The sequence below is a fragment of the Salegentibacter salegens genome (assembly GCF_900142975.1).
Lineage (GTDB): Bacteria > Bacteroidota > Bacteroidia > Flavobacteriales > Flavobacteriaceae > Salegentibacter > Salegentibacter salegens.
In genome coordinates this window covers 115,344-346,029 of record NZ_LT670848.1, presented here as the reverse complement: position 1 = coordinate 346,029, position 230,686 = coordinate 115,344, and the positions used below count along the sequence as shown (strand labels likewise).

The window sequence follows — 230,686 nt, the reverse complement described above, 5'->3', positions numbered from 1 at the left end:
AGCGGGAATTTCTTAAAAAACGCTGGAAAACCAAGTATAATTATTGATTGGCCGAAGCTTTATAAACAAGCTTTACAGATTTATTTTCCTGGTTTAAATACTCTACCACCAAATCACCATTTGGATTAAAATAGGCTACGCCCTGGCGGGTAAGAGATTTATAGATATAGCTATCTGCATCTCCAGATTTAGCTAAAACCGCAAAAGGTTCCTGGGAATTTTCCTGAAAAAATGAATATCCAGAATCAGATTTTTCGAGAAAATAAGCAATACCGTCCTTTTTAAAATTCAATTCTTTTGCTGAATCAGTATCTAGCATAGGGTTTTCTACCACTACTTCAGCAGGTTCAGCTTGTTCGGCGGGAGCTGTTGCCGAAGTTTCCACGTCTTCAGAAGCTTCAGGAGCCCTGGTTTCTGGTTTAGTTTGTGCCACTTCGGCATTTTCGGCAGCTTGTGGTTCTTTATCACTTGCAGGAGTAGCAGCCGAAACTTCGCCGGGCTTAAAACTGTAATTCAATTCTTCAACATTACTAAATGCATCTCTCAAAGCCTCGTGATGGGCAGCTTTAAATTCTTTTTCCCTACTTCTCCCCTCTTTAGATTCAAAAACAACTTTGCCCCGGCAATCTTCTAACTGAACTACCAGTTTGGTAACAAATAAGCCCGAATTATCTTTCACTTTAGCGTTAAGGCCTAAGCAATAATCCTCCTGAAGATCTGAAGGTTTTTCTTCACTCCTCATTAATGTCTCAAATCCATATTTTTCAAAGAGAAATTTAGTAAGCGCGTTTAACTGAAATTGATTCTTTTCTTTTGAAAACTCAAACTCTTCAGGAACTATCACGTATTTATATTGATTGAGATCTTGCGCGAGCATTGGAATTGTACCAATAAAAAAAGTGAGTATAAAAATTATTCTTTTCATTTAAATTTTATTAATCATTAAAAATAAGTTGCATTCCCAGTTGGAGGGAGGCACTGTGAGCTTTTGCCAAATTAGGGAAAGCCAGCAAATTATTGGCTGCCAGATATACATTAAATTTATTAAAAGTTCTTGTATACATCAAGCCAATATTAGTTAAAGAATAATCATCTAAAGAATAAGACACTTTAAAACGCTGATTATCATTGATTTTTCTATCCCAATATGTAGTGAAGGAGTACACGAATCCTTTGGGTCTTTTTACGCCACTAAGCTGCATTCCCAGCAAATTCATATACCTTACTTTTTTTACACTTAGATAATGACAGGGCAAAAATGCCGGACCAAAACCGTATTCCATTGCAAAGTTGGCCTTTATTGGCCGCCAGGTGGTGTAAGATTCGTTGGTAGTTTGGTCTCTAAGGTTTCTATCTACTTCGTCTTCAAAATCATCCCAATAAGGTAATGCTTCATCGTTTTCGTCCAAATCGGGAAATAGCGGCTCCAAACCACTGGTTTCATAAGCTCCAAAATACCTGTAATTTTCAACTTCCTTACGCTGAAAAACAGCCCCCAGATCCTGTACAGAACCCGAAAGTATAAACTGGTCGTGAAGAATATAAGAAGCCCCCAAATCCAGCCCGAAACCCACATTACCACCAAAGAAAGACCGACTTAACAATTCGGCTGTAGCTTGTTCAACCGTCATTCCTTCCTCTTCCTTTAAAGGAGCGAAGCCCGATGTATTAATTAAAACATTCATATCTACAACTTCGTGATTATAGACATTCCTCCCATCGGGAGTGGTAGAGGTAGTAAATCTCCCCGTATTGCCTGTGCTTTCGGCATTAAAAATACTGGAATATAATTTCGCTCTTGCGCCTACTGTAAGTCGGTTATCAAATTTATGGTTGATACCAAGATGATAAACAGTCATTATTTCTCCGGTAAAAGAGACATCGTCAAAGTAGAAAGGTTCATTTAAATAATCGTTATTTCCTTCGTTGGCGAGTATCGCAGGATCTTTTGGGAAATAAGAAAATACATCCATCTCCTGGTAAATACCGGTAGACAGGTAATTCTTGCTATCTATTTTCCAGCCCATAGAGAATATTTCTAATTGCTGATTTACCGAAAAATAATCTCTCGAATCCATATTGCGCATGGTTTCCTGAATTCGGATATTAATATTTGTACCATCATCGGCAAAAATATCATAAAGATCAGCTCCCGTAGAACCGGCTGAAAGATGAATTTGGGAAAAAAACGGGATTCCAATATGGCCGGTAAAATTTATTTGAGCCCCGGGATTGCTCATTAAAGTTTGTGGTAAATCGTCTACATTAAACAGCAAGGGTTTGTTTTGGGCCACAATCGTTCCAGAAATAATTAAAAACAATACTATAAGTCTCCACATCATTAAAATTCAAAGGAAAAGAGGCCTTTGGAAGCGAAATCTAATTCTCCTTCAAATTTCGCTGATCCCGGCTGCACCTCTAATTCAACAACCATTTTTATATTTCAACGTACTAAATGTATACGATCTTCTTCAAAAAATTCAAATTGCTCCGTAGTTACGGGATTACCATCAACACCCGGTTTAATAGTATAATTTACCGCAAATTGTTCCTGGTTGGCATCAGATAAAAATCTTATCTTACTTTCAATCTCCCGGGGGAATGTATTAATATGTCTAAAATAAAACTCAACTGAAGAAAGATCTTCCTGAATATAATCATCGTCCAGGAATTCTAAGCGAACCGTATCGCTTATGTGGGTTTTACTATTTCCGGTAGAAGGATCTACAAATTGAGACTGATCTATATCGTAAATAAGAAGATCTATTTGGACATCGGGACTTAAACTAATCTCCTCTTTTTGCTCCAGATCTACATCTTTCACGCAACTGCTCAACACACCACCTATAAGCATTAAGCTTATACTTTTAGCAAGAAAGTTTTTCATTAATTTCATTAGGCGTGGCATCAGGTTGCACTAACGAAATTAACAAAAGATTATTATTACAAATAGGTCTTTAGTTCATTTAACGTTTTAATATGTATTACACCGATGTTTTCTTTATTCCCGTAGTAGTCAAAGAAGATAGGTTTTATGCCACAATTTTTAGCGCCGGTACAATCGGCTTCATAATTATCCCCAATCATAATACTGTTTTCGGCTAAAGCTGAAGATTTTTGGAGTGCTGCTTCAAAGATTAATTTATTAGGTTTTTTCACCCCTGCTTCCTCAGAAGTAGTGATTGTAGTAAAATACTTACTTATGCCGGAATTAGTAAGTTTTTTATGCTGTACTTCTTCAAAACCGTTTGTGATAATATGTAACTCATAAGTTTTATGAAGATAATCCAGCACTTCTTTACTGCCATCTAAAAGAAAATTATGATCGGGCAGATATTCTATATAATCTATGGCAATATTATCTATTAAATCCTTATCGGCTTCAAATTTTAAAAGATCAAAACTATCTTTTAGACGGCCGTAGCGCAGAGCTTCTTTTGTGACTTCATCATTTCTATAGCGTTCCCAGTATTTAAAGTTTACCGGCATATAGATTTTGAGAAAATCGTTTATTTCCAGGGGAATTTTTCTGAATTTAAAAACACGTTCAAAAGCCAGGGCAGAATTCCTGTCAAAATCCCATAAAGTATGGTCTAAATCGAAGAAAATATGACTTATATTACTTAATTTCATAAATCTGTTTTAACACTGCGTAATAAGCCTGATAATTAGAATATTCAGAAAAATCCTGATTTTTAAAAATAGCTTTAAAACTTCCTCCTACTTTTTTTACTTCGCTAAGCATTTTTCCAATATCGCTGGTTAATTGTTCAAAATCTGTATGTTCAACGATATTTGAATTAAATACATACGGATGAATTTTTAAAGCCAGGGTAGATTCGGTATTAATATCGTAAAACAAAAATGGGCTGCAGGTTCCAGCTCTAAAACCAGCAGTTTCAGGATATCCCATAGAATAATCCTGCGGAATTTCCAGCTCTGACAGGAAATTATAAAATTCAGGGATATTCAAATTATATTTTACGTTTATTACACTATCTAGCGGTGTATGCACTGTATTTTCCATTCTCAGCTTTTCTTTCCGCAGGATTTTAAAATTTTCGAGCGCAAAATATCCAGGCATTAAACCCACTTTAGCATAATCTCCCACATATTTTATAATAGAGCGATAGGGATTTCGGTTGTAATTAATATTGCGATCGTAAATAGAAAAATCGCTTAACTGGAACATAAATAGTAAAGGAACTTTGTACTCTTTTATAAAAGCAATTAGATCCTCAAAAATATTTATAGGATCTTTTTTTACGCGCATAACTACCTGAATACGATCTAAAACTTTATTAAACTGGAGTTTTATAATATCTAAATGCATTCCCGCCAAACTGCGCAAAAATCCTTTATTCTGAAAATTAAAAACGTGTTCTACCGCAATTACTGCCCTGGTATGAAATTCCCGGTTGGTTAGGGAGATTTCAGGAAATCTTTCCTGCAGAATTTCTTTAAATTTATAAGCCCAAATATCTACAACAGGAGTATTTAAAAATCCTTCCTGAAACCCCACACTTTCTGAAGCGGGAAAACGTCCTAAATCATCTTTTACGTGCGGTAAATATTCCTCATACCTACTCAGTAAAAAGAAAGAAGCAGCAAAAATATCAAAAGGCAAAGCACTATTTTCTGAAACCGGGAAGAAGCAATAATTATCACCCCAGGGCTGAACTTTTATTTCTACTTCGTTTAAACCCTGCTCAAGTAAAAGATCTACTTTTTGCACAAATAATTCGTTTCCCAGGGCTTGTTTTCCGTAAGAAAGTTTCATCCCTTCGTGAGCAATAAATTCTTCAATTTTTGTAGTAAATTTTATGGAAATCCCCAGAACATTGGTGCAAATATGTTTAAAAATGTAAACTATTCGCGGGGAGATTTTCTGGGTATAAATTAGTAGCATCTAATCAATTTAAAGTACGCCTTCGTCTGCAAAGCTAAAGTATGATTTTTCGGTTACAATAAGATGATCCAGCACCTTAATATCTAAACTTTGCGCCGCTGTTTTAAGCTTTTGGGTAAGTTGTTTATCGGCTTCACTGGGCTTTAAAGTTCCTGAAGGATGGTTATGCGCCAAAATTATAGACGTGGCACCAACTTCAAGCGCTTTTCTAAGAGTGATTCGCACATCTACCAGGGTGCCGGTAATTCCTCCTTTACTGAGTTGTAACTGCTCAATAACTTTGTTGGAATTATTAAGATAAATAATCCAGAATTCTTCGTGATAAAGTTCGCCAATTATAGGCTGCATAAGCTCAAAAACCGAAGCGCTGGAAGTGATTTTCTTCTTCTCTAAGGCTTCTTCTGTTCTTCGGCGACGGCCAAGTTCCATCGCAGCCAAAATACTTACAGCTTTTGCAGGGCCTATGCCTTTAAATTCACAAAGTTTTTTAACTGAAAGTTTTCCGAGATCGCTAAGTTGATTTCCCGTGGAAGCTAGAATGCGTTTGCTTAATTGAACCGCTGATTCGTTGCGACTACCCGACCCTATTAATATTGCGATAAGCTCGGCGTCGCTAAGACTAATTTTCCCTTTTTGAAGCAGTTTTTCCCTGGGCCGATCGTCTTCTGCCCAGGATTTAATTCCAAAACCAATTTGATTTTCCTGCCCCATAGTTTTATAAAGATAAAAAATGATTTCTTATCTACACCAGGACAATTAAAAATGAGGCATTTAACTTAAAATAAAACTTTTACTTCTTCAAGGTCTAAATTTCCAAAAGTGCCGCTACTCATTAAAAGTAAAACCGAATCTTTTAAATCTTTAGATGCTACTAATTTTTTTAATGCTCCTGTTTCAGAAACCACTTCCAGGTTCGGGCTGTTAAAGGCTAGTTTTATCTCTTCCGCAGATATAGGTTGCAATTGTTTTTGCGAAATTGCCTCTGGAGAATAGAAAACCACAGCTTCATCGGCTTTACCTAAAGTATCTTTATACTGCTGAATAAATTCTGAATTAAGACTGCTAAAAGTGTGTAATTCTAAACAGGCAATAAGTTTTTTATTGGGGTATTGTTCCTTTACGGCCTGGGTGCTTGCTTTTACTTTAGATGGGCTATGCGCAAAATCTTTAAAAATAATTCCGCTCTCATTTTCATAAATCTTTTCTAACCTGCGGCTGGCACCTTCAAATTCCATCATCGCTTCATAGAAATCGTCTTCATCAATTCCCATATGCTGGCAAATCCATTTGGCGCCCGCAAGATTATTCATATTATGCTTTCCAAAAATTCCTAATGGCATATCACCTTCTGAAGTTTCTAAAATGGTCTCCCCGTCTTCTACATGATATTCGGCAGTAAAATAAGGATGCTTTCTTATTTGATTTTCGGTGTTTTCAGCCAAATTTTTTAAGGTTTCGTCTTCTTCGTTATAAACGAGGATACCGCCCTTTACTATAGATTTTATAAAAATCTGAAATTGCTCCACATAGTTTTCAAAAGTGGGAAAAACATTCATATGATCCCACGCAATCCCGCTGAGTAATGCTATATTTGGTTGATAGAGATGAAATTTAGGTCTAAGATCTATTGCTGAAGCAGGATATTCATCGCCTTCAATGAGCATAAAATCATTTTCATCGCTCAAATTAATAGTGTTCTCAATCCCGGGAACTGGGGCACCAAGCATATAGTCAATTTCTTTTCCGTGGTAATGCATTACGTGCAATATCATAGCCGTAATCGTAGTTTTTCCGTGAGATCCTCCAATTACAACTCGTGTTTTCTCTTTAGAAAGTTCAAAAAGGAACTCAGGATAAGAATAAATATTCAAGCCTAATTCTTCGGTTTTCTTCAACTCAGGATTATCTTTTTTGGCGTGCATTCCCAATACAACCGCATCCAAATCCTGGGTTATTTTTTCTGAAAACCAACCCAATTTTTCAGGAAGCAAGCCCTGTTTTTCCAAAGCCGATTTCGAAGGTTCGTAAATGGCATCGTCGCTACCGGTAATATTATTTCCTTTCTTTTGTAGGGCAAGGGCAAGACTATGCATAGCGCTACCGCCAATTGCTATAAAATGAAGTTTCATTAGATTCTATTTCGCGCCAATAATTCTGGCAATTTCAAACTCTATTAACTGGCTGCAAATATAGTTAAGACTTTAGGAAAAGCCTTTAGCCTACATCTCTAATATTTGTTGTTTGAGTTTTTCAGCTTCAGGAAAGTTAAATTTATTGGCCAGGGCTTTATTGATATGCGATAAAGCTTTATCCTGATTATTCTTTGAAGCCTGAATTTTAGCGATATGAAAATGTGCCCAGGCCGGCGATTTTAGATCTTTGTAATTATAATTTTTTATATAATTTTCCAGGAAATCTACAGCCATATCTGGTTTAAGACCTAAGGAAGCTGCTCTTTCGCCTAATTCATAATTCATGTAATTACGCTCTACCAGGTTTTTATTGTTCTTTGCCTCTTCCAGGGCTTTGTTTACTGCAATCTTTACTGCTTCCTGATCTTCTTCCGTTTTATGAATATAAGCCTGAGCCAGATAAGCATCTACCTTATTAATTGATTGAAGTTCTTTCACATATTGCTGAGCAAGGTCCTTGCTTCCACCTATAAACACAGGTAATTGAATATAAAGTTCTACTAAGGCCCGGCGGACTTCTGCATGGTTTTTGTCTAATTCGGCAGCTTTATTTAAATGCGTTTTAATATCGCCCAGCATTAAGGCGGCTTTAAATTTGGAAACATCCATGGCTTTCATTCCCATCGCACCACCAAGTTTGAAGTTATAGCCCGAAGAGTTAGGCTGGTTTTCCACCAGTTTTTCATAATAATGTATGGCTTCATCCCATTTTTTTTCAAAGCTGGCAATATCCCCAAGGTATTCTATAGCCTGTATGTTATCCTTATGTTCCTCAAAGACCTTCTTGGCCTGTTTAATTTGGTTTTCTTTAAGATATTTTTCTCCATTTTCGACTGAAGACTGTGCCCAACCCGGCGTCAAAATTGAGAAGAGAATTATATTGAATATTAAGAATTTGTTAGTCATCCTATTAATTTTTTCATAAATTTATCGCGAATATCGACCCAAAGCTTCAAGTATCGTTTAACAAAAATATATAGAACCTAAAATAAATGGTAAAATTTGTTAAAGTACTTCTTAGTTTAACTCACAATGTTAAAAATTATTTTAATATTTGTGCTGCTAAAATTATTTAAACCTAATACTAATAATTGAATTTTAACACCTAGCCTATGCAAAATTTTACTTTTGGGAGGAAGGGAACAAATTGGTTCCTTTTCGCCTTTGTATTGTTAATTGGAACTCTGCCCTCATTTGGGCAGAATGATTGTCCAGATCCGGGCAATTTAAGTTTCTCACAAACTCAAACCTTTTGTTTCACACAAACGGTTGCAGAACTTGACACAGATGGTTATCCAGTTTACCAAACTGACGATAACGAAAATGACACTCAACCAATTCCCGAAGATGAATATCTTGTGGATGGAGAAACCTATTATGTAGGTGGAGAGTCTGGTCAGTGCGAGCGTATAACTATCACGGTAGTTGTAGAAAGCGAGTTGTTACCGCAAAACACAATAACCAACGATCGATCTAGCGGATTCACTTTTTCTAATTGTACACCTACTAATTTTGATGAGGGCGATCTAAGTGATTTGTTTGTTGTAGATGATGAAAATAACTATAGAATAGCGGTATATACTACGGAAGAAGGAAGTGACGAATTCACCGGTGAACTTGTTGCTGGTAATAGTTATTATATTGCTCAGGTTCCAATCTCTACAATTGAACCAGGCAATTGTCCTTCACAAAGAGTAGCTTTTGGTTACGATCCAAATCAAATAGAAGCTCCCGATACTGAAACTTCACAAACTTTATGCGAAGGATCAACTGTGGCTGATTTAGAAGCGGAAGGCACTTATAATAACACTCAGGCCATTAGATGGTACCGTTCAAGAAATGCGACATCTCCTTTAGCAGCTGGCACTGAACTAATCTCAGGACAGGTTTACTACGTTGGACAAGTTGTGAATGATGCAGAACGCATCACTCCTCCTTGCGAAACTCCAACCGCAGATAGAGCTGAAGTCGTGGTAGAACTTACTCCTACAGATTTAACCGAAGAAACTCAAAGATTTTGTGAATCTATAGGAGAAGGAAACAATTTTAGAGGTCCTGAGGTACAGGATTTAAGTCCTGCTGGAGAATGGTTTGCTGATGAAACCTCTACAGAACCTTTAGATCCAAACACTGAATTAGTTGATGAAGAAGATTATTTTAACAGAGATGGTGATAACGAATGTAGCCAATTAAGAGTTACTGCAGATTTTTTCTCAACTCCAAATGCTGGAAGCACTACTCAAACAAGTTTTTGTGAGAATGGCGAACCAGAAAATTTAGTGGATAGAATAAACGATTCTCAATTAGGAGCTCCTGATCAAACCGGAAGTTTTAGTCCTACACTCGAAAATAACATATTTGACCCATCCGAATACGAACCTGGCAATTATAACTTCACTTATATAGTAGAATCCTTTGCATAACCCCTTACAAACATAGCATAAAAAATTTGTGTGCATGGTTGGTTTTCACTAATTTCATGCTTTACAAAAACCATCTCCTATGAGCCAGTTAAGTTTTTCCGATATAGAATTGGGACGCAGTAGAAAGCCCAGCAGGGTATCCTCCAAGTTAAACAAGATCAATAATTTGGTGGAATGGGACAAAGTCTTCAATCTGGTGCAGGCAGTGGACAACACCAATAAAGTTATCGGTGGAGCGCCGCACCGCGATCTTTCCATTAAGGTCAAAATGCTTTTTCTTCAGCACCTGTATAACCTGAGCGACCCGGAACTGGAGGATCAGGTCAACGACCGCTTGAGTTTTCAAAAATTTGCAGGGATCAACTACACTACCACGGTGCCAGATTTCACGACCATATGGCGGTTCAAAGAAGCCTTGGTACGGGAAGGCTTGATGGATGGGTTGTTTGCTTTGATCTTGGCCAGTCTTGAATCAAAAGGTTTGTTGCTGAAAAAAGGAACGAGTGTAGATGCCACCATCCTTCAGTCCACCACCAAGCCGTTGAGCAAGGAGCGGCGGGAAGAACTGGAAAAACACCCGAGTGCGCAAATAGATACCGATGCCCAATCCACGGCAAAGCGGGGGAAGAAATATTTTGGTTATAAAGGTCATATTGGAACCGATGTGGGCAGTGAGCTGATAAGGAAAAGGACATTCACTTCGGCACGTCCTCATGATTCCCAGCTAAAAGATGAACTCCTTAGCGGCGATGAGCAGATGATTTTTGGCGATAGCGCCTATGGCACTATTGCCGACAAGCGAAAGGCCAGGAAAGAGGGTGTTTATTACGGGATGCTGGACAAAGGGACACGAAAGCGGAAACTCTCCGCGACGCAAAAGAAAAACAACAAGAAGAAATCAAAGATAAGATGCAAGGTTGAACACCCTTTCGCCTATTTGAAGGAAAAGTTGAACTACAAAAGAACGGTTGCTAAAACAATGGCAAGGAACGAATTAAGGTTTGACTTCAACTGCATCCTGTACAATATTTTTCGGGCCAGTTATCTGCTCTCGAAAGCCTAAAACGTGGGAACGTGCGCAGTGTTGGAACAAAAAGGGAATAAAATAACGAAAATGATGAAAAAAATTGGCCAAAAGTCAAGGATTTAGGCAAAATAGTCCAAAAAAATTCTCGGAAAAGAGAAATAAAAGAAAAACCATTACTTATTCAAAGCTTCCTAGTAGAAGGAAATGATGACTGCCCCACCGACACTTCGTCTATATCAGTTACCGTTCAAGAAGCTCCTAATGCAGGAGAAGATTTAAACGAGACTGTTTGTAGTTCAGAATTAGAAAATCCTATTCAACTAATAGCAGAGTTTTCTTCATTAATCGAAGGAAGAGATGAAGGTGGTGTATTTGACGATAATAGCACAGGTGAAGTTGAAGAATTTACTCTTCAGCAAATTGGTTCATCTTTATTTACTCAATTCAACAATGGGGAAACAAGCTTTTCTGTCACCTATTCTGTTGTAGATAACGAGACCAATTGTGAGGATTCAGCTACAATTGATTTAAATATAGAAGAATCTCCTAATGCCGGCGATGACGGCACAGCCGAATTTACCAGAGAGGATGATCCCGTTAATCTAATCACCTATTTAGGCAATGATCCAGATTTAGATGGTACCTGGAGTCCAGGAAATGAAGATGGGGACTTTGATCCTGCTACAGGCGAATCAGGAGTTTATACCTACACGGTAACCAATGATAACGAATGCCAAGATTCAGCTACTGTTACAGTAACTATTCTTGAAGAATGTCCGGTAGTAACCGAAAGCGAACAATCATTCTGCGAATCTATAGGAGAAGGCAATAACTTTAGAAGGCCTACAGTTTCTGACCTATCACCTGCTAATGCATTTTGGTATGATTCAGCAGATAGTGAAACAGCTTTGGCAGATGATACTATTCTGGAAAATGACCAAACTTACTTTGCAGGAAATACAAATGGAACCTGTGAAGATAGAGATTCGGTAACCGTAACTTTGGATGATTCTCCAAATGCAGGAGCTACTACTTCTATAACGGTATGTAGCACTGATGATTCTTTTGACATTCTTGACGTTTTAAATCCATCAATTCTCGGTGATGCAGATCAGGGTGGAACAATTTCTCCAGCACTGGAAAGTGGAACAACAATCTTTGATCCGGCAGTTGATGCTTCAACTCAGTATATCTATACCGTTGCAAGCGTAAACGAAGAATGCCCAGACGATGAAGCAAGAATTACAATTACCGTACTTGAAGGACCAAATGCAGGAGAAAATGGAAGTATCGAATTTAACAGAGAGGATGATCCCGTTAATCTAATCACCTATTTATTAGGCAATGATCCAGATTTAGGTGGTACCTGGAGTCCAGGGAATGAAGATGGGGAGTTTGACCCTGCTACAGGCGAAGCAGGAGTTTATACTTACACCGTAACTAATGATAACGAATGCCAAGATTTAGCTACTGTTACTGTAACATTCTCGGATGAACCAATTGAAGAATGTCCTGAAGTGACTCAAAGCGAGCAATCATTCTGTGAATCTATAGGAGAGGGCAATAATTTTAGAAGACCTAGAGTTTCTGACCTATCACCTGCTAATGCAGTTTGGTATGATTCAGCAGATAGTGAAACAGCTTTAGCTGATGACACTATTCTGGAAAATGATGAAACTTACTTTGCAGGAAATACAAATGGAACCTGCGAAGAAAGAGATTCGGTAACAGTAACTTTGGATGATTCCCCAAATGCAGGAGCTACAACTTCTATAACGGTATGTAGCACTGGTGAAGAATTCGACATTCTTGATGAGCTAAATCCATCGATCCTCGGTGAAGCAGATCAGGGAGGAACAATTTCTCCAGCATTAGCTAGTGGAACTACAATCTTTGACCCATCAGCTGATACAGCAGGACAGTATATTTATACAGTCCAAAGTACAAATGAAGCCTGTCCAGATGATGAAGCAAGAATTACTATTACTATAGAGGATGCATTAGAAGCTGATGCAGGGTCCAATGTTCAGGCAGAATATTGTTCGAACGAAGGTGTAGTAGATCTATACAGTTTAGTTCCAGAAGGAACAACCACTGAAGGGATTTTTGAAGGTTATGAAAATGGAAACTTTGACACAGCAAACAACCTAAATACAACTGAAATAACTTACGTTGTAAGCTCAGAATCTGGTTGTTTTGATGGTGTATCTGAAGCTATTTATACAATTACTGTAAATGAAGCCCCGGATGCAGGTGATAACGTGAATCTGGAATACTGCATTACAGATATTGAAGAAATGACCGAAGTAGAAGTATTACAAATCTTCACCTCACTTTTAGGAGACAGGGATCAAAATGGTTCCTTCCCGGAGGGCCAAACTCCCATGGATCTATATGCAACATTCTCTGCAAATCCAATTGGAACTTTCTCTACAACCTATACTGTAACTAATGAAAACTGTATAGACTCAGCAGAACTCTCCATTACCATAAATGACACAGAAGAAGCTAATGCGGGTGGTGATGTTGATAACATCATAGTATGCTCAACTGATGCGGATATTAACTTATTTGACTATTTAAGTGAAGATGTGACACAAGAAGGTTATTTTGAAGAATTAGAAGACGGAATTTTCAGTCCTTCTACTAGTGGCGTAGGACCTTTCACCTTCACTTTTACGGTAGATCCTACTTCCGATTGTGTAACTGGAAGCGATTCTGCTATTTATTCAGTAGAAGTTCTTCAGGGACCAAATGCTGGAGAAAATGGAAATGTTGAGTTTACTAGAGAAGATGATCCTGTAAACTTGTTCGCTTATTTAAACGGTACACCTGATGAAGGTGGAACCTGGACACCTGGTAATACCGATGGTTCTTTTGATCCTGCTACTGATGCAGCCGGAACATATACTTACACCGTAACAAATGAAAATGAATGTCAGGATTCAGCAACAGTTACAGTTACATTCTCTGATGAACCAATCGAGGAATGCCCAGAAGTAACGGAAAGCGAACAAGCTTTCTGTGAATCTATAGGAGAAGGCAATGAAGCAAGACAACCTACAGTTTCTGACCTATTACCTGCTAACGCGGTTTGGTATGACTCAGCAGATAGTGAAACAGCTTTAGATGATGACACTATTCTTGAAGATGGTGAAACTTACTTTGCAGGAAATATAAATGGAACCTGTGAAGACAGAGATTCGGTAAACGTAACTTTGGACGATTCGCCAAATGCAGGAGCTACTACTTTTCTAGAAGTATGTACCAGTGATGATGCCTTTGATATTCTTGACGTTTTAAACCCATCTATCTTGGGTGAAGCAGAAGAGGGAGGAACAATCTCTCCAGCACTGGCAAGTGGAACAACTATTTTCGACCCATCTGTAGATACTGCAAGACAGTATATCTATACCGTTTCAAGCACAAACGAAGCCTGTCCAGATGATGAAGCCAGAATTACTATTACTTTCGCTCAAGGCGCTAACGCTGGTGAAGATATGGCTGTAACAGTTTGTAGTAATGACGGTCAACAAGATCTTTACGATTTAATTTCTGCAGATGCAGATATAGATGGTGAGTTCACTTTAGAGGGTGAAGTTGTAGCCGACGGAATTATGGACCCAGCCGGTTTTGAAGCTGGAACCTATGAGGTTATTTATACAGTTACTGCCGGAGAAAATGCTGAATGTGGTGGAGACGATATGTCTACAATCACTATCACTCTTGGTGAAGCTCCAGAAGCTCCAACAACTGGTGAAGCTGTTGCATTCTGTGCAATAGATGGTGAAACCGCAACTCGTCTAGAGGCTGATGGAACTAACCTAACCTGGTATTCTGATGCCGACCTCACAATGATGGTTAGCCAAGAAGACCTATTGATAAATGGTGATTACTATGTGACTCAAGCATCTGATGAAGGATGCGAATCTGAGGCAGCAGTACTTACTGTTAATATTGTAGATTCTCCTGCTCCTACTATCAGTTCAGATTACGAACTATGTGAGTTTGACAATCCAACAATTGCAGCCCTTACTGCCGAAATAAATGAAAGTGGAGAAGTAACCTGGTATGATTCAGCCGATAGTATGACTGCTTTAAGCAATAATGCTACACTAACTGATGGAACTACTTACTATGCTACTCTTATTTCAGATAATGGTTGCGAAAGTTCAGAAAGATTAGCTGTTACAGTTACTTTAGAACAGTGTGCTATTATTCCGGAAGCGATCACACCAAATGGTGATAATAAAAATGACACATTTTCTATAGGTTTCCTAGAGAATGATTATCCTAACTTTAATGTAATAATCTTTAATAGATGGGGTAATGCAGTATATAAAGGAAACGCTTCTACTCCTGAGTGGGATGGAACTTCTAACCAATCTGGTAGTCTTGGAGACGATGTATTACCAGTAGGTGTATATTTCTATGTGGTAGACTTTAACGACGGAAGCACAGAGCCACGTCAGGGTAAAGTATACTTGAACAGATAATATAAAAGGATAAACATTAGAAAGAAATGAAAAAAACAATCACAAAATATTTAATATTCGCAGTCGTTATCCTTTTCTCAGTAAAGGGTATGGCTCAGCAAGACCCGCTGTTCACTCAGTATATGTATAATATGAGTGTAATAAACCCAGCCTACGCTACCGATGATCCCGGTATGCTAAACCTGGGGGGTATTTACAGATCTCAATGGCAAAATGTTGACGGTGCTCCAAGCACCGCCAACTTCTTTGCCCACACTCCTGTAAGTGAAAGAGTAGAACTTGGTTTAACCGTAGTTCACGATGAAATTGGTGGTATTGTTAAAGAAAACAATATTACTGCCGATTTCGCTTATGTACTTCCAGCAGGGGAAAACAGTAAAATCTCTTTTGGTCTTAAAGGTGGTCTTACCACTTTTGATGCAAACCTTTCAGGATTGCAAGTAAATCAACCGGGAGATCCTGCTTTGGAAAATGTAAACGAAGTTTTCCCGGTATTTGGACTTGGTGCTTTTTGGTTTGGAGATAATTACTATTTAGGTGCTTCTGCTCCTAACCTGTTTACTTCAAAATACATTGAGAACGAACAAGAGATTGCGGCTTTAGGTGAAGAAGCAATTCACTATTACTTAACTGGTGGATACGTTTTTCAACTTAACCCAGATCTTAAATTGAAGCCTGCTTTTATGGCAAGAGGTGTTCAAGGTGCTCCGTTGGCAGTAGATGTTACTGCAAACGTTTTGTTATACGATAGGATTGAAGCCGGTGTTGGTTACAGATTTAATGAAACCATCACAGGACTTGTAAACTTCAAGATCACCCCATCACTACGTGTAGGGTATGCTTACGATCACTTTACTTCAGAATTCGCTAATTACAATTTAGGCGGAACTCACGAGGTAATGTTATTGTTTGATCTTGACCTGTTTGGCCTTACCAAAGGATATGACAAATCACCTAGATTCTTCTAAAACACGAATAATATGAAAAATTTATATAGTACCCTTTTTATTCTTTTTATAGGCCTTGCCGCTTTTGGGCAAAGTGCCGAAATAAAGAAAGCAGAAAAATTGTTTGCGCAAAGAGCTTACATTGACGCTGCAGAAGCTTATGAAAAAGTTGTAGATAAAAATCAGGAGGTTTTACAAAACCTTGGAGATGCATACTTCTACACAAATCAAATGGAGAGTGCTGCGGAAGTTTACCGCACACTTTTCCTGAGACACGAAGATATCACAGAACCTGCGTATAAATTTCGATTCGCACATTCTTTGCGCGCAACCGGGGACCAGGATGACGCCGATGAATATATGAGTGATTTTACTGGTGATGATGTAAACCACGAGGATTTTGCACGTAAATTAGATACTGTGGCACCTCATGTTTATACTACCGAGCAAATCATGAACAACAGTGCTTCAGCAGATTTTGGTATTGCTTTTTTTGGAGACCGAATTACTTTCGCTTCAACAAGAAATCAGGAGCGTCCGGTTTACCCATGGAACAAAAAACCAACTTTAGATCTTTACTCTGCTGAAATGTCTGAAGACGGAGAACTAAGTGACATCGTTTTATTTTCTGATAAAATTAATACTGATGAGCACGAAAGTTCTGCAACTTTTAGCGAAGATGGCCAGGTAATGTACTTTGACCGTAACAGCGAAAAAAGAGTGAAGAACGAAGAAGGAATTAGAGTTGGTCATATTAAAATCTTCCGTGCTGAAATGGTAGATGGTGAATGGAGCAATATTGAAGCGCTTCCTTTTACGAGTGACGAATTTTCTACTGAACACCCAAGCTTAAGTGCAGATGGTAGCAAACTTTATTTTGCCAGCGATATGCCAGGTTCTGAAGGTTCTTTTGATATTTATGTTGTAGATGTAAATGAAGACGGAACCTACGGTGAACCAGAAAATCTTGGGACCGGAGTTAATACTCCACACCGTGAGCAATTTCCTTACATTAGTGAAGAAGGAGTACTTTATTTCGCTTCAGATGGTCACCAGGGATTTGGTAACTTAGATGTATTTAGAGCTGAAGGAGATTTCGCTGAAGTTCAAAATCTTGGTAACACGGTAAACAGTGGTCACGACGATTTCGCATTCATTATTGATGAAGAAAACCAAAAAGGATATCTTGCTTCTAACAGAAGAGGATCAGATAACCTTTATGTGTTCACCAGAGAAGATTATGTTCCTCCTGTTGTTGATTACGATGATAGAGAAACAAACCTTGAGACAGGTAGACAACAATTAAGAGATGTTGGTAACATTTACTTCGACTTTGATAAAGCAACAATTAAAGACGAATCTAAACCAACTCTTGATAAAGTTGTAAATATTATGAACAAGTATCCTGAACTTCAAATTGAAATTGGCTCTCACGCTGATGCAAGAGGTTCAGACAAATACAATATGGGACTGTCTGAGAGACGTGCAGCTTCTACTTTAGAGTATCTTGTTGAAAACGGCATAGACCGTAGCAGGTTAACTTCTAAAGGTTATGGAGAAAGCATGCCACTTAATGATTGTACACAACCTACAGGTTGTTCTTCAGCCCAATATGCTAAGAACAGGCGTAGTGAATTCACCATTATGAATGATGAAGACACTATGGATTCTGAAGAAATGGAAGAAGAATAAATCTTCCATAGGTTAGCTACTAACTAACCAACCAAAATGTGAAAAGCCCCGGAAATTTCCGGGGCTTTTTTATTACAAAAGTTTCAATAAGTTGAATTTAGAAAAAGCCACTACATAAATTATTTTTTTGGAGGATAACCTTCCAAAGCCTTTTGAACCATCTTATCAAACATAACCCTGCGCTTTTCAGGAGAAGAATTAGGGTTAAACTTGCTTTCTACCACGGCCTGCCAAATCAAAGAATCTTCAGTAACATCTATAAAGTCTATTGTTACTTCAAGAATAACAGAATTATTTTCTATAGGAATTCCTCCGGAAACTCCTACTCCACCACTTCTGCCGCCTCCGCCAATTCCAACGCCAATACTGCTTCGGTTTTGATCCATAAACTCTCGGGAATAAACATTTACATAAACACCAGGTTCTTCAGAAGTTGAAAAGCCTTCATTTTCCATTCCGTTTTTTAAACTGGCAATAAGCCGGGTTTCATCTAACTGGGAAAGCCCAGATTGAAAATCAGGAAAAAGCTGATAGGTTTTATAATTATTAAAACTCACCGTATCATCGTAATCATAAACCGCCTTTGGAGTATTGCAGGAAGAAATTATCGCAAAAACAAAAAGTAATTTTATTAGCTTCATAAGATTGAATTTTTGACTTATTTACAAAAAAATGCAGCGTTGAAATACATCAACGCTGCATAAATTTAATCAAAAACCGTTCAGAAAATCTAAAGATTAACACAAATCCAAGATCTCTATACGCGTTTAAACCTTATAATTCAAGAAGTTTCCTTATTTAGCATTTCCCATAACCTGTCTTTAAGTTCGGTTAAACCCTGTTGCGCAACCGATGAAATGAACAGGTAAGGAGCTCCTAAATTTTTATCTAATTCGTGCTTCATTTCCAGTTTTAATTCGGCATCCAGCATATCACTTTTTGAGATTGCGATAAGTCTATCTTTATCCAGCATTTCAGGATTATACCTGCGAAGTTCATCTAATAGAATTTCGTATTGCTCAGAAATATTGGGCGCATCAGCAGGCACTAAAAACAATAAAGTAGAATTTCGTTCTATATGGCGTAAAAATCTATGTCCAATTCCTCTTCCTTCCGCAGCACCTTCAATAATTCCCGGAATATCGGCAACTACAAAGGTTTTAAAATCACGATATTCTACAATCCCCAAATTGGGTTTTAAAGTAGTAAACTCGTAATCGGCTATCTTAGGTTTTGCGGCTGTAATAACCGAAAGTAAAGTAGATTTTCCGGCATTTGGAAAACCAACCAGACCAACATCGGCAAGAATTTTTAACTCCAGGGTAATGTCTACCTCAGTCCCATCAATGCCGGGTTGGGAATATCTTGGCGTTTGATTCGTAGAACTCTTAAAGTGCCAGTTACCACGGCCACCCATTCCCCCTTCGGCAATGAGATATTCCTTGCCATCTTCGGTGATTTCGTGAATAATTTCCTGGGTTTCTGTATCGCGAATTACCGTGCCTAATGGCACTTCAATATACTCATCGTCACCTTCTGCACCGCTACTTCGTTGTTTACTCCCGTTACTCCCGTGTTCGGCTCTTATGTGCCTTTTAAACTTTAAATGATATAATGTCCAGAGGTTTTTGTTCCCTTTCACAATTACATGGCCACCACGACCACCATCGCCACCATCGGGCCCGCCTTTCGCAACGTATTTTTCACGGTGCAGGTGGGAAGATCCACTTCCTCCTTTTCCAGAAGCTACGTGTATCTTTACATAATCAACAAAATTCCCTTCAGTCATATTTTAAAAATTTAATCAAAAACCTCTGGAAAAGCCCAGGAGGTTTAAATAGTAAACTACCTCGGGGCAAGCTCACGAGGCATTTTATAAAAAAATATTTTGATTCGAGGCAAACCTCGGAGCATTTAAATCTCGATTATCGAGTAAACTATTTTATTATTTCGTGACAAGCCTCGGGGAAATTAAACCCTCAATGAGCGATTAAGCTTGTAGCCTATCTATTACAGCACTAAGGCGTTGGGTAATTTCTTCAATAGAACCTACTCCATCTACACCGTAATATTTGTCTTGTTTTTTATAATATTCTTTCAGGATCGCAGTCTCATCGTAATAAACCTTAATCCTATTCCGTATTACCGATTCGTCAGCATCGTCTTTTCTTCCAGAAGTTTTTCCTCTTTCCAATAATCGATTCACCAAAACCTCATCATCCACTTCTAAAGCGATCATCGCGGTAACTTCGGTATTCTTCAATTTCAACAATTCAGCTAAAGCATCAGCCTGGGCTGCAGTTCTTGGAAAACCATCAAAAATAAATCCGTTAGCGCCTTCGTTTTTATCCACTTCAGCGTTCAACATTTTTATGGTCACCTCATCAGGAACCAACTGGCCTTTATCCATAAAAGATTTAGCATGCAATCCCAATTCGGTTTTATTCTTAATATTATATCTAAAAACATCTCCTGTAGAGATATGAATAAGTTGATATTTTTCCTTTAAGATGTCTGCCTGAGTTCCTTTGCCGGCGCCAGGAGGGCCAAACAAAACCAAATTTGTCATGTTTTTTTATTTAAGTTTATAGACTTGTGTTAGGTTACGTCCAAGACCGTCATAATCCAAACCATAACCCACAATAAATTTATTAGGAATCTCAATTCCCCTATATTTAATATTGAATTCTTTTTTATAAGCTTCAGGTTTGTAAAACAAAGTCGCTACTTCGTAATTGGCAACCTCCTCTTTTAAAAGAATTTTATTGATTTCCTCTAAAGTATTGCCGGTATCTACAATATCTTCCAGCAAAATTACTTTTCTGCCTTTCAGTGACTGGTTTAATCCCAAAAGCGTCTTTACATTCCCGGTAGTTCTGGTGCCTTCGTAAGAACCAAGTTTCACAAAACTTACCTCGCAATCTCCAGAAAATCTTTTAATCACTTCACTGGCAAACATAAAGGAGCCGTTAAGCACCCCTAAAAAAATAGGATTTTCACCCATATAATCTTCGTTAAGCTTTTGGGCTACTTTGTCTATGGCCACGTTGATCTCTTCCTCTGAAATGTAGGGCTCAAATTCTAAATCGTGTAGTTTTATCAAATCTGAAAAATTTTAAAGAGCAAAGATAAGGATTCTTAATAACCCAAACTGCCAGATTTCCATAAGAATAATAGCACAACTTGACCTAAAAATTTATTTTTGCTGAAACTTTTACGGCATGATCAATTATTTTTCTTCAAACTTTAAATTAGGAATACTTGGCGGCGGGCAGTTAGGCAAAATGATGCTCTACGAAACTCGTAAATACGATATTCAAACCAATGTTTTGGAACCAAATCCTGAAGCGCCCTGCAAAATTGCTTGCGATTATTTTGAGACCGGTGATCTAATGGATTTTGATACCGTTCTTAACTTCGGAAGAAAAGTTGACGTACTCACCTTTGAAATTGAAGGAGTAAATATTGAGGCTTTAAAGCAATTGGCGCAGGAAGGTATTAAAACCTATCCCTCGGCTGAGACTTTAGAGAAAATACAGAATAAAGGAATTCAAAAGAATTTCTATAAAAAACATCAAATCCCAACCGCTGATTTTGAAGTTTTTTCATCGAAGAAAGATCTAATTTCCGCTCTGGAAAACAGCAAAATCAGTTTTCCTTTTGTTTGGAAAAGCACTACCGGTGGCTATGATGGCAAAGGGGTTTCGGTTGTAAAAAATAAAGAAGCTTTAAACGATCTTCCAGATGCCGAATGTATTGCTGAGAATCTTGTTCCGTTTAAAAATGAATTGGCGGTAATCGTTGCAAGATCGGCCTCAGGTGAAGTAAAAACCTATCCTGTGGTAGAAATGGAATTTCATCCTACGGCAAACCAGGTAGAATATGTGATCTGCCCGGCAAGAATTGAAGATTCCGTAGCAACAAAAGCCAGGGAACTCGCGGTTAAAGTTTCCGAAGCATTTGAGCATGTTGGTTTACTGGCGGTAGAAATGTTCCAGACAGAAAATGATGAAATCCTGGTAAACGAAGTTGCGCCTAGACCTCACAACAGCGGCCATTACAGTATTGAAGCAAGCTATACTAACCAGTTCGAACAACATATTCGTGCTATTTTAGATCTTCCGCTAGGAATAACCGATAGTAAAGTCGGCGGAATTATGGTAAATTTAGTGGGCGATGCAGCTCACGAAGGTGAAGTAGTTTATGAGAATATTGAAAAAATAATGAAGATGCTCGGCGTGACGCCTCATATTTACGGTAAGAAAATCACCCGCCCTTTTAGAAAAATGGGACACGTAACCATCGTAAACAAAGACCTGGCTGAAGCAAGAAAAATAGCCGAAGAGGTTAAGAATTCAATTAAAGTTATTTCCAAATAATAAACTTTTCGAAGTTTTTTGAACATAAAATTATGAGCAAAGTAGCAGTAATAATGGGAAGCACCAGTGATCTACCGGTAATGCAGGATGCGATAGATATCCTGGAAGGTTTTGATCTGGAAGTAGAAGTAGATATCGTTTCTGCTCACCGCACCCCAGAAAAATTATTTGAATACGGAAAAACCGCACACGAACGCGGAATCAAAGTAATTATAGCCGGTGCCGGAGGCGCAGCTCACCTGCCGGGAATGATTGCATCGCTCTCACCGCTTCCAGTTATTGGGGTTCCGGTGAAATCCAGCAACTCGATAGACGGTTGGGATTCTGTTTTATCTATTTTACAAATGCCCGGCGGAGTTCCAGTTGCTACAGTAGCTCTTAATGGAGCTAAAAACGCAGGAATACTTGCGGCGCAAATTATTGGCACTTCAGATAAATGCACTTTAGATAAGATTTTAGTCTATAAAGAAGGACTTAAAGAAAAAGTGATTGAAGGCGCTAAAAAGGTGAAAAAATAACAAAAGCCACGTCTTGCGACGTGGCTTTCTTTGTAGTAAACTTACCTAAATCTGTACAAATTATTTATTAACCATTCTAAATATTTAAACCAGAAAAAACTTTTAAGCTACTACAATAATTTAAGCGTCGAATATACATTATTTTTATAAAAAATACTGTTTTGTGTTAAAAAAAGTTATTAAAAACGTCAAATTTAGGTTAAGAACAGCTAGTAGCTCGATCCCCCGACGATTAATAAATACATTAGACCATTAAAATAAATAAGAGATAATGACCACTCACAATAATCCACTTTTACAGGAATTTGATCACGCTCCGTTTTCAAAAATTGAAAACGAGCATTTTAAACCCGCTATAATAAAAGCTATAGAAATGGCTCGGGAAGAAATCAATGCTATTGCATCAAATGCAGACGAAGCTACTTTCCCAAATACCATTGAAACTTTAGAATTTTCAGGAGAAAAATTAGATAGAGTAACCAGTATATTTTTCAATCTTAATTCTGCGGAAACTAATGAAGAAATTCAGCAAATCGCACAGGAAGTTTCTCCGCTTTTATCAGAATTCAGAAATGATATTATTCTGAATAAAGCACTTTTTGAAAAAGTAAAATCGGTTTACAATAAGAAAGACCAGCTTGACCTGAATACCGAGCAAAAAACGCTTTTAGATCGAAAATACAAGGCATTCTCTCGAAACGGAGCCAATTTGCCAATTGAAAAGCAAAACGAACTTAGAGATATAGATAAAAAACTTTCAAAACTAAGCCTTGATTTTGGCCAAAATGTACTTGCAGAGACCAATAAATTCGAATTACATCTTACCGATGAAAATGATTTAAAAGGCCTACCGGAAAGTTTTAAAGAAGAAGCTGCGCAAGTAGCAGCTTCCAAAGAAAAAGAAGGCTGGATCTTCACCTTAGAATACCCCAGCTATCTTCCTTTTATGAAATATGCCGAAAACAGGGAACTGCGCAAGAAAATGGCACTTGCTTTTGGTTCTAAAGGATTCCACGGCGATAAGTTAGACAACCAGGAAAATGTGTTGCAAATTGCTAAACTAAGATACCAGCGCGCTCAACTTTTAGGTTATAAAACCCATGCACATTTTGTTCTAGAAGAGCGTATGGCTGAAACTCCCGAAAAAGTAAACAACTTTTTAGAGGAAATTCTTGAAAAAGCAAAACCTGCCGCCGAACGTGAATTTGCAGAATTAAAAAATTTCGCAAAAGAACTGGACGGAATCGACCAGTTACAAAAATGGGATGCAGCTTTTTACAGCGAAAAATTAAAGCAGAAATTATTTAATCTCGATGACGAAAAACTGAAACCTTATTTCAAACTTGAGAATGTGATAGACGGTGTATTTACTGTTGCACAAAAACTTTACGGCTTGAGTTTTAAAGAAGTTTTTGACGTAGATAAATATCATGAAGATGTAAAAACCTACCAGGTACTTGATGAGAATAATAAAGAGATGGCTCTGTTTTATGCCGATTTTCATCCAAGACCTGGAAAAAGAGATGGCGCCTGGATGACGGGTTACAAATCGCAATACAAGAAGGATGGCGAGGAAGAAAGGCCACATATTTCTATTGTTTGCAACTTCACCAAACCTTCTAAAAAACAACCTTCATTATTAACTTTTAATGAAGTTACCACGCTTTTTCACGAATTTGGCCACGCGCTACACGGGATGTTGGGAGATACTGAATATCCAAGTTTATCGGGTGCAAATGTTTATTGGGATTTCGTAGAACTTCCAAGTCAGTTATTAGAAAACTGGTGTTATGAAAAAGAAGCGCTTCAGTTGTTCGCTAAACATTACGAAACCGGGGAAGTAATTCCTATGGAACTGGTTCAGAAAATAAAAGAATCGGCTAATTTCCAGGAAGGAATGGCCACAGTAAGACAATTGAGTTTTGGAATGTTGGATTTGAGCTGGCACGGATTAGATCCTTCAGCAATTAACGATGTAAAAGTAAACGAAAACAAAGCTTTTGAACACACAAAATTATTTCCTAATGTTGCCGAAAATTGTATGAGTACAGCTTTTTCTCATATCTTCCAGGGCGGTTATTCTGCAGGTTATTATTCCTATAAATGGGCAGAAGTATTAGATGCCGATACCTTTGAATATTTTCAGCAAAACGGGATCTTTAGCAGGGAAGTTGCGAATAAATTCAAGACAAATATACTTTCCCAGGGCGGTACAGATCACCCGATGACGCTTTATAAGAAATTCCGAGGAAAAGAACCCAAACCCGATGCCTTATTAAAACGTGCCGGATTAATTGAGAAATAATATTAATAAAGAGGCTATCTGAAATAATCGTCATCCTGAACTTGTTTCAGGATCTAACATGTTAGAAGCTGAAACAAGTTCAGCTTGACGAAAATCTTAGACTATTTAATCAAACATTGTTTTGCCTAAAACCTTATAAGATCTATAACTTATAATGTCAAATACTTTTGTTAATTTTGATTTGATCTTGAAGCAAGCCTATGCCAACTCATAAACTCGATCCTACAAAATGGGTGGATAAGTATTCAGACTACCTGTTTAATTACGCTATTGTTAGGGTTAACGATCGCGAGGTGGCAAACGATTTAATTTCTGAAACTTTTCTTGCAGGCCTTAATTCTAAAGATAATTTTGAAGGAAGAGCCACAGAGCGCACCTGGCTTATTTCCATTTTAAAACGAAAAATCATAGATTATTACCGAAAGATAAACTCTATAAAAGGTCAGGCTGAAGTTCGTATCAATTATTCAGATTCTGAAAATAATGGTGATTGGATGGAAGAACAGGTAGCAGATGCTTTTGATCGTACTGCCGAGGATGAAATGGAAAACACCGAGTTGGGAATGGCTATTTTAGAGTGTCTCGATCAAATAAACGAAAAACACGCCGCCATCTTTAAGATGAAAACCATTGATGAGGCTGATACTGAGGCCGTATGTAAAGAATTCAATATTAGTCCGTCTAACCTTTGGGTAATCATTCACAGGGCACGCACCGCATTGGCCGCATGCCTTGAAAAAAACTGGTTCTAAGTTATGCCGAAAAGAAAATTTTTCATTTTTGACTGTTCAAAAGCAGAAAATTGCTGCGACAAAAGCCAATATAACGAGGCTGGAACACGCGAGAAAATCTCAATGCTCATGCACTTGCTTTTATGCAGACCCTGCCGCAAGTACACTTCAAAAAACACCAAACTCACTCATTTAATAAAAAAATCTAAGCTTAAAACTTGTTCTGAAGAAGAAAAAAAGGCCTGGAAAAACAGCATTGAAAAAGAAATGGCTAAAGGAGAATCTTAGCCAGCAACCAAACTAAAAGCCAAAACACCGGAATTCCTTCCACCCAAAAAGCTGAATAATAAGTTCCCTGATCTATCCGTGCCGCTTTTATAAAATATGCCGAAACCAATAAGGTAAGGCTTAAAGCAATTAAGTTGATTATTGAAAAATAAGATTTCAGTAATTCCAGGAATATTATAATTCCCAATAATACATAACCGATTTTTCTAGTATTTACTATTCCAATTTGCTGCGGAATAGTATTTAAATCCCCAGAATCGAACTTCAAATCCCTTATCTCAAACGGAAGCGTTATAGCAATCACAAAGAAAAAACGCTGAAAAAATGTGATGCTAATCTCTTTTACAGCAGCTTGCTCCATCAACGGTAAAATTGCGGTCACTCCCGCCCAAACAACGGCGATAATAAAAATCTTAATACCACCAATATTTCTAAGATTTTGCCTATTTCTTCCTAAAGGAATCGCATAAAGTAAAGTGAAAATGCCTAAAATAGCGGAAGCTAAAAGTATTTTTAATTCCTGCTGAAATGCAAAATACAAAAAAGCCACGAAGCAAAAAAAGGAGAAAATCTGTATCAATTTTAGGTTTCGGGCAAGGCTGGCGTGATACAGTTTAGCGATGCCGGCATACTTCACAAAATTATAACCGGTAATGCTTCCGAAGAAAATAAAAAATAGCAGGTTTTTATCAATTTCAATATTGAATTCCAGGAAGCTTATTAAGCTTAATGAAACCACCGCCAAAGCCACGTGCAGACTACTATTTATATAGAAATCTAATATATTTTTAAAACGCTGCATCCTGCTAAATTAATCATTCTTCCCGCAACCAAAACTGACGTCATAAATCTTAACAAGTGTATACGCCTAATCACTAAAAAATTACGTTTAAAATATGTACTTTTGCAGCTCAAAACACAACTTTATTTTAATGAGAACAGATTCTTTTGCCCTACGCCATATTGGCCCCAGAGAAAGCAATCTCCAGGCAATGTTGGACACCATTGGTGTAGATTCGTTAGAACAGTTAATATACGAAACCATCCCCGACGATATTCGTTTAAAATCACCCTTAAATTTACCTTCTGCACTTAGCGAAAATCAGTATGCCGAGCATATTGGTAAACTAGCTGCTAAAAACAAGGTTTTTAAAACCTATATAGGTCTTGGTTACCACCAGGGAATATTACCGGCGGTGATTCAACGAAATATTTTGGAAAATCCGGGTTGGTATACGGCCTACACGCCTTACCAGGCTGAAATTGCCCAGGGAAGACTGGAAGCTTTATTAAATTTCCAAACTATGGTAAGCGATCTTACCGGAATGGAAATTGCCAATGCCTCGCTTTTAGATGAATCTACCGCAGCGGCAGAAGCTATGGGACTTTTATTCGCTGTTCGCGATCGCAAGCAGAAGAAAGACGAAGTAAATAAATTCTTTGTTTCTGAACAGGCGTTACCGCAAACCATAGATCTTATTAAAACGCGTGCCGATTTTATGGGAATCGAGCTAGTGGTTGGCAATCACGAAGAATTTGATTTTAGTGATAAATTCTTTGGAGCTTTAGTACAATATCCCGGCAAATACGGACAGGTATTTGACTATACCGATTTTGTTTCAAAATGTAAAGATGCCGAGATAAAAGTAGCTGTTGCTGCCGATATTTTGAGTTTGGTTAAACTACAGGCACCGGGAGAACTTGGTGTAGATGTGGTTGTTGGTACCACCCAACGTTTTGGAATTCCCTTAGGATATGGTGGGCCACACGCAGCTTATTTTGCTACTAAAGAAGAATATAAAAGAAATCTTCCCGGAAGAATTATTGGGGTAACCAAAGATATTGATGGAAATCATGCTTTGAGAATGGCCCTTCAAACCAGGGAACAACATATTAAACGCGATAAAGCGACTTCAAACATTTGTACTGCACAGGTTTTACTGGCTGTGATGGCAGGAATGTATGCAGTTTACCACGGACCTGATGGTTTAAAATATATCGCTGATACCGTTCATTTTTCTACAGTTACTTTAGCTGAAGAACTTGAGAAAATGGGTGTTAAGCAGCTTAATTCAGCTTATTTTGATACGCTTCAGGTTAAAGCTGAAGCCCAAAAAATTAAAGCTGAAGCCGAAAAGAATGAAATCAATTTCTATTATCCCGATGCCGAAACGGTTTGTATTTCTTTAAATGAAACTACAACCCAGGAAGACATCAATAATATTTTGAAGGTTTTCGCTACGGTTTCAGGTGAAAAATCTACTGAAATTGAAAGCTTAAAAGAGGAATCTGCAATTCCTTCAGCATTACAGAGAAAAACCGAATTTTTAACGCATAAAGTCTTTAACCTTTATCATTCAGAAACTGAACTGATGCGTTATATCAAGAAACTGGAGCGCAAAGATCTTTCTTTGAACCAGTCTATGATTTCCCTTGGAAGTTGTACCATGAAATTAAATGCAGCTTCAGAAATGCTTCCATTAAGCAATCCGCAATGGGGAAATATTCACCCATTTGTACCGGTAGAACAAGCTGAAGGCTACCAGATCGTTTTAAAAAGACTGGAAGATCAATTAACAGAGATCACTGGATTTTCTGCAACCTCGCTTCAGCCAAATTCTGGTGCGCAGGGAGAATATGCCGGCTTGATGACGATTAGAGCTTACCACGAATCTAAAGGTGAAGGCCATAGAAATATATGTTTAATTCCTTCTTCGGCTCACGGTACCAACCCAGCTTCCGCAGTAATGGCGGGAATGAAAGTGGTAGTAACCAAAGCTTCAGAAAACGGAAATATAGATGTAGACGATCTTCGCGAAAAAGCGATAAAACACAAAGATAATCTTGCTGCTTTAATGGTAACCTATCCTTCTACCCACGGGGTTTTTGAATCAGCTATTAAAGAAATCACGCAAATTATTCATAATAATGGCGGGCAGGTTTATATGGATGGTGCAAATATGAATGCCCAGGTTGGCTTAACAAATCCTGGAGTAATTGGCGCCGATGTTTGTCACTTAAACCTACATAAAACCTTTGCAATCCCTCACGGAGGCGGTGGCCCCGGAGTTGGACCAATTTGCGTTGCAGAACAATTAAAACCGTTTTTACCCGGAAACCCGGTAATAAAAACAGGTGGAGAAAATGCTATTGGCGCAATTTCTTCAGCACCCTGGGGTTCTTCTTTGGTTTGCCTTATTTCTTATGGTTATATAACCATGTTAGGTAGCAAAGGACTTCAGAAAGCTACGGAATATGCAATTCTTAATGCCAACTATGTAAAAGAGCGCTTAAACGAACATTACAAAACATTATATTCTGGAGAACGTGGTCGCGCCGCTCACGAGATGATCTTAGATTGTCGTCCATTTAAAGAGAATGGCATTGAAGTGGTGGATATCGCCAAACGATTGATAGATTACGGCTTCCACGCCCCTACTGTTTCTTTCCCTGTGGCAGGAACTATGATGATAGAACCTACCGAAAGTGAAAGCAAAGCTGAACTGGATAGATTCTGTGACGCATTAATTTCTATTAGGAAGGAAATTGAAGAGTTGGATAGCGAAGAAGATAACGTGCTTAAAAACGCACCACATACTATTACCATGCTAACTTCAGATGAATGGAAATTCTCTTATACAAGAGAAAAAGCGGCTTACCCGTTAAATTACGTATCAGAAAATAAATTCTGGCCAAGCGTAAGAAGGGTAGACGAAGCATTTGGAGACAGAAACTTAATGTGCACCTGCCCTCCTATTGAGGAATATATGGATGCATAGCTTTTAAAAGATGCCTGAAAATAGTGTCGGAATTATTTCCGAAGAAAATTTTCAGGCATCTTTCATTTTGTGACTTTCGTCACATTTCAGTTTATTTTTCCATTTTGTTTAAAGCTCACTATATTTGTAATTAGTACATTCGGAGTTTAATCTTAATTTAAAAGTCAGATGAATATTAAAATTACCGGCACAGGTAGTTATATCCCCAAAGTTATAACCGCAAATGCTGACTTTGACAATCATGAATTTTACAATCTTGATGGAACAGGTTTTCCGCAGGATAACAAGACAACAATTGCTAAGTTTAAAGCTATAACGGGAATTGAAGAACGACGCTATTTGGAGGGAAATTTAAATACTTCAGATATGGCCGTAATTGCTGCTCAGAAAGCTTTGGAAGCTGCGGGAACAGATCCTGAGACTTTAGATTATATAATTGTTGCCCACAATTATGGCGATGTTAAACACGAGAGTATACAGAGTGACACCGTACCAAGTATAGCTACTAGAGTTAAATATCATTTACGCATCAAAAATCCAAAATGTGTGGGTTATGATGTGCTTTTTGGATGTCCTGGCTGGATTGAAGGCCTCATCCAGGCACAAGCATTCATGAAAGCCGGAATGGCAAAAAAATGTTTGGTAATTGGTGCTGAAGCTTTATCTCGAGTGGTAGATAAACACGACCGTGATTCCATGATTTTTTCTGATGGTGCGGGAGCCGTAATCATAGAAGAAACCGAAGAAGAAGGAGGAATTCTAGCTCACGAAACAGGTACTTATGCCTATAATGAAGCCAATTATATTTACTTCGGGAAATCGAATAAATCTGAAGCTCCAGAAGATTTAAGGTATATAAAAATGAACGGTCGCAAGATTTACGAGTTCGCCTTAATGAACGTTCCTGCCGCAATGAAAACTTGCTTAGACAATAGCGGTAAAAGCATAAATGACCTTAAGAAAATTTTTATTCATCAGGCTAACGAAAAGATGGATGAAGCCATTATTAAACGTTTTTTCAAACTTCAGAAACAGGAAATCCCAGATAATGTAATGCCAATGACCATCAAGGAATTAGGAAATAGTAGCGTAGCTACGGTTCCTACTCTCTACGATCTGGTAGTACGTAATAAAATCGCAGATCAACAACTTGAAAAAGGTGATGTAATTATGTTCGCAAGCGTTGGTGCGGGAATGAATGTGAATGCCATAGTTTACCAATACTAGATGTACGAAAATAGTTTTCCTAACAAACGATATAAAGAAACTTTAGCGTTTTTGGAAGCTAATGTACCAGCCCCTGAAAAAATTCTTGATTTAGGCGTAAAAAATCCTTTTTCAGAAATTATGGAAAAACATAATTACAGGGTGCAAAATACTGAAGGGGAAGACCTGGACATAAACACTACAGCCGTAGAAAGTACTGCTTATAATGTGGTAACCGCATTCGAAATTTTTGAGCACCTGGTTTCTCCCTATAACGTCTTATCAAATATTAAAGCCGATAAATTAGTAGCTACTGTACCGCTTAAATTGTGGTTTTCCAGTGCTTATCGTAGCAAAACAGATATGCGCGACCGGCATTACCACGAGTTTGAAGACTGGCAATTCGATTGGCTTTTAGAAAAAGCAGGATGGAAAATTATTAGCAGAAAAAAATGGACTAATCCGGTGAACAAAGTGGGGATTAGACCTGTTTTAAGATATTTCACTCCCAGATATTACGCGGTTTATGCAGAGCGGATTTAAGCGAAATTAATCTTTGCAAAACCTTTAAATTTCGCCATTTGAAGATCTATATCATTATCCCCGCTTACAACGAAGCTAATTTTATTGGCCAAACCCTGCAATCTTTGATCGGCCAAAGCCAACCGGCTGATAAAATAGTGGTGGTAGATGATGGCTCTACAGATAATACTCCAAAAATTGTCTCAAAATTTGCTGAAAAACATCCTGAAATCTCACTGATAAAAAATGTTTCAGAAGGGAAGCATTTGCCCGGCAGCAAAGTTGTAAATGCTTTTAATATTGGCCTAAAAACATTTGACGATGATTTCGACATCATTTGTAAGTTTGATGCCGATCTAATTTTTCCGCAGAATTATTTAGAGAAAATTAGTTTTCATTTTGATCAAAATCTTAAAACCGGAATGGTTGGTGGCTTTTGTGAAATTCAGAAAAATGATGAATGGGTATTGGAAAATCTAACCGGGAAAGATCATATTCGCGGTGCGTTAAAAGCTTACCGTAAAGCCTGTTTTAAAGATATTGATGGCCTTAAACCGGCTATGGGCTGGGACACCGTAGACGAGCTACTTGCCCAATATCACGGCTGGGAAATAAAGACCGATAAAAACCTAAGGGTAAAACATCTTAAACCTACCGGGAAGAATTACAATAAAGCTTCAAAATATAAGCAGGGAGAAGCTTTTTACAGCTTGAGGTATGGCTTTGTGATTACGCTAATAGCTTCAGCTAAGCTTGCCTTTAAAAAGAAAGATTTCAGCTTTTTCCTAAACTGTATAACCGGTTTTCTATATGCTAAAAATAAAAAACGACCTTATCTTGTAAATAAAGATGAAGGCCGTTTTATAAAAAATTTACGTTGGAAAAAAATGCAGGAGAAATTATTCTGAAACCTCAGTTTCTTCAGCATCCAGCATCATATATAATGGTTTTCCGGTAGTTCCGTTAGGAAATGAGATTCCTAAAAGTGCTGAAACCGTTGGTGCGATATCTACTATTTCTGATCTTTGGTTTGTGCTACCTTTTTTCACTCCGTTTCCGTAGAAAATTAAAGGAGCATGGGTATCATACATCAATCCGCTACCGTGAGTAGAACCTGTTTTGGAATACACAATGGTTGCGGGATCTAAAACATAAACCAAATCTCCACTCCTCTTTTGATTAAATCCATTTTGAATAGCTACACCTGCACCGGTTACAAAACTACCGCTGCTAAGCTGATCCCTGGTATATACTTTATCTATTTGATCTAATTGAAGAATGTAATGTGCCAATTTAGATTGTAACTCTGAGGAGCTGATTCCGGCTTCTTCCATCACTTCATAATTAAAGAAAACCTGGCTGTTATAAACACTTTCTATAAGTTCATCTTCATCAAACTCCTTTGAAGCAAATTCTTTAAGCTCGTCTGTAAACTCATCAGACTCAAAATATCCAGCCGGGATATTTACCGATTCAAGATAAGAAGGAACATCTACTCCACCGTGATCTGCCGTTAAAAAAATTGTATAATTACCTTCTCCAACTTTCTCGTTTAATTCTTCTAAAAGTTGTGCTATATTTTTATCAAGCCTAAGATAAGTATCTTGAATCTCTTTAGAATTAACTCCAAAATTATGACCTATCTTATCGGGACTTGAAAAACTTAGCGCAAGGAAATCGGTATCAACATCCTGTCCCAATTCCTCGGCTTCAATTGCTGCCAAAGCAAACTCCAGGGTAATATCATTTCCATAAGCTGAATTTTCAATGATATCAAACCCACCATTTTCTTCACTCAATTTAGCGAGATCATACGGGAATGTAGCATCCTTTTTTCCTCTAAAACCACCTTCAAAATTGTTTTTATCGCTTCCGCTTTCCTTGTAGCTTTCTATATCATATAAAGTATTCCAGGGTTTTAAATAGGCTTCCACTTTATCTGAGGCATTAAAGTCTTTAACCCATTTTGGCAATTCTTCCATATAAAATGAACTGGTAATCCATTTCCCCTCGTCACCGCCGTGAAACCAGTAAGCTGCATTTGCAGTATGCCCGGCGGGAAGAATAGATCCACGATCTTTAATAGAAACACCAATGGTTTTTCCTCGCATTTGGGTATGTAGCCTATTCTCATCACTAACCGTAGTTGTTTTCATCCTGTGAGGAGACATTTTTCCCGCATCATCTTCAGTACCAACCGATTCTACAGAATCATCTCCTGCGCAGTAAACCGATTCGTGAATAAACTTATCGTACCAACCGTTTCCTATAATCCCATGATTCATTGGGCTCGTCCCGGTATAAACCGAGGCGTGACCTGGGCCGGTATAAGTAGGCACATAATTAAAATGGTTATTTTTAAAGTTATAGCCTTCATTAATTAATTTTTTAAATCCGTCTTCTCCAAATCGTTCCCAAAACCGGGTGAGGTAATCATAGCGCATTTGATCTACTACAATTCCCACTACCAGTTTAGGTTTTTCTTCTACTTTCTCTTGAGAAAAACCTTGAAATGCCAACAAACCGGCCAATAATAAAAATGTAAATCGCCTCATTATATTTTGTTTTATAGAAGTAGCCCAAAAATACTAAACTTATGAGGCTAAAGATTAATTCTACGTTAAATACTTTGGAGTAATTTTTTAGTATTTTAGCTTTACAAAAATTGCTTAATGAACTATCTACACTCCATTGGGGAATATTTTTTAATGCTGAAAGGAACTTTTCACCGAATGACAAAAGGTTCGGTTTTAAGGGGTTTAATCCTTAAAGAATTAGATGACCTGATTATTGGCTCCATGGGAATTGTGGCTTTTCTATCCTTTTTTATTGGAGCTGTAGTGGCTTTACAAACAGCTTTAAATCTAAATAATCCCTTAATCCCCAAAACGCTTATTGCCTACGCGGCCAGGCAGTCTATAATCCTGGAGTTTGCCCCTACTTTTATTTCTATAATTATGGCAGGTAAAGTAGGCTCGTATATAACCTCCAGTATAGGCTCTATGAATGTAACCGAACAAATTGATGCACTGGAAGTAATGGGTATCAATTCTTTGAATTACCTTATTTTCCCTAAGATTGTCGCGATGTTATTTTATCCTTTTGTAATCGCCATTGCAATGTTTTTGGGTGTTTTTGGAGCTTACGCTGCTGCTGTTATGGGAGGTTTTGTGCCACCAGATCAGTTTGTACAGGGACTTCAGGAAGATTTTATTCCCTTTCATCTTGTCTATGCGTTTATAAAAACATTTTTATTTGCCTTTATTTTGGCAACAGTTCCCGCTTATCATGGTTATTATATGAAAGGTGGTGCGTTAGAAGTTGGAGAAGCCAGTACCACATCTTTTGTATGGACCAGTGTGGTTATTATTATTACAAATTACGCAGTAACCCAATTATTACTAAGTTAATGATAGAAATAGAGAATTTACATAAGGGATTTGGTGGAGAGGAAATCTTAAAAGGTATTAATTATACCTTTGATAAAAGTAAAACAAACCTTATTATTGGGGGCTCTGGTTCTGGTAAAAGTGTACTTCTAAAATGCATGCTTGGATTATTAACTCCCGAAAAAGGGGTTATTAAATATGACGGCAAACCTTATTCTGAATTTACTGAAGATGAAAAAAAAGATCTAAGTAAGCAAATAGGAATGATTTTTCAAGGAGGTGCCCTTTTTGATTCTATGACGGTGGAAGAGAACGTTATGTTTCCTCTAAGAATGTTTACTCACAGAAAAAAGAAAAAGGAAAACCTGGAACGAGTAAAAGAAGTTTTAAAACGAGTAAATTTGGAAGGCTCTGAGAAAAAACTACCTTCAGAAATTAGTGGTGGTATGCAAAAAAGGGTTTCTATTGCCCGTGCTATTGTGAACCGGCCTAAATATCTATTTTGTGATGAACCAAACTCTGGTCTTGATCCTAAGACTGCCACGGTAATAGATAACCTTATCCAGGAAATTACCCATGAATATGATATTACTACCATAATTATTACCCACGATATGAATTCGGTTTTAGAAATTGGCGAAAAAATCGCTTTCCTTAAAGATGGTGTTTTAGCCTGGAAAGGAGATAAATCAGAAATTTTCAAGACCGATGATGAAACGGTAGTTGATTTTGTTTATTCTTCTAATTTGTTCCAAAAAGTGAGGGACGCACAACGGCAAGGTCTTTAATTAACCGATTTCACCTGAAGCGTATCCAATTTTAAACGCACTTTCAACCACTTTTCAAAGCGTTGTTTTTGTTCTGTGATCTGGCGGTTATTTAGGCCTTCTTTCCAGCCAACTGTAAATGTGGGAATGGTATCAGTTTTAGAAAAATTAGTGGTAATAAGATTAGAATATCCTAATTCATCTATTCCATCATAATTTATCTTCGCTTCCTGGCTTAAATCACTAAATGAAAATCCATCACCACGATATTTAGAAATTTCATTCTCTAAGAGAGCGATTTTTTCATCTTTATCTTCAATAAGCTCCTGGTTTTTCATATATAAATCTTCCAGAATACCGCTTCTTACCTGGGTTGAAAGCTGGTCTATATCTCCCGTGGGATCTGCTCCCTGGTGAATAATTAATTCAGTCTCCTTCAAAGCTTCAAAATCATCTAATTGCTTTTGCCAGGTAGAAATTGTAGCCTGCGGCACTCGGTTTCCAATTAAATAAACTTCAATGCTTTTCTCGTTATAATCGTAAGAAGATTTTATAGTTTCAGTGCCTTCATATCGCATCACATTAGATATAAAGTCTTTAGCTTTAGATTCAAATAATTGTTCCTGAAGTAAAAATACGAACAAAATAACACTGGGAATCATTACAATTACAGCGATAGTAGAAGCTATTTGAGCCGTTCTTCTGCGTTTTTTACTATTTACATATTTTACAAGTGGAAACCCGAGGACTTTGGTCACAACAAAAGTAGAAAGCGCAATAAATACCGCGTTAATTGAGAAAAGGTATAAAGCACCACCGGCATAAGACCAGTTCCCTATTGCCAATCCAAAACCTACGGTGCAGAGTGGTGGCATAAGTGCTGTTGCAATCGCAACACCAAGAATTACACTGGCTATAGTTCCTTTTTTAGTTTTCGCTACAATAAGCGCCAAACCACCAAATATAGCTACTAAAACATCCAAAATTGTAGGATAGGTTCTGGCAATTAGTTCAGGTGTTTCGGTTTTTACGGGAGAAACAAGAAAATAAATATAGGCCGTAAGCACACTTAAACCTACCATTAACCCAAGGTTGATGAACGACTTTCTAAGGGTAAGCACATCGTTTATGGCTACAGACATTCCCACGCCCACAATAGGACCCATTAGAGGAGAAATAAGCATCGCTCCTATAACAACTGCTGTACTACTAACATTCAGCCCTACAGATGCCACAAAAATGGAAAATATTAGAATCCAGGCATTGTGCCCTTTAAATGAAATATCCTTTTTTACCGCTTCAACCGTAGATTCCCTATCGGTATCGTGACGAATTTCCAGGAGTTCCTTTACAAGCGATTTTATATTTTGCCAAATCCCCTTAGCGCTTTCCCCCAAATCTTCCGATTTTTCTTGTGAAGCAAGAGGTTGATTATTTTCAGGTTCCTGATTATTCTCCATATATTCTAACCTAAATCATCTCCAAATTTCTCTATAGCCTTTTCACGAATTCTTTTAATCTCCTGTATTTTTTCTTTGGGGAAGATCAATAAAACCGCATCATTTTCTACCACCACAAAATCATTTAGGCCTTCTAAAACTACAGCTTTTTTATTTTGAGTTTTAATAATATTACCGGCGGCCTCAAAAGGTAGAAGGCGGCCGTTCACGATAGTATTATTATACTCATCTTGTGGCAATTCATCTTCCAGAGATTTCCAGGTTCCTAAATCGTTCCATTTAAATTTTGCAGGAATAACAAAAACGCTGTCAGATTTTTCCATAATAGCGTAATCTATAGAAACATTCTGCGCTTTATGATAATTTGTATCTAAAAAATCCTGCTCATCTTCAGTATTGTAAGCATCATTCCCTGCTTCAAAAAGCCGGAAAGTTTCTGGCTGATATTTTTTAAAGCTTTCCAGAATAAAAGTAGCACTCCAAATAAAAATACCGGCGTTCCAAACATAATTTCCTTCTTCAAGAAAGGTTTCGGCCTTTTTAAAGGTAGGTTTTTCAGTAAATTTTAAAACCGGTTTGGCTCCTTTCCCTTCTTCATCTTTATACTTTATATATCCATAACCGGTATTGGGAAAAGTAGGTTCAATTCCCAGGGTAATTAATTTATCTTCTTTAGCAACGATCTCAAAAGCTTCTTCTATATTATTCTGGAATTCAATATCACCCTGAATCCAATGATCGCTTGGCGCCACAAGAATTAAGGCATCTTTATTTTTCTTTTTAATCTTTAAAGCGCCCAGTAAAATACTTGGAGCGGTATTTCTCATTTCCGGCTCCAGTACAATTTGTTCATCCTTAACCTGGGGTAATTGTTCCTTTACAACATCTTTATATTCTTTGTGCGTGAGAATAATAATATTCTCTATAGGCATAAGTTTCGCTAAACGATGAAAAGTAGTTTGAATAAGCGTTGAACCGGCACCTAAAATATCCTGAAATTGTTTAGGATAACTGGAGGTGCTTACAGGCCAGAAACGGGAACCAATTCCCCCGGCCATTAAAATTGCGTAGTGATTTGTGTTTTTCATAAAAAAGGAATTAATTTTTTAGCAACTCCACTTCTGCATTGGGCTGAAACAAATAAATTTTACCTGTGTCTACTTCCAGACATTCGTAGCGTTTTATTCTTCTTTCCCCTTTTTTAAACGTTTTCCCATTATAGATTCTGAAAATTCCTCCAAATGGAATTTCAAAAATATAATTTTTATCGTTCTCCGGATCAAAACTTTTAAGTGCAACAGATAATTTTGCATCAGTATCGCTACTGGCTTTGGGATTTCTAAAATGTTGCGCAATTACCGGAAGCAATCCTGATGGAAAAATCTCTGGTCTTATAAATGGCAACATCAGTTCTCTGAAAGTAAATTTCCATTCGTACCCGTGCGGTTTTATTTGCCTGCCAAACTTCTCAAAAGCCAGTAAATGAGCAATTTCATGAACCAAAGTGATCAAAAACCGATATTTATTTAGATTGGCATTAACCGTAATTTGTTGGGCCCCGTTTGGCATTCTGCGATAATCTCCGTGCCTAGTTTTACGCTCGTTTACAATTTTTAAATGAACATTATTGGTTTTAATCATTTCAAAAACCGGAGGAACCGCTCGTTCAGGAATATATCTTTCAAGGATTTCTCTCATTGGCTAAGGCGTACTGTTAGATACCTGGAGCAATTTCCCATTATAAAATTTATGGCCTGTAAGGCTGAAATTTGCAATATATTCAGCCATTTCTTTAGCCGAAAGCGGAACTTCCAGTCCTGGAAATGCTTCTTCCAGCATTTCGGTTTGTACAGCGCCCAGAGCCAACACATTAAATGAAGGTCCTTTTTCTTTATATTCTTCTGCCAATAGTTCGGTTAACGTAATTACCGCAGCTTTACTGGAACTATAAGCCGAAAGTCCCGGAAATTTAACACTGCCCTGTACGCCGCCCATAGTACTAATATTTACGACGTGAGAGTCTCTTTTCATAAAGGGTAATAATTTTTGAGTTAAACCAATTACCCCAAAAACATTGGTGCTATATATTTTCTGAAATTCTTCTGCTGAAATTTCTTCAAAATCCTTATTAATAAGTGCCCCGGCATTATTGATCAAAATATCTACTTTCTCCCATTTTGCTTCTACAAATGCTGAAACTTTTTCAAGGTCTTCAGCTTTTGAAATATCACAGGAAAAAGTGGTTACATTTTCTAAATTTAATTCAGAAACCGGTTTATCATTTCGGGAAAGCGCCAATACTTTATGCCCATTTTCAGCAAAGAGCTTCACCATTTCGTAACCCATTCCGCGGCTGGTTCCTGTTATAACAATATGTTTCATCTCCTTCATAATTTAAGTCCTGGTTTCCAGTTTCACACTTTTCTCTAATTTTCTACAATTTTAAGCACTTTAGCGTCCAGCATCATGTTGGTTCAGTTTTATTTCCTTTTCAGGTGTATTGGCCATTTTCAATATTCCCGGAATCACACTTTCTATCACATTGGTCATATGCGCTACATCAAGTTTTTCGGCTTCGTCAGCTACGTGATGATAGTAATCGTAATTAGTAAAATCGAATGTTGAAATTGTTTGCGCCGGCACATTGAATTCCTCAAAAAACGGATAATTATCGCTTCGTTTAAATAGGTTATATTCTTTGGCCTGCGGTAAAAAGCCAAGTACTTTTTCCCCTGAATATTCATTGAATTTTTCAGCGAAATTCGAGTTTTCGTAACCGGTGAGATAACCTATATACTCTTTATCGTTCATTGGCACGCCAATCATTTCAAAATTAAATAAAGCGTATAAATCTAGTCTATCTTCTTTAAGTCTTTGCGCAATTCGCTTTGCTCCTACCAGTCCCATTTCTTCCGCAGAAAATAATACGAACATAATGCTTCGTTTATTATTATCCATTTCGGCAAGCATCTTAGCCAACTCTACTACTGCAACCGTACCTGCAGCATTATCGTTAGCACCATTCGCAATTGAATCTCCTTCTACGGGTTTCTGGATTCCTATATGATCGTAATGAGCTCCAAGAATAATGAACTCATCCTTAAGCCTGGGATCGTTGCCTTCCAAAACTCCAACCACGTTAAATCCTTTTACGCCATTAGTTTCGAAATTATGCCGATATGAATCAAAGTATTTTTGGATGTCATTTTTTTGAAAAATACTTTCAATTTTTTGCGCAGCCAGTTCAATTCCTTCTGTACCGGTTTGTCTTCCTTTTAGTTCATTTGAAGACAAATAATTCAGTAATTCTTCAACTTCAGCTTGCTGAACACTGGCATTTAAACTGGTTTTTGCTTCTTGTGAAGATTGAACCGCTTGTGAATTTCCGCAGGAAACAATAAGCAGGAAAGCTACAAATAATGTAAAACTTAAGGTGATTTTTCTCATACCGTTAAAGATAAAAAAATCCCGCAGCTTTGCGGGATTTTAATAATTAGTAATTTTATAAACCTGGGTTATGCTAACATAGTTACCGGGTTTTCCATATAGGTTTTAAGCGTTTTTAAGAAAGCAGCACCGGTTGCACCGTCTACTGTTCTGTGATCGCAGGCAAGAGTCAACTTCATTGTATTTCCTACTACGATTTGTCCGTTTTTCACCACTGGTTTTTCAACAATAGTTCCTACAGAGAGAATTGCGGAATTAGGTTGGTTTATAATACTTGTAAACTCAACAATACCAAACATACCCAGGTTAGAAACTGTAAAAGTACTTCCCTCCATCTCATTTGGTTGCAATTTCTTGTTTCTCGCTTTACCGGCAACGTCTTTTACATTATTCCCAATTTGGGTCATAGACATTTGATCGGCAAATTTTAAAACAGGAACAACAAGACCTTCTTCTACCGCTACAGCCACACCCATATGAATGTGTTTAGCAATTTTCATAGATTCCCCTGTCCATTGGCTATTTACCTGTGGATGCTTACGAAGAGCCATTGCACTTGCTTTAATCACCATATCGTTAAAAGAAACCTTCACATCTGGCATTTCGTTGATCTGCTTACGTGAAGCCATTGCATTACCCATATCCACCTCTATGGTTAGGTAGTAATGTGGCGCGTTAAACTTAGATTCTCCAAGTCTCTTCGCTATGGTTTTACGCATTTGAGAGTTTTTAATCTCCTCAAAGCTTTCTTCTCCTGCCGGCACATAAGGTTGTGGTGCAGCAGCAGCGTCTCCCTTACTTTCTTTAGCTTGAGCAGGTTTTTCTGAAGGTTTATAATCTTCAATATCCTTTTTAACGATACGGCCATTGCCACCGCTACCTTGAACATCTGAAAGATCTATACCTTTATCTTCTGCCATTTTCTTAGCTAACGGAGAAGCAAAAATTCTCCCACCGTCTTTAGCAGAATCTGAAGTTTTCTTTTCTGAAGATTTGTTTTCTTCTTTTTCTTCAGATTTCTCTTCTTTTTTCTCTGATTTTTCTGAAGATTTCTTTTTAGACTTTCCGTCTACTGAAACATTAGATACATCTGTTCCTTCTGGGCCAATAATCGCTAAAAGACTATCTACTTTAGCCGTTTCGCCTTCTTGAAGACCAATTTTAAGCAAAGTGCCTTCGTAGAAAGATTCGAATTCCATCGTTGCCTTATCGGTTTCGATTTCGGCTAGAATATCTCCTTCTTCAACTTTATCGCCTTCTTTTTTTAACCAGGAAGCGACAGTACCTTCTTCCATGGTGTCGCTAAGACGGGGCATAGTGATAATTTCTACGCCTTCAGGAATTCCACCATCATCGCTATCGTCATCACTTTCAGCTTCGTCTTCACCTTCATCTTCATCTTCAGAATCTGACTTATCTTCTTTTTTATCTTTCTTAGAATCTCCGTCACCCTTCAGTAAATCAGAAATATCTTCGCCTTCCTCACCAATAATAGCAAGCAAAGTATCTACAGGGGCGGTTTCCCCTTCTTCAATACCAATATGCAGTAGCGTTCCATCATAGAAAGATTCAAACTCCATCGTAGCTTTATCGGTTTCTATCTCGGCAAGGATATCTCCTTCTTCAACTTTATCACCTTTTTGCTTTAGCCACTTCGCAACAACACCTTCTTCCATGGTGTCGCTCAAACGCGGCATATTAATTACTTCTGCCATAATTTACTGAGGTTTATGTGCTAAAAACGGATAATCTTCCTGTTCGTAAACAACATCGTACATCACGTTCTTTTCAGGGAAATCTGACTCTTCAGCAAATTTCTCACATTCAGATACTTTATCCTTAACGCGTTTGTTGATCTCTTTTATTTCATCTTCAGAAGCATACTTCTTATCCTTTATTATCTTCAATACCTTAGTAATTGGATCTAATTCCTGATATTCTGCAACTTCATCTTTTGTTCTATATTTCTGAGCATCACTCATTGAGTGACCTCTATAACGGTAAGTTTTCATTTCTAAAAATGTAGGACCGTCACCTTTTCTTGCTCTTTTAATCGCTTCGTCTAAAGCTTCTGCAACTTTGGTAGGATCCATAGCATCTACAGGACCGCAAGGCATTTCGTATCCATTACCAAGTTTCCAGATATCTGTTCCCTTAGAAGTTCTGGCTACAGATGTTCCCATCGCATAACCGTTATTTTCAACACAAAATACAACCGGCAAATTCCATTTCACAGCCATATTTAAAGTTTCGTGAAGAGACCCCTGTCTTGCAGCACCATCTCCTAAAAAGGTAAGTGTTACCGCTTCGCGCTTAAAGTATTTATCTGCAAATGCAAGTCCGGCTCCAAGTGGAATTTGTCCTCCTACAATACCGTGACCTCCGTAAAAGCCGTGTTCTTTAGAGAAAATGTGCATAGAACCACCAAGACCTTGAGAAGTTCCTGTAGCTTTTCCATAAAGCTCTGCCATTACTCGTTTAGGATCTACTCCCAAACCAATTGGCTGCACGTGGTTACGATAAGCGGTAATCATTTTATCTTTTTCTAGGTCCATCACATGAAGGGCACCAGCCAGGATAGCTTCCTGCCCATTATACAAATGCAAAAAACCTCTTACTTTCTGCTGAATGTAAACTTGCGCAAGTTTATCTTCAAATTTACGCCAAAACAGCATATCCTCGTACCACTTTAAATACGTGGCTTTTGTTACTTTCTTCATTTAACTTATTAATTTTAGGCCAGACAGATGGGTTTGCCAAGCGGATAACAAAAATACTATTTTCAATAAGAATGGAAAACAGTTTTTAAGCAAAAATAACGAAAACGTTATAAGACCGAATTCTCAAAGATTAAAGGTAATAAATCTTTTATAGAATTTGCCTTCATCACTTTGCCAGTCTCGCCCATAAAATAGACAGCAATATCAGTTTCCTGTTTCACCTCATATTCTACCAACGCCTGCCTACACGCCCCGCACGGCGGAACAGGAGCTTCTACCGTATGCTTCATAGATTTGGCTGAAATTGCAATATTTTGAATTTGAGCTTCCGGAAAAGCGGCACCCGCGTAGTAAATTGCGGTACGTTCTGCACATAATCCCGATGGATAAGAAGCGTTTTCCTGGTTACTTCCGGTAACAACTTCATTATTATTTAGTGATAAAGCAGCACCAACCTTAAATTGCGAATAAGGCGCGTAGGCTTTATCCCGGGCTTCTACGGCTGTTTTCATTAAATTCTGAATGGCCTGCGGAAGTTCTTCAACAGAATCATAAACCTCAAAATTTGAGGTGACTTTTAATGGCTTCATATAAAAATTATTGGAAGGGAAAGATAGTAGAAACCTGCAAAGCAGCAAATATTAAACTAACTGAAATTTAATTTAATAAGCTGGAAATTGATCTCCGAAATTAAAAGTTAAGCCAAAACGAAGGGTTCCTTCTAATGGACTTGGCACCGGCGAGGTAGAAAATAAATAGGAAATATCTATGTTTACCTGCTCATATTTAAAGCCTGCACCAAAAGAAACAAATCTCCTTGAACCTTTGGTTAAACTCTCACTAAAATAACCGGCACGAAAAGCAAATGCATTCCTATACATATATTCGGCGCCCAATGCCCAGGTTACTTCACGAAGTTCTTCTCCAAAACCACCCGGAGCATCGCCCCAGGAAGTAAAAATCCCTTCTATCGCGCCTATATCATTATATTCGGCATCATCTTCAGCATCAATTTCACCATCATCATTAAAATCTTTTGGGGTTGGCACTAAAAGTTTATTGAATTCAACATAAGCCCCTAAACGGTTTTCAATATCAAAAATAAAGTCGAAACCAGTACCTACTTTAAAGTTTGTTGGAATAAAATTTTCCTGCCCGGCATCTTCATATTTCATTTTAGGGCCAATATTTGAAATATTCGCACCTGCTTTCCAAACTCCATTAAAGTTTGAAAAAACCATTTGATTACTCTGATAATATGCTGCAACATCTACCCCAAAGCTATTGGCTGCCCCCAAGTCTTCTTCGTCCTGCAAACCAAGATCTGAATGCAAGTAACGCCCGGCCACCGCCATAGAGATATTATCACTTAAACGTAAAGAATAGGAAACATCAAAGGTAAGTTCATTGGGATTTACCACTAAAGGAGCCTGTTCAAAACTTGCTCTTCGCTCTATACTTCCCAGGCTAAAATATCTTAAACTGGAAGCAACTGCACTTCTATCATTAATTCTATGGTAATAACTAATGTTCCCAAGAAAGATATCACTAACAATATTACTAAGGTATGGAGTGTAAGAGACTCCTATCGCGTGTTCGCTGGTAGCAAAAGCATATTTCGCAGGGTTCCATTGCTGGGAAAACGCATCGGGAGAAGTAGCTACTCCCTGGTCTCCCATTCCAGCCGCCCGGGCATCAGCAGCTACCAGTAAAAAGGGAACTGCGGTAGTTATAACTCTATCCCTTTCTTCCTGGGCGGTCATTTTAAATTGAGAACTTAAAATTAACCCGAGCAATAAGATTGTAATTTTTTTCATCATATTAATTAATGATTAACAAATATATACTAATAATCTTGTTAAGAAAAGACCTTAAGTTTAAATAATTTTTAAGGCGGATTAAAATCAAACCAGAAATTTATCTGGCCTGTTAAAAGTTATAAAAGTAAATAGAGTAGGTTTATTACAACTTTATAATAGCCAAAATATTGTATGTTTTAGATTTTAGTTACTTTTTTAAGTGCAGTAACCTTCAGTTAAATAAAAAACATTTAATTTTGCTGCTTTCCTGCTATACCGGGAGTAAGTATTAACGGTACACAGGGAATCTCAAAGAGCTTCACATACCCTAAGTACTTAGGACATCAGGGTTTTAAAGAAAACAAAGCCTTTGAGACAACATAAAATAAACTTGTACTTTTAGCGTTAATTACTATATTGCAAAGCCTAATATTTCTACCAAAAGAGATGATGAATATGAGAATCAATATTGCTTTTAGAGCCTTTTTAACCCTCGTTTTTGGCGTTGGTTTACTAAGCTGTAATAATTCCCGGGATTATGAAGACAACTCCAGGGCAACCGGATGGGACATTAATTCAGATGAAGGTGGATTTCAATACAACACAGATTACAAGGAACAGGAAACCGGCCCCGGGTTGGTTTTCGTAGAAGGAGGAACCTTTACTATGGGCCAGGTGCAAGACGATGTTATGCACGATTGGAACAATACACCTACTCAACAGCATGTTCAGTCCTTTTACATGGACGAAACCGAGGTTACCAATATGATGTATATGGAATACCTGGATTGGTTGAAAAATGTTTTTCCTCCAACACAGGAAAACTTTCGAAATATTTATAATGGTGCCGTGCCAGATACTCTTGTTTGGAGAAACAGACTTGGTTACAATGAAACCATGGTAAACAATTATTTGCGTCATCCCGCTTATGGAAACTACCCCGTAGTTGGTGTAAGTTGGATACAAGCCGTAGAGTTTAGTAAATGGAGAACCGACAGGGTAAACGAATTATTATTAGAAGAAGGTGGCTACACTAAAGAAGGAGCTCGCTATACCGATGTTGAGGCCGGAACCACTTTTAATACTGAAACTTATCTAAATGCTCCAAGCCAGGCTTACGGTGGAAATACTGAAATAAGCCAGGGAGGAGATGAGTCTCAGGATATGATAGACAATCAAAACACAGATGCTGAGGGGAATGCTCTTGGCGGACAAACCTACGTTCAACGTAAAGATGGAATTTTACTTCCTGAATATCGTTTACCAACCGAAGTTGAGTGGGAATATGCCGCTTCTGCTTTAGTAGGAATTAGAGATTACAATGTTTACAGAGGAAGAAAAAAATATCCGTGGGATGGGCAATACACCCGTTCTGGCGATGTAAAAAGACAGGGTGACCAATTAGCTAACTTTAAGCAAGGAGCTGGAGATTACGGCGGAATTGCAGGTTGGAGTGATGATGGCGCCGATATTACTGCTGAAGTAAAATCTTATGAGCCTAACGATTTTGGCCTTTATGATATGGCCGGAAACGTAGCCGAATGGGTTGCCGATGTATACCGCCCAATAGTTGATGACGAATTTAACGACTTTAACTATTACAGGGGAAATGTTTATACAAAACACGCTATTAACGAAGATGGCTCTGTAAAAGTAGTTGGTTTAGATGAAATAGAGTTTGATACATTATCAACCGGAAGACTGGTTGCCAGATCTTATCCTGGTGATATTGCACAAGTACCGGTAACCGAAGAGGATACTTATATGCGTACCAACTATACCGATAGTGATCAGCGTAATTTCAGGGACGGTGATAAAAGTTCAAGCCGTTATTACCAATCATTTCAGGAAGCTGAAGACGATTCCCAACGTATGTATAATTCGCCAACTTACAACGTAGCAAATACTACAGATACAACGGGAACAAACACACGTGGATATGACACTGCTGATAGAACTACCCTTATTAGTGACGAAGTTAGAGTTTACAAAGGAGGTTCATGGAGAGATCGCGCGTACTGGTTAGACCCGGCACAACGTAGATATTTCCCACAAGATATGGCAACTGACTATATTGGATTTAGAAATGCAATGTCTCGAGTTGGTTCAAAATCTTTAGATGATAATAAAAAAGCAAGAAATTAGAACTTCTAATCTTCTAAAAATTATGATAAAAGCCCTATTTGTTTAGGGCTTTTTTTATAGCTTTAATTTTAAAGCCCTGGACTAACCTAATTATAAGCTTAGAAAACGCGAAATATGAAAACAGCATTAATCCACCAAAGATTCCTGGTAAGTACAGGAATCTCTACCGATACCCGAAATATTGAACCCGGAAGCATTTTCTTTGCTTTAAAAGGAGCCAATTTTAACGGCAACGAATTTGCCGCACAGGCCATTGCCAAAGGAGCCATTTGTGCGATTGTAGACAACAAAGAAGCTGCGCTAAATAATAAAGAGTATATAGTTGTAAAAAATACCCTCGAGGCGCTTCAAAGCCTGGCCAAATTTCATAGAAAATTTTTAGCTATTCCAATAATTGGCATTACGGGAAGCAATGGAAAAACTACCACCAAAGAACTTATTTACAACGTACTTTCTAAAAAATATGCTGTCACCGCCACCCAGGGCAACTTAAACAATCATATTGGGGTACCGCTTAGTCTACTGGCAATGGATGAAGAAACCGAAATTGGATTAATTGAAATGGGCGCCAACCATCCCGGCGAAATTGAATTCCTTTCTAAAATTGCAATGCCTGATTATGGACTAATTACCAACTTCGGTAAAGCCCACCTAGAAGGTTTTGGAAGTTTAGATGGTGTTATACAAGCTAAAACCGAATTATACCGGCATTTAAAAGATAACAAAAAGCTAATTTTTCTAAACCTGGACGATGTAATTCAAAGACTCGAAATAAATTACAAACACAACTTTAGCTTTGGAAGTAATAGAAAAGCCCAGGTAAAGGTGGATTATCCCGAAGCCTCCGATTCAGCTGAATTAATCTTTAACGATACTAAATTCACAAGTCAGTTAAGTGGCACTTACAATGCTAAGAATATGGCCGCGGCACTTTGTGTAGGTTTATACTTTAAAGTTCCTTTTAACGAGATAAAAGAAGCCATAGAAAGTTATAAACCCTCAAATAACCGCTCGCAACTAATTGAGCGCGATTCAAATAAAATCTATTTAGATGCTTATAATGCCAATCCTACCAGTATGATGGCAGCATTACAGCACTTTAATGATTCGAAAACCAATACTACCAAAATTGTTATTTTGGGTGATATGGGAGAACTCGGTGCGGCTTCAGAAACCGAGCACCAGGTTGTGGTAAACTTTTTGGAAAACGCCGATATTTCTGAAATCTACCTGGTAGGAAAACAATTTAAGAAAACTACTACCAACAGGCCAAATATCATAAAATTTGAAAATACCGAAAACATTAAAAAACACTTACATCTGGCCGAATTAAAAAATTGCAGTATCCTAATTAAAGGTTCAAGAGCTATGGCTTTAGAAGAAATCCTGGAAGTTTTTGAACCTAAAGTTTAACCTCTTTTACATTTACAAAACCATAAGCACTAATTTCCAGAAGAATTAATAGTAAGCTATCTCCCGGGATAATTTCGGCTACTTTTAGAATATTTACATTACCTGAAAGAAATACACCAGGGGCGGCCTCCATTTCGTCGCCCAGCTTTTTATTTGCTTTTCCCAACTGTTCATTAATATGAGGCTTCAGGTCTAACTTCATTTTGTTTTTAATCTTTTTATAGATTAAAGTATTAGCCAGCGTCTCCAGCGAATTATCCATAAACCAACTTTTACTTTGGCCTTCAAGTTCGTACTCTTCTACATCTATTACCTGTTCCACCTCATCAAAGCCGAGTTTTATATGGACTAATAAGGTTACCTCTTTATTTTTAAAAAGCGTGGTGAGAGTTTTTAACTTTAGGTTTAAGGTGAGATCAAAATTTGGCTCCTGGCTTTTCCCTAGGTTCGCTCCAAGTACTTCAGCATAGTTTTTTACAGTGCCCCTGGAGTCTTCCATCCCTATTTGCTCTCCTACCAATTTTTTTTGAAGTACATCTTCTAAAACTCGATAAGTAATTTTTACAGGTAGGTTTATTTTTATATTATCTTCATCTAAAAGCTTATCCATAAGTAAATTTTCTGTTTGGTTAGCACAAGTTTACCTTAGATACAACTTAAGTTATTTCTGCTCAAATATTCTGAAAATGCAGTTAAATTTAAAGACATGAAAGATCTTTCAATTAAAAGTAGGCCATCTCTGAGTATATAAAACTTGATCAGGAAGTAAGAGAAACCGGAGCAATAAAAAACTATATTCTGTGCAAAATTCCTTCAAATTTCATTTTAATTTTTATTCAACTTAAAGGGGTTTAAATGAAATCGAAATATTTACTTCAGAAAAAATAAATATTTATATTATTCACTTTCAGAAGGTTAACTCTAAATTACGGAAATCCGTAAAAAACTAAGTAACAAAAGCTTTAAATTCGGTACACATAAGTACAAATAGATCTGTATTTGAACTTATTTTAATTTGGCAATTAAACAATGCCGGTTGCAAAAGCGTAAACTGAGTAGGGTCTGTTTTGAGCTTTATGTGGCCGGCATTTTTATTTAAGCCCTCTCATTTTTCTCTTTTTTAAAGTAATGCTTAAGAATCCAACCTCCCAAAAAAGTTGTTATGAGAGAAAAACTACCATATACAATGGCCACCAGGCTAATATCTTTATCTTTTAATAACTGATTGGCAATAAATAAAGCCAGCACACTATTTTGCAAGCCCATTTCAACCGCAATTGTGTATGCAGAGCTATGCTTCAGTTTCATATGCCTGGCAGCAAAATAACCGGCTATTATCGTGGTGAAATTTAAAATAATCAGGGGAATAAAAAGATTTAAATGTTTTAAATATTCTACATTTCGTTGATTTTCATCAAAAAAAATAACAACAATAAAGGCTAATAACATTATGGCCGGTAAAATATAACGTAACGCTTTATGAAATTTTTCACCAAACTTATGCCCAAATAACTCGTTTAATAAAATTCCCGCCATCACGGGCAAAATAACCGTCAATAAAACATCGGCCATAGTTTGCCCAAAACTCAGTTCTACTGCTGCCCCGTTATTTCCAAAAACCGCAAAACTAAACTGAATTACCAGCGGAATGCTGAATAAAATAATAAAACTATTAAAGGCCGTGAGCGAAACCGAAAGCGCCACCTTTCCTTTTAGCATTTTAGTGACAAGATTTGAAGCGGTGCCCCCGGGACAGCCCGCGAGCAACATAATCCCAATTTTATAAACAGGATCTATTGGCCAGAAAAAGATCAATAGAAAAGCAATAAGTGGCAATAAAAATATTTGAGACAACAGGCCGGTAATTATTGCTCTTGGGTGCGCAAAAACCCTTCTAAAATCTTTTATACAAAGGTCCAGACCTATCCCCAACATAATTAGGGCGATAGAGAGAGGCATAAAAACATCGGCAAATTGCTGCATATTCTTTTAAAAAGAAATCCAAGTTAGTATTTTCAGAAATAAGGTCAAATCGCTTCTTTTAATACGGAAATATAAATTTTTGAATTCTCTCTTTAGAAATTTCTGGATTTGCGCCTTCTTCCCCGGCTACCAAAGCACCTACGGCACAAGCAAAATTCAGTGTACTTTGGGGCTCTTCTTCTTTCAATAATCCTGCGACTAAACTTGCTAAAAATGAATCTCCCGCGCCTACGGTGTCTTTTACCTTTACCTTAAACCCACTATTATAGAAACGTTCTCCATCTTTTAATAAAAGTGCACCGTGAGGGCCTTTTGTAATGCAAATGTTTTTCGTATTAGTTTTCTCTGAAATAAATTGAAGATTTTGCTCTATAGAATTATAAGGGGACCCAAGTAATGCAGCAATTTCAAATAATTCGTCATCATTGAATTTTATAAAATCTGCCTGATTCATAAGATTTATTAAAACCTCTTTTTTATAATATGGGGGACGTAAATTAATATCAAAAATTCGATACTTTGCTACAGGTAAAAGTTCTAAAAGTGTTTCCCGACTTACCTTATCACGGCAAACCAGGCTTCCAAAGATAAAAGCATCTGCCTGCTGTACCGAATTTTTAATTTCTTCTGAAATTTGAATTTTATCCCAGGCTACCGGCTGCGTAATCTCATAGGTAGCCGAACCGCTTTCCGAAAGTTTTACGTTCACCACTCCTGTAGGATATTCAGCGTCCTTGGCTATATTTTCAGTTTTAATATTTTTAGATTCCAGGAAAGAAATTAGCTTTCTCCCTTTTTCATCATCACCTACTTTACTAATCATTTCTGTTGAAATTCCCAATCCCGAGAGCCTGGAAGCCACATTAAGCGGAGCCCCTCCAATTCTCTTCCCGTCTGGAAAAACATCGTATAATATCTCGCCGAAGCAAACAGCCGTAGGTTGTTTCATTTTAATTCTTTTTAATGGTATTCTTCAATATTTTAACTGAAATTATTCTCTTGCCAGTGATAATTCTTCACCAAGTTCCTCCAGGGTTTTTCCTTTCGTCTCGGGCATCATAAAAATTACAAAAAGAAGCTGAAGCACCATCATAAAAGCAAAAAATGCGAATACATAGCCCGGGCCAATGGTTGTAAAAAGCACCGGCACCAAAGAAGGTACAATCGCGGCTAAAACCCAATGGGTAGAGGAGCCAAATGCCTGTCCTGATGCTCTTAAATGATTGGGGAATATTTCAGAAATAAACACCCAAATTACTGCACCCTGGCCAATAGCATGTGCTGCGATAAATAAGAAAAGGAAAATTGGAACCCAAAGTCCGCCCCAATCTAGGAAGAAGGCTGCAGCTACCAGAGATAAGGAGACGATATAACCTATAGAACCAACAAACATCAGTTGTTTTCTTCCTACTTTATCGATTAGAAAAACACCAAGTAGAGTAAAAAGCAAATTCACCACACCTATTCCAATACTGCTTAATAGCGCCGTATTAGCCTCTAAACCCGCCGATTCAAAAATTCTTGGTGCGTAATAAAGAAAAGCGTTTATCCCCGAAAGTTGATTAAAAAATGCTACTAAAAATGCCAGGATTAACGGGAAACGATATTTTTTCAGAAATATATTTTCACCTGTAATCTGATTTTCAGACTGTTTTTGAATGTCTAGCATTCTTTGTTTAAGATCGGCTTCGGGATTAATTTCCTGAAGAATTTTGGCAGCTTCTTCATTTTTGGACTTCGAGATTAACCAACGCGGACTTTTAGGAATAAAAATTACAAAAATAATATAGATAAATGCAGGGATGGCTTCTACCCCAACCATCCAGCGCCAGGGTTGTGCACCGGTATCTCTAAGTAAATAATTTGACAAATAAGCGATTAAAATACCTAAAACTATATTGAACTGGTAAAGAGATACCAGCCTACCCCTATCTTTAGGGGGCGCAATTTCTGAAACATAAGTAGGAGCCGCGATGGTTGAAGCCCCTACACCTAATCCGCCCAGAAATCGAAAAACCGCAAACGTAATGGGGTCATTAGCGAAGGCTGAACCCAGTGCAGAAAGGAGATAAAGCATTCCTATAACCAATAAGGTGTTTTTTCTTCCGAATTTATTGGTTGGAATTCCTCCAAAAATAGCTCCAAACACGGTTCCCCATAAAGCCATTGCCATCACTATCGAGCCATGAAAAGCATCAGAAGTTCCCCATAAATCCTGAAGTTGCTTATCGGCTCCCGAAATAACTACAGTGTCAAACCCAAATAAAAATCCGGCCAGGGCAGCGCTAATAGACCATACGAAGATTTTATTCATAATTTAATTAGATGTGGAAATCTAAGCTAACAATAAAATTTAATTTCTTATTCAAAAAGAGCAATTTATAAGTCCCGTGAAGATTAAATTGCCTGATATACTAACTTTTATAAAATCTAAAAATGAATACAAAAGAATTTCTATAAAATAATGAGCGTAATTTTTACATTTATTATATTTGAATTCTAAAAAGTTATTGCATTTGAAACCAGCAGAAAATTATCACAATATTCCGGAAGACTTTAAGGTTTTTAAATCTGAAGTAAAAGTTGCCTCTCCTGGAAGAATAAATTTAATTGGTGAACATACCGATTATAACCAGGGTTTTGTAATGCCCTCGGCTATAGACAAGAAAATATATTTTAAATTCAGGAAAACCGCCAGCGATAATTTAGGCAGAATTTATAGTGAAACCTTTGATACTTATGTGGAATTTGACCTGAATCAAATTTTGAAAAGTAAAAACTCCTGGGAGAATTATTTGTTGGGGGTAATTGATGAAATTCAGAAATCGGGCAAAACACTTAAAGGTTTTGATTGTATTATTAAAAGCGAATTGCCCATTGGTGCCGGGATTAGTTCTTCAGCAGCGCTGGAATGTGGTTTTGCAGGTGGTTTAAATTCGTTATTCAATTTAAACCTGTCGCAAATGGAAATAGTAAAACTTTCCCAGCGGGCAGAAAATAATTTTGTGGGCAGTAACTGCGGAATTATGGATCAGTTTGCTTCAGTAATGAGCAAGAAAAATCATTTTATAAAGCTTGATTGTGAATCGCTGGAAGCAGAATTTATTCCGGCTGAAATTCAGAACTGTAAATTATTACTTTTAAATACCAATGTTTCCCATAACCTGGCCGATAGTGAATACAATACCCGCAGGCAGGAATGTGAAAATGCGGTAGCCATTATTCAGCAAAAATATTCAGAAGTAAAATCTTTAAGGCAGGTGACTTGGGAGATGTTGGAGGAATTCAAAGAAAAAATTGGCCCTACAAGTTTAAAACGCTGTCTTTATGTGCTGGAAGAAAATAGACGCGTACAGGAAACCGAAAAAGCTTTACGAAGCGGAGACCTGAGAGAGCTGGGCAAATTAATGTATGCTTCGCACCGGGGTTTGCAGCATCAATATGAAGTAAGCTGCACTGAACTGGATTTCATGGTAGATTTTTCGGAAGACAAAAGTTTTATTTACGGCTCCCGAATGATGGGCGGTGGTTTTGGCGGTTGCACAATTAATTTAATTGAAAGCGATAAAATTGATGAGTATATCACGGAAATAAAAAAAGCTTACCAGGATAAATTTAATATCACCCCAACGCCAATCACGGTGGTTCCAGATGAAGGAACTCAAATTACTAAAGTTTAAAAAAGGAAAAGATGAACACAGAACTGAACAAGCATCCACATAGAAGGTATAATATTTTAACTGGCGAATGGATTTTGGTTTCACCACACCGAACCAAACGGCCATGGCAGGGGAAAACCGAAAAAAATAACCAGGAAAAACGAGAAAGCTACGATTCTTCCTGCTATTTATGTCCGGGTAATTCAAGAGCCGGTGGAGAAACAAATCCCAATTATAAAGGTGTTCATTCTTTTGAAAACGACTTCCCTTCCCTCCTTCCGGAAGGACCGACTGATGATTTTAAAAACGGTCTCCTAAAAGCCGAAAGCGAAACCGGAATTTGCAAAGTAGTTTGCTTTTCTCCAGATCACTCCCTCACTCTTCCTTTAATGGATGTAGAAGATATTACAAAAGTGGTTGGCCTTTGGAAAAAAGAATTTAAAGAATTGGGCAGGAAAGATAATATAAACTACGTTCAAATCTTTGAAAATAAAGGTGCCATGATGGGCTGCAGCAATCCGCATCCCCACGGCCAAATTTGGTCGCAGAAATCTATTCCGACAGAAATTTTAAAAAAATCGAATCATTTTAAAGATTACTGGGAAGAAAATAAGAGCAGTTTATTAAGCGATTATTTAAAGCAGGAACTGGAATTAGATGAGCGTATTTTAGCGCAAAATGAACATTTTGTAGCATTGATTCCTTATTGGGCGGTTTGGCCCTACGAAACGATGATTGTTCCAAAAAAACACTATCAACATATTGGGCAGTTAAATGCTGAAGAGGAAAAAGCTTTTGCTGAAATTATTAAAAAACTCACCATAAAATACGATAACCTTTTTGAAACTTCTTTCCCCTATTCTTCAGGTATTCATCAAGCTCCAACAGATGGCAAAGATTACCCAGAATGGCATTTTCATATGAGTTTTTATCCGCCACTCTTAAGATCGGCTACGGTTAAGAAATTCATGGTAGGCTATGAAATGTTTGCCGGCCCGCAACGGGATATTACCGCAGAACAGGCAGCCCAAAATTTAAAAGAGCTTTCTGAAGTTCATTATTTGGAGCGGTAAGGAGTTTATATATAAAACGGAAAAACAAGAAGGACTTCATTTCCCTGTGAAGTCCTTCTTGTTTTTTAAGCTAAGTGCGATCTGATTTTTCCAGAATTTTATATATTAAAATTAATCAATTACCAAGTTTCTCCTTTTGTTAGTCCAGGCATAATAAAATATATACGCATAGCAGATCATCACTAAAATTAAGGCAATCTTAAAACTATAAGAATCGGTTAAAAAACCATAAGCTGGTGGTATTATAGCTCCACCAACTATCATTGTACACAATACTCCAGATCCCTGGGCTTTATCATCTCCTAACCCGTCTAAGGCAAGACTGAAAATTGTAGGGAACATAATAGAATTAAATAGCCCCACAGCAATAATCGTCCACATAGCTGCAAGTCCTACTGAAAAGGTTGATATAAATATCATACTTATCGCCCCTATTGCAAATACACTTAAAACCTTGGCAGGATTAAAAACAGTGGTTAAATAAGAACCAATAAACCTTCCAATCATAGCTCCCGTCCAGTAGAATGTTACAAAAACACCCACCACGGCCATATCACTGGAAGCAGATACACCTGTGCTCAATATCCAGCTTGCTATGGTGCGCATAAAAGACGTATCCCTTACTGTTTCAGCAAGATCAAGGCTTAAAAAATAGTTTACCATATAACTTCCCAGTGCAACTTCAGCCCCTACATAACAAAATAGACCAATGGCTCCCAGGATTAAATTCCTGTTTTTTAATACTCCCCGGTAATCGTTCGAAGCTTCTTTATCTCCTACTTTGGGAAGATTTACAAAAAAGAAAACGATCGCAATTATTATTATAAAAGCGGCAATCCCAAGGAAAGGTGTTTGTACTGCTGAAGCTTCAGAAATATAGTAGCTGGTTTGTGCATTAGCATCCAATGCTTCAATTTCGGCAGTGGTTTTTACTTTATCCTGCAGGATAAATAAGGCACCTAAAGCCGGTGCTATTGCCGTCCCGAGGGAGTTAAAAGCTTGCGATAAGTTAAGTCGGCTGGAAGCTGTCTTTTCAGAACCTAAAATAGTTACATAGGGATTAGCTGCAACCTGAAGTATGGTAATCCCCGCAGCAAGGGTAAAATAACCGAACATAAAAATTCCGAAGACACGATAGGATGCTGCCGGGTAAAAAAGCAGACAGCCCACAGCCATGGTAACCAAGCCTAAGATAATTCCCTTTTTATATCCTATTTTTGATAAAATATATCCCGCTGGTATAGATAGCAAGAAATAAGCACCAAAGAATGCAAATTGTACCATTCCGGCCTGGAAATAAGAAAGTGTAAAAACTTCCCTTAATCTAGGTATGAGTGAGTCTACGAGTACGGTAATAAAGCCCCATAGAAAAAAAAGGATTGTTACAAATATAAAAGCTGTACGATAGGATTTCTTTTGGTCCATTTATTAATTATTTTCTATGTAAATTTCTTTATTCGGCTCACTACTCATATAAAATTTTAGCTCTCCGCCAGCCATAATATCGCTATGGTCTACAAACGGGTTTTCCAATACTTCGCCATTAAGTTCTACCTTTGAAACAAAAACATTCTCTGCAGACTGGTTATTGGCAATAACCGTAAACGTATTACCATTATCGAGATTTATTGTTGCCTTATTAATCGCGGGACTCCCTAAAGCATATTGTGTAGAACCGGGTGCCACAGGATAAAAACCAAAACTGCTAAAAATATACCACGCACTCATCTGGCCAAAATCATCATTCCCGCCTAAACCATCAGCACCGGTTTGGTATTGGTCTTTTAAAATCATCCTTATTTTATCCTGCGATTTCCAAGGCGTATCTGTCCAATTATACAAATAAGCAACGTGATGTGATGGCTCGTTTCCGTGCACATAATTCCCTATAATTCCTTCACGGGAAATATCTTCAGTATCCTCAAAATATCTGTCGGGTAAATCCATAGTAAATAGGGAATCTAAATGTTGAGAGAATTGCTGCTTTCCTCCCATCATTTTAATCATTTCCGCAGGTTGATGTGGAACATAGAGGCTGTAATTCCAGGCATTACCTTCAATAAATCCCTGCCCGTGGGTATTTAGAGGATCAAACTCTTCTTTAAAACTTCCATCATCCAGTTTAGGTCTCATAAAGCCCGATTTACTATCATAAACGTTCTTATAGTTTTCAGATCTTTTGCTAAATTCATCATAAACCTCACTATTCCCTATTTTTTTCGCTGCCTGGGCTATTGCCCAGTCATCGTAAGCATATTCTAAAGTTTTAGAAACGGAGGCGCCGTTTTTATCTTCAGGCACATATCCTTTCTCCATATAGTATTCCAGTCCATCATAATAACCTGTTTTGGCAGTTTGCACCATCGCGTCCAGTGCGCGCTGCTTATCGAAACCGGTGTTTCCTTTTACGATGGCATCGGAGATTACTGAGGCACTGTGGTAACCAATCATACACCAGTTTTCATTAGCATAATGTGACCAAACTGGGAGCATATTATGTACACTCTGGTCATAATGTGCCAACATAGCGTTTATCATGTCACTGTTGCGATCTTGTTGTAATATATTGAAAAGCGGATGCAAAGCACGATAAGTATCCCATAGTGAAAAACTGGTATAATTAGTAAAACCTTCGGCCTGGTGGATATTCATATCCAGCCCCCGATATTTACCATCTACATCCATATATTCGGTAGGGCCCAGAAACGCATGGTACATCGCGGTATAAAAATTGGTCATTTCGGCATCATTTTCAGCATCAACCACTACTTTATTCAATTCTTTATTCCATTGTTCACGTGCCTCGTCCTTCACTTTATCAAAATCCCAATGAGGAATTTCGGTTTTCATATTATTAAGCGCTCCTTCTGAACTTACCGGGGAAATTGCCAATTTAATTTGAAGTTTTTCTTCGGCTTCCATGTCAAAATCAAAATACATCCTGATTTTTTCACCTGCTATTTCCGGGAAATTCTCATCCTGGTCAAACTTCCTCCAGAAACCATTATAAGGTTGTTTATCATAACGTGCCCGCCCGTAATTTTTAATGGGTTTATCAAAGCTCATGGCAAAGAAAACCTTGCGAGTTCTTGCCCAACCGTTGGTTTGTCTAAAACCTGTTATTAAGGTATCATTTTCCACCCTAACAAAGGTCCAAACATTTTTATCATCGTAATTGTAAATGCCAGACATCAAATCTAAAATGACGTGGGTTTCATCCTTTTCGGAAAATGTATATCGGTGCATTCCCACCCGGGTGGAAGCCGTCATTTCAGCTTCAATATCATAATCTTCCAACAAAACGTTATAATAGCCGGGTTCAGCAGTTTCATTTTTATGTGAAAAACGGGAACGGTAACCGCTATCTGGATCAGTTTCTGTTCCCGGGTTCAATTTTAATTCGCCTGTGGTGGGCATTATTAAGAAATCGCCCAAATCGGAATGGCCAGTACCGCTAAAATGGGTATGGCTAAAACCAACTATCGTAGAATCATCATACTGGTAACCCGCACAATATTTATAAACATCGGGATTGTATTTGCCATCTACGGCATAAGGAATGGTGTCGGTATCTGGGCTTAACTGAACGCTTCCAAAAGGTACCGTAGCACCCGGATATGTATGCCCCATTTTGGCCGTACCAATCATAGGGTCTACAAATTGAGCGAGATCTTTTAGATCTTCATTTGAAGATGAATTATTTTCTTTAGTAATTTTTTCTTCCTTTCCGCAGGAAAAAAACAGCAGGAACACTATAAATGTTCCTGCTGAGGTAATAAAATTATTGTTGAATTTCATTCATTTTTAGTTTATAAAAATTGAAAGCTAAACCTTACACTTTATAGTTCATTTGTCAAAGAATACGGGAAATCTGATTTTTTAGTTCCTCGCTTCTTATTAGGTGTATCCCCCATTTCTATATCGATCACTGCTCCTTTCATCAGTTCTTTATGGCTTAAGTAATTCTTTGTGTAATCCTTTCCATTTAATTCCATTTTCTGAATATACTTATTGGAATCACTATTTTGAGGAGCATTAATAATAAGCTCGTTTCCATTTTCAAGTTCTACTGTTACTTTTTTGAAAAGCGGAGCACCCATTACGTATTCATCTGTTGCCGGGGCAACGGGATAGAAGCCCATTGCCGAAAATACATACCAGGCAGAAGTCTGTCCATTATCCTCATCGCCACAATAACCATCTGGAGTAGGTTGGTACATTCTATCCATTGTTTCTCGCACCCAATATTGAGCTTTCCATGGTTCACCTGCATAATTATACAGATAAATCATATGCTGGATTGGTTGATTCCCGTGTGCATATTGTCCCATATCGGCAACTTGCATTTCCCGAATTTCGTGGATTACCCCACCGTAATAGCTTTCATCAAAAACCGGTGGCATTTCGAAAACCTTATCCAGTTGATCTACAAATTCTTTTTTACCTCCCATTAGGTCGATTAATCCTTGCGGATCGTGAAATACCGACCAGGAGTAATGCCAGCTGTTCCCTTCGGTAAAGGCATCTCCCCATTTAAAAGGATTAAAATCTTCTACAAATTCTCCGTTCTCTTTCTTCCCACGCATTAGCTTGGTTTCTGGATCATAAAGTTTTTTATAGTTAAGGCTTCGTTTTTTATAAAGTTCAATTTCCTCTTTGGGACGATTTAGTTTTTTTGCTAATTGATATATAGCAAAATCGTCATAGGCGTATTCTAAAGTTCTGGCGGCATTTTCATTGATACCCACATCATAAGGAACGTAACCAAGATCCTTATAATATTCAGCCCCCGCACGTCCTACGGCGGTCATAGGCCCTTCATTGTTGGCTCCATTTAGAAGTGCTTCGTATAATAGATCAATATCATAATCAAACTTCCCATCGGTTTTTAAATAAGCATCGGCAACAACTGAGGCCGAGTTGTTTCCTACCATAATATTCCTAAGTCCCGGGCTGGCCCACTCTGGCAACCAACCGCTTTCTTTATAAGCATTGGCCAGGCCTTTTTGGATATTGGCATTTAGTTCTGGGTACATTAGATTTAAGAAGGGAAATAAAGAACGGAAGGTATCCCAAAAACCGGTATCGGTAAACATATAACCCGGTAAAACTTCTCCATTATATGGGCTATAATGCACCACTTCACCTTCAGCATTGTATTCATAAAATTTTCGTGGAAAAAGCAAGGAACGGTATAATGCTGAATAGAATGTTGCTACTTCATCTGGAGTTCCGCCTTCCACTTTAATTCTGGAAAGTTCCTTATTCCATTCTTCGCGGCCTTTTTCTTTTACGGTTTCAAAATCGTCATTTCCAATCTCTTTCAGGTTTAATTCGGCCTGGTCATAACTTATAAATGATGAAGCTACCTTTGCATTAATGACTTCTCCTTTTTCAGTTTTAAAACTGATTACACTTCCAACGTGTTCAGCCTCAACTTCCAGGTCTTCCGAAATTTCTTCACCACTAAATGTATGCGAAGCAGTAAATTCTTTATCGAATTCTATAATGAAATAGTTCTTGAAATTATCTGGTACTCCTCCACTATTTTTAGTGGTATACCCAATTATTTTATTTTCTTCAGGAATAACCTTTACATAAGAACCCATATCCAATGCATCTATAACCACATGCGAACTATCAGATTCCGGAAAAGTAAAGCGGAAACGGGCTGCTCTCGACGTAGGTGTTATCTCGGTAGTTACATCATGATCGGCAAGATATACGCTGTAATAGTGCGGATTTACTTTTTCAGATTTATGTGAAAACCAACTGGCCCGGGCATCTTCATTAAAACGAATTTTTCCGGTTACGGGCATAATAGCAAACTGGCCATAATCATTCATCCAGGGAGAAGGTTGATGCGTTTGTTTAAATCCACGCAGTTTATCGGCAGTATACTGGTAGGCCCAACCGTGACCCATTTTACCGGTTTGTGGTGTCCAAAAGTTCATTCCCCAGGGCCGGGCAATGGCCGGGTATACATTTCCATTTGACATGCTTGGCTTAGAATCTGTTCCCATAAGTGGTCTTACCCAATCTACAGGATTTTCAACCTTCTCTACAAGGTAATCCTGCGCAGTGGCAAAAGTTGCGAAAAAGCAAAACGCAAGGACAAAAAAATTAGTTTTCATATAGTAATATTTTATTTATTTATTGGATTTGGTTTAACTCCTTCATGAGTAATGACTACCGGTTTTATATGACCATTTTCATCAAAATACATTCTATCAATACAGGTCATCCTGGAGTCACGCGCGGTTTCCCCTCCCGGACGGCGGTGATAGACAATGTAATAATCATCTTTGCCCGGGGTTTTTATTACCGAATGATGTCCGGCGCCATTAGCAATCTCTGGATCTTGTTGCAGTATGGTTCCTATTCTTTTAAATGGGCCGGTAGGAGAATCGGCAATAGCATAGGCAACACTGTAATCGGGGCCGGTCCAGCCGCCCTCAGACCACATAAAATAATACTTCCCATCTCGCTTAAACATAAACGGTCCCTCTACGTAACCTTCTGGGGTCACTTCTTTAAAAATTTCACCATCTTCAAAAGATTTGAACCCGGTAAAGTCATCATTTAATTTTGCTACGTTACAATGTTGCCACCCCCCGTAAAACATATAGTATTCGCCGTTATCTTCAAAGACGAACTGGTCTATAGGCTGGGCTCCATTATGAAATTTACCAATTAATGGCTCCCCTAAATGATCTTTGTAAGGTCCTTCTGGAGTAGAAGCTTTTGCCACACCAATACCTCCTAGCTCATCATCACTTTGAATATCATTAGCTGCAAAAAACAGGAAATAATCTTCATCCTTTTTAATAATGGCAGGGGCCCACATTGCACGCTTAGCCCATTTTACCTCGGCAGTATCAATTATTTTTTCGTGTTTCTCCCAGTTTACCAGGTCTTTTGAAGAAAAAGCATCAAGAAATACCTGTTCCTCATATGGGGCAGAATAAGTAGGGAAAATCCAGTATTTATCGTCAAAAACAATCCCTTCAGGATCGGCATACCACCCTGGAAAGACAGGATTGTTATTCTTTTCCTGGGCATTGATTTGACCACTGAAAAGAAGAGTAGTCGTAAAAAATATTAATATCCAGGCTGTAGAATTTTTCATCTTTTCATTATTGCCCTTAAACTTCATATTTGTTCCAGTCCATAACCTCATTCCGGGTTTCAGGATCCATAGCTACCTTTAATAAATCTTCATCGTATTTCATCCCATGTTTTTCTAAAATATGGGAAGGCACGCCGTCCCAAACATTCGGTGTATTGCCGCGATAATCGAGGTATTTGAAACCCGGCTCGCTCGTAAAATAGCCTGTAACAACCAGATCTCTGAAATTTCTAAAAAAAATCGAACCCTGTGAATTTTTCTCAAAATCTTTAGGATAGGCCATGTGATTTATAATTTCCATCTGATTTTCTTCTGAAATCTCGTTAAAAGCTGCGTCAAAACGCTTACTACTTTCTCGGTTGATCCACAATAGGCCACCTCGCATTGGAAGTTGATGCCCTGGTATATCTTTTACAATAAATTCGATAAATTCCGGCACTCCTGCTTCACTAGCGGAAACGGATTCTTCATCTTCAGGAACAATGATGTCTGCCAGAATAATAATGGTGGCCATTTCTTCTTTAGAAAAAAATTCCTTTGAATATATCTCCTCATCCCTTTCTTCTTCTGCAGGGGTTCTTCCGTATCCTTCTTTTTCTTCTATTATATCACCTTCTTCGATAGGTGCTTCTTTATCAGTTATACAACTACCAAGGAAAAGACTGGAAGCCATTCCTCCCATAACTAATGTTTTTAATGATTCCCTTCTATCCATAATTTACACCTTTATACATTTCCTTTTTTAAGCTGTTCAGTTAAATAATCGGTAGCACGCCAGGCCAGTGCTAAAATCGTCCAGGTTGGGTTTTTATCGGCTTGAGAAACAAATGGACCTCCATCCATTATAAATAGGTTGGGAACATCGTGAGCCTGATTAAATTCATTTACTACAGAGCTGTTTGCATCCTTACCCATCCTGGTTGTACCCACTTCGTGAATAATTTTTCCTGGATTTTCAAGTCCGTAATTTGTTTCTTTTCCTGGTTTGTCCCCTAAGGGAACAGCCCCCATATTATGCATTACCTCTTCAAAAGTATCCTGCATATGTCGGGCTTGTTTGACTTCTTCATCGGACCAAGAGTAATTAAATTTCAACACCGGAATGCCATACTTATCCACCGTATGATTATCTATTTCACAATAGTTTTCTTTTCGGGGGATACTTTCTCCCCGGCCTGCCATCCCAAAGGTAGCACCATAGAACTTTTTCACGTCTTTCTTTAGTCCTGTTCCGTAGGCATTGCGGGAAGTATCCCCGGCAATTTCTTTTAAGGCCTGTGTGTTAAATCCAAAACCATATGCTGGCATACTCATCCCGCCCCAATATTCTATATGATAACCCCTGGTAAAACCAAGATCTTTACTATCATTTAACCACCAGGGGGTATACAGGTGCATTCCACCTACCCCATCTTCGTTATAACGCTCCCTATCCATAAGCTGGGGAATAAATCCCATTCTGGAAGAACCGGTAGAATCGTGAAGATACTTCCCAACCACACCGCTGGAGTTGGCAAGTCCGTTAGGATGCTGGGCCGATTTTGAATTAAGTAATATTCGTGCTGAACTACAAGCACTGGCGGCCAGAATTACCACCTTGGCTTTAATTTCATAGTCTCTTAAATCTTCTTTATCTATATAAGAAACTCCGGTCGCTTCACCATCTCCATTGGTTAGGACTTCTCTTACCATCGCGTTTACATAAAGATCTACATTGCCAGTTTCCACAGCCGGTTTTACCAAAACCGATGATGAAGAAAAGTCAGCATAGGCCATACAAGAACGAGAACACTGATTACAGAAAAAACAAGCGCCTCTTTCTTTATTCACGGGCTTGGTAAGGATTGATAGACGCGACGGAATCATAGGAACTCCGGCTTTGTTCGCTCCCTTTTTGATGTATAATTCGTGAAGCCGTGGTTTGGGTGGTGGTAAAAAAAAACCATCGGGTTCATTAGGTATATTTTCTTTGGTTCCAAAAACACCAATTAACTTATCTACCTTATCGTAGTATGGCTTTACGTCTTCATAACCTATAGGCCAATTATCACCTTTGCCATCAAAATCTTTTCGTTTAAAATCCAATGGTCCGAAACGTAGAGAAATACGTCCCCAATGGTTAGTTCTCCCACCTAACATTCTGGAACGAAACCAGGCAAATTCGGTATTTTCATTTTGTGTATAAGGTTCTCCTTCCAGTTCCCAGCCACCATAGGCCATATCGAAATCACCAAAAGGTCGGGTTGAACCTGCTCCTCTACGTGGAGATTCCCAGGGCCATCGAAGTTGTGTACGCTGTTCCTTATTTGCAGGATCAAAATCAGGCCCAGCCTCCAATAAGGCTATTTTAAAACCTGCATCGGCCAGTAATTTTGCAGCCATACCACCACCAGCTCCGGAGCCTACGATACACACATCATATTTCGTAGCTTGTTTTTTTATTTGAATTGACATTGTTTTATTTTAAAAAAATTATTTTATATCACCTTCCTCTTGTATTGGGGAGTGAATTTTTCTATTTGGTCTAAAGCAATCGCATAGGCACCAAGCATAATAGCATTATTAGTACCCAATCGGGAAATTCCTATTGGTATTCCTTTCTTCTGAAGAACCTCAACTTCCCTTGAAGAGAATGGTACTTTTATTTTCTTTGTGGCCGAAAGATAAAATTCCTTTTTACTGTCTTTTTCTTCGAATGAAAATGCTTGAGACACTATACGTTTAAATTTTACCCCTTGCCGGTTTTTAATATCCCCATTTAAGTGTCTCAAAATCTGCGGAAGCAATAATTTAGCCGAACCTGAAATTCCACCTCCAATCACCACCGCACCATCAATTAGGGTAATGATATTTGCCAATGCTTCTGCAGCTACTTGCGCTACTTTATTATAGGTATTGATAGCCGCATCCCTGTGACCTTCTTTATCTCCAATTGCAATTTCGAAAATATCTTTAGGACTTAGATTTCCTTTTTCTCCTGAGAGTTCTTTATAGTAATACTGAATACCACGAACACTGACACTTTCCTCTGCTATAAATTCTGATTCCAAAAGATTTCTCATTAACCAAACTTCACCACCTGCCGAATTATCACCAATACAAATTTGATTATTGATAACGATGCCACCGCCAAACCCGGTACCTAGTGTAACCCCGATCAGGTTTTTAAAATCTTTATTTATTTCATAATCCTGAAATCCTTGATTGATTTCCTTTAAGAACCCCCCAATAGCTTCTCCATACGTAAAAAGATCACCGTCGTTATTGATAAAGGTAGGTAGGCTAAAATAATCTTCAAGCATAGGTCCTAAAGCCACACCCTCTTTGAAGGAAGGAAAGTTAGGTGGATTTAATATTACCCCTTTTTTATACTCAGCCGGACCTGGAAATGCAAAACTAATTGCCACTGCTTTCTGTGGAAGCAAAAGTTCTTTTACCTTTTCGAAACCAGTTATGAAGGTTTTTAGACATTTTTCTAAATCATTAGATTGTGAAGGAAATGTTATTAAAGGCGTGATAGGTTCCCCCCCCCTTAAAGCCGAAAAAACAAAATTCGTCCCTCCCGCATCTAAAGTTAAAACTATCCTTTTGTCTTTGAATATTTTCATTCTATATTTAAGTATTCATTTTCTTCCTAATTAACAGCTCGTATCACCTTTAAGCCTTCCTCTACTGCTACCTCTGATTTAAATATGCAATAGAACATACGACCAGATATGCTATTTTTATAACTGAAAAAATTTTAAGAGCGTAACCTTGATCTTAAGTTAATTTTTTTTCATTCATTAACGTTATTTAACACCTGCTAAACTTACTAAATCGATTTAGGTGAAAAAAGCTTTTGTTTAATAATATGAACCGAATTTGTAAAATTTAACATTTAAATAGGCTTATTCAAAACGAAAAAAATAGATACGCTGTTAAAGAAATGAAGTTCTCTAGAATTTTGTAGATTCTCTTGAAAAAAGAGTTGATTTCAAAATAACTTTATTGAAATTTTGAGGTGTATTTGAATTCTCGATAAGGCTTATCATAATTCTCATAAGATTTTCTGCTATTTCAAATCGTGGCTGTGAAATGGCAGATATGGATGGACTATATATTTTGAAAATTTCATGATCATCAAAAGTAATAAGGCCCAATTCAGTCAAGAAGTGAGGGAAATTTTCTTTAATTGCTTCCAGCCCACTTTGGGTAAGGTAATTAGTTGCAAAAAATATTGCATCCATATCATGGTGCATGATATAATCCCGTATAATAGCTTTAACGTAACTTACGGTATCAGGTCTGTAAGGAATAGCCAAAATATTTTCTGTTAAATCATATTGGTGAATAGCTTTTTTGTACCCTTCTAATCTTTCCAGCATTTGATTTTGCCCCGTATCAATAGTTATAAAAGCAATGTTTTTAAATTTATTTTTAATAAGATGAAGGGTCGCATTGTATGCCGCATCCTTATTATCAATTACGACATAGTGCGACTCCAAACCTGGAAAATACCTATCAAATAAAACCACTGGAATTTTTTCCTTCATCAAATTTTGAATGTCCTTTTCAATACCGGGACTCGGAATAATAATGTAGCCATCTATCTGTCGTTCTTTAAATAATCTCAAAAGATCACGAGACCTTTCATCATTGTTTTCATTGCTACAAAAAATTACTTTATAGCCTTTTTTATAGGCGATATCTTCGATTATTCTAGCTATTCTAGCAAAGAAATAATTCGAGATATCTTCTACCATAAATACGATGATATTAGACCTACCGGTCCTAAGACCTTGGGCCAGTTGATTTGGCTGATAATTGATCTTATTAGCATAATCAAGCACCTTTTGAGTCATCTCTTCAGAAATTTTCATCTCTTTAGCTTTTCCGTTTAAAACAAAAGAAACAGTAGTAACCGAGGTTTTTAATTCAGCTGCAATATCCTTAATCGAAGGTCGCTTTTTTTTCATTAATTATTCTTTTATAGAAAGGGCTAATATATATTAAATTCATTTTTAATGAACAACCTAACTTTTTCAAGAATCAACTTAATATATTTATTTAAACAAAAAGGTCGATTTATATCAAACCGACCTATTAAAATTTAAAAACTTTTCTCAATTTTCACCTTAAAGTTTTTTAATCTTTATATTTCTAAACCAGACGTCATCACCATGATCCTGAAGACCGATATAACCTTTTTTATCATCTCCTCCTGTATTCAGGAAGTTTTCCCAGTCTTTAAACTTACTATTAGCTACCATTTCTTTCCATTTATCGGTCCACAGATGGTATTCTACCACATTTTCTCCATTTTGAGAATGAACTACTGTACCGCGATATACAATAATTGTGGCTTTATTCCATTCTCCAACTGGTTTGGCGTTTTGGGGTTCTGCAGGGATTAGATCGTATAAAGAGGCTGACTGGCGATTTCCATTTTTCCCTAATTTTGCATCTGGATGTCTTTCATTATCTAGTATCTGAAATTCCGGCGCTGAACTATATATAGGTTCATCATCAATTTCCTCGGCCAGGTAAAAGATCCCGCTATTTCCACCTTCAGAAACCTTCCACTCAAGAGAAAGTTCAAAATCCTTAAATTCATCTTTATAAATGATGTCTCCGCCGCCACCGGCTTCCCCAGCTCCACTTCCCTGGACTTTCAGAGCACCGTCTTCAATAACCCAGCCCTTTGGAAAGGAATCTTTGCCGTAACCTCGCCAGCCTTCTGTACTTTCTCCGTCAAAGAGTAATTTCCAGCCTTCTTCTTTTTCTTTTGCTGAAAGTTCATTCAAACCTGCTTTAGTTGCTACTTCTTCCGAATTAGCTTCTATCCCATTATTCTTCTGGTCGTTATCAGCTTTTTCTTTTTGATCTTTACAGCTTGTGAAAACAATACCTAGAAGCAAGAGGGGTAATGCAATGGTTTTCTTTTCAATTTTAGGTAGATATGTCATATTAATTATAATTTAAATTAGATAATAATTTGCTTAGGTGAATTGTTTAAGATAATTTCCAGCCGTCCCGGTAATTATGTTTAATATATTGTTCAGCCGCTTCCCTGGCATTGATGGTAGCATATTGAGTATTAAATTTCGGATCTCCGTCTACAACAGTGAACTTGTCGGTAGTGACTACATTAATCTCTTCACTTTCTCCGATGTTGGTGATTTTCATATTCTTTCCATCCCAGTTTAATTTTTTATTCAGATCCTGTAAACGAACGGCTAAATTTCCCATTACTACAACCTCATTAAATGGTCCGGAATACCCGAAGTGAGAGCTAGCCTCAACCCGGTTGTTTTTATTTTCTTTACAGGCTCTTACCCAGTCCATCTCATGGCTTGTTTCAACACGTGGTATTATTTTTTTAGTCTGAGGTGGATTGTCCTCTCTTCCAATGATATAAGGATCACGGCCATATGTTCCACAAATAATGGTTCCTTTAGTACCAACTACCATAGCTCCTCCATCATTATCCCCAAGGACTTTTCCGGGTTTAATACCTTTAGGTCTTTCTGGCAATAATCCGCCGTCATACCAGGTTAATTTTAGTTCTGGTCTTTTTATTTTATTTAGCTTAGATTGTTCTGGAAAGTAATAAATTACTTTCTCTGCTATTGGAGCACTTTCTGTATTTACCTGGGAAGAACTACCTTGAAAGGCTGTAGGATGATCTAAATCAAGAGCAAAATATACAGGATCCATAATATGACATCCCATATCACCTAGTGCACCAGTTCCAAAATCCCACCATGCTCTCCAGTTCCAGGGAGTATATGCCGGATGATATGGCCTGTATTCAGCAGGTCCAATAAAGAGGTCCCAATCGAGGCTAGAAGGAATAGCAGGTTCGTTTTCTGGTCTTTCCAATCCTTGTGGCCAAATGGGACGGTTAGTCCAACAATGTGCTTCTATAGGGTCGCCAATTTCTCCATTTCGAATCCATTCAGCAAAAAGTCTGGTGCCTTCTCCAGAATGTCCCTGGTTGCCCATTTGGGTTGCCACACCTGTTTCTTTTGCGAGTTCGGTTAGGTAACGGGATTCATAAATAGAGTGGGTAAGGGGTTTCTGAAGATACACATGCTTGCCCATCTTCATACTCTCAGCAGCTGTTACCGCGTGGGTATGATCTGGAGTTGCAATTACCACGGCATCAATGTCATCGCCCATTTCTTCTAACATCTTACGGTAGTCCTTATACTTTTTAGCATCGGGATAATCATTAAAAGCTCTTTGGGCATATTTCCAATCTACATCGCAAAGGGCCACAATATTTTCTCCAGCCATTTCCCTTAGGTTAGCTCTTCCCATACCACCTACACCTATCCCGGCAATATTTAATTTATCACTTGGAGCCTTGTACCCAACCCCCCCAAGTACATGCCTGGGAACGATAGAAATACCGGCAGCTACTGTCGCTGTACGGCTTATAAACTTTCTTCTTGAAATACTATGATTTTCTTTTTTCTCTTCCATTTTAAATTGGTTTATCTATTTATGATTTACCTTGAAGCCTTCTTACCAAGAACAGTTTTCCAGACTTTTGCAGGGTATTCTCAAATTCTTATAATTAGGTTCAAATTCAAAAAAATATAACCGTGAATCCTCAAGAATTATAGGGAACGGTGTTGAGTATTGAGCTTACTCCCGTCTAGTCCTAAAACTTAAGGAATACCATTAATTTTATTTTAAAACATTTTTGCAGTAGAAATCTGCTATTGATTAAGTGAGGTTGGATCATCAATCGATTACCCTAAACTCAAATAACTAATTTTTCAATCTTATTTATTTCCTAACATTACAGATTCTATTAAAGAACTAAAAATAACGGGAATGAGGGGGTATCATTCCCGTTAAGGCTAATTAATCAACTAAAACTAACTATTCAACTAAAAACTATTAAATTAATATCCAGGATTTTGCGTTAAAGCAGGATTTCGCTGCATTTCAAGTTCAGGAATAGGAAACAATAAGTCGGTTTCCGTAATTGTTCCTCCAAAATTATTTGTTGCTCCCACCACATCCACAAAATTAATTTCGCCATTTGCAGATCTTGGGAATTTTCCTGTTCTAATTATATCAAACCAAATAGTAAATTCGAAAACCAACTCTCTAACTCGTTCCTTTAATACTTCGTCTACGAATTCCTCCTCTGACAGATTCAAAAGTGAGCCTCTTATAGCTTCCGGATCTTCTTGCCAATAAGCTCTTCCCCTTACTTGAGCAAGATAATCTACAGCTTCCGCTGTAACTCCTTCCGATTTCGCGATAGCTTCAGCAGCGATTAACAAAACATTAGAATAGGTATAGATAGGTGTGGCATTATCGCCAAGCGCTGTCTCATAAAGAGCCTCCTCATCCTTCCACATATGTGGAGCAGTCTGAAATTCTACTTCTTCCCCGTTAGGAAGAATATCCGATGAATGAAAATATTGCTTCTCTTGAATCCTCAAATCTAGCCCCTCCTTATAAGAATTCAACAAATCAGTAGTTGGCCTGTAAGCATTATTTACAATGGCATAAGACACCTCTGGAGAAAGCGAAACGGGGTAACTATAAGCCGGATAAGGACTATTAGCTATTCCAATTTGGTATTCATAATAATAAATGAATTCATTTTCTGGAAGTTTACTGTTCTTTATTTTGTTGTAAGCTGAACCATTTTCGGCTAATTCGTTATTGGAATTAAAGCTATGTTGAGTAAGGTTATACACTCCAGAATTTATAACATTTCTGGCAGCTTCCGCAGCCTCTGAATAATAATCTCCGTCTCCCGCTTCTCCGCTTCTGGTTAAATATGCATCAGCCAAAACGGTTTGAGCAACACCTTTTGTTATCCTTCCATTATTATTTGGTATAGTGCTACTAGATAAGCCATTAACGGCAAAATTGAGATCTTCTATTATAAGTTCATATATTGCTCCAGGACTACTCCTTTCCAATTCCAGGTCTCCCAAACTCTCGTAAGGCTTTGTAATCAAAGGGACACCTCCGAAAAATCTCACCAGGTAAAAATAATTCAAGGCGCGAAAATAATGTGCCTCTGCAAGATATTGCGAACGCTCCCCTTCGGAAAGTCCTTCCACTTCAGGAATATATTTAATAGCCGTATTTGCCCTTGAAATACCCAAATACATATCAGACCACATACCATTAAAATATAATGAAAGATTGGTTTCATCATAAGTCAATTCCTGAGCATATCCAACATGAACCTCCTGCCCTTTATAGTCGTTATCAACAAACCCCGAAACATAAGGACCAAACATGATCCTTGTTCCCGCATAAATGTCTCCAGGATATAATTGCATGGCCCCAGTCCTATACAAAGCATTAACTGCATCTCGAGCGTGTTCTGGCTCGGTAAAGTACTGATCTAAAGCAATTTCGTCTACCGGAGTTTCTTCTAAAAAGTCTTCACATCCCGTTGTAAAAAGGACGATTATCAACAAGTAAAATATATTATAGTTTTTCATTTTTTGAATATTTCTGTTTAAAAATGCACGTTAAATCCTAATGTAAAAGTTCTAGGACGTGGATATTGGTGAAAGAATATATTCTGTCCCCACTGATTCCCTCCCCAGGAAGAAGCTTCCGGATCATAGCCACGAAATTCATCAGAATGAATCACAAAAGCATTTTGCACATTGGCATATACACGAAGTGATTCGATTCCCATATCTGAAACTAGATGCGGATCCAAAGTGTATCCTAAAGCAATTAAATTCCCACGAAGAAACGAACCATCAGCAAGCCAACGGGTGTCAATTTCACTATTCTGCCCCGAATACGGTGCATTTCTGATTTGCTGCACCATTGTATTCTGATTGTCCGGCGTCCATGCTTCATTAAGTTGACTGGCCAACCCACTTGATAATCCAGTTCTATCCTCTGATGAGTGAAACATTTGTTGCAAAATATCAACGCCCGCAACAAAGTTCAGATCCACTGTTAAATCAAAATTTTTAAAATAAAAATTATTAATAAAAGAACCATTCCAGTCTGGAATTCCATTACCAATTATTCTTTTCTCCTCGCTACGCTTAGCCACACCAGGCACAGCTCCTACTAGAGCAGCTTCCTCTGCCTCATCTGTGTTCCAGGTCCCAAGTCGGTCATAACCCCAGAAAGAACTAAGTGATTCTCCCACACGTAAGATTGTCTGGCTTCCTGAAACCCAATTAGGGCCAGGAAAAATATCTTCATCGTTCACTCCTAAGCTCTCTATCGTATTTTTATTATAACTAAAATTTAAATTACTTTCCCAACTAAAGTCGTCTGTCCTAACAGGAAAAGCTCGCAATAAAACTTCAATACCTTCATTTGATACAGAACCAATATTATCTCTAACCGAACCGAAACCAGTATGTGCTGGAATTGGACGATCCAAGAGCAAATCCTCTGTTAGTTTGTAATAATAATCCAGATTTACTATTAATCCCCGGTTAAACAATTCCAAATCAAGTCCTATATCAAATTGTTTTGTTTTTTCCCATTCCAAATCTGGATTAGGTAACCTATTAACATAACTCATAGACGCCCGTGAGCCGTTGATTAAGGTAGTTCCTGAAGAAAGGGTTCCCAAGGATTGGTATGTTGGAATTTCGGTGTTTCCGGTAATTCCATAACTAGCTCTAAATTTTAATAAATTAACAGTACTTTCCATATCTTCCCAAAAAGACTCTTCAGATAACACATACCCTACACCAACTGATGGGAAAAAACCATACTTATTATTTGCTCCAAACCTTGAAGAACCGTCCATTCTACCTGTGAACGTGACTAAATATTTTTGAAGATAATTATAACTTCCCCTAAAGAAATATGAGTTCATACTCCATTCATCATAACCGGATTCAGGTGCTCCGGGTTCGCTGGCTGCTTGTATCCTATTATAACTAAACGTATCATCAGAAAATCCTGTAGCACTCACATAAAAGTTTTTGGCTAAGTTCTAATTAGCATATTGAATAGTTGTTGTTTGTACTCGTACCATGCGCTATTTGAAGCAAAGGCAATGGCTGTAACTGTTGCCATTTTACTGGTTGAGTTCTTGATTTTTTCAAGTACCAAGAACCAATTCAAGTAATTCTGTAAGTATTTTGTAGCTACCCCATTGAAAGAATCCATGAACTTTCTCAATCTCATATCCATATTGTTTACATTCTGGACATGGTACACCTTATCTACGGTTCGCTGTCCCTTTGAGGTGTTGAACTTTTTATGGGCAATTGTGTTGGCTTTTGCAAAAGCACCATAACTTCTATGGCTGTCGCTGCAGAGTACGTCAGCTTTATCAAGTTTCCCTTTAAGTATTCTATTCAGATCCTCTTTACTGATACGACCTCTTGTGGCCACTTTAAAGTCTTTGTTTCCAGATCTATCACAAGTTGCCACTACAGCTACTTTTTCATCACTTATGCCTGCTTTGCTTGCTTTTTCTCCTCGCATTTTCGGTTTTCTACCTAAATGACGTCCTCCTTTTTCTGAGTAGGCAAAGAACAGGTCATCGCTTTCGACTATGCCCTGAAACTCTTCTACCGAAACACTGGAAAATGACGTGAGCAATTTATGTCTCCAATCAAAGGACGTTTGAATTGATATCTCCGTCTCTTCTGCACTTTTCCTGATACTGTAGCCCGACAACAAACAGTATAAATACCGATTTAACTTCTCTTTCTTTTTTATATTATACCAAAACTTACCTGTGGTCTCACTGAAATTCTTCTTACAGCCATTGCAAACATAGCGTTGAACGCCTTTGAGCTTGCCATTGGCACGAACACGCTTTTCTGAGCAATGAGGACAGGTAACTGCTTTTGCCTCGTTGCTGTCCTTTACTTCACTTTCTTGCAAAGACAATGATAGCAACGAAGCCACTATCTCTTGTTGAACAGTCGCTGGACTATTAACGAAAAAATCCCTGAAATCTGAAGGTATCATATCTATATAGTTTTACACAAATATAAGACATATTCATCTTAGAACAAAGCTAAGTTTTTTGATGTCCTTTGCTGCCAACTTAACCCGGCCACAGCATTGATACTATGATCACCAAAGTCATTGTTATAAGTTAAATAATTTTCCTGCTGCCAATAGAGACTTCTACTATTACCCAGTGAAGCAAAGCCATTAGGAGAAGAAATATTGGCAAGATCTGTAGGACTATAGTTTTGCTCATTAAAAACATTCCTATCAAAACCTATTTGTGTTCTCAAATCCAAATTCGGAAGGATGTGAAATTCAGTAAACAAGTTTCCGAAAATTTTCGTTCTATCTCTCTCACGCTCTTGCGTTTCTAACACATGGACAGGATTAGCCATTGTCTCTAAACCATACGGATCGCTAATCATACCGGTATTGCTCCATGTTCCATCCGGAAACCTTACCGGAAAAATTGCCGGCATCTCGATAATAGTCCTCCTTGGCACATTACCACCACCGCCTTCTTCAATCTCATTTTCAGTCGTGGTGTTTACCAGCAAATTAACACCTACAGAAAGCCATTCTTTAGGATCCGCATCATACGCTATCTTTCCACTGATCCGTTCCTGAAAACTGTTAAGCATAATTCCCTGCATATCTGCATAGTTAAGAAATGCTCCAAATGATGAATTTTCACCTCTGGATCTAAAAGAGAGTTGATGATTGTGCGACACAGCTGTTCGTGTAGCCTCTTCCTGCCAATCTGTATCGTACAGAGGATTTCCATTTTCGTCAAAAAGATTTGGATCATCTGCAGTAAAAGTCGGAATAGAAGAGTCGGAGTATTGTGAATGATTATCAAAACCACGTTCCAGAACCTCCATAAACTCACTAGAGTTTAATAGATCGAGTTTTTTGGGTAAAACTCCAACACTAACAAAAGCCTCATATCCAATGGTAGTTCCTTCAGATCTAGCACCTCTTTTTGTACTAATCAACACCACTCCATTCGCCCCTCTAGCCCCATAAATAGCAGTAGAAGACGCATCCTTCAACACTTCCATGTTCTCTATATCATTAGGGTTTAAAAACTGAATACTTTCCATTACTACACCATCCACCACATAAAGTGGATCAGAAGAAGAGTTAACCGTTCCAATTCCTCTTATAAGTACACGAGGACTGGAAGACGGAGATCCAGAATTTAGAGCAACTTTTACACCAGCTACTCTACCTTGCAACCCCTGTAAAGGATTTGAAACCGGGCCTCTTGTTAAATCTTCACCACTAACAGTACCTATGGAACCTGTTAAATCTGATTTTTGCTGCGTACCATAACCCACAAGTACTACTTCATCCAGTGCCGCAGCATCCTGTTCCATTACTATATCTACAACAAGATTTTCTCCAATACTTCTTTCAATTGTCTCCATCCCCACATAAGAAAATTGAAGCACAGCATCTGTAGAACTCACCTCCAGAGAATAATTACCATCAAAATCTGTTTGTGTACCATTATTAGTTCCTTTTTCCCTGATGGTCACCCCCGGAAGAGTCATGTTGTTTATATCTGTAACTGTTCCTGTTACGACTTGTTGCTGTACTAAAGTAACTGATTCAGGAGACGCATAACCGAATCCAAAAATAATTAAGCAAAAGAAGAGAATACAAAACTTCTTCTCTTGCCAACCGAATAAACGGTGCCTTTCCTTTAAAACAGAGGCCTTCTCTGGCTGAATTTGTGTTTTCATTTAATAATTTTTTTGGTTAGAATAATTAAAACTAAAATGATTTAGTACTGTTTAACGAATAGTATTTAGCTATATATATTCAAAAAAGCTAAATTTTAGACTTTTAAATCCATATTTCGCATATACTTAACATTTATATTTTTTAACAAAAGCTAATGTAATAAAACGTTTTAGTTAAAAAAAAATGTTAATCATTTTTTTTTGTTAATTTTTGATAATATTCGTCCTTAATTACAAATACCTACTATTAAACCCTGGCTCATATCCTGAAATTATGTATATAATAATCTTAGGCACAACTAGGCTTACGTGAATAAAAAAGAGATTCAACTTGTTAAAATTGTAAAAATCTACTGGCTCTATGTTGAATTTCTGTAAGAACCGAATCACCTCAAACAAAACTTTATTTAATATTCAATTAATTCATCAAAAAGAATTAATTGAATATTCCTCTTTTGCCTTCACTGTTTAATACATCAAAACAGTGAATATCTGCAATAGGAACCTTTTCTCTTTATTTGTTTAAAGCCTTAAATGAAACTTGAATCTTTATATTGGCTAACCGACAAGTAGAACATTACCCAGCGACATCTCTACTTCTATCTATGGACAGGATCCCGATAGTATTATCACCTTAAATATTCTTTATAGATGTATACTCTTTATCTTTTAACCATTTTCCCTCTGTTATCGGAATTTTCACTTAAAAGATTTTTTGGGTTAAATCTATTTTAAATGGCGGAGTTTTAGGCACCTTCTTCTACTAACACCACCTGAGGGGCTTCCATCTCTTTTCGAGCGACTCCTAAAGATAAGCCACACTACCGCTTTTCCTATTAGGAGCCATAATGCACACATCTAAAGTCACCCCCCTTCCCTGTCTGGAGCACCACCGTACCCAGGTGCATGCTTACCTATGATTAGTAGTAATATATTCTTCCTTCCTTTCTAACAGAATTCTTCGTTTATAACTATTGCTATTAATACTATTTAATTAAACCACAACTCCATTTAAATTGACAATAGACTGTAAGAACCTTATTGCAAAATATCATCATTGACTCTAACTTCCCTTAACAATATTCCGTTCTTCTGTAAACTAAAATATATAACATATTAGTTAAGTTTTCCTACAATCTGTTTTCCGTGATAAGCCGAAGCTCCCAATAAATTATGTATTTCTGAAAGATTTTCGGAATTAATTTTTCCTGCCGGCATTATTTCAATTCTATTTGATGAGGTTTTAATCATCTCTTTTAAAACGCCACGTCCTAAAAATGCCGTTTCAGCTCCCCCGGAAGTAAGCACGGCCGATATCCCTTTAATCCCTGTCAATTCTTCGAGTGCTTTTAATAGATCAGGAGTATTATCTATAGCTTTATGTATCACCACATTTAAAGGAAGCGCCAGTTTGGTTAAAATGGATATTACATCAATATCCAGAGTTTTATCCGCCTTTAAAGCTCCAAAAACGACTCCCTCTACTCCCAATTTTTTACAAGTAATAATTGCTTTTTTCATCTCAATTATTTCTACTTCAGAATACAAAAAATTACCGGCATGGGGACGAATCATCACCCGTATAGGAATATGTAGTTCTTTTAATACCTTAAGGATTAAATCTTCTGGTGGTGTTAATCCCTCAAGATGTAAATCGGCGCAAAGTTCTATACGATCTGCCCTTTCTTTTCCGCAGCAATCGCCTGTTCTAGAGTTTCCACACAGGCTTCTTTGATGTAAGGTCTACTCTTTGACATTCCCTGATTATTTTAATAAGCTTTAAGCGAGTATATTCAACCCCTTCAAGGTTATATTTCGAATACACAGGTTTGACCAACTCATTTGTATTAAAAATATCCTATCATTCATTCCCAAAAGAAGTGAAAATGGGAAGATCACCGTCCTCCCTTAGTTCCACCTATAAGTAAAATAATCAGGTTATTTAATAAATTTCAAGATTAGAAACTACAGGGCTTGCCCTGGCATCTTTAAAATTAATCTTTATTGCCTTAGTTTTTACTGAAGGGATTTCAAGAATTCGCTTATATCCTATACTTGTACCTTCAGCAACCTCTTTCCATTCGCCATCTACTTTTGCTTCCACATTAAAGCTTATAATTCGCTGTCCTAATTTTATATACTCCTGAAGCAAAACATAATTCACCTCCTGTTCTTTTTCAAATGCTACTTCTACAGAAGATTGGATAGTATCATCATTGGTTGCCCAGAAAGTTTCAGGATCTCCATCGATCAAATTTTCGGCAGAAAAATTTTCATTTTCTCCCCGATAGTAACTTACCGAAACTTGTGCATTTTTAGCTAAATTATTGGCAAATACACTATCAATAATTCTGCGCATTCCCAGTAATGACTCCACATCATTCTCGTGGAAAAGTCCGCGTTTATCTGGTGGAACATTAAGTAACAAGGTTGATCCCCGCCCTACAGACTGAAGATAAACCTGAAATAATTCTTGCGGAGTTTTAACCAGTGAATCCTCATTTTCGTGGTAAAACCAATCCGGACGAATAGAAGTATTAACCTCTGCAGGGATCCATTCGGTTCCATCTTCAGAACCGGTTTACAGAATATCACCAATTCCTGCTTTCCCCGCATAAAGGGTATCGGGCGTAATCATATTCCAATTGGTTTTTCCTCCAATTCCGTCTTCATTTCCTACCCAACGAAGATCGGGCCCGGCATCACTAAAAAATAATACTGATGGTTGAATCTCTTCAACCATCGCTAAAGTTGTTGGCCAGTCGTAATAATTTTGTTTGTCTATACGCCGTTCTTCATCAGCTCCTCCGTAATAACCGTCACCGCCATTGGCGCCGTCAAACCACATTTCAAAAATATTCCCATAGTTAGTAAACACCTCTTTAAGCTGATTTCTATAATATTCAATATAAGATGCCTCCCCATAATCGGCGCGGTTTCTATCCCAGGGAGAAAGATAAATTCCGAATTTCAAACCGTGTTCCCGGGCAGATTCTGCAACTTCTTTTACCAAATCTCCTTCACCATCCTTATAAGGAGAATTGGCTATATCATGTTCAGTATAATCCGAAGGATACAAAGCAAAGCCATCGTGGTGTTTGGCAGTAAGGATCACCCCTTTAAAACCTGCTTTTTTCAAGGTTTGCATCCATTGGTCTATATCGATATCTTTTGGATTAAAAACCTCCGGGGATTCATCTCCATATCCCCATTCTTTATCTGTAAAAGTATTGGTGGTAAAATGAATAAAAGCATTCATTTCCATATTATGCCAGTCCAGTTGCTCCCGGGAAGGTGTTGGCCCCACTGCTTCAGGCGTTTCCACCTGTTTATTTTCCTCACAGGAAAATGCCAGTGTTACTATAAAAATACCTGCTATTGTTTTATTTAGTTTCTTAAACATTTTTGTCTAATTTTCTATGGAAAAAGCGATTGCTGCACTGTTCTTAGCCGAACGAATCTCTTTAGGAAGCCTAATCTCTACATTATCTCCCTTTATTTTAAAGTCAACTTTTTTACCGGTTTGAAGTAATCTGATCTTTGCATTTTCTGAGGGTAAATTTTTAGCCCAGCTAACTGATTTCGGAATTTCTTTTCCTTCTTCTAAAATTACAATTGTATACTGTTTATTCCCTTTTTCAGTAAAAAAAATATTCCCATCCTGATAATTATCTATAGCGTGAGTATCGTAAATAGCCTCCCCATTTTTATCCAACCAGCTTCCTATCTTTTCCAGTTTATCAATTACTTCCAGAGGTAAAGTTCCATCGGGCTTTGGACCAACTCCTAAGAGCAAGTTTCCTCCTTTGGCAACAACTTCAATAAGATTATGAATAACCGCGGTAGGCGATTTAAAAGGATCGTTTGGTACATATCCCCAGTTATTACCCAATGGCAAACTGCTTTCCCAGGGATTATCCAGTTTGGTTTCAGGAATTTTACGCTCGGGGGTTTGATAGTTTTCGTAAGGGCCGTGCACTGTGCGATCTGCAAAGATTATCCCCGGCTGGGCTTCCCTTGCCATTTCTGCAATTTTTGGCATATCTATCTCCTGGCTGGCTTCAGGAATTGGAGCTCCCCAGGCCCTAACCTCATCATTTACCGTTTCTTTTGGCCGTATCCAGCCACCATCTAACCAAAGAATATCAATACTGCCATAATCGTGCATCAACTCGCTAATTTGGTTGAAGGAAAACTCTTTAAATTTATTCCAACGCCAGTCGTATTTCTCAATGTCGTAGTTTGCATTTCTATTTGGCGTGGCATATTTATCCCACCAGAAATATTGTGAATGCCAGTCAGGTTTTGAGAAATACGCGCCAATCATAAAGTCCTTTTTCCTAAAAGCTTCAAAAATATGTTTCGCTACGTTGGCTTTGGGATGATTTTGAAATGGGCCATTGGTAATTTTATAATCTGTTTGCTGGGTATTGAACATATTAAAACCGTCATGGTGCTTCGTAGTAAAAACCATATATTTCATCCCGGCCGTCTCAGCTGCATCTGCCCAGCTATCAGGATCAAAATTTACCGGATTAAAAATTTTATCTAAGTTCCAGTACCATTTCTTATAATCGTTATAAGCAATAGTGCTATCACGCTCTATCCATGACTCTGAACATAAATTCCAGGATTCCATAATTCCCGGAACCGAATACACTCCCCAGTGGATCAACATTCCAAACTTCTGGTTTTCCCACTTTGAAAGTTTTTCCTTCACTAAAGGATCTGTTGGTGCCATATAGGCTTCAGATCTCTGGTGCACACCCTGCTCATCCTGTGCCTGGATAAACTGAAATGTAAACGCCACGGCAAAAACTAAAACGGCTTTAAATTTATTGATTTTCAGCATCCTATAATTTCTTTATTTATTAATAGTTATATTTTCTGATAGTTCAAAAGTAGTTTCCAACCTAATATCTTCAGAAGAAGCTCCTATCATTACTTTAAATTCTCCTGATTCTGCTACTTGCTCCATATCCACATTAAACAGGGATAATTCTTTCGGAAGGATTTCAAAATTTATGGTCTTAGTTTCGCCAGATTTGATTGAAACCCGTTCAAAGCCTCTTAATTGCTTCACGGGGCTAAGTACACTACTCACCATATCCCTTAAATACAGCTGTACCACCTCATCTCCATCTTTATCGCTGATATTCTTAACTTTTAAACTCAGATTCACTTTAGTATTGACGCCCTTAGCTTCTACAGATACCTTTAAATCTGAATATTCAAATTCTGAATAACTTAATCCGTAACCAAAAGGATATAATGGTTTAGCATCTATTTCTACATAATCCCTGCGTTCCGGAGCCCAGTGATTATAATAAACGGGCAACTGCCCTACAGATTTTGGAACTGAAACCGGCAATCTCCCTGCAGGATTAAAATCCCCGAACAGCACATCGGCAATGGCATTTCCACCTTCCTGGCCCGGATACCATGCATCCAGAATAGCAGGGGCATTTTCTGAAGACCAGTTTAGCAATAAGGGCCTGCCTTTAATAAGAACTAAAACCGTTGGGGTACCTGTAGCGACAACGGCCTGTAATAATTCCAGTTGTTTCCCCATTAATTGTAAGGTTGAGCGATCGTAACCTTCACCGCTTTCCATATCGCTTAAAATTTCATCTTCTGAAGAAGACACCATTGCTGCTCCAGTTTCCTGATATTCTGTTTTGAAATCCCGCGCACTGGAACCTCCTAAAACAACTATGGCAACTTCAGCGCTTTTGGCTGCCTCTATAGCTGCCGGTATGTTAGTCTGAGTGGTATCACGTACGGCGGTTCCCTTTACATACCGAATGTTTGCCTGTGGCATTTTATTCTGAATTCCTTCCAGAAAAGTAACGATATTATCTTTTGCCTGAGGTGCCGTATAATCTCCCAACTGGTTATATTGCATATCGGCATTAGAACCGATTACCGCGATATTTTTAAGATTCTTACTTAACGGCAAAAGCTTATTTTCGTTTTTTAGCATAGTCACCGACTGTAGAGCGACTTCCCTAGCCAGTTCTATATGATCTGGATTTCGAACAACGCTTCCCGCATTTTCAACATCAACATAGGGATTATCAAAAAGTCCTAATTTAAATTTTACCCCAAGCACTCTTCTTACTGCTTCATCTATTCTATCTTCAGAAACTTTATCTGCTTTTACAGCACTCATTAGAGCATCATCAAAACCATTTCCTCCAAGATCTGCATCTACACCGGCATTCATAGCAACTGCCGCGGCATCTTCCTCATTAGCAACAATATGGTGGCTTCCCAGAAGTCCTTCAATACTCCCAAGATCTGAAATCACAAAGCCCTCAAATCCCCAATCTTCTCTCAAAGTATTCGTGAGTAATTTTTTGTGGGCTGTACTTGGGATTCCATCAATAGAACTATATGCCGTCATAATGGAAAGGATTCCCAGATCCACCGCTTCCTTCACCGGATACATAAAATTCTGGAATAAATCTCGTTCACCTATATAAACCGCGCCGCCATTATGCCCTCCTTCTGAAACTCCATACGCGGCAAAATGTTTTAAAGTAGCAGCCACGTGCTTTCCATTTCTAAGGTCTTCTGCTGTGTTTCCCTGAAATCCGGAAATTATAGATTTTCCCATTTCTGAAATTAGGTAAGGATCTTCGCCAAATGTTTCTTCTACCCGGGACCATCTAGGATCTCTTGCCAAATCTACTATGGGACCATAACCCACATTTGCACCCTGTGCTCTTATTTCTTCGGCTATAGCTTCTGCCATTTTCTTAATGAGATCGGGATTCCAGGTGCTTGCCTGACCAATTGCGGTTGGGAAAACGGTAGTCCCAACGGCCATATGACCATGCATGGCTTCTTCTTCCAGCAAGAGAGGAATTCCCAGACGACTGTTCTCCATTACATATTTTTGGATCTCATTCGTGATTTTAGCCGCTTCTTTGGGGTGAAGGCCGGTTTCCAGTGTTTTTTGCGTCCAGGGGTCTGCCCTAAGCAATCCCCACAAACCGCCGATATGCCGGGTTTTAATTTCTTTTTTATAAAGCTCACTAATAACTGCTTTATTCCTACTCTTTGTATACATCTTCCAACCAAGTGGAGTCGTGAGCTGACCTATCTTCTCCTCTAAGGTCATTAGAGCTAAAAGATCATCTACTCGTGCTTCCACACTTAAAGATGCATCTTTATAAGCCGCATTTTTTAGCTCCTGACTTAGCAGAACATTAGAAATAAGTAAAAAACAAATGCAAATTTTTTTCATCAATTTTATTTTAAAAAGAAAACCGGCCGGTTTTCAGAGGGTGTAATCTCAAGTCTGTCTAGACTTTGAAAATTAAATTAAAATTTTTAGACTAGATTATGACACAAGAAGAGATTAAGGAATTAAAGGAAAAAGCATTAAAACAATTTTTATCAGGAGAATCCCTAACCGGCAAAAACGGCGCTTTTGCTCCAATGCTTAGGGAGTTTATGGAAGAGGCCCTGGAAGCAGAAATGTCTTCGCACCTTTCCGATGAAGAAAAAGGCTCAAAAGCAGGTAATAAGCGTAATGGCAAAGGCAAAAAGACCCTAAAGAGCAGCCAAGGGGACGTCACCATTAACACGCCCCAGGATCGTAACAGTACCTTTGAGCCGGAGATCGTAGCGAAACGCCAGCGTATCCTGGCCGATAATTTAGAAAAGCAGATTATAGGCATGTACGGGATGGGCAATAGCCTGCGGGATATCTCAGCTCATATAGAGGAAATGTATGATTCCAAGATATCCACACACGTTCTAAGTGATATTACGGACCGGGTGATTCCCAAGGTTAAGGAATGGCAGGATCGCCCCTTGGAGCCGGTATATTGCATCCTATGGCTCGACGCGATGCACTTCAAGGTACGCGAAGAAGGCAAAGTAAAGCACAAGGCCTTGTATAATATTTTAGGAATAAATAAAGCTGGAAGAAAGGAAGTGCTGGGTATGTATATCTCGGAAAGTGAAGGGGCCAATTTTTGGCTTCAGGTGCTGACCCAATTAAACAACCGTGGCTTAAAAGATATTCTGATTGCCTGTACGGATAATCTTACGGGCTTTAGTGAAGCCATTCATTCTGTTTATCCCAAGACTGATATTCAGCTATGTATTGTCCACCAGATCCGCAATAGTATGAAGTATGTGGCCAGTAAGGATCAAAAAGATTTTATGAAAGACCTTAAACTGGTGTACAAGGCTGACACCAAAGACCAGGCTGAATCGGCTTTACTGGATCTGGAAGAAAAATGGGGCAAAAGATATCCCATAGTGATCCGTTCCTGGAATGATAACTGGGACCGATTGAGTGCTTATTTTGAATATACCGCACCCATTAGAAAACTCATATACACCACAAATGCCGTAGAGGCTTTTCACCGGCAGGTAAGAAAAGTAACCAAGACCAAAGGCGCTTTTACCAATGATATGGCACTATTGAAGCTGGTTTACCTAGCTACCAGAAGAATTGAAAAGAAATGGAACGCCCCACTGCAGAACTGGGGTTTGGTAGTTCAACAATTAGCTATTAAATTTGAAGGTCGGCTAGAGTTGGACTTAGCCACCAATGAAACGAAAAACTAAAATTTTCTTCTCCCGGGGGTACCCCCGGGAGAAGAAGCAGACAGAGTTGAGCTAACACTCCCAACTCATATACACCACAAATGCCGTAGAGGCTTTTCACCGGCAGGTAAGAAAAGTAACCAAGACCAAAGGCGCTTTTACCAATGATATGGCACTATTGAAGCTGGTTTACCTAGCTACCAGAAGAATTGAAAAGAAATGGAACGCCCCACTGCAGAACTGGGGTTTGGTAGTTCAACAATTAGCTATTAAATTTGAAGGTCGGCTAGAGTTGGACTTAGCCACCAATGAAACGAAAAACTAAAATTTTCTTCTCCCGGGGGTACCCCCGGGAGAAGAAGCAGACAGAGTTGAGCTAACACTCCCCTAACTAATACATTTAATTTCTTGTTTAGGCTTTAGCCTTATAAATTCTATCATTCTAGATAAAATTTTCGTTTTTAATAAGACAGTCCTTTATTTAAAAACCACCATCCTTTATTCCTTTATTATTCTGGATTTTACTCTTCCAGGGCCTTATATAAGAGCAGTCATCTTTGTAATTTTATTGTTCAACATCTCACCATATTCTAGTGGTTAGTAAATCTGGTCCCTAAGATTGGATAGCCACATTGTAATTTTCCGCATTAGTTGATTGTTCTGAAGTCATGTAAGTTAATCTTCTGGGAATTGTTCCGTTGGTAACATTTCCCTTGTTATAAAATAGATTAATGAATAATTTCAGTGCATATGTGTAGTGTTTTACTCCTATTCTTCAATAAATAATAGTTCATTAGCGTTAATTAAAGCATCATGGTTAATAAAGAAGGTATTAATTGGATTATTATCAAGAAATATTTCTCCGCCTTCCTTATTCATAGAAGCTTCTTGTTTTCTTATTAAAAGGCGTTCCCGGGGATAGAAATCTGTATTTAATTTAATATCAATTTTATCAAAAATTGGTGCCGTTAAGGAGTAAGTAGGTTCAGCTGGCACTAGTGGATAAAAACCCATCATACTATATACTGCCCAGGCACTCATCGTACCAGTATCGTCATTGCCCGGCAAACCATCGGGACTATTTTTATAATATCCTTTTAATAACTCTTGGACCCTTTTTTGAGCTTTATGCTCACTTCCGGGAATAAAATTATACAGGTATGGATAAGCAAAATCGGGTTCGTTTGCCATATCAAATTGTCCTTCATTAAAAACAGCATCCAATTTCTTCTCGTAAGCCACTTTTCCACCCATTCGTTGCATTAATCCCTCTGCATCGTGCGAAAGCATAAAAAGATATTGCCAGGCATTGCCCTCAATAAATCCAGGATTTTTGGTGAAATTTGCACCGGCCAAAGGATCAAAACCTTCCAGCCAGTTTCCGTTTATATGTTTAGGTTGAAGAAACTTTGAATCTGAATTATATAGCTTTCTATAAGAAATCGATCGTTCTTTAAATACTTCATGATCTTCTTTTTTCCCTAACTCTTTCGCCAATAATGCAATTGCATAATCAGCAGCATTATATTCTTGGGTAACAGAAACAGGACCGGGCACTCCCATATCTACACTTACATAGCCATTTTTTAAATATTCTTCAAGGCCGGGCCGTAGAGGATTTTCTTCAATCTGAGTAGCACTTTTTAGCATGGCCTTATAAGCTTTATCCACATTAAAATCAGTAAGTCCCCGTAAATAGGTATCAGCTAAAACAATTGCCGCAGGATCACCAACCATAGTAAATGTTTCAGTTGAATTTAACTCCCATTTTGGTAACCAACCGTTCTCATCGTACATTTCAAGCATAGATTTCACCATCTCTATTTGCTCCCGTGGATAAAGCAAACTCATTAATTGATGATAATTTCTATAAGTATCCCAAAGGGAAAAAGTGGTATATCGTGTCCCTTCGGTTTTGCCAATTTTTCCTGTAGCGACTTCAGGGTATTCACCATTAACGTCATTCAATATATTAGGATGAATCTGAGTATGATATAAAGCGGTATAGAAAATGGTTTTTTCATCTTCAGTGCCCCCTTCAACCTCTACAACCCGCAATTTCTTTTTCCATTCTTCCTTTGTTTGCGCATATACTTCTTCAAAAGTTGAATCTCCTACTTCTTTTTCTAAGTTTTCCCTCGCATTTTCCATGCTTACATAAGAAACTCCAATCTTAACTTCCACTTGTTGTGGCTCACTAAAATCGTAAGTCATGTAGGCTCCAATGCTGTCCCCAACTACTTCTCGCGAAAATCCCTCCTTAATACGGGTTTTGCCATTGTAAGTCATCCATTGCGCTTCTTCTCCTTCATATTTATAAGGTGTTTTCCAGACCCCAAAATTATCAGCAGGTTTAGAAAATTTTGCAACAAAATAAACCGGATAAGCTGCTTTAGCATTATTATAACAGAAGCTTCCTATCATTCGCATCCCTTCGATCTCGGTAGGGGAAACTACATGCGCCATAGCACCCTGCTCGTTGGTTAAGCCCAAACCTAAATTCAATAAAATGTTGGATTTTCCTGCCGGAAACGAATACCGTGTAACCCCTGTTCTGGTGCTGGCGGTCGCTTCAACTTTCACATCATATTTATTCAAATTTGTCGAATAGTATCCGGCTTTTGCTGTTTCTTCAGAATAAGTGCTACCGTATTTTACGTGATTCGTTTCTAATGCTCCTGTGGTAGGCATGCTGATGATAACCCCCAGGTCTGGACATCCCACACCGCTCATATTTACATGGCTGAATCCGGTTAAAAAAGTATTTTCATACACATAAGGATTAGACAACCACTGGCTGTCTTTTTCTAAAGGGTTAAGGTCAATTCTTCCCGCAACATTAAAAGGCGAAACACTTGCCATCCCCCTTGGAGCAATAGCACCTGGGTTTGTCGCCCCGTAATTTGAAGTGCCGATAAACGGATTTACATAATTTACAGGATCAAAATCCTGCGCAGTTATTTTCAATGAAACTAAAATCAATAATCCTGAAAAAACAACTTTTAACACTGATCCCATATTTTCTATTTTACCTGAATTTCATCTAAAAATAACCATGATCCGCCGCCTTTTGGATTATTCTCCAGAGGCTCGACAGTTACCCGAACAAATTCTATATTATTTTGTGTATCAAATTCAACACTAAAATTCTCAATTTTCGCACTTGAATTATTCTGAAATTCACGTGTTATTTCTCCAACTTTTTCAAAAGTTTTTCCGTCTTCAGAAATTTCTACTTTAATTTTTTGTGGAAAATAAATGCCGGTTCCCTGCTCTTCAAGACTGCCAACTACCACCTCACTAAGTTGCGTTGGTTTCTCAAGATTTATCGTAATAACTGCAGGATTATTAATCCATCCCTGCCAGCGGCCATCCTTAAAATATTTACTTCCTCTTAGTACATCTACAAGTCCCGTTTCTTCTCCTCCTTTATAATTATCATTATATGGGTATTTATAAGTAACCGGTTTTGCTGCCGCCTTATGAAATTGGAAATCATTATCCATAATGGGACCCATAATTTCACCATTTTTAAAAACAGCGGCTTTTAAACAAGAACTTGATTCTATTTTAATCGGTTCTTTATAAATGGCAGAATTTTCGCTTAATTCTGAATCCCCCCTGGCATATCTAATTTCTACATTAGGAAATTCAGCTTTAAGTGCAGTGGTAATTTCCCCTGTTTCAAGATTAATTTCTGAATCTGGTTGAATAGCATAAGCACTTCTTGCATAATTAATTCCCATAATATCAAAACGCTCCATCATTTTCTGAATTCTAACAGAAAAATCTTCCCAATTCAATTTGTTTTCCGGGGTCCAAACCACCTCAGAAAGCGCAGCAAGTCTTGGAAAGAGCATATATTCAGAATGTTCTTCATTTGGCACATATTCTGACCATAAGTTTGCCTGCCCTCCAAGAACATGTTTCTTCTGCTCTACCGTCATGGAATCTAAGACAGGTCTAAATTCATAAACCCGATGCAGCGGGGTAAATGCATTAAATGCCACAGGCTCATGGTCTGGACTTCCCTGGTAATAGTCAAAATACAAATGACTTGTAGGTGTCATAATCACATCATGACCTTGTTTTGAAGCTTCCCAGCCACCTTCAAATCCGCGCCAGCTCATCACGGTTGCTTCTTCCGGCAGGCCACCTTCCAAAATTTCGTCCCATCCAATTAAGGTCCTTCCATTTTTATTTAGAAACTTTTCGATACGTTTCATAAAATAGCTTTGCAGCTCGTGTTCGTTGGCAAGGCCCTCTTCCCTTATCCTACGCTGACAATCAGGACAGCTTTCCCAATTTGTTTTGGTAGCCTCATCACCACCCACATGAATATATTTCCCAGGAAATAATTCCATTACTTCGGTAAGCACGTCTTCTAAAAATTCGAAAGTAGATTCTTTTCCTGCGCAATAAATTTCTGTAATTGGCCATACACCGCCAGATGGTACTGCTATAGGTTCTTCTGTACAGGAAAGCCAGGGGTAAGCTGCTATTGCACTCATCACATGCGCCGGCATTTCTATTTCAGGAATTATTCGAATTCCTTTTTCCCGGGCGTAGGCCATAATTTCTTTAATATCTTCCTGGGTATAAAAACCGCCAAAAGTTGCTTCTTCTTCTGGTTCATTTTCGGTTCTCGCATTCCAGTGTTTATCTTCCTGATCTACCCTAAAACCACCAACTTGGGTTAATTTCGGATATTTTTTAATTTCAATCCTCCATCCCTGATCATCTACCAAATGAAAATGCAAGGTGTTCAATTTTAAAAAAGCCATACGGTCAATATGCTTTTTGATATAATCCTTTTCAAAGAAATGACGGGAAACATCCAGCATATTGCCCCGGTAAGAATATTGGGGCTCATCTTTAATTTCAACATTAGGAATTAGCCAGTCTATGTTTGAAATTTTTGAAGCGCTTTCTATTTCTTTGGGTAGTAACTGTCTTATGGTTTCCAAACCATACACAAATCCCAGTCTGGAATTTGCCTCTAAAATCACCCGATCTGTAGTCGCCGAAAGCTTATAAGCCTCTTCTCCTAATTCTGAGTCTTCTTGCAGCTGAATAAAATTATTTTCAGGAGATTCTTCGGAAACAGACATTTTAAATCCAGCCGATTTCTCAAATAAGTCATTTAAAATATTGGTAAGTGGTTTTAAACTATCTACAGGAATTATCAATTTGGTCTCCCTATTTATCCTAAAACTTCCTTTGTTTACTTCCAGTAATTTTGGTTCCGGGATCAAGACTAGATCTTCCTTAGTGAAAGATGGATTTTCTTTTTCACCACAGCTTATCAATATTCCCACAAAAAAAAACAGAAGAATTTTCACCAATTTCATATTAATATATCTTATTAGGTTCAGGAGATTTCAAGTTGGTGTTTACCGGTTCATTTGTCATTTCAAAAATCAGCTCCCCTCCACTCATAATCTCTTCGTGAGTAATAAAAGTTCGGTCCAGGACTTCACCGTTTAAAGTTACGCTTGCTACAAATTGATTTTCCTTTGCGAAATTTGAAGTTTTTATATGGAATATTTTCCCGTTTTCCAGGTTGATTTCAGCCCATTCGAATAAGGGTGCACCAAGCATATAAGTTCCCTGAGCCGGGTTTACCGGATAGAGTCCAGTATTTTTTTAATCTATACATTATTCTTCTTTTAGAAATTCTCTTTTGCATTTTTTAATGCTTCGAAATGTTCTTCGGTGAATGCACCGCCATCAAAAAATGCTGCTCCTTTTGCTCCGTTTTCACGGGCATAATTAATAGCCCTTTTTAGTTCTTCCCCATCCATTGCGGGCAGGTAAATTCCTGTGTGTAATTCGGTATTTGTTCCTTTCAAATCTTTTACACCCTGTCCTGTAGCAAAGCCAATCCAATCTATTTCTTCGTTATAAAAATTTTGATAAATCATTGGTAAAACCATATCTACATTCCATTTATCCCAACGCTGGCGAACCATATGATCGGCCATTTCTGGGTATGGAAAAACAGCAGCCGTTAAATATTTTCCATTATCATGGGCTATTTCATACGCTTCATCAACAATTGCCTTTACTTTATTCAGACGGAATTGCTTCCATTCCATATCGATAGCCGGATTATCAAAATCATTCGGATTTTTATGATGTTCTTTTTCAAATTCAGCTGTACACACCTGGCAATAGCAAAAGTCGAATTCGGGAAGTTCTTCGTTTTGTTCTAAACCATATTTGGGCAGTAAACCGATAGGAAGAAAAATATCTGAATACCTGATGTAATCCAGGTGTACACTTTCTACTCCTTCTACTTTTGCTAAACCTTCTACCAAACTTAAAATATGGTTTTTAGATTCTTCACGAGTTGGACAAAGCCATTTGTAGTAACCTACATATGGAGGCTCGTCATAAGTTGATTTACCATCTCTACTCACTGCATACCATTCCGGGTGTTTTTCAGCTTCCTTATCACCCGGGCGGTTTACGGTAAACATCCATGCGTGTACTTCTAAACCTTCCTCTGTAGCAAGAGGAGCTAATTCTGAAAGCAATTGAGCGTCAGCTTCAGTATTGATTAAAACCGCTTCTATCCCGTGTTCTTTATATTTCTTGAATTCAGCTGAATATTCTTCGTCCGATTTTTCAGGGCTGGCCGTTATCCAGGTCCAATACTTAAAGTCTTTATTTGAAGGAGTGGGTTTTTCCTCTGTTTTTTCTGTTGTAGCTAAATCGTTTTCAGCAGAAGAATTTCCACAAGCTGTAACTACAAAGGCCAATAATAAATAATAGATATACTTCATTTTTTTTTAATTTACACCGGTTATTTTTTTTGTTTTATAAAATCGCCATCTTCTTTAATTAGAAGTCTATCGTCGGTAAAAGGACTTTTCACCCAAATATTCCAGCCTGTCTTGTGGACTTCTAATTTAGGCTGAAGTTTTTTTCCTTCAACATTAATAGATTCCCCATTAATAGCGGATAGTTTCTTTGCCCAATTTCCATTTTTCTCTTTATAAGCTTTCTGAGCCCGATAAAGCCTGTATAATTCCCATTTTATGTTCTCATCAATTGGAATATTGAATTCTTCTTCTTGCCCAGGAGCTTTCTCTGAGAAATAAACATAACCCCAGTGTTCGGGCTCATGCATATTAATAACACCCTGTGGTGACCACACCCAATTATATTCATGCTTAAATTCGCCCTTTTCATCTTTTGCCCGGGAATAGGTGCCATTATCCAAATCAAAATCCCAATTCACACGGGAAAAGTTGATTCGCCAGAATTCCCCCTCTGGAATCTCATTATGCGTATTAGCTTCTTTTAAAACCTCCCAGGGAATCGCTACTTCAACACTCCAAGATTTATCTTCATCAGAAGAATCATTTAACGTGCCTTCTATAAAAACTTCAGATTTCAAGCCTTGGATATCCCAACTATCAACAATTGGTGCAGGTTCCCGGTAAGGCTTTACAATAAATAAATCCCAAACGGTATTCAGGGCATTCATTTCAAACTCATAATAATTATGAGTATCACCATCAGGGTCAATAAAGATTTCAAAATCATTATTATAGAAGATTACGGTGTCACGCTGTTTCAAAGTTGCCCAAATATGCGGCTCTTCCATTTTGGCATAAAAGTATAGGTAGTCCTCATCCCAAAGCATTTTCATATTGGTTTGATAGGTAGGTATTTTTTTTCCTTCAATATCTATGAAATCCTGACTTTTAGGAGCGCTTTTCCAGGCTGCCTCCTGAGCTCTTCCATCAATAATTATTTTCTCTGAAGTTTTATGGGCTACATAAGCACGCGGAGTTTTTTCACCTTGAGCATATATTTGAAGCTGAAAAAAGAGGCTGCATATTACAAACAAAAGTAGATATCGTCTCATAAGCTGTTGTTTTTTACAAATTCAATAATCTCGCTAAGCCTTCCGAAAGCCATTGCGGTTACCGTATCGGCAGCGCCATAATAAAGGGCTAATTTATCTTCTTTTTCTGAATGTACCGCGGCACAAGGAAAAATTACATTAGGTACATCTCCTGTAAGTTCATATAATTCGGCAGGAGCCATTAAATAAGGTTGCGAACGGTATTTTACTTTATCGGGTTCATTTTCATCTAAAATAGAAGCTCCAATTGAATACCTAAAACCGTTACACGTAGCAATTACTCCATGATAGAATACCAGCCAGCCTTCATCGGTTAAAATCGGAATTGGTCCGGCACCAATTTTGGTACATTGCCAGGCACTTTGTTCAAACGGAGCAACTTTCATCACACATCGGTGCTCACCCCAGTATTTCATATCAGGACTGTAGCTAATGTAAATGTCCCCAAATGGTGTATGGCCATTATCACTAGGCCTGCTTAACATTGCATATTTTCCTTTAATTTTTTTTGGAAACAATACCCCGTTTCGGTTAAAAGGCAAAAATGCATTTTCACACTGAAAAAATTCCTTAAAATCAAAAGTATAGCCTATACCTATGGTTGGTCCGTGATAACCATTGCACCAGGTAATCCAGTAGCGATCTTCTATAAAAACCACCCTCGGATCATACTTGTAATCGGACTCTATCATTTGAGTATTTCCCTCCTTAAAACTTATAGGTTCGTGATTTATATCCCAATCAATCCCGTTTTTACTAAAACCGGCGAAAATATTCATTTGCACAGCTTTATTGTCGCACCTAAATACACCGGCATATCCATCTTCAAAAGGTACCACTGCACTGTTAAAAATACTGTTCGAGGAAGGAATTGCATAACGGTCTATAATTGGGTTTTCTGAATAACGCCACATTACCGTATTACAATTTTCCGGTTTTTCCTGCCAAGGGATATTTTTTAAATTCTCCATATTAATCTTTATAATGTTTTACTTTATCCAACCAGGTAAATTTTAAAACTACCGTGGTTATAATAAATATAGTTAACCAAACCAAAACCTGATAATAGTCGCGCACCACAAGGTAAATTGGCATCAATATCATACTGGATTGCCAAAGTATACCTATTGCACAATTAAACATGTCTATGCCGAAGTCCTTATTCTTCTCTACAGGATCCCCATCCTGCTCCATCATTTTACGAACCGGCTTCCACAACCCCCAGGGTCGTACATTTTTATAAAACGCTTTCAGCGTTGTTCTGTTTGTGGCAGGAGTTAACCAGGTACCAAGAATACATCCCAATAAGGAAAAGCCAAAAATTACAGGGAACAGATAAATTGCAGGTGTTCCAGCGATCTCAAAGAGCCAGCTACCTTCCGTATAATATTCTTTATTCTTATCTACCACAAATTGAAGGGTAGCGATTATTAAACCGGAGAGCATTCCCCAAAAATAACCCCAGCCGTTAAATCGCCACCATACCCATTTTAAAAAATTTGCAGCAATATATCCTCCATAAAGAGCACTGGTAATCCACAGGGTAATAGAATTAATTGAATCGGCAAAAAAGCCCATTATTACGCCAAGTACAACCACCAAAAATGAAGAAATATGGCTGGCACGTATATAATGTTTGTCGGTAGCTGCTGGCTTAAAATATTTTTTATAAATATCATTTACAATATAAGCGGGCCCGGAATTTACAAAGGCGGAAAAAGTTGACATAAAAGCAGCCAGAAGCCCTGCCAGTAATAGGCCTTTAATCCCAACAGGAACTTCATAATTAATAACCTGAGGTAAGACCAATTCCATATCACCTCCATTTAAATTTTCCAGTGCAGCAATTTCGGGAGCAAGAAAAACAAGCCCCAGGACCACGATTCCGCCCACTAGTAAATACCTCGGAATAAAAAGCACCAAGTTTGTGAATCCGCTCATATAAGCGGCATCTCTCACAGTTCGGGTAGAAAGGATACGTTGCATATCATAACTGGGCGTAGGTCCTGCAACACTTGCGAAGAAGCCTTTAAACAGGGTCATCCCGATAAAAGCTCCAAACATCTTATATCCTTCATTATCAATAAGTTCATTAAAAACATCCTTTTTCCCACTCCAAAAACCTTCGAGTTCTTTTCCAAAAGCAATATTTCTCCACTCTTCGGGTATGGCCGTATTAATTTCTACATCAGTTATTACAAAAAAAGTATAGCCGGCAATCAAAATTCCTGCTAAAACCATAATAACATATTGCAGAACTTCTGTCGCTACTACCGAAAACATACCACCTTTAATGGTATAAATTGTAGTAAGAAAAATAATGATTAACGCGTAAGATTGTTCAGAAGTCAATAGCAAGAAATCGCCCATAAACAAATCCAGGCTCCACGGTAAAATTACCGTCATAAACTTCCCGACACCTTCAAAAAAATAAGCTATAAAACCTATGGCGGCTATTACGGCAAAGATTGCAACAATTAGGTGGGAAGCCCTTCCTGCCCTGTCGTCGCCAAAACGAGTAAGAATCCATTCAGAACCCGTCATAACACCCGAACGACGAATCCATACCGCAAGAAACATCATGACAAAAATCTGGTTCCAGATGGGCCACATCCACATAAACATAAAGCTTTTAACTCCGTAGAGAAATAAAATACCTACCATCCAGGCCGTTCCAGAAACATCGAACATGCCCGAGCCGTTACTAAGACCTAAATAGTACCATTTTATACTTTTACCCCCTAAGAAATAGGAGTCAAGCCCTTTAGACGCTCTGCGGGAAACATAAATACCAAGGCCAAGAGTAACGGCCACGTATATAATAATTATAAATACATCCCAAAATGCCATTAGTTCTTGATGCTATTGTTAGTACCCCATTCTTTATTAGGTTCATCACCCATCTTAAAAATGAGCTCTCCCCCTGCTAGAATACTTTCATGGGAAATATTGGTTTGATTAAACGCTTCACCATTTAGGCTGGCCGATTGTATATAGATATTTTCATCGGAAACATTTTGAGCCTTTATGCGAAAAGTTTTCCCATCTTTCAAACGGATCTCCGACTCTTCGAAGATTGGACTGCCAATTTCGTAAGTTGCTGAAGCCGGATTAAAAGGATATAGGCCCATACTACTAAAAACATACCAGGCCGACATTTGTCCCGCGTCTTCATTTCCGCTAAGACCATCTGGCTTAGTACTATACTGGGTTTTTAAAATCTCCCGAACCCAATATTGTGTTCTCCATGGTTTTCCTGATTTATTGAACAAATAAGCAATATGATGGCTTGGCTCATTTCCGTGGGCATATTGACCAATTAGGCCGGTTATGTCTGCAGAAATATGGTCTCCCGTTATTTCCGAACTTTCAGTAAAAAGTTGTTCCAGTTTTTCATTAAAGGCTTCTGCCCCACCCTGCAAAACTATAAGTTCTTCCGGCTCGTGAAGTACGAACCAACTATGTTGCCAGGCATTCCCTTCGGTGTAATCGGTATTTACACGATGGTTAGAATGCTTTGGATCAAAAGGTTCGTTCCAGGAATTTTCTGCGCTTTTTCTTCCGCGCATAAAACCGGTTTCCTTGTCAAAAACCTTTTCATAAGCTTTAGCTCGATTTGAAAAATACTGGTAATCTTCATCTTTTCCAAGAGCTTTTGCCATTTGCGCTACACACCAATCGTTATAGGCATATTCCAGGGTTATGGTTACTGATTCATCACCGGCATCATAAGGAATAAAGCCGTGTTCTTTATAAGCATCCAAACCACGATCATCCTGCATCATTGTAGTTTTCATCGCTTCAAAGGCTTCCATAGGATCAAAACCTTTTATACCTTTAAAATAAGCTTCTACTATTACCGGGATAGAATGGTAGCCGGTCATGGTATTGGTTTCATTTCCATAGAGGGTCCAAACCGGAAGTGATTTTTCAAGCTTGTAATATTCTAGCATTGATTTAATGATGTCGGTAACTTTATCTGGATTGGTCAAGGTTAGCAGTGGTTGCTGTGCCCTAAAGGTATCCCAAAGTGAAAGCGTGGAGTATGCCGTATAATCAGCTTTTACGATACTATCATTCTCTTTTCTGAATTCCCCATTACTATCGCTAAAAATAACCGGCGAAAGTTTAGTGTGGTAAAGGGCTGTATAAAAAATTGTTTTTAAAGAATCCCGGGGAGTTTTTACTTTTATCCCAGAAAGTTCCTCTTCCCAATTCTGAATTGCTTTTTCTTTAATCTTTTCAAACTCGAAATCTCCTTTAGCTAAATTTTGCCTGGCATTTTCTACACTTACCGATGAAACTGCAATCTTCATTTTAATTTCCTGACCGGAATCCTTATCGAAATAGAACTGTGCTGAAGTTTTTTCATCGGAAATTTGTTTGCCTTTAACCAATTGATAATTCTGAAAAAATCGATGCTCAATTATTGGTTTTGAAAATTCCGCAACGAAAAATACTTTCTGGTTATTTGCCCAGCCGGTACTGTGCCTGTAACCGCTAATAGTGGTTTTATTTTCAAGATCTATTGCCGTTTCTGTAGGTTGATCCCAGTTAATGGCAAACCCCAAATCAAGAATCACGGCTTGCTTACTTTCTTCCTTAAATTCATACTTATGATATGCAGTCCTATCCAAGGTGGTGAGCTCGACTTTTACTTGAGGTTTATCGAGGAAAACACTGTAAAACCCGGGAATTGCAGTTTCAGAATCGTGTTTAAACTCTGAAGCATAGGGAATGTCTCTTTGGGAATTTACTTTCTGACTAAGATCAATTTCCTGGGTAACCGGCATAAAAAGCAAATCGGCTAAATCACCAATTCCGGTACCGCTTAGGTGTAATTGACTAAACCCGGCGATGGTATCGCTTGAAATATGATAACCCGAACACCAGTCCCAACCGCTTCTCCCATTATCTGGGCTGGGTTGAAACATCCCAAAGGGTTGGGCTGCTCCGGGATAGGTGTGGCCATGCCCTCCCGTTCCTATAAAAGGATCTACATAGGTAGTTAAATTTTCATTTTGGTCAGTCTCTTCTTGCTGTTTGGTTTGTGTACAAGAAACAAAAGCTAAAAGCAAAAAACATACTACTAAATTTCCAGGGGCTTGAAATCGTTTATTTAAGATCACGTAAACATTTTTTTAACTTATATGCTAAATATTTATATATTCAGCTTCATAAAAAAGAAATTTAGACCAACGACTATTCACAAAGGCTGAACAGCTAAAAAATTTCAAAAATGCTTACCAGAAAACAATTTTTAAACGGTTTTTCTATTCAAAACCAAGGCGAATTTAAAATTACTGCCTGGCACCATTTTATTTTTTGGTTAGCCTATTTTCTTTTTAATACCCTGCGCTGGGGAAGTTATTACGATGATTTTCTTTTATCACTTAAAGGTAACTTGATCGGGTTTCCTATACATATGATTTTGTGCTATTTCAGCATTTATTTTTTAATTCCAAAATTTATATTTAAACGCCATTTTATAAGTTTTTCTTTCATTTTAATAGTATCTATTTTTATTATGGTAGTTGTTAAATTCTACCTCACTCTATTCCTTGTAAGTAATAATGTATGGCCGGAAGGTCCTGAGGCTACTTCTCAATTCACTTTCAATTATGCCCTTACTATGATGTTGGGAGAATTTTATGTGATTTCTTTTGTAACTGCGATAAAGATAACTTTAGACTGGCTTAGTGCAAGCAAACGTGCGGCGCGGTTGGAAAAAGAGCAACTTCAAACGGAATTGCGTTTCTTACGCTCACAAATATCGCCTCATTTCTTTTTCAATACCTTAAATAATATTTACTCTCTAAGCCTTGAGCAATCAAAAAAAGCTTCGGAAACAGTTCTAAAACTTTCTGAACTTATGCGTTACTTGCTGTATGAAACTAAAGATAACCAACAACCCCTCGATAAGGAAATACTCTGTATTCAAAATTACCTGGATCTGGAACGAATTAGGTATGGGGAGCAAGTAAAAATAAATATGGAGGTTACCGGAAATATCGAAGGAAAAAAAATTCCTCCTATGTTATTTATTCCATTTATTGAAAATGCTTTTAAACATGGGGCTAATAAAAACATTGGGGATGTTTGTATTTCTATTAAATTGGAGGTCAAAGAGGAAAACATTTACTTTGCCGTAAGTAATACTTTACCAGACAAAAGAATAGATAACAGAATCAAAAAGGAATGCGGGGGAATAGGTATAGAAAATGTAAAAAAACGCCTTGCACTGGGCTATTCCGAAAATGATTATAACCTGGATATATATACCAAAAACGAGAGTTTTATCGTGGCATTAAAATTAAAGTCTAAATGAGTATACGCTGTGTTATTATTGATGATGAGCCTTTGGCTGTAAATGTTATAAAGAATCATCTTTCACAAATTAAGGATGTGAAAATTCAGGCGAGTTTTCACAATGCTGTTGAGGCTCTTGAATTTCTGAGAGATAATTCTTCAGATGTTATTTTCCTGGATATCGATATGCCTATTTTAGATGGATTTAGTTTCCTCAATACCTTAGAAAGAAAACCGGCTGTAATAATAACCACTGCCCACCAGGAATATGCGGTAAAAGGTTACGAGCTGGATGTACTCGATTATTTGGTAAAGCCTATTTCTTTTCCCCGCTTTTTAAAAGCGATAGATAAAATTAAACGTCTACAGTTCAATCAGTCCAATGACAAAGAGCATCTTTTTGTGAAAGTGGACAAAAAGAAAATGAAGAAAATTTACCTTGATGACATCCTGGTAGTAGAGAGTTTAAAAGATTATATCAAAATCATCACACATTCGGGTAAATATATCGTGCACCAGACCTTGAGTAGCTTTACAGATAGTTTACCTAAAAACAAATTTTTAAGAATTCATCGTTCTTATACCATTGCAATAGAGAAAGTTGATGCCGTAGAAGGTAATAGTGTGGAAATAAATGGGTCTCTTTACGTAATTGGCCGTAGTTATCTAACTGAAGTAAAAGGTAAAATACTGGATTTGGAATAATTATAATAGAGGAAAATGAAGATTTTTTTCTGTAGATTAACCACAATTTTTTGCGTAATCCCCAACAGTCATGCTTGATCCTCATTAAATTGAGCAACATGACTTCATTATAAGGCAAAAAAATGTCCTAATTTCTTAGAACTTTTCTTCTTATGCGGTCTGGACGAGACTCGAACCAATTTCTGAACCCCTTATTTTACAGGCCTTCCCAAGGGGTCGATTTTTGCTAGCACCGAATTAGGCACCTTTAACAAGGTTTAACATTTGAGAAAAACAAATGAAATCAAATAAATTTAAATATAATTATTTCAAATTTGCACACACTCATCCGAAAGTTTTTGACTTTAAACCTAAAACCTTCGGCCACCCCTATTTTCAGGCTTCAATTAGGGCTAATGGGAGAAAATAAGTCTGGATCTACCCTATAGTGGAGTTTGGTCTGACCCCTTATTCTTTTCGCCCCTTCTCCTACGGTATTGCAGGCATAATCGAGGGTAAGATAAAAACATAGACAGATCCTGATCTTTTCCACGAAATTGGAAAATGCATGTTCTTTTTTGGCTATTGTCCTCACAATTATCTGGAGCAGCAAATAGGTTATGAGCGCGATGTATATTTGTGATTTTACGGCGTTCTCACTGGTTCCAAGGAAGGTCTTTATTTGGAGGTTCTGTTTTATCGCCTTAAAAAAAAGTTCAATATCCCATCGTTTTTTATAAAGGTCCGCGATGGTCCTGGCGCTCCAATCCAAGTTGTTGGTGATTATTTCTATCACTTTGTTCTCGTCCTGCTTATAAACGTGCACCAACCGGAGAGGGTGTTCCGCAATGCCTGTTTCCACGGCCTTCTTGCTTGGTAAAACGATGATCTCGTCTTTTAGGATATCCTGATCGCTACCTTCGGGGAGCTCCAGTTCTTCCAAGGTTTGATAGACCGTATTGATCTTGATGCGAGTGACAAAAACATTTTCTGCCGCGATCCTCTGGCGCATCAACAGAAAATCGAAGTACGCCCTGTCCTCCACGATGACCGTTCCCTTTCGGAAAACGGATTGGGCCAGTCCTTTGCTGTCATGGAGCTTTGCCTCTGTTATATTGACCATATCGGGGATCATCATGGCATCGTCCCAGCAGGTATGTATTTTTATACCTCCTTTAGCTGTCCGAAACTTTGCCCAATCGAACATGGACAGACATAGACTGATCGTGGTGCTGTCGATCAATTTTATGTCACGGTCTTTGATTTCCTTGATTATATGAGACTGTCCGTGCTTCGACAATAGTCGGCCATAGTGCCCTAACAACCGGTAATATAAGCTCTCGAAGACTTTATAACTCCTCTTTTTGTTGCCATCGCTCATGGTAGAACGCGCTGGGCTCTGCTCAAGACCCAAATCCGAAATAAATGTTTCGCTGACCCCGATACCAGTGGAAATGTCACTAAGAGTGTAGCATTTATTCAGCTGTCCGAAAGTTTGGGCAACGAATTGATCGTAGGTCTTATATCTGCTGCACCCCTTGTCGCCATTGTGCTCATCGGCACAACGCGTGAGCATCCAGCGAGGACATAGGTCAATTATTTGTCGAAGAAGAGGTTTGTTTGTATTTTTAGTGCGCCTGAAGAGTCCCATAAAAATTATTTTTTTTGTCCAAAACAAAAATAAGGGATTCTCAGGCTATTTTATTTTTCAACTTTCGGATGGTTGTGAAATTTGCACTAAGAATGAATCTTAATTTCCCATCATCAAACCATCTTTAGTTTCTCCTTCTCCCCTTTCAATATCGAACTCCGCCCATACAGGAATATGATCTGATATTCTTCTGGCAGAAACCATATCAGGAAAACTTCTGTAAAAATGTACTACTCCGGTATTCAGCACTTTTAGCTTTCTTGAATTATAAAAAATATTATCAAATTCAGATGCCAGGCATTCTTCTCCCACACATTTCATTTTCATTGTGGTCTTTTGGTTTTCCAGAACCGGTTTGTACCCAAGCTTTTTGAGAGGATTAAATACCGTATGACGTTCCGGAATATTAAAATCTCCTAAAAAGATCAGGTTCTTATCAGGATATTTCTCAGGAAAAAACTTGAAAAATTTAATTTCGGTCTCAGGTTGTTTTTTTTGTGGAATTGCATGGAAATTAACAAGAGTAAAAATCTTATCCTTATAATCAAATTCCGAAATAAAAGGTTCGCGATCTATTTGGTGCAAATAATTCTGGTCTAGCCAACCACGCCTAACTTCTTTAACTTTAGAGGTTTTCCAAATGTAGGCATAACGTTCGGTGGCATATGGAGTACTCTCGGTAGGATCGCTAATCATATAATCCCATTTCGCGCCTTTCCTGTTTAGGGCATCAACAAGCCTCGCTATTGCCTGAGGTCCTCCGTAGCCCGCCACTACTTCTTGAATGGCAATTATATCAAAATCCTTCAAAGTACCCGCCACAAAGGCGATCTCTGCTTGTGATTTGGTTTTACCGAAATTCTGTAAGTTCCAGGAAGATATCTTTATCTGAGCAACAAGAACACTCTGGAAGAACAGTGCTATTATTAATAGGAAAGTAATTCTATTCAATACTTATAAAATTTAGGTTCAGTTGTCAAATAGGCTTTATTAATAAACTAAGAAAAAGAATTCCTTTTCCTGCTTTTTCTTTTGTGTAACTGGTGAGGATAAACATCAAAGTATTATTCTCAAATTCTATAGATTCTAATCAGGCTAAGTTACTGATATTATATTTTGATTACAGATGGTCAGGCTCATTATAGACCTGAAGTATACTATCCAGTTGGACCTGAGAAAAGTAAATTAAAACATTACGGAAAGCCGTAATAATATCCCGTTTAAGCCTGGTAAATTAGCTTCAAAAATAACTCTATTCCCTCCTATCAGGTGAAATTCAATTTTTAGAAAATGGACGATTCCCGCGAAATAACAAATCTAACTTATAAGGTCTTTCAAGAGGTTCATAACCTGAATTCATCTAAAGAAATGAAATTTGAAGAAGTAAAATCTAAAATTGAGATAATTTCCGCTAACATTATTCAAGCTGAAGAAAAAGGCCTAAATGATCTAACCGATATAGAATTGCAGGAAAACATTATGAGAGAATTAATTTTCGATTACTGTGTTGCAAAAAATTATGAAGTAGACGAGTTTCCTTTTAAGCAATTTAAAAAAATAGAAAATAATGAGCCCGGTTATGATGAAGATTACTTCAGCTGGCAACATACCGAGTATTACCTTGACAAACTAACATTGGAAAAAAAGGACATTTTTGAATTACGAAAAATTGCCCTACAAAAATATTATCCTAATTGTAGCTCACAAAAGATCTATGAACACGCGAGGCTTTGTATAAAGCTGGCAGATAAAGAAAATTTCAGTTTTGATGTAAGTCACGAAGAGATTGAAGAGGCAACAACATACGTAAAACCAGAGCGACCAAAATTACCCTAGTTTTCCTTAGAATATATTTGAGTCTCCTCCCACCTTTCAATTTATGAATTGAAAAATATGATAATTCTCCTAAAGGCGTCATATTTTGACGCCTGGCTGACTTATTTTGGTACTTCTAAACAACGGTGATGAGAAAATTAGAAATAACACTTTCCGAAGAACAGTATCAACATATTCAAGAGGAGATCAATTATGGTGGTAGAACCATGTTGGAAGAAGAAACCCTGGGAGGTTTCGACCTCACTCTTCACGTAGGAGTACCTAATATTTATACTTACCTGGAGATGAATTATATTAATAAAATAGATCTGGGCGAAGTGGAATGGAGTTTTAAAACCCAACGTAAAAAAGCCTGATAGTATCATTGATAATATCAGGCTTTGAATATAAGTCAAATGACGATTAATCGTCTTTAACGTCGTATCTATCTAGCATCATCACTTTATCCCATGCTTTCACAAAATCTTTTATAAATCGTGCTCTTCCATCTTCAGCACCGTATACTTCAGCAATATTTCGCAGCTGAGCATTAGATCCAAAAATCAGGTCACAACGGGTCGCCGTATATTTAATATTTCCGGTCTCTCGATGCTTAATATCAAAAAACATTTCTTTTTCATCTTGTGGGACCCATTCGTAATCCATACTTAAAATTACCTTAAAGAAATCGTTGCTTAAAGTTCCTGGACGATCTGTGAAAACCCCGTGTTTAGAGTGATCAAAATTTTGATCCAGAACTCTAAGTCCAGCAGTTAGAACCGTCCATTCCGGTGCATTTAGCGTAAGTAGCTGTGCTCGGTCCAGGAAGATTCTTTCAGCAGGTAAGTGATATCCCACTTTATCGTTATGGTAATTTTTAAAACCATCTGAAACCGGTTTCAGCCAGTCAAAACTTTCCACATCGGTCTGCTCCGGCGTGGCATCTGTACGGCCTGGAGTAAAGGGTACATGTACACTAAAGCCGCCATCTTTAGCAGCCTTTTCGATAGCTGCGCAACCTCCTAGTACTACAAGGTCTGCCAGGGAAACCTTTTTATTTTCAGACTGGTTCCCGTTGAATTCATCTTTGATAGATCTCAGGGTTGTCAGAACTCTATTGAGTTCATCAGGTCTGTTTAGATCCCAGTTATTTTGTGGCTCCAAAGCGATACGAGCACCATTGGCACCACCACGTTTATCTGAATCACGGTAAATAGCCGCGGAAGACCAGGCAGCTGAAACCAGGGCAGAAACCGACAGGCCACTGTCCAGAATGTTTTGTTTCAAGCTAGCAATTTCTGCTTCCTCAATAAGATCGAAATCTCTTTTTGGTACCGGATCCTGCCAGATCAAATCTTCCTGAGGAACTTCTGGCCCCAGGTAACGATCTTTTGGTCCCATGTCTCTATGGGTTAATTTGTACCAGGCTTTTGAAAACGCATCGGTGAAATACTCAAAATCGTTTAGAAATTTTTCGCAGATTTCACGATATGCTGGATCTACTTTTAGAGCGAGATCCGAGGTCATCATCATTAAATCGTTCATCTTTCCTTCTTCGTGAGCATCTGGCGTTTTTGGCGCATCTGGATCTTTAGGGATCCATTGAACCGCTCCGGCAGGACTTTCAGTTTTTTCCCATTCAAATTTGAAAAGGTTGATCAGGTAATTATTATCCCAGTTTGTAGGATCTGGCGTCCAGGAGCCTTCAATCCCATTAGTCATGGTATACTTTCCAAAACCTGTTCCTTCAGGATTTTGCCAGCCCATTCCCATTGCCTGCAAAGGTGCCACCTCTGGTGCCGGGCCTATTTTTTCTGCATTTACCTTACCGTGACTTTTTCCGAAGGCATGTCCACCCGCAATCAATGCAACGGTTTCCTCATCATCCATCGCCATTCGTTTAAAAGATTCGCGTATAGCCATTGCAGAATCCATAGGTTCGCCATTACCTCCTGGACCTTCAGGGTTTACATAGATCAGAGCCTGGTGAGTGGCCGCTAACGGATTTTCCATATCACGATCTGGATCTGAAGGTTCTCCCTTCCATCTTAAATTCTGGCTTACCATTTGTTCCGGATGCCCGTCGTAATATTCACCTACTTTAGATTCTTTAAAGGGTTTACCATTCCAGAATTCAGGTCCCCAATAAGTACTGCGATCGGGTTCCCAGGCATCACGACGCCCACCTCCAAAACCGAATGTTGGGAAATTCATGATCTCCAAAGCACAGTTTCCGGTAAGTACAATAAGATCTGCCCAGGATAGAGAAGCTCCATATTTTTGTTTAATAGGCCAAAGCAGCCTTCGAGATTTATCGATATTTCCATTGTCCCACCAGGAATTAAGTGGACCAAAACGCATCATCGCCTGGCCTGCACCCCCACGACCATCTGCAATACGATAAGTCCCGGCTGAGTGCCAGGCCATACGAATCATTTGAGGGCCATAGTTATTATAATCTGCCGGCCACCAGTCTTTGGAATCGACTAGCATTGCCTTTATTTCTTTCTTGAGTTGCTGAAGATCAATTTTATTGAAAGCCTCTTTATAATTTTCGTCGCTTAAAGGGTTTGCAACGGGTTGTTCCTGGTGAAGCAATTCTACCTGTAATCGGTTTGGCCACCAGTCATCTAATTGCGGCGATTTACCTATCGCTCCGCCAACCCTTGTTCCTCTAAAAGGACACTGGGCCAGGTTTTCTGGATTATCCATGTTTTTCATAATAATAAGATATTGTTGGTTTAAAAATGAGTTTAATGTTGAATGGCTAGTATCTTTCCCGGTAACAAATTTTTAGCATTAAGTCTTGTAACCTGGCCTAATGATCCAATACCGAAGAGCTATAATGATCTTTTGATTAGATATTGAAAAAAGGAAGAAAAATGTAGTCGTAACTAACGTTTAATTCTAAAAGTATAATTTAGGAAGATGCTAAGTAAATAGAGTGTTTACAATCGTTAAACTTTTTTTAAAACATATAATTACACGAACGACATTAATTGTCGCCTTCTCTTCTTTTATTTGTTTCGAAGCTTTAACTTTATAAAATGAAAATACTTTACCTACACGGACTCAATAGTAAATTAAGTGACGAAAAAAGAGAAGTCCTGGAAGAATACGGCCAGGTTTTCGCTCCTGATATAGATTATTCAGATAAACATTTCCAGCCCGATCTTATCCTAAAGGAATTCCCGAATACAGAATTCAACGAAGTGATGGGAAGTAGTATGGGGGCGCTAAATGCTTACGCCATTTCAGAAATCATAGGTCGGTCGGCTTTATTGTTTAATCAACTCAGATTAAATTCCGGGAAGTAAAATTAAACTTTAAATTTACTCGTGGAATTTTACATTTTTACCGGGAGGTCTACTATGTCTTGAACTAAGCAATACTCTACAACCATCTTTTAATGAAAAATTTCACTTTTAATCTTATATTTCTTCTTCTAGTGATTTACCTTTAGTTTCAGGGAATAGTTTTATTACAAAAATTAGTTGAAACACCATTGCCACTGCAAAAAAGCCAAAAGCATAACTACCTCCATTAGGTAAACTTGCAACTATTGGGAATAACCAAGTTAAGGCAGCTGCCCAAAACCAATGAATGAAAGTCCCAAAAGACTGGCCAGAAGCTCTTACCTTATTTGGGAAAATCTCGGAAATAAATACCCAAATTACAGCTCCCTGAGAAAAAGCAAAACTTGCAATAAATACCAAGATTGGAATGATCAATAAACCTTTACCTATTTCAGGCTGGTTAAGAAAAAAGGTACTAAAAACTAAACTTATTATCATACCAATAGAACCCCATAGCATTAGCTTCTTACGTCCTATTTTATCAATTAGAGTCATTGCAAAAATGGTAAAAACCATATTAACAAACCCTACAGATGCCGCCTGCAAAAATGCACTGTCCTCGGCTATTCCCGACATTTCAAATATCCTTGGAGCATAATACATAATTGCATTAATCCCTGAGAATTGATTAAAGGTTGCCATTAAAAAGACGAGTAAAATTGGCTTGAAATATTTTTTCTGAAATAGACTTTCTTTTACCTTATCCTTATTTAAAGACCCTTTAATCTTTTCAAATGTCTCATTTGCTTTAAGATCTCCTAGCTCCCTAAGAGTTTTTAGACCTTCTTCTCCACTTCCTTTAATAATAAGCCAACGTGGACTTTTTGGAATAAAAAATGTAAGAATAAAGAAAAATAAAGCTGGAACAGCTTCAACCCCCAGCATCCATCTCCAGGCATCAACCGAAATTTGGATTTTTAAAAAATAATTAGATATAAAAGCTAATAGAATTCCAAATACTATACTAAACTGAAATAACCCAACTAACCTTCCTCTATGAGATGAGGGGGAAATTTCTGAAATATACATTGGTGCTATAACCGAAGATGCTCCAACCCCTAGGCCACCTAGAAATCTATAAAACAAAAATAGTTCCCAACTACTGGTAAAAGCGCAACCTAAGGCAGATAACCCAAAAAATGCACCAATAATCAATAAAGATTTTTTCCTTCCCCAATACTGGGCCGGAATAAAAGCAAAAATAGCTCCTATTATCGTCCCTATTAAAGCTATCGAATTGGTAAATCCATGGGATATTGCATTAAGATTGAAAAATTCCTTTAATCCCTGTTCAGCTCCAGAAATAACTGCTGTATCAAAACCGAATAATAAGCCTCCTAAACTCGAGACTATTGCCCCGGTTAGGAGTTTTTTGCTTAGGCCCATAAATCTTTTTTTCTACTCGTTATCTGTTTTAACAACACCTACCATACTGTCAGCTGTTCCATAATATAAATACCATTCATCTTCAAAATACACTAATCCCTCAATAAAAGTTGTACCGTCCTTATATTGTCCCGATTTTTCAAAAGGTAATTCCGGCTTTATAAAAGGTAGCTTTGTTCTAAGATGAATATGTCTTATATTTGTGTAAAACTATATAGATATGATACCTTCAGATTTCAGGGATTTTTTCGTTAATAGTCCAGCGACTGTTCAACAAGAGATAGTGGCTTCGTTGCTATCATTGTCTTTGCAAGAAAGTGAAGTAAAGGACAGCAACGAGGCAAAAGCAGTTACCTGTCCTCATTGCTCAGAAAAGCGTGTTCGTGCCAATGGCAAGCTCAAAGGCGTTCAACGCTATGTTTGCAATGGCTGTAAGAAGAATTTCAGTGAGACCACAGGTAAGTTTTGGTATAATATAAAAAAGAAAGAGAAGTTAAATCGGTATTTATACTGTTTGTTGTCGGGCTACAGTATCAGGAAAAGTGCAGAAGAGACGGAGATATCAATTCAAACGTCCTTTGATTGGAGACATAAATTGCTCACGTCATTTTCCAGTGTTTCGGTAGAAGAGTTTCAGGGCATAGTCGAAAGCGATGACCTGTTCTTTGCCTACTCAGAAAAAGGAGGACGTCATTTAGGTAGAAAACCGAAAATGCGAGGAGAAAAAGCAAGCAAAGCAGGCATAAGTGATGAAAAAGTAGCTGTAGTGGCAACTTGTGATAGATCTGGAAACAAAGACTTTAAAGTGGCCACAAGAGGTCGTATCAGTAAAGAGGATCTGAATAGAATACTTAAAGGGAAACTTGATAAAGCTGACGTACTCTGCAGCGACAGCCATAGAAGTTATGGTGCTTTTGCAAAAGCCAACACAATTGCCCATAAAAAGTTCAACACCTCAAAGGGACAGCGAACCGTAGATAAGGTGTACCATGTCCAGAATGTAAACAATATGGATATGAGATTGAGAAAGTTCATGGATTCTTTCAATGGGGTAGCTACAAAATACTTACAGAATTACTTGAATTGGTTCTTGGTACTTGAAAAAATCAAGAACTCAACCAGTAAAATGGCAACAGTTACAGCCATTGCCTTTGCTTCAAATAGCGCATGGTACGAGTACAAACAACAACTATTCAATATGCTAATTAGAACTTAGCCTAAAAGGTTTGTCAGATCTATCTAATAGTTTCCAGGGTTCTTCAGAATCATATAAGGCCTGCCCACCTGTATAGATCCTATTACCTAAATGATCCACACCTATATTTTGCGAATTACCGGCATTATAGAGTACAACAATTCCATCTTCTGTTAAAACTGGAGGTGGTCCTGCTTCAACTAACCAGGAATCAAAATAGCCTGGTCGAGGACTTAACACTGGTGCAAGATTACCTTCATAATCCTCTACGGGCTCCCAGTTGACTAAATCATCGGAGCTGGCTAACCATATATGTGGTACTCCGTAATACATCCAATACTTTCCATTAATTTTAGCTGCCACTAACTTTCCATCCTGAAGTTCAGTAACAATTGCTCCTGATTTTGTTTCAGTGTCATGGTATTTTCCATCTTTCCATTCCTCGAATATAGGTCCTTGCTTTTCCCAATTCTTTAAATCAGTTGATGTAGCCACGGCCAACCTTGGATATTCCCTGTTCCATTGAGTGTAGGTAAGAACGTAAGTTCCTTCTTCAGTTTCTACTATCCTGGGGTCTTCTGTTCCTCCAGTCCATTCAAATTCTTTTTGACTGTCATCTGCGGGGTAAAAAATAGGCTCCTTCTTTCTTTCATATTCTTTTCCATCTGCAGATATTGCTAAACCTATTCTGGATGTATGTCCGCCAATTTCTTTTTCTCCTAATTTTTCTTCTGCCCTGTATAGTACGTGAATCTTATTATCCTTTACAATTGCTGCAGGATTAAAAGTTGCCATTGATTCCCATCTGATAACTTCACCTGTCATTGGATCTTCAAACTCACTTAAACTATCCTTTTGGATAATAGGTTTGGCCTCTTCAAACCTTTCAAAAGGTCCCATCATCCATTCCTTCTCGAGTTCTTCCTGACTATAACCTAATACACTAACCAGTAATGCAATTATTGTTGAAATAAAAAATTTATTCATTTTCATTTAAATTTATTATTAGTAACCTGGATTTTGTTCAATTTGACCTCCACTTCGATCAATCTCTCCCTGTGGAATTGGATATAAGTAATTATACTCCTGAAAATTTTTCCCCATTTCGGTTAAAACTTCATCTGCAATTCCCCAGCGCTTTAGGTCATTAATTCGGTGAGACTCAAAACCCAATTCCAACCTTCGCTCTTTATATAGAACTTCAAGTGCTTGTTCTTGAGATAAACCTGAACCGGAATACATTTCCAATTCACCGTTACTACCATCCAGGGACGGTGTATTCTCTGCCCGCATCCTAATTTGGTCTACTATTTCCAACCCAGCTTCAACCTGTCCTGTTTCGATCAATGCTTCTGCTTTCCATAGTAAAACATCAGCATATCTTATGTAAACTTTATTTCCAGGAGAATCATCATTCCCTTTATATTGGCTGTCGGTCGACCCTAGAAGTTTGTGCGGGGATTGAGTTTCTGTCTCAATGGTATATTCAAGTCGGGGATCGTCATCTTCAAAAGCATTTACAAAGTTCTCAGTTGGTGCCACAAAACCCCAACCCATCAATGCAGCTAAACCATTTCCTTTACTTGGGTTTAATTCCGCTCGGTGGTCATAAGCAAATATTACTTCGTCTTCCATGAATTCTTTTTCTACATCAAAAGAATCGAAATAATGATCATTTAAAGAATAAAAATTCCAGGCTTGTAGCTCTTCAATATGGGCTAAAGACATCTCCCAATTTTCTTGAAATAAATCGACTTTTGCTTGCATCCCTTTTGCAGCCCCTATAGAAACTCTCCATGGTTCAGCATTACTGGAATATTTTTGCATCGGTAATAAACCTACCGCAGTTTCCAGGTCATTTTCAATTAAAGCAATTACTTCTTCCTCACTCGCCCGATTAGAAACTTCATAGGCAGCAGAGAAATCTTCCAGTGGTTCTGTTAATAAGGGAACCCCTCCAAAATGATTAAGCAAATCGAAATAATAAAAAGCCCTTAAAAAATAAGCTTCACCCAATAATCTGTCTTTGGTTGCAGCATCTAACCCAGTATCTGTAATGTCAGGGTTATTAAGAGTGTTAATGGCCATATTCGCCCTGGAAATGCCCTCATAATCATAGCTCCAGATACCATTAAAGGCCCCATTTATTGCGGTAAAATTAAAAGCTGCTACCTCATCCATCCAGGCCTGATCTCCATCAGGATTCCACTTTTTATTCATGTCTCCTGCAGCAATATCCTGAAGAATAAAATCATTTCTAAGTACTTTTCCTCCAGTCCAGTCCCATTCTCCAATAATATTTAAAGTATTGGAAAGTAACTGATAACTGGAATTCACTGAAGACGTAACTGAACTTGCTGTAGGCTCAGTATTAATCTGATCTCTTGTTATTAAACCAATGGGTTCTTCATTAAGTTCACATCCTAAAAGTACTACACTTAGTACTAAAAGGTAATATTTTGATATATTTTTCATATTAGTAATTTTTAGATTTTTTATAATGAAGCGTTAACTCCAAACATAAGTGTTAAGGACTGAGGGTAAGTTCCATAATCTATCAAAGCTGTAGATTCAGGATCTAATCCCGAATAATCTGTAACTGTGAAAATATTCTGTCCAGAAACATATAATCTTACATTGTCAATCCCTAAGCTTTCTTGCAAATTCAAAGAATAACCTAACTCCACATTCTTAAGTCTCAAATAAGAAGCATCCTCAACAAAAATATCCGAAACCCTACTACTTCCATTATCCGAAAAACTTACTCTTGGAATGCTATTGGTTGAACCTTCTCCGTCCCAGCTATTTAAAACCCTATCGGTATAATTGAATGGTCGTGTATCGTAATCAATAATTTTCTTCAAATCATTATATCGGTCTACCCCACTAACTCCTTGAAAAAGAATATTAAAATCAAAGGCATTATAATTGAAGCCCATACTAAGACCATAACTAAGTTTCGGGTTCGGGTTACCAATAAAATCTCTATCACTATCGTTTATTCTACCGTCTCCATTAATATCTCTAAACTTAATATCTCCGGGTTGCTGTGGAGGATTAGGTGTACCGCTTAAGTGTTCGGCAACTTCTTGCTCATTTTGATAGATACCTTCCTGAACAAACCCGTAGTAAGCATTTAAGGCTTCTCCCGGTTGGGTTCTAGTAACCATACCATCTATATATGGTAAATTGGGATGTAAGGAATTCACCTCATTATGCAGTGTGGCAAAATTTCCACTAATTTTATATTTAAACTCGTTATCATAATTTCTATATGTTAAGCCAAATTCAAAACCACTATTAGTTACTTCCCCCGCATTTAAGAAAGTGGGAGAAACATCACCAACAAATTGTGGCAAGGAAATGGGTAATAAGATATCAGAAGTTTGCTTTTCAAAATAATCCATTGAACCGAATAATCTATTGGCCATAATTCCAAAATCTAAACCTACATTAGTTTGAGTCGTAGTTTCCCATTTTAAATCCGGATTTCCGTAACGGTTTATTAAATATCTATCCGCATCTCTGCGGTATAAGGTTAAGTATGCAAAATTTGGTATTTCTTGGTTTCCTAATTGTCCCCAACTAGCTCTTAGTTTTAATTCGGATAGCCAGTCTAAATCTTGTGCGAATTCTTCTTCCGATATCATCCAACCTGCTGACATAGAAGGGAAATAGCCCCACTTATTTTCATCTGCAAATCTTGAGGATGCATCTGCTCTTAAATTTGCAGTTACCATATATTTATCCTGGAAAGAGTAAGTTGCCGACCCAAAGAATGAAAATAAAGACCATTCTTCAGCCAGACCCCCATTCCAAATATCCTGTTCAGTATCACCAAAATCCATATAACGGAAATTTGGTTCAGTAAAGTCAAATCTTGTTCTTGAGGCATTCAGATTTGATAAACGGCTTGTGATAAATTCAGATCCTACTAATGCATCAATAGTATGATCTCCAAACTCTTTCGAATAACTTAGACTGTTATTCCAGGTCAAGGTAATATCCTCTCCTCTTACTTCACTTAAGCTATTGGGACGATTCTGTCTCCCGAGCCCTCTATCCCTGGCTGCACCGCCACCATCATCATCACCAAAGTTAACTCCAAAAGCTTTATTGTGAATGAAATTAATATCTGCTCCAAAATTAGTTCTGAACTTTAAAGCTTTATCATTCAAAAAGCTATACTCTGCAAAGATGTTTCCAAAAGTCTTGAAAGTTCGGGCAGCATCATCTGTAAAATAAGCCAACGCAATTGGATTTTGTGAAAATTCATATTTGCTACTTTCATAGCTATCCGGTCCCTGAAAAAACGGTAAATCGGTAAACGGATCTTCCTCGGAATAGGTAGGGTCTGACGGATCTTTTCTTACCGGGATAATTGGAGGTCTTAAAAAAGCATGCCTAATAATTCCCGGCGAATCCCCACTGGAAGATATTCTGTCTTTATACTCATATGAAGCTTGAAGGTTAGCTCCCACTTTTAGTCTATCATTAAGGTTTGAATTCACATTGGACCTGAAATTAAACCTTCTGTATTGATCATTGTCATATACTACGGGACCATCTTGTCCGAAATATCCGGCTGAAAGAAAATAATCTGTATCTTCATTCCCTCCAGAAGCTGTAACCTGTGCGCTTTGTGTTCTCCCCAGCTCAAACAGTTCATCAAGATAATCTACATCAGCAAAATCAGATCTATTTCTATCTTCAATATAAGGATTAGTACCCTCATAACCAGCATTATCCCAAGCATTTTCTACAGTTTGCATATATTGCTCTGCATTAAGCATAGTGGGAAGATTTTGCACTTTTTGAATTCCGGTAAAATAACTAACTTGAATACCACTACGATCACTACCGTTTTTAGTTTCTATAACAATCACTCCTCCCGCAGCTCTTGAACCATAAATAGAAGCTGCAGAGGCATCTTTTAAAACTGTCATAGACTTAATATCACTTGGGTTCAGGAATGTTATCTCCCTAGTTGGTATCCCATCAACTACATAAAGTGGATTATTATTTCCAATTGTACCATTACCTCTAATTCTTACTTCTATATTATCCCCTGGAGCACCTGTACTTTGGGTAATATTTACACCTGGCACCTGTCCCTGTAAAGCTTGAGTTACATTGGGAACCCTTCTTGATTCTAAATCTTCAACATTAACAGAACTTAAGGCTCCCGTAATTGTCCTCTCTTTTTGGGAAGTATAACCTACTACAATTAATTCATCTAACTGAGAAACTTCATCTTCTAAAGTAACATCTATGTTAGTTTCTCCGTTCACTTCAACTTCTGTTGTCTTAAAGCCAACGTAAGAAAAAACTAATATCGCATCTGAACCTGAAATTGTAAGACTATAATTTCCGTCAAAATCTGTTACTGTCCCATTATCAGTTCCTTTTTCAAAAACTGATACTCCAGGAATTGGAATACCATTTGCCGCGCCCGTGACTACTCCGGTAATTTCAGTTTGGTCTTCATTATAAATAAGTTCGTCTGAAATACTATTAAATGCTTGAGCCTGATAAGCCATTACAAGCATTAAAAATACCAGAAATTCACCTCCAATTTTCGTGACTTGTTTTCTCATATTGGTTAAATTAAATATTAGCGTAATCGTTGTAGTAAAATAACAATAAAACTTTAGTAAAACGTTTTACCTTGCAGCTAATATAATTATGTTATTCTATATTACCAAATAAATAAAAAAAGATTGAAAATTTTAAAGAATTGAAAATAAGGGAGATTCCCCTATCTTAAGTAGAAACAGACCTATTTTTGACTAGTTCGATTTTCGATTAATAAGCTTTCCCTTCAAAACCTTTTGGTAGAAGACTTCTCTCGTTTCTTTTGTTTTCATTAATTGAAGAGTTCCTTTAATTAATTCATTAGCTAATTCGGGTACTGGTTGCGCTATTACACTTATTGGAGGAGTAAATAATTCAAAAATATCCCGATCATCAAACGAAATGATCGCAATATCCTCAGGAATCTTCAAACCTTTACTTTTTATCACTCTGAGACCACTTATGGCAAGATTATTAGTTGCAAATAAAATTGCATCAATTTCCGGATTTTGTGCTAAAAAATTCTTAATTGCTTTTTGCCCCTCTAAAGTTTTAATTTGATCGAATTTTATCAAAAGTGAATATTCCTGCAGCTGATAACTATTCATAGTATTTTTATATCCTTCTAATCTTTGGACCAATGGGGATAAATTAGATTCAATTCCTATAAATGCGATTTTTCTTTTTCCGGAAGAATACAAAGACCTGGTAGCTTCCTCGGCTCCCTTATAATTTTCAAGAACTACATAATTGTGCTTAAAACTATCGAAATACCTATCAAACACCATAACCATTTGATGCTCCTCATAGATTAACCTTTTCAATTCATCTTCAAAGCCTTCAGGTGGGGTAATTATAAACGCATCAACTTGTCTATCTTTAAAAAGATTCAACAATTCAATTGCTCGCTCTTTTTTATTTTCAGTACTGCAATAAATTATCTTATAACCATTGTTAAAAGCGATCTCTTCCATTTGCTTTGCTATGGCAGAAAAAAATGGATCCGAAATATCTTCTGCCATAAAAACAATAGTTTTTGATTTTCCTGTTCGTAAAGATTGCGCTGATGAGTTTGGTTTATATCCTACTTTCTCAATATAATCTTCAACCTTCTTTATGACTTCTTTGCTTATTTTATTTTCGGCCTTCTTGTTAATAATAAAAGAAATAGTTGTAATTGATATTCCAAGTTCCTTGGAAATATCTTTCATTGAAATTTTCTTTTTTTTCTTCATAGAAGGAAGGAATATTAAAAGATTAGCCTTATTGGACAGAATTATCTAAACAAATGTAAAAAAATGAATATATTTTTAAATAATAAAACGATTTACTTCTAGTTTTTTTGATAAAATCATTTTTGGTAAAATTAATGGTGCATTTTTCCTCAAGATGACTTTAGTTATTCAAATTCTTAAAAAAAGAATATTTATAAGCGTCATATTTTGTCGCATCAGTTTGTTTAATTTGCTATATCAATAATGAAAGAGTGAGTAGATCTAAACGCAAAACATCAATTCTTCCCAATTGCCAGGCTTCCTCGGAAAAAGCTGAAAAGCAAAAAGCCAATCGTAAATTAAGAAGAATCGTAAAAGAAAAGTTAGCCGTAATAGATGAAGAGCTTCCGAGGAATAAAGAAATTTCCGATAGCTGGAATTGGGGAAAAGATGGTAAATCTTACCGAGCAGATCTAACCAACAAAGAAAAAACCAAGTAATATGAATATACTTTACCTACACGGACTTAATAGTAAATTAAGTGACGAAGAAAGAGAAGTACTGAAAAAGTACGGCCAGGTTTTCTCACCTGATATCAATTATTCAGATAAACATTTTCAACCCGATCTTATCCTAAAGGAATTCCCGAATACAGAAGTCAATGTAGTTATGGGAAGTAGTATGGGCGCATTAAATGCTTATGCTATTTCAGAAATTATCGGCAGACCGGCTTTATTGTTTAATCCGCCTTTGGTTAAATACAGCGAAATAAGCCACCATGGGGCAAGCCCAGAAGACATTTATAGAAAAAATAATATTTCAAATTCAGGACAAGCCTCGGCGCAATTTAATCTCGATTATCGAGTAGAATTCAGCCATAAATTTACTCGCGGACTATCTCCAAAACAGATAGTACTGGGAGGAAGTGACGATGTGGTGCACGCAGCCGAAACCCTGAACTTTTTAGGACAAAACCTGCAAAAATCAGAATTGGACATCAAAGTGTTACCGGAATTAGGTCATCGAATTCCTATAGATGTTTTTACTGATCAGGTTAAAAAATTCTTTAAAGATATATGTGCTTAAACCTGGTTCGTCAGTTCGAGTAATCCCGATGGTATCGGGATTGTATCGAGAACAGTTTTTGAACTCCAATTAAATAACAAAAAACTATGTCTTTACGCCAAACTATAAAACGCCATTATAAAATCATTTCTCTACTTAGATTACGCCCTATGAGTTATGAGGAAATTCAGGATGAAATGATGGATGATCCAGAATCTATTGAAGAAAAGCTACTAACTTCTCAACGTACTTTTCAACGAGATCTGGAGGATATTGCATCTATACATAACATTGTAATAAAATGTAATCGAAGTACTAATAAATATTACATTAACGAGGATGTTGAGGAAACGCATTCTCAAAGATTACGGGAAAATTTTGACCTTTTAAATGCTATTAGACTTTCAAAGAGTTTTGGAAACCAACTTATTTTTGAGGAAAGAAAACCCCTGGGCACCCATCATTTAGCGGGTTTACTACACGCCAGTCAGAATTTTTTAGAAGTAGAGTTTGAATATTATAAATTTTGGGATACTTCAATTAGTAATCGCAAGGTGAAACCCATTGCGCTTAAAGAAGCCCGGAACCGCTGGTACCTTATTGCAGAAGATACCAAAGACGATATTATTAAAAACTTTTCGCTCGATCGAATTAAAAACCTGGAAATTACCAAAGACAAGTTTAAGCCAATTGAATACCAGACGCACGAAGAATTCAAAAATAGCTTCGGAATAATAAACGGCACAGATGAAGATCCGGTTAAGGTTATCTTATCGTTTACACCCAGGGAAGGCAGGTATGTAGAATCACTTCCACTACATCATAGTCAGAAGTTAATTTCTAGCAACGATGATGAGATCAGGTTTAGTTATTTTATTCGTCCTACCTACGATTTTAAAATGGAAATACTCTCTTATGGCGACCAAATAAAAGTAATAGAACCGGAAAGCCTAAAATCCGAAATCAAAAAGAAATTAAAGTCTTGTATAGGCAACTATGAATAGCTGCTTATATATTAGAGAAGTCAACTGAACCCAATATTATGACTAAAAAGAATAAATTAAAAAAGCCCTGGCCAACCAAAGATGCTATGGCTCAGATATATGAAAACAACCTGTGGGGCGGTAATCAATCTGAATTTTTCTCTGGCGATGGCTCGCATAATCCCAAGTTGATAAATCCGTATTTGGCAAGCGTGACTTCTTTTTTAAAATCTTTTGAAACGCAGCCGGTAATATGTGATCTGGGTTGTGGGGATTTTAATATTGGTAAAGAATTAATGAAGTACTCTAAAAGGTATATAGCTATAGACATCGTTCCAGATCTTATAGCGCATAACAGGAAAACATTTAAAGCAGAAAATTTAGAATTTCATTCTTTAGATATTGCTAAAGACAATTTGCCTTCTGGAGATTGTGTGATTCTAAGGCAGGTTTTGCAACATTTATCGAATGCCGAAATTAAAAGTGTGGTAGAAAAATTATACAATTATAAATATGTTATTCTAACCGAGCATTTACCGGAAGGAAACTTTGAACCCAATCAAGATATTATTTCCGGACAGGGAATCAGGCTAAAAAAACAAAGTGGTGTAAACCTTTTAGCACCGCCGTTTAATTTTAAGGTTGTAAACGAAAAACAGTTATTATCGATAAACTCATCTGAATTTAAAGGAGTTTTAGTAACTACTTTGTTTACGATAAGATGAAATTATTGCTATAAATCTATAAAACACCAGCCGACGCTAATTAATATAATAAGCAATGGCGCTATTTTTTAGCGGCTTTTTTTATTTATTTTCGCTTTATGAACCTACGCCCCCTGTTTCATACCTATAGTATTTTAAGTTTCTTCTTGCTTTGCTCCTGCACCAATGAAAAGATGTCTTCTGAGCCTTATGAACAAACCAGGACAGATTCTTCATTTACCTATTTTGAAAAGGGAAAAAATTCCAAAGAAATCAGAGATAAAATCTCTAATTTCAATAAGGCACTTCAAAGCATCGCGGATAAAAACGACACTCTTTACCCGCTCCTCTTAGACTATAAAATATATTACCATCAGCGTTTAAAGGAATATGATAGCGCGCTTTTTTTTGCAGATAGTCTTGAGCGATTGGCAACTTTCAAAAAAGATACAGAGTGGCTCGCTCTTGCGCTTTACCGAAAAGCAGTTATTAACCGTGATTTAGATGACCAGAAAAAAGCTTTTCTATATGCTTTTGAGGCACGTAAACACTATCTTCAATTAGGGGATAGTGCAAAAGCGGCACGTAGAAGCCTGGAAATGGCAATAGCTCAAAGCAGGATGCAGGATTATACTGGAAGCCAGGAATCAGCTACTGAAGCTTTACGCCATCTTAATAAGGAAAAAGATCTTCAGTATTTAAGCAGTGCGCATAATATTATAGCTATTGCATATCGAAATCGGGGCTTTTATAAAGATGCCCTTAAGGAATATAAAAATGCACTTCGTTACGCTTCTAATTTACAGGATAGTTTAACCTATAAAAACAATATTGGATTAGTATATCGGGACTTAAAAAATTATGAGGAAGCAATTTCAATTTTTGATGACACCTATTCAAAGGTTTCTGAGAATGATTACAAATCCAGAGCAAGATATTTAAACAATCTTGAATTTTCGAAATGGTTAGAAAATAACGATAAAGAGGTTTCTTCAGGATTACTAAAAGCTCTCCAATGGAGAAAATCATCAAATGATTATACTGGAATTATATCAAGTTATGAGAACTTAGCGAAGTATTACGAAAAGCCAAATAAAAATTTAGCTCTTAAATATTCTGAAAAATGGTTGAATACCGGTAAAGAAAATAGCAATCTCCAGGCTCAAATAGATGCATTAAAACAACTCCTCGTAATTACCCCTGGCGACAAGGATTATATTTCAGACTATATTCAGCTTAGCGATAGTTTAAAGAAGATAAACTTACAGGCCAAAAATACCTTTGCCAAAATAAAATTTGATGAAGAACGCAAGCAACAGCAAATTTCCGGTTTAGAGGCTTCGGCAGCCTTACAAGCCTTAGAAAACCAAAAGATCAAAACCCGTAACTATATATTGATGTTTATAGCTATTCTTGTAATAGCCATAGCAATTTTCATCGTTTATTTTCTAAAGGAAAAACACAAAAAAGAGAAGATTCTCGAAACCCATAAAACAGAAACCAGAATCTCCAAAAAAATTCACGATGAGCTGGCCAATGATGTTTATAACGTGATGAGTAGCCTTGAGGCAATTGCACCCGCTGAAACGATGGACAGAATTGAACACATTTACAATCGTACCCGAAATATTTCCAGGGAAAACAATGAAATTAATACCGGGGAGGGATATCTCGATCAGCTATTGTCATCGCTATCTTCTAATTGTCCCAGAGATGCCAGGCTTATTTTAAGCGGTGAGAAAAGCATTGTGTGGAATGCTTTAAATACTGAAAAGAAACTTGTGATTTATAGGGTATTGCAAGAGATCATGATCAATATGAATAAACACAGCCAAGCAAGTTTGGTGGCAATTATATTTTCTTCTGAAAAGAATCTATTAAAAATCCAATATTCCGATAACGGGATTGGTGTTAAAAAGGAAAGCCTTAAATCAGGAAATGGCGTTCAAAATATGGAAAACCGTATTTTTTCTATAAATGGAAAACTTAAATTTGATACCGAACAGGAAACAGGATTAAAAATACTCATCCAAATTCCAATATAGATTAAGGCTATGTTTAAAAAGGTATTAGTTGCAGAAGATATGGACAGCATTAACCACGCTGTAGCATCTATTTTAAATGAATTGAATATTCCGGAAATAACTCATGCGCAATACTGTGACAAAGCATGGCTTTTGGCAAAAAAAGCTTCACAAGATGACGAACCTTTTGATTTACTTATCTGCGACCTTTCATTTAAAGAAGATCACCGCGATGAAAAGACCAAATCAGGTAAAGAACTCATCGCCCTTTTAAAATCTGAATATCCCAACCTCAAAGTTCTTGTAAATTCTATAGAGGATCATCCCCAAACGGTTAAAGAATTATGGGAATCTGGTAATATAGACGGCTATGTTTGTAAAGACCGCAGGGGTTTAAAAGAACTAAAAATAGCGATCGAAAAACTATGGAAAGGGGAAACTTATAATTCCCCAACAATAGAGAAGGCTTTAAACCAAAATAATTTATTAGTTCTGAACGATTTTGAGATCAATATCGTGAAATTTCTATCTAACGGACTTACCCAGGACCAAATACAAGAGGAATTAAAAATTCTGAGTATAAAGCCCAGCAGCAAAAGTGCGATTGAAAAAAGGCTGAAAGACTTGAGAGAGGAATTTAACGCCAACACTAATCCTCATTTGGTTTCAATAATGAAAGACTTACAATTAATCTAACTATATACTGTACTTTAAAAGAGTGTATCAAATAAAATTTATCTCCACTTTAAGAACAAGCATCTTTATAATTTTCAAAATGAGATCTACTATAATATAGAAGTTCGCAAACCTAACATCGAACGCTCTTTTAATCTCGACCATCACTCCCCTATACCTACTCCATTTTGTTAATATTATCACTCTTCATTTTTACATAATTCTCAATTATTCAGTCTTATTACTGTTGTAAATTTCAAAGATTTTCTTTTCAAATCATAAAATACAGGATTCAGTTTTTAATTATTTAAAGGGCTATTAAATTCGATTTAATAGTTGAAGTTTTCGTCCCTGTGGGACAAAAATTCCGTACAATTTGGCCTGTTGCCTGTCCTTATAGACAGTCAAAAGCCACTTGCCAATTCCAGGAAAAAATTTCCGGATTAATAATTTTTTGATGTGCAGGTTTATCGGCGAAAGTTAAAAATGGATAGCCCTGCGTAAATTTGAATGCTGAAGATCAGCAAAATAAAGATACATTATTTTTATAAAATCAGAGCAATAAAAACATAACGAATTAATTTTTTCCCTATATTTATAAATCATTTGATTTTTCATTTAATGATAGAAAGGAAAATCCAGGTAACAGCGGATTTTCCTTTTTTAATTGAATCGAACTTACCCCCTCCCTTATTGTTGAGCAAAACCTACTAAACGGTTTCTTTATATTCTGTTATAGAGCTGCTTTGCTTATAAGATCCATTGAGAAATATTTGACCCTAAAAAAACACCTCTAAAAATAGAAGTGTTTAAAGGTCTGGGTAGAATTTGTTAGTTTACTTACAGAATTCCTTCATCTGCAAAACTGTAGTAATTACCATCAGGAATAAGAAAAATATGATCCAGTACCTTAACATCAAAAAATAATGCCCCATTTTTAATTTTCCTGGTCAGGCTTTTATCTGCTTCACTTGGCCTAAGGGTTCCGCTGGGGTGATTGTGCAGTTTATGTAAAGCTTTACATAATGGCCATTATGCAAAGTAAATTATTATGTAAAGCTATTGTTTTAGAATATTCAAATCCAGCAGATTATAAGTGTTTTCCTTTACATAATATTATTCTTTTCTCGTTCAGAATTCAATAGACAAGCTTTTATTTAGAGGAATTATTCACATCTAGATAATGGTATTATGAATGAACAAATTAGAGCTTTCAATGAATTGATGTCCGAAGTGGGGAATTACCTTGAATCCACACACGCCTATTCTGGAAATACCGTTGGTGTTTATCGAAGAGGTTGGCAACGACTGAAGGAATTTATGGTCTCCCACGGAATCCATAATTATGACCAGAAAGTTGAAGAGCAATTCCTTTACTATGAGTTTGAAGGTCGTAAAGGGCGTAAGCTTTCCAAACAGGAACAATTTCTAGCAAATGGTACGAGAAAACTCACCGAATTCCAAGCTACCGGCCAGATCAAAGTACCGAACCTGCCACCGAAAAAAGCTCCCCTTGTTTTTGACGGGGTTTTAGGTGGGGCAATAGTTAGGTTCTTGGATTATAAACACAGAGAAGAAAGGTTATCAGCTATCCGCCTGCATTGCTATAAACGCTGTCTTTTTCTTTTTCTGGAATATTGTAATAAAAACAAAATTTATGCAATAAAAGATATTGATTTAGCTGTCCTTCTACAGTATATTAATACCATTGATTGCGGAAAAACTTTGATAGTTCCTATTCTTTCAACGCTTCGGGGTTTTCTAAAGTACTTATTTGAACAGAAGCTTTTAGGAGTCGACTATTCCAAAAAGATACCCAAGTACAGGATTATTGGTCAACCTAAATTACCTTCCACATATTCCAAAGAAGAAATAGAAAAACTGATCGTATCAGTAGACCGGTCCAGTGCAATAGGAAAACGGAATTATGCCATTATTCTTTTGGCTGCTAGACTAGGACTCCGAGCTTCGGATATTTCCAGGTTGAAGTTTGTAAACCTGCATTGGGACACCAGCACTATTGAAATAGAACAAGTCAAGACAGGTAAAGAGTTAATACTTCCCTTATTGCCCGATGTTGGGAATGCGATCATTGATTATTTGAAATACGGAAGGGCAAAATCCGAAGAACCCTGTATTTTTTTATCAGAAAGGCCACCATATGGTTATTTTAGTTCAAGCAATGTGGTGACCCATATCGTCCAAAGGGCATATATAAAGGCTGGCATCAATACTAAAGGTAAACGGTTTGGCCCACATTCCTTGCGACATAGTCTTGGATTTAGGATGTTGGAAGAAAGTACAGTGCTCCCAATTATCTCAGAGGTACTAGGACATAAAAATACAGAATCCACACGATATTATTTAAGGATTGACCTCAAATCCATGCAACAGTGCATGTTGGAAGTTCCCCCGGTCTCACTTGATTTTTATTCACAGAAAGGAGGGGTTTTTTATGACTAATTATGATAGCATATACGGCCCGACCATAGCGCAATTCATCGCTATGAAAACAAAGCTGGGTTTTAAATTTACTACTGGGAAAATTATCTTATTCCAAATTGATCAGCTAGCCCATCAGCGTAATGAAAAAACTAAGGGAATCACTAAGGAGTTTACCCAGAAATGGGGAGAAGAACGAAGCAATAAATCTGAGATTTACCGGTACGATAGAATAAGGCATCTTGCACTATTTTCTTCTTATCTATGCGATATTGGTATTCCCTCATATATACCTAAACTTCCCCGGCACCCTAAAAGCACCTTTGTCCCCTACATTTATTCATCAAAAGAAATTAATGCCATATTTAAAGCCGCTGATGAATTAAGGCTAGTACAAAGGAATATGCATTCCTCTTTAATGTGTATGCCGGCATTGCTTAGGGTATTATACGCAACAGGGGTGCGTATTGGAGAAGCCCTTGTCATGACAGTTGAAGACGTAAACCTGGAAGAAAATTATTTACGAATAAAAGATTCCAAGAATGGGAAGGAGCGAATTATTCCTATTTCAACTTCACTGGTTGCTGTTTGTAAAGAATATAGGCATTACAGGGAACAACTTCCCTACAAGGATCGCTTGGAATACTTCTTTGTTGGCAGCAATGGAACTAAATGTGGCCAAGGGGTAAGAAGCTGGTTTAAAAAGTGTTTGAACAATGCAGCTATTTACCATACGGGAGAAAACCAGGCCCCGCGTCTCCATGATCTACGTCATACTTTTGCGGTTACTTCTCTGGCTTGTATGGCTGAAGCTGGTGTAGACCTTTATGCTTCCCTGCCTATTCTTTCCAATTATCTAGGGCATGGATCATTAGGTGCTACCAATCATTATGTAAGGCTTACTGCCAATATGTACCCAGATTTGATCAAGGAAATAGATATGACCTGTTTGGATGTATTCCCTAAATATAAGAACTATGAAGCCAACTGATTTTTCCAAGTATATCTCTGATTTTGTATCCAGATACCTGCCCCACGAAAAAGGAGTCAGTAATAATACGATTATAGCATATCGAGATACCTTTGTTTTATTAATTGAATTCCTTCAGAAGGAAAAAAAAATAAAAATAGAGAAACTAACATTAGATAAGGTAACCAAAAAAGTGATCCTGGAATACCTTGACTGGTTACAAAATATAAGGAATTGTGGAAACGCTACCCGTAATGCCCGTTTGGCGGCTATCCACTCCTTCTACAGGTTCCTACAACAAGAAAGCCTGGAACATCTATATCAATGCCAGAATATTTTGTCCATTAGGTTTAAAAGATCTCAGAATAAATCTATTACCTACCTAACTATTGAGGCAATGAAACTGTTACTGCAACAACCCGACCACACTACACTGAAAGGCCGAAGGGACTTGGCGCTATTGTCTTTAATGTACGATACTGGAGCCAGGGTACAGGAAATCATTGACCTGACCCCATCTATGTTAAGACTTGACACTCCGCCTGTCATCAAAATTATTGGTAAGGGAAAGAAAGCCCGTGTGGTACCCATGCTGGATGCCCAAACCGGCCACCTTAAAAACTATTTAAAGGAGAACCGGTTGGATACAGCTTCTGCCAATATGTATCCATTATTCTTTAATAGTAGAAAAGAAAAACTCACACGTGCTGGGATTCATTACATTGTCCAGAAATATTTTAAAAAGGCAAGGGCAGCAAATAAAATGATGCTTCCTGATAAAATAAGCTGTCATTCCCTTCGACACTCTAAAGCAATGCACTTACTACAAGCTGGAGTGAACCTGGTGTATATTCGGGATATACTGGGTCATGTTTCCGTTCAAACTACAGAAATCTATGCCAGGGCAGATTCCAAACAAAAACGGAAAGCCTTGGAAAAAGCATACGTGAATATCAATCCGGATGAAACAGCCAACTGGACAAAAAATGAAAATTTGATGATGTGGCTGAAGAAATTTTAAAAGGTTATGTAAAGTATTCTGGGGAATAGACCACTGAATTAAGCAGGTAGAGCTGTTTACTTTACATATCCATTTAGTTTGCATAATGCAATAAAATTATTGCTGTGGTTAAGGACTTTAATACTACTGCGAATAGGATTCGAAGAGGGTGTAATCTCAAGTCTGTCTAGACTTTGAAAATTAAATTAAAATTTTTAGACTAGATTATGACACAAGAAGAGATTAAGGAATTAAAGGAAAAAGCATTAAAACAATTTTTATCAGGAGAATCCCTAACCGGCAAAAACGGCGCTTTTGCTCCAATGCTTAGGGAGTTTATGGAAGAGGCCCTGGAAGCAGAAATGTCTTCGCACCTTTCCGATGAAGAAAAAGGCTCAAAAGCAGGTAATAAGCGTAATGGCAAAGGCAAAAAGACCCTAAAGAGCAGCCAAGGGGACGTCACCATTAACACGCCCCAGGATCGTAACAGTACCTTTGAGCCGGAGATCGTAGCGAAACGCCAGCGTATCCTGGCCGATAATTTAGAAAAGCAGATTATAGGCATGTACGGGATGGGCAATAGCCTGCGGGATATCTCAGCTCATATAGAGGAAATGTATGATTCCAAGATATCCACACACGTTCTAAGTGATATTACGGACCGGGTGATTCCCAAGGTTAAGGAATGGCAGGATCGCCCCTTGGAGCCGGTATATTGCATCCTATGGCTCGACGCGATGCACTTCAAGGTACGCGAAGAAGGCAAAGTAAAGCACAAGGCCTTGTATAATATTTTAGGAATAAATAAAGCTGGAAGAAAGGAAGTGCTGGGTATGTATATCTCGGAAAGTGAAGGGGCCAATTTTTGGCTTCAGGTGCTGACCCAATTAAACAACCGTGGCTTAAAAGATATTCTGATTGCCTGTACGGATAATCTTACGGGCTTTAGTGAAGCCATTCATTCTGTTTATCCCAAGACTGATATTCAGCTATGTATTGTCCACCAGATCCGCAATAGTATGAAGTATGTGGCCAGTAAGGATCAAAAAGATTTTATGAAAGACCTTAAACTGGTGTACAAGGCTGACACCAAAGACCAGGCTGAATCGGCTTTACTGGATCTGGAAGAAAAATGGGGCAAAAGATATCCCATAGTGATCCGTTCCTGGAATGATAACTGGGACCGATTGAGTGCTTATTTTGAATATACCGCACCCATTAGAAAACTCATATACACCACAAATGCCGTAGAGGCTTTTCACCGGCAGGTAAGAAAAGTAACCAAGACCAAAGGCGCTTTTACCAATGATATGGCACTATTGAAGCTGGTTTACCTAGCTACCAGAAGAATTGAAAAGAAATGGAACGCCCCACTGCAGAACTGGGGTTTGGTAGTTCAACAATTAGCTATTAAATTTGAAGGTCGGCTAGAGTTGGACTTAGCCACCAATGAAACGAAAAACTAAAATTTTCTTCTCCCGGGGGTACCCCCGGGAGAAGAAGCAGACAGAGTTGAGCTAACACTCCCGATTCGAACATCGACCAGTGTTCCGGTAATACCTCCATTGGAAAGTTCATAGATTCCTTTAACCTTATTCGCATTATTGAGCAGTATAATTTTAAAGGTTTCCTGCAATTCAATATTATTTTTATTCCACTGCTCAAATGCTAATTCGGCCGCGCACCTGGAACTGGTTATTTTTGGAAGCAAATTTCTTTTTAAACTTCCGCTGTAGCTTATCGCTATTTCATTAACTTTGGATTTCATTATTAGCTAATTTAAAGGGTTAATAATTAAAAGAGGGCAAAACTTCCACGGTAACGCCCTCTTTGTTTTTTAGATTCTTAATTAGTAATTTCTTTATTTCTAAGGAATAGGATTTCACTTACCAAGATTTCGGTAACAAATCGTTTCTCCCCGCTTTGGGTTTCATAAGATCTGGAAGTCAATTTGCCGCGTATGGCTACTTCTTTTCCTTTATCAACATATTTCTCAATAAGCTCCGCCTGCTTTCCCCAGGCCACTACATTGTGCCAGTCGGTTTGTTGAATTTTGTCTCCTTCCTTGTGATAATATTCATTTGTAGCCAGTGAAAAACTGCTTACTTTTTTACCACTTTCAAAGTTTTTGATTTCCGGGGCATTCCCCACATTTCCGATTAACTGTACTTGGTTTCTTAGATTACTCATAATTAAAAGATTTAGATACCTGCCTTTAAAAGCAGGTTGATTAAACATTGATTTACTTATTATATCCAGAGCGTTTTCCTTTTTTGATTTTTTTACTTCGCTTCCAGTTATGTTGTTTTGAAATGATTTCATAATTTTTATTTTTTGATTTACTTCTTACAGAGCCGTTTGCTGTTACCTTTTTTGATGCTGATACATTTTCAATATTTAGAATTAGGGAAGGTTTATAAAAAGGAGGGACGGACTGGCTTATGCAATCTGGACTAACTTCTAAATATTGGTATTTTGCATTACAAAAAAGGTAGGGACAGCAACGGCTTGGAAGTAAATGGAAACACTGAAATTGAAAAATAAACAGTAGCGAAGTAAATGAAAGAATGGAATTCCGATTTAGCGGGCGTCCATTTTTACCTAATTAAGTATAAGATTACACGAAGAGCGGTAACTACTATATAGCGGATACATCATTAGGAAGATAAAAAGGATGCCCAAGATATTCTTAGGGAAGCTCTTTACCCGAAATGAAGCATTTCGCGGAATGAAGCGGTAATGTGCTGACCGGTTCTAAAAACCGATAATTCATTCAATTAAGTAGGAAACTTTCGATTAAGAGAGGTGGACAGTAGGTGAGTTTTATAGAGGAAATTCTTCATGTTTTAAATATGAATATCAAATCCGTGGGATAAAACCAACCGCATCCCTACATATAATACAAGCATAGCCGTAAGAAACCCCAGAAATTTCACGTTGAATCTTTTATTAGAAGCATAAGAACCCAGGCTTCCACCAAGGACAACGGCAATAATCAATTTAAATATGAGGTTATAACTTATATCAAAGTTACCGGCCATATTAAGCCCTCCTCCTATCCCGGATCTTCACGAAAGCAGCCCTATACTTCCACCGAGAATAGATTTTTTAGGATTGGAAAATTCTTGAGTCTGTATGTTATTTTGCACAAATTTTATAATCATGAAAAACCTGCCATCACCAATGCGCCTACAAGGATGAGAAAAAAAGTAGTTTGCGATAATTTAATTACTGCCCCCAGGTAGGCCAATGAAATACTTAAAACAAAAAACGCACAGATTAGTTTTAATTTCAGCACATCGTTTTTGATAAAAACCAGGGTACCAATAGTACCTACGAACATATTAAATACCAGTGCAGTAGACCGGATTTCATAAAAATCGTTTAATACCAGACTAAGGATTGCCAGGTAACTCGAACCGCCACCAAATCCTACTGAACAATAAAAATAAAGCGATAAAAAAGAAAATAAACGGGAGATATTCTAGAGGCATATCTGGAAATTAAGTAACAATCTACATCCTCACCCTTTTTAACCGAAGTAGTGGCGTCTACAAATAGCAAAGCATTCCAAGTAACATAGGAGCTTATTTTTTAAGTATTTGCTTAAATACGCATTTTATTATACTTTTGGAAAATAAATCAATAACATGAAATTGGAAATAACCTGTACAAGAGCACAAGCTGACCATACACAACTTCTAAATTGTAAATCAACTTTAGAAAAAATGGATGAGAATTTTCAGGAAATGACAAAACTGCTTTCAATTGCAGGTAGCGAAGTACGGTTAAAAATTTTGTTCCTGTTAAATATGGAAAATGAATTATGCCCTTGTGATATTGCTGATATTTTAGACATGAGTGTTCCAGCGATATCTCAACATATTCGTAAAATTAAGGATGCCGGTTTTATCACTTCAAGGAGAGCAGGACAAACTTTATATTATTCGTTAGTAAAAAATAAAACAGCGGTCCTTGATTCTATTTTCACTACGATCAGAACAGTAAAGAAAATTGCCTGAAATGAAAAATTCAAATAAGTCAAACAGCCCGGTTTATTTAAGCTTAATTACTGCAATAACTGCTTCATTATGCTGTATTACTCCCCTTCTGGCTATTTTAGCAGGAAGCAGCGGACTTGTCACCATGTTTGCGTGGTTAGAACCTTTTCGTCCTTATTTGATGGGGCTTACCATAGGAATTCTTGTGTTTGCCTGGTATCTTAAATTGAGGTCTAAAACGCAGAAGGAAATAGAATGCGCGTGTAACGAAGAAGAAAAAATTTCCTTCTGGCAATCTAAAAATTTCCTTTTTATCATTACAGTTTTTACTGCGTTAATGTTAGCTTTCCCCTATTACGCTAATGTTTTTTATACTACTACAAAAAAAGAGATAATGGTAGTGGCTGAAAATAACATAGAGAAAAAAGTCGTTGAAATAGAAGGAATGACATGCTCGGGATGTGAAGCTCATGTAGAAAGCGAAGTAAATAAACTACCGGGAATTATTTCAGTAAAAGCTAGTTATGAAAATTCAAATACAGCAGTTGAGTATGATAAATCCCTGGTAAAAGAAGATGAAATTTATAGGGCTATCAATAAAACTGGATATAAAGTTATTCCAAAAATCAAAGAATAATTATGATGAAAGAATATGATGTTTGCATAATAGGTTCAGGGATGTCCGGGATGACTATTGCTAATAAATGTGCTTCAAAAGGACTCAGCGTAGCTATAACAGACGAATTGCCTTATGGGGGTACCTGCGCCTTGAGAGGATGTGATCCAAAGAAGGTGATTATTGGTACTACTGAAGTTCGCGATTTCGCTGCGCGTCTTAAAGCAAAGGGTATCGATAAGGTTCCAGAAGTCAATTGGGAAGATATAATGGCTTTTAAACAATGGTTTGTAGATGCGATGCCTCCTAAAATAGAAAAAGGATATGACAAAAAAGGGATCGACACCTATCATTCTTCAGCTCGATTTATTTCGGAGAATACTTTAAACATTGGCGATACCAAGATTAAAGCTAACAAAATTGTAATCGCAACTGGAGCAAAGCCCAGAGAATTAAAATTTAAGGGTGGAGAACTAGCCCTTTCAAGTGTAGATTTTTTAAATCTGGAAAAACTTCCAGAATCTCTTTTATTTATTGGAGGAGGTTATATAGCCTTTGAATTTGCCCATATAGCAGCACGTTGCGGGTCAAAAGTTACTATCGTACATCGGGGTGTAAAACCGTTAAAGGATTTCGAACAGGATATTGTGAAACATCTCGTGACAGCTACACAAGATTTAGGAATTGAACTTATCCTGAATACTGAAGTAAACTCCATTATAAAAAAAGATCAAAAATTTTACGTTGAAGGAAAGTCCAACTATGGTTCAAAGATTTTTAAAACAGATGCCGTTTTTAATGCTTCCGGCAGGCCACCTTCCATATTGGATCTGGATCTGGAAAAGGCAAATATTGAGTATTCAGAAAAAGGAATCAAAGTAAATTCCTTTCTTCAAAGTTCTTCTAACCCTGATATTTATGCAGCTGGAGATGCTGCAGATACTGCAGGCCTACCCCTAACGCCTGTAGCTGTCCTGGAAGGTCATACAGCGGCCTCCAACATTATTAAAGGGAATAAAAAGAAAATTAGCTATCCTCCTATGCCCACGATTGTATTTACCTTACCTAGCCTTGCGAGTGTTGGACTAAAAGAAATCGAAGCTGAAGAAAAAGGATATACCATAAAAGTTAACTATCAGGATGCAAGCGAATGGTTCAATGCTAAAAGGTTGAATATAGATAAATATGTCTTTAAAACGATTATTGATAAAGAAAAACAAACACTTTTGGGCGCCCATTTGATCGGGCCTCTATCAGAAGAAATAATAAACATTTTCGCACTGGCTATTAAAACTGAGATCCCAATAAATAATTTAAGAAAAATGATATTTGCTTATCCTACTTTAGCTTCAGACATTCCGAATATGCTTTAATCTTAGAAACAATATGAATATAGAAATAGAATCAAAGATAACCTGTCCGCATTGCGGTCATAGTAAATTAGTGAAAATGCCAACAGATGCGTGTCAATTCTTTTATACATGCGATAATTGCAATGAAGTATTAAAACCAAAACAAGGCGACTGCTGCGTATTCTGTTCCTATGCTTCGGTTCCATGTCCTCCCATTCAAAAAAATTCCGGCTGTTGTTAATTTATTATAAAAAGAGGGTTTTGATTTGTGAGAACCAACCACTCGTCGGGTAGAGTTTGCACCATTAGAAAAAAAATAATTAACTTGACTATAAAACCAGGCCCGGAAAGGTATAACTATTCCGGCATCTTGAAAAGATCTGGACTTTTAGGTGCGAGCCATTATTAAAACTATTACTAACTAAAACTTCTAACCATGGAAAACAAGCGAAACGAAAGTAAGAAATATTTAAAATTCTTTGCAATGATAGCGACCTCTATGATTGCAATGTTCTTTTTAATGTACACCCATTCATATCAAATTATCGATCATTTTTGGTTTAGTGAAACCCGTTTGTTTATGACCATGATCATGGGCGGTGCAATGATCATAATTATGCTTGGATATATGCTTAATATGTATCAAAATAAAAAGATAAATACTGTTATTCTAACTTTTGGTCTGGTATTAATAGTAGGTTCTATATGGCTGGTGCGAAGTCAGGTAACCGTTACAGACACAGACTACATGGAAGGTATGATACCACATCACTCTATTGCTATTCTAACCAGTGAACGATCTCAGATAAAGGATGTGAGAGTTAGAGAGCTTGCCGATGAAATCATTAAAGCGCAGCGCAGGGAAATTATGGAAATGCAGTGGTTAATAAATGATATAAAGGAAAACGGAATAGTTGAATCGGAAGCTGAAAAAGAGAAACGTCCGCTACCAGAATTCAAAGGTTTACTCAATATGGAAACCAAAAACCTGGAAGAATAAAAAAATATGCATATGCGGTTTTATAGTAGGGCAAAAATCTGTTTACTTAAATAAAAAGGTTAAAAAAATCCCGAAAGTTCACTCTCGGGATTTTTGTTTTTATAGAGAATACAAGATTACTCTTTCCTGGTCACCAGGTCATATACGCAGGGTATCACTATTAAATTAAGAATTGTGGCTGAAAGTAATCCTCCCAGGATCACCACCGCCATAGGGCTTTGGATCTCACTACCCGGTTCTCCTCCTTTTAAGGCAAGTGGTATAAGCGCCAGACCTGTCGTAAAGGCGGTCATTAAGATAGGGTTCAACCTGTCTAAGGCTCCGGTTTTGATAAGTTCATAGCCTTTTTGACCTTCTTTTCTCAAGTCTTCATATCTCGACACGAGTAAAATCCCGTTTCTGGTTGCGATCCCAAAGAGACTTATAAAACCAATGGTGGAAGCAATACTTACAATTCCTGAGGTAAAGTAAACGATCAAAATTCCACCGATCAAAGCCAACGGTAAATTGATAAGCACCACGAAAGCTAATTTCACATTATTGAATTCAAAATACAACAACAGGAATATTACAAAAATGGCTATTACGGCAGTGATCAAAAGCATTTGTGAAGCTCTCGACTCACTCTCGAATTGGCCGCCATACTGTACTCTATATCCCTCGGGAATATTCACCGATGAATTTACAGTTTCCCGGATCTCTTCTACCGCACTTCTTAAATCACGCCCCTGCACATTAGCCGCGACAACGATCTTACGCTGTACATCTTCCCGGCTTATGCTATTAGGGCTGCTTACAGAAGAAACCTGTGCCAGCTGTTCTAACGGCACCTGTGAGCCATTGGGCAGACCAATTAAAGCCGTTTTAATTTTCTCTATGCTATTTCTGAAATCCTCTTCATAGCGTACTACCAGGTCAAAATACTTCTGCCCCTCATAGATCTCACCTACTTCGTGCCCTGCAAAAGCTACATCTACCTGCTCCATCAATTGACCCACGGTCATTCCGTAGGCAGAAAGTATCTGGCGTTTGGGAGTGATCTTGATCTGCGGAACTTCAATCTGCTGATCAACAGCTACATCGGCAAGTCCATCGATAGGTTTAATATTCTCCTCGACACTTTTGCCTATTTCATATAGTTGCTGCAGATCTGGACCAAAAATTTTGATCGCGATATTAGCTCTTGTTCCAGAGAGCATATGATCTATTCGGTGAGCAATAGGTTGTCCAAGGGTGATGTTTACACCAGGAACAATGCTGAGTTTATTTCTGACGTCTTCAAAAAATTCTTCCTTGGATTTATCTTCCAGGGTAAAAGGAACATCTATTTCAGCGGCATTCACCCCCTGGGCGTGTTCGTCCAGTTCTGCTCTTCCTGTCCTTCTGGTAACCACAGCAACTTCCGGCATCTCAAGCAACAACTGCTCTACCTGTTTTCCGGTCTTATTACTTTCTTCCAGCGACATTCCCGGAGGTCCAACTACGCTGATTACCATGGATCCCTCATTAAATTCCGGAAGGAAACTTCTTCCTAACTGGGTGAAAAGTGCAATGCTCAGTAAAAAAGCGATAACAGTAACCGCGATAACGGTTTTAGGGATCTTAAGTGCCCGATTTAGAGTTTCTGCATAACGTTGCTCCAACCATCTTTCAACTTTAGTTCCTTCAGCCTGCTTCTTCAACATTTTCTCCTTTTTCAGAAGATATGTACACAGCACCGGAGTAACGGTTACAGCAACTACCAACGAAGTGAGAACTGATGTGATAAAAGCAATTCCAAGTGGTTTCAGTAATCGTCCTTCCATTCCGCCAAGGAAAAATAGCGGTACAAAAGACACGATAATAATAAGGGTAGCAATAATGATAGAACTTCTAATTTCCACAGATGCTTCTCTTACCACGGTGATTACCGACTGCCTTTCAGCTTTAGGTTTTCGAATGTTCTCACGCAGGCGTTTATAGACGTTCTCCACATCAATAATGGCATCATCTACCAATGCTCCAATGGCAATAGCCATACCTCCTAAACTCATCGTGTTGATGGTATACCCAAGCATTTTCAGCACAATGATCGATACCAGTAACGATATTGGGATTGCCAACAATGAAATTAATGTAGTACGCCAGTTCATCAAGAAGATAAAAAGCACCACGACTACAAAAAATGCTCCTTCAAGCAAAGTCATATTCAAATTGCTGATGGAAGCATCAATAAAATCTGCCTGGCGAAAGATCTGACTTTTGATCTCCACGCTTTCAGGCAGACTGGTTTCCAGTTCAGCGATGGCTTCGTCCAGCCTTTCAGTCAGCTCCAGGGTATTCACATCAGGTTGCTTAGAAATGGTGAGGATAACCGCTGGTTCTGCATTCAGGGAACCATCTCCAATCTTATCTGCAGCTCCAATCTGTACTTCAGCTACATCTTTGATCTTGATGCCCTGGCCATTCACCTGTTTCACAACAGCCTCCTCAAGATCTTCTAAAGCATAAGCTCTACCACTACCTTTGATAATGTACTGGTTTCCATATTCATTAAGGAAACCACCCGGAGCATTCGTATTAGCTTCCCGTACTTTCTCAGTGAGCTCTTCCAGACTTACGTTATAATATTTCATCTTACCGGGATTGGCAAAAACCTGATATTGCTTATAATCTCCTCCGATTACTACCACGTTGGCAATCCCACCGATGGCTTTGATCCGAGGACGGATCTGCCAGTCAGATAAGGTTCTTAGTTCCATTGGGCTAAGACTGTCTGAAGTTACACCCAATAGCATAACCTCTCCCATAATTGAGGAGATAGGCGCCATGGTAGGTGCTCCGATCCCACTAGGTAGGTTTTCACGAACCATCGGGATACGTTCACTTACGATCTGTCTTGCCTTGTAAATATCGGTTCCCCAGTCGAATTCAACCCAAACGATGGAAATTCCCGCTGCTGAAGAAGAACGAATTCTTCTCACATTTGGCGATCCATTCATCGCGGTTTCAAGCTGATAGGTCACCAGTTTCTCTACCTCTTCCGACTCCATTCCGTGAGCTTCGGTTAGTATGGTTACTGTAGGTGCTGTGAGATCCGGGAATACATCCACGTTCATATTACGTGCCAGGTAAAACCCGGTAGCACTTAGTATCACTGCAACCAGAAGAACCAGAAGCCTGTTCTGAAGCGAAATTGATAATATTTTATTTAACATCTAATTTCTTTTTCAGGATTAATGATCATGACCGTGTGCAGGGGTTGTACCGGACATAGAAGCCATCTTCACCTGGTAAAAACCTGTGGTTACCACAACTTCTCCATCCTCAAGTCCGCTAAGCACCTGTGCCTTCTTTCCATTTCGCTTGCCGATCTTTACAGGTCGTCTTTCGAAACTTTCACCTCCGGTTTGTACGATCACCGAATAATTGCCGTAATCTTCTAGTAAAGCAGCTTCAGGCACCACAACTCCAGTTTTAGCTTCACCCAGGGCGATCTGAACTTCCGTAAAACTACCTTCAGGCATTTCAACAACATCTTCCACTTTGATATACACCGGAATCATCGGTTTGCGATCTTCCACTTCTTTACCTACTGAAATAACAGCACTGCCTGATCCTTCTACTTCATTCCAGTCTCCATTATCACTCCTGTACCAGACATTAGCGATAGATTCTTTAGTTGGATTGTTTGACGCGCTTAACTGCGTTTTCAATAGTCGGGATCTATCCGTTCCAATGGTTACCAGGTTAGCTCCCTGTTCCACATAGCTTCCATTAGAAGTACTGATGGATTTTATAAAACCATCAAAAGGAGCTCTGATTTGCTTCCCCCCTGCTCCGTAATTGGAGCCAAGGGCACGGTAATTGGCCTCGGCTACGCGAAAATCACTTTCTACCTTTTCGAATTCCGCTTTGGGAACGATCTTGTCTTCATAAAGTTCTTTTTTTCGCTCATATTCAGCTTTCGCCTGATCATATCGTGCTTTAGCCTGCGCAATCTCTGCCTGGACATTATTAGAAGAAAGCCCTTCACTACTAAGATTCATTAAGAGCTGACCTTTTTTCACTTCGGTTCCCTCTGTTAGGTTGTCTGAAACAAAATTCACCATCCCATTGGCTCCGGCCGCTAAGGTTTTGTATGTGCCAGGGGCAGCTTGCCAGACTCCGGAAGTATGAACTACATCATAAACTTCTCCCTTAGTGACAGGCTCCGTCTGAAAATCGATCTTCCAGGCCTGTTCCTTTAAAAAGCTGATACCGCCATCTTCTGCTTCCGCTACATTTTCTGAAGCTTCTGCAGCTGAGGCATAAACCTGAATATCTTTAATAACAATCCTGTCTGAATACTCAGGAGTTTTCAGATCAAAAACCAGATCATAAGTCCCGGGTTCTTTCGGCTGTAAGGCCGGAGAAAAAATTCCCGGAGATGAAGGGGAATCCACCTTATGGCGAATGCCAGTCTCTTCTTTAATAAGACTCACTGTAACTGAACCTTCGCGAACAGGTTGATGTTTATCTAATACAGTAAAATGGGCTGCAAATTTGCTGGTTCTACCTTCCACTAAGGCCGGGAATTCTACAAATAGCTCCGTCTGGTCTGTCCAGATAGTTTTATTAATCGCAGGAACTCCAGAACTTACATGGTTTCCTTCTGCATCATGTGCGTGATCTTCCTCCTCGTTGTTTCCGCAGGATAAAAGAAAAAGCGAGATGCATGCTATATATAAATATTTCATGTTCAAAATTCTAATTTTAATGATCCTCATGCTCGGTTCCGTCATCATGCGTATGATGCTCAGATTCCTCATGCATTTCCATATCATCTTCTCCTACCTTAAATTCTTCCTGCTCCATATGCTCCTCGTTCATATGATTACCTTCCTCATCGTGAGCGTGTCCATGTTCTTCTTCATGAGCGTGAGCCTCAGCACCTTCTTCATGCTCATGGCCATGCTCTTCGTTAACGGTTTCTCTACATGCTGAAAAACTGAATATTAATAGGGCTGCAAAAAATAAGTTCTTGAAATTCATAATGTTTAATTTTAGATTATAATTGATGTTTTAATAATGTTGCTTTTAACTGAAGGAGTTCTTTCTCCATCTCCAGCTTCTTGTTATAGGCCTGCCGGTAAAATTCAACTTCCCGGTAATAATCCAGAAATGAGAATTCCCCTAGCTTATAGGCTTTAAATAAAAGTTCTTCGGAATTAAGGTCCTTAAAGGTTCCCTCGTATTCCTCAAATTTTCTTTTTAGTAATTGATATTGCTGATAATCTTCCTGAAATTGGGTGAAAAGTTCAGCAGTTTCAGCACCGGTGTTGGCCTGGCTATATTCCAGGTTTGCCCTGGCAGCTTTTACCTTATTCTTGCTATTCCAAAGAGGAATTGAAAGACCGCCTAAGAATCCGGAATAATTACTGGAATTCACTCCCTGGTAATTATAACCTATGCTTAGGTCTGGAAGAATTTTATTCTTTTCCAGTTTTAACTGCTGCTCAGCCAGTGTTTCACGAGCATTCAATTGCTGAACCTCTGCATCTGTAGAAAGTTTTTCTTGCCAGAGTGTTTGCATTGAAGCCAGTTCATTATCTTCCATTAAATAAAGCTGATCTTCATTAATAGCATTTCCGCCATTCAGTTTTTGAAGCTCCAGGAACGTATTTTTGATTTCCATCTCAATCTGATCCATTTCAAACTGCTCCTGTAACCAGGCCACTTTGGCTTTATTCAGCTCCAGAATACCTATCTGTTCAGCCTTAAATAACCGCTGGATCTGTTCGTAAACCTGCTTAGCCTGCTCCACTCTTTCCTGCTCTAGCTTTTTTCGCTTCTGCAAAATCTGCAACTCCAGAAGCTGTTTCTTAGCAATCAGAAGTACTTCCTGACGGATGGTTTTGTACTCAAATTCGAGTAATTCTTTCTGCTTTTCTATCCTTTTATTTCGAGCACTGTAAACCGTGGGAAATTCGAAACGCTGAGATACCTGGTATTCATAATAATCATCGGTCTCATGTTCTCCAAAGGGAAGATAAAAGGCTGAAACCTGAGGATCCTGCAGGTTATTCTCTGTCTTGTTTCCAAGGTCCTTACTGGCTATATATGACTGATAAGCCTTGAGTTGCCTGTTATTCTGACTTATTTCGTCCAGAATAATCTTTACGCCTGGACTTTGGGCAAAAGAGCCAATAGAGATAAGGATCCCACAAATAGTGGAAACTATATATCTGTACATAATTTTTGATTTTAGTTTAATCTGTATAACAAAGGTCTGCCTGCTGTTTAAAAACAGAGACTAGACATAATGATCAAACTAATTGGGGTGGTCCTCGGAGGGAGAGTAAGGATAAGTAGGGGTTAAAATATTGGTGTGGAGGATGGTAAAATTTTAACTTTTGTGCTTCAAGATCGATTAGCACCCAACCTGTATTATAAAATTCCTTTTCGTTCTTCTTTTTAATTTCTGTCTTTTGAAAACTGAAATTTTCCGAATGTTCTTTTAAAACGAGAATTTCATTAGAAGTAGTGGTATGAGAATGATTTGCTAATAAATAAGATAAAAAACTTTCAGACTTATTTTCATCTTTTTGATCCTGGTGATCATGATCTTCATCTGATTGATGATGATGCGCAACCTCCTTTTCTTCCTGATGTTCGTGATGTGCGTGAGGTATAACCTGATGAAAAGACATCAGCATAAAAACGCCAAGAAGGAATAAAGCTTGTATTTGATTTTTTATTTGCACAGATTACAAAAATAGTAATTTATAAGAGAGATTAGAGGAAAAATAAAATAAACCATAAGAACCTTAATTCCTATGGGGGAGTGTTAGCTCAACTCTGTCTGCTTCTTCTCCCGGGGGTACCCCCGGGAGAAGAAAATTTTAGTTTTTCGTTTCATTGGTGGCTAAGTCCAACTCTAGCCGACCTTCAAATTTAATAGCTAATTGTTGAACTACCAAACCCCAGTTCTGCAGTGGGGCGTTCCATTTCTTTTCAATTCTTCTGGTAGCTAGGTAAACCAGCTTCAATAGTGCCATATCATTGGTAAAAGCGCCTTTGGTCTTGGTTACTTTTCTTACCTGCCGGTGAAAAGCCTCTACGGCATTTGTGGTGTATATGAGTTTTCTAATGGGTGCGGTATATTCAAAATAAGCACTCAATCGGTCCCAGTTATCATTCCAGGAACGGATCACTATGGGATATCTTTTGCCCCATTTTTCTTCCAGATCCAGTAAAGCCGATTCAGCCTGGTCTTTGGTGTCAGCCTTGTACACCAGTTTAAGGTCTTTCATAAAATCTTTTTGATCCTTACTGGCCACATACTTCATACTATTGCGGATCTGGTGGACAATACATAGCTGAATATCAGTCTTGGGATAAACAGAATGAATGGCTTCACTAAAGCCCGTAAGATTATCCGTACAGGCAATCAGAATATCTTTTAAGCCACGGTTGTTTAATTGGGTCAGCACCTGAAGCCAAAAATTGGCCCCTTCACTTTCCGAGATATACATACCCAGCACTTCCTTTCTTCCAGCTTTATTTATTCCTAAAATATTATACAAGGCCTTGTGCTTTACTTTGCCTTCTTCGCGTACCTTGAAGTGCATCGCGTCGAGCCATAGGATGCAATATACCGGCTCCAAGGGGCGATCCTGCCATTCCTTAACCTTGGGAATCACCCGGTCCGTAATATCACTTAGAACGTGTGTGGATATCTTGGAATCATACATTTCCTCTATATGAGCTGAGATATCCCGCAGGCTATTGCCCATCCCGTACATGCCTATAATCTGCTTTTCTAAATTATCGGCCAGGATACGCTGGCGTTTCGCTACGATCTCCGGCTCAAAGGTACTGTTACGATCCTGGGGCGTGTTAATGGTGACGTCCCCTTGGCTGCTCTTTAGGGTCTTTTTGCCTTTGCCATTACGCTTATTACCTGCTTTTGAGCCTTTTTCTTCATCGGAAAGGTGCGAAGACATTTCTGCTTCCAGGGCCTCTTCCATAAACTCCCTAAGCATTGGAGCAAAAGCGCCGTTTTTGCCGGTTAGGGATTCTCCTGATAAAAATTGTTTTAATGCTTTTTCCTTTAATTCCTTAATCTCTTCTTGTGTCATAATCTAGTCTAAAAATTTTAATTTAATTTTCAAAGTCTAGACAGACTTGAGATTACACCCTCTGATCATTTTCAAGCTTTGAAATTATAGAGGAGCTATAAATAGCATAGCGGTTTATGTGCTCCGGTTAATTTCAAAGCTTGTTTCTTTGGCACCAAAAGGTAAGGTTGTGTAAGAAGGCTTATAAAGAAAAACTGAAATATTGATGGGCAAAATTAAATTAATTCTTGTAAAAAATGGTTTAAAAGTAAAGTGAGATAAACTAAAACTCTTGAACATATTCATCTGTAACACATCCTTCGGAGGCATTTCTCACAGACTGTGCATACTTAAATAAAACACCGTTAAAAACTTTCATTTGAGGCTTTATCCAATTTTTTCGACGTTTTTCAATCACTTCATCACAAACCTGTAGGTTTAGCGTATTATTGACTGCATCTATTTCTATCAAATCGTTATCTTCAACAAGCGCAATTAATCCTCCTTCAAAAGCTTCCGGGCTAATGTGTCCCACTACAAAACCATGTGTCCCACCACTGAATCTTCCGTCAGTAATTAGTGCCACAGTTTTTCCTAGTCCTGCGCCAATTATAGCTCCAGTTGGTTTTAACATTTCAGGCATACCTGGACCTCCTTTTGGCCCGATATAACGGATGACGACGACATCACCACGCTTTACCTTACCTGCACTAATCCCCTTGCTAAATTCTTCTTCATTATCAAAAACACGTGCCGTTCCTGTAAATCGTTCACCTTCCTTTCCACTTATTTTGGCAACACTGCCCTGATCGGCTAGATTACCATATAATATCTGCAAATGTCCATTAGGTTTGATGGGGCTTTCTAGCGGCATCACGATTTTTTGAGTATTGAAATCAAGATTAGGAATATTTTCTAAATTTTCTTTAATGGTTTTACCAGTAACTGTTAGACAATCGCCGTGCAACAGCTTATTGTTAAATAAATATTTCATAACTGCCGGAACACCTCCATGTTTATGCAAATCTGCCATAAGATATTTACCGCTCGGTTTAAAGTCTGCCAATACCGGCACTCTGTTGCTCATTTCCTGAAAATCATTAATACTGAGTGGAACTTGAACACTTTTAGCCATTGCGATTAAATGCAGTACAGCATTTGTACTGCCACCGAGTGCAATAATCAAAGTAATTGCGTTTTCAAAAGCTTTGCGGGTCATAATATCTCGAGGTTTAATATCCTTTTCCAATAATAGTTTAATTGCATTTCCTATAGTTGCACATTCATTCTTTTTATCCTGACCTACTGCTGGATTAGATGAGGAATACGGTAGGCTCATACCCAAGGCCTCAATAGCACTCGCCATTGTATTCGCGGTATACATCCCTCCACAAGCGCCTGCTCCAGGGCACGCATGACGGACAATACTTTTAAAGTCTTTCTCACTAATTTTACCTGAAACTTTTTCACCCCAGGCCTCAAAAGTGTTTACCAGGTTAATATCTTCCCCTTTATAGCGGCCGGGAGCAATTGCGCCCCCATATAACATGATACTAGGACGATTGAGCCTCCCCATAGCTATGATTGAGCCAGGCAAATTTTTATCACAACCTGGTATGGTAATGAGAGCATCATAATATTGAGCCCCCGCATTTGTTTCTATACTGTCTGCAATAAGATCACGACTTACTAAACTATAACGCATTCCAGGTGTACCCATACTAATTCCATCGCTTACACCAGTTGCGTAAAAACGTAGACCCAACAGGCCGTCTATCTGATTGATATTATCACGCACGATGGTGGCAAAGTTGTTCAGATTCATGTTACAAGGATTTCCGTCCCAGCCCATACTAGCAATACCAACCTGCGCTTTGTCAAAATCTTCATTTTTAAATCCAATTGCATAATACATAGCTTTTGCCCCAGGAAGGGTTTCATCCTGCGTTAATACAAGGGAATATTTATTGATTATTTTTGTCATGATTACAATTTAAAATTCATTTTATCTACTAAATATGAGATTTTAGCCTACTGAGGGTTTCCGGAGAAATATTCAAATAAGCTGCAAGATTGGTGTTGGATAATCTTTGTGTGAGTTCAGGGTTATCTTTAAGCAGACTACGATACCGTTCGGTAGCATTTTGAGTTAACAAACTACTTAGTTTAAAGTTTATTACGGTTAGTCCATATTCAAGAATATAGATATACATTTTATTCCATTCCGGTATCGTATTTCTTAAATAAAAAAAATCCTTATAAGTGATCACCAGTAGTTCCGAAGTCTCTACAGCTTCTATATACTCCGGCGAAGGCTCTCTTGAAATAAAACTGACGATTGAGGTTAAAAATGTATGCTCAAAAGCCATGAATCGAGTAGTTGTATTGTAATTATTATCACCATAATATAATCGGAGGCAACCTTTATTAATAAAAAAAATTTTACCGGCAACAGCCTTTTCTTTAAGCAACAACTTATCTTTTGTAGCTATATAGGGTTTGAAATAGGAAAGAATTTTATCAAGTTCCTTTCCGTTAATTTCCGTTAATTTACGGATTAAGTCTGCGAGCATCATCCTATTGAAAATAATCTAATTTCTATAAGACCAAATTTATGATAAATACATAGTGAAAAAATTGATTAAGGTCAAAATCGAAGTTTTTATTAATTAGACACCTTAAGGAATACTTTATAATACAAAAGAAAAATAGTTGCTATTTAGGCAATCAAAAAGTACCATTGCAGATGTTTTAGAAGATAATTTCTGAACTATCCATCCATTAAAATTTATTGGCTCGTGTCCAAGACAATTAGTTATGAACCTCTTTTGCTGAAATGTAGTTTTTGCAGAATGGAAGTAAAAGTGGCGAACGGTAATTTAAGAAAAGTATTCTTCCACAGGGAATGTAATTCAATTTACAACAATCTTAAAATTTCTATTATCTCCTCTCATTTTTTACGATTTGTCGTAAATTCCTACCTGTTTATACAGCTTCCCAGCCCATATGACGCAAATTTGATGAATTATAAAAAAGTATTACAACTTAATATTTTGAAAATGAGATTTTTATGGTTTAGTGACATCGCGTAGCGTGTCACCCTCTTGCTATCCCCCTTAGTCTAGCCTCGGGATGTTACATAGAGATTTTCACTCTTCAATTAGTAGCTATTTATAATTAGATTGAATATTCTTATTAACTAGACCTTTATAAAGCTTCTGTCTCTTATCTTACGGTTTGGTCTTCTGATAAATTAATTGAACAGACGAGTCTGGGTTGCTATAATGCTTGGCATCTATTGTAATTCCAGATTGTTTGCCGATCTTGACATTGGCCGATTCCACTTGGGAATTCCATAGCTCTATTCTTGAATTGTTATGAACCCCTCCCGCCATATGTTGGACCGAAACTGTGGAATGTGAATTAATAGAAGAATTATTTGTCAAATCGACCCGAAGAGTGTCAATAGCTATTAAATTTGGGTTCGTGCTCTGCAAATTAAAGGACGTATGAGAACCTTTTACATCTATTGTTTTTATACTATCCAATTTACTGGATAAATTTATTGTCATAGTGTCAGCAATAATTTGGGTATTGGAATCGCCCAATTCTATTCTAAATTCATTGCAAAGTCCCTGTTTGTACATTCGGTCAATAATAAGAGTATCTCCAGAGACATGGTACTCCAGGTCTGGCAATTCAATTTTATTTTCTGCAAATACTGAAAATGTATTGCGTGCATTTACGCTAAAGGTAATACGACCAACTTCACTTATTTTTTTTATTTTTAAGATCTTGAATGTTGGAAGTGGAATGTCTTTTCTGAAGTTGGAAGTACACCCGTCCTGCAACTGCTGACCGGTGTGATTCACAAACATGGCCCTTTCTTCACCCCTGAAGCGGATTTCCGCAGCAATTCCGAATACATAAATGATGAATAAAATAGCAAATATGGTTAGTATAATGTTACTGAGTTTCATATTCTATTGATCTAAGAGTTAGAGGTCTAAATGTTTTTTAAGTTCTTCGGGGGTAATACCCAATTGGGAAGCCTCTTTGATAAACTGAGGCAATATCTTTTCAAAAAATAGGTTCTTTCTTTCTTTCATGATAGATTCAGGAGCGATATCGGTTACGAAATAACCGATCCCTCGTTTGTTTTCTATGATTCCTTTTGATTGTAATTCGGTATAGGTTCTCATAATGGTATTTGGATTTACGCCCACTTCTGCGGCCAGTTCGCGCACAGAGGGTATTTTATCACCAGGTTTATATTCTTCATTAATTATTTTGTCCGATAGATTATCAGCTATTTGGATATAAATACTTTGATTGTTTTTAAATTCCATTCTACACCTCCTTTTCTTTCAATTTTAAAAACGATATTACACTAAGTATGAGTCCCCAGCAAAAAGCACAAAGGCTAAAATAATTCACAGCAGTTTGCGTACGCGTGCCGGTACCAAGAGGTGCCAAATAACTGTCTTGGGAAGATATTTGATAATGGCCCCACTCCAATTCGTTCATCAGGAAATAGAAAATCCACACACAAATTCCAATGTATACGACCAAAGCCAAAAGTGTTTTTAAAAACACATATCTTTTAAAAGAAGTGGCGCCTAAAAAAAATGCCATTGCCAAAGAAAAACTTATAGATGCCCATAGAAGCCAAGAGTTTACATTCTCAGTATGGGTCATCACCCCATTTTCAAAACTATAATCTTTAAAAACTAAAACCTCATTGAGTTCACCTAAAAGATCAAAGGGGATAAAATCAAATCTTATCATAGATATGAAAGCTGAACTCATTTGATAGGCTAAAATATAAAGCAGTGGAAATGCAATCAGAAAGAGCAAAGGGTAGAAAATAAATTCCACCAGAAATTTTTCCACTGTAGATCCAGGAATCATTAGGTAGGATTGGGCTTTTTCTTTATTTCGGAACGAAGAAAAGGCTGAGCTAATATAAAAGCCACCAAGAATAGCATAACCAAAAATTAGGATAATTAAAAATACACTGTTATTGCTTTGGTTGGTCCCACTTACAAATTGCAGAAAGGCAATCACCAGAAAAGAAATGCCAAAACCAACAAGTACGCCTAGTAACAGGGCCATGTAATTGTGAAGAAGGTGTTGCCTAAGAAGACTTAAAAACCGTTTACCACTGAATATAGAACTTTGTTTCATAATTAAAATAATTTGATGCCTTTTGTAATTGCGTTAAACAATAGCTCCATGTCTACCTGTGAACTATTACCGGCACCCGGCAAAATCACCCTATAACCGCCTGGGCTGGTTTCATGATAAATTATGTCTTTTGAAGTTAGGTCCGGCATCGTGGTGAACCTAAATTTATCTGAAATATCCAGGATTTCCTGGTCAAGTACGATCTCTCCGTTACTCAATACCATAATGCGATCAATTAGGTTTTCCACATCTTTGATTTGGTGGGTGGAAATTAGAACCAGTTGATCGTCGGCCAAAGCCCCTGCCAGTAACTTCCTAAAGATTGTTTTAGACGGAATATCAAGTCCGTTGGTTGGTTCATCAAGAATTAGCAGTTTACATTTGGTAGCCAGGGAAAAGGAGATCAAAAACTTTTTTTTCTGACCGTAAGACATTTTGTCCAAACGGTTTCCCATTGGTATTTCAAATTTCTGCAATTGATGTTTCATTAATTCGTGATCAAAACTGGGATAGAAACCAGAATTTGCCTTTATATAATTTTTTATAGAGGTATTAGGTAGAAAAAATTCTTCCGGAAGATAATACACCATTTCCAAAAAACCGGGTTGCCGTTTTTTTGGTTTGTGCCCAAGCACTTCAATTTCCCCATTTCTAGGAAAAAGCATACCCGCAACTAATTTCAACAAACTTGTTTTGCCTGCACCATTTTTCCCTAAGAGACCCGTGATACTACCTGGCTCAAGTCTGAAGTTGAGATTTTGAAATAATTTTTCACGTTTTAAATGTGAAAATTCTAAAGAGTGAATATTGATCATTTTTATTGTTTTACTGTACCAGTATACTAATACAGTGCAATAATATATATTTTTTTTATTTTTCCAATAGAATTTTTTGTTTTTCTTAAACTTTTTGAATTAAGTTTCCAGACAATACTTAAAAATTGAATTCCAACTGCAGGTAGTGTGTTATGATAATCGATAGTTTGAAGTAAATAATTATACTGCCAAAGAAAGAATATAATTGCAAAATACTGAAACGGCTAAAGTTGCTGTAATCCCTATACTGATTGTAATAGTACTGCCATCATTGGTTAAAAATAATAGACAACTCAATGAAATAGACGTCGAAGAAAAATTGGACTTAGTGAAGATTAAACAACCAGAATAATTGTTCGACTTCTATCGGAAAATAAAATTGAATAACAAGAAAAGAGAGCTTGCAATTACAGCCATATGAAAATTGCAAAACGGAATAATAAAAACAGATTACAATACAAATTTCCTTCATTTCCACCTGGCTAGAAGCATCTATTTTTACATAACATTCTATGAAATTGTCGCAAATTTGAGCCTGTTTATGCGGCTTTCCAAGCCAATTGTCGCAAATCTACTAATTAATTGGTTTGATGTTGATTATAAGTATCTAAAAATGAGTGGTATATAAATATGTAACGGGCTCTGCCCGTTACCCTCTTGCTTACTCCCTTTACTTTCCCCTTAGTTTGCAAATGCACTTTTTACAAAGGTTTTTTAAACTTATGTTTTTATTTAAGGTTTGGAAGTTAGAATGAAGAACAGATTTAAGTAATATATTTTACTGTATGTTTGATAGTGATTTAACGCAACCAATTCAACAAAAGTGCATCTATTGAATACAAGCCTCTTAATGATGAAAATAATAAAACTTTTAACCATAATTTTTGTTGCCTTAATAATAAAATCTTGTACGCCTGATGATGGAACACCTAGACCTACCAGAGGAGAAAATTCATTTTCGGCTAAAATAAATGGAAAACAATTTAGGGCTGAAGATGTAGAGAAATTCGCCAATACTACATATGGTATTAGTGCTTATGAAAACAATAAAACTTACAAATTAACTTTTAGGAATAGTTCAATGCAAGATATATACTTTTATCTCTACGAAGTTGACGAGAAGAAAGACTATTTAATAGGGCAGTCTGATGGAGATTTAGTTTATTATCAAGAAGGGGATGATGAAACCTCTGTTTCCATCAGTGATGGAACCGGGTATAATACCGGGGTTGCATTTTCTTCTAACTCTTCTGAATTGAATGAGTTCATAACAATTACTGAAGTATTGGGCGATAGCATTATCAGTGGGCAATTTGAAAAAATTACTTTATCAGATCCCAATAACCCAAATAATAAAGCTGTCCTAACTGATGGTCATTTCAACATTAACCGTAACACTTTAAATAAAAGAGATAGCCTATGAAAAATTTTATTGTAATACTATGCTTTTTACTTCTTGGGTGCTACGCCTGTGAGAAACAAGAGAATGTTTCCATTCCTCCAATTACCGCAGAGAACACTTTTTCTTGTAAAATTGATGGAGAAGTTTTTATACAAAAAGAACATGGAGGCTTTTTAAAAACAGAAGATGGATTAAAAGTGAATTTATTAGCTAATAATACTTGGAAGATAAATTTGGGGGATGGAAATCATGACTTATTCATTTATCTTTCAAATATTCCTAGTTCCGGCTCTATAAATATCGAGCAAAGTGATGGAGATTTAGATTTCTTTGAAGAGGAAAGAAATTTAATTGAATTAAATGACAGAAATACCAATAAAGTCTTTTATTCACTATTCAAATCAAAGGCCATAACAATTAAAAGTTTCACATCCAGAGAAAACTTAATCTTTGAATTTGGGGAAATTATACTTTTAAATTCTGAAAATTCTTCCGATACTATTGAACTATCTCAGGGAAAGTTAAATATCAATTTAGAAATCCTTAATGAATAATAATTCAAATCACTGTATATAAAGCATTTTTACTTATTATTCTTTCTACTATTTTCAACTATCCTTATCGGTCAGGATATCACACAACAAGTTGATACTAAACTGGAGTTATTAAACAAAAATCACTTGACGACCAACATATTATATGATCGGATTTTTTCTTTAGCCGATGTATTGGCACAACAAACCAAACTTTGGAATTACGCGAAGTTCGTTCGCTTGAATTTGTTGGAGATCTAAAGATATAAACACCTTGCAATAATTTGTACTTTTTAAAATTCCTTATCTTTGGTTAGTTATTTAAATCATTCTCAAAGTTACCCATTCGGTTACCTGGAGGAAAGAAAAGTACTGCATTTATTGGTATTACGGGAGCAGAAAATAAAGGCTGCCACACTGTGTTCTAATCTTTCAATCTTTCCCTCAACATATCTATATCACTAGAGATCTTAGAATCAATCACCCGAGCATAAATCTGGGTGGTTGATAATTTTGTATGTCCCAATAGCTTAGATACTGTTTCTATAGGAACTCCATTAGCTAAAGTTACCGTTGTGGCAAAAGTATGCCTAGCTGAATGGAAACTTAATTCCTTATCGATTTTTACCGCTTTGGTGATTTCCCGTAAATATTGGTTGGTTTTTTGGTTCGAATATACCGGAAGTAAAATATCACTCGAATGTACTTTTGGATGGTCCTGGTACTTTTCAAGAATTCGTTCAGCTTCTTCTAACAGTGGGATTCTCAGCATCGTATTAGTTTTTATCCTTCGGGTGTATATCCACTTATTCCCATCAACACCTATCTGAATATGCTTTTTCTTTAGCTCCTTGACATCGCCATAGGGCAACCCCGTATAACAACAGAACACAAAAATATCTCGGTTGATATTGTGAGTAGACCTTTTGAACTCCTTTTCCTTGATCTTTTGTAATTCGGCTTTGGATAGGTAGACCATATCCACCTGGTCAAAACGGAGTTTAAACCTTTTGGTTGGATTCTTTTCAATCCAATCTAAATCTTCGGCCAGGCGCATCAGTTTTTTAAAGCGTTCCATATGCTTCATGACTCCATTATTTTGGAGCCTTGGCAAGCCCCTCAAAAAGCTTTCAAATCCCAGGGTAAACTGGTAATCAATCTGTTTTAAATAAATATCTGAGGTATTATACTGGGCTTTTAAAAAATCTTTGAGATAGTTTTCCGTAGTTGTATAGTTTTTCATAGTCCCATACTTTAAAACCTTACCCATTTTCTCCTTGTGATAATGGATCAAATAGATAAGCGTATAATGCTGCTGATCACTCCCCAAAAATCTAGCTTTGACCGTCTGCGTGGTTACTAGCAGTCCTTCTTTTACAAGACTGTCATGGGTTTTATAGAGCTGGGCCTTGGTTTCATCAATTTTTTTATTGATGAGCCGGCTTTCAGAACTGTTACCAGTAAGTTTACTGGCTACTGGATTCCACTTGTCAATCGGAATAGTACGTTTTAAACTGATTTCAAGGGATTTGCCGTTTACGGTAATTCGGGCATAGAGGATAGCTGATTCAGGTTGTTTTTTCTTTTTTCGGATAATAAAAGAAATGGAAAAGGTTTGACTGGTACGCATAGCTTTGTTGTTTAAATGAAACAATTAATTAAGGCGAAAGTCAAACTACCAATACATAATTATGGAGTACCGGTAAGCTAAAAATACAAAAAAATAACTCACGATTAACTCACAAATTCACCGTGAACTCACGATTAACTCACATAAAATTTAACACTATTTGTTAAATTTTGAGCACAAAAAAAAGGGTAACTATATGAAAACCATACAATTATCCTTTTTTTGTGTTAAAATATAACTTGTAAAAGTCGGGGTGGCAGGATTCGAACCTGCGGCCTCCTGCTCCCAAAGCAGGCGCGATAACCGGGCTACGCTACACCCCGTAGCTTGATAACTCACGTTATCAGTTAAAATCCAATATTTCAAGCTGCTTTGTCATCATTAATATCCTTCAAAGCGGGTGCAAATATAAGAAAAGTTATCACTCTACAAGAAAAACTTTAGATTTTTTATATCTTAGTTCACACTCATCCGAAAGTTTTTGACTTTAAACCTAAAACCTTCGGCCACCCCTATTTTCAGGCTTCAATTAGGGCTAATGGGAGAAAATAAGTCTGGATCTACCCTATAGTGGAGTTTGGTCTGACCCCTTATTCTTTTCGCCCCTTCTCCTACGGTATTGCAGGCATAATCGAGGGTAAGATAAAAACATAGACAGATCCTGATCTTTTCCACGAAATTGGAAAATGCATGTTCTTTTTTGGCTATTGTCCTCACAATTATCTGGAGCAGCAAATAGGTTATGAGCGCGATGTATATTTGTGATTTTACGGCGTTCTCACTGGTTCCAAGGAAGGTCTTTATTTGGAGGTTCTGTTTTATCGCCTTAAAAAAAAGTTCAATATCCCATCGTTTTTTATAAAGGTCCGCGATGGTCCTGGCGCTCCAATCCAAGTTGTTGGTGATTATTTCTATCACTTTGTTCTCGTCCTGCTTATAAACGTGCACCAACCGGAGAGGGTGTTCCGCAATGCCTGTTTCCACGGCCTTCTTGCTTGGTAAAACGATGATCTCGTCTTTTAGGATATCCTGATCGCTACCTTCGGGGAGCTCCAGTTCTTCCAAGGTTTGATAGACCGTATTGATCTTGATGCGAGTGACAAAAACATTTTCTGCCGCGATCCTCTGGCGCATCAACAGAAAATCGAAGTACGCCCTGTCCTCCACGATGACCGTTCCCTTTCGGAAAACGGATTGGGCCAGTCCTTTGCTGTCATGGAGCTTTGCCTCTGTTATATTGACCATATCGGGGATCATCATGGCATCGTCCCAGCAGGTATGTATTTTTATACCTCCTTTAGCTGTCCGAAACTTTGCCCAATCGAACATGGACAGACATAGACTGATCGTGGTGCTGTCGATCAATTTTATGTCACGGTCTTTGATTTCCTTGATTATATGAGACTGTCCGTGCTTCGACAATAGTCGGCCATAGTGCCCTAACAACCGGTAATATAAGCTCTCGAAGACTTTATAACTCCTCTTTTTGTTGCCATCGCTCATGGTAGAACGCGCTGGGCTCTGCTCAAGACCCAAATCCGAAATAAATGTTTCGCTGACCCCGATACCAGTGGAAATGTCACTAAGAGTGTAGCATTTATTCAGCTGTCCGAAAGTTTGGGCAACGAATTGATCGTAGGTCTTATATCTGCTGCACCCCTTGTCGCCATTGTGCTCATCGGCACAACGCGTGAGCATCCAGCGAGGACATAGGTCAATTATTTGTCGAAGAAGAGGTTTGTTTGTATTTTTAGTGCGCCTGAAGAGTCCCATAAAAATTATTTTTTTTGTCCAAAACAAAAATAAGGGATTCTCAGGCTATTTTATTTTTCAACTTTCGGATGGTTGTGATCTTAGTTAAATCTTACTGATAACGTAGGATAAGCTAATCACAAAAAAAATTATTATGAAGCGAATTTTATTATTACTAGGCTTAATTTTTACTTTTTCGGCCTGCGGCGATAACCAAAAATCTGAAGAAAAAGCGGAAGTTGAAGAACCAACAGAAACAAATAACCAGGATTCTAATAATCCAGTTCCTAAAGAAATGCCTGAAGCTGTTTCTCCCGAAAAAGAGTATGAACACGAAGTCGTTGCAGAGAACATGTCAATTCCATGGGGCTTTGACTTCCTTCCTGATGGCAGCATTCTCGCAACCGAAAAAGGTGGAGACATTTATCATTTTAAAGATGGAAAAAGAGTAGCCATCAACGGTAGTCCCGAGATTTACAACCAGGGACAGGGCGGATTACTGGATATCGCCCTTCATCCCGATTTTGAGAACAACAATTGGGTTTATATCACCTATTCATCAGATGAAGGTGAAGGCGAAGGCGAAGGTGGAAATACTGCCTTAATGCGTGCTAAACTTGAAAATAATGAATTAACCAATCGTGAAGATCTTTACAAAGCCGAACCAAATTCAACCAGAGGCCAGCATTTTGGTTCAAGGATTGTGTTTGATGGTGAAGGTCACCTGTTTTTCAGCATTGGAGATCGAGGAAATCGAGATGTTAATCCGCAGGATATTACCAGAGACGGTGGTAAGATCTACCGTCTTAACTTAGACGGGAGTATTCCTTCAGACAATCCTTTTGTAGGTGAAGAAAACGCCAAAGAAGCTATTTATTCTTACGGACATAGAAATCCGCAGGGAATGATTTTCAACGAAGAAACCGGGGAAGTCTGGGTTAATGAACACGGCCCAAAAGGTGGTGATGAGATAAACGTAGTTATAGCCGGAAAAAATTATGGATGGCCTGTAGTAACCTATGGCGAGAATTATGACGGTACCACGATTACTGAAGATAGAACAGGACCTGAATTTCAAAACCCACTTACCTACTGGCTACCATCAATTGCTCCTAGCGGATTTGAAAAAGTAACTTCAGATAAATATCCTGAACTAAAAGGAAACTTATTAGTTGGCGCACTTAAATTTCAATATTTAGAACATTTAGCAATAGAAAATGGCGAAGTAACCAAACGGGAAAAGTTATTAGAAGGTCTTGGAAGATTAAGAGATGTTCAACAAGGTCCTGATGGTTTTATTTACGCTGCTGTAGAAGGTACAGGAATAGTAAAATTGCTACCACATGGAGAAGCCGAATAATTTATAGTCCCTAAGATCAAGGCTTAGGAATTAAAACATCATATTTATTTCTAATTTGGGGCAAATGTTTAAATTTGCCCCAAATTTTTTTAGATGCTCATTATAGGAATTACAGGTGGAACCGGTAGTGGAAAAACTACGGTAGTAAGGCAAATTATAGACGAATTAAAAAATGAAGAGGTAGATGTTATTTCCCAGGATTCCTACTATAAAGACCTAAGTCATTTAGCTAAAGAAGAGCGGGTTAAAACCAATTTTGACCATCCAAAATCTATAGATTTCGATCTTTTAGTAGAACATTTAAAAGAACTTAAAGCAGGCAATACCATTCAGCAGCCTGTTTATTCCTTCACCGAACATAATCGTACTAAACAAACCCTTGAAACCCAGCCTAGAAAGGTGGTGATTGTAGAAGGTATTCTAATCTTCGCCCATCCAGATATTAGGGAGATGTTCGACATTAAAATTTACGTTCATGCCGATAGTGATGAGCGTTTAATTCGCCGACTTAAAAGGGATATTTCTGAACGTGGCCGCGATTTAGACGAAGTTTTATGGCGCTACCAAACTACGCTGAAGCCAATGCATCAGCAATTTATAGAACCTACCAAAGAATTTGCCGATCTAATTATTCCCACCAACCGTTACAACACCGTAGCTGTTGATATTGTGCAAACCATTATCAAAGACCGCTTGACCTAATTTTGTATCTTTAAGCCAAATAGCCGCTAAAATTTAAGTTTTACGGCTTAACCAAAACAATCTTAATTAGTTACTGAAGTTAGAAGGTGTGAAATTAAAAGAATTAAGAAACAAAAAATGGTTTAGAATTATCAGCAACAAATACGTGCTGCTAATACTTATTTTTGGAGGTTGGATGTTTTTTTTAGATAGTAATTCCTGGTTAGTCCATAATGAACTCAATCAGGAAGTAGAGGAACTTGAAGAAAACAGGCAGTATTACGAAAATGAAATTTCTAAAGATAAAACAACCATCGAGCAGCTTCAGGATTCAGTAGAAATGGAAAAATTTGCCCGTCAGCAGTATTATATGAAACGTCCCAATGAAGAAATATTCATCATTGAATACGACACAATTCAGGATTAATTTTTCAGAAAAACCACACAATGAAAGAATCATTATTTCAGGAATTTGAAGAAGTTTCTGCAAAGCAATGGAAACAAAAAATACAATTTGATCTTAAGGGAGCCGATTATAACGAGAAACTCGTCTATAAATCCCTGGACGGAATCAATATAAAACCTTTTTATAGTGCTGAAGATGTTGAAGAAAGTATAAAAACACCTTCTCCAAAAAACTGGAACATTTGCGAGCGGTTATACGTTGCTTCTGCGGAAAAAACTAATCGGCGAGCCCAGGAAGTCCTTAATAAAGGAACCGAAAGCCTTTGGTTTATCATCCCAAATGAAGAAGTTTCTATTGAAAAATTACTGAAAAGTATAGAACTGGAAAAAACTATAATTTACTTTAGTTTCAACTTTTTTTCTGAAGATTATTTCAAACGTTTTCGAGAGTTTTTTAATGAAAAAAAACATCAGATTTTCCTTCAATTTGATATTGTAGGAAACCTTGCCCGTTCCGGAAATTGGTTTCAAAACCTTGAAAAAGACCACCAAATTCTGGATGGTATCTTTGATAATTCTGAAGCATTTAAGTCGGTAATCAGCATAGATACCACTTTATATCAAAATGCAGGGGCTAATATTCCGCAGCAATTGGCTTATGCCCTTTCCCACGTTAACGAATACCTGAACCATTTTCAGGAAAACTCAAATTTCAAGGAATTTCAACCTCAATTTTTAATCGCTTCCGGGCCAAACTATTTCTTCGAAATTGCTAAAATTAAAGCGCTGAGATGGCTATACGCTACTTTGGCTTCAGAATATAGCGTTCCGGAGACCTGCCATATCCTGGCTCAGCCCACTAAAAGAAATAAGACACTATACGATTTTAATGTAAATCTGCTAAGAACTACTACTGAAAGTATGAGCGCGGTTTTAGGCGGTGCCAATACGGTTTATAATATGCCTTACGATGCGATTTATCATAAAAACAATGAATTTGGCGACAGGATCGCCAGAAACCAATTGTTAGTGATGAAACACGAGGCTTATCTTGACAAGGTTGCTAATGCAGCCGAAGGTGCTTACTATATTGAAAGCCTTACCAAACAATTTGCGGATATGGCTTTAGATATTTTTAAAGAAATTGAAAAAGGCGGCGGATTTTTAAAACAACTCAAAGAAGGGGTTATTCAGCGCAAAATTAAGGAAAGCGCTAAAAAAGAACAGGAGCAATTTGATAGTGGAGAATTGGTATTAATTGGCACCAATAAATTCGAAAATCCGCAGGATAAAATGAAAGATGAACTGGAATTGTATCCCTTTTTAAAGCAAAATCCGCGTAAAACTTTAATTGAACCTATCCTGGAAAGACGTTTAAGCGAACAAGTAGAACAAGAACGCCTAAAGCAGGAAAAAGCCGATTAATTTTAAAAATTAGCTATGCAAAGAAAAGACCTTCAACATATAAAATTACAACAGCCTGAACTTGGAAAAAGACAAAAAGAGGGAGAAAACACGAGTTTTGAAACTCCTGAAGAAATAGATTTACAGCCTTCTTATTCAAAAGAAGATATTAAAGATTTAAAGCATTTAAATTTTGCTGCCGGGATACCTCCATATCTGCGCGGGCCTTATAGTACGATGTATGTGAGCCGCCCCTGGACAATTCGCCAGTATGCCGGATTTTCTACTGCAGAAGAAAGCAATGCTTTTTACCGAAGAAACCTCGCTGCCGGGCAGAAAGGACTTTCGGTAGCTTTTGATCTTCCTACGCATCGCGGGTACGACAGTGATCACGAGCGTGTGGTTGGTGATGTTGGAAAAGCCGGTGTTGCCATAGATTCTGTTGAGGATATAAAGATCCTTTTCGACCAGATTCCGCTCGATAAAATGTCGGTTTCTATGACGATGAACGGTGCGGTTTTGCCGGTTTTAGCTTTTTATATTGTAGCTGCAGAAGAACAAGGCGTAAAACCCGAACAACTTTCGGGTACGATTCAAAATGACATTTTAAAGGAGTTTATGGTGAGGAATACCTACATCTACCCTCCTACTCCCTCTATGAAGATTATTTCAGATATTTTTGAATATTCTTCGCAGAATATGCCGAAATTCAACAGCATCAGTATTTCGGGTTATCATATGCAGGAAGCCGGTGCTACCTGCGATATTGAACTGGCTTACACCTTAGCCGACGGATTGGAATATATTCGCAAAGGCCTGGAAGCCGGGATGGATATAGACAGTTTTGCTCCCCGACTTTCATTTTTCTGGGGAATTGGGATGAACCATTTTATGGAAATCGCTAAAATGCGAGCCGCCAGAATGCTTTGGGCAAAACTCGTAAAGCAATTTAATCCGAAAAATGCAAAATCACTTTCGCTTAGAACGCATTCGCAAACCAGCGGCTGGAGTTTAACCGAACAGGATCCTTTTAATAATGTAGCTCGAACCTGTATTGAAGCTTCAGCAGCAGCCTTTGGCGGAACCCAAAGTTTACACACCAATGCTTTAGATGAAGCCATTGCGCTACCTACAGATTTTTCAGCAAGAATAGCGAGAAACACGCAGTTGCACCTTCAACAGGAAACAAAAATCACCAAAACGGTAGATCCCTGGGCTGGTAGTTTTTATGTCGAAAAAATGACCGATGAAATTGCTGAAAAAGCCTGGAAACTAATAGAAGAAGTCGAAGAACTTGGTGGGATGACCAAAGCCATTGAAGAAGGAATTCCAAAGATGCGTATTGAAGAAGCCGCAGCTAAAAAACAAGCGAGAATTGACAGCGAAACCGATATTATAGTAGGCACCAACAAATACCGACTTGAAAAAGAAGATGAGCTGGTTACTTTAGAGGTAGATAACCAAACCGTTCGAAAACAACAGGTAGCACGCCTGGAAAAAATAAGAGCTGAAAGAAATACCGAAAAAGTACAAAAAGCCTTAAAAGATCTTACCGAATGTGCTAAACAAGAAAACGGCAATTTACTTAGTTTAGCTGTTGAGGCAGCAAGACATCGCGCAACTTTAGGTGAAATTAGCGAGGCGCTGGAAGAAGTTTACGGCAGGCATAAGGCCAAAGTACAAACTTTTAGCGGTGTATATTCCAAAGAAATGAAAGACAATACTTCGTTTAAAAAAGCCAGGGAACTGGCCGATCAATTTGCAGAACAAGACGGAAGAAGACCCCGAATTATGATCGCAAAAATGGGTCAGGATGGCCATGATCGTGGTGCAAAAGTGGTAGCCACCGGTTATGCCGATCTTGGTTTTGATGTAGATATTGGTCCACTTTTTCAAACACCAAAAGAAGCTGCGAAACAGGCCGTGGAAAACGATGTGCATATTCTTGGAGTCTCCTCATTGGCAGCAGGTCATAAAACCTTGGTGCCGCAGGTTCTGGAAGAATTAAAGAAATTAGGACGAGAAGATATTATGGTAATTGTGGGCGGGGTAATCCCTTCGCAAGATTACCAATATTTATTTGATGCCGGCGCTGTTGCTGTTTTTGGACCGGGAACTAAAATAAGTGAAGCCGCTATTCTGCTTTTGGAGATCTTGATAGAAGAGTAAAATAAGTGAGCAGTGGCAGTTTGCAGTAAGCTTTTCAATAGCTTTAGTTTAATTGAATATTTTATAATGTATCTTACGTGGTGGTTATTTTTTTTGAGGAAAAGCAATTGCCAGGACTTAAACTTAACGAAATAAATGCCCACAATTAAAGAAAGTAACCAGGCGAACTTATTAAATTACACTAGCCTAATTTAAACGGGGGTAAAACCACAACTCACAACAAATTACTAACAATTGACAACAGATAACCGATAATTAAAAAAATTATGGATTATACTAAAAAAATGCTTCGGGACGATGCTTTAAAAGGCAAAACGATAATCGTAACCGGTGGAGGAAGCGGCCTCGGGAAAGCAATGACCAAATACTTTATGGAACTTGGCGCTAACGTGGCTATTACTTCCAGGAACCTGGAAAAACTACAAAATACCGCCAAAGAACTTGAAAATGAAACCGGAGGTAAATGTTTTGCTGTTCAATGTGATGTTAGGCATTACGAACAGGTAGAAAATATGCGGGATGAAGTTCTAAAAGAATTTGGAAGCGTGGATGTATTATTAAATAACGCTGCAGGAAACTTTATTTCCCCAACTGAAAGATTAAGCGCCAACGCATTTGATACTATTATAGATATAGTTTTAAAAGGAAGCAAAAACTGCACAATGGCGCTTGGAAAGCATTGGATAGATACAAAACAAAAAGATAAAACCGTACTTAATATTGTGACCACTTATGCGTGGACAGGTTCTGCTTATGTAGTACCAAGCGCTACCGCAAAAGCAGGAGTTTTGGCTATGACGCGCTCTTTAGCGGTAGAATGGGCGAAATACGGAATTAGGTTTAACGCAATTGCACCAGGCCCCTTCCCTACCAAAGGTGCCTGGGATAGATTATTGCCGGGAGATTTGAAAGACAAATTCGATCTTGCTAAAAAAGTTCCGCTTAAACGGGTTGGGGAACATCAGGAACTGGCAAATCTTGCCGCTTATTTAGTTTCAGACTTTTCAGCTTATGTAAATGGTGAAGTAATTACCATAGATGGCGGGGAATGGCTAAAAGGTGCCGGACAGTTCAATTTACTGGAAGCAATTCCCGAGGAAATGTGGGACCAATTAGAAGCAATGATCAAATCGAAAAAAGGGAGCTAACTCCATTTTAATAGAGATTAATTCTACTGAATTTATTTCATTTAAAACCGATTGTTGTGCTTTTCCGGCAACAATCGGTTTTTTATGTATAAGCTGTTAACAAAATCATTTTATAAACCTGTAATAAATTGTATTTTTACCCTTCAAAAATCATAAAGACTTAATGGGTAAAATCATTGCTATTGCAAACCAAAAAGGAGGAGTGGGCAAAACCACTACCTCGGTAAACCTGGCCGCTTCGCTTGGAGTACTTGAAAAGAAAGTATTGTTAATAGATGCAGACCCACAGGCCAACGCCACTTCCGGACTCGGGATTGACGTGGAAGAGGTTGAATTAGGTACTTACCAGCTTTTTGAAGACTCCATAGCTCCCGAGGATTGCATTCAAAAAACCAGCTCCCCAAATCTTGATATTATACCTGCACATATAGATCTTGTAGCTATAGAAATTGAGTTGGTAGATCAGGATGCCAGGGAATCTATGCTGAAAAAGGCGATTACCCCGCTAAAAGAGCTTTATGATTTTATTTTAATTGACTGTGCCCCTTCCCTGGGTTTGTTAACATTAAATGCTTTGACCGCTTCAGATTCTGTGGTTATCCCAATACAGTGTGAATATTTTGCGCTGGAAGGTTTAGGAAAATTATTAAATACCATTAAAAGCGTTCAGAAAATTCATAATAACAAACTGGATATTGAAGGTTTATTGCTTACTATGTATGATTCCCGTTTAAGGTTATCTAACCAGGTTGTAGAAGAAGTGCAGAAGCATTTTGGCGAGATGGTTTTCGATACAATCATTCAAAGAAATGTGCGTTTAAGTGAAGCCCCAAGTTATGGTGAAAGTATTATTAACTATGACGCGGGCAGCAAAGGAGCCAGTAACTATTTGAGCCTGGCACACGAAATTATAAAGAAAAACCCGTAGAAGATGGCGAAGGCGACCAAAAAACAAGCTTTAGGACGTGGACTCTCGGCTTTATTGAAAGATCCGCAAAACGATATACAATCTGCAGAAGATAAAAATGCCGACAAACTAGTTGGGCATATTGTGGAATTGGATTTAGACTCTGTTGAAGTAAATCCGTTTCAACCAAGAACGAGTTTTAATGAAGACAGCCTTAAAGAGCTAGCCTCTTCCATCAAGGAACTCGGCGTAATTCAACCAATTACCGTAAGAAAACTGGATTTTGATAAATACCAACTGGTTTCGGGAGAACGCCGTTATCGCGCTTCAAAATTGGTAGGTTTAAAAACAATTCCAGCATACATAAGGATTGCCAACGACCAGGAATCTTTAGAAATGGCTTTGGTTGAAAACATTCAACGCCAGGATCTGGATCCCATTGAGATTTCACTTTCCTACCAACGTTTAATAGACGAAATAAACCTTACCCAGGAACAATTAAGTGAACGTATTGGTAAAAATCGATCTACTATTGCTAATTACTTGCGCCTTCTAAAATTAGATCCTATAATTCAAACAGGAATGCGAGATGGGTTTATGAGTATGGGCCACGGCCGTGCACTTATAAATGTGAACGATCCGCAGAAGCAATTAGATATTTACGAAAAAATACTTCAAAAGTCTTTATCGGTTAGAGAGACCGAGCAATTAGTACGTGAAGTAAACGAAGGTGCGAAAGCTTCAAAATCTACTAAGAAAGCAGCTTCAGTCCCTACTTCTTATAAAAAAGGAATCAAAGAATTTTCAGAATATCTCAGGACAAAAGTTGATGTTAAAGTCACTAAAAAAGGCTCGGGAAAACTTAGTATTCCTTTTACTTCCGAAGAAGATTTTATGCGACTAAAAAAACTTATTCAGGGTGAAGACTAATCGGGTACTATCATTTCTCTTTTTTCTGTTGTTCGTTTTCAAACTTACAGCCCAGGAAGATTCTTTAAGAGTTGAAACTCCTGAAGTACCAGATACTGTTTCAGAAGAAAAAGATTATAAACCTTACAATGCGCTGGCACCCGCTAAAGCTGCATTTTATTCGGCTATTCTACCCGGCTTAGGACAGGCATATAATGGCCGTTATTGGAAAATCCCTCTCGTTTATGCAGGAATTGGAACCGGAGTATATTTCTATATCAATAACAATAAAGAATGGAACCGATATAGAGATGCTTATAAAAATCGACTCGCCGGCAGGAAAGATGAATTTACTGTAGACGGGGATCAAAGAATAACTGACGATGGGCTAATAAGAGCCCAGGAATTTTACCGCAGAAATAAAGAAATATCGATATTGGTAATCGCAGGATTTTATGTCTTGAATATTATAGATGCCAATGTAGACGCACACCTACAGCAATTTAATGTTAGTGAAGATCTTAGTTTAAAACCTAATATGGAATTCGATAATTTTACGGGCAAATCCAAATATGGAGTATCCCTAAATTATAGATTTTAGTAAACTACCTCGGGGCAAGCCCATGAGGCATACATAGGAAACAATATTTTAATTTTGAGGCAAGCCTCGGAGCATTAAATTTCGATTATCGAGTAAAAATAGATAGTAATATTTGTTATCGTTTTAATCGTATTGCAAAAGATTAAAACATAGCTTAAAAACTTATAGAGATGAAAATAGCACTTTTAGGTTACGGAAAAATGGGGAAAACAATCGAAGAGATTGCAGCAAACCGTGGACACGAAATTGTTTTGAAGCTCGAAGAAGATATTGATACTTTCGAGATAGATAAGATGGAAATTGATGTTGCTATAGACTTTAGCGTTCCTAAAGCAGCGTTTAAAAATATCACTACTTGTTTTAAAAATAATATCCCGGTAGTTTGTGGAACTACAGGCTGGCTTGATGATTATGAAAAGGCTACAGAAATTTGCAAAAAAGAAGATAGCGCTTTTATTTATGCTTCAAACTTTAGTGTAGGCGTAAATTTATTCTTTGAGCTGAATAAAAAATTAGCCAAAATGATGAACGGTATGGATGATTATGCCGTTGAAATTGAAGAAATTCATCATACACAAAAACAAGACGCCCCAAGCGGTACCGCTATAAGTTTGGCCCAACAAATAGTTTCTGAAAACGATAAAAAGAACAATTGGCAACTGGATCACGCTGCAGCCGATGAAATCCCGATTAAAGCAAAAAGAATTGAGGACGTGCCCGGCACTCATACCGTTTCTTATAAATCTAAAATAGATTCTATAGAAATTATGCATACCGCAAATTCGCGACAGGGATTTGCCCTGGGTGCAGTAATTGCTGCTGAATGGCTTAAAGATAAAAAAGGAGTATTCACCATGCAAGATGTACTTTCCAGCCAATTTTAAACAAAATATAGTAACAAAGAGTGGATTTTGTTACTAATAAGCAAAGAATAAAAATATGACGTTTACACAATGGTTTCTCTTTTTTCTGCTGGTTCAGGTTATTCACTTTGCAGGTACCTGGAAACTTTATCAAAAAGCGGGAAGACAAGCCTGGGAAGCCGCAATTCCTATTTACAATGCAGTAATTTTAATGAAAATCATAAACCGCCCATGGTGGTGGGTGATCCTTCTGTTTATCCCTATTGTAAACCTCATTATGTTCCCGGTAATTTGGGTAGAAACCATTAGAAGTTATGGACGGCATAGTACCACAGATACTATTTTAGCTATTATAACACTCGGTTTTTATATTTACTACATTAATTATGCAACCGATGTAAAATATATTGAAGATCGAAGCCTGAAACCAGGAACCGCTGCCGGCGAATGGATAAGCTCTATACTTTTTGCAGTAATTGCCGCAACCATTGTGCATACCTATGTGATGCAACCATTCACCATCCCAACTTCCTCTTTGGAGAAAACCTTACTGGTTGGGGATTTTTTGTTTGTAAGTAAGTTTCATTATGGTGCAAGGTTACCGAGAACAGCGGTTGCGTTTCCTATGGTTCACGATACAATTCCGGTTTTAGGAGTGAAATCTTACTTAACCGACCCTCAAATCCCATATTTAAGATTACCGGGTTTTGAAGAGATAGAACGAAACGATATTGTAGTATTTAACTGGCCCGTAGATACGGTAAACGCTTTTCAACAATATGGAGATGGGAAATATTATTATAAACCCATAGACAAGAAATCTAACTACGTAAAACGTGCTGTTGGAATTCCCGGGGATTCGCTAGAGGTTCGCGCAGGAAAAGTGGTGGTAAATAACGAGCCGCTTCAGCTTCCGGGGCGTGCAAAAACCCAGTTCACTTATATTGGTACTACCAACGGACAAGGTTTTAATCCTCGCTATTTATATGAAGAATATGATATCACCGATGGTTATTATCACGATTCAAACACAAATCAGTTTTATATAAAAGCTTTAACCGAAGCTGCATATAATCGAATTAAAAATCATCCTAACGTTACCAGTATTGAAAGATACTCTGATTCCTTAGGGTCTAAAGATCGAAGCATTTTTCCCAATAATGGAAAGCTAAATTGGAATAACGACTATATGGGCCCAATTTATATTCCCGAAGAAGGTGCCACGGTAGATCTTACTGCTGAATCAATGCCCTTCTACAAGCGAGTTATAGAAACTTACGAAGGGAGTGAAATGGGAATAAATAACAAACTAAGCCTTAACGGAACCCAGGTTTTATTAAATGGGCAACCCACAAATTCTTACACTTTTAAGCAGAATTATTACTGGATGATGGGTGATAACCGCCATAACAGTGAAGACAGCCGTACCTGGGGCTTTGTTCCCGAAAATCACGTAGTAGGAAAACCTGTTTTTGTATGGATGAGCTGGGATACCAACGCCCAGGGCTTCTTTAATAAAATTAGATGGGATCGCGTTTTTACAACGGTAAAGGGAGATGCAACACCAACTTCTTACCTCCCCTATTTCCTGATATTAGTAGTTATAATTATCGCTTTCAATTACTTCAAAAAACGCAGGAAAAACGCCTAAATGGAAGAAATTTTAATACATCCGGCCTATTTCGGGCCGGTTTCTCAATTTGTTGCGCTGGTAAATGCAGATAAAGTCTTTTTTGAAAATGAAGATAATTACCAAAAGCAAACCTATAGAAACCGGATGTATATCTATGATTCCAATGGGAAATTACTGCTGAATATTCCTATTAAACATCGTTCTGCTTTAACCGGCGAACCTAAAGAAGCCGGAAAGCATCAACTTTATAAAGAAGTTAAAATTGAAAACGATTTTGAATGGCAAAAGCAACATTGGCGGGCCTTAAAAGCTTCTTACCAGACGTCGCCTTTTTTCGAATTTTATGAAGATGATATTTATCCTCTCTATCATAAGAAATTCGATTATCTCTTAGATTTCAATTATGCCTGTCTGGAATTTATTACAGATTCACTTCAGCTGGATTTTGATTTCAGGAAAACTTCAGAATATATTCTTCATCCTGAAGATAAAAAAGATCTGCGAACCTTGATTAAAGCTAAAGGGAAATTCAAATTTAATCAGGAAGAGTACACCCAGGTTTTTAAAGAGAAACATGGTTTTTTACCTAATTTATGTATTTTAGACCTTCTTTTTAATGAAGGACCAAACACTACCAGTTACCTCGAAGCCCAGGAGCTTAAATTTTAATTTTGGTTATAATAGGATAGTGGTCTGAAAATTCATTTTTAAATCGCTTATAGTCGTTTATTTGAAAGTTATTATCAACCCAAATAAAATCAATTCTTAAGGGGAAGTAATTCAGTTTAAAGGTTTGTCCAAAACCTTCTCCCGAATGTAAAAAAGCATCGGTAAACCTATCTTCTTTATTTATCATTTCATAAATGTAGGAGAAAGCGGTATTATTAAAATCACCGGCGATTATGGTTTTATAAGGTGTTTTATTAACCTTCTCCATCATCATTTCGGCCTGCTCTTGCTGTAAACTAAAACCGTAACCTATACGACCCAGCAATTTTTTAGAATCTTCTCTACGAAGTGAACCTATATCTGGTTTTATATTAAGGGATTGAAAATGAACATTAAAAATTCGCAGGGTATCTTCTTTCACCACGACATCTGTGTAAATCGCATTATTGTTACCGTTATGAGGAAAATCTACAGAAATCTTCTCCAATATTGGATACTTAGAGAAAATCGCTGACCCAAATTCTGAATTTCTTCCTTTGCGATGAACAAAATAGTAAGGATAAATCTCTTTTAAATTAGTTATATCTACTGTATGTTCCTGGGTTAATAGAATGTCTGGATCTTTCTCCTTAATAAAATTCGTTATTTTATCCGGAATATCCTTTTCATCTGTCCATTCATAAGAGTTAAACATTCTAACATTATAGCTCATAATGCTCAGCTCCTCTTCAGAAGTTTGCGTATCTCCCGTAAAATGGTACAGATTGGTCACATAATTATAGCCCACAAGCAAAATAATAAGAGATAATAGAAATTGTCTTTTAAACCTTATAATCCAATAAACCATAAATACCAGGTTTATTAGAATTAAAACCGGAACCCCAAGGCTTAATACTGAAAGTAATGGAAAAGATTTTGGAGGGATAAAAGCAAGCAAATACGATAATAAAAGCGCCGTAGCAGCAAGGGAATTTAAGATAAAAATAATCTTATCTATGAGTCCGAGATTCTTCATTTAATCTTCTTTACCGGCTTTAAATAGAAAATCTTTCTCGCTTTTGCTCAAACTATCATAACCGCTTTTGCTTATTTTATCTAAAATAGCATCAATTTGTTTTTGCTTTTCATCTTTATCCAACTTCTTAGAAAAAGTAGATTTACGCTGTGCTGCAGCAGATTTTTTATTGGTATTTTTTCGGTATACAGTTTTCATTTTGGCCTTGCGCTCGGTAGGTTGAAACAAAGCAGCAAAGCTATCCATTATTTTTTCAAACCAGGCACCAATATCATTCCCCTTTTGTAATTGTTTAGTGTAAGCATAACCTAAAGCGGCACCACCAAGATGGGCTAAATGCCCACCGGCATTACCCATAGGAATTTGAATAACATCCAGGGCTACCAAAAAAGCGGCGATATACCAGAATTTGATGCTTCCTATTAAAAGCAGTTTTACCCGCATATTTGGAATATAAGTAGCAATACCCACTAAAACCGCCATCACACCTGCTGAAGCTCCTATTAAATAAGATCTCCCTGTGGCCTGAAATGCAGGAAATAGATTATAACTTAACATATATACCAAAGCCCCCATAATGACCCCTAAGAAGAAATAATTAAGCAATCGTTTGGGTGAAAAATAATTCAGAAAATAAATTCCAGAGAAATATAAGATTAGCATATTAGAGAGAATATGCCAAATCCCCCCGTGTAAAAAAGCGTAGGTAATTATAGACCAGGGCTTAAAAATAAATTCTCCTAATTCCTTCGGAAAAGAAAACCACTCCAGTAAAAAATCTGAAGGTAACTGAAACAAAAAGGTTAAGGTTCTAAAAAGATAAAACAGCAGAAAAACCAGCACATTAACTGCGATTAGTTTTTCAACAACCGTAGCGGTTTGCAGTTTATATTTGAATTTATCAGATCCTTTCATCAATCCCATCGATTTTGATTAAACTGGTTTTTCTTCCAGTACCACATCATAATAAAGCCGAACAAGGCTCCCCCAATGTGAGCAAAGTGAGCAATACCTCCTCCAAATAAAGAATATCCGGTTAATCCTGAAAATAAATCAAGTAAAATAAGTGCAGGAATAAAGAATTTCGCTTTAATAGGAACCGGCACAAATAAAAGGAATAATTCTACATTGGGGAACATCATTCCAAAAGCAACAAGAATCCCATAGATAGCACCCGATGCTCCCACCGCCGGGGTGTTCACACTTTGATATAACCCCTGCAAAGTTTCCCGTGGTACAGAATCAAGTATTGCGGTAGAGTATTCTCCCGTTTTAAGCAATTGTTCTATACTTCCCATACTCATCCCGGCATCCAGCAAAGCATTATAACCGGTTTTAAATTCTATATAATTTACCAGCGTATGTAAAAAAGCCGCTCCAAGCCCGGCTGAAAAGTAAAAGAATATAAATTTCTTTTGCCCCAACATTTGCTCTATAGGGCCACCAAACGCCCAAAGGGCATACATATTAAAAACAATATGCATAAGACCGCCGTGCATAAACATATGGCTCACAAACTGCCACGCCATAAAATTATCGTTCTCAAAGAACCAAAGTGCAAATAATTGATAGGCATAATCGCCCAGAAACTGGCTACCAACAAAAAAGATGACGTTGATGATTAAAAGTACTTTTACAGTTTCGGTAATTCTTCCCATTTACATAAATTTTTTATCCAGCTCGTCTACCGTTAAAGTAACGAAAACCGATCTGTTAGACGGGCTTAACCCGGGTTCTTTACAAGCAAACAACCTGTTAACGATATGTTGCTGCTCGGTATTGTTTAAAAGTGTTCCAGATTTTACCGCCATTCCTTTTGCGAGCGACTTTGCCAGTAAATCGGTTTGTGAAAAACCATTATCGGGCACGTCATTTTCAAAATCTGCAATAAGTTGTTCCAGTAATATTTCTACTTCACTTTCTGAAATAAGCGTTGGAATTCCTACAATTTCTACGGAATTACTTTTCACTTCGGAAAAAACAAATCCTGTTTGTTCCAGTGAATCCTGTAGTTGTTTTAGTATTTCTATTTCGTGCGTATTAAACTGAAGATTAAGCGGAAACAACAACTGCTGACTCACCGCGGCTGAAACGGTAATGTTTTTCAGCATTTCTTCATATAAAATCCGGGTATGCGCACGGTGTTGATCTATCACTAAAATCCCGCTTTTCAGTGTACTCACAATATATTTTTTATGAAGCTGAAAGGTAGATTTTTCCTGTGAATCTTCAGAAGGTTGGAATAGATTTCCGGTTACTTCTTCACTTTCAAATTCTATTTCCCTAAAATCACTATCAGGCTTGGGCGTATCTTCGCTTTGCAAACCGGCGTATAAACTTTCCCAGCTTTCACCCCGCTCTTTCTTAAAGTTTGAAGAATACGAATGTGAAAAGCTTTTATGAGTTCTTGCATTTTCTTCCTGGAAGGGATTAAAATTACGATCTACTTCTACCTGTGGCACTTCGGCCGATCTATTTTTATAATCGTAAGGCGTGTCCAGGTTTGCATCCCGATCAAAATCTAAAACAGGGGCTACATTAAACTGCCCCAAACTATGTTTTATAGCACTTCTTAAAATCGCATAAAGCGCGTGTTCATCGTCAAACTTAATTTCAGTTTTTGTGGGATGAATATTGATATCTATACTTTTAGGATCCACTTTTAAGAAAAGAAAATAGCTGGGATAGGATTTATCCTTCAGTAAACCTTCAAAAGCAGCTACAACAGCGTGATTTAAGTAAGGACTTTTTATGAATCGATTATTTACAAAAAAGAACTGTTCTCCCCGTGATTTCTTGGCGAATTCAGGTTTACCTACAAAGCCAGAAATTTCAACAATTTCTGTTTCTTCGGTTACCGGCACCAGTTTTTCGTTGGTTTTTCCGCCAAAAATATTAGTAATTCGCTGCCTGTGATTAGTTTCTGGAAGCTGAAAAAGTTCACTCCCGTTATGAAATAAAGAGAAGGCAATTTGCGGATGTGCCAAAGCCACACGTTGAAATTCATCTATAATATGCCTGGTTTCTACCGAATCTGATTTCAGAAAATTTCTTCGCGCCGGAATATTATAAAACAGGTTCTTTACACTTACCGATGTTCCTTTTGGGCAAACACAAACATCCTGATTGGCTACCTTACTGCCTTCTACCTTAATTTGCGTGCCTACTTCTTCGTCTTCAGGTTTCGTTTTTAATTCTACGTGGGCAATCGCGGCGATAGAAGCCAGGGCTTCTCCTCGAAAACCTTTGGTTTGTAAACTAAAAAGATCTTCAGCAGTTTTAATCTTTGAAGTAGCGTGACGTTCAAAACACATCCTGGCATCGGTAAGGCTCATTCCTTTCCCGTCGTCCACAACCTGAATAAGGGTTTTACCCGCATCTTTAATTACCACCTGGATATTGCCAGAACCGGCATCAATAGCATTTTCAACCAATTCTTTAACCACAGAGGCAGGGCGTTGTACCACTTCCCCGGCAGCAATCTGGTTCGCTACATGGTCTGGTAAAAGTTGAATTATATCTGTCATTTAAGGTTGATTGGAAAAGATGGACAGATCAAAGTCTATTATCCATAGAAAAATAAGAACCAGAACCATGATAATTATAAGCAATCGTTTATTGATCTCCCGGTTACCGCGAGTTCTACTGGATTCACGAACTTGAGCCCACTGGGAGCCAAAATCTATGGCATTGGTAGTTTCTTTGTATTTATTGAATTTAGAATCAAAACTATAAATATTACCCGCATCTTTACCCTTATAATAACGTGGGGTGTAATTATAACGGGCATTCTTTCTAGGTTTATAAATTTTGAGTTTCAAAATATGCTGATTTTTCGTGGTCGTTCAAATTTACTCAAATTGCTTCAAAAAAACGAAGCTAACGAGCTTAAAAAGAAATCAACAAGAATAATGCCGATTTATAAACAGGTTTAATATCTGGCGTCCTGGCGTAGTTTGGCCATTTTAATAGCTGCTATGGCAGCTTCAGTACCTTTATTACCGTGTTTTCCACCACTTCTATCTATGGCCTGTTGCATATTTTGATCGGTTAAAACACAAAAGATAATTGGAGTATCGTTTTGCACATTAAGATCTTTAATGCCCTGGGTCACTCCTTCACAAACAAAATCAAAATGTTTTGTTTCGCCTTCAATTACACTTCCAATGGCAATAATTGCATCGAGCATATCAAAGCTTTCCTGCATTTTTTTGCAACCGTAAATAAGTTCAAAACTGCCGGGAACATTCCACCTAACAATTCTCTTTGGCTGCACCTTATTTTCTATTAGCGCATTGTAGGCTCCTTCATAGAGGCCTTCGGTAATTTTCTCGTTCCATTCTGAAACAACAATCCCGATGCGAAAATCACTCGCATCGGGAAGTTTGTCTTTATCGTAATCTGAAAGGTTATTTCCTTCTGTTGCCATAATTATTGTTTTGCAGCACGAGCCTGCCCCATATAGATTGGCACCTGCTCAGCTTCAGGAGCTTCAGGATACTCATCTTTTATTTTCTGAAGGTGTTCTTCAGCATCTGCGGGTTGCCCTACTTCTAAAGCGGTAATTGCTGCTTTTAGTAAAAATTTTGGTGTTGTAAATTCATTAGATCGCATAGAAGCGGCTTTTTCATAATAACCTAAAGCTTCTTCCGGTTGTTCTAATTGCATAAAAGCATCTCCAATTCCCCCGGTAGCCAATGCTGCCAAAACTTCATCATCACTGTTAAAGTCTTCAAGGTAATTGATCGCTTCCTGATAGTTTCCGGTATTTAAATACGCAAAACCAGCGTTGTAAGTTGCAAGGTTTGCTGCATCGGTACTTCCGTAGTTATCTATAATATCAATAAATCCGTATTTACCTTCCCCGCCATTTAAAGACATGGTAAAAAGTGAATCGCGCTCAGCGCCAGTTGCGTTTAAAGCCGAAGCAAAATAATTTTGAGCCTGTGCCATTTCATTAGCTGCTTCTTCCTGTTTTGGTTCACTTACAAAACGTTCGTAACCAAGGTAACCTAAAACGGCTACGATTGCTACTGCCACAATGATATAAATATACTTTTGGTTCTCTGCTACCCAGGTTTCGGTCCTGCCAGCACCTTCGTCAAGAGTGTTAAATACTTCAGCAGTTGTAGATTCGTCTTCTACCTGTTGTTGCTGTTCTTCCTTATTAGATGGTTTATATCCTTTTTTCTTGTAAGTTGCCATAAAAACTGTTTAATGCGTGGCAAAAATATGATTTTTATTCAAAATTAAAAGGGAAATTATTTGTATTTTTTTAATATTTTCGGGTCATTCGCTTTACTTTCAGAATTCTTTTATATAAATATCAAAAAGCTGAATAACAGCATTTTATGTTTTTAAAACATCTCTCTTTAGTTAATTACAAAAACCTGGATTCGGCTTCTTTCGAGTTTGACACTAAAATAAATTGTTTTGTGGGTAATAATGGCGTTGGTAAAACCAACGTTTTAGACAGTATTTATCATCTGGCTTTTGGAAAAAGTTATTTTAACCCAATTACCAGCCAGAATATAAATCACGAAGCCGAATTTTTTGTGGTTGAAGGGCATTTTGAAAAATCAGAAAAAGACGAGCATATCTTAGTCAGTGCGAAACGCGGACAAAAAAAGGTTATAAAGAGGAACAATAAACCGTACGAGAAATTCAGTGAACATATTGGGTTTATTCCCACCGTAATAATTTCTCCTGCCGATCGCGACCTTATAATTGAAGGGAGTGAAACCCGGCGTAAATTTATAGACGGGGTGATCTCACAAAGCGATAATGTTTATCTCAATAAGCTTATTCAATACGGAAAAATAAATGCGCAGCGTAATTCGTTGCTGAAATATTTCGCAGCTAATCATAGTTTTGATCGTGATACTTTAGAAGTTTATAATCTTCAGCTTAGTGACCTTGGCCAATATATTTTCGAAAAGCGAAAAGCCTTTTTAGAAGAATTCATCCCTATTTTTAATAAACGTTATGCCGATATCACCAAAAACGAAGAGCAGGTAGATATTAGTTACAAAAGTCAGCTGTTTGATAGCAACTTAGAAAACTTACTGGAAGCAAACCTTCAAAAGGATATGGCTTTGCAATATACAAGTGTAGGCACGCATAAAGATGATTTAAGTTTTGAAATTGAAGGCCATCCCATTAAAAAATTTGGTTCCCAGGGACAACAAAAATCTTTTTTGGTTGCGTTAAAATTGGCGCAATTTGATTTTATAAAAGCTATAAGTAAAGTAAACCCAATTTTACTGCTCGATGATATTTTTGACAAATTAGACGAACAACGTGTGGCACATATTGTAGCTTTGGTAGCTACAAATCAGCTGGGACAAATATTTATCAGCGATACGCATGCAGAGCGCACAGAAGCTGTGGTAAAAAGCAGTAATCAATCTTACAAAATCTTTAAATTGTGAATAAAAAAATTCTTTTTTTCCTCTTTGGAATCGTACTTTTAGGATGCCAGCAAAATAATCCTGAAGAACAATTAGAACACCTTACGGGTTATTGGGAAATTGACCGTGTGCAAATTACAGAAGATTCAGTAATTAATTACAAGGTAAACGCCACCGTAGATTATATGGAATTTGATGGCGAAGAAGGTTTTCGTAAAAAAGTAAAGCCACAATTTGATGGCAGTTACAAAATCACCGAAGATGTAGAGGAAATTTCAGCACGAATAGAAAATGATAGTCTGCGTCTTTATTATACAACACCTTTTGATGAGTGGAAAGAAACCGTAATTTCTGCTGAAGAAGATAAATTTAGCGTGTTAAACCAGGATGGTAAAATATATCATTATACAAAATTCACCTCCTTATTAGATGAAAATGAAGAAGAGAAATAGTGAAAATCAAAGTTTAAGCGAAGTTTTACAAGAATTTGTAGACCATAACAAACTTCAGAGCGGTCTGGATAAAGTTAGCGTCAAGGATGTTTGGTATCGGGAAATGGGCCCTGCAATAGAAAAATACACTACAGCCATTAAACTTCAAAATGAAACACTCTTTGTTCAGTTAAGTTCTTCGGTTTTAAGAGAAGAGCTTAGTTACGGTAAGGAAAAGATTATCACCATGCTAAACAGGGAATTGGGAAAAGACCTGATTAAAAAACTGGTTTTACGTTAAAATTATTCCCGTGCACCGTCATTTCAAAATCTATAAACCTTACGGTTATTTAAGTCAGTTTATCACCAATGAACGCCCCCGGAAGAAAAAGAAACTATTGGGAGATTTAGGCGACTTTCCCGTAGACACAATGTCTATTGGCCGGTTGGACCAGGATTCTGAAGGTTTGCTTTTTCTTACCACCAATGGTAAGCTTAGCGCTAAAATAAACGGGAATAAAATTGAAAAAGAATACTACGTTCAGGTTGATGGGCAAATTACGCCGGAAGCTATTGAAAAACTACAATTTGGCGTAGAAATAAGCATTAACGGTAAAAGCTATAAAACAATGCCATGCGAAGCTTATATTCTGGAAAACAGACCAACATTTCCTGCTCGAGCCAAGAAAATTCGCGATGAACGTCATGGTCCTACCAGTTGGATTTCGGTAACTCTAAATGAAGGTAAATTCCGGCAGGTCAAGAAGATGACTGCCGCGGTGGGCTTTCCCACTTTAAGATTGGTTCGCGTGAGGATTGGCAACGAAAAACTGAATGGAATGGATGCCGGCGAGGTTATTGAACTACCTGCGTTTTCTTATTAAATATTATTTTTCAAGCCACCGCCAGTTATTTCATATTAGCCCTACAAACCTTAACTTTGAAGCTTTATAATAACTTATGCAAAAAGCAGACTTAAGAACGGTTACGGTAACCCGGTATATCACTCCGCTAAGGGAAGGTGGCTCGTTGCCGGCACTCACCGAAGCTGACGATGATTTTAAATATGTACTGAAATTTAAAGGTGCCGGCCACGGTGTAAAAGCTTTAATCGCCGAACTTTTAGGTAGTGAAATTGCCCGTGCTTTAGGTTTTAAAGTACCAGAACTTGTTTTTGCGCATTTAGATGAAGCTTTTGGGAGAACAGAAGGTGATGAGGAAATTCAGGATTTATTACAGGCCAGTCAGGGTTTAAACCTCGCGCTTCACTTTTTATCTGGAGCCATAAATTTTGACCCCGTGGTTACTGAAGTTGATAAGTTTGAAGCTTCAAAAATTGTTTGGCTAGATGCTTTTATAACTAATGTAGATCGCACTTTCAGAAATACCAATATGCTTATTTGGCACAAGGAATTATGGCTCATAGACCACGGTGCTTCCTTTTATTTTCACCACTCGTGGACTAATGTTGAAGAAAAAGCTAAAACGCCCTTCAGCTTTATTAAAGATCACGTTTTACTTCCAAGGGCCACTAAGTTGCAGGAAGCCGATGAGTATTGCAGAAAATTAATTACTCCCGGAAAAATAAAAGAAATTGTATCGCTAATTCCATCTGAATGGTTACAATGGCAAGACACAGATGAAACCGAAAAAGAAATTAAAGAAGTATATACGCAGTTTTTAACAACACGACTCGAGCATTCAGAAATTTTTATAAAAGAAGCAGAAAATGCAAGAAAAGCACTTATATGAATATGCTGTAATTAGGCTGGTACCTAAAGTTGAACGAGAAGAATTTCTAAACGTGGGAATTATAGTGTTCAGCAAGCAGGGAAAATACTTAAAAACTTTATTTGAAGTGGATGAAAAGCGGCTACGTGTTTTCTGTAAGGATCTCGACAAAGACGACCTTTGTAATAATCTTGATTCTTTTAAAAAGATATGCGATGGAAATAAAAATGGCGGCCCAATTGCTCAACTGGATTTACCTTCCCGATTTAGATGGCTTACTGCCGTGCGTAGTTCTATAATTCAAACTTCACGTCCACACCCGGGAATGACCAATGATCTCGATAGAACCCTGGATAGGCTTTTTACTGAACTTGTGTTATAAAAGAAAAACTGTTTGAAAAGTTTTAATACGTCATCCTGAATTTATTTCAGGTTCTAATTTTGACACTAATCTATCTGTTGAAGCAGCCTGACAGAGATCAAATTTTTCAAACAGTTTCTGATAATTTTTTTAGTTACTTCTTTTTCTAGCTTTTAAACTTTCCAGCCATTTCAACCGTTCTTTTAACCTGGTGGGTTACTGCTTTTTTAATATTATCTCCGGGTTTACTTCCATCGGCAGTAACACTTATTCCGTAAGGATTCCCTCCAGCTTCAAACAAACAAGGATCGGTATATCCTGGAGCAACGATTATAGACCCCCAGTGCATCACGGTTTTATACAAAGAAAGTAAAGTTGCTTCCTGCCCTCCGTGCGGGTTGGCTGCGCTGGTCATTCCGCTAACTATTTTATTAGCTAATTTTCCGCTGGACCAAAGTCCGCCCGTGGTATCAAAAAAAGCTTGTAATTGTGAAGGAAGATTTCCATATCGAGTTGGGGTGCTAAAAATAATAGCATCTGCCCATTCAAGATCATCCAGTTCTGCAGTTGGAAAATCTTTATTTTCTGCTACATATTTCTTCCAGGCTTCATTTTGATCTATAGCTTGCTGAGGCGCAGTTTCCTGAATTTTTTTAACTCTCACTTCTGCCGCTCCTGCTTGTTTAGCTGCTTCCCCAGCCCATTCTGCTAATTGGTGATTTGTCCCTGTGGCACTATAAAATATCACTGCTACTTTTGGTTGACTCATAATTTTTCCTTTAAAATTGATTAATTTTTTCACTTAAAGATAAAACAAATTAGAGCCAATAGTTTTAAGGTTATTATAAAATATGGACTAATAGTGACTAAGTGAGGTTCTAAATTTTAGCTATCTTAGTAAACTAGCTCGAAGCAAGCTCACGAGGCATAAATAGGAAATAATTTTTTAATTTCGAGGCATCAAGATGCTTCGGAACGGAGCAATTAAATCCCGATTATCGAGTAAAATACAATAACCAATAGGTCTTTTAAAAAATCTAATTCCTTGACCAGAAAAAACAAAACTTACCGGATATTTTACAAACTTGAAGAACACCTGGAAATCCCCATGTTTCTATTGGCGCTTTTTTGGCTCTATCTTTTTATAGCTGAACTTGTAAGTGGCCTTACTTCTACCCAGGAAGATCTCATTATAATTATCTGGATTCTTTTTATCGCAGAATTTCTTATAAAGCTTGTTGTAGCACCAAGGAAATTAGATTTTGTTAAGAACAATTGGATCACAGTAATAGCCTTGATTATTCCTGCATTACGCGTTTTCAGGATCTTTTATGCCCTTCGTCTTTTACAGTCTGTAAGGGTTATTAATTCTACCCGCATTATAAGGGCTCTAACTTCGGGAAAACGTTTTTTTAGTGCTTTACAAGAGGCACAAGGCCCGGTACCTGAAAAAGAAATGAATGTTTGTTTTTTAATAACCTGCGGAAAAAAGGAAAATGAAGAATCCGTTACCGATTTTGGAAAGCAGTTGATACAAGATGTGAAATCTGAACTCCAGGAGAGTACCGGAATAAAGTGGTTTTTTAATATTGAATATGCTGAATTGGATAGCAGAAAGCCGAAAAGGCCCTCCGATTTTCTTGATGTAGCAAGTCAGCGTATGGCGGAAGGACCTTATGATATGGTAAGTGTAATTACCGACGTTTCTCTTATTTCAAGAAAAAATAAAACTGAGCTCGGTTTAAGTTCTTCAGTAGCCAGAATTATGGTGCTCTCTACGCGTAAATTGCTTACCGCTGGAAGAGATGAACCAACCTATAAACTAAATCAGAATCGGGTGAGGTACAAGGCTGCGTTATTATTCCTTCATCTCACTGGACAAATTCTAGGTTTAAAAAAATCTTCTTCGAGGCGCAAAAAAATTATGGGCGCCAAAAGTTTTTCTGAAGAAAGAAATGAGATTCCTTCTTTTAATGCAGAAGAACGAAAAATTTTGAAGAAAAAAGCCAATACTGCCCCCGATAGAGAATTAAAAGAAGGAAATGTTTTAGAGAGCCTGGTTTTTCACATCTTAATGACCTTTAGGCATCCTGCTTCATTTTTCACTCCTATATTAAGAAACTGGGCCATTTTTTTACCGCTTTCACTTCCCGGTTTAGCTACCGCCGCAGTTGCACCCGCTCTTATTTTAATTTTTACGGCAGAAACCTGGGATGTAGGTTTTGGAATGACCAATGTAACCGCCGGACTTTTTGCTGTGATTAGTATCATGTTTGCCAGTTTTTACCTGGTGAGAATACAATCTTTATTTTTACCAAGAAGGGAGAAAAGAATAATAACCGAACATTTAGCCGTCGCTAATACTGTGATTTATTTTAGTATTTTTTTAGCCTGTATTGGCTTATTCACTATGCTAACCGGGTTAATGCTAATCATTGAAATCTATGTTTTCCCTGCCGATCTTATTCAAACCTGGCCCACTTTAAAAAAACAGGAAATTACCACCATCGATAAAATAAGACTGGCTGTTTTTATAAGTACCATTGGTGTTACTACAGGAGCTTTGGCGGGAGGACTAGAGAGCAGAACGGTAATCCAGCATCTTGCTCTTTTTAGAAGTAAGGTTTAATTTCCTATCGCTTTGCCATCATAGCTACGAGAATCTGCAGCCCCGTAAATAAGCTCGTTCTCCCAATCTATATAAATTCCCATTGCCTGACCCTGGTTTCCTGCTTCATAAACTTCGTGGCCCATTTCTTCATAAATACGTTTGGTGTCGGGAGATATCCCCCAATCTTCAAATCGGGTGCGGTCTGGAAGCCATTGGTGGTGAATCCTGGGAGATTCAATCGCTTCGGCAATATTCATTTTATGATCTAGAGTATTTACAATCACCTGTAACACAGTGTTAATAATGGTCCTTCCGCCAGGACTACCAATTACTAAAAGTGGTTTTCCATCTTTTGCTACAATCGTTGGCGTCATACTGGACAACATTCGTTTTTCGGGAGCTACAAGATTAGGTGATGTTCCAATTAACCCTCTGGTATCAGTATAACCCGGAATCGGGTTAAAATCGCCCATTTCATTATTCAGCAGAAAGCCGGCACCTTCCACTACTATTTTTGAACCATAACTTCTTTCTAAAGTATAAGTCAGGGAAACCGCATTTCCTTTATTATCTACAACCGAAATATGCGTGGTTTGCGGACTTTCATACTGTAAATGTGCATTATTAAAATTCGTAGAATCACTTACCGAAGCTCTTTTAACTTCAATTCCTTCCCTAAGTTCAGCGGCGTATTCTTTAGATATAATTTGTTCTATTGGCATTTCGGGATTAAAATTGGGATCTCCTAAATATAAAGCCCTATCTGCATAAGCTCTTCGCATTGCTTCGGTGAGTAAATGAAGGGAAGCCGCCGAGTTATGTCCAGCTTCTTCAATATCAAAACCTTCCAGAATGTTTAGCATTTCTATAAGCGCTACTCCACCTGAACTTGGTGGCGGTATTGCTACAATTTCGTGACCGCGATAAGTACCGGTAACAGGTACCAGTTCTTCAGCTTCATATTTGGCAAGATCTTCTTTGGTTATAAGTCCGCCATGTGTTTGCATAAAATCAGCGATCAATTTGGCGGTTTTTCCTTTATAAAAACCATCGGCGCCATTTTTCTGAATTCGTTTTAAAGTTTTAGCAAGATCTGGCTGTTCCCAGGTTTCGCCGGGTTTATAAATTTCTTCTCCATTTTTAAGAAAAGCCTGTGCAGTAGCTGCATACAGTTTTTCATCTTTTCGGTCTTTTACCCAATTAAGAAACCAATTCATATTATAGGTAGATTCAAAACCCTTTTCAGCAAGTTCTATGGCCGGCTGCAAAAGTTCTTTCCAGGGCAAACTTCCCATTTTTTGGTGAGCTTTATAAAGTCCGGCAACTGTGCCGGGCACCCCAACTGAAAGCAAACCTTCGTGATTAGAATTATCTTTAATCTTTCCGTCTTCATCTAAAAACATATTGAGAGTGGACGCCATTGGTGCTTTTTCACGAAAATTAAATGAAGTTTTATGGCCATCGTTACCGTGATAAACCAAAAAACCACCTCCTCCAAGATTTCCTGCGGAAGGCAAAGTAACCGCGAGTGTAAAAGCTGTAGCTACGCTGGCATCTATTGCATTCCCACCCCTGGCAAGAATATCTTTTCCCACTTCTGAAGCCAGGTAATGGCTTGTAACTACCATTCCATTTTCTGCCCTAACCGGGGTGCGGCCAGATTGTGCAAAAGTTGGAAAGTAAAAACTGAAAGCTAGAAATAGGCAGAGTAAAGATTTAAACTTTTGTTTCATATTTTTTAGCACTTGGATTCACACTCATCCGAAAGTTTTTGACTTTAAACCTAAAACCTTCGGCCACCCCTATTTTCAGGCTTCAATTAGGGCTAATGGGAGAAAATAAGTCTGGATCTACCCTATAGTGGAGTTTGGTCTGACCCCTTATTCTTTTCGCCCCTTCTCCTACGGTATTGCAGGCATAATCGAGGGTAAGATAAAAACATAGACAGATCCTGATCTTTTCCACGAAATTGGAAAATGCATGTTCTTTTTTGGCTATTGTCCTCACAATTATCTGGAGCAGCAAATAGGTTATGAGCGCGATGTATATTTGTGATTTTACGGCGTTCTCACTGGTTCCAAGGAAGGTCTTTATTTGGAGGTTCTGTTTTATCGCCTTAAAAAAAAGTTCAATATCCCATCGTTTTTTATAAAGGTCCGCGATGGTCCTGGCGCTCCAATCCAAGTTGTTGGTGATTATTTCTATCACTTTGTTCTCGTCCTGCTTATAAACGTGCACCAACCGGAGAGGGTGTTCCGCAATGCCTGTTTCCACGGCCTTCTTGCTTGGTAAAACGATGATCTCGTCTTTTAGGATATCCTGATCGCTACCTTCGGGGAGCTCCAGTTCTTCCAAGGTTTGATAGACCGTATTGATCTTGATGCGAGTGACAAAAACATTTTCTGCCGCGATCCTCTGGCGCATCAACAGAAAATCGAAGTACGCCCTGTCCTCCACGATGACCGTTCCCTTTCGGAAAACGGATTGGGCCAGTCCTTTGCTGTCATGGAGCTTTGCCTCTGTTATATTGACCATATCGGGGATCATCATGGCATCGTCCCAGCAGGTATGTATTTTTATACCTCCTTTAGCTGTCCGAAACTTTGCCCAATCGAACATGGACAGACATAGACTGATCGTGGTGCTGTCGATCAATTTTATGTCACGGTCTTTGATTTCCTTGATTATATGAGACTGTCCGTGCTTCGACAATAGTCGGCCATAGTGCCCTAACAACCGGTAATATAAGCTCTCGAAGACTTTATAACTCCTCTTTTTGTTGCCATCGCTCATGGTAGAACGCGCTGGGCTCTGCTCAAGACCCAAATCCGAAATAAATGTTTCGCTGACCCCGATACCAGTGGAAATGTCACTAAGAGTGTAGCATTTATTCAGCTGTCCGAAAGTTTGGGCAACGAATTGATCGTAGGTCTTATATCTGCTGCACCCCTTGTCGCCATTGTGCTCATCGGCACAACGCGTGAGCATCCAGCGAGGACATAGGTCAATTATTTGTCGAAGAAGAGGTTTGTTTGTATTTTTAGTGCGCCTGAAGAGTCCCATAAAAATTATTTTTTTTGTCCAAAACAAAAATAAGGGATTCTCAGGCTATTTTATTTTTCAACTTTCGGATGGTTGTGACTTGGATTATAAAATATCGTTATATTTTGAGGTATTGAGCTGTTTAAATTCGATTACAAAAACCCTTATTTAAATCTAACTTATCGGGTAAACCTAAAGAAAAAGGTGAGAAGAAACAAGATTGAAAAATAATAGAAATTAACTATTCTGTACAATCAACGAAGTTTCTCTAAAAACACTTCCGAAAAATTCAAAAGTTTCCTGAGCTTTTTTAGAAGCTACAGCAATTTGAGTTTCATTGAAATCTTCAGCTTTAAGTTTCTTTACAAATTTGTTCCAGGCTTTTAGACCCTCACGATCACCATTAAAGAAATTAGGTCTGGAAATTTCATTTAATTCAGGACAATTAGGAATTTCTTTAGAAATATACATTCCGCCCAAGGCAGAACCCAAAACCACGTAAGCGGCCCCCAGGGCTTCTTCATAAGATGTGATGTTGAATTTATCCTGAAATTCTTCAGAAATTGAAGTATCAACTTTTAAATTCTCAAGGTCTTTTGCAAGTTGATCGCTTTTATCTGATTGGTAAGATGGAATATATTTAGCAATTTCAGCCTCGGTAATTTTATAGGCAATATAGTTTTGAAGGAGTAAAAGTTTATAATCTTCCAGGCTTATATCGTGTGAAATAATCTGCCCTGCAAGATTTTCTTTTTCCAGTTCTTCGTGCAGTTTTTGGGTAGCATTTCTAAGGTTACTCAGCATCTTCTACATTAAATTTATCAAGATTCTTTCTTATTTTTTCGATGTTTTCCCGCTGTTCCCTGTCATCGGCTTTCATATTGTCCAGGTAACTGTAAATTTGGTGAACCGCTATTTTATTCTTTCGAATTCTTTCTCTTAATTCACCGTGCTGCACCATATTATAAACTACTTGTCTCAGTAAAGGCTCTAATTTTTCATCAAGAACCTCCATATGCTTTTTTAATATAAAACCTGAAGCTCCAGAAAGAATAGTATCGGTTGCCAACTCATCATCGTCTAATGCGCCGGTTACAAAGATTAAAGGAATAGTATCGTCTATAGATTTCGCCAGCTGCATAATATCAAGTCCTGTACTTGTAGGAAGGTCATAGTCTGAAATTATTACATCGGGTAAAAAACTGGTGAATATTCCTTCAAAACCCGGTAAATCTTTTACCACTTTTATTTCAGGTTTTTCTACAATTTTAGCAATTTGTCTTTTAATTAAAACTGCATCGGTTTCCTCATCTTCCACCAAAATTATGCGCAACGGAGTTGTGATCATTACTTCAAAATTTATACAAAAATACTAAACTAGTTAATGCAAGGAACCACATTTAAACAACATGCAGGCCTTAATTATAGATGAAAGAAAAACGTACTGCCGTTTTCGGGTTCACTTTCTACCCAAATTTTTCCGTTATGCTTTTCTAAAATCCGGGCTACAATAGCAAGACCAATACCCGTTCCTTTAAAATCTTTTTTGGCAAACCGGGAAAACATCTTAAAGACTTTATCTTTTTGGTTTTCAGCAATCCCAATCCCGTTATCTTTTATGTAGAAAATATTCTTATTTTCTTCTGAAAAACTTCCAATTTCAATCCTTGGGTATGCGCCAGGTTGAGTATATTTTAAAGCATTGCCTATTAAATTACTCCAAACCTGAAAGATCATTCGGCGATCTGCGTAGGTATTTGGCAAATTTTCATCTATTTCTATGTCAAAATCTGGGAAATTTGCTTTGATATTGAAACTTAATAATAGTTCTTCCAGCAATTTATTGGTACCGAAATTTTTCTTCTGAAGTTTCCCGCCGGTAATTTTTGAAAAGGAAAGAGTATCGTCTATAATGCCTTCCATCCTTCCTGAAGATCTTAAAATAGTTTCTATGGTTTCTGAAGCTTCGGCAGGTAGTTCTTCACCAAAATCTTCCTTCAAAATTTGTGCGTAACCTTTAATGCCCCGCAAAGGACTACGAAGATCGTGGGAAATACCGTAACTAAAAAGTTCCAAATCTTTATTAGCTTCCTGTAGATTTTGATTTAATCTACCAATCTCTTCTTTTTGCTTTTTTAAGATAAACTGGTTTAAATTCTCCCGGAATGCTTTGGCAGTTTCAATTTCGTAATCCTGCCAGGAATTAGAAATTCCATCCAGTTTTTCTGTCCATTTTTTAAAAGATTTCCGCGGACTTAATCGTTGTTTTTCTTCGTTGTAGGAGACCTTTTTATTGGGATTCCCACCCCAACTCACAGTTTCGGCTACTTCAGGCCTAAACCAGATTATAAAATTATTTTTTGCCCGTCCCAATTTAAAACTTAAAATACCTGAAGCCGATTTCTTATAGTTTTCGGCTACCGGATAAGAATTTTTAAGGTTTTTGGTGTAGAAAATAACTTCTTCATTTTCAGCAAGAAAATTACTTAAATCCAATACTTCAGCTTCAGTTGGTGTATTCCCAAAAAGTTTGATTTTATCATCAAAAACCACTGCACCTCCCCCACTTTCTATAAGAGAAGTAAAAGGAATTTCCGCATTCTCAAGTCCGTCAACTAATGTATTTTCAATTTTTAGATCGGTTAAAATCCTGGCTCTTAATTCAGAATTCTCATTTAATTTTTTATTAAAAATACCCGTTTGTATGGATGCAATATTATTCGAAAAAACCTGGGCTAAAAATTTACAGGTTTCCCGCTGAAAATAATTGATAAACTTCGCCGAATAATGATGACAGGCTATAAGGCCCCAGAGTTTCCCATGAACAATAATAGCAGCGGTTAAAGTGGCTCCAACCTCCATATTCTGTAAATATTCAATATGAATGGGTGAAACCCCGCGTAATGTTGATTTTGAAAGGTCTAAGGCTTTGTTGGTAATTGGTGAAAGTTCAGGAGAAATGGGAACGGGCTCATAATTTACATCTGAAATTATCCTTACCTTATGTTTTAAAAATAAATCTCGGGATTGTGAGGGAATATCGCTTGCAGGATAATGTAAACCCAGCCAGCTTTCTAAATGTTCTTCCTTTTCTTCAGCAACTACTTCGCCATTCCATTCTTCGTCAAACCGGTAAACCATTACCCGATCGTAGCCGAAGGTATTTTTCATTAATTTCGCAGCTGTCTTACAAAGATCGGGAACAGTTTCATCGGCATCTAAACCATTAATAATATTGGTTAATTGCTGCTGAAAATACATTGGTTCCCAAACTTCACCCAGATCTTCAAAATCTAGAATAAGGTGCTCTTCAGAAAAATGCGGTAAAATTATGAAATCCTTATGGCCAACTTTTAGCTTTTCATCTTTAAAACCTGTTTTTTGATCAATGGCGCTAGTAATTCTTGCAAAAGCCGATTTACCAATGAGGTTTTCAAGGGAATCACCAAGAATATTTTTATGCGAAATCCCGAAAAACTTTAAGGTATTTTCACTCGCCTGGGTAATTTTAAAAGTTGCAGGATCTACTGCAAGAACAACTCCGTGAGCCTGGGTTTTTCCAATTAAATGAATAGGTTCTTTCTCACAATTTCGAATATCTATCCTTTCAGGATACGAAAGCTGCCCTGAGCTCATACACAGCTATCCTTTTAATTTAAAATAGAAAGTACTACCCACCCCAACCTGGCTATCTACCCAAATGGTGCCTTCGTGAAGTTGTACAATTTTTTCTACGTGTGCCAGCCCAACTCCTGTACCATCATTTCCGTTGGTTTCTTTCACGCGGTTAAAAATGGTAAAAATATTCTTTTTATCTTCTTCTGAAATTCCGTAGCCATTATCCATCACCGAGAAAACCCAAAATTTCCCTTCACGATACGCTGCAATGCGAATATCGGGATTGCGCTCTTTAGGCGTATATTTTATGGCATTACTTATTAGATTTTGAAATAGCAAGCGCAATTCTACTTCGTAACCCATTATTTTTGGAAGCGTACCGGCATTAACTTTTGCATTGGTATCTTTAATTCTTTTGCCAAGATCATACTTTACAACCTCAACAACTTCTTTTGTGTTCACCAGGCTTTTCTCTCCATTTCGGCCAATTCTTGAATGCTCCAGTAATGCTTTAATTTGTTCTGAAAGTCTTGTAGAAGCATCTTTTATATACTGCACATAATCTTTTCCTTTTTCGTCTAATTGCGAGGAATACATTTTACCAAGTACATCACTACCAAATTTTATAGTTGAAAGCGGCTCCTGAAGATCGTGAGAACAAATAGATACAAATTGTTCCAAATCTTTATTGGCACGTTCAAGATCTTCGTGTTGTTGCTTTAATTTTGATTCGGCTTTCTTTAAGGCTGAAATATCTACACAGGTATATCTAATGGTCATTATCTTACCATCAACATCCCTCTCTGCAGTGGCATTTAATATTACTGGAAGTAAATCTCCTGAAGCAGTAAGTATTTCCTGCTCCATATTTACAATAACACCAGTCTCTTTAAATTCTTTATTAGATTTTAAAGCTCTAAGTTGTGATTCTTCGGTATAAAGATCAAAAACAGGCTTGTCTATTAATTCTTCTTTGGTATTATATCCCAATCTACTAACTGCCATTTCATTGCATTGTGCTATTAACTGGGTTTGGGAATCTACACTAATATGAATTACAGGATCTTCTTCATAGAAAGATTTAAATCGTTTTTCACTGGCTATTAATCTTTCTTTAGAACGTTGCAATAAGCCTACGTCTATAAAGGTAATTACAACACCATTAATTTCGTTATTAGAATTAATATAGGGAGAAATTCTTCGCAGATAGTATGTCCCTTCTTTGGTCATAATCTGCTTTTCTAAAATTTTTCCTGTTCTAAGTACTCGCTTACAACGGGTAATTAAATTGCTTTTACCCATACTGGAGGTAAAATGTTCTATAGGCCGGCCTTCATCTGATTCTATTAAATTAAAATGTCTTTGGATAGCCGGTGTAAATTTCCTTATTCTTAAGCCCTCATCCAGGAAAATAACTCCAATTTCGGTACTTTCCAGCAAGTTGTTCATATCGGTATTTAGTGCCGCCAGATCTTCTACCTTTTGAAGATTTTCAGCATTAACCGTATTAATCTCTTCATTTACACTTTGCAATTCTTCATTGGTACTTTGCAATTCTTCGTTAGATGCCAGCAGTTCTTCATTTGCAGCCTGTAACTCTTCGTTACTGGTTTCAATTTCCTCCATTGAAGTATGCAGCTCTTCTTTAGTCTCTTTCAGCTCTTCTTCAAGATCTGCAACAAATTCCTTGGTACGATTGGTAAGCGTTAATTTATCAAGGGTTTTAACATCTATTAGGTTTACTTCTTTTTCTATGAAAGTAACAACAAAACTCGCATTAGAATTTTCAATTTGCTGTTGGTAGGGTTTTATTATAATATCTACCGATTTCTTTTCACCGTTATGCTCAAAAGCAGCATCTTGATATCTAAGTTTTTCGCTATTCTTTTTAGACTTTTTTACGGTACTTTGTATAATATATTTTAAGTCTACACTTAGCATATCCAGTAGATTTACCGAAAAACCATTAACCGGTAAATTTGCATATTTTCTAAATTCCCCTACCGCCTGTAAAATATTAAAATCGTTGTCTATAAACACACTGGATCCACCAAAAGTTTCCAGGATAGTTTCATTAAGTTCTTCGGTGAGTTTATTCTTAACGGGATTTGAAGATTTTCTATAAGCTGGGCGTTGAATTTCCTTTGTATTAGAAAACGACCTATTTTGCGATATCGCTGGCGAAATATTTGAATTTAACCGTTTATCGGCACTTTCATTTTGATAAATTTTTGCTGAACGATTTATCACTTTAAAGTTATTTTTCTGGGACGAAACATTTTCTGAAGTTCCTAAAACCAGATAGCCGCCAACTTTTAAAGCGTATTGTAAAAAGTTTAAAGCTTTATTTTGGATTCCGGGTTGAAAATAAATTAATAGGTTTCGGCAAGACACCATATCCATATTACTGAAAGGCGGATTTTTAATGATATTGTGCCTGGAGAAAACTACCATTCGGCGCATCTTATCTATTACCTTATATCCATTAGGTTCGCTAATAAAATATTTCAGCAATAATTCTGAATCGATATCGGCAACAATACTTTCGGGATAAAATGCTTCAGCACCAATATCCAGGTGTTTTTGAGAAATATCGGTTGCAAAAATCTTCAGGTCTACACTTTTTCGCTGCTTTTCAATTTCTTCATTAATAAGCATGGCAAAAGAATAGGCTTCTTCTCCACTACTGCAGGCAACATCCCAAAGTTTTATAACCTCTCCATCTTTTTTTTGTGCTACCAGTTTAGGGATCACTTCTTTTCTAAGCACTTTCCAAACCTTAGAATCTCTAAAAAACTTGGTAACCCCAATTAAAAACTCCCGATGCAGTATTTCTACCTCTTCATCGTTATTCAATAAGAACTGATAATAATCTGAAAGACTATTACATTTACACACATTCACCCTTCTGGCAATTCTACGGGCAAGTGTGGCGTGTTTATATTCCCTGAAATCAAGACCGGTTTTTTCGTCTATAAAGCGAAGAATTTTCATTAATTCGCTTTCGTTGTAGTTATAATCCCCGTCTTTAAAATGAAAAACCGCGGGAGAATCTATAAAATTCTTGAGTTCCTGGGCCATTTTAGAAATTGGTAAGACGTAATCTACCAATCCCGTGTTAATGGCACTTTGTGGCATCCCATCAAACTTAGATTCTTCGGGATCCTGAACCATAATCATTCCGTCACGTTCTTTTATTGCCCTTACTCCTCTGGAACCGTCACTACCAGTACCGCTTAAAATTATCCCAATAGCTTTTTCTTTGCGCTCTTTAGAAAGTGCTTCAAAGAACATATCTATGGGTAGGTTTAAGCTTTGATCTTTTGGTTTTTCTACAAGGTTAAGTTTATTATCTTCAATCGACAGATTATTGGCCGGAGGTATTAGATAAATATGCCCCTGCTTCATCTTCATTTTATCCTTAATTCCACGAATTGGCAGATTGGTACTTTTTTTAAGAAGCTCTGCCATCATGCTCTTATAATCGGGAGAAAGATGCTGAATAACTACATAAGCATTCTTATCGTTTTCGGGTATGTCTTTAAAAAAAGCTTTAAGAGCTTCCAGGCCCCCGGCACTTGCGCCTACTGCAATAACGCGTGGCTCGTCTATTTTAAGCTTAGTTTCTAACTCCGATTTAGAAGGATAGTTATTTACTTTTGTCATTTAGAAATGATTAAGTCAGTCTTATAGAAAATTAAAAAGGCAAAAACCAAAATTATATGTTAAGTCAGAGAAATATGAACCCATTTGCCATTTATATTAACAAAATCGCCCTAAAACTGCGGAAACCACCCCTTCAGAATTTCAAAAGTTAATTTTTAAGCAGCTAAAATTAACAAGTATTTTAATATTAAAATGTTAAAATTATATTTTAATTCATTTTCACTGGCACAAATTTCTACCTAACGTTTACACCTATAAGCTTTAATAAAGCTGATTTATATCATTTCTATTGAAGCCGTTTAACGCTAAATTTACTTGGTAACCGAGATTTTAAAGAATCAAAGGCTCGTCACAAAATCAAGATATATTCCAATAATGCCTCTTGCGGCGCGCCACTTTACTTTTATGCAAGATTTTTAATTTCTGGTTATTCACCTAAATGTTTAAAGATGAAAATGTTATCCTCATATCAATCGGGTTTAGGTTCCTTCTTCCTGGAAATCGGGGAAATGGGGAAGTTTACCGGCAGGTATTTTAGAGAACTTTTCAGTATGCCATTTGAGTTCAGGGAATTCCTGAAGCAATGCTACCAAATGGGCAATAAATCTTTGCTTTTAGTGAGTGTTACCGGGTTTATTCTGGGTCTCGTATTTACCCTGCAATCCCGGCCAACTTTAATGGAATTTGGTGCGGTTTCCTGGATGCCGTCTATGATAAGCATATCTATTGTTCGGGAAATTGGTCCAGTAATTATCGCGCTTATTTGCGCCGGAAGAATTGGTTCAAGTATAGGTGCCGAATTAGGCTCTATGCGGGTTACCGAACAAATAGATGCTATGGAAGTTTCAGGGACTAACCCGTTTAAATTTCTGGTAGTAACCAGGATTCTGGCTGCCACCTGTATGTTGCCACTTTTGGTAATAGTGGGCGATTTTGTAGCGCTAATTGGCTCTGCAATTATAGAAAACATAAAGGGCGATGTTTCTTTTACCCTCTATTTTAACCAGGTTTTTGCCGCCCTGGAATTTACCGATCTTCTTCCCGCAACGGTAAAAACCTTTTTCTTTGGTTTTGCCATTGGCCTGGTGGGTTGTTTTAAAGGCTATAACAGTAAAAAAGGAACCGCCGGCGTTGGGAAAGCCTCAAATTCAGCGGTAGTTTTTACTTCTATGCTACTGTTTGTATTAGATTTTATCGCCGTTTTCATCACTGATATTTTTTATAACTAAAAATGAAAAATAAAACCGTCATAGAGATAAAAGATATGTATAAGAGCTTTGGCGAGGCTGAAGTTTTAAAGAATTTCAATTTAAAACTATTTGAAGGTGAAAACCTGGTTTTAATGGGGAAATCGGGATCGGGGAAATCGGTGATGATAAAATGCCTGGTAGGTTTAATGGATTTTGACCAGGGCAGTATTAAAGTTTTAGGAAAAGATATCTCTAAAATGAAACAACATGAACTGGATGAGTTGAGAACTAACATCGGTTTTTTATTTCAGGGCAGCGCTTTGTACGATTCTATGACGGTACGGGAAAATTTAGAATTTCCGTTAAGAAGACATAGAAAAGATTCTGAAAAGAAAACTGAAGCTCTAGTAAAAGAAGCACTGGAAAATGTAGGCTTACCACAAACTATAGATCTTATGCCTGCAGAACTTTCTGGAGGAATGCAACGCCGCATAGCACTGGCAAGAGCACTTATTTTAAAACCGAAGATTATAATTTACGACGAACCTACCACGGGTTTAGACCCTATTACGGCAAAAGAAATCATTTTATTAATGATGAATATTCAGAAGAAATATGCAACCTCATCTTTAATAATTACGCACGATGTGGATTGTGCGCGGGTAATTTCAAACCGAATGATCTTATTGCTTGATGGAAAAGATTATGCCGAAGGAACTTTTAATGAGCTGGCGGCATCTGGTGACCCAAAAATTAAAGCATTCTTTAAATAAAAAGTTATGAAATCAAATTCTGCACAAAATATAAAACTGGGTCTTCTTATTGTTTCGGGGCTTATTATCTTCACCCTGGGAGTTTTTTTTATTGGAAATAAGCAAAACCTGTTTGGTGATTCAATGATGGTAAGTTCTGTTTTTAAGAATGTAAACGGATTGCAATCGGGCAATAATGTTCGTTATTCCGGGGTGAACGTAGGAACCGTTAAAGAAATTAAATTTTTAAATGATACGGCAATTTGTGTAGATATTCTTATTAATCGGGAAGCCGCAAACTTAATTAAAAACAATGCTCTCGCTACCATAAATTCAGACGGGTTAGTAGGAAGTATGGTTTTAAATATTTTACCCAACAATCAGGTGCCATCACCAACCTTACAAGAAGGTGACACGCTTGTTTCAATTAGCCAGGTTGCTACTGCCGATATGCTGAACACCCTGAACAAAACCAATGAAAATGCAGCACTTTTAACCCAGGACCTTTTAAAAATTACCAATAGTATAAATTCCGGGGAAGGCGTTTTAGGCGATTTACTTAAAGATAAAAGCCTGGCTAAAAATGTACAGGAAAGCGTTGAAAATTTGAAGGAAACAACCAAATCTGCAAAATCAGGACTTGCAAAACTAAATGGTATTTTAAATAATGTAGATTACGAAAATAGCGTGGCCGGTTTACTCCTTAGTGACTCTAGCGCACAGAAAAGTTTCAGCACAATTATTAAAGATTTAGAAACTACATCTTCCCAAATAAAGGAAATTAGCGCCGATTTAGGACAATTTTCAAATAGCCTAAATTCAGAAAAAGGAGCGCTTAATTATGTGGTAAAAGACAGCAGTTTCGTGAATCATCTAGATCAAAGTATGGAAAATATTGAGGAAGCCACGCATCGTTTTAATGAGAATATGGAAGCTTTAAAACATAATATTTTATTCCGCGGATATTTTAGAAAACTGGAACGACAAAAAGCCCGGGAGGAAAAAGAAAATCAATAAAAAAGATGCATAAATTTAGGATTAAGCAAAAAATTATTCTTTAAAATCGAGTAGATTTCAAAATAGAATAGCTAAATATGGTCCATTCGCCATCTTTTAAGCTCGGGCAGTTTCTTTATGAGTTGCTGCGCTTCTTCCAGACTAATATCTTCGTGCATTTCTGCCATTTCAAGTAATTTCACTTCTAATTGATGCAAATTAAGTGATTTATCGGTAAAAGCCCCATCCTGGTAGCAATCCCGGCAGAAATCGGTATTGTCTGATTTATCTCGGTTTGTGCCTACGGTGGCTTTTGTAAAAGGCCATCCACAACTTTGGCAAATAAGTGTTTTCATCTATTAATTTTCATTAAAATATACGAAGAAATTTTGGTTAGTTACTTTCTATTCCTTTTAGGAAGAAAGTAATATTTTTAATTTTGAAAGCATAATGAGTTCAGATTTGTTTTTTCCGGCAAACGAAGCTGCAATAGCATCGGCAGTCTCCCATATTAACTGCTTAATTTGCGAAGTAAACAATCTTTCATTGTCTTTTTTGTATTGCCTAAATTCGTTAAAAGCCCATTCAGCTTCAGGTGAATTTTCTTCCAGCCAGTCAAAGATCATTTCAATTTTATAGGCTTCATCGGTGCCAAATTCATCGGTTGCATCATCAATTGGCACCCATTTCTTTTGCACCAGATCATTCAGTGTTTTAATTTCTTCAGCTTGCACCACTTTATCAGAGGCTGCAATAGCGTAGAAAAGCATTCCGATATTCTGATAAAATCCTTCGGTGAAGACTTGTTTTTTAGAGAGTTTCATAATAAAAGTTTTACCCTTTAAAGATAAGTCTCATAAACTTAGCTAAAAATGATAAAAATCAGTTTTTAAGCGGAAGCATTCTTTTTCGGGATAAACTAAAAATACATAATTGTTTGAAAATCAATCATATAAATAGAATTAATCTGCTATAGATTATAAAAAATAACTTTGTATATTTAGATGTTGTTTAAAGCATTTCTCCCTTACTTCCCCCCAATTGGAATGCCAAACAATCCCCAGCTAACTTATTATTAATATTTAAGCTCTCCAGGGATGAAGTGTATTCTTTATATTTCAGATAATAATTCCGGTCATCGTATACCAGGTGAATTCAGGGAAGAACAGGATTATGAATTTATTTATTCAAATTCCCTAAAAACCTTCCAGGAATTATTTTTAAAGCATAAACCTGATTTACTGATCTGGGATAAAAAAACACCAATTTCTTCTAAAATTTTTCGTGAAAATCCTGCGCTTTTAAAGTTTCCTATACTTTCTATTGTTGCTGAAGATAAAATTGAAACCCAAAAACCACTTTATACTAAACATAAATTCTTACCAAACTCCCATTCCCAGGAGGAGCTATGGCAAAAAATAGTTTCACTAACAAATGCTGAAAGTAAGAATTTTAAAGGAACTAAAAAGGTTAAAAAAACCGCGGTTCCAGATATTGAAGCCTTAAAAAGTTTTATGGAAAAAAAGGGGGAACTCATAAGTTTGGATAAGCATAAAATTTTATTTCGGGAAAACCGGCATTCCAGTTTCATCTATTTAATTAAGCAGGGTTTGATTAAAACTTCCCGAATGGATCAATTGGGAAAAGAATTAATTACAGGGATTTACCGTAAAAATGATTTGCTGGGTTTATATGGTTTTCATGAAAACCCGCTTACTACCGAAATGGCAACTAGCTTAGAACCCTCTAAATTTTATAGAATTTTGCATACAGAATTCAGGGAAATACTCCAGGAAAACCAGGAATTAAACCTGGATCTTGCCCAATATTTAGCCGATACCGTTTTGACTCTAAAATCACAACTTTTGGAAATGGCTTATGCTTCGGTATTAAAGAAAACTTCTAACACTATTCTTCAATTTGCCAGCGAATTGGAAAACCCCGAATTTAAAGGGCTCAATATCTCCAGGACCGATTTAGCCAGTATGGCCGGCATTTCTACTGAAAGTTTTATTCGTAGCCTTTCCAGTCTTAAAAAAGAAGGAATTATTGCTATAAAAGGAAAAAAAATAAACATCCTGAAACCGGACAAATTACAGGAAATCACATAAACCTAATTTTTTGTTAAATATTGATTTTCTGACATTTATCATTTTTTTGAAGGATGTTTTATTCTATTTTTAAGCAGGAAATTTATCCATATAAAATAATTTGTTTTTCCTAACTCTTAGAGTTGTAAATCAAATTAGAAGATATCAAAGGTATTTTTTAACCTGATATACAAATTTTACTTCGTGTAAGATCACTGATATCAAAACAGTGTTAAAGAGTAAACTTAATATCTTCTTAAGAAACAGGAGGCAATGGTCTCCTGTTTCTGTCTTTTAAGACCTTCCCTATTATTTTGAAATTTATTAAACAACCGATTTTCATTTCATTAAATATATTTTTTAGATCGTAATTAATGATTGTCCGTAAACAATCCTAAGTTTGTTTTTGTCACCTTGAGCGCAGTCGAAAGGTCTAACAAAAACGTCTCGACTGCGCTCGACGTGACGTATAAAGCTAAACTTTATAATTAGGACACTATACGGATATACAATTCGTAATTTAATGGATTGGAGTAATCTTTAATCTAACTCGTTTTTTTAATGGAGATTTTGATAAAGATCTATTCCCAGCATTAAGTAAAAAGGAAAAAGAAAACGAGTTTGAAATTGAACTTGCTGCTGTCCCGAAAATTCCGGGACAGCATTTTTTGTTTTAAAGCTTATGAATTTTCCATTTCCCATTAGGCCCCTTTACACTAACCACTTTTTCTCCCAGCCATTTTGCATTAATTGCAGGAGCCTCTCTTAATTTTTTCTTAGAAACCGCAACCGGAAAAGGCCCTTCTAAATATGTTACTACTTCCCCGGCTTTATCTATAAGAACTACATCATACTTATAAGAAATTACCCCTTTTCCCAAAAGTTGATTTTTACCAAGTCTCTCTTCTTCGAGTTTTAAAGCAAGGGCTTTTCCGTTAGAGAAGTTACTCACATTTAAAAATTCAGGTTCAATAACTGTTTTTCCTTCAGTATTTATAAAACCATAATAATTAACGCCATCTTTCTTTTTGCTAATAATGGCCCGTTCATCTTTTAATTGCGGGTATTTTATTCCCGCCACTCCAATCTTACCACTTTTAGGATTGTCGGTTGTAACAAGATCGTTTCTAAGTTCAAATAACAGCTCGCCGCTGGTATTTATAAAACCCCAATTACCACCTTGCCTAACGGTGCTAAATCCATCTTCCTGATTGGATACAAAATCAAATTCTTTTGTCTCTTGTGCAAATAGCACAAACGGAATACTTAGTAAGATTCCTATTATTAGATTTTTCATAAGTTAGAGTTTTAAAATTACCTCTAAATATACCCCTAAGCATTGATAATAAATATGATACCTGTCATATTAAGTCAAAGCTATCTTTCAACTGTAAAAGCTTAAAATTCAAGTACAAACTGATTTTCCTCATAGTTTAAACTTAGCTGTTCTCTTAACTTTAAGATTCAAAGTTTTAGAAGATGAGAAAGATAATCTTACCCACCGATTTTTCAGAAAATGCCTATAACGCATTGCGATTTGCCTGCCAGCTTTTTAAGTATGAGAAGAGCGAAATAATTCTTTTAAATACTTATGCAGATAAGGTTTATACCGATGAAAACCTGCTAAGTAAAGAATTAATAGATGAGCTTAAAGCGGTTACCAGAGCAAAGGCAGAAATGGTCCTGAAGGAAATTAGCTCTAAAGTTCACGACGAATTTTGCAATCCCAGGCATAGTGTTAGATCTATAGCTGCGTTTGGCGACCTGGTAGATGAAGTAAACAGCCTGGTAAATTCAGAAAATGCCGATCTCGTTATCATGGGAACTCGAGGTGCCACCAACGATAGGGATCTTGGTTTTGGAAGCAATACCTTACTTGTTCTAAAGTATGTGCAGTGCCCGGTTTTAGCTATTCCGGCGAACTTTAATTACCAGGAACCAAAAAACATCTTATTCCCAACTAATTTTTTGATTCCGTATCAAAAAAGGGAATTAAAAATTGTTGGAGAAATTGCCCGCGATTTTAAATCTATTATTCATTTTCTGTATTTATCTAAACATAAGGCTACTTCTGCCAGGCAAAAAGATAATCTGGAATTTTTGAAACAGCAATTCTACAATATAAGGTTAGAAGAACACCAAAGTGATGAATTACAAAAGGAAAAAGCTATAGAAGAATTTATAGCAGCTAATAAAATAGACCTTTTAGTGATGGTGAATTCCCGGCACACCTATTTAGAAGATATGCTCCTTACTTCTACCATCGATAAAGTGGGTTTACAACCAAAAGTTCCCCTGCTTGCGTTGCAAAATTTTAATAGGGAAAGCATTTAAAATTTAGAAATCATGAAAAAAATACTCCTACCCACAGATTTTTCAGAAAACGCTTATAATGCGATTGCTTATGCAATTAAAGCGTTTAAAGATGAAGAATGTACTTTTTATCTTCTTAATACTTATACACCGGTTTTATATGATTCTGAATATATTTTATACAACAGTACGCAACCTAATCTCGCTGAAGCTTATAAAAAAAATTCCCTTACCGGATTGCGAAAAGTAGAACGAAAAATTAATCGTGATTTCAAAAATCCAAATCATCATTTCGAGAAGATTTCAGCTTTCAATCTTTTAATAGATGAGATAAGAGTACAGGTGAAATCTAAAGAAATAGACCTGGTGGTTATGGGAACCCAGGGCGCAACCGGTGCCGAGGAAATTCTAATAGGCACCAATAGTGTGCATGCTATTAATAAGCTAAAAGCTCCCCTATTAATGATTCCTTCAGATTATGAATATCATCCTCCTGTAAACATTCTATTTCCTACAGATTTTGAATTAGATTTTATTGCCGCACAACTGGAACCAATTTTTAATTTGGGAGAAAAACATACGGCTAAGTTTAATATTTTGCATGTTTATTTTGGAAAAGACCTGGACGAAAAACAGGAAAAAAATAAGAAAAACCTCGGCAAAATTCTGGAAGACACTCCGCATCAATTTTATACAATTGAAAACAAAAGTGTACCCAAAGCCATAAAAAAATACCAGGAACAAAATGAAGTAGATTTACTATTCATGGTAAATAACAAACGTAGCTTCTTTGAAAACCTCCTATTTAGGCCCGTCGTAAATAAAATAGGTTTTCATATTAAGGTGCCCTTTATGGTCATCCAATCAGGAAAATTCAATTAGTTATGAAAAATATACTCATCCCCACCGATTTTTCGGCTAACGCCTGGAAAGCTACTGTCTATGCCTTTAGTCTATTTCAAAATGAGCTTTGTAATTTTTATTTTTTGAATGCCTGCAAACCAGAATTTTATACTCCAGATATTAATGGAAATAGTTTAGCCCAGGCTAAAAGCGAAAATGAAATCTCGATGAAAAAGCTACTAAAAGAGGTGGCTATAATTAACAAGAACCAAAATCATAGGTTTAAATCTATAATTATAGAATCCTGGTTAGACGATGCTGTTATTGAAATACAAAAAGAAATAATCTTTGATCTCATAATCATGGGAACTAAAGGTGAAACCGAACCAGACGACCGTATTTTTGGTACCAATAGTATGAACGTAATAGAATCGGTAGATCATATGCCGGTTTTACTTATACCAGATAATTGTGTTTATGTGCCAGAAGTAAAAAAAGAGCTGGTGCTGGCCACTCGATACGATAAATCGTTTTCAGATTATGAAATAAACTTTTTAATAGATATGGCTAAGAAATTTAAAGCCAGTATTAGAATTCTTTATATTCAGGACACCGAGAACCTAACTGAAGAACAGAAAAATACAAAAGAAGAATTACACGATTATTTTAAGGAGGTTTCTCACAGTTTCCACACGCTAACAAATATTAAAGTCACCAAAGGAATTCATAGTTTCATTGAAAGCAGAAATAGTGATGTGTTGGTTTTAAACCATAAAAAAAGAGGTTTTTTCGAAAATCTTTTTTCAAAATCCTTACTTAAAGAATTAGGAAAGAAACCCCAAATTCCTATGCTTTTTATGCCTTCAGATTTATAATATTGAAAACTATTAATCCTGGAAAAACCTACTAAAATGGATATCTCCAACCTAAAAATTATAAAAGCTTCTGGTGAAAAAGCTAACTTTTCTATTGAAAGAGTTGCAGAATCTTTAAGGAGGTCTGGCGCCAATGAAGAACTGATTCAAAATACCATTGAAAAGTTAAAAGCCGAACTTTATGAAGGTATCACTACCAAAGAAATTTATAATCGTGCTTTTAATTTACTTAAAAAAGGCAATAAAACCAGTGCTTCAAAGTATAAATTAAAAACCGCTATTTACGAATTGGGGCCAACCGGCTTCCCATTCGAAAAATTTATTGCCGCACTTTTAACTCATAGTGGTTATAAAACCCAAACCGGGAAAATCTACCAGGGAAAATGCGTTACCCACGAAATTGATGTAGAGGCAAAAACAGATTCAAAACTTGTTTTAATAGAATGTAAATTTCATAATGCAGGTAAAAATTGTGATGTAAAAATTCCGCTTTATATAGACTCCAGGTTTCGGGATATAAAAAATTTCAGAAGTAATGGAGAAAATAAACTGGATTTTGAAGAAGGTTGGGTGGTTACCAATACAAGGTTTACCTCAGATGCGGTAAAATATGCCAAATGTGCCAATCTAAAATTACTTAGCTGGGATTATCCTAAAGACGAAGGGCTTAAAGATAGAATAGACCAATTAGGCTTATACCCTATTACGGTTTCAACCTTACTTTCAGAAAGAGAAAAAAATTTTTTATTAAGTCGGGACGTAGTTTTGTGCCAGGAACTAATAAACGATACGTTTTACCTTGACCATTTAGGAATTAATAATCCGCGAAAAAAGAGAATACTTGAAGAAATGAAAGATCTCTGCAAACATTAAAAATTATGAAAAAGCAAGTCAAAATTCATTTTCTGGGAGGTTCAGGAACGGTTACCGGATCAAAATTTCTAATAGAAACCCCAGAACTAAATTTCTTAATAGATTGCGGACTATTCCAGGGAGTTAAAAGTTTACGGGAACTCAATTGGAAAGATTTTCCTTTTGATCCTGCAAATATAGATTTGATATTGCTTACTCACGGTCACCTGGATCACACGGGATATCTCCCACGATTAGTAAAACAGGGTTATAAAAATCCTATTCTTGGTACACCTCCAACTTTAGGAATTGCTGGGGTAATTTTAAAAGACAGTGCGAAAATCCAGGAAGAAGATGCAGAAAGAGCCAATAAAGAAGAATATAGTAAACACCAACCGGCCTTGCCTCTATATACCACCAGTGATGCCGAAAAAACTATAGGTTTATTTAAAAGTATAGAACTGAATGAGTGGTATAGAATTTCAGAAAATATAAAATATCGTTATCAAACCAACGGCCATATTTTAGGTTCAACTTTTATTGAATTTGAGATTTTCGATAAACGTTTTGTGTTTTCAGGAGATATTGGGCGGGAAAAAGATGTGCTTTTGGAAGCACCCAATAAACCTGAACGGGCAGATTACTTGTTTTTAGAAAGTACCTATGGCGACCGGCTTCATCCCGAAGATGATTCAGATAAAATTCTAACTGAAACCATTAAGGAAACCATCAACAAAAAAGGAAATCTTATTATTCCAAGTTTTGCCGTAGAGCGTTTACAGGGAATTATGTACAAACTTTACCTTTTAATTAAAACAAATAAAATCCCGGAAATCCCTATTTACATAGATAGTCCTATGGGCAATGAAGTCCTGGATTTATTTGAAGGTTTTAGCAAGTGGCATAAAGTAGAGCCAGATGAATTTAGAAAAATGCTTTCCTATTTCAATATTATCACTTCATACCGCGATACCTGGAAAACTATAGATGAAAACAGGTCTAAAGTTGTAATTGCGGGCAGTGGAATGGTTACCGGCGGTCGCGTACTCACCTATTTGCGTTATTTAATAGATAAACCCGAAACTACTGTTTTATTGGCAGGATACCAGGCCGAAGGAACAAGAGGAAGGCAACTTGAAAACGGAGCTTCAGAAGTAAAAATCTTCGGAAAGTATTGCCCGGTAAAGGCTAAAATACTAAAAATAGAAAGCCTCTCTGCCCATGCCGATCAGCAGGAGTTGCTGAATTGGATTTCAGAAATAAAAAATATTCCTGAAAAGGTATTTTTAATTCACGGTGAACCTACTGCCTTAGATTCATTAAGGGTCAAAATAAAAGATCGTTATAATTACCCAGTTAGCATTCCCGCGATTAATGATGTGATAAATTTAGAGCTATAAATTCGCAATTAGCTAACGAAAACCTTTTCGTTCAATTTAGCACACTTTTTCTGCAATAATGGCAGTAAAATGGCAGTTTTCTAATGGAATAAAATTTAAAGAAAAAATTACGTTTTATTCCATTTTCGGTAAAAGCCGCTGGCAAAAGTGCGTGTATTGAAGGATTCTTAACGTTTTTCATATTTTTTATTATCTCAAAAGCTAATAAAGAAAGCGCTTCAATCTACCTAATTATAAGGCCTAAGCGCGATGGAAATTTATTTCAAAACCTCTGGCAACAACTGTTTTTAGATTAGTTTAACCTTATATTTTATTAGTTACGATCAAAATAAATTAATTTAATCCTGGCTTTTGGCCGGCAAGTATGTATTTGTTGGGAAACATTGCATGGTCTTTGTTCTTAATGGCCCGGATGTGATTGTCCAAAAGTTGAAATAAATTAATTAACCAAAAAATAAATAATGAAAGTATTAGTAATTGGAGCAGGAAATATGGGACTTACTTACGCCGAAGGAATGGCGAAGTCTAGTTTACTTAATCACCGAAATCTTATGATTTTTGATAAATCGGCTGAAGTAATTACTACACTTAGTAAAGTAGACCATTTTGATGTATACGATGATATTGAAGAATGCCTACCCAAGGCAGACATCGTATTCCTTGCTGTAAAACCATATCACTGTGATTCTTTATTTGAAGAAATTAAACCTTTAGTAAACGACCAGCAAATATTTGTCTCTTTAATGGCCGGTATTACTATAGAAAAAATACAACTAGGTTTGGACGTTAAAAAAGTAGTTCGTTCTATGCCCAACCTTCCTGCACAGGTAGGAAAAGGAGTAACTTCTTTTACCGAATCCAAAGAAATATCGAGAGTTGAGCTTCTTATGGTTAGAAATTTATTAGACACTACAGGAGCTTCAATTCATGTAGAAACAGAAAAATTTATAGATGCTTCTACAGGAATTTCTGGAAGCGGGCCGGCATATGTATTCTATTTTATGAACTCTATGATGGAAGCAGCATTAAAAATGGGCTTTTCAAAAAACGATTCAAAAGTATTGGTTAGCCAAACATTTGAAGGTGCTGTAAAACTTTTTAATGAATCAGATCTTTCGGCCAGCACATGGATGGAGCGCGTTGCTTCTAAAGGAGGGACAACCCGTGCAGCTTTAGATTCTATGGACGAAAATAACGTTGAAGAATTGATTAAAGATGCGGCTTACGCGGCATTTGACAGAGCTGTAGAACTGGGAAAAGAGTAATCTAAATCTAAAAAAGGAAGTTTAAATATAACTTTATAAAATGGAAAAAAAGAGAATCGTAGTTAAGGTCGGGACCAATGTAATGACCAATAAAGATAACAGGATTTTAGGTCCTGTACTAAAACATCTTGTAGAACAAATAGCTACACTATATGAAGAGGATGTAATGGTAGTTCTCGTATCATCAGGATCTGCAATTGCCGGAAAAGAAGTTCTTGGAGATGTAGATATTGAAGATGCCTCAAAAAGAAGACAGGTATTTTCGGCAGTGGGACAACCACGTATGATGCGCCATTATTATAGTATTTTTCACGATTTTGGAATGCGCTGCGCACAGGTGTTGGCCACTAAAAGAGATTTTAGCCCGGGAATTCACCGCGAAAATATGATTAACTGCTACGAATCTTTATTATCTGAAGGTATTATCCCAATTGCTAATGAAGATGATGCAGTTTCGGTAACAATGTCTATGTTCTCTGATAACGATGAACTGGCAAGTCTTGTAGCCGAATTAATTAATGCGGATTCGCTTATTATTTTGAGTGATACCGATGGTCTTTACACCGGTCACCCAGGAGATGATGAATCAGAAAAACTTAATAAAGTACAGGTTGATGAAAATGTTGAAAAATATGTTCAGGAATCTGGAAAAGGTGAAGGCGAAGGCCGTGGCGGTATGGAATCTAAAATTAAGATTGCCAAAAGTACCGCTGCTAAAAACATCACCACGTACATCGCAAACGGTAAGCAGAAAAATGTAATTCTGGATATCGTAGCCGGTAAACCAGTAGGTACAAAGTTTACTGCATAGAGAAAGACAAAAATTGAAGTTTAATCAAACTAAAAATAAATCGAGTAATGAAATTATTAGATTCTAAAACCAAAAATAACGTTTTGCAATCCATGATTAATATTCTGGATAAAAGACGTGAAGAAATAGTAGCCGCTAACAAAAAAGATCTTGACGCTTTTGGCGAAGGAGACCAGGCTATGCGTGATAGATTGGTAGTAAACAATGCCAAGGTAGACGATATGATACGCTCTGTAAAAGAAGTTATGGACCAGGATGATCCTGTTGGCCAGACTATAGAGCATAGAAGATTGGACACCGGATTGGATATTACCAACAAAACCGCACCATTCGGAACGATCATGATTATTTATGAATCTCGTCCCGATGTTACAATTGAAGCTGCGGTACTTGCATTTAAAGCAAATAACAAGATCTATCTAAAAGGTGGTAAGGAAGCGAACCACTCTAACAGAATTCTTGAGGAATGCTGGCACGAAGCGCTTCAGGAAAATAATTTAGAAAAAGACTGGATCGAGCTATTACAAATGAATAGAACCGAAACCCAGGAATTTCTTAAAAATCCACCACAACATATAGACCTGGTAGTGCCAAGAGGAGGAGAAAAACTTATCGCTTTCGTAAAAGAGCATTCTACCGGCGCTGTTTTAGTTAGCGGACGAGGAAATAATTTCTTGTATGTTTCTAAGAACGCCGATTTTGATACCGCTAAAAAGGTAATGCTGAATGCTAAAATCGATAAGATTTCAGGATGTAATGCTTTAGATAAGGTATTAATCGATAAAAATCTGCCAGACTTTGAAAAAAGAGTGAAAGAACTTTACGATATGTTTACTGAAAATAAAGTACATATTCAGGTAGATGATGATATTGCCAAAGTACTTCCTAATGAAGAAAAAATACCTTCAGAAGATACCTGGTATGAAGAATTTCTTGCAATGAGAATTGTATTTGGTGCTATAGATGGTAACGATGCTGCAATGGATAAGATCAACAAATATTCAGGTGGACATTCGGCTGTAATTATAACCAAAGATAAGGAAGAAGCCGCTAATTTTATGGAGCAGGTAGACAGTGCTGCTGTGTATCACAACGCTTCTACCCGATTTACCGATGGTGGTCAAATGGGCGTTGGTGCTGAGCTTGCAATTAGTACCGATAAACTTCACCACCGTGGACCACTTGGCTTAAAGCAATTGGTTACCAATAAATATTATGTATTAGGTGAAGGCCATATTAGAGAATAGTAGATATTTTCTTCTAATACAAAAAACAAATCGTCATTCTGATTTATTTCAGGATCTGTTAGGGGCTGAACCTTATTCTGCCTGACGTAACAAATAGTTTTAAACCGCTGGATTCCTCAGCGGTTTTTTTATGCTTAATTTTTTTATAAAACATTTTTTTTCCTTTATAAATGTAACTTTTACGCCCTTTAAGAGTCTTATAAAAAAAGAAACGTTTATCAATGAAAAAAGCTATTTATACGCTGGCCTTTATTGGCGCCCTATACAGTTGTAAAACCACACAAACCTCAAAGAAAGATCAACCGGTAATTGCAAGCATAGACCTTGTAAATGTTGAAGAAGACAAAGTTTCGGTAACAGTTGATCCCGATAGATTTACTACTGAAAATACTACCTTTTATATTCCTAAAACCGTTCCCGGCACCTACTCTACCGATAATTACGGGAAATTTATCGAGAATTTTAAAGCCCTGGATTATGAAGGAAATGAATTAGAATTTGAAAAAATTGACGATAATTCCTGGACCATTCCAAACGCTGCAAATTTAGACAAAGTAAGCTACCAGGTAAACGATACCTACGATATTGAAGGCGAAGAAGGTGTTTTCTCCCCCTCGGGAACCAATATTGAAGCCGGGGAAAATTTTATGCTTAACCTGCACGGATTTGTAGGTTACTTTGAAAATGAGCAGGAAGAACCTTACCGATTGGAAATTAAAAGACCACAAGGTTTAATTCCCGGTACAGCGCTAAGCAAAACAGTAGCAGCTTCAGAAGATATATCTTTTAAAGAGGATATTTATTCTTTAGGTAGATACTTTGAAGTTATAGACAACCCGATTATGTACGCAAGACCTGATACTACAAGTTTTATGGTAGAAGGTATGGAAGTGCTTATCAATGTTTATTCTCCCAATAAAAAATATACTTCAGAAAGTATAAAACCGGGGATAGAAGAGATGATTAGTGCCCAAAAACGCTTTTTAGGTGAAGTAGATAACACCGGGAAATATGCTATTCTCTTATATCTTTCAGATAGTGAAACCCAGGATGCCCGTGGTTTTGGTGCTTTAGAACACCACACCTCTACCGTAGTTGTACTTCCTGAATCTATGCAGCCAGAACAACTACAAAAAACGATGACCGATGTGGTTTCTCACGAATTCTTTCACATTTTAACTCCGTTAAATGTTCATTCTAAAGAAGTTCATTATTTTGATTACAACGATCCTAAAATGTCTCAGCACCTGTGGATGTATGAAGGCGTGACCGAATATTTCGCGAACCTTTTTCAAATAAACCAGGAGCTTATAGAAAAACAGGATTTTTACGATAGGATTTCAGATAAGATAAAATCGGCGGAACAGTTTGATGATACGATGCCATTTACAGAAATGAGCGAAAATATCCTTGAAGATCCTTATAAAGACAGTTATTACAACGTTTACCAAAAAGGAGCCTTGATAGGGATGGCTTTAGATATTCGTTTAAGAGAATTAAGCGATGGAGAAATGGGAATTCTTGACCTTATGAAAGCGCTTAGCGATAAATATGGAATGGATAAACCTTTTGAGGATGAAGAGTTATTTAATGATATTATTGAACTTACCTATCCCGAAATAAGAACGTTCCTGGAAACTTATATTAGCGGTAAAACACCAATTCCTTACAATGAATTTTTCGCAAAAGTAGGCCTTCAAGAAGCTGAAACTAAAATTAACACCGGCTACTTTATAAAGGGTCAAACTCCTTATATAGACGGCGATCCTGCTAAAGGTGAATTGTTTTTTAGAGAAAACATTCAGTTTAATTCATTTTTAAAGGAGCTTGGTGTAGAAGGTGGCGATATAATTAAATCTGTAAACGGCGAAGAATACAATATTCAAAATGTTTACAATCTAATTATGAAAGCTGAATCCTGGGAAGAAGGTGAAGAAGTTAGTTTTGTAGTGGTACGCGATGGCGAAGAGCTGGAACTTACGGCAACTACTGCCCAGCCAACTGATGCAGATACAACCATTACCGAAAAAGACCTGCTCGAAAGCAGTGAAGAAGTAAAACTTAGAAATGCTTGGTTAAAAGGTTAATAGATTTTAATTTAAGTATTTTTAGCGGCGGGAAATCCCGCCGCTTTTTTATTTCCATAATCGGGTTTTATCTTTTAAATTAGAACGCCTAACCAACTTGAAGATTAATTTATGGAAATTCCTATTTTACAGGATATTGTTATTATCCTGGGCCTCTCAATATTGATAATACTTTTATTTCAAAAGATAAAAGTGCCATCAATCCTGGGTTTTCTTCTCGCTGGTATAATCGCAGGCCCTCACGCCTTTAATCTTATAAGCTCGTCTCACGAGGTAGAACTACTTTCTGAAATTGGTATTATTTTCCTGCTTTTTGTAATTGGAATTGAACTCTCTATAAAAGAACTTATTTCTATGAAAAATACCGTCTTAATTGGCGGCGGACTCCAGGTGGGCGGGACTATTCTATTTACTACCATAGTTGCTTATTTTTTTGGTTTACCTTTAAATTCGGCGGTTTTTTTGGGATTTTTATTCTCTTTAAGTAGTACGGCCATTGTTTTAAAACTCATCCAGGAACGGGGCGAAATTACCGCACCGCACGGCCGGGTTGCGCTTGGAATTTTAATTTTTCAGGATATAATTGTAGTTCCTATGATGTTGCTCACCCCAATATTAGCGGGTGATGGTGGCGATCTCCTTACTACACTGCTAATTCTTGTCCTCAAAATTGTTGGTGTTGGAGTGGTTATCTACTTACTGGCGCGGTATATTGTACCCCGAATTTTTAGTATGGTGGTAAAAACAAAAAGCAAAGAGCTTTTTATATTAACTACCGTAGTTTTTTGTTTTGCCATTGCCTGGCTCACCTCCTCGGTGGGATTATCCCTGGCTTTAGGAGCTTTTTTCGCGGGACTTATTATTTCTGAATCTGAATACAGCCACCAGGCCACGGTAAATGTGCTACCTTTTAGAGAGATCTTTATCAGTTTCTTTTTCATCTCGGTAGGTTCTCTGTTAAATCTAGAATTTTTTATCAATAATATTTTGATGATCCTTCTATTGGTAATTGGAGTTGTATTTTTAAAAATGCTGGTAGTTGGTGCAACGGTTTTGTTGCTTAAATATCCGCCAAGAACAGTTTTATTAAGTTTATTTAGTTTGTTCCAGGTAGGTGAATTCTCCTTATTACTTTCGGGAGTTGGATTAGATAATAATATTATTCCTGATAGTATTTACCAGTATTTCCTGGCAATTTCAATTATTACTATGGGTTTAACACCCTTTCTAATCGCTGCCGCACCAAAGATTACATATTCAATTCTTAAAGCCAGAGTTCCTTCTTCAGTACGGCATAGACTGGAAAGTCTAAATAAACTCAAAACTAACGAAGAAACCGATGAACCTAAAAAACTGGACGATCACTTAATTATTATTGGCTACGGAATTAATGGTGAAAACATTGCAAAAGCAGCCCGTAATGCTGAAATCCCTTATATAATTTTAGATACCGATCCTGTAACTTTCAAAAAGGCAAAAAATAATAACGAACCTATTATTTTTGGTGATGCCACAAACTCCTTAATCTTAAAACACTTACACGTACAGGAGGCACGGGTTGTGGTTATTGCAATATCGGACCCGGGTGCTACAAAAAAGATTATTAGTAATGTGCGTTTGTATTCTAAAACAGCTTTTATTATAGTAAGAACTCGTTACGTTAGGGAAATTGAAGAAAATATTAAACTGGGAGCCGATGAAGTTATTCCTGAAGAATTTGAAACTTCAATAGAAATCTTTAACCGGGTGCTTAAAAAATACCTGGTTCCTTATAACGAGATAATGGATTTTACTGCCAGTATTCGATCTTCAGATTATGAAATGTTAACTTCAGTAAAGGGCAGGCCGCATAAACCTTCTTTACAACATTTACATATCCCCAACCGGGAAATTGTAACATTAAGTGTTCAGCAAAACAACAGGGAAATTGTAGGGAAAAGTATTCAAAATTCAGGAATTGGTAAAAACTTTAGAGTCACCGTTTTGGCAATAAAAAGAGATACTCAATACATTACTGAAATTCTACCCGACACCAAAATTAAACAAGGGGATCTATTATATATTTTTGGAAATCCCATAAACATAAACAGGCTAAACGAAGTACTTTCGTATTAGGAAACCATTGCAGGATCATATAATTCAGAAAACTCAATTTTCCCGTTTTCACGATTAAAAAATGCAGTGGCAAGTCCTAATTTACCTTGCGCTATTCGTTCTTTCAAATATGGATTTTGTTTTATAATTCGCCGTTGTGATTCTTTAATACTCCAGCGTGTTATAAGATCGGCATAAGTATGTAAATCTTTTTCTTCAAACGTAACCGGAATTTGTTTCGCTTTTAATGCTTCAGCAATAAGAGAATCAGGCTCCTGGTATCCGTTTTTCATATATTCTTTTAAAGCTTCCAGGTAAATTTTATTCGAAGAATTACCCATTATAAGTATAAATCTTGCGCCCTGCTGTTTACTGGCAATTTCAATACTTTTAATAATATGGCTATCTACCAGGTTTCCGGCGGCTCTAATTGGAATTAAATCCCCAATTCCGGTATTCATCATAACATTTAAAGGTTCCCTTAAATCGATGCAATTAACAACGGTAGCGAGGGGTGGCGAATTAATAAAATCCATTAATTCTTTATTGCGCAGGCGTCTGGAAACCAATTTTCCATCTACATATCGTGAATTACCATCTTTTAAATACTCCAGGATTTCCTGCGGAGTAGATTTTTCTTTAGACTCTTCAATATCTTCTCGAACAAAGTCCAGTTCCTTTCCTGCTGAATATTTGTCTTTTAAACCAATTATGCTCACGTTAATATTGTTTTCTTCGGCAAAAGTTGTTTTAAAATCCTCGAAAATCTCCAAAATATCATGATCTATATAGCTGGCAAAAGTGGCATCAATAATCAAATTGGAATTCTGCGGAACATTCCAAAGACTATTTTTTATCGAAGCCTTATTAAAAAATGAAACTTCGTTAGAAAGCTCTAATCTTATGGTTTCTCCTTTAAAGATTTTAGTGTTTTCAATAAAAAAAGCATTGTGATAATTGCTGCGGAGTAAAAAGAAAATACTCACCAGCGAGCCTATAAAAATCCCGATTAATAAATCGGTTAAAATAATCGCCACAACGGTAACTACAAATGGAATAAACTGATTCCATCCCTTTTTATACATCGTGCTAATTACATCCCAGGAAGCCAGTTTATAACCAACTACCAATAAAATTACCGCAAGGCTGGAGAGCGGAATAAGGTTTAAAATAGAACTTAAAAATAAAACGCTTAAAAGAAGAAAAATTCCGTGTAAAATTGTGGAGAGTTTAGTTTCGGCTCCGGCATTAATATTTACCGAGCTTCGCACAATCACTGAAGTCAATGGGATACCACCCACAAGGCCTGCTATAGTATTTCCAACTCCCTGGGCTACCAATTCCCTGTTTGGAGGCGTTTTTCGCTTATGCGGGTCTATTTCATCTGCAGCTTCAATGGCCAGCAAACTGGCTATAGAGGCGATAAGGGTTATGGTTATGGCCACACCCCAAACATCGGGATTTGTAATTGAAGTGAAATCTGGAAATGTAATAAGTTCACTTACCCGGTCAATTTCTGGAATATTTACCAGGTATTTTTCACCTAAATGGAGTACGGGAGCTATATACTTGAAAAGCAAATTTAAAAACACGCCAAGAATAACTACAATTAAGGAGGGCGGTAAAAGCTTAAAATTCTTAAGCGGACTTTTTTCCCAGAAGATAATAATGACAAGTGAAATTAACGACAAAACCACTGCTCCCGGATGCAGGGAGTAAAAGAAGTTTTTAAACATAGCGGCTACCTGTTCAAACATATTATCCCTGGAACCAAAATTTGCTCCCGAATCTTCTATAAAACCAATTGCATAAGGAAGCTGAGCGATAATTAAAATAATTCCAATCGCAGCAAGTAAGCCTTTAATAATATTAGAAGGCATATAATCGGCGATAAGTCCGGCTTTTAAGATGCCCAGAATAAACTGAAAAACGCCACCGAGTACAACGGCCATTAAAAACACCTCAAAACTACCAAGCGAGGCTATAGATGCTAAAACCACTGCCGTTAAACTGGCAGCAGGACCACTAACACTTACGGATGAATGGCTTACGCTTCCTATGACAATTCCGCCAATAATTCCAGAGATTAGTCCCGATACTAAAGGAGCGCCGCTGGCGAGTGCAATCCCAAGGCATAAAGGAAGCGCTACAAGAAAAACTACAATGCTGGAAGGAATGTCCTTATCCAGGCGGGAAAACAATGGCTTGCTTAAAGCAGATTGATCTACCCTTTCCCTGAAATTAAAATTAACGTTTTTGCCCACTAAATTAGAGTATAAGGAATAATTAAAATTAAATACTGAAAATAGGAAATTTAGTGATTAACCACCTAACTTCTGTAAAACATTCAAAAGGTTTCTTAAATAATACCAAAAAAACGCACTGCATTTCGGTACATATTGGTGTTATAATTTTAAATAGATATCTTTAAAAATCTAAATAACCTAACAACCAATAACCTTATGTCTGTACTTCCCGACGATCTTTTGCGTTACCAGAAATTTATTGGCTTTATGCTAAAATACTGGAACAGCGATTTATTTGCCAATACCGCCTCCCAGGCAATGGATGAAACATCAGATGAAGATAATTCCCAAAATACTTACGATCAAACCCCTGATGAACTGGTGGAAGATCTAAAAAATATGGGACCTACTTATATAAAAATGGGCCAGTTACTTTCTACCCGGCCAGACCTACTTCCCGATGCTTATTTAAAAGCTTTGGCTACTTTACAGGATGATGTTCCCCCCATTCCTTACGAGGAAGTACATCGCATTGTTGAAGAAGAAATAGGAACCAGGATCTCCAAAGCTTTTGAAAGTTTTGATGAAAAACCTTTGGCCAGCGCTTCCATAGGGCAGGTACATAGAGCTACTTTAAGATCGGGAAAACCTGTGGCTGTAAAGATCCAGAGACCTGGAATTAAAAAACAATTCCTTTCAGATTTAGATACGTTAAAAGAACTGGCAGACCTGGCTGTAAAACATAGTGCCACTGCCCAAAAATATGCCTTTGATGATGTTTTAACTGAACTTAGACGAATTTTATTACAGGAGTTAGATTACCACCGGGAGGCACAAAACTTAATCACCCTTGGCAATAATTTAAAAGATTTTAAATATCTTATTGTTCCGCAACCCATTCAGGATTATTCTGCAGCCAGGGTACTTACCATGGAATATATTGAAGGACGAAAAATCACATCAATATCCCCTCTTAAACAAATTGAAGTAGATTATTCGCCCCTGGTAGATGAGTTGGTTAAAGCCTATTTGCAACAGGTAATCAATGATGGATTTGTACACGCCGATCCACATCCAGGCAATATTCAATTTACAAAAGATGATAAAATTGCCCTCATAGATCTTGGTATGGTCGCCAAGTTTAGCCCGGGAATTAAAGAATATATTTTAGAACTTTTATTAGCTATTAGTAATAATAATGGTGAAGAAACCGCTCGTGTTTTATTAGGTATGAGTGAGATTACAGAAGATGCAAACCTGAAATTCTTCAAGAAGACCATTAGCGATATTATTATGGATAGCGAACATAGTACGGCAAAAGATATGCAAACCGGCCGACTTCTTATTCAATTAAACCGGCTCGCAGCTGAAAGCGGAATTCATCTTCCGGTAGAAGTAAACATTCTTGGAAAGATTCTTTTAAATATGGATCAGATAATCGCGGTCTTAGACCCTGAATTTGATCTTAGAGATGCGATTAAAAGACATTCTACTAAGATAATGCGCGATAAGATGTATGAAGAATTAAAACCTGAAAACTTTTTCTCTTCACTACTGGCTTCAAAGAAATTCTTAGAATATTTACCAGATCGTTTAAATACAATTTCAAAAAATCTATCAGAAAACGAGTTTAAAATTAAGATTGATGCCATAGATGAAAAACGGGTTACTGATGGTTTTCAGAAAGTAGCCAACCGTATTACCCTGGGCTTAATTATAGCTGCTATGATTATTGGTGCGTCTATGCTTATGCAGGTACCTTCAGATTTTACTATTTTTGGTTATCCCGGCCTTGCAATGCTCTTCTTTTTGCTTGCAGCAGTTGGTGGAATTATTCTTAGCTATATTATTATTTTCAGGGACGAAAATCTCAATAATAAAGATTAGCGCATTTGGGGAATTGTGTATTTCAGTGTATTTTTCGGTTCTAAAAATTAGAACCACATGAAAAATATCTTTACCCCTCTATTTTTAATTGTTTTTATAACCACGGCCTGGAGCCAAAAAGTCGAAATTCCGGTAGATACTACGGTCACTACAAATCATTCGGTGACTATTAATTCAGAAAATATAGATTACACCGCTACCACGGGAATGCAGCCGCTTTGGGATAACGACGGCGAACCGATTGCCAGTTTATTTTATACTTATTATAAAAGAAGTGATGTAAAAAACACTGAAAATCGTCCTTTGGTTATTTCTTTTAATGGTGGGCCGGGATCTGCTTCCGTTTGGATGCACGTAGCCTATACAGGTCCGCGAGTTTTAAAAATTGATGATGAAGGATACCCAATTCAGCCTTACGGAATAAAAGAAAACCCGCATTCTATTTTAGACGTTGCAGATATTGTTTACGTGAATCCGGTAAACACCGGCTACTCCCGACCTATTCCAGATGAAGAAGGAAAAGTAAATAGAGAAAAGTTCTTTGGGGTACAAGCCGATATTAAATATTTAGCCGAATGGTTAAATACTTTTGTAAGCAGAAATGAGCGCTGGTTATCGCCAAAATATCTAATTGGCGAAAGTTATGGAACTACCCGCGTTTCTGGTTTAGCATTAGAATTACAAAACAGCCAGTGGATGTATCTTAACGGAGTAATTTTAGTTTCTCCAACCGAAATCGGCATTGACCGCGATGGCCCGGTAGGCATAGCGAATAGGTTACCATATTTCGCAGCTGCGGCCTGGTATCACGATGCTCTACCGGCAGAACTCCAAAATAGAGAATTGAAAGATTTGCTGGAAGAAGTAGAGAATTATACAATAAATGAATTAACCCCGGTGCTGGTAAAAGGAGGTTTTACTGAAACTGCCAAAAAGGAAGCTGCAGCCGAAAAAATGGCCTATTACTCCGGAATTTCTAAAGAGGTAATTCTTCAGAATAACCTAGACGTAGATTATCGTTTTTTCTGGAAAGAATTAAAGCGAAAAGATGGCGTTACCGTTGGTAGACTTGACTCCAGATATTTGGGAATAGACGCGAAAGAAGCCGGGGATTCACCCGATTATAATGCTGAGCTTACTTCCTGGTTGCATTCGTTTACTCCGGCAATAAATCATTACCTGAGACAGGATCTTGATTTTAAAACCGATCTAAAATATTATATGTTCGGTCCCGTGCATCCCTGGGATCGTAGCGGTGATAATAGTGGTGAGAATTTAAGGCAGGCTATGGCTCAAAACCCAAATTTAGATGTAATGATTCAATCGGGTTATTTTGATGGGGCTACTACCTATTTCAATGCAAAATACACAATGTGGCAAATGGATCCCAGCGGTAAAATGAAAGACCGACTTAGTTTTAAAGGCTATGAAAGCGGACATATGATGTACCTAAGAGCTGAAGATCTTAAAAATGCCAATGACGATATTCGGGAGTTTATAAAAAATAGTCTTCCAGAAGAGGGGGCTCCTGCGAAGTATTAATAAATGTTTGGGAAGAATTGTTCATCTAACGTCACCCTGAACTCGTTTCAGGGTCTAATATCTACTTCAACTTAGATTCTGAAATAAATTCAGAATGACAAAATTCAGATAATCCTTCCCAAACATTTTCTTTCTTAACTACTGCATCAAAAATTCCTTCAATTCAGCGTAATCTGAAATTTCGATAGATTTTTTCTCTTTATTCATCACTTCTTTAATTGACACTGGAATTTCTACCTTCTCACTTATAACTTTCTCTACCGTTTCAAGAAATTTCACCGGGTGTGCGGTTTCTAAAAATATACCGTAGTAATCAGGATTTTCAGCTAAGAATTCCTGTAGCCCAAGATATCCAACTGCTCCGTGAGGATCCATTACATAATCATACTTCTCTTTTACTTTCTTTATAGCTTTTCTGGTTTCCTCATCAGAATAACTATAGGAAGAAAGTTGGTTTGACAGTGGTTTAAATTCATTGTTGAATAATTCCAGAATTCTTACAAAATTACTTGGGTTTCCAACATCCATTGCGTTAGAAATAGTTTGTACGCTTGGTTTTGATAAATATTTCTGAGATTTCAAATAACGGGTCACCACATTATTTTCGTTATTAGATGCGATAAAATGATCAATTGGTAAACCCATTTTTTTAGCCAGCATTCCCGCGCAAATATTCCCAAAATTTCCACTTGGAACTGAAAAAACCAGCTTTTGCTCTTTTTCAGCTAATTGTTTATACGCAAAAAAGTAATAAAACATTTGTGGCAACCAGCGCGCAACATTAATTGAGTTGGCCGAAGTTAATTGTCGTTTTTCACCAATTTCAGAATCAGAAAAAGCTTTTTTCACCATATCCTGGCAATCGTCAAAATTGCCATTTACCTCAAGAGCCGTAATATTTTGGCCAAGCGTGGTAAGCTGTTTTTCCTGGATTTCACTTACCTTTCCTTTAGGATAAAGAATTACCACATCTATTCCCTCAACTCCTAAAAATCCTTTGGCCACGGCCCCACCGGTATCTCCCGAAGTAGCGACTAAAACTGTGATTTTCCCAAGATTTCCTTTCTTTACAAAATGGCCCAGGCAACCTGCCATAAATCCTGCGCCTACATCTTTAAATGCCAGTGTAGGACCGTGAAATAATTCAAGCGTTCCAGTATTTTCTGAAATCGGTACTACCGGAAATTCAAAATCCAGGGTTTTCTTTAAAATTCTCTGAAGCCCGTTTTTATTAATTTCATCACCAACAAATGGTTTTATCGCTTCAAGAGCAATTTCTTCCTTAGAGTGTTTATTCAAATTTTGAAAGAAACCTTTAGGTAAATTCGGAATTTCTTCTGGAAAATAAAGTGCTTTTCCCGGTGCAAGGCCGCGAACAACTGCATCTTCAAAGGAAACTTTATGATTTTTATCGTTTAAACTAATGTATTTCATCTGTGTATAATTTTTCCCCATTTAAGATTTGGCAAGAGCTAATTATATTGCTCCTCTTTAGTGATAATTTCAGGGTCCAGCATCAGGCTGGTTTCATTATGATAATATTTTTATGCCTCCGGGATTGATTTTTGATAAATGCAGGTCGAAGTCTATATTTTTATCCTGGTAAAATTCCTGAAATTCGGCTTTTACTTTTTCAGCTACGGTATCGCCTTTGCACATAGCAAAAACCGAAGGCCCGGAACCCGAAATCCCGAAACCAAGTGCGCCATTGGCTAAAGCCAAAGCCTTCAGTTCGTCGAAATATGGAATCAAAATTGAACGAACCGGTTCAATAATTTCATCTTTTAAACTTCTGCCTAAAAGTTCATAATCCTGGGTATAAAGTGCACTTACCAGCGCAGCCAGATTCCCCCACTGGCTAATTGCTTTTTTCAATTCTACATTTTGCCTAATTACCGACCGGGAATCCCTTGTTTTCAGTTCGATTAATGGATGAAGCACCAACATTCGCAATTCTGGCAAACTTGGTAAACTAATTATTTCAAGAGGTTCGTAACTTTTAACCAGGCTAAAGCCGCCCAAAAGGGCCGGTGCTACATTATCAGCGTGAGCATTTCCGCTGGCCAGGCGTTCGCCTTCCATCGCAAATTTTATCAATTCATTTGCTGAAAAAGGTTCTCCCAGTAATTTGTTGATCCCAAAAACGGCACCTGCAGCGCTCGCAGCACTACTACCAATTCCGCTGCCAGCTTTGATATTTTTCTTTATTTCAATATCAAATCCTTGTTTTTCATCTAATTCTGCTAAGAGTGCTTTCGCCGAAACCCCGGCCACGTTTTCATCAATACTTAAAGGCAACTCCTGACCGGTGATTTTAGTGATTCTTAGCGTTTGTTCTGAATTTTTTGAAATAATCATCTCATCACCAACCCCGTCTAAGCAACAGCCCAAAACGTCGAATCCGCAGGAAAGATTGGCCACCGTTGCCGGTGCAAATAGTTTTATTTTATCCATACCTATTTCTTTCCTATTCTTATTACATCGGCAAATATTCCTGAGGCAGTAACTTCTGCTCCTGCGCCAGCACCTTTAACAATTAGAGGTTGTTCAGGATAACGCTCTGTGAAGAATAACACGATGTTATCGCTACCACTCAAATTATAAAATGGATGCTGAGAATCTACCGATTGTAGTCCAACAACAGCTTTTCCGTCTTCCAGTTGCGCCACGTATTTTAATTGTTCTCCTTTTTCTTCTGCCGATTTATAGATTTCCTGAAATTTTGGTTCATCTTTTTTCAGCAATTCAAAAAAGTCTTCATTATTAGTGGTTGCCAAACTTTCCGGAGAAAGAAAATCTTCACTTTCAATATCCTCCAATTCCATCTCGTGACCACTTTCGCGGGCAAGGATTAGTATTTTACGCGCCACATCTACTCCACTCAAATCAATTTTTGGATCGGGTTCTGTATACCCTTCTTTCATTGCCATTTCTACCGTTTTATAGAAAGGATCTTCAGCTTTATAAGTATTAAATACAAAGTTTAAACTGCCAGATAGTACCGCCTGTATTTTAGTAACGCTATCTCCCGAAGCAACCAGGTTTTTTAGCGTGTCTATAATAGGTAAACCGGCTCCCACATTAGTTTCATATAAAAATGAAGCACCATATTCACGGGCTAAATTTTGCAATTCCTGGTAATTCTCAAAACTATCTGCGCAGGCAATTTTGTTACAGGTTACCACCGAAACCGAATTCGCAAGATATTCTTTATACCAGGCAGAAATCTCAGGACTTGCCGTATTATCTACAAAAATGCTATTTCGCAGGTTAAACTCGTCAACTTTTTTAAAGAATTCAGCTTTATCGGCTTTTTCTCCTTTTTCCAGAGCATCTTCCCAATTTTGAAGATCAATCCCATTCTCATCAAAAAGCATCTTCCTGGAATTAGATAAGCCGTGCACCCTTACTTTTAATCGTAATTTTTCCAGTAAGAATTTTTCCTGCTTCTTTAACTGGTTTAACAATTTGCTACCCACATTTCCAACGCCGGTAATAAACAAGTTGAGTTCTTTGGAAGGCACTTCAAAAAATTGTTCGTGTAAGGTGTTAAGCGCCTTTTTCACATCTTTCTTAGAGATCACAGCAGAAATATTACGCTCTGAAGATCCCTGTGCGATTGCCCGAATATTTATGTTATTATTCCCAAGGGCACTAAACATTTTTCCGCTTAAACCGTGATGACTCTTCATCCTGTCTCCAACAAGCGCTACAATTGCAACATTGTCTTCAATTTCTACCGGTTTTATTTTCTTATACTGAATTTCAACTTCAAAAGCCTCATCTAAAGCTTCCTTTGCAAGTTGTGCTTCATCATCTTTTACCGCGATACAAATACTGTGTTCTGAAGACGCCTGGGTGATTAAAACCACATTGATATTTTCCTGGAAAAGAACTTCGAAAAATCGTTTAGAAAAGCCCGGAATACCAACCATTCCACTGCCTTCAATATTAAGAAGTTGTATAGAATCTATGTGCGTAATCCCGGTAACCCAACGGAAATTTTTATCTGATGATTTGGAAATAAGCGTTCCAGTTTCATCGGGCTTAAAAGTGTTTTTAATTATGATATTAATTTGTTTATCCAACAAAGGCTGAAGTGTTGGAGGATAAAGCACTTTTGCGCCAAAATGTGACAATTCCATCGCTTCCTGGTAAGAAATATCTTTAAGAGGATATGCGTGTGGCACAATTTGCGGATTTGCCGTGTACATACCGTTTACATCGGTATAAATAAGCACTTCTTTTACATCTAAAGCCGCACCATATAGCGCCGCAGTAAAATCTGACCCGCCTCGTCCCAGCGTGCTGGGAACACCCTGTTCGTTTCTTGAAACAAAACCTGGTGCTATATACAAGGAGGCTTCTTTTGCTTCAAAATATTTTTCAATATTCGCATTTGTCTGCGCATAATTTACCTGTACTTTTTCGTTTGTATTTTTACAAACGATCAATTCTCTGGACTCAACATATTGAGAATTTACCCCGAGATTTTTGAAATATTCGGCAATAATTAGTGAAGACAAAACCTCGCCAAAACCGGCCACTACGTGACGGGTTTTATTCGATAGTTCGTTTAGCAAATAAACGCCTTCATATAAAGTTTCCAGACGGTTAAGTTCGGTTTTTACTTTGCTTAAAATACTGCTTTGAGCGTTTACAGGAATTAATTCCCGAACTGCTTCAAGATGTCTTTTTTCGTTTTTTACTAGAATATCTTTGTAAGCGAGATCTTCGCGGGAAGCGAGGTCTGCCATTTCCAGCAAATCGTTGGTAACGCCACCAAAAGCGGAAAAAACCACTAAGGTTTTATCTTCTTTTAAATGTTTTTGAACAATTTTTGCTACGAGTTTTATTCGTTCTGGAGAGGCCAAAGAGGTACCTCCGAATTTTAGGACTTTCATAAGTCAGATTGGTTAAATTAGAATGATTTTGTTTTAAAAAAACAGGCGTGTACGGAAGTGCTATGTGAAATTATACCCCAAAAGGGGTAATACGAATAATCGTCATGCCAGAAATGCCTACGTTGAAAACGCTTTTTGAAGTGCCGAAATTATTGCTTTCTGTAATCTTCATTTTTGACCTTATTCTGGTGATAAAAGTATATATTTTTAAGTGTAATAAAAACAAAAATGACAATTTGAGGGCAGAATTATGAATTTCTTTTTATTCAACAAAAAAAATACCCGATTAATAATTTAACCGGGTGTTTTTTCGTTTTATTTTAATAATTACTTAAAGATCACTTATATAACTTCCGTAGAGATCTTTAAACTGAACACCGGTGGCGAAACGATGTTTGCTTAGTTTCTTGTATTCTACCAAAGCCCAAAGCAAAAATTCTTTTAAAAAGTAAGAATCTTTCTTTGAAATTTCTGGCTGATACTTTTTAATCAATTCATTTAACGGTGCTACCGAATCCAGTTTTTCTTTGTATTCGGCATCAGAAAGATCGTCGGGTAGTTCAAAACCGCTTTGTTCAAAAAACCATTCTACCAAATCGTCGTAAGGTGTTATTTCGTCAGGCTTTTGCAGCTTTTCTATTTTTGGGAAATACTGCGGAAACAAAGTTTTTACAGCATCGCCAATTAATTGCAAAGCAACACTGGCCGCTCCTTCTTCTTCCCCTTCGTAAACAAGTTCCACTTTTCCGGTAATGGAAGGAACTACACCAAGAAAGTCGCCAAATCTCAACAAGGTTTGATCCTCACCAGATTTCAGCGAACGTCTTTCTGCAGTACTTAAGAGGTTCTCGTAAGCGGTGATACTCAATCTTGCACTAATTCCGCTTTTTTCGTCTATAAATTCACTTTCACGAGCTTCAAAACTAATTTGCTCCAGTAGATCTTTGGCGAGTTCTGGAACGTAAACCAATTCACTTTGTCTTTTGTCTAGTTTTGCCTCCTGGGCGGTAATTGTTTTAGCAACTTCAATACTTTTGGGATAATGTGTTAAGATTTGGGAACCAATCCTGTCTTTTAGAGGGGTTACAATACTACCGCGATTAGTATAATCTTCAGGGTTTGCAGTAAATAAAAACTGAAGATCCAGTGGTAACCTTAATTTAAATCCACGAATTTGGATATCTCCTTCCTGCAGGATATTGAACAAAGCCACCTGGATACGCGCCTGTAAATCGGGGAGTTCGTTGATTACAAATATGCTTCTATTTGCTCGTGGAATCATCCCAAAGTGAATTACGCGATCATCGGCATAACTCAACTTTAAATTTGCAGCTTTAATGGGATCTACATCGCCAATTAAATCGGCCACAGTAACATCAGGTGTGGCGAGTTTTTCAAAAAACCGTTCTTCCCGATGTACCCAATTTATAGGGGTTTCATCTGCTTTCTCGGCTATAAGCTCCCTGGCGTAACGGGAAATAGGGTTTAAAGGATCGTCGCTAATCTCAGAACCCTGCACCACCGGCATATACTCATCGAGCAAATTGATCATTAATCGGGCTAACCTGGTTTTTGCCTGACCTCTTAAACCAAGTAAATTAATATTATGCCGTGATAGAATTGCTCTTTCCAGTTCCGGGATCACGCTATCTTCATAACCGTGAATTCCAGGAAAAGTAGGTTCGTTTTTCTTTATTTTTTCAATTAAATTTTCTCTAAGTTCCTCTTTAATACCCCGGCTTTTATATCCGGATTTTTTTAAATCGCCTAGTGTATTTATATTTTCTATTTTCATGTTTTTTATTTTTAATCCTGAATTAAGCCTCCGTCTGAATTTCTATCGAAATTCAGCCACCTCCCTTTGAAAAAGGGAAGTGCTTCAAGTGGTTCTAAAATTATTTTTAATTTCCTTTAATACTGTAGGTAGAAAGTCAAATACCATTTTATTTTCAAAACGAATAACTTTAAATTCTATACCTTCTAAATATCCAGTTCTTTTTAAATCTCTTTCTTCTGTTGCTGAATTTAAATGTACTCCTCCATCAAGTTCTATAATCAATTTTTCTAAAGCACATTAAAAATAATTTCCAATACTATAGCTGTCTTGTAAATCGCTTTCCTTCCAGTCTTCGGGCTTTTAAAAAATTCCATAAAAAGGCTTCGGCTGGAGTCATATTTTCTCGAAGCTTTCTTCGGTAGGCTTTTAATTCTTTACGGGTATGGATTTTATTATTTTTCAATTTATCATTTTTATTTGCTCCCCTCTTTAGATAAAGAGGGGAAGTTTTGGTTGCAAACCAAAACAGGGAGTTTGACTTCTACTAATTCCCCCTAATCCTTTTTTTCCTATTCGTTTCGTAATCTTCAAAAATCATTTCTCCAAGACCTTTAAGGCCCGTGTAGAAAGCTTTACCTTGATTGGCATAAGTAAATTCTCTAACAAACTGCATTAAATATGGATCTTGCGCGATCATAAATGTGGTTATTGGAATATGTAATTTACGGGCCTGACGAGCCATCGTGTAACATTTTCCAAGTATATAAGGATCAAGTCCCATACTGTTTTTATAATAAGAGCCGTCTCGTTCTCTTAAACAACTCGGTTTTCCATCGGTAATCATAAAAATTTGACGGTTGGTACTTCTTTTCCTTCTAAGAATATCCATAGCCAGTTTTAAACCGGCAACGGTATTGGTGTGATAAGGACCAACTTTAAGGTAAGGGAGGTCTGCAATAGAAACCGGCCAGGCGTCGTCACCAAAAACAATAATATCCAGGCTGTCTTTTGGATATCTGGTCGTGATCAATTCGGCTAGAGCCATCGCTACTTTTTTCGCGGGAGTAATGCGATCTTCGCCATATAAAATCATACTATGGCTAAGGTCTATCATTAAAACGGTGCTCATTCTGGATTTGTAATGGGTTTCTTCTACCACCAAATCCTCTTCTGTCATATTAAAATTTCCGATGCCATGGTTAATTTGCGCATTCCTAAGACTTTCGGTTACCGAAATCTTATCGGGCGAATCCCCAAATTGAAATTCCCTAAAATCACCGGTATGCTCGTCTCCCCTGCCTACGTGGTTTGTTCTATGGCTTCCGGAAGCGCTCTTCTTCAATTTTCCGAAAATTTGGTCTAAAGCCTGCTTTCTAATGGCGCGTTCGGTTTTGGCAGTAATTGCCATTCCGCCGCCTTCTTCTTCGGTTTCTTCTTTTATGTAACCTTTCTTTTTAAGGTCTTCCACGAAATCATCTAGCGTATAATCTTCTGTAGATAATTTATATTCCTCGTCCAACTGTTTCAGCCAGTCTAAAGCTTCGTCTAAATCGCCTGAGGTATGAGTGATGAGTTCCTTAAAAACTTCGAACAACCTGTCAAATGGTGATTTATCAGGTTCTTCAAACTTATTAAAAACAAATCCGCTGCCTTGCCTGTAATCTTTCTTCTTCATATTCTAAAATTACAGTATTTTAGGTAGAATTGGAAAATCTTTAGCTCCAACAGTGATTAAACTTATGTTAATCTATAAATTTGTACGTCTTATAATTGAGCTTTATATTGTTATTCTTTTCTTAAATACTTCAACAATTACTATGGAGTTTAGAGATTTGAAGATTATTGACCCTTGAATTATAGATTGATGAAAAAAATAGTACTTATACTTTTTTGTTTATGCTTTATTTATAATTCTTGGTCCCAGGATTCCCCCTATAAAAACAATACCTGGAAAGATGGAGCTTATATTGCCGGAACCCTTGACTTAAACGTATTAGGATTTACATTTATTCAAAATAAGGAATCACTTACTGAAGTTGAACTAGCCGCTTTAGATAAAAATGATATTGCAGGAATTAATCGTTGGGCAGCAGGAAGTTATTCTGAAAAAACTGATGCTGCAAGTTATATTCCATTTTATGCCGCACTGGCAATGCCACTGGCCTTTTTACCTAGCGAGGCCGAAAGAAAGAATTTTGGCCAAATAAGCGTTCTATTTGTTGAAACTATGGCAACTACCGGAGTTTTTTACACTATGACTGCAGGCTTAATAGATAAAAGCATACCCCTGGTTTATAACGAAGATCTTCCTTTAGGGGAACGTGTTGAGGGTGGTGCCCAGCGATCTTTCATTGCAGAACATACAGGCGTTGCTGCTGCCGGTAGTTTTTTTGCAGCTAAAATTTTTAATGATTTTCATCCAGATTATAAGGCTATACCTTATGTATGGGGAGGAGCGACGGGAATTTCGGTTTTAATGGGTTATTTGAGAACTAAAGCGGGTAAACATTTTTTAACCAATAATATTGCCGGTATGATAGTAGGTGCTGCCAGCGGTATTTTAATTCCTGAATTACATAAAAAAGGAAAAGAAAATATTGACGTGTATCCTACAGCCAGCTTTAATGTTAATTGGCATAAACACCAGGGGCTTTGCCTTTTCTTATAAGTTTTAAGCTAATATTCTATTCTATGGAAATTTCAGAAATAATAATGCTTGTTTTTTGTGGACTGTTTTTAATCCCCAGTCTCGCATCTGCCACCCGCTTTGACCAGTGGTGGATACGTGCTTTCGACTTTCCCCGTCTTCAAATTTCAATACTAATTATCGCGCTTATTATTATAGCTATTTTCGTTTTTGATTTTTCTGTATCAATTCATTTTATCGCTATTGGCTTACTAATCTTAAGCCTAATCTATCAACTTTACAAAATTTTCCCCTACACCTGGTTGGCGAAAAAAGAGGTCATGAAATTTGAGGATGGCGATCCCACCGATAATATCTCAATATTAGTGAGTAATGTGCTTACACCCAATAAAGATTATCACAAACTTATTGAAATTGTAAACAGAAGGCAGCCTGATATTTTACTCACTTTGGAATCTGATAAAAATTGGGAAGACGCACTATTAGAAATTGAAAAAGATTATAAATACTGCGTTAAAGTCCCACAGGAAAATCTCTACGGAATGCATTTATACTCTAAACTTAAGTTAGAGGAAACCGAGATTAGATATTTAGTAAAAAATGATATTCCTTCTATTCACGGGTTTGTACGTTTAGATGATAATACCAAAATTAGGATTCATTGCATGCATCCAAGACCCCCAAGTCCTTCTGAAGCCGCTACTTCCACAAATCGTGATGCCGAATTATTAATGCTGGGAAGAGATGTAAGGGAAGAGGATAAAAGTGTTTTGGTTTTTGGCGATTTAAACGATGTGGCCTGGTCAAGGACCACCCGATTATTTCAACAATTGAGCGGTTTATTAGATCCAAGGATTGGCAGAGGCTTTTTTAATACTTTTCACGCCGATTACCGCTTTTTTAGATGGCCATTAGATCATGTTTTTCATAGCAATGATTTTACTTTAATAGAAATTGCTCGAGAAAAGCACATAGGCTCAGATCATTTTCCTATGTACATCAAATTGAATTTTGAACGGCAGGCAGAAGAGGAACAAGATAAACCTGAAGCCGAAGAAGAGGAAAAAGAATGGGCGCAGGATAAAATTGATGATGCCGAACCACGGGAAAAAGAGGTTTAAACCCGCTCAAAGAAATGACTTATTTCTGAAATTTCTTTAATATTCTCACAATCTAAGGCAGAGATAGGTTTTTCTATAAAGGCACGAACTGTGCTATATTTTTTAGCTCTATTTTTGTCTTTGCTATCTATAGAAGAAGTGACCATAATTATGTGGTAATTAGATTTCTCTTCGTGACTTTCTAAACAATTTAAAAATTCCCAGCCGTTCATTTTAGGCATATTTATATCTAAGAGAATAAGGTATTCTTTTTGCTTTTTACGCTGTTGCTCTTCAATTATATAATTTAAAGCATCTACAGCTGCGCTAAAGCTAATTGGATTTGAGGCGATCTCGTGATTGCTTACCATTTTCTTTTGGATAAAAACCACAATTTGATCGTCGTCTACGATAATTACTTCAAGCATTTTAAAAGATTTAGGGCAGGCAAGAGCTTAAAATTCTTCTTCAGTTTTATTCGTAATCCTTCTAACCACCTTATCAAGCTCTTCAGCCGAATTTAAGATATTATCTATGATTTCCTCAATATTATCAAGGTTATTTTTTTGATTTTTTAATAAATCTATCAAACCCATAATTCTTGCTAAAGGGGCCCTAACCACATGAGATTGCGTCCAGGCAATTTCCCTAAGTCTTTCGTTGCTGCGCTCTATCGCATTAATATATTTTCTTCTTTCGGTGATATCCTGCATAGAGCCAATTATACGCGCTGGTTTGCCGCTAGCATCAATAATCACATAACTACGGTCAAGGATGTATTTATAGCTTCCGTCTGCACATTTAAATCTATATTCAATATTGAGCAATTTTTGTCCTCCTTCATAAATTTCTTTTGCAGCTTCAATTACCCTGGTTTGATCTTTAGGATGAATTCTCTCCTGCCACCATGCTCTTGAAGTTCCTAATTTATCCTGGGAATAACCAAAAATATCGTATATCGCGTTGCTATATTGAAAGTTATCTTTTTCAATATTATAATCGGTAATTAGATCGCTGGTAGCTTTGGCAACAATGTCATAACGTTCCAGGCTTTCCCTTAACTGTTTTTCCTGCAACTTAAAATTGGTAATATCCCTGGATGTTGCCACCAATCCATTTATTGCCGGATCGTCTCTTAAATCGCTTATTATAGTTTCTAACCAGCGCCACTGTCCAGAACCATCTTTGTACCTGTAAGAAGGCAATTGAAGGGATTTTACCTTCCCTATATACACAATCTTTTCTTCAATTTGTGCCCGGTCTTCCCTATGTATAAATTGAAAGGCATCCCTGCCTTCCAGGTTTTCAGGATTTACCCCTAAAATATTCTTTGCACTGGGGCTTACATATGTATAATGATAATTTTCATCCAGGATACTTATTAAATCACTGCCGTCCTGTACCAGGGCTTTAAAACGTTGCTGACTGTGTTTTAACTTTTCTTCAGCCTTAAGTTTTTCGGTTATATTATGCGCAAGGGTAACCCGTGCTTCGCGGCCACCAAATAGAATAGGATTACTTTGCACTTCTATGTAAAGAATTTCCCTATTTTTTGTGTGATGCTGTACCTTAGCCGTAAACAAATCGTGAAAATTCTCGTCCACGATTTTCTCAATGCTATCTTCTTCAGCGGCCCATAGATCTCTCACCGTCATTTGCATAAATTCTTCCCGGGAATAGCCATAAAGTTCAATTGCTGCCTGGTTTACACTTAAAAATTCCAGACTATGCCTGTCTAAGACCCACATAGGCAAGGGACTCGATTCAAAAAGGGTGCGATATTTTTCTTCAGATTCATAAAGCTGTCGCTGCACCTTTTTACGCTCCATACTGTAATGGATGCTTTTTGAAAGATTAGAAGCATTAATTTCATCTTTCAGCAAATAATCAGAAACACCCCAGGAAAGTGTTTTCACACCATAGGCTTTGTTAGTATATCCTGTAAGTACTATCACCGGCGTTCCATTAGATAAAGCCAGGATTTCTTTTACAAGAATTTCAGTGTCCTTAATATCTGGAAGCGATAAATCGAGTAGTATAGTATCGTAATTTGAAGAAGCCTGAAGGAGCTCTTTCGCCCATTTAAAGGTTTCAGCGCGCTGTAATTTCAGGGCATTGTGTTCTTCAGAAAGATAGTCTTCAATAAGAATAAAATCACCCGGGTTATCCTCAATAACTAAAATTTTTAATTCCCCGGAATTTTTCCTCATTTAAAACAATTTTAAAATAATTAAGTAAGAATTTATTAGCTGAGTGAATTAGGTTAGATCAGGTTCATAAGGTTTAAAGGTGAAAAATTAAAGATCCCAAAATATACATCGCAACATTAAATCTCGCATACGCTGTAAATATACTAAAATTGTTTTGGGATTGTAAAATAAAAGCTGCTCCCTTCACCAAGGTTGGAGTCTACCCATATTTCACCACCAAAATTGTCTACAATCTTTTTGCAAATTGCCAAACCAATTCCTGTACCTTCATATTCTTCCCGCCGATGCAAACGTTGAAAAATAACAAATATTTTTTCTTTGAATTCGGTTTCAATTCCTATACCATTATCACTTATTCTAAACTCCCAGTATTTTTCTTTTTCTAAGGCCGAAATTCTAATTTTTGGAGCCCTTTCTTTTGAATAATATTTTAAAGCATTCCCAATTAAATTTGAAAATAATTGTTTTAAAAGTGGCTCTTCAACTTTCAACTTTGGAAGCGAATCTATTTCAATTTTAGCTTTTTTATCTTCAATACATTTTTTTTGAAGCGATAAAACTTCTGAAACTAAATTTTCAATATTTACGGCGGTAGCTTCATTCGGTACCCTACCCACCTGGGAATATTCCAGCAAATCTAAAATTATTTGTCTCATTCGGGTTGCACCATCGTGTGCAAAATAAATATACTGCTGTGCCTTTTCGTCTAGCTTATGATTGTACTTTTTCTTAAGCTGAGTAAGAAAACTAGTCACCATTCTTAGAGGTTCCTGGAGATCGTGGGAGGCGATATAGGCAAATTGCTCCAATTCTCTATTAGATAATGCAAGCTCTTCAGTGTGTTTTTTTAATTCCTGATTTAATGATTCTAATGCTTCTTCTTTTTGCTTTATTTCAGTAATATTCCTGGAAATCCCCACCAATCCTTTTTTATTATCTCCAAACTTAAAGGGCACTTTGGTTAAAAGGCTATGATCTATTTCATTATTAAAATTTCTAATAATATCTTCTCGATTTATAATCGGGACCCCCGAATTCATCACCCGCGTATTATCATCTATTATTTCTAAAGCTTCTTCTTCTGAAAAGAAATCTTTGGGATTTAATCCCAAACTGTTTTCTTCATTTTCAGCACCTAAATAATTTCTGTAAAAACCATAATTGGTTAAAATTGTTTCGTGGTTTTGGTTCACTACAAATATATGATCTGGAATATAATCTATAATTGCCCGGAACATATTGCGCTCTTCCCTTAATTTTTGTTCAATTTCAACTTGTCGGGTTACATCCTTCGCTATGCCATAAACGCCGGTTATTTTTTTATTAATATAAATGGGGAAATTAGTTACTTGCAAAAGTTTTTTTGAACCCTTAAAGCTTATAAAACCAGTTTCGTAGTGCTGAATTTCTCCTGAAACGGCCTTAGTAAAATGATTAATCACTTTTGCTTTATCTTCGCTTGGAATTAAAGATAAAAAGTTTGTTTTCAATGCCTTTTCCCGTGATCCTTCCGCGAGTTTCATAGCACTATCATTAATACTTAAAAAATTTCCTTCTAGATCAAAGGAATATACTGCATCAGGATTATAATCGAATAAAGATTGAAAGGCCTGCTTAATGTTTTCAGTAATTAATTCCTGATTTTTTCTGGCTGAAATATCTATAATTGCAGTACTTGTTCTCTTCTCCCCATTATGATTGGTATAAATAACCGAATGTATTTCACATGGAAAAGTTTCACCATTTTTCTTTACACCGGTTAATTCATGCCTTAATTCCCCAGCCAAATTCCTCTGCTCCAACGCACTCTTTAAATCTGCATTTTTAAGTACAATATCTTCCCGGCTTAAATGCTTGAATTCTTCAAAAGTATAACCGAACATTCTACAAGCGGCTTTATTAACTTCTATAACCGGCCCTGTTGGATCTGACAGAAAAATTGCCAGCGAAGAATTCTCTACGATATTCTTTGCCTGGATAATACTTTCTGGTAATAAAGATTTTTGGGTAGGAGTTAATTTTAAACATAGAGAAAAAGCTTCAACATTCCCTTCCACATCTAAACAAGGGCTACAGGTTATTTCTAAATTTTCTATTTCTGAAAATGAATAAAGATTTTGAAAAACAGCATCGCTGGAGATAAAGTCGTTTTGGAATTTTGTAGATATTTCTGAAGGAAAAACTTCGGTTATACTTAGTTGATTTTTTAAGTTTTTATCAAAGTTATTTTTCACAAAAACTTCAGCATAAGAATTCCAGCTTATAATCTTATATACTTCGTTTATTTTTAATAAAGACGCAGTTATTTGCCTCATTGGGGGTGAAGTTTCGAGTTGCCGGGTTTTATAAGAATGATTTGGAAACAGAAATCCCCGCGCCAAAATTAGTTCCTTCAATTTCACTAAAATCAGCTCCCAACTGCAGGTTTAAATCAACTACGTTTTGAAAAATATTTAAATCTAAATAAGTAGAAAGAACGTGGTGCTCGTCTATATTTCCACCACCCTTTGCGCCGTAATTTTGTCTAAAACTCCCTAGGAATTTGTAAGGAATTTTACTGAAAGCCATTCCGCTTAAACCAATATGGTGAACAAGTACCTTATTATTAGTTATTCTAAACCTATCTGGGCCCAGTGTAATAAACGGTAGACCTAAAACCCTATTCTCATAGGTCCATCCAGAGCGATACAGGTTATTATTAAAATAATTATCCTGACCATCTGTTGTTGGGGTGTTCTTACTCTGGTTTTTAGTATAATAAAATTCGTACATCACCGCCTGAATCCAGGAATCTATAGCTGCTGTAGGATCTTCAATAAAAACCCCATAGCGGCCATCGGGTGTATTTCTAAGTAAACTTCCAGAGCCATCTTCGAACAAATGATTGTAAATAATTTCAACATTATAATCGGCCAAAATAGTCTTGATATTTATCTCGTAACTTCCTAAATGATTTCCTAACCCATTAATTTCCTGTTCTGAAACGCCATCGCCGGTATTATCTCCCACGCCTTTTCCAGTTACTACTCTAGTATAAGCCTCAAAATCTGAAGGCAAATCACCCAAATCTGGGTGAGTGCCGCCCCACTGCACAAAATGCCTTAAACCTGCGGAAATTTGGAAACGTGGTGAAGATTTATAAACCAGATGAAAACTTTTATGATGAAGCCTGGTGTTTTCTACATAGCGCTCATCATCCATAAAATATTCTTCCAGGGAAGCTTCAAAACCGAGTCCGCGATTGTCTTTAAAAAATATAGGTCGCTGTGTGAAAAACCGTATGCCGGGAAGTGGCCTCGCATTTAAAGACCATAAAACACTCTGGTTTGTAGCACTTAGGCCTTTATATAATTCTTGACGTTGTTTGCGACCTGCTACAATTCCCAACCAGGAATTATTAAAAGCCAGGTAAGCCTCGTCTAATTGTAATTTATCTGCATAACCGTCTTGATAAAGCGCTCCCACGCCTACTTCTAAATTCGCATTTTCAGAAAACCTATAAGTTCCCGCAACAGTTGCTAAACCAGAGAAATTAGTAAATTCGTCTATTCTACCGCGCTGATTGGTATGCAACCAAAAAGGAGAATTGCCTTCGCTAAACAATAAACCGGTAGCACTTACATTACCCCGGAAGTCTATTTGTTGGGCATTAACCGATAAGAACAGTAAAAAAAATGAAATGGTAATAAAATAGTGTTTCATAAGTAGGTTTTAAGACATTTTAAATATGCTTAATTTGATTTAAAAATATGTAATTTTATGCTTCTAAAACTCAGAAATGCTATCCATTTTTCAGAAAAAAATATTTTTAGCCGATTTACTGGAAGGTTTTACCGATTTCCATAATCATTTATTGCCCGGAATAGACGATGGGGCTAAAGACGTTATTGATTCCTTAAGTATGATTAAGAAGTTCAATGAATTTGGAGTGAGAAGCTTTGTGACCAGCCCGCACGTAATGGGAGAATTTTATCCAAATACACCAGAGACAATACTTCCAGCTTTAGAAAAAATAAAAAAAGATTTACCTGACGGAAATTCAATAAAAGCTGCCGGGGAATATATGATGGATCAATTTCTAATAGATCAGCTGGAGAATGAAAGTGTTTTAAATGTGGTAGATAATTATGTTTTAGTTGAAATGTCGTATTTCCAGGCACCAATTAATTTAGCTGAAATCCTTTTTAAAATTCAAAATAAAAATCTGAAACCAATTTTAGCTCATCCGGAGCGGTATGCGTTTTACCACGGAAACAGCCTTAATAAGTATGAGGATTTAAAAGCAAGAGGCTGTAAATTTCAGCTCAATATGCTTTCCCTTAGTACTCACTACGGAACGGGAATTCATAAAAAAGCATTACAACTACTGGAAAACGGTATGATAGATTTTATTAGTAGCGATGCACACCGTATTGAACACCTTGAAAAAATTGAAAATCTAAAGTTGAAGAAAAATCAGCTCAGGTTGATTGAACCAATAATTGAAAAATCCAAAGCTTTGTTTAGTTAGACAAAACTTTGAATTTACAATTCGATATAAAATTTAGAATGTATCCCCTTTTACTCATAGAAGTGAATTTATGAAAAAATCGTCATGCTGAACTTATTTCAGCATCTAACACAAATAGTACCTACCACTCAACTTAGACCCTGAAACCAGTTCAGGGTGACGTTAACGTTTTAAAGTATGACTGTTTACGTATACTGAAAAAATTTAGCCTAGGAAACCTTATTTATTTCCAGACATTCTATTTTTTATTCGCTGCCAGCGTGATTCTTTATCCACACCATAGCCATAACCATATCCATAGGAATAACCATATTTTGCTCCGTAAGAAAATTTAGAATAATCTACGTCGTTCAAAATAATTGCCGGGCTTTTAATTTTCCCTTGTTGCTTGAGTTCTTTCGGGAAATCTAGCATTTTTTTATCGGTTAGATCTGCTCGCACTACATAAAGAGTAGTATCAGCCAACGGACTAATAAGTAAGGTGTCGGTAACAATCATAGTCGGTGCTGTATCTACAAGTACATAATCATATACTTTAGACGCATATTTTATAAGCTGCTCCATACGATCGTTCATCAGCAATTCTGCCGGATTGGGAGGAATTGGTCCTGAAAGCACCATGTCAATCTTTATACTCCCACTTTGATCTTTAGAGATTATTTGGTCTTCAGTGACTTCAAAATCATAAAGGTAATCAGACACTCCTTTTTCACCCATAGCGACATCGGCATAACGATGCAATTTCGGGTTTCTAATATCGGCTCCAATCAAAAGAACCTTTTTACCAGTACTCCCCAAAGTTCTGGCCATGTTATAGGAAACAAAAGTTTTTCCCTCCCCCTTTATAGTAGAGGTTATAAAAATCACTTCACCTCGATCCTTATCTTTATTTTGAATTAAGTAAGCAAGGTTGGTTCTCAAAATTCTAAAAGACTCAGCCAAGGGAGAACGATCGTTGAGTTCTATTTGTTCACTTTGGTCACTGGTAATCCTTGGAACCTCACCAATAAAAGGAATGTGTTTAATCAATCCGCTCAATTCTCCTTTATGATGAACTCTAGTATCCAGCATATCTTTAAGGAAAATTATGAGAATTGGAATGATCAACCCAATAATAAAACCACCCACTAAAATAAGCCAGGGCTTAGGGTCTACGGGCGCATTATTGGTAAAGGCTGCATCAATAACCCGAGCAACGGAAGCAGTTGCAGCAAAAGAAATTGCGGCTTCTTCCCTTCTCTGCAAAAGAAACAAATAAAGTTGTTCTTTAATTTCCTGTTGTCGCTGAATGCTTCGCATTCCTTTTTCCAAACCTGGGAAGTTACTAAACTGGCCCTGTGCGACATTTTCCCTTTGATTAAGCTCTCTTAGACGCACATTAAGAGAACGCCTAGTGCTTTCTATATTTTCATAAAGGTTTTCTCGTAAACTATCCAGTTGCTCGGTTATGGTTTCTACGATAGGATTTTTTTCAGTTCCGGCT

Annotated in this window: 190 protein-coding genes, 1 tRNA gene and 3 pseudogenes (2 of these 194 only partly in view); 83 read left to right on the top strand and 111 right to left on the bottom strand. The window is 37.3% G+C overall.

From position 1 onward, the window contains the following. Positions 1 to 47, top strand: partial view of a replication-associated recombination protein A gene (locus tag B5488_RS01455; RefSeq protein WP_079733664.1) — the final stretch only. 1,228 nt of this gene lie to the left of the window's left edge; the window shows 47 of its 1,275 coding nt (coding positions 1,229-1,275); the start codon falls outside the window, past its left edge; the stop codon is at positions 45 to 47. Here the strand turns inward: B5488_RS01455 and B5488_RS01450 are convergent. From B5488_RS01450 to B5488_RS01415, 8 genes are all read right to left on the bottom strand, one after another. Beyond that, a complete protein-coding gene (locus B5488_RS01450) occupies positions 41 to 925 on the bottom strand; it encodes an SPOR domain-containing protein (RefSeq protein ID WP_079733663.1) in 885 nt (294 codons plus the stop codon). The two genes, B5488_RS01455 and B5488_RS01450, sit on opposite strands and share 7 nt — an antisense overlap. Before the next feature lie 10 nt (positions 926 to 935). After that, positions 936 to 2,342 carry a DUF5723 family protein gene (locus tag B5488_RS01445; protein ID WP_079733662.1) on the bottom strand — a complete coding sequence of 469 codons (1,407 nt, stop codon included), beginning with the start codon at positions 2,340 to 2,342 and terminating at the stop codon, positions 936 to 938. A 101-nt stretch (positions 2,343 to 2,443) separates the two neighbouring features. Next, a complete protein-coding gene (locus tag B5488_RS01440; RefSeq protein ID WP_231919785.1) occupies positions 2,444 to 2,887 on the bottom strand; it encodes a hypothetical protein in 444 nt (147 codons plus the stop codon). A gap of 56 nt (positions 2,888 to 2,943) precedes the next feature. Continuing rightward, complete coding sequence (locus tag B5488_RS01435) at positions 2,944 to 3,633, bottom strand: YjjG family noncanonical pyrimidine nucleotidase (RefSeq protein ID WP_079733661.1); 690 nt, start codon at positions 3,631 to 3,633, stop codon at positions 2,944 to 2,946. Next, complete coding sequence (locus B5488_RS01430) at positions 3,620 to 4,909, bottom strand: polysaccharide deacetylase family protein (protein WP_079733660.1); 1,290 nt, start codon at positions 4,907 to 4,909, stop codon at positions 3,620 to 3,622. The genes B5488_RS01435 and B5488_RS01430 overlap by 14 nt, the downstream gene beginning before the upstream one ends. 9 nt (positions 4,910 to 4,918) lie before the next feature. Beyond that, entirely contained in the window at positions 4,919 to 5,620 is a 702-nt protein-coding gene (gene radC, locus B5488_RS01425; RefSeq protein ID WP_079733659.1) for a RadC family protein, read from the bottom strand. A gap of 65 nt (positions 5,621 to 5,685) precedes the next feature. Next, positions 5,686 to 7,038 (bottom strand): UDP-N-acetylmuramate--L-alanine ligase, encoded by a 1,353-nt coding sequence (locus B5488_RS01420; protein ID WP_079733658.1) that lies wholly within the window; start codon positions 7,036 to 7,038, stop codon positions 5,686 to 5,688. A 90-nt stretch (positions 7,039 to 7,128) separates the two neighbouring features. After that, complete coding sequence (locus tag B5488_RS01415) at positions 7,129 to 8,007, bottom strand: tetratricopeptide repeat protein (RefSeq protein ID WP_079733657.1); 879 nt, start codon at positions 8,005 to 8,007, stop codon at positions 7,129 to 7,131. Between the two features lie 452 nt (positions 8,008 to 8,459). On the opposite strand from B5488_RS01415, the gene B5488_RS01410 reads away from it, so the two are divergent. The 5 genes from B5488_RS01410 to B5488_RS01390 all read left to right on the top strand — a co-directional run bounded on the left by B5488_RS01410 (position 8,460) and on the right by B5488_RS01390 (position 17,686). Next, positions 8,460 to 9,524: a hypothetical protein gene (locus tag B5488_RS01410; RefSeq protein ID WP_154045340.1), complete on the top strand. Its 1,065-nt coding sequence runs from the start codon at positions 8,460 to 8,462 to the stop codon at positions 9,522 to 9,524. Positions 9,525 to 9,603: 79 nt separating this feature from the next. Then, positions 9,604 to 10,587: an IS5 family transposase gene (locus tag B5488_RS01405; RefSeq protein WP_079733655.1), complete on the top strand. Its 984-nt coding sequence runs from the start codon at positions 9,604 to 9,606 to the stop codon at positions 10,585 to 10,587. 872 nt (positions 10,588 to 11,459) lie between these two features. Further along, positions 11,460 to 15,047: a gliding motility-associated C-terminal domain-containing protein gene (locus tag B5488_RS01400; protein WP_079733654.1), complete on the top strand. Its 3,588-nt coding sequence runs from the start codon at positions 11,460 to 11,462 to the stop codon at positions 15,045 to 15,047. A 26-nt stretch (positions 15,048 to 15,073) separates the two neighbouring features. Further along, positions 15,074 to 16,015, top strand: coding sequence for a PorP/SprF family type IX secretion system membrane protein (locus B5488_RS01395; RefSeq protein WP_079733653.1), 942 nt, complete (start codon positions 15,074 to 15,076; stop codon positions 16,013 to 16,015). Between the two features lie 12 nt (positions 16,016 to 16,027). Next, positions 16,028 to 17,686 carry an OmpA family protein gene (locus B5488_RS01390; protein ID WP_079733652.1) on the top strand — a complete coding sequence of 553 codons (1,659 nt, stop codon included), beginning with the start codon at positions 16,028 to 16,030 and terminating at the stop codon, positions 17,684 to 17,686. Positions 17,687 to 17,805: 119 nt separating this feature from the next. On the opposite strand, the gene B5488_RS01385 is transcribed toward B5488_RS01390, so the two are convergent. From B5488_RS01385 to hpt, 4 genes are all read right to left on the bottom strand, one after another. Next, positions 17,806 to 18,327, bottom strand: coding sequence for a DUF4136 domain-containing protein (locus B5488_RS01385; RefSeq protein WP_079733651.1), 522 nt, complete (start codon positions 18,325 to 18,327; stop codon positions 17,806 to 17,808). Between the two features lie 140 nt (positions 18,328 to 18,467). Continuing rightward, on the bottom strand, positions 18,468 to 19,475 hold the full coding sequence (obgE, locus tag B5488_RS01380; protein ID WP_079733649.1) for a GTPase ObgE: 1,008 nt from the start codon (positions 19,473 to 19,475) through the stop codon (positions 18,468 to 18,470). A 201-nt stretch (positions 19,476 to 19,676) separates the two neighbouring features. After that, positions 19,677 to 20,255, bottom strand: a complete 579-nt coding sequence (locus B5488_RS01375; RefSeq protein ID WP_079733648.1) for an adenylate kinase — start codon at positions 20,253 to 20,255, stop codon at positions 19,677 to 19,679. 6 nt (positions 20,256 to 20,261) lie between these two features. Further along, entirely contained in the window at positions 20,262 to 20,789 is a 528-nt protein-coding gene (gene hpt / locus B5488_RS01370; protein WP_079733646.1) for a hypoxanthine phosphoribosyltransferase, read from the bottom strand. Between the two features lie 118 nt (positions 20,790 to 20,907). Between hpt and B5488_RS01365 the strand changes: the two genes are divergently transcribed. The 4 genes from B5488_RS01365 to B5488_RS01350 all read left to right on the top strand — a co-directional run bounded on the left by B5488_RS01365 (position 20,908) and on the right by B5488_RS01350 (position 25,640). Beyond that, positions 20,908 to 22,065 carry a 5-(carboxyamino)imidazole ribonucleotide synthase gene (locus B5488_RS01365; RefSeq protein WP_079733645.1) on the top strand — a complete coding sequence of 386 codons (1,158 nt, stop codon included), beginning with the start codon at positions 20,908 to 20,910 and terminating at the stop codon, positions 22,063 to 22,065. A gap of 32 nt (positions 22,066 to 22,097) precedes the next feature. Next, positions 22,098 to 22,583 (top strand): 5-(carboxyamino)imidazole ribonucleotide mutase, encoded by a 486-nt coding sequence (gene purE / locus B5488_RS01360; protein ID WP_037319155.1) that lies wholly within the window; start codon positions 22,098 to 22,100, stop codon positions 22,581 to 22,583. Between the two features lie 271 nt (positions 22,584 to 22,854). Further along, positions 22,855 to 24,888 carry a M3 family metallopeptidase gene (locus tag B5488_RS01355; protein ID WP_079733644.1) on the top strand — a complete coding sequence of 678 codons (2,034 nt, stop codon included), beginning with the start codon at positions 22,855 to 22,857 and terminating at the stop codon, positions 24,886 to 24,888. Positions 24,889 to 25,088: 200 nt separating this feature from the next. Beyond that, a complete protein-coding gene (locus B5488_RS01350; protein WP_037319151.1) occupies positions 25,089 to 25,640 on the top strand; it encodes a sigma-70 family RNA polymerase sigma factor in 552 nt (183 codons plus the stop codon). A 250-nt stretch (positions 25,641 to 25,890) separates the two neighbouring features. On the opposite strand, the gene B5488_RS01340 is transcribed toward B5488_RS01350, so the two are convergent. Continuing rightward, positions 25,891 to 26,709, bottom strand: a complete 819-nt coding sequence (locus tag B5488_RS01340; protein ID WP_079733640.1) for a UbiA prenyltransferase family protein — start codon at positions 26,707 to 26,709, stop codon at positions 25,891 to 25,893. A 130-nt stretch (positions 26,710 to 26,839) separates the two neighbouring features. Here B5488_RS01340 and gcvP point away from each other — a divergent pair, with 130 nt between their 5' ends. The 4 genes from gcvP to B5488_RS01320 all read left to right on the top strand — a co-directional run bounded on the left by gcvP (position 26,840) and on the right by B5488_RS01320 (position 32,322). Then, the gene (gene gcvP, locus B5488_RS01335; protein ID WP_079733637.1) at positions 26,840 to 29,686 is read left to right on the top strand and encodes an aminomethyl-transferring glycine dehydrogenase; all 2,847 of its coding nucleotides are present in this window, start codon (positions 26,840 to 26,842) and stop codon (positions 29,684 to 29,686) included. 168 nt (positions 29,687 to 29,854) lie between these two features. Then, the gene (locus tag B5488_RS01330) at positions 29,855 to 30,913 is read left to right on the top strand and encodes a 3-oxoacyl-ACP synthase III family protein (RefSeq protein ID WP_079733636.1); all 1,059 of its coding nucleotides are present in this window, start codon (positions 29,855 to 29,857) and stop codon (positions 30,911 to 30,913) included. Then, the gene (locus B5488_RS01325; protein WP_079733635.1) at positions 30,914 to 31,435 is read left to right on the top strand and encodes a methyltransferase domain-containing protein; all 522 of its coding nucleotides are present in this window, start codon (positions 30,914 to 30,916) and stop codon (positions 31,433 to 31,435) included. It begins immediately after the preceding gene. 38 nt (positions 31,436 to 31,473) lie between these two features. Further along, on the top strand, positions 31,474 to 32,322 hold the full coding sequence (locus B5488_RS01320) for a glycosyltransferase (RefSeq protein ID WP_079733634.1): 849 nt from the start codon (positions 31,474 to 31,476) through the stop codon (positions 32,320 to 32,322). Here the strand turns inward: B5488_RS01320 and pafA are convergent. Continuing rightward, on the bottom strand, positions 32,314 to 33,969 hold the full coding sequence (gene pafA / locus B5488_RS01315; protein WP_079733633.1) for an alkaline phosphatase PafA: 1,656 nt from the start codon (positions 33,967 to 33,969) through the stop codon (positions 32,314 to 32,316). The two genes, B5488_RS01320 and pafA, sit on opposite strands and share 9 nt — an antisense overlap. A gap of 117 nt (positions 33,970 to 34,086) precedes the next feature. Between pafA and B5488_RS01310 the strand changes: the two genes are divergently transcribed. Continuing rightward, on the top strand, positions 34,087 to 34,824 hold the full coding sequence (locus tag B5488_RS01310) for an MlaE family ABC transporter permease (protein ID WP_079733631.1): 738 nt from the start codon (positions 34,087 to 34,089) through the stop codon (positions 34,822 to 34,824). Further along, entirely contained in the window at positions 34,824 to 35,591 is a 768-nt protein-coding gene (locus B5488_RS01305) for an ABC transporter ATP-binding protein (RefSeq protein WP_079733630.1), read from the top strand. Before B5488_RS01310 ends, B5488_RS01305 begins: the two co-directional genes overlap by 1 nt. On the opposite strand, the gene B5488_RS01300 is transcribed toward B5488_RS01305, so the two are convergent. From B5488_RS01300 to porV, 9 genes are all read right to left on the bottom strand, one after another. Next, on the bottom strand, positions 35,588 to 37,030 hold the full coding sequence (locus B5488_RS01300) for a DUF389 domain-containing protein (RefSeq protein ID WP_079733629.1): 1,443 nt from the start codon (positions 37,028 to 37,030) through the stop codon (positions 35,588 to 35,590). The genes B5488_RS01305 and B5488_RS01300 overlap by 4 nt on opposite strands. Before the next feature lie 5 nt (positions 37,031 to 37,035). Beyond that, positions 37,036 to 38,118: a mannose-1-phosphate guanylyltransferase gene (locus B5488_RS01295; RefSeq protein WP_079733628.1), complete on the bottom strand. Its 1,083-nt coding sequence runs from the start codon at positions 38,116 to 38,118 to the stop codon at positions 37,036 to 37,038. Positions 38,119 to 38,128: 10 nt separating this feature from the next. Continuing rightward, a complete protein-coding gene (locus tag B5488_RS01290; protein ID WP_079733627.1) occupies positions 38,129 to 38,728 on the bottom strand; it encodes a SprT-like domain-containing protein in 600 nt (199 codons plus the stop codon). Between the two features lie 3 nt (positions 38,729 to 38,731). Then, positions 38,732 to 39,412 carry an SDR family NAD(P)-dependent oxidoreductase gene (locus tag B5488_RS01285; protein WP_079733626.1) on the bottom strand — a complete coding sequence of 227 codons (681 nt, stop codon included), beginning with the start codon at positions 39,410 to 39,412 and terminating at the stop codon, positions 38,732 to 38,734. A gap of 69 nt (positions 39,413 to 39,481) precedes the next feature. After that, the gene (locus B5488_RS01280) at positions 39,482 to 40,477 is read right to left on the bottom strand and encodes a M20/M25/M40 family metallo-hydrolase (RefSeq protein ID WP_079733625.1); all 996 of its coding nucleotides are present in this window, start codon (positions 40,475 to 40,477) and stop codon (positions 39,482 to 39,484) included. A 68-nt stretch (positions 40,478 to 40,545) separates the two neighbouring features. After that, the gene (locus tag B5488_RS01275) at positions 40,546 to 42,192 is read right to left on the bottom strand and encodes a pyruvate dehydrogenase complex dihydrolipoamide acetyltransferase (RefSeq protein ID WP_079733624.1); all 1,647 of its coding nucleotides are present in this window, start codon (positions 42,190 to 42,192) and stop codon (positions 40,546 to 40,548) included. Between the two features lie 3 nt (positions 42,193 to 42,195). Further along, a complete protein-coding gene (gene pdhA, locus B5488_RS01270; RefSeq protein ID WP_079733623.1) occupies positions 42,196 to 43,197 on the bottom strand; it encodes a pyruvate dehydrogenase (acetyl-transferring) E1 component subunit alpha in 1,002 nt (333 codons plus the stop codon). Between the two features lie 107 nt (positions 43,198 to 43,304). Beyond that, positions 43,305 to 43,787, bottom strand: a complete 483-nt coding sequence (gene cdd, locus B5488_RS01265; RefSeq protein ID WP_079733622.1) for a cytidine deaminase — start codon at positions 43,785 to 43,787, stop codon at positions 43,305 to 43,307. A 72-nt stretch (positions 43,788 to 43,859) separates the two neighbouring features. Beyond that, complete coding sequence (porV, locus tag B5488_RS01260) at positions 43,860 to 45,014, bottom strand: type IX secretion system outer membrane channel protein PorV (RefSeq protein ID WP_079736491.1); 1,155 nt, start codon at positions 45,012 to 45,014, stop codon at positions 43,860 to 43,862. Positions 45,015 to 45,446: 432 nt separating this feature from the next. Between porV and gldJ the strand changes: the two genes are divergently transcribed. Together gldJ and B5488_RS01250 are read left to right on the top strand one after the other, a co-directional pair. Further along, positions 45,447 to 47,141: a gliding motility lipoprotein GldJ gene (gene gldJ, locus B5488_RS01255; protein WP_456114828.1), complete on the top strand. Its 1,695-nt coding sequence runs from the start codon at positions 45,447 to 45,449 to the stop codon at positions 47,139 to 47,141. A gap of 114 nt (positions 47,142 to 47,255) precedes the next feature. Continuing rightward, positions 47,256 to 48,554, top strand: a complete 1,299-nt coding sequence (locus tag B5488_RS01250; RefSeq protein WP_079733621.1) for a UDP-N-acetylmuramoyl-tripeptide--D-alanyl-D-alanine ligase — start codon at positions 47,256 to 47,258, stop codon at positions 48,552 to 48,554. Here B5488_RS01250 and B5488_RS01245 read toward each other — a convergent pair. The 4 genes from B5488_RS01245 to B5488_RS01230 all read right to left on the bottom strand — a co-directional run bounded on the left by B5488_RS01245 (position 48,544) and on the right by B5488_RS01230 (position 52,851). After that, positions 48,544 to 49,164 (bottom strand): DUF4403 family protein, encoded by a 621-nt coding sequence (locus B5488_RS01245; RefSeq protein ID WP_079733620.1) that lies wholly within the window; start codon positions 49,162 to 49,164, stop codon positions 48,544 to 48,546. The genes B5488_RS01250 and B5488_RS01245 overlap by 11 nt on opposite strands. A 485-nt stretch (positions 49,165 to 49,649) precedes the next feature. Next, the gene (locus B5488_RS01240) at positions 49,650 to 50,537 is read right to left on the bottom strand and encodes a bile acid:sodium symporter family protein (RefSeq protein ID WP_079733619.1); all 888 of its coding nucleotides are present in this window, start codon (positions 50,535 to 50,537) and stop codon (positions 49,650 to 49,652) included. Between the two features lie 58 nt (positions 50,538 to 50,595). Beyond that, positions 50,596 to 51,486 carry a carbohydrate kinase family protein gene (locus tag B5488_RS01235; protein ID WP_079733618.1) on the bottom strand — a complete coding sequence of 297 codons (891 nt, stop codon included), beginning with the start codon at positions 51,484 to 51,486 and terminating at the stop codon, positions 50,596 to 50,598. Positions 51,487 to 51,528: 42 nt separating this feature from the next. Continuing rightward, a complete protein-coding gene (locus tag B5488_RS01230; RefSeq protein ID WP_079733617.1) occupies positions 51,529 to 52,851 on the bottom strand; it encodes a sugar porter family MFS transporter in 1,323 nt (440 codons plus the stop codon). Positions 52,852 to 53,053: 202 nt separating this feature from the next. Between B5488_RS01230 and galK the strand changes: the two genes are divergently transcribed. Further along, entirely contained in the window at positions 53,054 to 54,217 is a 1,164-nt protein-coding gene (galK, locus tag B5488_RS01225) for a galactokinase (protein WP_079733616.1), read from the top strand. Positions 54,218 to 54,228: 11 nt separating this feature from the next. Then, positions 54,229 to 55,269 carry a UDP-glucose--hexose-1-phosphate uridylyltransferase gene (locus tag B5488_RS01220; protein ID WP_079733615.1) on the top strand — a complete coding sequence of 347 codons (1,041 nt, stop codon included), beginning with the start codon at positions 54,229 to 54,231 and terminating at the stop codon, positions 55,267 to 55,269. Between the two features lie 111 nt (positions 55,270 to 55,380). Here the strand turns inward: B5488_RS01220 and B5488_RS01215 are convergent, their stop codons facing one another. From B5488_RS01215 to B5488_RS01130, 19 genes are all read right to left on the bottom strand, one after another. Next, the gene (locus B5488_RS01215; RefSeq protein ID WP_079733614.1) at positions 55,381 to 56,694 is read right to left on the bottom strand and encodes a sugar MFS transporter; all 1,314 of its coding nucleotides are present in this window, start codon (positions 56,692 to 56,694) and stop codon (positions 55,381 to 55,383) included. A 3-nt stretch (positions 56,695 to 56,697) separates the two neighbouring features. Continuing rightward, on the bottom strand, positions 56,698 to 59,067 hold the full coding sequence (locus B5488_RS01210) for a GH92 family glycosyl hydrolase (protein ID WP_079733613.1): 2,370 nt from the start codon (positions 59,065 to 59,067) through the stop codon (positions 56,698 to 56,700). 41 nt (positions 59,068 to 59,108) lie between these two features. Then, positions 59,109 to 61,403: a GH92 family glycosyl hydrolase gene (locus B5488_RS01205; protein ID WP_079733612.1), complete on the bottom strand. Its 2,295-nt coding sequence runs from the start codon at positions 61,401 to 61,403 to the stop codon at positions 59,109 to 59,111. An 11-nt stretch (positions 61,404 to 61,414) separates the two neighbouring features. After that, positions 61,415 to 62,398: a glycoside hydrolase family 43 protein gene (locus tag B5488_RS01200; RefSeq protein WP_079736489.1), complete on the bottom strand. Its 984-nt coding sequence runs from the start codon at positions 62,396 to 62,398 to the stop codon at positions 61,415 to 61,417. Between the two features lie 16 nt (positions 62,399 to 62,414). After that, a complete protein-coding gene (locus tag B5488_RS01195) occupies positions 62,415 to 63,113 on the bottom strand; it encodes a gluconate 2-dehydrogenase subunit 3 family protein (RefSeq protein WP_079733611.1) in 699 nt (232 codons plus the stop codon). A gap of 11 nt (positions 63,114 to 63,124) precedes the next feature. Continuing rightward, on the bottom strand, positions 63,125 to 64,852 hold the full coding sequence (locus tag B5488_RS01190; protein WP_079733610.1) for a GMC family oxidoreductase: 1,728 nt from the start codon (positions 64,850 to 64,852) through the stop codon (positions 63,125 to 63,127). A 23-nt stretch (positions 64,853 to 64,875) separates the two neighbouring features. Continuing rightward, positions 64,876 to 66,006: an ROK family protein gene (locus B5488_RS01185; protein WP_079733609.1), complete on the bottom strand. Its 1,131-nt coding sequence runs from the start codon at positions 66,004 to 66,006 to the stop codon at positions 64,876 to 64,878. A 330-nt stretch (positions 66,007 to 66,336) separates the two neighbouring features. After that, entirely contained in the window at positions 66,337 to 67,356 is a 1,020-nt protein-coding gene (locus tag B5488_RS01180) for a LacI family DNA-binding transcriptional regulator (protein ID WP_079733608.1), read from the bottom strand. 159 nt (positions 67,357 to 67,515) lie between these two features. Further along, positions 67,516 to 68,346, bottom strand: a complete 831-nt coding sequence (locus B5488_RS01175; protein WP_079733607.1) for a 3-keto-disaccharide hydrolase — start codon at positions 68,344 to 68,346, stop codon at positions 67,516 to 67,518. Between the two features lie 46 nt (positions 68,347 to 68,392). Next, positions 68,393 to 69,868, bottom strand: coding sequence for a Gfo/Idh/MocA family protein (locus B5488_RS01170; protein ID WP_079733606.1), 1,476 nt, complete (start codon positions 69,866 to 69,868; stop codon positions 68,393 to 68,395). A gap of 428 nt (positions 69,869 to 70,296) precedes the next feature. After that, on the bottom strand, positions 70,297 to 71,868 hold the full coding sequence (locus B5488_RS01165; RefSeq protein WP_079733605.1) for a RagB/SusD family nutrient uptake outer membrane protein: 1,572 nt from the start codon (positions 71,866 to 71,868) through the stop codon (positions 70,297 to 70,299). A gap of 17 nt (positions 71,869 to 71,885) precedes the next feature. Further along, positions 71,886 to 73,325, bottom strand: coding sequence for a SusC/RagA family TonB-linked outer membrane protein (locus B5488_RS01160; RefSeq protein ID WP_079733604.1), 1,440 nt, complete (start codon positions 73,323 to 73,325; stop codon positions 71,886 to 71,888). Positions 73,326 to 73,339: 14 nt separating this feature from the next. After that, entirely contained in the window at positions 73,340 to 74,335 is a 996-nt protein-coding gene (locus tag B5488_RS01155; protein WP_079733415.1) for an IS1595 family transposase, read from the bottom strand. 38 nt (positions 74,336 to 74,373) lie between these two features. After that, entirely contained in the window at positions 74,374 to 76,068 is a 1,695-nt protein-coding gene (locus B5488_RS01150) for a SusC/RagA family TonB-linked outer membrane protein (protein ID WP_079733603.1), read from the bottom strand. Between the two features lie 1,116 nt (positions 76,069 to 77,184). Next, on the bottom strand, positions 77,185 to 77,739 hold the full coding sequence (locus tag B5488_RS01145) for a copper homeostasis protein CutC (protein WP_231919842.1): 555 nt from the start codon (positions 77,737 to 77,739) through the stop codon (positions 77,185 to 77,187). 271 nt (positions 77,740 to 78,010) lie between these two features. After that, a complete protein-coding gene (locus B5488_RS18105; protein ID WP_262507370.1) occupies positions 78,011 to 78,622 on the bottom strand; it encodes a discoidin domain-containing protein in 612 nt (203 codons plus the stop codon). Between the two features lie 27 nt (positions 78,623 to 78,649). Beyond that, on the bottom strand, positions 78,650 to 79,471 hold the full coding sequence (locus B5488_RS18100; RefSeq protein WP_231919784.1) for an alpha-L-fucosidase: 822 nt from the start codon (positions 79,469 to 79,471) through the stop codon (positions 78,650 to 78,652). A gap of 6 nt (positions 79,472 to 79,477) precedes the next feature. Further along, positions 79,478 to 80,920: an alpha-L-fucosidase gene (locus B5488_RS01135; RefSeq protein WP_079733602.1), complete on the bottom strand. Its 1,443-nt coding sequence runs from the start codon at positions 80,918 to 80,920 to the stop codon at positions 79,478 to 79,480. A gap of 12 nt (positions 80,921 to 80,932) precedes the next feature. After that, positions 80,933 to 83,320, bottom strand: a complete 2,388-nt coding sequence (locus B5488_RS01130; protein WP_079733601.1) for a glycoside hydrolase family 3 N-terminal domain-containing protein — start codon at positions 83,318 to 83,320, stop codon at positions 80,933 to 80,935. A 98-nt stretch (positions 83,321 to 83,418) separates the two neighbouring features. Between B5488_RS01130 and B5488_RS01125 the strand changes: the two genes are divergently transcribed. Both B5488_RS01125 and B5488_RS17810 read left to right on the top strand, forming a co-directional pair. After that, positions 83,419 to 84,657, top strand: coding sequence for an IS256 family transposase (locus tag B5488_RS01125; protein ID WP_079733433.1), 1,239 nt, complete (start codon positions 83,419 to 83,421; stop codon positions 84,655 to 84,657). A 67-nt stretch (positions 84,658 to 84,724) separates the two neighbouring features. Beyond that, a pseudogene (locus tag B5488_RS17810) lies at positions 84,725 to 84,961 on the top strand (transposase); the annotation flags it as partial. 443 nt (positions 84,962 to 85,404) lie between these two features. Here B5488_RS17810 and B5488_RS01120 read toward each other — a convergent pair. From B5488_RS01120 to B5488_RS01085, 8 genes and pseudogenes are all read right to left on the bottom strand, one after another. Beyond that, the gene (locus B5488_RS01120) at positions 85,405 to 87,654 is read right to left on the bottom strand and encodes a GH92 family glycosyl hydrolase (RefSeq protein ID WP_079733600.1); all 2,250 of its coding nucleotides are present in this window, start codon (positions 87,652 to 87,654) and stop codon (positions 85,405 to 85,407) included. A gap of 5 nt (positions 87,655 to 87,659) precedes the next feature. Further along, positions 87,660 to 89,987 (bottom strand): glycoside hydrolase family 20 protein, encoded by a 2,328-nt coding sequence (locus B5488_RS01115; RefSeq protein ID WP_079733599.1) that lies wholly within the window; start codon positions 89,985 to 89,987, stop codon positions 87,660 to 87,662. 1 nt (position 89,988) lies between these two features. Further along, positions 89,989 to 90,264, bottom strand: a pseudogene (locus B5488_RS01110) (glycoside hydrolase domain-containing protein); the annotation flags it as partial. A gap of 41 nt (positions 90,265 to 90,305) precedes the next feature. Further along, positions 90,306 to 91,424, bottom strand: coding sequence for a glycoside hydrolase family 10 protein (locus tag B5488_RS01105; RefSeq protein ID WP_079733597.1), 1,119 nt, complete (start codon positions 91,422 to 91,424; stop codon positions 90,306 to 90,308). A 20-nt stretch (positions 91,425 to 91,444) separates the two neighbouring features. Further along, complete coding sequence (locus B5488_RS01100) at positions 91,445 to 92,515, bottom strand: carbohydrate-binding family 9-like protein (RefSeq protein ID WP_079733596.1); 1,071 nt, start codon at positions 92,513 to 92,515, stop codon at positions 91,445 to 91,447. After that, on the bottom strand, positions 92,512 to 93,486 hold the full coding sequence (locus B5488_RS01095; RefSeq protein WP_079733595.1) for a glycoside hydrolase family 130 protein: 975 nt from the start codon (positions 93,484 to 93,486) through the stop codon (positions 92,512 to 92,514). Before B5488_RS01095 ends, B5488_RS01100 begins: the two co-directional genes overlap by 4 nt. Before the next feature lies 1 nt (position 93,487). Beyond that, positions 93,488 to 95,365, bottom strand: coding sequence for a sodium:solute symporter family protein (locus tag B5488_RS01090; protein WP_079733594.1), 1,878 nt, complete (start codon positions 95,363 to 95,365; stop codon positions 93,488 to 93,490). Continuing rightward, a complete protein-coding gene (locus B5488_RS01085; protein ID WP_106197169.1) occupies positions 95,365 to 97,593 on the bottom strand; it encodes a GH92 family glycosyl hydrolase in 2,229 nt (742 codons plus the stop codon). Before B5488_RS01085 ends, B5488_RS01090 begins: the two co-directional genes overlap by 1 nt. Positions 97,594 to 97,754: 161 nt before the next feature. Here B5488_RS01085 and B5488_RS01080 point away from each other — a divergent pair, with 161 nt between their 5' ends. Both B5488_RS01080 and B5488_RS01075 read left to right on the top strand, forming a co-directional pair. Further along, positions 97,755 to 98,843, top strand: a complete 1,089-nt coding sequence (locus B5488_RS01080) for a sensor histidine kinase (RefSeq protein WP_079733592.1) — start codon at positions 97,755 to 97,757, stop codon at positions 98,841 to 98,843. Then, positions 98,840 to 99,529 (top strand): LytR/AlgR family response regulator transcription factor, encoded by a 690-nt coding sequence (locus B5488_RS01075; protein WP_079733591.1) that lies wholly within the window; start codon positions 98,840 to 98,842, stop codon positions 99,527 to 99,529. Before B5488_RS01080 ends, B5488_RS01075 begins: the two co-directional genes overlap by 4 nt. A 382-nt stretch (positions 99,530 to 99,911) precedes the next feature. Here B5488_RS01075 and B5488_RS01070 read toward each other — a convergent pair whose 3' ends face one another. Beyond that, positions 99,912 to 101,159: an IS4 family transposase gene (locus B5488_RS01070; protein WP_079736478.1), complete on the bottom strand. Its 1,248-nt coding sequence runs from the start codon at positions 101,157 to 101,159 to the stop codon at positions 99,912 to 99,914. 99 nt (positions 101,160 to 101,258) lie between these two features. Next, positions 101,259 to 102,110, bottom strand: a complete 852-nt coding sequence (locus tag B5488_RS01065; RefSeq protein ID WP_231919775.1) for an endonuclease/exonuclease/phosphatase family protein — start codon at positions 102,108 to 102,110, stop codon at positions 101,259 to 101,261. A gap of 339 nt (positions 102,111 to 102,449) precedes the next feature. On the opposite strand from B5488_RS01065, the gene B5488_RS01060 reads away from it, so the two are divergent. Together B5488_RS01060 and B5488_RS01055 are read left to right on the top strand one after the other, a co-directional pair. Beyond that, entirely contained in the window at positions 102,450 to 102,995 is a 546-nt protein-coding gene (locus tag B5488_RS01060; RefSeq protein ID WP_079733420.1) for a hypothetical protein, read from the top strand. Between the two features lie 128 nt (positions 102,996 to 103,123). Beyond that, positions 103,124 to 103,351, top strand: a complete 228-nt coding sequence (locus B5488_RS01055) for a hypothetical protein (RefSeq protein ID WP_079733419.1) — start codon at positions 103,124 to 103,126, stop codon at positions 103,349 to 103,351. Positions 103,352 to 103,397: 46 nt separating this feature from the next. Here the strand turns inward: B5488_RS01055 and katG are convergent, their stop codons facing one another. Then, positions 103,398 to 105,695, bottom strand: coding sequence for a catalase/peroxidase HPI (katG, locus tag B5488_RS01050; RefSeq protein WP_079733418.1), 2,298 nt, complete (start codon positions 105,693 to 105,695; stop codon positions 103,398 to 103,400). A gap of 326 nt (positions 105,696 to 106,021) precedes the next feature. Here katG and B5488_RS01045 point away from each other — a divergent pair, with 326 nt between their 5' ends. Further along, complete coding sequence (locus B5488_RS01045; protein ID WP_079733417.1) at positions 106,022 to 106,291, top strand: alpha/beta hydrolase family protein; 270 nt, start codon at positions 106,022 to 106,024, stop codon at positions 106,289 to 106,291. 114 nt (positions 106,292 to 106,405) lie between these two features. On the opposite strand, the gene B5488_RS01040 is transcribed toward B5488_RS01045, so the two are convergent. Beyond that, the gene (locus B5488_RS01040) at positions 106,406 to 107,716 is read right to left on the bottom strand and encodes a sugar porter family MFS transporter (RefSeq protein ID WP_079733416.1); all 1,311 of its coding nucleotides are present in this window, start codon (positions 107,714 to 107,716) and stop codon (positions 106,406 to 106,408) included. A gap of 220 nt (positions 107,717 to 107,936) precedes the next feature. Between B5488_RS01040 and B5488_RS01035 the strand changes: the two genes are divergently transcribed. After that, positions 107,937 to 108,932 carry an IS1595 family transposase gene (locus B5488_RS01035; protein ID WP_079733415.1) on the top strand — a complete coding sequence of 332 codons (996 nt, stop codon included), beginning with the start codon at positions 107,937 to 107,939 and terminating at the stop codon, positions 108,930 to 108,932. Here the strand turns inward: B5488_RS01035 and B5488_RS01030 are convergent. The 4 genes from B5488_RS01030 to B5488_RS01015 form a co-directional block, all read right to left on the bottom strand. Next, positions 108,918 to 109,904, bottom strand: coding sequence for a glycoside hydrolase family 130 protein (locus B5488_RS01030; RefSeq protein WP_231919774.1), 987 nt, complete (start codon positions 109,902 to 109,904; stop codon positions 108,918 to 108,920). The genes B5488_RS01035 and B5488_RS01030 overlap by 15 nt on opposite strands. A 12-nt stretch (positions 109,905 to 109,916) precedes the next feature. Further along, positions 109,917 to 111,386 (bottom strand): RagB/SusD family nutrient uptake outer membrane protein, encoded by a 1,470-nt coding sequence (locus tag B5488_RS01025; RefSeq protein WP_079733590.1) that lies wholly within the window; start codon positions 111,384 to 111,386, stop codon positions 109,917 to 109,919. Between the two features lie 20 nt (positions 111,387 to 111,406). Continuing rightward, positions 111,407 to 114,508, bottom strand: a complete 3,102-nt coding sequence (locus B5488_RS01020; RefSeq protein WP_079733589.1) for a SusC/RagA family TonB-linked outer membrane protein — start codon at positions 114,506 to 114,508, stop codon at positions 111,407 to 111,409. 192 nt (positions 114,509 to 114,700) lie between these two features. Continuing rightward, a complete protein-coding gene (locus B5488_RS01015; protein ID WP_079733588.1) occupies positions 114,701 to 115,720 on the bottom strand; it encodes a LacI family DNA-binding transcriptional regulator in 1,020 nt (339 codons plus the stop codon). 251 nt (positions 115,721 to 115,971) lie between these two features. Between B5488_RS01015 and B5488_RS01010 the strand changes: the two genes are divergently transcribed. From B5488_RS01010 to B5488_RS00985, 6 genes are all read left to right on the top strand, one after another. Continuing rightward, positions 115,972 to 116,199 carry a hypothetical protein gene (locus B5488_RS01010; RefSeq protein ID WP_079733587.1) on the top strand — a complete coding sequence of 76 codons (228 nt, stop codon included), beginning with the start codon at positions 115,972 to 115,974 and terminating at the stop codon, positions 116,197 to 116,199. A gap of 1 nt (position 116,200) precedes the next feature. Next, positions 116,201 to 116,785: a YqiA/YcfP family alpha/beta fold hydrolase gene (locus B5488_RS01005; RefSeq protein ID WP_079733586.1), complete on the top strand. Its 585-nt coding sequence runs from the start codon at positions 116,201 to 116,203 to the stop codon at positions 116,783 to 116,785. A gap of 86 nt (positions 116,786 to 116,871) precedes the next feature. After that, complete coding sequence (locus B5488_RS01000; RefSeq protein WP_079733585.1) at positions 116,872 to 117,768, top strand: helix-turn-helix transcriptional regulator; 897 nt, start codon at positions 116,872 to 116,874, stop codon at positions 117,766 to 117,768. Positions 117,769 to 117,806: 38 nt separating this feature from the next. Beyond that, positions 117,807 to 118,472, top strand: coding sequence for a class I SAM-dependent methyltransferase (locus tag B5488_RS00995; protein WP_079733584.1), 666 nt, complete (start codon positions 117,807 to 117,809; stop codon positions 118,470 to 118,472). 98 nt (positions 118,473 to 118,570) lie between these two features. Then, the gene (locus tag B5488_RS00990) at positions 118,571 to 120,496 is read left to right on the top strand and encodes a tetratricopeptide repeat-containing sensor histidine kinase (protein WP_079733583.1); all 1,926 of its coding nucleotides are present in this window, start codon (positions 118,571 to 118,573) and stop codon (positions 120,494 to 120,496) included. 9 nt (positions 120,497 to 120,505) lie between these two features. Further along, complete coding sequence (locus B5488_RS00985; protein WP_079733582.1) at positions 120,506 to 121,171, top strand: response regulator; 666 nt, start codon at positions 120,506 to 120,508, stop codon at positions 121,169 to 121,171. Positions 121,172 to 121,990: 819 nt separating this feature from the next. Here the strand turns inward: B5488_RS00985 and B5488_RS00980 are convergent. After that, positions 121,991 to 122,158 (bottom strand): annotated as a pseudogene (locus tag B5488_RS00980) (JAB domain-containing protein); the annotation flags it as partial. Positions 122,159 to 122,341: 183 nt separating this feature from the next. Here B5488_RS00980 and B5488_RS00975 point away from each other — a divergent pair. The 4 genes from B5488_RS00975 (at position 122,342) to B5488_RS00960 (ending at position 127,028) form a co-directional block, all read left to right on the top strand. Then, positions 122,342 to 123,613 (top strand): tyrosine-type recombinase/integrase, encoded by a 1,272-nt coding sequence (locus B5488_RS00975; protein ID WP_079733581.1) that lies wholly within the window; start codon positions 122,342 to 122,344, stop codon positions 123,611 to 123,613. A 43-nt stretch (positions 123,614 to 123,656) separates the two neighbouring features. Beyond that, entirely contained in the window at positions 123,657 to 124,583 is a 927-nt protein-coding gene (locus tag B5488_RS00970) for a tyrosine-type recombinase/integrase (RefSeq protein ID WP_231919782.1), read from the top strand. Continuing rightward, positions 124,570 to 125,583: a site-specific integrase gene (locus tag B5488_RS00965; RefSeq protein ID WP_079733579.1), complete on the top strand. Its 1,014-nt coding sequence runs from the start codon at positions 124,570 to 124,572 to the stop codon at positions 125,581 to 125,583. The genes B5488_RS00970 and B5488_RS00965 overlap by 14 nt, the downstream gene beginning before the upstream one ends. Positions 125,584 to 125,789: 206 nt before the next feature. Beyond that, on the top strand, positions 125,790 to 127,028 hold the full coding sequence (locus B5488_RS00960; RefSeq protein ID WP_079733433.1) for an IS256 family transposase: 1,239 nt from the start codon (positions 125,790 to 125,792) through the stop codon (positions 127,026 to 127,028). Here B5488_RS00960 and B5488_RS00955 read toward each other — a convergent pair. The 3 genes from B5488_RS00955 to B5488_RS18090 all read right to left on the bottom strand — a co-directional run bounded on the left by B5488_RS00955 (position 127,025) and on the right by B5488_RS18090 (position 128,603). Next, positions 127,025 to 127,330 carry a JAB domain-containing protein gene (locus tag B5488_RS00955; protein ID WP_079733578.1) on the bottom strand — a complete coding sequence of 102 codons (306 nt, stop codon included), beginning with the start codon at positions 127,328 to 127,330 and terminating at the stop codon, positions 127,025 to 127,027. The two genes, B5488_RS00960 and B5488_RS00955, sit on opposite strands and share 4 nt — an antisense overlap. Positions 127,331 to 127,407: 77 nt before the next feature. Next, the gene (locus tag B5488_RS00950) at positions 127,408 to 127,752 is read right to left on the bottom strand and encodes a single-stranded DNA-binding protein (RefSeq protein ID WP_079736487.1); all 345 of its coding nucleotides are present in this window, start codon (positions 127,750 to 127,752) and stop codon (positions 127,408 to 127,410) included. Positions 127,753 to 128,408: 656 nt separating this feature from the next. Then, complete coding sequence (locus B5488_RS18090) at positions 128,409 to 128,603, bottom strand: hypothetical protein (RefSeq protein WP_231919781.1); 195 nt, start codon at positions 128,601 to 128,603, stop codon at positions 128,409 to 128,411. 609 nt (positions 128,604 to 129,212) lie between these two features. On the opposite strand from B5488_RS18090, the gene B5488_RS00940 reads away from it, so the two are divergent. From B5488_RS00940 to B5488_RS00920, 5 genes are all read left to right on the top strand, one after another. Next, complete coding sequence (locus B5488_RS00940; protein ID WP_079733577.1) at positions 129,213 to 129,584, top strand: ArsR/SmtB family transcription factor; 372 nt, start codon at positions 129,213 to 129,215, stop codon at positions 129,582 to 129,584. A gap of 1 nt (position 129,585) precedes the next feature. Then, on the top strand, positions 129,586 to 130,200 hold the full coding sequence (gene merTP, locus B5488_RS00935) for a mercuric transport protein MerTP (RefSeq protein WP_079733576.1): 615 nt from the start codon (positions 129,586 to 129,588) through the stop codon (positions 130,198 to 130,200). Positions 130,201 to 130,205: 5 nt separating this feature from the next. Further along, positions 130,206 to 131,552 (top strand): dihydrolipoyl dehydrogenase family protein, encoded by a 1,347-nt coding sequence (locus B5488_RS00930; RefSeq protein ID WP_079736486.1) that lies wholly within the window; start codon positions 130,206 to 130,208, stop codon positions 131,550 to 131,552. A gap of 13 nt (positions 131,553 to 131,565) precedes the next feature. Continuing rightward, entirely contained in the window at positions 131,566 to 131,772 is a 207-nt protein-coding gene (locus B5488_RS18085; RefSeq protein WP_079733575.1) for a GDCCVxC domain-containing (seleno)protein, read from the top strand. Positions 131,773 to 131,967: 195 nt separating this feature from the next. Continuing rightward, positions 131,968 to 132,531, top strand: a complete 564-nt coding sequence (locus tag B5488_RS00920) for a DUF305 domain-containing protein (RefSeq protein WP_079733574.1) — start codon at positions 131,968 to 131,970, stop codon at positions 132,529 to 132,531. 116 nt (positions 132,532 to 132,647) lie between these two features. Here B5488_RS00920 and B5488_RS00915 read toward each other — a convergent pair whose 3' ends face one another. The 12 genes from B5488_RS00915 to B5488_RS00860 all read right to left on the bottom strand — a co-directional run bounded on the left by B5488_RS00915 (position 132,648) and on the right by B5488_RS00860 (position 146,614). Beyond that, entirely contained in the window at positions 132,648 to 135,728 is a 3,081-nt protein-coding gene (locus tag B5488_RS00915; RefSeq protein ID WP_079733573.1) for an efflux RND transporter permease subunit, read from the bottom strand. Positions 135,729 to 135,746: 18 nt separating this feature from the next. Further along, positions 135,747 to 137,249, bottom strand: a complete 1,503-nt coding sequence (locus B5488_RS00910) for an efflux RND transporter periplasmic adaptor subunit (protein ID WP_079733572.1) — start codon at positions 137,247 to 137,249, stop codon at positions 135,747 to 135,749. 16 nt (positions 137,250 to 137,265) lie between these two features. Further along, positions 137,266 to 137,544: a hypothetical protein gene (locus B5488_RS00905; RefSeq protein ID WP_079733571.1), complete on the bottom strand. Its 279-nt coding sequence runs from the start codon at positions 137,542 to 137,544 to the stop codon at positions 137,266 to 137,268. A gap of 16 nt (positions 137,545 to 137,560) precedes the next feature. Further along, positions 137,561 to 138,745 (bottom strand): TolC family protein, encoded by a 1,185-nt coding sequence (locus B5488_RS00900; RefSeq protein ID WP_079733570.1) that lies wholly within the window; start codon positions 138,743 to 138,745, stop codon positions 137,561 to 137,563. A gap of 73 nt (positions 138,746 to 138,818) precedes the next feature. Further along, positions 138,819 to 139,256 (bottom strand): hypothetical protein, encoded by a 438-nt coding sequence (locus B5488_RS00895; protein ID WP_079733569.1) that lies wholly within the window; start codon positions 139,254 to 139,256, stop codon positions 138,819 to 138,821. Between the two features lie 138 nt (positions 139,257 to 139,394). Then, positions 139,395 to 140,633 carry an IS256 family transposase gene (locus tag B5488_RS00890; protein WP_079733433.1) on the bottom strand — a complete coding sequence of 413 codons (1,239 nt, stop codon included), beginning with the start codon at positions 140,631 to 140,633 and terminating at the stop codon, positions 139,395 to 139,397. A 262-nt stretch (positions 140,634 to 140,895) separates the two neighbouring features. Then, a complete protein-coding gene (ilvD, locus tag B5488_RS00885; RefSeq protein ID WP_079733568.1) occupies positions 140,896 to 142,596 on the bottom strand; it encodes a dihydroxy-acid dehydratase in 1,701 nt (566 codons plus the stop codon). A gap of 28 nt (positions 142,597 to 142,624) precedes the next feature. After that, entirely contained in the window at positions 142,625 to 143,188 is a 564-nt protein-coding gene (locus B5488_RS00880; protein ID WP_079733567.1) for a Crp/Fnr family transcriptional regulator, read from the bottom strand. 654 nt (positions 143,189 to 143,842) lie between these two features. Continuing rightward, on the bottom strand, positions 143,843 to 144,592 hold the full coding sequence (locus tag B5488_RS00875; RefSeq protein WP_079733566.1) for a hypothetical protein: 750 nt from the start codon (positions 144,590 to 144,592) through the stop codon (positions 143,843 to 143,845). A gap of 18 nt (positions 144,593 to 144,610) precedes the next feature. Further along, positions 144,611 to 144,961, bottom strand: coding sequence for a GntR family transcriptional regulator (locus tag B5488_RS00870; protein WP_079733565.1), 351 nt, complete (start codon positions 144,959 to 144,961; stop codon positions 144,611 to 144,613). Between the two features lies 1 nt (position 144,962). After that, a complete protein-coding gene (locus B5488_RS00865) occupies positions 144,963 to 145,799 on the bottom strand; it encodes a hypothetical protein (RefSeq protein WP_079733564.1) in 837 nt (278 codons plus the stop codon). Between the two features lie 2 nt (positions 145,800 to 145,801). Next, positions 145,802 to 146,614 (bottom strand): ABC transporter ATP-binding protein, encoded by an 813-nt coding sequence (locus B5488_RS00860; RefSeq protein WP_079733563.1) that lies wholly within the window; start codon positions 146,612 to 146,614, stop codon positions 145,802 to 145,804. A gap of 850 nt (positions 146,615 to 147,464) precedes the next feature. Between B5488_RS00860 and B5488_RS00855 the strand changes: the two genes are divergently transcribed. Continuing rightward, a complete protein-coding gene (locus tag B5488_RS00855; RefSeq protein ID WP_079733562.1) occupies positions 147,465 to 148,037 on the top strand; it encodes a hypothetical protein in 573 nt (190 codons plus the stop codon). After that, entirely contained in the window at positions 148,034 to 148,570 is a 537-nt protein-coding gene (locus tag B5488_RS00850) for a hypothetical protein (protein ID WP_079733561.1), read from the top strand. Before B5488_RS00855 ends, B5488_RS00850 begins: the two co-directional genes overlap by 4 nt. Before the next feature lie 403 nt (positions 148,571 to 148,973). Here the strand turns inward: B5488_RS00850 and B5488_RS00845 are convergent, their stop codons facing one another. From B5488_RS00845 to B5488_RS00835, 3 genes are all read right to left on the bottom strand, one after another. Next, positions 148,974 to 150,179: a site-specific integrase gene (locus B5488_RS00845; protein ID WP_079733560.1), complete on the bottom strand. Its 1,206-nt coding sequence runs from the start codon at positions 150,177 to 150,179 to the stop codon at positions 148,974 to 148,976. 248 nt (positions 150,180 to 150,427) lie between these two features. Continuing rightward, positions 150,428 to 150,502 (bottom strand) — tRNA-Pro (locus B5488_RS00840). A 202-nt stretch (positions 150,503 to 150,704) separates the two neighbouring features. Then, positions 150,705 to 151,952, bottom strand: coding sequence for an IS4 family transposase (locus B5488_RS00835; RefSeq protein WP_079736478.1), 1,248 nt, complete (start codon positions 151,950 to 151,952; stop codon positions 150,705 to 150,707). 133 nt (positions 151,953 to 152,085) lie between these two features. On the opposite strand from B5488_RS00835, the gene B5488_RS00830 reads away from it, so the two are divergent. From B5488_RS00830 to B5488_RS00775, 12 genes are all read left to right on the top strand, one after another. Next, positions 152,086 to 153,291, top strand: coding sequence for a PQQ-dependent sugar dehydrogenase (locus B5488_RS00830; protein WP_079733559.1), 1,206 nt, complete (start codon positions 152,086 to 152,088; stop codon positions 153,289 to 153,291). Between the two features lie 93 nt (positions 153,292 to 153,384). Next, complete coding sequence (gene udk, locus B5488_RS00825) at positions 153,385 to 153,993, top strand: uridine kinase (RefSeq protein WP_079733558.1); 609 nt, start codon at positions 153,385 to 153,387, stop codon at positions 153,991 to 153,993. A gap of 88 nt (positions 153,994 to 154,081) precedes the next feature. Beyond that, positions 154,082 to 154,399: an FtsB family cell division protein gene (locus B5488_RS00820; RefSeq protein WP_079733557.1), complete on the top strand. Its 318-nt coding sequence runs from the start codon at positions 154,082 to 154,084 to the stop codon at positions 154,397 to 154,399. 20 nt (positions 154,400 to 154,419) lie between these two features. Beyond that, a complete protein-coding gene (locus tag B5488_RS00815; protein ID WP_079733556.1) occupies positions 154,420 to 155,802 on the top strand; it encodes a methylmalonyl-CoA mutase subunit beta in 1,383 nt (460 codons plus the stop codon). Between the two features lie 15 nt (positions 155,803 to 155,817). Continuing rightward, entirely contained in the window at positions 155,818 to 157,950 is a 2,133-nt protein-coding gene (gene scpA, locus B5488_RS00810; RefSeq protein ID WP_079733555.1) for a methylmalonyl-CoA mutase, read from the top strand. Positions 157,951 to 158,216: 266 nt separating this feature from the next. Beyond that, on the top strand, positions 158,217 to 159,098 hold the full coding sequence (locus tag B5488_RS00805; RefSeq protein WP_079733554.1) for an SDR family oxidoreductase: 882 nt from the start codon (positions 158,217 to 158,219) through the stop codon (positions 159,096 to 159,098). A gap of 163 nt (positions 159,099 to 159,261) precedes the next feature. Further along, on the top strand, positions 159,262 to 160,026 hold the full coding sequence (locus tag B5488_RS00800) for a ParA family protein (RefSeq protein ID WP_079733553.1): 765 nt from the start codon (positions 159,262 to 159,264) through the stop codon (positions 160,024 to 160,026). A 3-nt stretch (positions 160,027 to 160,029) separates the two neighbouring features. Further along, a complete protein-coding gene (locus B5488_RS00795) occupies positions 160,030 to 160,935 on the top strand; it encodes a ParB/RepB/Spo0J family partition protein (RefSeq protein ID WP_079733552.1) in 906 nt (301 codons plus the stop codon). Further along, a complete protein-coding gene (locus B5488_RS00790; RefSeq protein ID WP_079733551.1) occupies positions 160,925 to 161,515 on the top strand; it encodes a DUF5683 domain-containing protein in 591 nt (196 codons plus the stop codon). The genes B5488_RS00795 and B5488_RS00790 overlap by 11 nt, the downstream gene beginning before the upstream one ends. A gap of 170 nt (positions 161,516 to 161,685) precedes the next feature. Further along, positions 161,686 to 162,399, top strand: coding sequence for a 4-hydroxy-tetrahydrodipicolinate reductase (gene dapB, locus B5488_RS00785; protein WP_079733550.1), 714 nt, complete (start codon positions 161,686 to 161,688; stop codon positions 162,397 to 162,399). A 55-nt stretch (positions 162,400 to 162,454) separates the two neighbouring features. Continuing rightward, a complete protein-coding gene (gene lepB / locus B5488_RS00780) occupies positions 162,455 to 164,029 on the top strand; it encodes a signal peptidase I (RefSeq protein ID WP_079733549.1) in 1,575 nt (524 codons plus the stop codon). Next, positions 164,030 to 164,680: a WbqC family protein gene (locus B5488_RS00775; RefSeq protein ID WP_079733548.1), complete on the top strand. Its 651-nt coding sequence runs from the start codon at positions 164,030 to 164,032 to the stop codon at positions 164,678 to 164,680. On the opposite strand, the gene B5488_RS00770 is transcribed toward B5488_RS00775, so the two are convergent. From B5488_RS00770 to B5488_RS00740, 7 genes are all read right to left on the bottom strand, one after another. Continuing rightward, a complete protein-coding gene (locus B5488_RS00770) occupies positions 164,670 to 165,695 on the bottom strand; it encodes an endonuclease/exonuclease/phosphatase family protein (protein WP_079733547.1) in 1,026 nt (341 codons plus the stop codon). The genes B5488_RS00775 and B5488_RS00770 overlap by 11 nt on opposite strands. After that, entirely contained in the window at positions 165,696 to 166,610 is a 915-nt protein-coding gene (locus B5488_RS00765) for a rhomboid family intramembrane serine protease (RefSeq protein ID WP_079733546.1), read from the bottom strand. It lies immediately after the preceding gene. After that, positions 166,610 to 167,353, bottom strand: a complete 744-nt coding sequence (locus B5488_RS00760) for a rhomboid family intramembrane serine protease (RefSeq protein ID WP_079733545.1) — start codon at positions 167,351 to 167,353, stop codon at positions 166,610 to 166,612. Before B5488_RS00760 ends, B5488_RS00765 begins: the two co-directional genes overlap by 1 nt. Then, the gene (mutL, locus tag B5488_RS00755; protein WP_079733544.1) at positions 167,354 to 169,222 is read right to left on the bottom strand and encodes a DNA mismatch repair endonuclease MutL; all 1,869 of its coding nucleotides are present in this window, start codon (positions 169,220 to 169,222) and stop codon (positions 167,354 to 167,356) included. Beyond that, positions 169,223 to 169,516, bottom strand: coding sequence for a hypothetical protein (locus B5488_RS00750; RefSeq protein WP_106197157.1), 294 nt, complete (start codon positions 169,514 to 169,516; stop codon positions 169,223 to 169,225). It lies immediately after the preceding gene. Positions 169,517 to 169,626: 110 nt separating this feature from the next. Continuing rightward, entirely contained in the window at positions 169,627 to 170,124 is a 498-nt protein-coding gene (gene ribH / locus B5488_RS00745) for a 6,7-dimethyl-8-ribityllumazine synthase (protein ID WP_079733542.1), read from the bottom strand. 2 nt (positions 170,125 to 170,126) lie between these two features. Further along, complete coding sequence (locus B5488_RS00740; protein WP_079733541.1) at positions 170,127 to 170,900, bottom strand: tetratricopeptide repeat protein; 774 nt, start codon at positions 170,898 to 170,900, stop codon at positions 170,127 to 170,129. Between the two features lie 146 nt (positions 170,901 to 171,046). Between B5488_RS00740 and recF the strand changes: the two genes are divergently transcribed. From recF to B5488_RS00710, 6 genes are all read left to right on the top strand, one after another. Beyond that, positions 171,047 to 172,126 carry a DNA replication/repair protein RecF gene (recF, locus tag B5488_RS00735; RefSeq protein ID WP_079733540.1) on the top strand — a complete coding sequence of 360 codons (1,080 nt, stop codon included), beginning with the start codon at positions 171,047 to 171,049 and terminating at the stop codon, positions 172,124 to 172,126. Then, positions 172,123 to 172,557, top strand: coding sequence for a hypothetical protein (locus tag B5488_RS00730; RefSeq protein WP_079733539.1), 435 nt, complete (start codon positions 172,123 to 172,125; stop codon positions 172,555 to 172,557). The genes recF and B5488_RS00730 overlap by 4 nt, the downstream gene beginning before the upstream one ends. Next, positions 172,541 to 172,837, top strand: a complete 297-nt coding sequence (locus tag B5488_RS00725) for a DUF721 domain-containing protein (RefSeq protein WP_079736485.1) — start codon at positions 172,541 to 172,543, stop codon at positions 172,835 to 172,837. Before B5488_RS00730 ends, B5488_RS00725 begins: the two co-directional genes overlap by 17 nt. Before the next feature lie 10 nt (positions 172,838 to 172,847). Then, positions 172,848 to 173,420 carry a pseudouridine synthase gene (locus B5488_RS00720; protein WP_079733538.1) on the top strand — a complete coding sequence of 191 codons (573 nt, stop codon included), beginning with the start codon at positions 172,848 to 172,850 and terminating at the stop codon, positions 173,418 to 173,420. Between the two features lie 76 nt (positions 173,421 to 173,496). Beyond that, positions 173,497 to 174,288, top strand: a complete 792-nt coding sequence (locus B5488_RS00715) for a HipA family kinase (RefSeq protein ID WP_079733537.1) — start codon at positions 173,497 to 173,499, stop codon at positions 174,286 to 174,288. After that, positions 174,266 to 174,649, top strand: a complete 384-nt coding sequence (locus B5488_RS00710; protein WP_079733536.1) for a DUF3037 domain-containing protein — start codon at positions 174,266 to 174,268, stop codon at positions 174,647 to 174,649. The genes B5488_RS00715 and B5488_RS00710 overlap by 23 nt, the downstream gene beginning before the upstream one ends. Before the next feature lie 145 nt (positions 174,650 to 174,794). Here B5488_RS00710 and wrbA read toward each other — a convergent pair whose 3' ends face one another. Beyond that, a complete protein-coding gene (wrbA, locus tag B5488_RS00705; protein WP_079736484.1) occupies positions 174,795 to 175,397 on the bottom strand; it encodes an NAD(P)H:quinone oxidoreductase in 603 nt (200 codons plus the stop codon). A 276-nt stretch (positions 175,398 to 175,673) separates the two neighbouring features. Here wrbA and B5488_RS00700 point away from each other — a divergent pair, with 276 nt between their 5' ends. Continuing rightward, on the top strand, positions 175,674 to 177,257 hold the full coding sequence (locus tag B5488_RS00700) for a hypothetical protein (RefSeq protein WP_079733535.1): 1,584 nt from the start codon (positions 175,674 to 175,676) through the stop codon (positions 177,255 to 177,257). Here B5488_RS00700 and ggt read toward each other — a convergent pair. The 6 genes from ggt to B5488_RS00670 form a co-directional block, all read right to left on the bottom strand. After that, positions 177,254 to 178,972: a gamma-glutamyltransferase gene (gene ggt, locus B5488_RS00695; protein WP_079733534.1), complete on the bottom strand. Its 1,719-nt coding sequence runs from the start codon at positions 178,970 to 178,972 to the stop codon at positions 177,254 to 177,256. The genes B5488_RS00700 and ggt overlap by 4 nt on opposite strands. An 82-nt stretch (positions 178,973 to 179,054) precedes the next feature. Beyond that, positions 179,055 to 180,302, bottom strand: a complete 1,248-nt coding sequence (locus B5488_RS00690) for an IS4 family transposase (RefSeq protein WP_079736478.1) — start codon at positions 180,300 to 180,302, stop codon at positions 179,055 to 179,057. Positions 180,303 to 180,518: 216 nt separating this feature from the next. Continuing rightward, positions 180,519 to 181,085 carry a biliverdin-producing heme oxygenase gene (locus B5488_RS00685; RefSeq protein WP_079733533.1) on the bottom strand — a complete coding sequence of 189 codons (567 nt, stop codon included), beginning with the start codon at positions 181,083 to 181,085 and terminating at the stop codon, positions 180,519 to 180,521. Then, positions 181,075 to 181,629: a response regulator gene (locus B5488_RS00680; protein ID WP_079733532.1), complete on the bottom strand. Its 555-nt coding sequence runs from the start codon at positions 181,627 to 181,629 to the stop codon at positions 181,075 to 181,077. Before B5488_RS00680 ends, B5488_RS00685 begins: the two co-directional genes overlap by 11 nt. Before the next feature lie 74 nt (positions 181,630 to 181,703). Continuing rightward, positions 181,704 to 183,917, bottom strand: a complete 2,214-nt coding sequence (locus B5488_RS00675; protein ID WP_079733531.1) for an ATP-binding protein — start codon at positions 183,915 to 183,917, stop codon at positions 181,704 to 181,706. 6 nt (positions 183,918 to 183,923) lie between these two features. Further along, positions 183,924 to 187,565, bottom strand: a complete 3,642-nt coding sequence (locus B5488_RS00670; protein ID WP_079733530.1) for a chemotaxis protein CheB — start codon at positions 187,563 to 187,565, stop codon at positions 183,924 to 183,926. A gap of 455 nt (positions 187,566 to 188,020) precedes the next feature. Here B5488_RS00670 and B5488_RS00665 point away from each other — a divergent pair, with 455 nt between their 5' ends. The 3 genes from B5488_RS00665 to B5488_RS00655 are packed head-to-tail and all read left to right on the top strand — an operon-like array spanning position 188,021 to position 190,524. Continuing rightward, positions 188,021 to 188,794: an MlaE family ABC transporter permease gene (locus tag B5488_RS00665; protein ID WP_106197122.1), complete on the top strand. Its 774-nt coding sequence runs from the start codon at positions 188,021 to 188,023 to the stop codon at positions 188,792 to 188,794. A gap of 2 nt (positions 188,795 to 188,796) precedes the next feature. Further along, positions 188,797 to 189,528, top strand: a complete 732-nt coding sequence (locus B5488_RS00660; RefSeq protein ID WP_079733528.1) for an ABC transporter ATP-binding protein — start codon at positions 188,797 to 188,799, stop codon at positions 189,526 to 189,528. A 6-nt stretch (positions 189,529 to 189,534) separates the two neighbouring features. Beyond that, positions 189,535 to 190,524, top strand: coding sequence for an MlaD family protein (locus tag B5488_RS00655; protein WP_079733527.1), 990 nt, complete (start codon positions 189,535 to 189,537; stop codon positions 190,522 to 190,524). Positions 190,525 to 190,595: 71 nt separating this feature from the next. On the opposite strand, the gene B5488_RS00650 is transcribed toward B5488_RS00655, so the two are convergent. Beyond that, positions 190,596 to 190,859, bottom strand: a complete 264-nt coding sequence (locus B5488_RS00650) for a zinc ribbon domain-containing protein (protein ID WP_079733526.1) — start codon at positions 190,857 to 190,859, stop codon at positions 190,596 to 190,598. A gap of 57 nt (positions 190,860 to 190,916) precedes the next feature. Beyond that, positions 190,917 to 191,327: a hypothetical protein gene (locus tag B5488_RS00645; RefSeq protein WP_079733525.1), complete on the bottom strand. Its 411-nt coding sequence runs from the start codon at positions 191,325 to 191,327 to the stop codon at positions 190,917 to 190,919. A 273-nt stretch (positions 191,328 to 191,600) separates the two neighbouring features. On the opposite strand from B5488_RS00645, the gene B5488_RS00640 reads away from it, so the two are divergent. Beyond that, on the top strand, positions 191,601 to 192,614 hold the full coding sequence (locus B5488_RS00640; RefSeq protein ID WP_079733524.1) for a Crp/Fnr family transcriptional regulator: 1,014 nt from the start codon (positions 191,601 to 191,603) through the stop codon (positions 192,612 to 192,614). 652 nt (positions 192,615 to 193,266) lie between these two features. On the opposite strand, the gene B5488_RS00635 is transcribed toward B5488_RS00640, so the two are convergent. Next, the gene (locus B5488_RS00635) at positions 193,267 to 193,890 is read right to left on the bottom strand and encodes a WG repeat-containing protein (protein WP_079733523.1); all 624 of its coding nucleotides are present in this window, start codon (positions 193,888 to 193,890) and stop codon (positions 193,267 to 193,269) included. Positions 193,891 to 194,072: 182 nt separating this feature from the next. Between B5488_RS00635 and B5488_RS00630 the strand changes: the two genes are divergently transcribed. From B5488_RS00630 to B5488_RS00585, 10 genes are all read left to right on the top strand, one after another. Then, the gene (locus B5488_RS00630; RefSeq protein WP_079733522.1) at positions 194,073 to 194,927 is read left to right on the top strand and encodes a universal stress protein; all 855 of its coding nucleotides are present in this window, start codon (positions 194,073 to 194,075) and stop codon (positions 194,925 to 194,927) included. Between the two features lie 12 nt (positions 194,928 to 194,939). Beyond that, complete coding sequence (locus B5488_RS00625) at positions 194,940 to 195,788, top strand: universal stress protein (RefSeq protein ID WP_079733521.1); 849 nt, start codon at positions 194,940 to 194,942, stop codon at positions 195,786 to 195,788. 2 nt (positions 195,789 to 195,790) lie between these two features. Beyond that, positions 195,791 to 196,624, top strand: a complete 834-nt coding sequence (locus B5488_RS00620; RefSeq protein WP_079733520.1) for a universal stress protein — start codon at positions 195,791 to 195,793, stop codon at positions 196,622 to 196,624. A gap of 36 nt (positions 196,625 to 196,660) precedes the next feature. Beyond that, on the top strand, positions 196,661 to 197,497 hold the full coding sequence (locus B5488_RS00615) for a restriction endonuclease (protein WP_079733519.1): 837 nt from the start codon (positions 196,661 to 196,663) through the stop codon (positions 197,495 to 197,497). Between the two features lie 5 nt (positions 197,498 to 197,502). After that, complete coding sequence (locus B5488_RS00610) at positions 197,503 to 198,876, top strand: MBL fold metallo-hydrolase RNA specificity domain-containing protein (RefSeq protein WP_079733518.1); 1,374 nt, start codon at positions 197,503 to 197,505, stop codon at positions 198,874 to 198,876. A gap of 461 nt (positions 198,877 to 199,337) precedes the next feature. Beyond that, a complete protein-coding gene (gene proC / locus B5488_RS00605) occupies positions 199,338 to 200,141 on the top strand; it encodes a pyrroline-5-carboxylate reductase (protein WP_079733517.1) in 804 nt (267 codons plus the stop codon). Positions 200,142 to 200,181: 40 nt separating this feature from the next. After that, positions 200,182 to 200,952, top strand: a complete 771-nt coding sequence (gene proB / locus B5488_RS00600) for a glutamate 5-kinase (protein ID WP_079733516.1) — start codon at positions 200,182 to 200,184, stop codon at positions 200,950 to 200,952. 47 nt (positions 200,953 to 200,999) lie between these two features. Further along, on the top strand, positions 201,000 to 202,199 hold the full coding sequence (locus B5488_RS00595) for a glutamate-5-semialdehyde dehydrogenase (protein WP_079733515.1): 1,200 nt from the start codon (positions 201,000 to 201,002) through the stop codon (positions 202,197 to 202,199). A gap of 221 nt (positions 202,200 to 202,420) precedes the next feature. After that, positions 202,421 to 204,286, top strand: coding sequence for a M61 family metallopeptidase (locus B5488_RS00590; RefSeq protein WP_079733514.1), 1,866 nt, complete (start codon positions 202,421 to 202,423; stop codon positions 204,284 to 204,286). Positions 204,287 to 204,397: 111 nt separating this feature from the next. Then, positions 204,398 to 206,401: a cation:proton antiporter domain-containing protein gene (locus B5488_RS00585; protein ID WP_079733513.1), complete on the top strand. Its 2,004-nt coding sequence runs from the start codon at positions 204,398 to 204,400 to the stop codon at positions 206,399 to 206,401. On the opposite strand, the gene B5488_RS00580 is transcribed toward B5488_RS00585, so the two are convergent. Next, positions 206,398 to 208,644, bottom strand: coding sequence for a bifunctional SulP family inorganic anion transporter/carbonic anhydrase (locus B5488_RS00580; RefSeq protein ID WP_079733512.1), 2,247 nt, complete (start codon positions 208,642 to 208,644; stop codon positions 206,398 to 206,400). The two genes, B5488_RS00585 and B5488_RS00580, sit on opposite strands and share 4 nt — an antisense overlap. A 198-nt stretch (positions 208,645 to 208,842) precedes the next feature. Between B5488_RS00580 and B5488_RS00575 the strand changes: the two genes are divergently transcribed. Beyond that, positions 208,843 to 210,513, top strand: a complete 1,671-nt coding sequence (locus B5488_RS00575; protein WP_079733511.1) for an ABC1 kinase family protein — start codon at positions 208,843 to 208,845, stop codon at positions 210,511 to 210,513. 57 nt (positions 210,514 to 210,570) lie between these two features. Then, positions 210,571 to 212,055 carry a S10 family peptidase gene (locus B5488_RS00570; RefSeq protein WP_079733510.1) on the top strand — a complete coding sequence of 495 codons (1,485 nt, stop codon included), beginning with the start codon at positions 210,571 to 210,573 and terminating at the stop codon, positions 212,053 to 212,055. A 138-nt stretch (positions 212,056 to 212,193) separates the two neighbouring features. Here B5488_RS00570 and thrC read toward each other — a convergent pair whose 3' ends face one another. The 7 genes from thrC to B5488_RS00540 form a co-directional block, all read right to left on the bottom strand. Continuing rightward, positions 212,194 to 213,489 (bottom strand): threonine synthase, encoded by a 1,296-nt coding sequence (gene thrC, locus B5488_RS00565; RefSeq protein WP_079733509.1) that lies wholly within the window; start codon positions 213,487 to 213,489, stop codon positions 212,194 to 212,196. A gap of 96 nt (positions 213,490 to 213,585) precedes the next feature. Next, complete coding sequence (locus B5488_RS00560) at positions 213,586 to 214,509, bottom strand: homoserine kinase (protein WP_079733508.1); 924 nt, start codon at positions 214,507 to 214,509, stop codon at positions 213,586 to 213,588. Positions 214,510 to 214,511: 2 nt separating this feature from the next. Further along, on the bottom strand, positions 214,512 to 216,959 hold the full coding sequence (thrA, locus tag B5488_RS00555) for a bifunctional aspartate kinase/homoserine dehydrogenase I (RefSeq protein ID WP_079733507.1): 2,448 nt from the start codon (positions 216,957 to 216,959) through the stop codon (positions 214,512 to 214,514). Between the two features lie 331 nt (positions 216,960 to 217,290). After that, a complete protein-coding gene (locus B5488_RS00550) occupies positions 217,291 to 218,754 on the bottom strand; it encodes a magnesium chelatase (RefSeq protein WP_079733506.1) in 1,464 nt (487 codons plus the stop codon). Between the two features lie 84 nt (positions 218,755 to 218,838). Continuing rightward, complete coding sequence (locus tag B5488_RS18315) at positions 218,839 to 219,018, bottom strand: DUF559 domain-containing protein (RefSeq protein WP_317041954.1); 180 nt, start codon at positions 219,016 to 219,018, stop codon at positions 218,839 to 218,841. A 34-nt stretch (positions 219,019 to 219,052) separates the two neighbouring features. Continuing rightward, positions 219,053 to 219,199 (bottom strand): DUF559 domain-containing protein, encoded by a 147-nt coding sequence (locus B5488_RS18310; protein WP_317041953.1) that lies wholly within the window; start codon positions 219,197 to 219,199, stop codon positions 219,053 to 219,055. Positions 219,200 to 219,280: 81 nt separating this feature from the next. Next, positions 219,281 to 220,411 (bottom strand): vWA domain-containing protein, encoded by a 1,131-nt coding sequence (locus tag B5488_RS00540; RefSeq protein WP_079733505.1) that lies wholly within the window; start codon positions 220,409 to 220,411, stop codon positions 219,281 to 219,283. Between the two features lie 189 nt (positions 220,412 to 220,600). On the opposite strand from B5488_RS00540, the gene B5488_RS00535 reads away from it, so the two are divergent. Together B5488_RS00535 and B5488_RS00530 are read left to right on the top strand one after the other, a co-directional pair. Then, the gene (locus B5488_RS00535) at positions 220,601 to 221,404 is read left to right on the top strand and encodes a phosphatase PAP2 family protein (RefSeq protein WP_231919780.1); all 804 of its coding nucleotides are present in this window, start codon (positions 220,601 to 220,603) and stop codon (positions 221,402 to 221,404) included. 23 nt (positions 221,405 to 221,427) lie between these two features. After that, complete coding sequence (locus tag B5488_RS00530) at positions 221,428 to 222,504, top strand: endonuclease/exonuclease/phosphatase family protein (RefSeq protein WP_079736483.1); 1,077 nt, start codon at positions 221,428 to 221,430, stop codon at positions 222,502 to 222,504. On the opposite strand, the gene B5488_RS00525 is transcribed toward B5488_RS00530, so the two are convergent. The 4 genes from B5488_RS00525 to B5488_RS00510 form a co-directional block, all read right to left on the bottom strand. Then, on the bottom strand, positions 222,501 to 222,911 hold the full coding sequence (locus B5488_RS00525; protein WP_079733504.1) for a response regulator: 411 nt from the start codon (positions 222,909 to 222,911) through the stop codon (positions 222,501 to 222,503). The genes B5488_RS00530 and B5488_RS00525 overlap by 4 nt on opposite strands. Before the next feature lie 27 nt (positions 222,912 to 222,938). Continuing rightward, the gene (locus B5488_RS00520) at positions 222,939 to 224,693 is read right to left on the bottom strand and encodes a PAS domain S-box protein (protein ID WP_079733503.1); all 1,755 of its coding nucleotides are present in this window, start codon (positions 224,691 to 224,693) and stop codon (positions 222,939 to 222,941) included. Positions 224,694 to 224,836: 143 nt separating this feature from the next. Continuing rightward, a complete protein-coding gene (locus B5488_RS00515; RefSeq protein WP_146128761.1) occupies positions 224,837 to 227,008 on the bottom strand; it encodes a PAS domain-containing sensor histidine kinase in 2,172 nt (723 codons plus the stop codon). 28 nt (positions 227,009 to 227,036) lie between these two features. After that, entirely contained in the window at positions 227,037 to 228,395 is a 1,359-nt protein-coding gene (locus B5488_RS00510; protein WP_079733501.1) for a capsule assembly Wzi family protein, read from the bottom strand. A 76-nt stretch (positions 228,396 to 228,471) separates the two neighbouring features. Here B5488_RS00510 and B5488_RS00505 point away from each other — a divergent pair, with 76 nt between their 5' ends. Then, positions 228,472 to 229,203, top strand: coding sequence for a tyrosine-protein phosphatase (locus B5488_RS00505; protein WP_079733500.1), 732 nt, complete (start codon positions 228,472 to 228,474; stop codon positions 229,201 to 229,203). Positions 229,204 to 229,422: 219 nt separating this feature from the next. On the opposite strand, the gene B5488_RS00500 is transcribed toward B5488_RS00505, so the two are convergent. Further along, positions 229,423 to 230,686, bottom strand: partial view of a GumC family protein gene (locus B5488_RS00500; RefSeq protein WP_079733499.1) — the 3' portion only. It continues 1,139 nt past the right edge of the window; 1,264 of the gene's 2,403 nt are visible here — the last part of the coding sequence; the start codon falls outside the window, past its right edge — the gene reads right to left on this strand; its stop codon occupies positions 229,423 to 229,425.

Excerpts from the sequence above, each read along its gene's own strand:
- B5488_RS01450 (WP_079733663.1), bottom strand. The coding sequence starts at position 925 with ATGAAAAGAATAATTTTTATACTCACTTTTTTTATTGGTACAATTCCA.
- B5488_RS01445 (WP_079733662.1), bottom strand. The coding sequence starts at position 2,342 with ATGATGTGGAGACTTATAGTATTGTTTTTAATTATTTCTGGAACGATT.
- B5488_RS01440 (WP_231919785.1), bottom strand. The coding sequence starts at position 2,887 with ATGAAAAACTTTCTTGCTAAAAGTATAAGCTTAATGCTTATAGGTGGT.
- B5488_RS01435 (WP_079733661.1), bottom strand. The coding sequence starts at position 3,633 with ATGAAATTAAGTAATATAAGTCATATTTTCTTCGATTTAGACCATACT.
- B5488_RS01430 (WP_079733660.1), bottom strand. The coding sequence starts at position 4,909 with ATGCTACTAATTTATACCCAGAAAATCTCCCCGCGAATAGTTTACATT.
- radC (WP_079733659.1), bottom strand. The coding sequence starts at position 5,620 with ATGGGGCAGGAAAATCAAATTGGTTTTGGAATTAAATCCTGGGCAGAA.
- B5488_RS01420 (WP_079733658.1), bottom strand. The coding sequence starts at position 7,038 with ATGAAACTTCATTTTATAGCAATTGGCGGTAGCGCTATGCATAGTCTT.
- B5488_RS01415 (WP_079733657.1), bottom strand. The coding sequence starts at position 8,007 with ATGACTAACAAATTCTTAATATTCAATATAATTCTCTTCTCAATTTTG.
- B5488_RS01405 (WP_079733655.1), top strand. The coding sequence starts at position 9,604 with ATGAGCCAGTTAAGTTTTTCCGATATAGAATTGGGACGCAGTAGAAAG.
- B5488_RS01395 (WP_079733653.1), top strand. The coding sequence starts at position 15,074 with ATGAAAAAAACAATCACAAAATATTTAATATTCGCAGTCGTTATCCTT.
- B5488_RS01390 (WP_079733652.1), top strand. The coding sequence starts at position 16,028 with ATGAAAAATTTATATAGTACCCTTTTTATTCTTTTTATAGGCCTTGCC.
- B5488_RS01385 (WP_079733651.1), bottom strand. The coding sequence starts at position 18,327 with ATGAAGCTAATAAAATTACTTTTTGTTTTTGCGATAATTTCTTCCTGC.
- obgE (WP_079733649.1), bottom strand. The coding sequence starts at position 19,475 with ATGACTGAAGGGAATTTTGTTGATTATGTAAAGATACACGTAGCTTCT.
- B5488_RS01375 (WP_079733648.1), bottom strand. The coding sequence starts at position 20,255 with ATGACAAATTTGGTTTTGTTTGGCCCTCCTGGCGCCGGCAAAGGAACT.
- B5488_RS01365 (WP_079733645.1), top strand. The coding sequence starts at position 20,908 with ATGATCAATTATTTTTCTTCAAACTTTAAATTAGGAATACTTGGCGGC.
- purE (WP_037319155.1), top strand. The coding sequence starts at position 22,098 with ATGAGCAAAGTAGCAGTAATAATGGGAAGCACCAGTGATCTACCGGTA.
- B5488_RS01355 (WP_079733644.1), top strand. The coding sequence starts at position 22,855 with ATGACCACTCACAATAATCCACTTTTACAGGAATTTGATCACGCTCCG.
- B5488_RS01350 (WP_037319151.1), top strand. The coding sequence starts at position 25,089 with ATGCCAACTCATAAACTCGATCCTACAAAATGGGTGGATAAGTATTCA.
- B5488_RS01340 (WP_079733640.1), bottom strand. The coding sequence starts at position 26,709 with ATGCAGCGTTTTAAAAATATATTAGATTTCTATATAAATAGTAGTCTG.
- gcvP (WP_079733637.1), top strand. The coding sequence starts at position 26,840 with ATGAGAACAGATTCTTTTGCCCTACGCCATATTGGCCCCAGAGAAAGC.
- B5488_RS01330 (WP_079733636.1), top strand. The coding sequence starts at position 29,855 with ATGAATATTAAAATTACCGGCACAGGTAGTTATATCCCCAAAGTTATA.
- B5488_RS01325 (WP_079733635.1), top strand. The coding sequence starts at position 30,914 with ATGTACGAAAATAGTTTTCCTAACAAACGATATAAAGAAACTTTAGCG.
- pafA (WP_079733633.1), bottom strand. The coding sequence starts at position 33,969 with ATGAGGCGATTTACATTTTTATTATTGGCCGGTTTGTTGGCATTTCAA.
- B5488_RS01310 (WP_079733631.1), top strand. The coding sequence starts at position 34,087 with ATGAACTATCTACACTCCATTGGGGAATATTTTTTAATGCTGAAAGGA.
- B5488_RS01305 (WP_079733630.1), top strand. The coding sequence starts at position 34,824 with ATGATAGAAATAGAGAATTTACATAAGGGATTTGGTGGAGAGGAAATC.
- B5488_RS01300 (WP_079733629.1), bottom strand. The coding sequence starts at position 37,030 with ATGGAGAATAATCAGGAACCTGAAAATAATCAACCTCTTGCTTCACAA.
- B5488_RS01295 (WP_079733628.1), bottom strand. The coding sequence starts at position 38,118 with ATGAAAAACACAAATCACTACGCAATTTTAATGGCCGGGGGAATTGGT.
- B5488_RS01290 (WP_079733627.1), bottom strand. The coding sequence starts at position 38,728 with ATGAGAGAAATCCTTGAAAGATATATTCCTGAACGAGCGGTTCCTCCG.
- B5488_RS01285 (WP_079733626.1), bottom strand. The coding sequence starts at position 39,412 with ATGAAACATATTGTTATAACAGGAACCAGCCGCGGAATGGGTTACGAA.
- B5488_RS01280 (WP_079733625.1), bottom strand. The coding sequence starts at position 40,477 with ATGAGAAAAATCACCTTAAGTTTTACATTATTTGTAGCTTTCCTGCTT.
- B5488_RS01275 (WP_079733624.1), bottom strand. The coding sequence starts at position 42,192 with ATGGCAGAAGTAATTAATATGCCGCGTTTGAGCGACACCATGGAAGAA.
- pdhA (WP_079733623.1), bottom strand. The coding sequence starts at position 43,197 with ATGAAGAAAGTAACAAAAGCCACGTATTTAAAGTGGTACGAGGATATG.
- cdd (WP_079733622.1), bottom strand. The coding sequence starts at position 43,787 with ATGAAGCCATTAAAAGTCACCTCAAATTTTGAGGTTTATGATTCTGTT.
- porV (WP_079736491.1), bottom strand. The coding sequence starts at position 45,014 with ATGAAAAAAATTACAATCTTATTGCTCGGGTTAATTTTAAGTTCTCAA.
- gldJ (WP_456114828.1), top strand. The coding sequence starts at position 45,447 with ATGAATATGAGAATCAATATTGCTTTTAGAGCCTTTTTAACCCTCGTT.
- B5488_RS01250 (WP_079733621.1), top strand. The coding sequence starts at position 47,256 with ATGAAAACAGCATTAATCCACCAAAGATTCCTGGTAAGTACAGGAATC.
- B5488_RS01245 (WP_079733620.1), bottom strand. The coding sequence starts at position 49,164 with ATGGATAAGCTTTTAGATGAAGATAATATAAAAATAAACCTACCTGTA.
- B5488_RS01240 (WP_079733619.1), bottom strand. The coding sequence starts at position 50,537 with ATGCAGCAATTTGCCGATGTTTTTATGCCTCTCTCTATCGCCCTAATT.
- B5488_RS01235 (WP_079733618.1), bottom strand. The coding sequence starts at position 51,486 with ATGAAACAACCTACGGCTGTTTGCTTCGGCGAGATATTATACGATGTT.
- B5488_RS01230 (WP_079733617.1), bottom strand. The coding sequence starts at position 52,851 with ATGAATAAAATCTTCGTATGGTCTATTAGCGCTGCCCTGGCCGGATTT.
- B5488_RS01220 (WP_079733615.1), top strand. The coding sequence starts at position 54,229 with ATGAACACAGAACTGAACAAGCATCCACATAGAAGGTATAATATTTTA.
- B5488_RS01215 (WP_079733614.1), bottom strand. The coding sequence starts at position 56,694 with ATGGACCAAAAGAAATCCTATCGTACAGCTTTTATATTTGTAACAATC.
- B5488_RS01210 (WP_079733613.1), bottom strand. The coding sequence starts at position 59,067 with ATGAAATTCAACAATAATTTTATTACCTCAGCAGGAACATTTATAGTG.
- B5488_RS01205 (WP_079733612.1), bottom strand. The coding sequence starts at position 61,403 with ATGAAAACTAATTTTTTTGTCCTTGCGTTTTGCTTTTTCGCAACTTTT.
- B5488_RS01200 (WP_079736489.1), bottom strand. The coding sequence starts at position 62,398 with ATGAAAAATTCTACAGCCTGGATATTAATATTTTTTACGACTACTCTT.
- B5488_RS01195 (WP_079733611.1), bottom strand. The coding sequence starts at position 63,113 with ATGGATAGAAGGGAATCATTAAAAACATTAGTTATGGGAGGAATGGCT.
- B5488_RS01190 (WP_079733610.1), bottom strand. The coding sequence starts at position 64,852 with ATGTCAATTCAAATAAAAAAACAAGCTACGAAATATGATGTGTGTATC.
- B5488_RS01185 (WP_079733609.1), bottom strand. The coding sequence starts at position 66,006 with ATGAAAATATTCAAAGACAAAAGGATAGTTTTAACTTTAGATGCGGGA.
- B5488_RS01180 (WP_079733608.1), bottom strand. The coding sequence starts at position 67,356 with ATGAAAAAAAAGCGACCTTCGATTAAGGATATTGCAGCTGAATTAAAA.
- B5488_RS01175 (WP_079733607.1), bottom strand. The coding sequence starts at position 68,346 with ATGACATATCTACCTAAAATTGAAAAGAAAACCATTGCATTACCCCTC.
- B5488_RS01170 (WP_079733606.1), bottom strand. The coding sequence starts at position 69,868 with ATGGAAGAGAAAAAAGAAAATCATAGTATTTCAAGAAGAAAGTTTATA.
- B5488_RS01165 (WP_079733605.1), bottom strand. The coding sequence starts at position 71,868 with ATGAAAAACTATAATATATTTTACTTGTTGATAATCGTCCTTTTTACA.
- B5488_RS01155 (WP_079733415.1), bottom strand. The coding sequence starts at position 74,335 with ATGATACCTTCAGATTTCAGGGATTTTTTCGTTAATAGTCCAGCGACT.
- B5488_RS01150 (WP_079733603.1), bottom strand. The coding sequence starts at position 76,068 with ATGAAAACACAAATTCAGCCAGAGAAGGCCTCTGTTTTAAAGGAAAGG.
- B5488_RS18100 (WP_231919784.1), bottom strand. The coding sequence starts at position 79,471 with ATGTTTAAGAAACTAAATAAAACAATAGCAGGTATTTTTATAGTAACA.
- B5488_RS01135 (WP_079733602.1), bottom strand. The coding sequence starts at position 80,920 with ATGCTGAAAATCAATAAATTTAAAGCCGTTTTAGTTTTTGCCGTGGCG.
- B5488_RS01130 (WP_079733601.1), bottom strand. The coding sequence starts at position 83,320 with ATGAAAAAAATTTGCATTTGTTTTTTACTTATTTCTAATGTTCTGCTA.
- B5488_RS01125 (WP_079733433.1), top strand. The coding sequence starts at position 83,419 with ATGACACAAGAAGAGATTAAGGAATTAAAGGAAAAAGCATTAAAACAA.
- B5488_RS01120 (WP_079733600.1), bottom strand. The coding sequence starts at position 87,654 with ATGGGATCAGTGTTAAAAGTTGTTTTTTCAGGATTATTGATTTTAGTT.
- B5488_RS01115 (WP_079733599.1), bottom strand. The coding sequence starts at position 89,987 with ATGAAATTGGTGAAAATTCTTCTGTTTTTTTTTGTGGGAATATTGATA.
- B5488_RS01105 (WP_079733597.1), bottom strand. The coding sequence starts at position 91,424 with ATGAAGTATATCTATTATTTATTATTGGCCTTTGTAGTTACAGCTTGT.
- B5488_RS01100 (WP_079733596.1), bottom strand. The coding sequence starts at position 92,515 with ATGAGACGATATCTACTTTTGTTTGTAATATGCAGCCTCTTTTTTCAG.
- B5488_RS01095 (WP_079733595.1), bottom strand. The coding sequence starts at position 93,486 with ATGGAGAATTTAAAAAATATCCCTTGGCAGGAAAAACCGGAAAATTGT.
- B5488_RS01090 (WP_079733594.1), bottom strand. The coding sequence starts at position 95,365 with ATGGCATTTTGGGATGTATTTATAATTATTATATACGTGGCCGTTACT.
- B5488_RS01080 (WP_079733592.1), top strand. The coding sequence starts at position 97,755 with ATGCTTACCAGAAAACAATTTTTAAACGGTTTTTCTATTCAAAACCAA.
- B5488_RS01075 (WP_079733591.1), top strand. The coding sequence starts at position 98,840 with ATGAGTATACGCTGTGTTATTATTGATGATGAGCCTTTGGCTGTAAAT.
- B5488_RS01070 (WP_079736478.1), bottom strand. The coding sequence starts at position 101,159 with ATGGGACTCTTCAGGCGCACTAAAAATACAAACAAACCTCTTCTTCGA.
- B5488_RS01060 (WP_079733420.1), top strand. The coding sequence starts at position 102,450 with ATGGACGATTCCCGCGAAATAACAAATCTAACTTATAAGGTCTTTCAA.
- B5488_RS01055 (WP_079733419.1), top strand. The coding sequence starts at position 103,124 with ATGAGAAAATTAGAAATAACACTTTCCGAAGAACAGTATCAACATATT.
- katG (WP_079733418.1), bottom strand. The coding sequence starts at position 105,695 with ATGAAAAACATGGATAATCCAGAAAACCTGGCCCAGTGTCCTTTTAGA.
- B5488_RS01045 (WP_079733417.1), top strand. The coding sequence starts at position 106,022 with ATGAAAATACTTTACCTACACGGACTCAATAGTAAATTAAGTGACGAA.
- B5488_RS01040 (WP_079733416.1), bottom strand. The coding sequence starts at position 107,716 with ATGGGCCTAAGCAAAAAACTCCTAACCGGGGCAATAGTCTCGAGTTTA.
- B5488_RS01035 (WP_079733415.1), top strand. The coding sequence starts at position 107,937 with ATGATACCTTCAGATTTCAGGGATTTTTTCGTTAATAGTCCAGCGACT.
- B5488_RS01030 (WP_231919774.1), bottom strand. The coding sequence starts at position 109,904 with ATGAAAATGAATAAATTTTTTATTTCAACAATAATTGCATTACTGGTT.
- B5488_RS01025 (WP_079733590.1), bottom strand. The coding sequence starts at position 111,386 with ATGAAAAATATATCAAAATATTACCTTTTAGTACTAAGTGTAGTACTT.
- B5488_RS01020 (WP_079733589.1), bottom strand. The coding sequence starts at position 114,508 with ATGAGAAAACAAGTCACGAAAATTGGAGGTGAATTTCTGGTATTTTTA.
- B5488_RS01015 (WP_079733588.1), bottom strand. The coding sequence starts at position 115,720 with ATGAAGAAAAAAAAGAAAATTTCAATGAAAGATATTTCCAAGGAACTT.
- B5488_RS01005 (WP_079733586.1), top strand. The coding sequence starts at position 116,201 with ATGAATATACTTTACCTACACGGACTTAATAGTAAATTAAGTGACGAA.
- B5488_RS01000 (WP_079733585.1), top strand. The coding sequence starts at position 116,872 with ATGTCTTTACGCCAAACTATAAAACGCCATTATAAAATCATTTCTCTA.
- B5488_RS00995 (WP_079733584.1), top strand. The coding sequence starts at position 117,807 with ATGACTAAAAAGAATAAATTAAAAAAGCCCTGGCCAACCAAAGATGCT.
- B5488_RS00990 (WP_079733583.1), top strand. The coding sequence starts at position 118,571 with ATGAACCTACGCCCCCTGTTTCATACCTATAGTATTTTAAGTTTCTTC.
- B5488_RS00985 (WP_079733582.1), top strand. The coding sequence starts at position 120,506 with ATGTTTAAAAAGGTATTAGTTGCAGAAGATATGGACAGCATTAACCAC.
- B5488_RS00975 (WP_079733581.1), top strand. The coding sequence starts at position 122,342 with ATGAATGAACAAATTAGAGCTTTCAATGAATTGATGTCCGAAGTGGGG.
- B5488_RS00970 (WP_231919782.1), top strand. The coding sequence starts at position 123,657 with ATGAAAACAAAGCTGGGTTTTAAATTTACTACTGGGAAAATTATCTTA.
- B5488_RS00965 (WP_079733579.1), top strand. The coding sequence starts at position 124,570 with ATGAAGCCAACTGATTTTTCCAAGTATATCTCTGATTTTGTATCCAGA.
- B5488_RS00960 (WP_079733433.1), top strand. The coding sequence starts at position 125,790 with ATGACACAAGAAGAGATTAAGGAATTAAAGGAAAAAGCATTAAAACAA.
- B5488_RS00955 (WP_079733578.1), bottom strand. The coding sequence starts at position 127,330 with ATGAAATCCAAAGTTAATGAAATAGCGATAAGCTACAGCGGAAGTTTA.
- B5488_RS00950 (WP_079736487.1), bottom strand. The coding sequence starts at position 127,752 with ATGAGTAATCTAAGAAACCAAGTACAGTTAATCGGAAATGTGGGGAAT.
- B5488_RS18090 (WP_231919781.1), bottom strand. The coding sequence starts at position 128,603 with ATGGCCGGTAACTTTGATATAAGTTATAACCTCATATTTAAATTGATT.
- B5488_RS00940 (WP_079733577.1), top strand. The coding sequence starts at position 129,213 with ATGAAATTGGAAATAACCTGTACAAGAGCACAAGCTGACCATACACAA.
- merTP (WP_079733576.1), top strand. The coding sequence starts at position 129,586 with ATGAAAAATTCAAATAAGTCAAACAGCCCGGTTTATTTAAGCTTAATT.
- B5488_RS00930 (WP_079736486.1), top strand. The coding sequence starts at position 130,206 with ATGAAAGAATATGATGTTTGCATAATAGGTTCAGGGATGTCCGGGATG.
- B5488_RS18085 (WP_079733575.1), top strand. The coding sequence starts at position 131,566 with ATGAATATAGAAATAGAATCAAAGATAACCTGTCCGCATTGCGGTCAT.
- B5488_RS00920 (WP_079733574.1), top strand. The coding sequence starts at position 131,968 with ATGGAAAACAAGCGAAACGAAAGTAAGAAATATTTAAAATTCTTTGCA.
- B5488_RS00915 (WP_079733573.1), bottom strand. The coding sequence starts at position 135,728 with ATGTTAAATAAAATATTATCAATTTCGCTTCAGAACAGGCTTCTGGTT.
- B5488_RS00910 (WP_079733572.1), bottom strand. The coding sequence starts at position 137,249 with ATGAAATATTTATATATAGCATGCATCTCGCTTTTTCTTTTATCCTGC.
- B5488_RS00905 (WP_079733571.1), bottom strand. The coding sequence starts at position 137,544 with ATGAATTTCAAGAACTTATTTTTTGCAGCCCTATTAATATTCAGTTTT.
- B5488_RS00900 (WP_079733570.1), bottom strand. The coding sequence starts at position 138,745 with ATGTACAGATATATAGTTTCCACTATTTGTGGGATCCTTATCTCTATT.
- B5488_RS00890 (WP_079733433.1), bottom strand. The coding sequence starts at position 140,633 with ATGACACAAGAAGAGATTAAGGAATTAAAGGAAAAAGCATTAAAACAA.
- ilvD (WP_079733568.1), bottom strand. The coding sequence starts at position 142,596 with ATGACAAAAATAATCAATAAATATTCCCTTGTATTAACGCAGGATGAA.
- B5488_RS00880 (WP_079733567.1), bottom strand. The coding sequence starts at position 143,188 with ATGATGCTCGCAGACTTAATCCGTAAATTAACGGAAATTAACGGAAAG.
- B5488_RS00875 (WP_079733566.1), bottom strand. The coding sequence starts at position 144,592 with ATGAAACTCAGTAACATTATACTAACCATATTTGCTATTTTATTCATC.
- B5488_RS00870 (WP_079733565.1), bottom strand. The coding sequence starts at position 144,961 with ATGGAATTTAAAAACAATCAAAGTATTTATATCCAAATAGCTGATAAT.
- B5488_RS00865 (WP_079733564.1), bottom strand. The coding sequence starts at position 145,799 with ATGAAACAAAGTTCTATATTCAGTGGTAAACGGTTTTTAAGTCTTCTT.
- B5488_RS00860 (WP_079733563.1), bottom strand. The coding sequence starts at position 146,614 with ATGATCAATATTCACTCTTTAGAATTTTCACATTTAAAACGTGAAAAA.
- B5488_RS00855 (WP_079733562.1), top strand. The coding sequence starts at position 147,465 with ATGATGAAAATAATAAAACTTTTAACCATAATTTTTGTTGCCTTAATA.
- B5488_RS00850 (WP_079733561.1), top strand. The coding sequence starts at position 148,034 with ATGAAAAATTTTATTGTAATACTATGCTTTTTACTTCTTGGGTGCTAC.
- B5488_RS00845 (WP_079733560.1), bottom strand. The coding sequence starts at position 150,179 with ATGCGTACCAGTCAAACCTTTTCCATTTCTTTTATTATCCGAAAAAAG.
- B5488_RS00835 (WP_079736478.1), bottom strand. The coding sequence starts at position 151,952 with ATGGGACTCTTCAGGCGCACTAAAAATACAAACAAACCTCTTCTTCGA.
- B5488_RS00830 (WP_079733559.1), top strand. The coding sequence starts at position 152,086 with ATGAAGCGAATTTTATTATTACTAGGCTTAATTTTTACTTTTTCGGCC.
- udk (WP_079733558.1), top strand. The coding sequence starts at position 153,385 with ATGCTCATTATAGGAATTACAGGTGGAACCGGTAGTGGAAAAACTACG.
- B5488_RS00815 (WP_079733556.1), top strand. The coding sequence starts at position 154,420 with ATGAAAGAATCATTATTTCAGGAATTTGAAGAAGTTTCTGCAAAGCAA.
- scpA (WP_079733555.1), top strand. The coding sequence starts at position 155,818 with ATGCAAAGAAAAGACCTTCAACATATAAAATTACAACAGCCTGAACTT.
- B5488_RS00805 (WP_079733554.1), top strand. The coding sequence starts at position 158,217 with ATGGATTATACTAAAAAAATGCTTCGGGACGATGCTTTAAAAGGCAAA.
- B5488_RS00800 (WP_079733553.1), top strand. The coding sequence starts at position 159,262 with ATGGGTAAAATCATTGCTATTGCAAACCAAAAAGGAGGAGTGGGCAAA.
- B5488_RS00795 (WP_079733552.1), top strand. The coding sequence starts at position 160,030 with ATGGCGAAGGCGACCAAAAAACAAGCTTTAGGACGTGGACTCTCGGCT.
- dapB (WP_079733550.1), top strand. The coding sequence starts at position 161,686 with ATGAAAATAGCACTTTTAGGTTACGGAAAAATGGGGAAAACAATCGAA.
- lepB (WP_079733549.1), top strand. The coding sequence starts at position 162,455 with ATGACGTTTACACAATGGTTTCTCTTTTTTCTGCTGGTTCAGGTTATT.
- B5488_RS00775 (WP_079733548.1), top strand. The coding sequence starts at position 164,030 with ATGGAAGAAATTTTAATACATCCGGCCTATTTCGGGCCGGTTTCTCAA.
- B5488_RS00770 (WP_079733547.1), bottom strand. The coding sequence starts at position 165,695 with ATGAAGAATCTCGGACTCATAGATAAGATTATTTTTATCTTAAATTCC.
- B5488_RS00765 (WP_079733546.1), bottom strand. The coding sequence starts at position 166,610 with ATGAAAGGATCTGATAAATTCAAATATAAACTGCAAACCGCTACGGTT.
- B5488_RS00760 (WP_079733545.1), bottom strand. The coding sequence starts at position 167,353 with ATGGGAAGAATTACCGAAACTGTAAAAGTACTTTTAATCATCAACGTC.
- mutL (WP_079733544.1), bottom strand. The coding sequence starts at position 169,222 with ATGACAGATATAATTCAACTTTTACCAGACCATGTAGCGAACCAGATT.
- ribH (WP_079733542.1), bottom strand. The coding sequence starts at position 170,124 with ATGGCAACAGAAGGAAATAACCTTTCAGATTACGATAAAGACAAACTT.
- B5488_RS00740 (WP_079733541.1), bottom strand. The coding sequence starts at position 170,900 with ATGGCAACTTACAAGAAAAAAGGATATAAACCATCTAATAAGGAAGAA.
- recF (WP_079733540.1), top strand. The coding sequence starts at position 171,047 with ATGTTTTTAAAACATCTCTCTTTAGTTAATTACAAAAACCTGGATTCG.
- B5488_RS00725 (WP_079736485.1), top strand. The coding sequence starts at position 172,541 with ATGAAGAAGAGAAATAGTGAAAATCAAAGTTTAAGCGAAGTTTTACAA.
- B5488_RS00715 (WP_079733537.1), top strand. The coding sequence starts at position 173,497 with ATGCAAAAAGCAGACTTAAGAACGGTTACGGTAACCCGGTATATCACT.
- B5488_RS00710 (WP_079733536.1), top strand. The coding sequence starts at position 174,266 with ATGCAAGAAAAGCACTTATATGAATATGCTGTAATTAGGCTGGTACCT.
- wrbA (WP_079736484.1), bottom strand. The coding sequence starts at position 175,397 with ATGAGTCAACCAAAAGTAGCAGTGATATTTTATAGTGCCACAGGGACA.
- ggt (WP_079733534.1), bottom strand. The coding sequence starts at position 178,972 with ATGAAACAAAAGTTTAAATCTTTACTCTGCCTATTTCTAGCTTTCAGT.
- B5488_RS00690 (WP_079736478.1), bottom strand. The coding sequence starts at position 180,302 with ATGGGACTCTTCAGGCGCACTAAAAATACAAACAAACCTCTTCTTCGA.
- B5488_RS00685 (WP_079733533.1), bottom strand. The coding sequence starts at position 181,085 with ATGCTGAGTAACCTTAGAAATGCTACCCAAAAACTGCACGAAGAACTG.
- B5488_RS00680 (WP_079733532.1), bottom strand. The coding sequence starts at position 181,629 with ATGATCACAACTCCGTTGCGCATAATTTTGGTGGAAGATGAGGAAACC.
- B5488_RS00675 (WP_079733531.1), bottom strand. The coding sequence starts at position 183,917 with ATGAGCTCAGGGCAGCTTTCGTATCCTGAAAGGATAGATATTCGAAAT.
- B5488_RS00670 (WP_079733530.1), bottom strand. The coding sequence starts at position 187,565 with ATGACAAAAGTAAATAACTATCCTTCTAAATCGGAGTTAGAAACTAAG.
- B5488_RS00665 (WP_106197122.1), top strand. The coding sequence starts at position 188,021 with ATGTTATCCTCATATCAATCGGGTTTAGGTTCCTTCTTCCTGGAAATC.
- B5488_RS00660 (WP_079733528.1), top strand. The coding sequence starts at position 188,797 with ATGAAAAATAAAACCGTCATAGAGATAAAAGATATGTATAAGAGCTTT.
- B5488_RS00655 (WP_079733527.1), top strand. The coding sequence starts at position 189,535 with ATGAAATCAAATTCTGCACAAAATATAAAACTGGGTCTTCTTATTGTT.
- B5488_RS00650 (WP_079733526.1), bottom strand. The coding sequence starts at position 190,859 with ATGAAAACACTTATTTGCCAAAGTTGTGGATGGCCTTTTACAAAAGCC.
- B5488_RS00645 (WP_079733525.1), bottom strand. The coding sequence starts at position 191,327 with ATGAAACTCTCTAAAAAACAAGTCTTCACCGAAGGATTTTATCAGAAT.
- B5488_RS00640 (WP_079733524.1), top strand. The coding sequence starts at position 191,601 with ATGAAGTGTATTCTTTATATTTCAGATAATAATTCCGGTCATCGTATA.
- B5488_RS00635 (WP_079733523.1), bottom strand. The coding sequence starts at position 193,890 with ATGAAAAATCTAATAATAGGAATCTTACTAAGTATTCCGTTTGTGCTA.
- B5488_RS00630 (WP_079733522.1), top strand. The coding sequence starts at position 194,073 with ATGAGAAAGATAATCTTACCCACCGATTTTTCAGAAAATGCCTATAAC.
- B5488_RS00625 (WP_079733521.1), top strand. The coding sequence starts at position 194,940 with ATGAAAAAAATACTCCTACCCACAGATTTTTCAGAAAACGCTTATAAT.
- B5488_RS00620 (WP_079733520.1), top strand. The coding sequence starts at position 195,791 with ATGAAAAATATACTCATCCCCACCGATTTTTCGGCTAACGCCTGGAAA.
- B5488_RS00615 (WP_079733519.1), top strand. The coding sequence starts at position 196,661 with ATGGATATCTCCAACCTAAAAATTATAAAAGCTTCTGGTGAAAAAGCT.
- B5488_RS00610 (WP_079733518.1), top strand. The coding sequence starts at position 197,503 with ATGAAAAAGCAAGTCAAAATTCATTTTCTGGGAGGTTCAGGAACGGTT.
- proC (WP_079733517.1), top strand. The coding sequence starts at position 199,338 with ATGAAAGTATTAGTAATTGGAGCAGGAAATATGGGACTTACTTACGCC.
- proB (WP_079733516.1), top strand. The coding sequence starts at position 200,182 with ATGGAAAAAAAGAGAATCGTAGTTAAGGTCGGGACCAATGTAATGACC.
- B5488_RS00595 (WP_079733515.1), top strand. The coding sequence starts at position 201,000 with ATGAAATTATTAGATTCTAAAACCAAAAATAACGTTTTGCAATCCATG.
- B5488_RS00590 (WP_079733514.1), top strand. The coding sequence starts at position 202,421 with ATGAAAAAAGCTATTTATACGCTGGCCTTTATTGGCGCCCTATACAGT.
- B5488_RS00585 (WP_079733513.1), top strand. The coding sequence starts at position 204,398 with ATGGAAATTCCTATTTTACAGGATATTGTTATTATCCTGGGCCTCTCA.
- B5488_RS00575 (WP_079733511.1), top strand. The coding sequence starts at position 208,843 with ATGTCTGTACTTCCCGACGATCTTTTGCGTTACCAGAAATTTATTGGC.
- B5488_RS00570 (WP_079733510.1), top strand. The coding sequence starts at position 210,571 with ATGAAAAATATCTTTACCCCTCTATTTTTAATTGTTTTTATAACCACG.
- thrC (WP_079733509.1), bottom strand. The coding sequence starts at position 213,489 with ATGAAATACATTAGTTTAAACGATAAAAATCATAAAGTTTCCTTTGAA.
- B5488_RS00560 (WP_079733508.1), bottom strand. The coding sequence starts at position 214,509 with ATGGATAAAATAAAACTATTTGCACCGGCAACGGTGGCCAATCTTTCC.
- thrA (WP_079733507.1), bottom strand. The coding sequence starts at position 216,959 with ATGAAAGTCCTAAAATTCGGAGGTACCTCTTTGGCCTCTCCAGAACGA.
- B5488_RS00550 (WP_079733506.1), bottom strand. The coding sequence starts at position 218,754 with ATGAAAATAGAAAATATAAATACACTAGGCGATTTAAAAAAATCCGGA.
- B5488_RS00540 (WP_079733505.1), bottom strand. The coding sequence starts at position 220,411 with ATGAAGAAGAAAGATTACAGGCAAGGCAGCGGATTTGTTTTTAATAAG.
- B5488_RS00535 (WP_231919780.1), top strand. The coding sequence starts at position 220,601 with ATGAAAAAAATAGTACTTATACTTTTTTGTTTATGCTTTATTTATAAT.
- B5488_RS00530 (WP_079736483.1), top strand. The coding sequence starts at position 221,428 with ATGGAAATTTCAGAAATAATAATGCTTGTTTTTTGTGGACTGTTTTTA.
- B5488_RS00525 (WP_079733504.1), bottom strand. The coding sequence starts at position 222,911 with ATGCTTGAAGTAATTATCGTAGACGACGATCAAATTGTGGTTTTTATC.
- B5488_RS00520 (WP_079733503.1), bottom strand. The coding sequence starts at position 224,693 with ATGAGGAAAAATTCCGGGGAATTAAAAATTTTAGTTATTGAGGATAAC.
- B5488_RS00515 (WP_146128761.1), bottom strand. The coding sequence starts at position 227,008 with ATGAGGCAAATAACTGCGTCTTTATTAAAAATAAACGAAGTATATAAG.
- B5488_RS00510 (WP_079733501.1), bottom strand. The coding sequence starts at position 228,395 with ATGAAACACTATTTTATTACCATTTCATTTTTTTTACTGTTCTTATCG.
- B5488_RS00505 (WP_079733500.1), top strand. The coding sequence starts at position 228,472 with ATGCTATCCATTTTTCAGAAAAAAATATTTTTAGCCGATTTACTGGAA.